Source organism: Tautonia rosea, assembly GCF_012958305.1.
Lineage (GTDB): Bacteria > Planctomycetota > Planctomycetia > Isosphaerales > Isosphaeraceae > Tautonia > Tautonia rosea.
Window position 1 is genome coordinate 230686 of record NZ_JABBYO010000001.1, and the last position, 230686, is coordinate 461371.

General features: G+C 63.2%; 192 protein-coding genes and 1 riboswitch (2 of these 193 running past the window's edge). Of the genes, 109 read left to right on the top strand and 83 right to left on the bottom strand.

Going from position 1 to position 230686, the window contains the following annotated elements; genetic code table 11:
- The 5 genes in view from HG800_RS00905 to mnhG are tightly spaced (at most 2 nt apart) and all read left to right on the top strand, a layout consistent with a single transcriptional unit that may run on beyond the window.
- Nucleotides 1-7, top strand: the 3' portion of a protein-coding gene (locus tag HG800_RS00905) for a sodium:proton antiporter (RefSeq protein WP_169972738.1). It extends 329 nt beyond the left edge of the window; only the last 7 of its 336 coding nucleotides appear in the window; its start codon lies beyond the left edge, outside the window; the stop codon is at nucleotides 5-7.
- A gap of 2 nt (nucleotides 8-9) precedes the next feature.
- Nucleotides 10-1521, top strand: a complete 1512-nt coding sequence (locus HG800_RS00910; protein WP_169972739.1) for a complex I subunit 5 family protein — start codon at nucleotides 10-12, stop codon at nucleotides 1519-1521.
- Nucleotides 1518-2063 carry a Na+/H+ antiporter subunit E gene (locus HG800_RS00915; protein ID WP_169972740.1) on the top strand — a complete coding sequence of 182 codons (546 nt, stop codon included), beginning with the start codon at nucleotides 1518-1520 and terminating at the stop codon, nucleotides 2061-2063. The genes HG800_RS00910 and HG800_RS00915 overlap by 4 nt, the downstream gene beginning before the upstream one ends.
- Entirely contained in the window at nucleotides 2063-2329 is a 267-nt protein-coding gene (locus tag HG800_RS00920) for a monovalent cation/H+ antiporter complex subunit F (protein ID WP_206352072.1), read from the top strand. The genes HG800_RS00915 and HG800_RS00920 overlap by 1 nt, the downstream gene beginning before the upstream one ends.
- Nucleotides 2322-2702, top strand: coding sequence for a monovalent cation/H(+) antiporter subunit G (mnhG, locus tag HG800_RS00925; RefSeq protein WP_169972741.1), 381 nt, complete (start codon nucleotides 2322-2324; stop codon nucleotides 2700-2702). Before HG800_RS00920 ends, mnhG begins: the two co-directional genes overlap by 8 nt.
- Here mnhG and HG800_RS27865 read toward each other — a convergent pair.
- Nucleotides 2695-2820 carry a hypothetical protein gene (locus tag HG800_RS27865; RefSeq protein WP_261345869.1) on the bottom strand — a complete coding sequence of 42 codons (126 nt, stop codon included), beginning with the start codon at nucleotides 2818-2820 and terminating at the stop codon, nucleotides 2695-2697. The genes mnhG and HG800_RS27865 overlap by 8 nt on opposite strands.
- A gap of 24 nt (nucleotides 2821-2844) precedes the next feature.
- Here HG800_RS27865 and HG800_RS00930 point away from each other — a divergent pair, with 24 nt between their 5' ends.
- Nucleotides 2845-3744, top strand: coding sequence for a hydroxypyruvate isomerase family protein (locus tag HG800_RS00930; RefSeq protein WP_169972742.1), 900 nt, complete (start codon nucleotides 2845-2847; stop codon nucleotides 3742-3744).
- Nucleotides 3745-3785: 41 nt separating this feature from the next.
- Entirely contained in the window at nucleotides 3786-4877 is a 1092-nt protein-coding gene (locus HG800_RS00935) for an NHL domain-containing protein (protein ID WP_169972743.1), read from the top strand.
- A gap of 20 nt (nucleotides 4878-4897) precedes the next feature.
- Here the strand turns inward: HG800_RS00935 and HG800_RS00940 are convergent, their stop codons facing one another.
- Nucleotides 4898-5605: a DUF6928 family protein gene (locus tag HG800_RS00940; protein ID WP_169972744.1), complete on the bottom strand. Its 708-nt coding sequence runs from the start codon at nucleotides 5603-5605 to the stop codon at nucleotides 4898-4900.
- A 43-nt stretch (nucleotides 5606-5648) separates the two neighbouring features.
- Nucleotides 5649-6509, bottom strand: coding sequence for a tetratricopeptide repeat protein (locus tag HG800_RS00945; RefSeq protein WP_169972745.1), 861 nt, complete (start codon nucleotides 6507-6509; stop codon nucleotides 5649-5651).
- 220 nt (nucleotides 6510-6729) lie between these two features.
- Nucleotides 6730-6961, top strand: a riboswitch (cobalamin riboswitch).
- Between the two features lie 218 nt (nucleotides 6962-7179).
- Between HG800_RS00945 and HG800_RS00950 the strand changes: the two genes are divergently transcribed.
- Complete coding sequence (locus tag HG800_RS00950; RefSeq protein WP_169972746.1) at nucleotides 7180-8001, top strand: DUF1559 domain-containing protein; 822 nt, start codon at nucleotides 7180-7182, stop codon at nucleotides 7999-8001.
- A 77-nt stretch (nucleotides 8002-8078) separates the two neighbouring features.
- Complete coding sequence (locus HG800_RS00955; protein ID WP_169972747.1) at nucleotides 8079-8915, top strand: DUF4465 domain-containing protein; 837 nt, start codon at nucleotides 8079-8081, stop codon at nucleotides 8913-8915.
- Between the two features lie 63 nt (nucleotides 8916-8978).
- Here the strand turns inward: HG800_RS00955 and trpS are convergent, their stop codons facing one another.
- Nucleotides 8979-9950, bottom strand: a complete 972-nt coding sequence (trpS, locus tag HG800_RS00960) for a tryptophan--tRNA ligase (protein ID WP_169972750.1) — start codon at nucleotides 9948-9950, stop codon at nucleotides 8979-8981.
- Between the two features lie 279 nt (nucleotides 9951-10229).
- Here trpS and HG800_RS00965 point away from each other — a divergent pair, with 279 nt between their 5' ends.
- A complete protein-coding gene (locus HG800_RS00965; protein WP_182830342.1) occupies nucleotides 10230-10661 on the top strand; it encodes a hypothetical protein in 432 nt (143 codons plus the stop codon).
- On the opposite strand, the gene HG800_RS00970 is transcribed toward HG800_RS00965, so the two are convergent.
- On the bottom strand, nucleotides 10616-14230 hold the full coding sequence (locus HG800_RS00970; protein ID WP_169972752.1) for a ComEC/Rec2 family competence protein: 3615 nt from the start codon (nucleotides 14228-14230) through the stop codon (nucleotides 10616-10618). The two genes, HG800_RS00965 and HG800_RS00970, sit on opposite strands and share 46 nt — an antisense overlap.
- Nucleotides 14231-14475: 245 nt before the next feature.
- On the bottom strand, nucleotides 14476-15270 hold the full coding sequence (locus HG800_RS00975) for a hypothetical protein (RefSeq protein WP_169972754.1): 795 nt from the start codon (nucleotides 15268-15270) through the stop codon (nucleotides 14476-14478).
- A 218-nt stretch (nucleotides 15271-15488) separates the two neighbouring features.
- Between HG800_RS00975 and HG800_RS00980 the strand changes: the two genes are divergently transcribed.
- The 15 genes from HG800_RS00980 to HG800_RS01050 all read left to right on the top strand — a co-directional run bounded on the left by HG800_RS00980 (nucleotide 15489) and on the right by HG800_RS01050 (nucleotide 31534).
- Entirely contained in the window at nucleotides 15489-15731 is a 243-nt protein-coding gene (locus HG800_RS00980) for a ferredoxin (RefSeq protein ID WP_169973426.1), read from the top strand.
- Nucleotides 15728-16483: a phytanoyl-CoA dioxygenase family protein gene (locus tag HG800_RS00985; RefSeq protein WP_206352073.1), complete on the top strand. Its 756-nt coding sequence runs from the start codon at nucleotides 15728-15730 to the stop codon at nucleotides 16481-16483. Before HG800_RS00980 ends, HG800_RS00985 begins: the two co-directional genes overlap by 4 nt.
- Nucleotides 16484-16512: 29 nt before the next feature.
- On the top strand, nucleotides 16513-16902 hold the full coding sequence (locus HG800_RS00990) for a hypothetical protein (protein WP_169972756.1): 390 nt from the start codon (nucleotides 16513-16515) through the stop codon (nucleotides 16900-16902).
- Nucleotides 16903-17078: 176 nt separating this feature from the next.
- Entirely contained in the window at nucleotides 17079-17516 is a 438-nt protein-coding gene (locus HG800_RS00995) for a hypothetical protein (protein ID WP_169972757.1), read from the top strand.
- A 49-nt stretch (nucleotides 17517-17565) separates the two neighbouring features.
- Nucleotides 17566-18420: a diaminopimelate epimerase gene (gene dapF / locus HG800_RS01000; protein ID WP_169972758.1), complete on the top strand. Its 855-nt coding sequence runs from the start codon at nucleotides 17566-17568 to the stop codon at nucleotides 18418-18420.
- Nucleotides 18420-19142, top strand: coding sequence for a DUF429 domain-containing protein (locus HG800_RS01005; RefSeq protein ID WP_169972759.1), 723 nt, complete (start codon nucleotides 18420-18422; stop codon nucleotides 19140-19142). The genes dapF and HG800_RS01005 overlap by 1 nt, the downstream gene beginning before the upstream one ends.
- 31 nt (nucleotides 19143-19173) lie before the next feature.
- Nucleotides 19174-19935, top strand: a complete 762-nt coding sequence (gene bioD / locus HG800_RS01010) for a dethiobiotin synthase (protein ID WP_169972760.1) — start codon at nucleotides 19174-19176, stop codon at nucleotides 19933-19935.
- Between the two features lie 291 nt (nucleotides 19936-20226).
- Nucleotides 20227-21234, top strand: a complete 1008-nt coding sequence (locus HG800_RS01015; RefSeq protein ID WP_169972761.1) for a hypothetical protein — start codon at nucleotides 20227-20229, stop codon at nucleotides 21232-21234.
- A 290-nt stretch (nucleotides 21235-21524) separates the two neighbouring features.
- Nucleotides 21525-23015 (top strand): glycogen synthase GlgA, encoded by a 1491-nt coding sequence (gene glgA / locus HG800_RS01020; protein WP_169972762.1) that lies wholly within the window; start codon nucleotides 21525-21527, stop codon nucleotides 23013-23015.
- A gap of 176 nt (nucleotides 23016-23191) precedes the next feature.
- Nucleotides 23192-23941 (top strand): hypothetical protein, encoded by a 750-nt coding sequence (locus tag HG800_RS01025; protein WP_169972764.1) that lies wholly within the window; start codon nucleotides 23192-23194, stop codon nucleotides 23939-23941.
- Between the two features lie 196 nt (nucleotides 23942-24137).
- Entirely contained in the window at nucleotides 24138-26384 is a 2247-nt protein-coding gene (locus HG800_RS01030; RefSeq protein WP_169972765.1) for an alpha-amylase/4-alpha-glucanotransferase domain-containing protein, read from the top strand.
- Nucleotides 26385-26440: 56 nt separating this feature from the next.
- Nucleotides 26441-26671 carry a hypothetical protein gene (locus HG800_RS01035; RefSeq protein WP_169972767.1) on the top strand — a complete coding sequence of 77 codons (231 nt, stop codon included), beginning with the start codon at nucleotides 26441-26443 and terminating at the stop codon, nucleotides 26669-26671.
- Nucleotides 26672-26866: 195 nt separating this feature from the next.
- The gene (locus HG800_RS01040) at nucleotides 26867-27796 is read left to right on the top strand and encodes a DUF58 domain-containing protein (RefSeq protein WP_169973430.1); all 930 of its coding nucleotides are present in this window, start codon (nucleotides 26867-26869) and stop codon (nucleotides 27794-27796) included.
- The gene (locus HG800_RS01045; RefSeq protein ID WP_169972769.1) at nucleotides 27793-28350 is read left to right on the top strand and encodes a hypothetical protein; all 558 of its coding nucleotides are present in this window, start codon (nucleotides 27793-27795) and stop codon (nucleotides 28348-28350) included. The genes HG800_RS01040 and HG800_RS01045 overlap by 4 nt, the downstream gene beginning before the upstream one ends.
- A gap of 370 nt (nucleotides 28351-28720) precedes the next feature.
- The gene (locus tag HG800_RS01050) at nucleotides 28721-31534 is read left to right on the top strand and encodes a serine/threonine protein kinase (protein WP_169972771.1); all 2814 of its coding nucleotides are present in this window, start codon (nucleotides 28721-28723) and stop codon (nucleotides 31532-31534) included.
- 21 nt (nucleotides 31535-31555) lie between these two features.
- Here the strand turns inward: HG800_RS01050 and HG800_RS01055 are convergent, their stop codons facing one another.
- A complete protein-coding gene (locus tag HG800_RS01055; RefSeq protein WP_169972773.1) occupies nucleotides 31556-32659 on the bottom strand; it encodes an acyl-CoA dehydrogenase family protein in 1104 nt (367 codons plus the stop codon).
- Nucleotides 32660-32834: 175 nt separating this feature from the next.
- Here HG800_RS01055 and HG800_RS01060 point away from each other — a divergent pair, with 175 nt between their 5' ends.
- Nucleotides 32835-33473 carry an NUDIX domain-containing protein gene (locus HG800_RS01060; protein WP_169972775.1) on the top strand — a complete coding sequence of 213 codons (639 nt, stop codon included), beginning with the start codon at nucleotides 32835-32837 and terminating at the stop codon, nucleotides 33471-33473.
- 24 nt (nucleotides 33474-33497) lie between these two features.
- Here the strand turns inward: HG800_RS01060 and HG800_RS01065 are convergent, their stop codons facing one another.
- Nucleotides 33498-34382: a hypothetical protein gene (locus tag HG800_RS01065; protein ID WP_169972777.1), complete on the bottom strand. Its 885-nt coding sequence runs from the start codon at nucleotides 34380-34382 to the stop codon at nucleotides 33498-33500.
- 294 nt (nucleotides 34383-34676) lie between these two features.
- Between HG800_RS01065 and HG800_RS01070 the strand changes: the two genes are divergently transcribed.
- Nucleotides 34677-35276, top strand: coding sequence for a hypothetical protein (locus HG800_RS01070; protein WP_169972780.1), 600 nt, complete (start codon nucleotides 34677-34679; stop codon nucleotides 35274-35276).
- Nucleotides 35277-35315: 39 nt separating this feature from the next.
- Here HG800_RS01070 and HG800_RS01075 read toward each other — a convergent pair whose 3' ends face one another.
- The 4 genes from HG800_RS01075 to HG800_RS01090 all read right to left on the bottom strand — a co-directional run bounded on the left by HG800_RS01075 (nucleotide 35316) and on the right by HG800_RS01090 (nucleotide 43952).
- Nucleotides 35316-38948: a c-type cytochrome domain-containing protein gene (locus tag HG800_RS01075; protein ID WP_169972782.1), complete on the bottom strand. Its 3633-nt coding sequence runs from the start codon at nucleotides 38946-38948 to the stop codon at nucleotides 35316-35318.
- A 73-nt stretch (nucleotides 38949-39021) separates the two neighbouring features.
- A complete protein-coding gene (locus HG800_RS01080) occupies nucleotides 39022-41499 on the bottom strand; it encodes a DUF1553 domain-containing protein (RefSeq protein ID WP_235963177.1) in 2478 nt (825 codons plus the stop codon).
- A gap of 202 nt (nucleotides 41500-41701) precedes the next feature.
- Nucleotides 41702-42487 carry a class I SAM-dependent methyltransferase gene (locus HG800_RS01085; RefSeq protein WP_169972784.1) on the bottom strand — a complete coding sequence of 262 codons (786 nt, stop codon included), beginning with the start codon at nucleotides 42485-42487 and terminating at the stop codon, nucleotides 41702-41704.
- A gap of 88 nt (nucleotides 42488-42575) precedes the next feature.
- Nucleotides 42576-43952, bottom strand: a complete 1377-nt coding sequence (locus HG800_RS01090; protein WP_169972787.1) for a DUF1501 domain-containing protein — start codon at nucleotides 43950-43952, stop codon at nucleotides 42576-42578.
- Between the two features lie 333 nt (nucleotides 43953-44285).
- Between HG800_RS01090 and HG800_RS01095 the strand changes: the two genes are divergently transcribed.
- The 5 genes from HG800_RS01095 (at nucleotide 44286) to HG800_RS01115 (ending at nucleotide 48368) form a co-directional block, all read left to right on the top strand.
- Nucleotides 44286-45179: a phosphoribosylaminoimidazolesuccinocarboxamide synthase gene (locus HG800_RS01095; protein ID WP_169972789.1), complete on the top strand. Its 894-nt coding sequence runs from the start codon at nucleotides 44286-44288 to the stop codon at nucleotides 45177-45179.
- Nucleotides 45180-45226: 47 nt separating this feature from the next.
- Nucleotides 45227-45583, top strand: a complete 357-nt coding sequence (locus HG800_RS01100; RefSeq protein ID WP_169972791.1) for a hypothetical protein — start codon at nucleotides 45227-45229, stop codon at nucleotides 45581-45583.
- A gap of 66 nt (nucleotides 45584-45649) precedes the next feature.
- Nucleotides 45650-46813: a chorismate synthase gene (gene aroC / locus HG800_RS01105; RefSeq protein ID WP_169972793.1), complete on the top strand. Its 1164-nt coding sequence runs from the start codon at nucleotides 45650-45652 to the stop codon at nucleotides 46811-46813.
- Nucleotides 46814-47325: 512 nt separating this feature from the next.
- Entirely contained in the window at nucleotides 47326-47748 is a 423-nt protein-coding gene (locus HG800_RS01110) for a hypothetical protein (protein WP_169972795.1), read from the top strand.
- Between the two features lie 86 nt (nucleotides 47749-47834).
- Nucleotides 47835-48368: a hypothetical protein gene (locus tag HG800_RS01115; RefSeq protein WP_169972797.1), complete on the top strand. Its 534-nt coding sequence runs from the start codon at nucleotides 47835-47837 to the stop codon at nucleotides 48366-48368.
- 136 nt (nucleotides 48369-48504) lie between these two features.
- On the opposite strand, the gene HG800_RS01120 is transcribed toward HG800_RS01115, so the two are convergent.
- The gene (locus HG800_RS01120) at nucleotides 48505-49092 is read right to left on the bottom strand and encodes a DUF2239 family protein (RefSeq protein ID WP_169972799.1); all 588 of its coding nucleotides are present in this window, start codon (nucleotides 49090-49092) and stop codon (nucleotides 48505-48507) included.
- Between the two features lie 1414 nt (nucleotides 49093-50506).
- On the opposite strand from HG800_RS01120, the gene HG800_RS01125 reads away from it, so the two are divergent.
- The 3 genes from HG800_RS01125 to HG800_RS01135 all read left to right on the top strand — a co-directional run bounded on the left by HG800_RS01125 (nucleotide 50507) and on the right by HG800_RS01135 (nucleotide 55159).
- Nucleotides 50507-53032 (top strand): PSD1 and planctomycete cytochrome C domain-containing protein, encoded by a 2526-nt coding sequence (locus HG800_RS01125; RefSeq protein ID WP_169972801.1) that lies wholly within the window; start codon nucleotides 50507-50509, stop codon nucleotides 53030-53032.
- Between the two features lie 86 nt (nucleotides 53033-53118).
- Nucleotides 53119-54582 (top strand): DUF1501 domain-containing protein, encoded by a 1464-nt coding sequence (locus tag HG800_RS01130; protein WP_169972803.1) that lies wholly within the window; start codon nucleotides 53119-53121, stop codon nucleotides 54580-54582.
- Between the two features lie 91 nt (nucleotides 54583-54673).
- Nucleotides 54674-55159: a GNAT family N-acetyltransferase gene (locus HG800_RS01135; RefSeq protein WP_169972805.1), complete on the top strand. Its 486-nt coding sequence runs from the start codon at nucleotides 54674-54676 to the stop codon at nucleotides 55157-55159.
- A gap of 100 nt (nucleotides 55160-55259) precedes the next feature.
- Here the strand turns inward: HG800_RS01135 and HG800_RS01140 are convergent, their stop codons facing one another.
- Entirely contained in the window at nucleotides 55260-56843 is a 1584-nt protein-coding gene (locus HG800_RS01140) for a hypothetical protein (protein ID WP_169972807.1), read from the bottom strand.
- Between the two features lie 451 nt (nucleotides 56844-57294).
- Between HG800_RS01140 and HG800_RS01145 the strand changes: the two genes are divergently transcribed.
- The 5 genes from HG800_RS01145 to HG800_RS01165 all read left to right on the top strand — a co-directional run bounded on the left by HG800_RS01145 (nucleotide 57295) and on the right by HG800_RS01165 (nucleotide 66252).
- On the top strand, nucleotides 57295-59208 hold the full coding sequence (locus HG800_RS01145; RefSeq protein ID WP_235963178.1) for a M20/M25/M40 family metallo-hydrolase: 1914 nt from the start codon (nucleotides 57295-57297) through the stop codon (nucleotides 59206-59208).
- Nucleotides 59209-59485: 277 nt separating this feature from the next.
- Nucleotides 59486-60574 carry a hypothetical protein gene (locus HG800_RS01150; protein ID WP_169972809.1) on the top strand — a complete coding sequence of 363 codons (1089 nt, stop codon included), beginning with the start codon at nucleotides 59486-59488 and terminating at the stop codon, nucleotides 60572-60574.
- Nucleotides 60571-61686 carry an ABC transporter ATP-binding protein gene (locus HG800_RS01155; protein WP_169972811.1) on the top strand — a complete coding sequence of 372 codons (1116 nt, stop codon included), beginning with the start codon at nucleotides 60571-60573 and terminating at the stop codon, nucleotides 61684-61686. The genes HG800_RS01150 and HG800_RS01155 overlap by 4 nt, the downstream gene beginning before the upstream one ends.
- A gap of 16 nt (nucleotides 61687-61702) precedes the next feature.
- Nucleotides 61703-63364, top strand: a complete 1662-nt coding sequence (locus tag HG800_RS01160) for a hypothetical protein (RefSeq protein ID WP_169972813.1) — start codon at nucleotides 61703-61705, stop codon at nucleotides 63362-63364.
- Nucleotides 63365-63531: 167 nt separating this feature from the next.
- Nucleotides 63532-66252 carry a serine/threonine protein kinase gene (locus HG800_RS01165; RefSeq protein WP_169972815.1) on the top strand — a complete coding sequence of 907 codons (2721 nt, stop codon included), beginning with the start codon at nucleotides 63532-63534 and terminating at the stop codon, nucleotides 66250-66252.
- Between the two features lie 30 nt (nucleotides 66253-66282).
- Here HG800_RS01165 and HG800_RS27870 read toward each other — a convergent pair whose 3' ends face one another.
- Nucleotides 66283-66408: a hypothetical protein gene (locus HG800_RS27870; protein WP_261345870.1), complete on the bottom strand. Its 126-nt coding sequence runs from the start codon at nucleotides 66406-66408 to the stop codon at nucleotides 66283-66285.
- A 750-nt stretch (nucleotides 66409-67158) separates the two neighbouring features.
- Here HG800_RS27870 and carA point away from each other — a divergent pair.
- The 13 genes from carA (at nucleotide 67159) to HG800_RS01230 (ending at nucleotide 82050) form a co-directional block, all read left to right on the top strand.
- Nucleotides 67159-68310, top strand: coding sequence for a glutamine-hydrolyzing carbamoyl-phosphate synthase small subunit (gene carA / locus HG800_RS01170; protein ID WP_169972817.1), 1152 nt, complete (start codon nucleotides 67159-67161; stop codon nucleotides 68308-68310).
- A gap of 125 nt (nucleotides 68311-68435) precedes the next feature.
- A complete protein-coding gene (locus HG800_RS01175; RefSeq protein ID WP_169972820.1) occupies nucleotides 68436-69743 on the top strand; it encodes an adenylosuccinate synthase in 1308 nt (435 codons plus the stop codon).
- 80 nt (nucleotides 69744-69823) lie between these two features.
- Entirely contained in the window at nucleotides 69824-70588 is a 765-nt protein-coding gene (locus HG800_RS01180; protein WP_169973436.1) for an isoprenyl transferase, read from the top strand.
- 90 nt (nucleotides 70589-70678) lie between these two features.
- A complete protein-coding gene (locus HG800_RS01185) occupies nucleotides 70679-71578 on the top strand; it encodes a phosphatidate cytidylyltransferase (protein ID WP_169972822.1) in 900 nt (299 codons plus the stop codon).
- A gap of 145 nt (nucleotides 71579-71723) precedes the next feature.
- Nucleotides 71724-72767 (top strand): PhoH family protein, encoded by a 1044-nt coding sequence (locus tag HG800_RS01190; RefSeq protein ID WP_169972824.1) that lies wholly within the window; start codon nucleotides 71724-71726, stop codon nucleotides 72765-72767.
- 46 nt (nucleotides 72768-72813) lie between these two features.
- Complete coding sequence (locus tag HG800_RS01195) at nucleotides 72814-75051, top strand: HD family phosphohydrolase (RefSeq protein WP_169972827.1); 2238 nt, start codon at nucleotides 72814-72816, stop codon at nucleotides 75049-75051.
- Between the two features lie 7 nt (nucleotides 75052-75058).
- On the top strand, nucleotides 75059-75583 hold the full coding sequence (ybeY, locus tag HG800_RS01200) for an rRNA maturation RNase YbeY (protein ID WP_169972829.1): 525 nt from the start codon (nucleotides 75059-75061) through the stop codon (nucleotides 75581-75583).
- Nucleotides 75580-76878, top strand: coding sequence for a hemolysin family protein (locus HG800_RS01205; protein ID WP_235963180.1), 1299 nt, complete (start codon nucleotides 75580-75582; stop codon nucleotides 76876-76878). The genes ybeY and HG800_RS01205 overlap by 4 nt, the downstream gene beginning before the upstream one ends.
- A gap of 30 nt (nucleotides 76879-76908) precedes the next feature.
- On the top strand, nucleotides 76909-77649 hold the full coding sequence (gene recO / locus HG800_RS01210; RefSeq protein ID WP_169972831.1) for a DNA repair protein RecO: 741 nt from the start codon (nucleotides 76909-76911) through the stop codon (nucleotides 77647-77649).
- Nucleotides 77650-77781: 132 nt separating this feature from the next.
- Nucleotides 77782-79122, top strand: a complete 1341-nt coding sequence (locus tag HG800_RS01215) for a tetratricopeptide repeat protein (RefSeq protein WP_169972833.1) — start codon at nucleotides 77782-77784, stop codon at nucleotides 79120-79122.
- Nucleotides 79123-79206: 84 nt separating this feature from the next.
- Nucleotides 79207-79746, top strand: coding sequence for an LPS assembly lipoprotein LptE (lptE, locus tag HG800_RS01220; protein ID WP_169972835.1), 540 nt, complete (start codon nucleotides 79207-79209; stop codon nucleotides 79744-79746).
- Nucleotides 79747-79834: 88 nt separating this feature from the next.
- The gene (gene folP, locus HG800_RS01225; RefSeq protein ID WP_315851946.1) at nucleotides 79835-80725 is read left to right on the top strand and encodes a dihydropteroate synthase; all 891 of its coding nucleotides are present in this window, start codon (nucleotides 79835-79837) and stop codon (nucleotides 80723-80725) included.
- Nucleotides 80726-80772: 47 nt separating this feature from the next.
- Nucleotides 80773-82050 (top strand): glutamate-5-semialdehyde dehydrogenase, encoded by a 1278-nt coding sequence (locus tag HG800_RS01230; RefSeq protein WP_169972837.1) that lies wholly within the window; start codon nucleotides 80773-80775, stop codon nucleotides 82048-82050.
- A 7-nt stretch (nucleotides 82051-82057) separates the two neighbouring features.
- Here the strand turns inward: HG800_RS01230 and HG800_RS01235 are convergent, their stop codons facing one another.
- Nucleotides 82058-82960 carry an SDR family oxidoreductase gene (locus HG800_RS01235; RefSeq protein WP_169972839.1) on the bottom strand — a complete coding sequence of 301 codons (903 nt, stop codon included), beginning with the start codon at nucleotides 82958-82960 and terminating at the stop codon, nucleotides 82058-82060.
- A gap of 142 nt (nucleotides 82961-83102) precedes the next feature.
- Between HG800_RS01235 and HG800_RS01240 the strand changes: the two genes are divergently transcribed.
- Nucleotides 83103-83999: a ParB N-terminal domain-containing protein gene (locus tag HG800_RS01240; protein ID WP_169972841.1), complete on the top strand. Its 897-nt coding sequence runs from the start codon at nucleotides 83103-83105 to the stop codon at nucleotides 83997-83999.
- A 158-nt stretch (nucleotides 84000-84157) separates the two neighbouring features.
- Nucleotides 84158-85798, top strand: a complete 1641-nt coding sequence (locus tag HG800_RS01245) for a hypothetical protein (protein WP_169972843.1) — start codon at nucleotides 84158-84160, stop codon at nucleotides 85796-85798.
- A 16-nt stretch (nucleotides 85799-85814) separates the two neighbouring features.
- Here the strand turns inward: HG800_RS01245 and HG800_RS01250 are convergent, their stop codons facing one another.
- The gene (locus HG800_RS01250) at nucleotides 85815-86705 is read right to left on the bottom strand and encodes an RAD55 family ATPase (protein WP_169972845.1); all 891 of its coding nucleotides are present in this window, start codon (nucleotides 86703-86705) and stop codon (nucleotides 85815-85817) included.
- A gap of 275 nt (nucleotides 86706-86980) precedes the next feature.
- Here HG800_RS01250 and HG800_RS28115 point away from each other — a divergent pair, with 275 nt between their 5' ends.
- The 6 genes from HG800_RS28115 (at nucleotide 86981) to HG800_RS01280 (ending at nucleotide 94610) form a co-directional block, all read left to right on the top strand.
- Nucleotides 86981-88819, top strand: a complete 1839-nt coding sequence (locus HG800_RS28115; protein ID WP_169972847.1) for a type II and III secretion system protein family protein — start codon at nucleotides 86981-86983, stop codon at nucleotides 88817-88819.
- Between the two features lie 40 nt (nucleotides 88820-88859).
- Nucleotides 88860-89654 carry a hypothetical protein gene (locus HG800_RS01260; protein ID WP_169972849.1) on the top strand — a complete coding sequence of 265 codons (795 nt, stop codon included), beginning with the start codon at nucleotides 88860-88862 and terminating at the stop codon, nucleotides 89652-89654.
- A gap of 14 nt (nucleotides 89655-89668) precedes the next feature.
- On the top strand, nucleotides 89669-90703 hold the full coding sequence (locus HG800_RS01265) for a tetratricopeptide repeat protein (RefSeq protein WP_169972851.1): 1035 nt from the start codon (nucleotides 89669-89671) through the stop codon (nucleotides 90701-90703).
- 136 nt (nucleotides 90704-90839) lie between these two features.
- Nucleotides 90840-92150: a Gfo/Idh/MocA family protein gene (locus HG800_RS01270; protein ID WP_169972853.1), complete on the top strand. Its 1311-nt coding sequence runs from the start codon at nucleotides 90840-90842 to the stop codon at nucleotides 92148-92150.
- Between the two features lie 102 nt (nucleotides 92151-92252).
- Nucleotides 92253-92669, top strand: coding sequence for a hypothetical protein (locus HG800_RS01275; protein WP_169972855.1), 417 nt, complete (start codon nucleotides 92253-92255; stop codon nucleotides 92667-92669).
- Nucleotides 92670-92810: 141 nt separating this feature from the next.
- Complete coding sequence (locus tag HG800_RS01280) at nucleotides 92811-94610, top strand: ATP-binding cassette domain-containing protein (RefSeq protein WP_169972857.1); 1800 nt, start codon at nucleotides 92811-92813, stop codon at nucleotides 94608-94610.
- A 3-nt stretch (nucleotides 94611-94613) separates the two neighbouring features.
- On the opposite strand, the gene HG800_RS01285 is transcribed toward HG800_RS01280, so the two are convergent.
- The 4 genes from HG800_RS01285 to HG800_RS01300 all read right to left on the bottom strand — a co-directional run bounded on the left by HG800_RS01285 (nucleotide 94614) and on the right by HG800_RS01300 (nucleotide 101242).
- On the bottom strand, nucleotides 94614-96779 hold the full coding sequence (locus HG800_RS01285; protein ID WP_169972859.1) for a TolC family protein: 2166 nt from the start codon (nucleotides 96777-96779) through the stop codon (nucleotides 94614-94616).
- 41 nt (nucleotides 96780-96820) lie between these two features.
- A complete protein-coding gene (locus HG800_RS01290) occupies nucleotides 96821-98569 on the bottom strand; it encodes an HlyD family secretion protein (RefSeq protein WP_169972861.1) in 1749 nt (582 codons plus the stop codon).
- Nucleotides 98554-100827, bottom strand: coding sequence for a peptidase domain-containing ABC transporter (locus HG800_RS01295; RefSeq protein ID WP_206352075.1), 2274 nt, complete (start codon nucleotides 100825-100827; stop codon nucleotides 98554-98556). Before HG800_RS01295 ends, HG800_RS01290 begins: the two co-directional genes overlap by 16 nt.
- An 85-nt stretch (nucleotides 100828-100912) precedes the next feature.
- Entirely contained in the window at nucleotides 100913-101242 is a 330-nt protein-coding gene (locus tag HG800_RS01300; protein ID WP_169972863.1) for an HPF/RaiA family ribosome-associated protein, read from the bottom strand.
- Between the two features lie 198 nt (nucleotides 101243-101440).
- On the opposite strand from HG800_RS01300, the gene nhaR reads away from it, so the two are divergent.
- Entirely contained in the window at nucleotides 101441-102370 is a 930-nt protein-coding gene (gene nhaR / locus HG800_RS01305) for a transcriptional activator NhaR (RefSeq protein ID WP_169972865.1), read from the top strand.
- Nucleotides 102371-102449: 79 nt separating this feature from the next.
- Here nhaR and HG800_RS01310 read toward each other — a convergent pair whose 3' ends face one another.
- Nucleotides 102450-104048, bottom strand: a complete 1599-nt coding sequence (locus tag HG800_RS01310; protein ID WP_169972867.1) for a thioredoxin domain-containing protein — start codon at nucleotides 104046-104048, stop codon at nucleotides 102450-102452.
- A gap of 1094 nt (nucleotides 104049-105142) precedes the next feature.
- Between HG800_RS01310 and HG800_RS01315 the strand changes: the two genes are divergently transcribed.
- Nucleotides 105143-106003 carry a hypothetical protein gene (locus HG800_RS01315; RefSeq protein WP_169972869.1) on the top strand — a complete coding sequence of 287 codons (861 nt, stop codon included), beginning with the start codon at nucleotides 105143-105145 and terminating at the stop codon, nucleotides 106001-106003.
- A gap of 340 nt (nucleotides 106004-106343) precedes the next feature.
- On the opposite strand, the gene mgtA is transcribed toward HG800_RS01315, so the two are convergent.
- Both mgtA and HG800_RS01325 read right to left on the bottom strand, forming a co-directional pair.
- Entirely contained in the window at nucleotides 106344-108902 is a 2559-nt protein-coding gene (mgtA, locus tag HG800_RS01320) for a magnesium-translocating P-type ATPase (RefSeq protein ID WP_206352076.1), read from the bottom strand.
- 174 nt (nucleotides 108903-109076) lie between these two features.
- The gene (locus tag HG800_RS01325) at nucleotides 109077-110069 is read right to left on the bottom strand and encodes an alpha/beta hydrolase family esterase (RefSeq protein ID WP_169972871.1); all 993 of its coding nucleotides are present in this window, start codon (nucleotides 110067-110069) and stop codon (nucleotides 109077-109079) included.
- 439 nt (nucleotides 110070-110508) lie between these two features.
- On the opposite strand from HG800_RS01325, the gene HG800_RS01330 reads away from it, so the two are divergent.
- The gene (locus HG800_RS01330; RefSeq protein WP_169972874.1) at nucleotides 110509-111282 is read left to right on the top strand and encodes a Rad52/Rad22 family DNA repair protein; all 774 of its coding nucleotides are present in this window, start codon (nucleotides 110509-110511) and stop codon (nucleotides 111280-111282) included.
- A gap of 158 nt (nucleotides 111283-111440) precedes the next feature.
- Here the strand turns inward: HG800_RS01330 and HG800_RS01335 are convergent, their stop codons facing one another.
- The gene (locus HG800_RS01335; protein WP_152054100.1) at nucleotides 111441-111935 is read right to left on the bottom strand and encodes an acetolactate synthase; all 495 of its coding nucleotides are present in this window, start codon (nucleotides 111933-111935) and stop codon (nucleotides 111441-111443) included.
- A gap of 461 nt (nucleotides 111936-112396) precedes the next feature.
- Here HG800_RS01335 and HG800_RS01340 point away from each other — a divergent pair, with 461 nt between their 5' ends.
- The 4 genes from HG800_RS01340 to HG800_RS01355 all read left to right on the top strand — a co-directional run bounded on the left by HG800_RS01340 (nucleotide 112397) and on the right by HG800_RS01355 (nucleotide 117209).
- Nucleotides 112397-113722, top strand: a complete 1326-nt coding sequence (locus HG800_RS01340; protein ID WP_169972876.1) for a hypothetical protein — start codon at nucleotides 112397-112399, stop codon at nucleotides 113720-113722.
- Nucleotides 113723-113997: 275 nt separating this feature from the next.
- A complete protein-coding gene (locus HG800_RS01345; protein ID WP_169972878.1) occupies nucleotides 113998-114267 on the top strand; it encodes an acylphosphatase in 270 nt (89 codons plus the stop codon).
- Nucleotides 114268-114390: 123 nt separating this feature from the next.
- Complete coding sequence (locus HG800_RS01350) at nucleotides 114391-115212, top strand: ABC transporter permease subunit (RefSeq protein ID WP_169972880.1); 822 nt, start codon at nucleotides 114391-114393, stop codon at nucleotides 115210-115212.
- A gap of 104 nt (nucleotides 115213-115316) precedes the next feature.
- Nucleotides 115317-117209, top strand: a complete 1893-nt coding sequence (locus tag HG800_RS01355; RefSeq protein WP_169972882.1) for an ABC transporter ATP-binding protein — start codon at nucleotides 115317-115319, stop codon at nucleotides 117207-117209.
- 112 nt (nucleotides 117210-117321) lie between these two features.
- Here the strand turns inward: HG800_RS01355 and HG800_RS01360 are convergent, their stop codons facing one another.
- Together HG800_RS01360 and HG800_RS01365 are read right to left on the bottom strand one after the other, a co-directional pair.
- Nucleotides 117322-118050 (bottom strand): SDR family oxidoreductase, encoded by a 729-nt coding sequence (locus tag HG800_RS01360; RefSeq protein ID WP_315851947.1) that lies wholly within the window; start codon nucleotides 118048-118050, stop codon nucleotides 117322-117324.
- A 255-nt stretch (nucleotides 118051-118305) separates the two neighbouring features.
- Nucleotides 118306-120171 (bottom strand): S8 family peptidase, encoded by a 1866-nt coding sequence (locus HG800_RS01365; protein ID WP_169972886.1) that lies wholly within the window; start codon nucleotides 120169-120171, stop codon nucleotides 118306-118308.
- Nucleotides 120172-121230: 1059 nt separating this feature from the next.
- Between HG800_RS01365 and kdsB the strand changes: the two genes are divergently transcribed.
- Both kdsB and HG800_RS01375 read left to right on the top strand, forming a co-directional pair.
- Nucleotides 121231-122040 (top strand): 3-deoxy-manno-octulosonate cytidylyltransferase, encoded by an 810-nt coding sequence (gene kdsB, locus HG800_RS01370; RefSeq protein WP_169972888.1) that lies wholly within the window; start codon nucleotides 121231-121233, stop codon nucleotides 122038-122040.
- Nucleotides 122041-122070: 30 nt separating this feature from the next.
- On the top strand, nucleotides 122071-122844 hold the full coding sequence (locus HG800_RS01375) for an alpha/beta hydrolase (protein ID WP_169972889.1): 774 nt from the start codon (nucleotides 122071-122073) through the stop codon (nucleotides 122842-122844).
- Nucleotides 122845-122859: 15 nt separating this feature from the next.
- On the opposite strand, the gene HG800_RS01380 is transcribed toward HG800_RS01375, so the two are convergent.
- The gene (locus tag HG800_RS01380; RefSeq protein ID WP_169972892.1) at nucleotides 122860-123810 is read right to left on the bottom strand and encodes a DUF6065 family protein; all 951 of its coding nucleotides are present in this window, start codon (nucleotides 123808-123810) and stop codon (nucleotides 122860-122862) included.
- 478 nt (nucleotides 123811-124288) lie between these two features.
- Between HG800_RS01380 and HG800_RS01385 the strand changes: the two genes are divergently transcribed.
- The 5 genes from HG800_RS01385 to HG800_RS01405 all read left to right on the top strand — a co-directional run bounded on the left by HG800_RS01385 (nucleotide 124289) and on the right by HG800_RS01405 (nucleotide 126865).
- The gene (locus HG800_RS01385) at nucleotides 124289-124669 is read left to right on the top strand and encodes a group I truncated hemoglobin (protein WP_169972894.1); all 381 of its coding nucleotides are present in this window, start codon (nucleotides 124289-124291) and stop codon (nucleotides 124667-124669) included.
- A 100-nt stretch (nucleotides 124670-124769) separates the two neighbouring features.
- Nucleotides 124770-125084 (top strand): hypothetical protein, encoded by a 315-nt coding sequence (locus tag HG800_RS01390; protein WP_169972896.1) that lies wholly within the window; start codon nucleotides 124770-124772, stop codon nucleotides 125082-125084.
- A gap of 106 nt (nucleotides 125085-125190) precedes the next feature.
- Nucleotides 125191-125433, top strand: a complete 243-nt coding sequence (locus tag HG800_RS01395; RefSeq protein WP_169972898.1) for a hypothetical protein — start codon at nucleotides 125191-125193, stop codon at nucleotides 125431-125433.
- 307 nt (nucleotides 125434-125740) lie between these two features.
- A complete protein-coding gene (locus HG800_RS01400) occupies nucleotides 125741-126280 on the top strand; it encodes a hypothetical protein (protein WP_169972900.1) in 540 nt (179 codons plus the stop codon).
- A 57-nt stretch (nucleotides 126281-126337) separates the two neighbouring features.
- Nucleotides 126338-126865, top strand: coding sequence for a hypothetical protein (locus HG800_RS01405; RefSeq protein WP_169972902.1), 528 nt, complete (start codon nucleotides 126338-126340; stop codon nucleotides 126863-126865).
- 230 nt (nucleotides 126866-127095) lie between these two features.
- Here HG800_RS01405 and HG800_RS01410 read toward each other — a convergent pair whose 3' ends face one another.
- Complete coding sequence (locus HG800_RS01410; RefSeq protein WP_169972904.1) at nucleotides 127096-128085, bottom strand: peptidoglycan recognition protein family protein; 990 nt, start codon at nucleotides 128083-128085, stop codon at nucleotides 127096-127098.
- Nucleotides 128086-128532: 447 nt separating this feature from the next.
- Between HG800_RS01410 and leuS the strand changes: the two genes are divergently transcribed.
- A complete protein-coding gene (gene leuS, locus HG800_RS01415) occupies nucleotides 128533-131415 on the top strand; it encodes a leucine--tRNA ligase (protein ID WP_169972906.1) in 2883 nt (960 codons plus the stop codon).
- 90 nt (nucleotides 131416-131505) lie between these two features.
- Here leuS and HG800_RS01420 read toward each other — a convergent pair whose 3' ends face one another.
- From HG800_RS01420 to HG800_RS01430, 3 genes are all read right to left on the bottom strand, one after another.
- Nucleotides 131506-132336 carry a PrsW family glutamic-type intramembrane protease gene (locus HG800_RS01420; RefSeq protein ID WP_169972908.1) on the bottom strand — a complete coding sequence of 277 codons (831 nt, stop codon included), beginning with the start codon at nucleotides 132334-132336 and terminating at the stop codon, nucleotides 131506-131508.
- Between the two features lie 101 nt (nucleotides 132337-132437).
- Nucleotides 132438-133415, bottom strand: a complete 978-nt coding sequence (locus HG800_RS01425) for an NAD-dependent epimerase/dehydratase family protein (RefSeq protein ID WP_169972910.1) — start codon at nucleotides 133413-133415, stop codon at nucleotides 132438-132440.
- Nucleotides 133416-133565: 150 nt separating this feature from the next.
- The gene (locus HG800_RS01430; RefSeq protein WP_169972912.1) at nucleotides 133566-134168 is read right to left on the bottom strand and encodes an HNH endonuclease; all 603 of its coding nucleotides are present in this window, start codon (nucleotides 134166-134168) and stop codon (nucleotides 133566-133568) included.
- Between the two features lie 565 nt (nucleotides 134169-134733).
- Between HG800_RS01430 and HG800_RS01435 the strand changes: the two genes are divergently transcribed.
- The gene (locus HG800_RS01435) at nucleotides 134734-135987 is read left to right on the top strand and encodes a competence/damage-inducible protein A (RefSeq protein WP_169972914.1); all 1254 of its coding nucleotides are present in this window, start codon (nucleotides 134734-134736) and stop codon (nucleotides 135985-135987) included.
- 86 nt (nucleotides 135988-136073) lie between these two features.
- Here the strand turns inward: HG800_RS01435 and HG800_RS01440 are convergent, their stop codons facing one another.
- The 4 genes from HG800_RS01440 to HG800_RS01455 form a co-directional block, all read right to left on the bottom strand.
- The gene (locus HG800_RS01440; RefSeq protein WP_169972915.1) at nucleotides 136074-136733 is read right to left on the bottom strand and encodes a hypothetical protein; all 660 of its coding nucleotides are present in this window, start codon (nucleotides 136731-136733) and stop codon (nucleotides 136074-136076) included.
- A gap of 633 nt (nucleotides 136734-137366) precedes the next feature.
- A complete protein-coding gene (locus HG800_RS01445) occupies nucleotides 137367-137645 on the bottom strand; it encodes a hypothetical protein (protein ID WP_169972917.1) in 279 nt (92 codons plus the stop codon).
- Nucleotides 137646-137656: 11 nt separating this feature from the next.
- Nucleotides 137657-138052, bottom strand: coding sequence for a hypothetical protein (locus tag HG800_RS01450; RefSeq protein ID WP_169972919.1), 396 nt, complete (start codon nucleotides 138050-138052; stop codon nucleotides 137657-137659).
- Complete coding sequence (locus tag HG800_RS01455; RefSeq protein WP_169972921.1) at nucleotides 138024-138254, bottom strand: hypothetical protein; 231 nt, start codon at nucleotides 138252-138254, stop codon at nucleotides 138024-138026. Before HG800_RS01455 ends, HG800_RS01450 begins: the two co-directional genes overlap by 29 nt.
- 230 nt (nucleotides 138255-138484) lie before the next feature.
- Here HG800_RS01455 and HG800_RS01460 point away from each other — a divergent pair, with 230 nt between their 5' ends.
- Entirely contained in the window at nucleotides 138485-139528 is a 1044-nt protein-coding gene (locus HG800_RS01460; protein WP_169973449.1) for an IS110 family transposase, read from the top strand.
- 12 nt (nucleotides 139529-139540) lie between these two features.
- Nucleotides 139541-139831: a hypothetical protein gene (locus tag HG800_RS01465; RefSeq protein ID WP_169972923.1), complete on the top strand. Its 291-nt coding sequence runs from the start codon at nucleotides 139541-139543 to the stop codon at nucleotides 139829-139831.
- 338 nt (nucleotides 139832-140169) lie between these two features.
- Here HG800_RS01465 and HG800_RS01470 read toward each other — a convergent pair whose 3' ends face one another.
- The gene (locus HG800_RS01470) at nucleotides 140170-140673 is read right to left on the bottom strand and encodes a hypothetical protein (protein WP_169972925.1); all 504 of its coding nucleotides are present in this window, start codon (nucleotides 140671-140673) and stop codon (nucleotides 140170-140172) included.
- 430 nt (nucleotides 140674-141103) lie between these two features.
- Here HG800_RS01470 and HG800_RS01475 point away from each other — a divergent pair, with 430 nt between their 5' ends.
- On the top strand, nucleotides 141104-142258 hold the full coding sequence (locus HG800_RS01475) for a hypothetical protein (protein ID WP_169972927.1): 1155 nt from the start codon (nucleotides 141104-141106) through the stop codon (nucleotides 142256-142258).
- A gap of 27 nt (nucleotides 142259-142285) precedes the next feature.
- Here the strand turns inward: HG800_RS01475 and HG800_RS01480 are convergent, their stop codons facing one another.
- Together HG800_RS01480 and HG800_RS01485 are read right to left on the bottom strand one after the other, a co-directional pair.
- Complete coding sequence (locus HG800_RS01480; protein WP_169972929.1) at nucleotides 142286-143125, bottom strand: hypothetical protein; 840 nt, start codon at nucleotides 143123-143125, stop codon at nucleotides 142286-142288.
- A gap of 20 nt (nucleotides 143126-143145) precedes the next feature.
- Nucleotides 143146-144525, bottom strand: a complete 1380-nt coding sequence (locus HG800_RS01485; RefSeq protein ID WP_169972931.1) for a sulfatase family protein — start codon at nucleotides 144523-144525, stop codon at nucleotides 143146-143148.
- Between the two features lie 309 nt (nucleotides 144526-144834).
- Here HG800_RS01485 and HG800_RS01490 point away from each other — a divergent pair, with 309 nt between their 5' ends.
- On the top strand, nucleotides 144835-145494 hold the full coding sequence (locus HG800_RS01490) for an MBL fold metallo-hydrolase (protein WP_169972933.1): 660 nt from the start codon (nucleotides 144835-144837) through the stop codon (nucleotides 145492-145494).
- A gap of 169 nt (nucleotides 145495-145663) precedes the next feature.
- Here HG800_RS01490 and HG800_RS01495 read toward each other — a convergent pair whose 3' ends face one another.
- The 13 genes from HG800_RS01495 to HG800_RS01555 form a co-directional block, all read right to left on the bottom strand.
- Nucleotides 145664-146815, bottom strand: coding sequence for an iron-containing alcohol dehydrogenase (locus HG800_RS01495; protein WP_169972935.1), 1152 nt, complete (start codon nucleotides 146813-146815; stop codon nucleotides 145664-145666).
- Nucleotides 146816-146820: 5 nt separating this feature from the next.
- Complete coding sequence (locus HG800_RS01500) at nucleotides 146821-147117, bottom strand: putative quinol monooxygenase (RefSeq protein ID WP_169972937.1); 297 nt, start codon at nucleotides 147115-147117, stop codon at nucleotides 146821-146823.
- A 92-nt stretch (nucleotides 147118-147209) separates the two neighbouring features.
- Nucleotides 147210-147704: a Fur family transcriptional regulator gene (locus tag HG800_RS01505; RefSeq protein WP_169972939.1), complete on the bottom strand. Its 495-nt coding sequence runs from the start codon at nucleotides 147702-147704 to the stop codon at nucleotides 147210-147212.
- A 244-nt stretch (nucleotides 147705-147948) separates the two neighbouring features.
- A complete protein-coding gene (locus HG800_RS01510) occupies nucleotides 147949-148233 on the bottom strand; it encodes a flagellar biosynthesis anti-sigma factor FlgM (RefSeq protein ID WP_169972941.1) in 285 nt (94 codons plus the stop codon).
- A 223-nt stretch (nucleotides 148234-148456) separates the two neighbouring features.
- A complete protein-coding gene (locus tag HG800_RS01515) occupies nucleotides 148457-149743 on the bottom strand; it encodes an MlaD family protein (RefSeq protein WP_169972943.1) in 1287 nt (428 codons plus the stop codon).
- A 45-nt stretch (nucleotides 149744-149788) separates the two neighbouring features.
- A complete protein-coding gene (locus HG800_RS01520; RefSeq protein WP_169972945.1) occupies nucleotides 149789-150676 on the bottom strand; it encodes an ABC transporter permease in 888 nt (295 codons plus the stop codon).
- A gap of 47 nt (nucleotides 150677-150723) precedes the next feature.
- Nucleotides 150724-151116 (bottom strand): hypothetical protein, encoded by a 393-nt coding sequence (locus tag HG800_RS01525; protein WP_169972947.1) that lies wholly within the window; start codon nucleotides 151114-151116, stop codon nucleotides 150724-150726.
- Nucleotides 151117-151303: 187 nt separating this feature from the next.
- Nucleotides 151304-151999, bottom strand: a complete 696-nt coding sequence (gene nfi, locus HG800_RS01530; protein WP_169972949.1) for a deoxyribonuclease V — start codon at nucleotides 151997-151999, stop codon at nucleotides 151304-151306.
- 9 nt (nucleotides 152000-152008) lie between these two features.
- Nucleotides 152009-153067 carry a low-specificity L-threonine aldolase gene (gene ltaE / locus HG800_RS01535; RefSeq protein ID WP_169972952.1) on the bottom strand — a complete coding sequence of 353 codons (1059 nt, stop codon included), beginning with the start codon at nucleotides 153065-153067 and terminating at the stop codon, nucleotides 152009-152011.
- Nucleotides 153064-156195 (bottom strand): PVC-type heme-binding CxxCH protein, encoded by a 3132-nt coding sequence (locus HG800_RS01540; RefSeq protein WP_169972954.1) that lies wholly within the window; start codon nucleotides 156193-156195, stop codon nucleotides 153064-153066. The genes ltaE and HG800_RS01540 overlap by 4 nt, the downstream gene beginning before the upstream one ends.
- A gap of 200 nt (nucleotides 156196-156395) precedes the next feature.
- A complete protein-coding gene (locus HG800_RS01545; protein ID WP_169972956.1) occupies nucleotides 156396-158075 on the bottom strand; it encodes a Gfo/Idh/MocA family protein in 1680 nt (559 codons plus the stop codon).
- 100 nt (nucleotides 158076-158175) lie between these two features.
- On the bottom strand, nucleotides 158176-159129 hold the full coding sequence (locus tag HG800_RS01550) for a DoxX family protein (RefSeq protein ID WP_169972958.1): 954 nt from the start codon (nucleotides 159127-159129) through the stop codon (nucleotides 158176-158178).
- Nucleotides 159130-159235: 106 nt separating this feature from the next.
- Entirely contained in the window at nucleotides 159236-160339 is a 1104-nt protein-coding gene (locus HG800_RS01555) for an FAD:protein FMN transferase (RefSeq protein WP_169972960.1), read from the bottom strand.
- Nucleotides 160340-160655: 316 nt separating this feature from the next.
- Here HG800_RS01555 and HG800_RS01560 point away from each other — a divergent pair, with 316 nt between their 5' ends.
- From HG800_RS01560 to HG800_RS01575, 4 genes are all read left to right on the top strand, one after another.
- The gene (locus HG800_RS01560) at nucleotides 160656-162203 is read left to right on the top strand and encodes a sodium:solute symporter (protein ID WP_206352079.1); all 1548 of its coding nucleotides are present in this window, start codon (nucleotides 160656-160658) and stop codon (nucleotides 162201-162203) included.
- A 61-nt stretch (nucleotides 162204-162264) separates the two neighbouring features.
- Nucleotides 162265-164598 (top strand): exo-beta-N-acetylmuramidase NamZ domain-containing protein, encoded by a 2334-nt coding sequence (locus HG800_RS01565; protein WP_169972962.1) that lies wholly within the window; start codon nucleotides 162265-162267, stop codon nucleotides 164596-164598.
- A gap of 118 nt (nucleotides 164599-164716) precedes the next feature.
- Nucleotides 164717-166441, top strand: a complete 1725-nt coding sequence (locus tag HG800_RS01570; protein ID WP_169972964.1) for a M3 family oligoendopeptidase — start codon at nucleotides 164717-164719, stop codon at nucleotides 166439-166441.
- A gap of 115 nt (nucleotides 166442-166556) precedes the next feature.
- Nucleotides 166557-167576, top strand: coding sequence for an HAF repeat-containing protein (locus HG800_RS01575; RefSeq protein WP_169972966.1), 1020 nt, complete (start codon nucleotides 166557-166559; stop codon nucleotides 167574-167576).
- A 100-nt stretch (nucleotides 167577-167676) separates the two neighbouring features.
- On the opposite strand, the gene HG800_RS01580 is transcribed toward HG800_RS01575, so the two are convergent.
- Nucleotides 167677-169311, bottom strand: a complete 1635-nt coding sequence (locus tag HG800_RS01580; RefSeq protein WP_169972968.1) for an alkaline phosphatase family protein — start codon at nucleotides 169309-169311, stop codon at nucleotides 167677-167679.
- Between the two features lie 25 nt (nucleotides 169312-169336).
- Nucleotides 169337-170053 carry a methyltransferase domain-containing protein gene (locus tag HG800_RS01585; RefSeq protein ID WP_169972970.1) on the bottom strand — a complete coding sequence of 239 codons (717 nt, stop codon included), beginning with the start codon at nucleotides 170051-170053 and terminating at the stop codon, nucleotides 169337-169339.
- A 253-nt stretch (nucleotides 170054-170306) separates the two neighbouring features.
- Between HG800_RS01585 and HG800_RS01590 the strand changes: the two genes are divergently transcribed.
- Both HG800_RS01590 and HG800_RS01595 read left to right on the top strand, forming a co-directional pair.
- Nucleotides 170307-170870, top strand: a complete 564-nt coding sequence (locus HG800_RS01590; protein WP_169972972.1) for an RNA polymerase sigma factor — start codon at nucleotides 170307-170309, stop codon at nucleotides 170868-170870.
- Nucleotides 170871-170923: 53 nt separating this feature from the next.
- Nucleotides 170924-173065 carry a YfbK domain-containing protein gene (locus HG800_RS01595; protein WP_169972974.1) on the top strand — a complete coding sequence of 714 codons (2142 nt, stop codon included), beginning with the start codon at nucleotides 170924-170926 and terminating at the stop codon, nucleotides 173063-173065.
- A 40-nt stretch (nucleotides 173066-173105) separates the two neighbouring features.
- Here the strand turns inward: HG800_RS01595 and HG800_RS01600 are convergent, their stop codons facing one another.
- The 3 genes from HG800_RS01600 to HG800_RS01610 all read right to left on the bottom strand — a co-directional run bounded on the left by HG800_RS01600 (nucleotide 173106) and on the right by HG800_RS01610 (nucleotide 178341).
- The gene (locus tag HG800_RS01600; protein ID WP_169972976.1) at nucleotides 173106-174698 is read right to left on the bottom strand and encodes an NAD(P)/FAD-dependent oxidoreductase; all 1593 of its coding nucleotides are present in this window, start codon (nucleotides 174696-174698) and stop codon (nucleotides 173106-173108) included.
- Between the two features lie 132 nt (nucleotides 174699-174830).
- Nucleotides 174831-176534 (bottom strand): SpoIIE family protein phosphatase, encoded by a 1704-nt coding sequence (locus tag HG800_RS01605; RefSeq protein ID WP_169972978.1) that lies wholly within the window; start codon nucleotides 176532-176534, stop codon nucleotides 174831-174833.
- Nucleotides 176535-176655: 121 nt separating this feature from the next.
- A complete protein-coding gene (locus HG800_RS01610) occupies nucleotides 176656-178341 on the bottom strand; it encodes a protein kinase domain-containing protein (RefSeq protein ID WP_169972980.1) in 1686 nt (561 codons plus the stop codon).
- A gap of 380 nt (nucleotides 178342-178721) precedes the next feature.
- Between HG800_RS01610 and HG800_RS01615 the strand changes: the two genes are divergently transcribed.
- Nucleotides 178722-179474 (top strand): hypothetical protein, encoded by a 753-nt coding sequence (locus tag HG800_RS01615; RefSeq protein ID WP_169972982.1) that lies wholly within the window; start codon nucleotides 178722-178724, stop codon nucleotides 179472-179474.
- Between the two features lie 60 nt (nucleotides 179475-179534).
- On the opposite strand, the gene HG800_RS01620 is transcribed toward HG800_RS01615, so the two are convergent.
- From HG800_RS01620 to HG800_RS01630, 3 genes are all read right to left on the bottom strand, one after another.
- Nucleotides 179535-180785 (bottom strand): tetratricopeptide repeat protein, encoded by a 1251-nt coding sequence (locus tag HG800_RS01620; protein WP_169972984.1) that lies wholly within the window; start codon nucleotides 180783-180785, stop codon nucleotides 179535-179537.
- A 397-nt stretch (nucleotides 180786-181182) separates the two neighbouring features.
- A complete protein-coding gene (locus HG800_RS01625; RefSeq protein ID WP_169972986.1) occupies nucleotides 181183-182787 on the bottom strand; it encodes a prenyltransferase/squalene oxidase repeat-containing protein in 1605 nt (534 codons plus the stop codon).
- Nucleotides 182788-182931: 144 nt separating this feature from the next.
- Entirely contained in the window at nucleotides 182932-185604 is a 2673-nt protein-coding gene (locus HG800_RS01630; protein ID WP_169972988.1) for a M16 family metallopeptidase, read from the bottom strand.
- A 389-nt stretch (nucleotides 185605-185993) separates the two neighbouring features.
- On the opposite strand from HG800_RS01630, the gene HG800_RS01635 reads away from it, so the two are divergent.
- A complete protein-coding gene (locus tag HG800_RS01635) occupies nucleotides 185994-187157 on the top strand; it encodes a PP2C family protein-serine/threonine phosphatase (protein ID WP_169972990.1) in 1164 nt (387 codons plus the stop codon).
- 93 nt (nucleotides 187158-187250) lie between these two features.
- Nucleotides 187251-188465, top strand: a complete 1215-nt coding sequence (locus tag HG800_RS01640; RefSeq protein WP_169972991.1) for a trans-sulfuration enzyme family protein — start codon at nucleotides 187251-187253, stop codon at nucleotides 188463-188465.
- Nucleotides 188466-188573: 108 nt separating this feature from the next.
- On the opposite strand, the gene HG800_RS01645 is transcribed toward HG800_RS01640, so the two are convergent.
- The gene (locus HG800_RS01645) at nucleotides 188574-189011 is read right to left on the bottom strand and encodes a CBS domain-containing protein (RefSeq protein WP_169972993.1); all 438 of its coding nucleotides are present in this window, start codon (nucleotides 189009-189011) and stop codon (nucleotides 188574-188576) included.
- 341 nt (nucleotides 189012-189352) lie between these two features.
- Between HG800_RS01645 and HG800_RS01650 the strand changes: the two genes are divergently transcribed.
- Both HG800_RS01650 and HG800_RS01655 read left to right on the top strand, forming a co-directional pair.
- Nucleotides 189353-190888 (top strand): phytoene desaturase family protein, encoded by a 1536-nt coding sequence (locus HG800_RS01650; RefSeq protein ID WP_169972995.1) that lies wholly within the window; start codon nucleotides 189353-189355, stop codon nucleotides 190886-190888.
- A gap of 21 nt (nucleotides 190889-190909) precedes the next feature.
- Entirely contained in the window at nucleotides 190910-192127 is a 1218-nt protein-coding gene (locus HG800_RS01655; RefSeq protein WP_169972997.1) for a glycosyltransferase, read from the top strand.
- Between the two features lie 21 nt (nucleotides 192128-192148).
- Here the strand turns inward: HG800_RS01655 and fhcD are convergent, their stop codons facing one another.
- Genes fhcD through HG800_RS01670 form a run of 3 tightly spaced genes read right to left on the bottom strand, consistent with a single transcriptional unit; the run spans nucleotide 192149 to nucleotide 194589 of the window.
- On the bottom strand, nucleotides 192149-193093 hold the full coding sequence (gene fhcD, locus HG800_RS01660) for a formylmethanofuran--tetrahydromethanopterin N-formyltransferase (protein WP_169973464.1): 945 nt from the start codon (nucleotides 193091-193093) through the stop codon (nucleotides 192149-192151).
- A complete protein-coding gene (locus HG800_RS01665) occupies nucleotides 193083-194423 on the bottom strand; it encodes a formylmethanofuran dehydrogenase subunit B (protein WP_169972999.1) in 1341 nt (446 codons plus the stop codon). Before HG800_RS01665 ends, fhcD begins: the two co-directional genes overlap by 11 nt.
- Nucleotides 194404-194589: a hypothetical protein gene (locus HG800_RS01670; RefSeq protein WP_169973001.1), complete on the bottom strand. Its 186-nt coding sequence runs from the start codon at nucleotides 194587-194589 to the stop codon at nucleotides 194404-194406. Before HG800_RS01670 ends, HG800_RS01665 begins: the two co-directional genes overlap by 20 nt.
- A gap of 154 nt (nucleotides 194590-194743) precedes the next feature.
- Here HG800_RS01670 and HG800_RS01675 point away from each other — a divergent pair, with 154 nt between their 5' ends.
- From HG800_RS01675 to HG800_RS26885, 5 genes are all read left to right on the top strand, one after another.
- Nucleotides 194744-195316 (top strand): glutathione peroxidase, encoded by a 573-nt coding sequence (locus tag HG800_RS01675; RefSeq protein ID WP_169973003.1) that lies wholly within the window; start codon nucleotides 194744-194746, stop codon nucleotides 195314-195316.
- Between the two features lies 1 nt (nucleotide 195317).
- On the top strand, nucleotides 195318-195962 hold the full coding sequence (locus HG800_RS01680; RefSeq protein WP_169973005.1) for a DNA-3-methyladenine glycosylase family protein: 645 nt from the start codon (nucleotides 195318-195320) through the stop codon (nucleotides 195960-195962).
- 61 nt (nucleotides 195963-196023) lie between these two features.
- The gene (locus tag HG800_RS01685) at nucleotides 196024-196521 is read left to right on the top strand and encodes a hypothetical protein (protein ID WP_169973007.1); all 498 of its coding nucleotides are present in this window, start codon (nucleotides 196024-196026) and stop codon (nucleotides 196519-196521) included.
- 9 nt (nucleotides 196522-196530) lie between these two features.
- Nucleotides 196531-198093 carry an N-acyl-D-amino-acid deacylase family protein gene (locus tag HG800_RS01690; RefSeq protein WP_169973009.1) on the top strand — a complete coding sequence of 521 codons (1563 nt, stop codon included), beginning with the start codon at nucleotides 196531-196533 and terminating at the stop codon, nucleotides 198091-198093.
- Nucleotides 198094-198520: 427 nt separating this feature from the next.
- A complete protein-coding gene (locus HG800_RS26885) occupies nucleotides 198521-199165 on the top strand; it encodes a DUF433 domain-containing protein (protein WP_206352081.1) in 645 nt (214 codons plus the stop codon).
- 116 nt (nucleotides 199166-199281) lie between these two features.
- Here the strand turns inward: HG800_RS26885 and HG800_RS01700 are convergent, their stop codons facing one another.
- Both HG800_RS01700 and HG800_RS01705 read right to left on the bottom strand, forming a co-directional pair.
- Complete coding sequence (locus HG800_RS01700; RefSeq protein ID WP_169973011.1) at nucleotides 199282-200379, bottom strand: Mrp/NBP35 family ATP-binding protein; 1098 nt, start codon at nucleotides 200377-200379, stop codon at nucleotides 199282-199284.
- Between the two features lie 112 nt (nucleotides 200380-200491).
- A complete protein-coding gene (locus HG800_RS01705) occupies nucleotides 200492-200947 on the bottom strand; it encodes a hypothetical protein (RefSeq protein ID WP_169973013.1) in 456 nt (151 codons plus the stop codon).
- Between the two features lie 216 nt (nucleotides 200948-201163).
- On the opposite strand from HG800_RS01705, the gene HG800_RS01710 reads away from it, so the two are divergent.
- From HG800_RS01710 to yidD, 5 genes are read left to right on the top strand one after another with little or no spacing between them, the layout of a single operon-like run.
- Complete coding sequence (locus tag HG800_RS01710; protein ID WP_169973015.1) at nucleotides 201164-202156, top strand: DnaJ C-terminal domain-containing protein; 993 nt, start codon at nucleotides 201164-201166, stop codon at nucleotides 202154-202156.
- Between the two features lie 48 nt (nucleotides 202157-202204).
- Nucleotides 202205-202528: a chaperone modulator CbpM gene (locus HG800_RS01715; RefSeq protein WP_169973017.1), complete on the top strand. Its 324-nt coding sequence runs from the start codon at nucleotides 202205-202207 to the stop codon at nucleotides 202526-202528.
- 6 nt (nucleotides 202529-202534) lie between these two features.
- Nucleotides 202535-202822, top strand: coding sequence for a hypothetical protein (locus HG800_RS01720; RefSeq protein ID WP_169973019.1), 288 nt, complete (start codon nucleotides 202535-202537; stop codon nucleotides 202820-202822).
- Entirely contained in the window at nucleotides 202819-203226 is a 408-nt protein-coding gene (gene rnpA / locus HG800_RS01725) for a ribonuclease P protein component (protein WP_169973021.1), read from the top strand. The genes HG800_RS01720 and rnpA overlap by 4 nt, the downstream gene beginning before the upstream one ends.
- On the top strand, nucleotides 203223-203465 hold the full coding sequence (gene yidD, locus HG800_RS01730) for a membrane protein insertion efficiency factor YidD (RefSeq protein WP_169973023.1): 243 nt from the start codon (nucleotides 203223-203225) through the stop codon (nucleotides 203463-203465). Before rnpA ends, yidD begins: the two co-directional genes overlap by 4 nt.
- Here yidD and HG800_RS01735 read toward each other — a convergent pair.
- Nucleotides 203450-204319, bottom strand: a complete 870-nt coding sequence (locus tag HG800_RS01735; RefSeq protein WP_169973025.1) for a lysophospholipid acyltransferase family protein — start codon at nucleotides 204317-204319, stop codon at nucleotides 203450-203452. The two genes, yidD and HG800_RS01735, sit on opposite strands and share 16 nt — an antisense overlap.
- A gap of 140 nt (nucleotides 204320-204459) precedes the next feature.
- Here HG800_RS01735 and HG800_RS01740 point away from each other — a divergent pair, with 140 nt between their 5' ends.
- A complete protein-coding gene (locus HG800_RS01740) occupies nucleotides 204460-204843 on the top strand; it encodes an STAS domain-containing protein (protein ID WP_169973027.1) in 384 nt (127 codons plus the stop codon).
- A gap of 63 nt (nucleotides 204844-204906) precedes the next feature.
- Nucleotides 204907-205230 carry a thioredoxin family protein gene (locus tag HG800_RS01745; protein WP_169973029.1) on the top strand — a complete coding sequence of 108 codons (324 nt, stop codon included), beginning with the start codon at nucleotides 204907-204909 and terminating at the stop codon, nucleotides 205228-205230.
- Between the two features lie 16 nt (nucleotides 205231-205246).
- Here the strand turns inward: HG800_RS01745 and HG800_RS01750 are convergent, their stop codons facing one another.
- Nucleotides 205247-205645, bottom strand: coding sequence for a GatB/YqeY domain-containing protein (locus HG800_RS01750; protein ID WP_169973031.1), 399 nt, complete (start codon nucleotides 205643-205645; stop codon nucleotides 205247-205249).
- A gap of 199 nt (nucleotides 205646-205844) precedes the next feature.
- Between HG800_RS01750 and HG800_RS01755 the strand changes: the two genes are divergently transcribed.
- Together HG800_RS01755 and HG800_RS01760 are read left to right on the top strand one after the other, a co-directional pair.
- Nucleotides 205845-206327, top strand: coding sequence for a ribosome-recycling factor (locus HG800_RS01755; RefSeq protein ID WP_235963182.1), 483 nt, complete (start codon nucleotides 205845-205847; stop codon nucleotides 206325-206327).
- Nucleotides 206328-206437: 110 nt separating this feature from the next.
- Nucleotides 206438-208297: a M61 family metallopeptidase gene (locus HG800_RS01760; protein WP_169973035.1), complete on the top strand. Its 1860-nt coding sequence runs from the start codon at nucleotides 206438-206440 to the stop codon at nucleotides 208295-208297.
- A gap of 72 nt (nucleotides 208298-208369) precedes the next feature.
- On the opposite strand, the gene HG800_RS01765 is transcribed toward HG800_RS01760, so the two are convergent.
- The gene (locus HG800_RS01765; RefSeq protein WP_169973037.1) at nucleotides 208370-210475 is read right to left on the bottom strand and encodes a sodium-translocating pyrophosphatase; all 2106 of its coding nucleotides are present in this window, start codon (nucleotides 210473-210475) and stop codon (nucleotides 208370-208372) included.
- A 482-nt stretch (nucleotides 210476-210957) separates the two neighbouring features.
- Complete coding sequence (locus HG800_RS01770; RefSeq protein ID WP_169973039.1) at nucleotides 210958-211680, bottom strand: 3-keto-disaccharide hydrolase; 723 nt, start codon at nucleotides 211678-211680, stop codon at nucleotides 210958-210960.
- Nucleotides 211681-212049: 369 nt separating this feature from the next.
- Here HG800_RS01770 and HG800_RS01775 point away from each other — a divergent pair, with 369 nt between their 5' ends.
- Nucleotides 212050-212520, top strand: a complete 471-nt coding sequence (locus tag HG800_RS01775) for a quercetin 2,3-dioxygenase (protein ID WP_169973041.1) — start codon at nucleotides 212050-212052, stop codon at nucleotides 212518-212520.
- Nucleotides 212521-212583: 63 nt separating this feature from the next.
- On the opposite strand, the gene HG800_RS01780 is transcribed toward HG800_RS01775, so the two are convergent.
- The 4 genes from HG800_RS01780 to HG800_RS01795 all read right to left on the bottom strand — a co-directional run bounded on the left by HG800_RS01780 (nucleotide 212584) and on the right by HG800_RS01795 (nucleotide 217344).
- Nucleotides 212584-214119, bottom strand: a complete 1536-nt coding sequence (locus HG800_RS01780; protein WP_169973043.1) for a permease — start codon at nucleotides 214117-214119, stop codon at nucleotides 212584-212586.
- A gap of 59 nt (nucleotides 214120-214178) precedes the next feature.
- Nucleotides 214179-214799, bottom strand: a complete 621-nt coding sequence (locus tag HG800_RS01785; RefSeq protein WP_169973045.1) for a hypothetical protein — start codon at nucleotides 214797-214799, stop codon at nucleotides 214179-214181.
- A gap of 38 nt (nucleotides 214800-214837) precedes the next feature.
- Nucleotides 214838-215809: an AAA family ATPase gene (locus HG800_RS01790; RefSeq protein WP_169973047.1), complete on the bottom strand. Its 972-nt coding sequence runs from the start codon at nucleotides 215807-215809 to the stop codon at nucleotides 214838-214840.
- Between the two features lie 674 nt (nucleotides 215810-216483).
- Nucleotides 216484-217344, bottom strand: coding sequence for a class I SAM-dependent DNA methyltransferase (locus HG800_RS01795; RefSeq protein ID WP_206352083.1), 861 nt, complete (start codon nucleotides 217342-217344; stop codon nucleotides 216484-216486).
- 502 nt (nucleotides 217345-217846) lie between these two features.
- On the opposite strand from HG800_RS01795, the gene HG800_RS01800 reads away from it, so the two are divergent.
- Together HG800_RS01800 and HG800_RS01805 are read left to right on the top strand one after the other, a co-directional pair.
- Nucleotides 217847-218899 (top strand): hypothetical protein, encoded by a 1053-nt coding sequence (locus tag HG800_RS01800; RefSeq protein ID WP_169973049.1) that lies wholly within the window; start codon nucleotides 217847-217849, stop codon nucleotides 218897-218899.
- 181 nt (nucleotides 218900-219080) lie between these two features.
- A complete protein-coding gene (locus tag HG800_RS01805) occupies nucleotides 219081-220388 on the top strand; it encodes a 6-phosphofructokinase (protein ID WP_169973051.1) in 1308 nt (435 codons plus the stop codon).
- A gap of 115 nt (nucleotides 220389-220503) precedes the next feature.
- Here the strand turns inward: HG800_RS01805 and HG800_RS01810 are convergent, their stop codons facing one another.
- From HG800_RS01810 to tenA, 9 genes are all read right to left on the bottom strand, one after another.
- On the bottom strand, nucleotides 220504-221241 hold the full coding sequence (locus tag HG800_RS01810) for a tetratricopeptide repeat protein (RefSeq protein WP_169973053.1): 738 nt from the start codon (nucleotides 221239-221241) through the stop codon (nucleotides 220504-220506).
- A 375-nt stretch (nucleotides 221242-221616) separates the two neighbouring features.
- Entirely contained in the window at nucleotides 221617-222081 is a 465-nt protein-coding gene (locus tag HG800_RS01815) for a hypothetical protein (protein WP_169973055.1), read from the bottom strand.
- Between the two features lie 230 nt (nucleotides 222082-222311).
- Nucleotides 222312-223586: a glutamyl-tRNA reductase gene (gene hemA, locus HG800_RS01820; protein WP_206352100.1), complete on the bottom strand. Its 1275-nt coding sequence runs from the start codon at nucleotides 223584-223586 to the stop codon at nucleotides 222312-222314.
- 5 nt (nucleotides 223587-223591) lie between these two features.
- Nucleotides 223592-224473, bottom strand: a complete 882-nt coding sequence (locus HG800_RS01825) for a cytochrome C assembly family protein (RefSeq protein WP_206352084.1) — start codon at nucleotides 224471-224473, stop codon at nucleotides 223592-223594.
- Nucleotides 224474-224831: 358 nt separating this feature from the next.
- On the bottom strand, nucleotides 224832-225980 hold the full coding sequence (locus tag HG800_RS01830) for a hypothetical protein (RefSeq protein WP_169973059.1): 1149 nt from the start codon (nucleotides 225978-225980) through the stop codon (nucleotides 224832-224834).
- Between the two features lie 546 nt (nucleotides 225981-226526).
- Complete coding sequence (locus tag HG800_RS01835; RefSeq protein ID WP_169973061.1) at nucleotides 226527-227663, bottom strand: hypothetical protein; 1137 nt, start codon at nucleotides 227661-227663, stop codon at nucleotides 226527-226529.
- Between the two features lie 344 nt (nucleotides 227664-228007).
- The gene (locus HG800_RS01840) at nucleotides 228008-229111 is read right to left on the bottom strand and encodes a cytochrome-c peroxidase (RefSeq protein WP_169973063.1); all 1104 of its coding nucleotides are present in this window, start codon (nucleotides 229109-229111) and stop codon (nucleotides 228008-228010) included.
- A 168-nt stretch (nucleotides 229112-229279) separates the two neighbouring features.
- Nucleotides 229280-229819, bottom strand: a complete 540-nt coding sequence (locus tag HG800_RS01845; protein ID WP_169973065.1) for a hypothetical protein — start codon at nucleotides 229817-229819, stop codon at nucleotides 229280-229282.
- Between the two features lie 295 nt (nucleotides 229820-230114).
- Nucleotides 230115-230686, bottom strand: the 3' portion of a protein-coding gene (tenA, locus tag HG800_RS01850; protein ID WP_169973067.1) for a thiaminase II. The gene runs 106 nt beyond the window's last position; the window shows 572 of its 678 coding nt (coding positions 107-678); the start codon falls outside the window, past its right edge; its stop codon occupies nucleotides 230115-230117.

Below are 230686 nucleotides of genomic sequence, written 5' to 3' on the forward strand. Positions count from 1 at the left end.
CGAGTGACGATGCTGGTAAGTCTTCCGGTTCTGATCCCGCTGGCCACGGCCATTGTCTTGCTCGGTCTGGGCCAGTGGCCTCGCCTGCGCTTCCGGGTGGCGTTGGGGAGTCAGGTCGTCTTGCTGGGAGTCGTGGGGATACTGGCCTACCACGCAGCCTGGCGAGGCGAGATTCTGACACTTTCGATGGGAGGTTGGGCTCCTCGGGTCGGCATTGTTTGGGTGGCCGACGGCTTGAGCTCGATCATGACCGTGCTGGGAGCGGTGGTCGGGCTGGCGGTGCTCGTATATCTACCAAAGGGGATGAAGCCACCCCGAGAGCTTCCCTTCTCTCTCGTCTTGCATCAGGTGATGGTCGCCTCGGTCGAGGGTTGCTTCCTGACAGGCGATTTGTTTAACCTCTTCGTATTTTTTGAGGTTATGCTGACAACTTCGTACGTTCAGTTAACGATGGGTGCCCGATCCAGGCAACTTGTCAAGACGTTTCCGTACGTGGTGATCAATTTTATTGGTGGTTTGCTGTTTCTTGCCGGTGTCGGCATCATCTATGGCACCAGCGGGACGGTCAACCTTGCCTTGCTGTCGAGGCTGGTTGCCGAGGGGTCGTTGCCGCCTCAATTCTGGGGAGGGATGGGGCTGGTCCTGACGGTCTTTGCGTTGAAGACTGGCCTGGTACCGCTGTATTTCTGGTTGCCGGAGTCGTATCCGGAATCGCCGATCCCGTACAGTGCCATGCTGGCCGGATTGCTCACCAAGGTGGGTGTTTACACGCTGTTCCGGGTTGTCCCCCTGGTGTTTACCGAGGCGGACGAGGAGTTTTTCAAGCTTCTGGCGGGAATCTCGGCGGCGACGATGTTCCTGGGGGTGCTGGGGGCGCTGGGACGGGATCGGATCCGGCAGATTCTTGCATTTCACATCATTAGCCAGGTTGGATACATGACCTTCGGTCTTTCACTGTTCAGCCCGGCTGGGCTGGCGGCGGGTCTGTTCTATGTGGTGCACCACATCGTGGTCAAATCGGGCTTGTTTCTGGCGGGTGGGATGGTCGAGCGAATCGGCGGTTCGGATCGACTCAAGGACGTCCGGGGGGTGGCCATGTCACACCCTTGGGCGGCGGTCGGGTTCTTCGTTCCAGCCATGGCACTCGCTGGTCTGCCTCCATTCAGTGGCTTTTGGGGCAAGCTGTTTCTGGCGATCGCCGGATTCCGCCAGGGGTACTGGATCACGACCACGATCGCGATTGTCGTCAGCCTGTTGACACTGGCCTCGATGCTGAAGATCTGGCAGGCGAGCTACTGGGGAAAGCCCGAGGGGCAGCAGCGGCCGGAGCTTGGGAACGACCCTGGGATGCTCGCAGGGGTGCTTGGCCTGGCATCGCTTTCCGTAATCATCGGATTGTGCGTGATCCCCGTGATGCTCTGCTGCGAGCAGGCCGCAGCGCAGCTTCTGGCTGTGACGCCTTACGTTGATGCGGTGCTTGGTCCGCCGTCAGGCGAAGGACTCGGGGAGTTGAGCCCATGAAACGCGTGCTTGGCGTCCTGTTTCTGGCGGGACTCTGGATGCTCTTGTTCGGAAAGTTCGACATCCTGACCTTTGGGGTGGGCCTGATCGTCGGCACCGGGGCCACCGCGTTCAGTCGCTCCGTGTTCGGGGGTGATCAGAACGAACTCAATGCCCAGGATCACTCGAAGGCATCGGTGGGAATCGTCCCTCGGGTCGCGTCCTTGTTCAGACTCGTTTGGGATTACACGTATGAGATGATCGTTTGCAATCTCATCATGGCCCGTGATGTGCTCAGACCCGCACCGAAACTGACCCCAGCAATCTTCGCGCTGGAGGTTCCCGGCCTGGGACCCGCGGGAACGACCCTGCTGGCGAACCTGATCACCCTGACTCCCGGATCACTCGTCATCGACTTCGATCCCGATCACGAGACACTCTACATCCACACGATTTATGCTGAGAACGTGGACACGATGAAGCGAGACTATCGACGCTTTGCTCGGCAGGTTGTTCGGATGATGGGCCGAGAACCGTCCCAGGCCCTTCGTGAGGCAGCGTGATGAAAGAGTTCGTCATCATGGCGGCGATCGTCGCGTTGGCGGTAGGCGTCGTGCTCAGCGGCGTGAGGATGATCATCGGCCCGACGATTTACGACCGCGTGCTGGCCTTTGATACGGCGGGCCTGGATGTGATCGGGGCGATTCTGCTGGTCGAGATCCTCTTTGATACCGGGGTGTTCATGGATGTGGTCCTGGTGATCGCGCTCCTGGGATTTCTCGGAACCATCACGCTGACCGCGTATCTTGAGGGCCGGCTCGGTGACTGACCTCCTGATCATGATTGCGACGGTTGTGGGGACGTTCCTGATGGTCGTCGCCTCGCTCGGCGTCTTACGTTTGCCCGATTTCTTCCAGCGCGTTCACCCCCCTGCAAAGTCGTCGACGCTGGGCCTGCTTTTTTTGCTGATTGCGCTTGTGATCGAGTTGCCCGATGTTGAAACGATCACCAAGGCCGTGCTTGCCTTTGTGTTCCTTGCGTTAACGGCCCCGGCGGCCATTCATCTACTGACCCGATCGGCCTATCGTCAGGGAATTCCCTGTGCACAGGACCCCACACCGGACGATTACCGGGAGTTTGTCGATCGACAGGACAAGACGATCGACCCCGCTCGGTTGCCGTCAGACGCGAAGATCAATTGAGCGGAGAGCCGGAAACCCAGGGCTCGGGTCCGTCGCGGTGGCATCGGCTGTGGGTGAGGCTATACTGGGGCGAACCGGCCACGGGGCGCTGCGGGGTCGCGGCCAGGCCGAGTGTCATCAAGGCCCATCGAGGGAGATCACCATGCGTCGCCAGGACGACCGCAATCGCTCGCCGATGACCCGGAGAACCTTGCTGCAATCGACGGCTGCCGTCGCAGCGACGGTTGGGGTCGTGGGAGGAAACGGAGCCGTCAGGGCCGATGATCCCCCCCGCGGAACGGCTGTGACCAAAGGGCGATTGAAGCAATCCGCTTGCCGATGGTGCTACGGCCGACTCCCGATCGACGAGTTGGCGATTGCGGCGAAGGCAATGGGCCTGGTCGGGCTCGACCTGATGCGGCCCGACGAGTTCGACGCCCTCAAGCGCCACGGCCTCGTTTGCACGATGACCTCAACGCACGGCTTGACCGTGGGCCTGAATGATCCAATAAACCACGAGGATTGCCTCAGGGCGATTCACGACGCCATCGAGGCGACGGCTAGGGAAGGGTGGCGCAACGTCATCACCTTCTCCGGCAACCGCAACGGCATGGACGACCAAACCGGCCTGGATCACTGCGCAAAAGCCCTTCGTGAGATCGTTCCTGTGGCCGAGCAAGCCGGTGTCATCATCAACATGGAGCTGCTCAACAGCAAGGTCAATCATCCTGACTACATGTGTGACCGAACTGATTGGGGTGTTGAGCTGGTCAAGCGTGTTGGCTCCGACCATTTCAAGCTGTTGTACGATATTTATCACATGCAGATCATGGAGGGTGACATCATCCGGACGATCGAGGCGAACCACCGCTTTTTCGGCCACTACCACACGGCGGGCAATCCGGGACGCAACGAGCTGGATGACACCCAGGAGCTAAACTACCCTCCCATTTGCCGGGCGATCGTGGACACCGGCTTCGACGGTTACCTTGCCCAGGAATTCATTCCGAAGCGCGACCCTTTGACGAGCCTGGCCGAGGCCGTGGCTCTGTGTGACGTTTAAATGTTGCCGTAACCTTCATCGATTCATCCGGAGTATCCGCAATGAGCTTCAGAGCGCTCGGAGTCCTGGCCGTTTGCGTTGCCGTTGGGTTCGGGCCTGAGGTCGTCGCTAGCGACGAGCCGGCCGGATCGGAGTCGGAGGTCGAGCTGATCCTTGGCCGCCTCTTGCCGGAAGAAGGCGGCCCGGCCGATGCGGAGCCCGGCCCCTTGAAGGAGCCTTTCGGTGTGGATTTCCTGTCCGACGGCACCATGATCATCGTGGAGCTGGGAGGCGGTCGGGTCCATGCCCTGGCAACCGATGGCGCGTTCCAGACCCTCTCCGGAGACGGCTCGACCGGTTACGCCGGTGACGGCGGTCCAGCCCGCTCGGCGACCTTCAACGGTATTCATAATGTCGCGGTGGGTCCGGATGATGCGATCTACGTCTCCGATAGCTGGAACCACTGCGTGCGCCGGATCGATCCCGACGACGGGACCATTTCCACGATTGTCGGAACGGGAGCATCGGGGGATTCGGGAGATGGCGGCCCGGCCTCGGAGGCGACGTTCAATTACATCATGTGCGTCACACTTTCTCCGGATCATGAACAGCTCTATCTTGCCGATATAAACAACCGGCGGATCCGGGTCGTGGATCTTGACTCGGGCATCGTCTCGAACGCGGCCGGAGACGGTCGCAAGGGGGTGCCGACCGACGGGGAGCCGGCGGTCTCATCGCCACTGGTCGATCCTCGGGCGGTTGCGGTCGATTCCAAGGGACGTGTTTACATTCTTGAGCGTGGCGGCCATGCCCTCCGCGTGGTCGATCCCGACGGCACGATCCGGACCGTGGCCGGCACGGGGGAGGCGGGTTTCCGAGACGGACCGGCTCTCGAAGCGCAGCTCAACGGCCCAAAGCATCTCGCTGTGGCTCCCGACGATTCGGTCTATATCGCCGATGATGTCAATGGCGCGATCCGTTGCTATGATCCCGAGACGAAGACGATTTCGACGGTTCTGGGTCGGGGCTTCGGCCACCCGTCGCTCACCTTGCTGCACCCGCACGGCGTCTGTGTCGAGGGTGACTCGCTTTACGTGGTCGATACGGGGCATGACCGGATCTTCCGGATGCCTCGGGTCAAGGGCACCCGTTGAGGAAGGTCATCCTGATCAGGTCAGGGCTTCGAGAACGGCCACCACCAGCGCCGTGGTCGCTTTTGATCGAAGCCTTCCATCGCGAGTGTGAAGGGGTCGATTTCGCCACTCCAGTAGGTCTTGTTCTGGCCGAAGATGCCCCATTGGATCAGGTTGCAGCCAAAGAACCGACCCATCAGCGTAAAGACAAGTTCCTCTCCGTACGAAGACGGGTCATATTCTTCGGTCACTCCGTTGAACTCCGCGAAGAAGACCCGTTCACCGTCTCGGATCACAGATCGTTCAAAGTGAGGACGCTCCTCGGGCAAGAGATCCCCGAGATCGACCACCACGCCATCGTCGGCCGATCCTCCGTAGGCACGAAGGAATCGGCGGTGGTCGAAGAACTCGTAACTCCAGAAGTTCACCACGCTGTGCAGGCCGAACCGGGCGATCTCGGCCTCCGGAAACCGATCGAGCACCCGACGCATCAGGGGGTCATCACCGAGCGAAAAGCAGTCATCCGCAAGGGTTCGAGCGCCGATGACTGCGGCACCGTCGTAGGCTCCGATCACGAGGTGATCCGGATAGATGCCTTCGTCAAAGGATGTCATCCCCTGACTTTGAACCGGGCCGAGTCCGAGGTCGTCGATGAGCCGTCGAGCCGCCTCGGGGTCATGCGCCGGCAACGAGCCGAGGTAGCCCGGTTCCCGATCGTTGATGAGGATGCAGGACGCCTTCCAGCCCACGGAAGCCTCCGGTGCGGTTCGGTTTGCGGTATCGGCCGGTTCCTCAACGGTGTAATCGCTCAGCGAGTTCCCGGACAAGGACCGAGTGCGGGTCAAGTTCGAGGGCTCGCTCCGCGGCAAGGCGGGCATCTCTGAGCTTGTCGGCCTGCTCGAAGGCGAGGGCGAGCAGGTAGGCGACGTCGGCCCGATCGGGCAGCTGTTCCGAGGCAAAGCGGAGATCGGCGATGGCCTCATCGGTCAGGCCAAGCGCCAGGCGAGCCCGCCCCCGCTGAATGCGGGCCTCGGGGTCTTCGGAGGAAAGCTCGACCAGATGATCGAGCCGAGCGAGGGCCGATTCGGGCTGGTTCCGATCGAGCTGGATCGAGGCCACCCGGCTGAGCGCCCTCGAGGCGTCAGGCTCGTGCCTCAAGGCGCGGAAGTAGGCGGCGAGCGCCTCGTCAGAGCGTCCGAGTTCTTCCAGGGCCTGCCCCCGGCCGATGTGAGCCGTCGCCTGTCCCGGGTCGATCTCAATGGCTTCGTCGAAGCGAGCGATCGCGTCGGTCGCCTTGCCCCTCGCCAGTTCGATCTGCCCCAGCCCGATCAGGGAATCGATGTCGTCGCCATCGCGATCCAGGGCCCGTTGAAAGGCCTCGGAGGCCTGGTCGAGGCGACCCAATTCGGCAAAGATCCGTCCCATGCGGGCGGGAGCATCAGGCGAGCGGGTGTCAAGCTCGGCCAGTTCGGCAAGCAGATCAAGCGATCGAGGATAGTCGCGGGCCTCGGTCGCCTGTCGGGCCTGTCGGCTCAGCTCGCGACGGAGCTCCCAGGTTTCGGAATCCGGTCCCGTGCCTCCCCTCGGACCCATCGCGGCGCAGCCGGAGACGGCGATCACGAGCCACCCCATGCTCACGACCGAGCGCCGCATGCTGTCTCCTGTCCAGCGGGTTCCCGATCCATCGTCCCCCGACCACGTTCGGAGGATGGATTCTCAGGGATCATCGTTATAAATCGGCTGACTGCCCGACCAATCTTGAGGAATCTCGGGATTCTGTCAAAAAAACCAATGGAAACGGTTTCGCAGGTGCCCACACACCATTTTTGGTCAACGGGTTGACGCGCGCATAAGCTCCCGGCTACCATTCCATCTCCGTTAACAGGCACAAGGTGACCAACCCCGCTTCCTGCGGGCAAGGTGAACAGGGAACCCGGTGAGAATCCGGGACGGCCCCGCCGCTGTGACCGGGCGTTCCAAGAGGCTCCAACCCCTCCTTCAGCCATTGTCGAAGCTTTTCCGGCGTTGCGGCGCCGAGGCTCGATGAGAAGGCTCGGAACCTCAAGCCCGGGAGTCAGAAGACCTACCTTGCGTCGAATCCGGCTCAGGCTCTGCGAGGGACGAGCCCACCGGACGGAATGCGTCGAGAGACTGTTTCGACCCCCGTTCCGAGGACCCACCGGGTTCGGATCGCCTGCCTGCGATCTCTGTGAAGTCGGTTGCCGCACAGATTTCCGTCGCCATCCTGGCATGGCTCTGGAAATCAGGCAAGGCCGACTCTCAGGGGGGCGACGGCGGATCGTTCTGACCCGGATCACCACCCATGACCCAACGATACCTTCGCCGGGGTGCCCGCATGCGCCCGGTAAGGGGCGGTGGCTTTACGCTCATTGAGTTGCTGGTGGTCATTGCGATCATCGGCGTCCTCATTGCGCTGCTCTTGCCGGCCGTCCAATCCGCACGAGAGGCCGCGCGCCGCTCCCAGTGCCTGAACAACCTTCGCCAGATGGGGATCGCCTTTCACGGCTATCACGATGCCCATCGGACGTTTCCTCCGGGCGGTTGGCTTCGCGGGTCGACCTCGACCCTGCGCTGGATTGCCTGGTCGGCCTTGCTCTTGCCCCATGCCGAGCAAGAATCGCTTTATGAAAGCCTGAACATTGACCTTCCCTACAATGATCCGACCAATACCACCGGCGGGGCAACGGTGCTCTCGGTCTATTTATGTCCCAGTTCGCTGAGGCCTGAGCCTCGGGTTGAGGGTCGGGGAGGATGCGACTACGGCGGGATTTACGGCGAACGGATCACCAGTCCGAACAACCCGCCGAAGGGAACCATGCTCTACGACAGGACCGTTCCGATCGCAATGATCCGGGATGGCACCTCAACCACCTTGCTCATCTCCGAAGACTCGGTCTTCAGCGACGGCCAGTGGATCTACGCCCGCAACGTCATGGACCAGGCCTTCGCCATCAACAAGGCCCCCGCCTTCGAGAACGACATTCGCAGCGAACACCCCGGTGGCGCGAATGCCCTGTTTGCCGACGGATCGGCGCGATTTCTCAAGGAAACGATGGCGTTGCGGCCATTGGCCGCCATTTGTACCCGGGCCGGCGGCGAAATCATCTCGGCCGACGAACTGTAATCGCTTGCAATTCCCACCATTCCGAGACGATCAGGTCCCCTGTTCGGAATGATTGATCAAGAAATGAGAGTAACACGATGATTCGACGGTATTCACTGGCTTTTGCTCTGATTCTCTGCGTCGCTCCCTTCCCGGTTCGGGCCGAGAGCGTGGTGGTCGACTTCAGCGACCTCACCCTGGGGAGCGAATCCTTCTACAATGGCTCAGACCAGGCCGGCGGCTTTACGAGCAACGGTGTCTTCTTCCGAAACTCGTACAACCCGACCTGGGGAAGCTGGTCCGGCTGGTCCTACTCGAACAGAACCGACAACACCACCGCAGGCTTCGGCAACCAGTTCAGTAGCTTTGCCGGGGGAGATGCATCCGGAGACGGAATTTACGCCCTGGCATTCGGGCAGACACCCTCAACGGTTCGGTTCGACCTGCCCGACTCGGATCCGATGCGCACTCCTGTAAGCATGTCCGCGAGCTTCACCAACACCACCTATGCGGCGCTCTCCATGCAAAATGGTGACGCCTTCAGCAAGAAATTCGGGGGAGCGACGGGCAATGATCCTGACTTCTTCTTGCTGACGATCGTTGGCTTCTCGGGCCTCGGTGCGTCGGGCACGATCCTTGGCGAGGTCGATTTCTATCTGGCCGACTTCCGGTTCGACGACAACAGCCTGGATTACATTCTCCAGGATTGGACCACCGTGGACCTGTCATCCCTGATCGGAGCCCGGAGCATCGGGTTCCGTCTCACGTCCTCAGACGTGGGAACTTTTGGGATGAACACGCCTGCCTATTTCGCAATGGATGATTTTTCGATCCGGTTCTCGGTCATTCCCGAGCCGTCCAGCCTGGCAATGGTCGGAGTAGGTCTGATGGGTGTGATCACGTGGGTTCGACGTCGTCGTCCTCGGACTGTGTGATGGAGATTGGGGCGGGCGGCCTTGCAAACCCTAATGGCCGCCTGCCCCGAATCAGGTGGTTCGTCAGGCCACGCCACAGGCGGCTCGGGCCCGGTCGAGGACCTGCCGGGCCGCCTTGCGAGCGCGCTCGGCCCCGGCCGCTTTTACCGCTGGCACGCGATCGGGATGAGCCAGAAGCTCCTCCCGACGCTCGCGCGCCTCGGCGAAGCGATCGATGATGAGTTCGGCCAGACGGACCTTGACCGTGCCGTAACCGAGTCCACCTTCGAGGTACTGGCGTTTGATGCCTTCCCATTCCTCTGTCGAAGCGAACAGCCGGAAGAGGAGGAACAAGGGAAACTCCTCCAGCTTGCTCGGATCGCCCGGTTCTTCGGGAGGTCGGCTGTCAGTAATCAGCCGTTTGCATTTCTTGGTGATGAGTTTTGGATCATCAAACAGGTCGATCGTGTTGCCATAGCTCTTGGACATTTTCCGACCGTCGGTGCCGGGCACAACGGCCACGTCCTTGAGGATGTACGGCTCGGGCAGCTTGAACGTCTCACCGTAGGTGTGGTTGAAGCGTTCGGCGATGTCTCGGGTGATTTCGAGGTGCTGTTTCTGGTCCTGGCCGACGGGGACGAGGTCGGCGTCATAAAGCAAGATGTCCGCCGCCTGGAGCACCGGGTAGGCGAACAGGCCGTGCTCGGCGGGAATCCCTTGCTGGACCTTGTCCTTGTAGCTGACGCATTTTTCCAGCCATCCCATTGGCGTGACGCTCGTCAGGAGCCAGGCCAGCTCAGTCGTCTCGGGCACGTCCGACTGGACAAAGAGCGTGACGGCGTCGGGGTCGATGCCGAGACTCAGCAGGGTGACGATCACGTCGTCGGTGTATTCGCGCAGTTTCGCCGCGTCCCGCGTGCTGGTCAGGGCGTGGTAGTTGGCGACGAAGTAGAAGACCTCGTTGCCCCGTTGCAGTTCGTGGAACTGGCGAATGGCCCCGAAGTAATTCCCCAGGTGCAACGGGCCGGACGGCTGGATTCCCGACAGGACTCGCATCGGTACTTGGCTCTCTTCGATCGATCGATCGATCATCCGCGATTCGACCTTCGACGGCCGGGGCGCACTCCGACCGGGTCGGCCGCACTGGCCGACGCAACCTCTCCTACTCTAGCAGCCTTGCCGGCGATCGGCCAACCGAAGGGGATCGAAGCCCATGCGGGAGGTCGCCGTTCCGGCTCGACTTCGCTAGGATAACGTGAATTGATCGCGCTCGGGCCGCATCGATCCGGACGCAGGGGGCGTCTCGGGGCCGGGGCCGGTGAGGAGCCCCTGGCCATGACAGGTCGCTTTGACGAACACGGGATTCGATTCGACTACCCGACCGACTGGAATGTCGAGGTTGATTCCGACGGCGAGAAGACGACCGTCTCGGTTCATGCTCCCGATGGGGTTGCCTTCGCTCTGGTAGCGCTCGACGAGTCGTGTCCCGAGCCCTCGGAGGTGGCCGGGCAGGCGCTCGACGCGATGGAACAGGAATATCCAGATCTGGATGCGTTTCCTGTGATTGAGTCGATCGACGGCCACCAGGCGGTCGGGCATGAGGTCGAGTTCATGAGCCTCGACGCGACCAACTCGTGCTCGATCCGCTGCTACCGTACCCCTCGACGCACGGTCCTGGTCTTCGGCCAGTGGTCCGACCTCGAAGGCGAGGGCCCGGCCGATCAGATCCGGTCGCTCCGTTCCTCCCTGGAGGAAACTGACTGCTGATCAGTTTGAAAAGGATCGGGTCGCTCAGTCGCTCGGTCCAGGAAGCCGAGCAGTTGGTCGATCAACGGTGGCCCTCCCCGGTCGAATACCTCTCCGTGCTCGGCCTCGGCAATCCGGATGACCTCGGGGCGGTGGGCGTTGGGGAAGGCGTTGACCAGGCGCTCGATGGTCGGGACCGGGGTGACGGAGTCGGCTTCTCCAAGAAGGATCAGGACCGGTCGCTGAAAGTGAGGAACCAGGTCGATTGGCCGGGGACGATCGAGCCGGTCGCCGACAATCCGGGCCGCTTGCCACAGGACGAAACCGCAGAGCCGCGCGGCCCCGGGAAATCGAAGCCGCCTCAATCGCGCGGCGAGGGCCTCGCGGAGATCGGCATAGGGCGCTTCCATTACGACTGCCGCGATCCGATCATCCTCGGTTGCGGTACGCAAGGCGACGGCAGCCCCCATTGAGCGGCCCCAGGCCACGATCGGGGCTTCGGGAGCATCGCTGCGCATCAGGTCGATCCAGCCCTTCAGGTCCTCGGCCTCTCGGGCGCCGAATGAGGCGCGATCCCCTTCACTCTGACCGAAGGTCCGCAGGTCAAGAACCAAGACGGTCCAGCCGCCTCGGACGAGCGCCTCGGCTCGGGTTTGCATGCTCGGTGAGGCTTCGGCCAGCCCATGCACGATCAGGGCGATGTGGCAAGGGCCCAAGGGACCTTCCGGTTCTCGCCGCCACCCTCGGAGCCTGACACCATCCCGAGCGACGATCGAGACCGATCGCCACGGTTCCGGAAACGAGGCCTCCTGGACGCTTCCTCGACCGGGAAGCACGAGCGACCACGCCCCCCAGTGAATCACCGCCGTCGCCCCACAAAGCCAGAGTCCCAGCATCAATCCGCCGATGCCGATCACTCCTCGCACAACCAGGGACGACCAGCCAGGGGTGATCGAGGCCGAGACGATTTTCCCCCTGTCCCAGGGCGATCCGAGATCAGGGAATGCTGATCCGTCAGTCGATCTCCATCCCGTGAGCTTCGGGCCCTGGGAGTTCGATCCTGCGTCCCAGGAAATATGAATGGCTCCTTCTTGCCAGGTCCGATGTACCGAAATTCCCCGATCCGATAGCCCTTCCAGCGCATCGGACGCTCCAGGACGGGGGGCTCGCTGGCTGGTGACGACCCTGGCGGGCTCAGCCCAATCGTAGAGCCAGGGGGGATTGGCGGATCGACCGCCGTGGTGCGGGGCAAGCATCACTGTGACCGGCCGCCGAGGCATTGCCAGGAGTTCGGCCAGCCCCGCGCCGTCGAGATCGCCGGTGAGCAGGACATGATCCGATCCGATGGTCAGATCCAGCACGAGGCTCCGGTCGTTATCGTTCGCGTCGGGCAGCCAGTCGCGAGCCGGATGAAGCACCTCGGCTACCAACCCAGGAACCAGTTCGAACCGATCGCCGCTCGCGACGGTGTGAATAGCAATCGATCGGGCTCGGGCGAGTTCAAGAACGCTCCTGGCTCCGGGATTGTTCTGTTCGCCGAAGCCTTCCGGAATGAGCAAGGCTCCGATCGCAAACCGATCAATCAGGTCGGAAACACCGTTGTAGTGGTCGGCGTCGGCGTGAGAAATCACCAGTCGGTCGATCCGTCGAACGCCGCGTGCCCAGAGCGCCGGGGCAGCAATCCGACGGCCGACGCTTGGGTCTCCCGACCGGCCACAATCGTAAAGAGACGCTGATCCATCGGGTCCCCGGATCAGCGTGGTCAGGCCATGCCCCACCGCCAGGAATTCCACCTCGTACGACGACGGCCGCTGCGGAGTGATCGTCGCCCCTGCCCCGAAGAGCCCGACCAGCACGACCCCTCCCCATGTGGCTCGTCGAATCGGCCTCGGCCATCGCGCGGCCGAACCCCGCCAGGCGACCGCAAGCATCGCATACCCGGCGACGACCCAGACGGTGGGAGGAGTCGGCACGAAGGCGTGACCGAGCGAAAGGGACTCAGCCCGATCGACGATCGTCAGCGAAACCCCCAACAGCCGATCACAGAGCCAGGCTGCGGGCATGGCAAGCGGCTGCCAGACGGCCGAGGCCATCAGGGCCAGTCCTCCCAGAATGACGGCGGCGCTGACCATCGGAATCATGGGTAAGTTCAAGAGAATCCCGATGGGTGCAACCACGTTGAATTGCCAGGCGATCAACGGCATTGTCACCAGCCAGACAGCCGCCGAGGCCATCAGGGCCAGCACCGGAGCCAGAGCGATGCGCCGGCCAATCCGTTTCCAGGCCGGTTCGAGCTTCCGCTCCAGCACATCGAGCGGATTTTCGTTCGGGTCGAGATTGATCATCCTGCGTTCGATCTCTCGCATCAACGGCGGCACGCCGAGGATCAAGGCCGCGATGGCCAGAAACGAGAGTTGCCACCCAATCCGGAACAGCGAGGTGGGGTTCACGATCATCGTGAACAGGATCGCCAGCGTGATGGTGTTCGCCGGTTTGCTACTGCGGTCGACGATCGCGGCCACGCAGACGGCCCCTACCATCGCCGCCGCCCGACTGACCGAAGGGGTCCAGCCGACGAGCGTGGCATACCCCATTGTTGCCGTCAGCACAATGGTCGCCGCGTCTTTATGATTGAATCCGAGCAGGACCGCGAGCAACCCGACAACCCCGGCCACGGCCGACAGGTGCAGCCCCGAGATCGCCAGCAGATGGGCCGTCCCGGTCCGGGAGAACGCAGCGGAGGTCTCCCCGTCGATCCCCCCTCGTCTCCCGAGCAACAGCGCCGCCGCCACCGCCGCCGTCCGATCGCTCAGGAGTTCCGACAGGCGAGCTTCGCTCGTCGATCGGACCCAACCAAGCCATCGAAGCCTTAGCGAGGACGTTCCGTCTGGGTCGAGCCTCGCGCCGTCCGGACCCTCGACCGAGAGCCCGAGGCGAATGCCCCGAGCGCGAGGCGCGAGCCTCGGGTCCGTTTCGCCGGGATTGAGCGGACCGGGCAGCAAGGCCAGCGATCCGGCTGCTTCGATCGCGTCTCCCATGCCGAAGCGATCATCCTTCCCCCCCACCGTCACCAGGGCCCGTCCCGAGGCGTCGTGCCAGTCCTGACCATCGCTGGAGGAGGTGATCTGCAACTCGAACCGGGTGTAACCGTCGTCTCCCGGTCGTTCTTCAGCAATCGGGCTGACCCGGTGCTCGGGGACCGTCAACACGATCCCCCGGACCCAGCTTGGCCTTGGTTCTTCGGTGACAACCCTGGCCAGATCGTCCGCCGCCAGGTCCGACCACCGCCAGTGATGCCAGGCCCCTCCCAACGCTGCGAACCCCACCACCAACGCCGGGTAACAGACCCCTCGCCGACGCAATCCGACCATCGCCACGACCGAAGCTAGCAAGGCGACCGCAGCCCACGTTGCAGTTCCGCACCACTCCCCGAACCGGTCCAGGATGATCCCCGACGCCATTGCCACGGCCACCGGTGCCAGCGGTGGTACCCTGCCCGGCGTTCCTCGCCAGCCGGGCTCGAACGGTTTGGACGGATCCCTTCGGCTTCGAGCTGGGGCACCGAGGTCCGTAAGGGTGTGCAGCGCCATCGGAGCCGGTCTAACGAGGGGTGAGGAAGAGCATCCGACCGAGAAGCATCTGGCTTCCTCTCACCGTCATCGGGGAGGACTGCATGGTATTCCGGAGGTTTTCGACCCGGGATCGTACCAAACACGCCCGCATCCGGCCGTTGACCACCCTCTCCCACGAATGGAGAGAGGGTGATACGGTTCGGCAAGCGGCTGAGATCGTCACCAGGAGTTGATCGGTCGTCTCCGGGATTGCAGAACGCTCATCAGGGGCGCTCGCCGAACTCGAAGCCGCGAAGGATTTCGATCACTTTCTCTGCCGTTTCCAGCGCATCATCAACCCCGAATTCGGACTCGACCTTCACAATGGTGTTTTCGCCGACGTCACCGGCAATGCGCAGGGTTTGGCCGAGATTGAACTCTGCCTCAATCAGACGGGCTCGGGCCTCGGCGACGGCCGCCTGAGTCTCGGCGATGGCGAGCCGCCCGACCAGTTCTTCGGCCTCGGTCAATGGCCGGCCCTCGTCTCGTTCCGCCGAGGCAAGTTTTCGCCGGGCGGCTTCGGCACGAAGCTCGGTAACTTCCAGAGCCGCTCGCGAGGCCTCGACCTTGGCTTCGGCGACGGCAACGACCCCTGGAGTGTCTCGCCGTTCGCTCCTCTCGCGTTCCCGATCCCGATCCCGATCCCGTTCCCGCTCCAGACGTTCCATGCGTTCGCGTTCCATGCGTTCGCGTCGTTCCTGCTCGGCGACGTCACTACGGCGGTCTCGTTCTTCCTCAGCTCGGGAGCGTTCAAGCTGTTCCTCGACACGGCGCCGGGCATCGCGTTCTTGCTCAAGCATCCGGCGGAGTTCGTTCAACTCTTCTCTCAGGCGATCGATCGGGGGGCCTCCACGATCTGCCGGGCGGTCTCCGCCTCGACCGGGACGGGCCTGTTGCTCAGGTTGTTCTCGATCACGCTCGGGGGTCGGTTCGTCCTGTGCAGTCGTTGCGAGGGGGCCGAACACGAGGGCCAGCAGGCCGGTGCCGCAGAGGGCGGCGAGGGTGGATTGAAGTCTCATCGCGGTCATCTCCCAGGCAGCGGTTGCGTCAATGAAGGTCAATCTCCCGACGTGGGGAGCGACCCGCATTGCATCGCCTTGCGCGATTCTATCCGGACGCTCGGACGAAGTCATGAACGATCCTCGCGGGCGATCGAGGATGACGTCGACCCTTGCTCCTTCTAGAATCAATGGTCAGTCTGTTCCAACCTGTACCTTTTATGATGCAACACCGTTTCATGGCCGAGCCGAATCACAAAGTCCCAGAAAACGTCGCAGGGCGCTACTACGTCGATGACACCTGCATCGACTGCGAACTCTGCCGCGAAACCGCCCCCGAGAACTTCGTGCGCTGGGACTCAGGCCGCTACTCGTTCGTCACCCTCCAGCCCCGCAACGACGAGGAGGAAGCCGCCTGCCGCGCCGCGATGGAGGAATGCCCCGTCGAGGCGATCGGCTGCGACGGCGAGGAGGTCGCATGATCGCTCGCGAGACGCTCGCCGATCGGATCGAACGCGAAGGGTATGCGGTCGTCGCCAACGTCCTCGACGCCGATCAGGTCGATGCCCTGATCGAGGCTGTCGATCGCGTCCAGGCCGCCGCCAACCAGAACGCCGATGCCGCCTCCCTCCGTCGCGGCCAGAGTGCCTACGGTCTGCGCGATCTTCTCGGGCGCGTCCCTGAGGTCCGTCGCCTCGCCGGTTCCCCGCCGATCCGAAAGTTGATCGAGCCGATCCTCGGGCCCAACGCCTTCGCCGTCCGGGGGCTCTGGTTCGACAAGACGAGCGAGGCGAACTGGAACCTCCCCTGGCACCGCGACCTGACCATCGCCGCCCGCAGGCGCGTCGATGCCCCCGGCTTCTCCTCCTGGACCGTCAAGGCGGGCATCCCCCACGCCCTCGCCCCCGTCGAGGTTCTGGAGACGATGCTGACCGTCCGGTTGCACCTCGATCCCGCGGGACCCGACAACGGCCCCCTGCGCGTCTTGCCCGGGTCGCATCGGCTGGGCGGCTCCGAGCCGACCGCGGTCGGCTCCTGGACCGACCGCATCCATCCGATCGACTGCGTCGTCGATCGCGGGGGAGCCGTCCTGATGCGGCCGTTGCTCATGCACGCCTCGAATTCGGCCGCCTCGCCCGACCATCGGCGTGTGATCCATCTCGAATTCGCCTCGGCGCCGCTGCCGGGGGGCGTCGAATGGTATGATGTGGCTCGGGCGGAAGCGTCGTCCTGATTGGTCTTCTCGGTGGGGGGATGAATTCGATGAACCCTTACGAGGCACCTCGGGAAGATCATTATCCGACCGCACCGCACGACCGGCCCCGATCAAAGTACGATACGAGTTCTTCCTGGGCACTCCTGCTCGTTGCGCTGAACCTCTGCTGGGTCCTCATGTTTTACGTCGTGATCCGATACGAGTCAAAGGAGTGGATTCCCGAAGAGATCGAACCAAAACCCCTGCCAAGGAGGGTCGTTGACGCGCTTGGTATTCTCCATTTCGTCCTCTCCGGATTGGCGTTCCTGGCCACCTTTCCGTTGACATGGAGTTTATGGAAACGTCTCCTTGCCTGGTTCCTGATCCTCCTCCTCCTGGCATGGTCGGGCTTGTGGTGGCTTGCGGCAGGAATGGGAACAATGGGTCATTCTCTGTAACCTGACACGTTTCTCTCCGTGCGAATCGCACGATCGACCGATCCCGTCCGAGGACCTCATGCCCCTCCGCTTCACCAGGATGCACGGACTCGGCAACGATTACGTCGTGTTATGATGGCAGGCCGCCCGACGAGGTCTCGTCATAGGACCGTCGGCTCGTCCTCGTGGAAGGCCCTATGGACACGTCGAATCCTTACGATCCGCCGCTCAGCCACCTTGCTCCCCCCGCCCCGGGGCACTCCAGTCGGGCGAGGCCCGATCGACGCCTCCCCTGGACCCTCTGGTTCCTGACGTTAACGGTGTGCTCGATCCTGCTGATATCGGTCGGAGTATGGTTCAGGCGAGACCGTTCGATCGGACTGAGGAACTGCCCCTGGCCGGACGGCCCGATCCCCTGGGACGATCCGTCGATCCCGTGGCCGATCCGGGCCGTTTACGTCCTCATGGCCACTCACCTGATCATCACCGCGGCGGCTTTCGTCGCGACGTTCTGGATGACGAGCCGCCTGAAGCGAATGCTCCTCGCCTGGCTGGTGCTGGTCGTCATGCTCGGCTGGACGGTCCTCTGTACCGTCGGCGCCTATCTGGCGACAACCGGGAGATATCTGGGATAGCTACCACGGCAAGAGACCCGTTTCGCCGATCAACCCCCTCGAGGACCCCATGCCCCTCCGCTTCACTAAGATGCACGGACTCGGAAACGATTACGTGTACGTCTCCCTGTTCGACCAGAAGCTCCCCGGCGCAATCGCCCCGCTGGCTAAGGCGATGAGCGACCGGCACTTCGGCATCGGCTCCGACGGCCTGATCCTCATCCTCCCCTCGGAACGCGCCGATGCGCAAATGCGCATGTTCAATGCCGACGGCTCCGAAGGGGAGATGTGTGGCAACGGCATCCGATGCGTGGCGAAGTACGTGTATGATCACGGCATTGCTCGCAAGGATCAGATCACGATCGAGACGGGCCGCGGCGTCTTGACGCTCGACCTGGAGATCGAAGCGGGCAAGGCCCAGCACGTTCGGGTGGACATGGGCACGCCGATTCTGCAAGGTTCCGACATCCCGACCACCCTGCCCGGCGACCCGCCGGTTGACGTGCCGGTCGAGATCGGCGATGAGCACCTCAAACTTGTCCTTCCCCAAACGGCCGTCTCGATGGGCAACCCGCATGCGGTCGCGTTCGTCGATGATGTGATCGGGTTTCCCCTGGTGCAAATCGGTCCGCTCTGGGAGAAGGACCCGCACTATCCGAGGAAGGTCAACGTCCACGTCGCCCAGGTCCTCAAAGCCGATGAGGTTCGCATGCGGACCTGGGAACGCGGCTCGGGGATCACCCTGGCCTGCGGCACCGGGGCGTGCGCCGTTTGCGTGGCCGGAGTCCTGACGGGTCGGACCGATCGGAAGATCCTCGCCCACCTGCCCGGCGGCGACCTGGAGCTGGAGTGGCCGAGCAACGACGCCTCCGTCTTCATGACCGGCCCGGCGACCGAGGTCTTCTCGGGCGAGTGGCCCGATTGATGTCGGCTCGTCGTCGTGATTCCCTGGGGCAGGTTGCCGGGGCCGATGGCTGTCCGGGGGGCTGGATCTGCATCGTGCTCGATCGGATAACATCCACCGTAACTCCCCTGCTCTGCCGGTCGAGTGAAGAATTGCTCACGATCCACCCTGAGCCGTCCGTGCTGGCGATCGACATGCCGATCGGCCTGCCCGATTCGGGCGATCGGGACTGCGACCGGATCGCCCGGATGCTCCTTGGCCCTCGGCGATCGAGTGTCTTCCCCGCGCCGATCCGCCCGAGCCTCGCGGCCGTCACGCAGCAGGGGGCCGACGCGATCAGCCGGGCGATCGTCGGCCGAGGGGTCGGGGCGCAGGCGTGGGGGCTGTATCGTCGGGTGCTCTCGCTCGATCGCCTCATCGGGCCGGACGAGCAGACGCGATGCGTCGAGGTCCATCCCGAGCTGTCGTTTCTCGCCCTCAACGGCGATCAGCCGCTGCCCCACTCGAAGCATTCGCCCGAGGGTGTCGCGGCGCGGCGAGCGTTGATTGACAACGCGTTCGGTCCCGAGGCGTACCCGAGCGTTCGCAAGGCCATCGCTCCCAGAGAAGCCACCGACGACGACCTCCTCGACGCGATGGCTGCCTGCTGGACGGCATATCGAATTGCCGAAGGAACCGCACATCGGATTCCCGCGAATCCTCCGACCGACGCCCGCGGCCTTCGCATGGAGATGTGGTTTTAAATCAACACACCGTTGAGAGGATTCGTGAGCGATGACCGGACTTCGCGGGCTCCTGGTGACGGGGACCGACACGGGCGTGGGCAAGACCCGCGTTTCGTCGGCAATCGTGGCGACCCTGGTGGCGCAGGGGGAACGCGTCGGGGCACTCAAGCCGGTGGCGAGCGGGGCCGATCGGGTCGAGGGACATTTGCGCTGGGACGATACGGAACGCCTGATCGCCGCCCTCGGCCGGGACGTGCCGCGCGACCGGGTCACGCCGATCACCTTCGAGGCACCGCTCGCTCCTCCCGTCGCGGCCCGCCTGGCGGGCGAGCCGCTCGGCTTCGACCACGTGCTGGAGGCCACGCGCAAGGCCATCGCCTGGTGGGCTGGTCCCGGACAGGCGGAACTGCTGATTGTCGAAGGTGTCGGCGGCCTGCTCTGCCCGATTGCCGAGGGGGCGACCCTGGCCGATCTGGCCGTAGCCCTCGATTATCCCCTCCTGATCGTGGCTCGCCGAGGTCTGGGGACGATCAACCATACGATTTTAACCGTCGAGGCAGCGCGATCACGAGGCCTCCGGGTGGCCGGTGTGGTGCTCAACGGATCAGAGCCGACGGCCGATCCTCTGGTCGAGGAGACCAACCCAATCGAGCTGTCGAAATGGCTGGGCGAGGTCCCCTTGCTGGCGGAACTCCCGCACGGATCGGACCTGACGGCTTTGCTCGGCGGGCGTCCCGACCTAAACTGGAAGGGACGAGCCGCCGCGCCTCGGATTGTCTCTGAAGACGCGCGTCGGTCGATTCCTCGATGACCCCGAGGACCCCCAGGATCGTGCTGATTCGGATACGGAATTTGTGCATTAAGCGATTCCGGGGCAAGGGTCAGAGGTGGATCACCCCCCCTGTCTACCTCCGTTCGAATGCCCCGCAATGATGCCCGGACTCGAAACGCCGATGTGCCGTCGAGGCCCGGAAAGGATTGTCCGCTGATGATTCCGCCAATCGTCTGCCCGCACTGTGGAGTGCGTCTCGATTCCCAGCCTTCCCCATCGGGATCGAAGGAGGACGCGAATCGTCCCAGGGCGATTGAACCGCCCTCGTCGATGGAAGACAGAAGCGATGAGGCCGAGACCCCGCCCCATCACGGGGGGAACCTGGCCGACATGCTCGAACGGCCGGATCCGATCGCCGCAGCCGCGCTGGTGTCGTCGGACGATGAGCTTCACCTGAAGGTCGCCCACGGGGTGAACTTCTCGCCCTCGCTCGGGATCGATCTCGGATCGTCGGCGAGCCCGCTTCGATCCGCTCCGTCCGTGCCTCCTCTCCGTCCGTCGTCCGAAACCGATCGGTTGGAATCGCGTTCGCACCACGACGACTCGGAGGGGCCTCCCCCCACTCGATCCGCCTGGCCGATGGCCCTCCTCGCCAGTTATGCCAGTGCCATGACGCTCGCCTTTGGGTGGCTTTGGTGGACAACTCGGCGGAACGTCCCGACCGAGCGGCCGGTTCCGAACTGGGCTGCCGGCCTGGATGCGGAAAACAAATCAGGACGTGATGACGGGCGCCGAGCCGACGCGTCGACCGTCGTCGAACCGCCAGAGCCGATTGCTGAAGATCGAATCGTGTCGTTGGGCGAACGCGTCCGAGTCGACAACCTCGACATCCTTCCACTTCGGGTTTCGGTTGGTCCTGTGGAGTTGAAACGAACGCGAGTCGATGGTCGGACGGAGCGTCGGGATGGGGGTTCCGGAGCCTTCCGTCTTTATCTTCGCTTGCGGAACACGTCGGACAATGTCATCTTTGCCCCCCTGGATGAAGCGTTTGTCCGAGAGCCGGATCGTCGCCTTCCCGAGACCTTTATTCAGGATGCCTCCGGGACGAGGACTTATGCGTATCGGCTTCCGGTTTCCAGCGAGTGGGAGATTGCCGGACAGACCTTCCACGCCCTTCGCCCCGGCGAAGAGATCGAGACACTCGTGCTGAGCGACACGGAATCCGGGAATCAGCTCGACGGTCCCTTGATTTGGAGGCTTCGTCTGCGAACTGCTCCGGAGACGACCACCGTGGTGGGTGTCACCTTCGACGAGTCCGACATCGAACAGGTCGACTAGCTTTCTCTCGGTGACGATCCGAGCGACGGGGGTTTGCTGGGGAGTTGATGCGCTCACGAAAGCGTCGAACTCACTCCGGTTGCGAGACACCTGGAACCAACACTCGTTCGGATTGCTTGTTCTTCCCCCCGTTCGGCACGATTCGAATCGGAATCGAACCTCGACCCTCGGCGATCGTAATTCGCAAAACGAGTGCCGCAACGATCCGATGAGGGCACCCTCTCGCACGGGTTCCCCATCTGCATTGGCACGAGACTTCAAACGGCTTTGATTCGAACAGGCACCCTCTGATGAAGGTTCTTCTTCTTTCCGCCGAGGTCGAGCCGTTTGCCAAGACAGGTGGCCTGGCCGATGTTGCTGCCTCGCTTCCTCAGGCCCTTCGTGATCTGGGCCATGAGGTCGCCATCATGATGCCAGGTTACCGCCGTGCGTTGTACGCCGGTCGGCCCGTCCGAGAAACCGGAGTTCGAGTCCGCGTTCCCATCGCCCACCGATCACTCGAAGGGCGCATTCTCGTCTCCTCCTTGCCCGGTTGCGACGTGCCGGTCTATCTGGTCGACTACGCACCTTACTTCGATCGCTCCGGAATTTACGGCGCGGAGGGAGTGGACTATCCCGACAACTGCGAGCGTTTCGTCTTCTTTCAGCGGGCCGCGCTGGAAGGGATCCGCATGCTCGATTTTCAGCCCGAGATTCTTCATTGCAATGACTGGCAAACCGGGCTCGTTCCGGTCTATCTCGACGAAGTCTATCGTCCCCTGCCCGGCTCGGTGTTTCGGCAGGTCGGTACCGTGGTGACGATTCATAACCTGGCCTATCAGGGATCGTTCTGGCATCTGGACATGCCCCTGACAGGCTTCGACTGGTCGTTGTTCACGCCCGATCGGCTCGAAGCGTACGGAAGATTGAACTTCCTGAAGGCCGGGCTGGTGTACGCCGACCAAATCAGCACGGTGAGCCCCACCTACGCCCGAGAAATCCAGGCTCTCGAAGGCGGTCGGGGACTCGATGGCTTACTCCGCGCCCGAAAGGCCGACTTGCACGGAATCGTCAACGGAATCGATGTCACGATCTGGAATCCGGCGATCGATCCCCACCTGACGGCGCGTTACACCGTGAAAACCTGGCCCGCGGGCAAGGCAGCCAACAAGACCCATCTGCAACGGCTGGCCGGCCTTCCGGATCGGCCCGACGTTCCCCTCATGGCGGCCATCTCTCGGCTCGATCCTCAGAAGGGCTGGGATCTGGTCGTCGATGCCGCGGCGGAGTTGCTTCGGCGCGACCTTCAGATTGTGATCCTCGGCACAGGGGAACCAGGTTACGAACGAACGCTTCAGCAACTCGCCAAAGAACATCCCGAGAACCTCTGCGTGTTCCTCGAATTCTCCCAGCCTCTCGCTCATCAACTCGAAGCGGCCGCCGACCTGTTGCTCATGCCCAGCCTCTACGAACCGTGTGGGTTGAATCAATTGTACAGTCTGGCGTATGGCACCGTTCCCGTTGTTCGGAGCACGGGAGGGCTGGCCGATACGGTCGTTAACGCAACTCCCGAAACCCTCCAGAACCACTCAGCCACAGGGGTGAGCTTTACGGAACCGACCGCAAAAGCCTTGATCCGAGCCGTCGATCGCGCCCTGGAACTTTATGCGGACTCCGATACCTGGCCTCGCCTTGTTGCGACCGGGATGAATACCGACTGGACCTGGCACCGAAGCGCCGAGCAATACGTCCGCCTCTATGAACGCGTTCGCCACCAACGACTCGCCGAACACCCGGCGTGAGCGATTGGGGTGATTCCGGAAGGAAACGTTCTCATCGAGCGAACTGTCACGGCGGCAAGAGACGGTCCGTAGTTTGCTCAACTCCCTTGACTTTTCTCTTCTCATCGTATTCTGATACGTCCTCCAAGGGTGTGTGAAGTGTTCTGATCGACTTGCACCTCCCGAGATGTCCTCAAATGGCTGGTCCCATCGTTTTTCCAAAAACTGTGCTGTTCTTCCTCGGAATCACGCTCTTCTGGGTGACTCCACAGACGAACGCCGAAAGTCTCCGGAGCCGGTTGACTCGCAAGGACGAGATGAATGCCGTGCGCTTTCAGGGCCGGGACTGGACGATTCACGACCTGATCGACCGTCGGACGGAAGCTCCAGGTCGCTTTGATCGTTATCACCAGCGGCTCGGCTCGGCCCTCAGGCTTGGTCTTGATGGGCTCGAAGCGCGTCGGGCCTTGAATCCCGAGCGTTTTGACTTCTTCCATCCTTTCCTTGGGTATTTGTTGTCGGATATCGACTCCAATTCGGGCCTCGGAACGGTTGGAGACCCTCCGGATTCGACCTCGGGAATTGGGCAGGACGGGAGCCCGGAATTCCCGCCGAGCGAGTCCCTTTCGCCACAAACGCCCGGAGAGACACAACCGCCGATTCTCCCCCCGAACCCGACAGATCCCTCGGTGCCGCCCCCGCTCGATCAGCTCCCTTCGCTTCCGGGAGCGTCGGAAGGACCACAGCTTCCCGGATCTCCTGAGGGCCCCGGGTTAACTCCTCCGACCGTTGACCCGATCGGAGGCACTGGCGATCCTTCCAACGGAGGCGACATCCGGGCCATTCCCGAACCGGCCACCGTCATTCAACTTGGCGTCGGATTGGCCGCGATCCTGGGTCTTTTAGCCTGGAGATATCGGGGGCGAACGCTCCAACCGGCCCTCTAATCCTTCCCACCGTTCAACTTCATCGAATGAATCGGGCCGGTCTCCATTGGAGAATCGGCCCATTCTGTTGATAATGGCACCGTCGGTCGATTGACCAACCGTTCCGACCCGTCGGTTCCTCCGGATCGGAGTGGCCTGCCCTTGCCCCGGCCCGTCATGATGACGGGCATTCCCCCGCTCTGGGACCCGTCGCACCATGTCGCGCGTCCGCCTGATTCTCGCGCTGCACGACCACCAGCCGGTCGGAAACTTCGAGAACGTCTTCGAGGCCGCCTACCGGGACAGCTACTTGCCGTTCCTGGAGCTGATGGAGCAGTATCCCGAACTGCCCTTCAGCCTCCACAGTTCCGGCCCCTTGATGGAATGGCTGGTGGCCCACCGCCCCGAGTACATCGAACGCCTGCGGGCGATGGTCGCCGCCGGTCGGGTCGAGATCCTTGGCGGCGGCTTCTACGAGCCGATCCTCACCATGATCCCTCACCGCGATCGCGTCGGGCAGATCCGGTCGTACTCTGATTACCTCGAACGCCTCTTCGGCCAGCCGATCCGAGGGGCCTGGATCGCCGAGCGTGTCTGGGAACAGCACCTCGTCTCGGCCCTGGTCGAGGCGGGCATCGAGTTCACCGTGCTCGACGACTTCCACTTCCAGCGCGCCGGCGCCGCTTCCGACGACCTCTTCGGCTACTACCTGACCGAGGACGAAGGCCATCTTCTGAAGGTCTTCCCCAATAGCGAGTCGATGCGCTACCTCGTCCCCTGGCAAGAGCCCCATGCCTCGTATGAGTACCTCCGCGGTCTGAGCCAGTCCCGGCCCGATGCCGTGGTCGTCTGCGCCGACGACGGCGAGAAGTTCGGCGGCTGGCCCGACACTCACGAGCACATCTTCACCAAAGGGTGGCTCCGTCGCTTCTGCGACATGATCCGAGGCAACCGCGACTGGCTCGAACCAACCACCTTCGCCGCCGTCGTCGATTCGACCGTCCCGCTCGGCAAGGTCTACCTGCCCGACTGCTCCTACCGCGAGATGACCGAGTGGGTTCTCCCCCCCACCCAGCTTTCGGCCTTCGAGGCCGCGGTGAAAGGGTCCGAGGGAGTGACCGCCGTCGATCACGTTCGCCCCTTCGTCCGCGCAGGGGGGTTCTGGCGGAACTTCAAGAACAAGTACATCGAAACCGACGAGATGTACGCCCGGATGCTTGAGCTTTCCCATCGGCTCAACACCCTCGAAGAGTCCGGCGACGCCGATGCCGAGGCGCTCGACCTCGCTCGTCAAGAACTCTATCGCGGTCAGTGCAACTGCCCCTACTGGCACGGGGCCTTCGGCGGCCTGTACCTGCCCCACCTCCGCAACGCCATCTTCAAACATCTGATCGCCTGCCACGATGCCCTCGACCGGGCCGAAGGGAAGGTCGGTCCCCGCGTGGCGCTCGACGTGGCCGACTACAATCTCGACGCCCGCCAGGAAGCCCGGCTCGAAAACGATCGCCTGATCGCCTACGTTCGCCCGGCCAGCGGCGGCCATGTCTATGAACTGGACGTGCGCAAGGCCGGGGTCAATGTGTTGGCCACGCTCGACCGCCGCCCCGAGTCGTATCACGCCGCCATCGCCTCGGCCGCCGTGGCCGAGCCTTCGGGCGAGACGTTCGAAGGCCCGTCGAACCTGCACGATCGGGTGATCCTCAAGCAAGAAGGCATGGACAAGCTGCTCGTCTACGACCGGGCCCCTCGCAAGGCCCTGGTCGATCACTTCTTCCCGATCGACGCCTCGCTCGACGACCTGACCTCGTGCCTCGACATCGAGCGCGGCGACTTCGCCACCGGCACCTATCTGTCGAAGGCCCACCGCGAGGAAGGCCGCATTGCCCTGATGATGGAACGGCAAGGTCTGGCCGACGGCCACCTGATCCGCATCCACAAGACGATCGCCATGGAAGCCGGACGCCCCGGTCTGGAAGTCGTCTACATTCTCGAAGACCTCCCCGTCGGCCAGCCGGTCCACTTCGCCATCGAACTGAACCTGGCCGCGATGGCCGGGCACGCCGAGGATCGGTTCGTGTCCGATCTCCACGGCAACCGGCTCGGCCTGCTCGATGCGAAGCTCGACATTCCGCACGCCGAAGGAGTCAACCTGACCGACGAATGGCTCGACCTTGGCGTCGCGATGCGCTGGTCGGTCCCGTCGAGTCTCTGGTGCTTCCCGGTCGAAACCGCCAGCCAAAGCGAGGGCGGCTTCGAGGGGATTTACCAGAGCACCGCGGTCATCCCCCACTGGCGGATCACCGCCGACGAGACCCGCCGCTGGACCGTCCGCCTCTCCTGGTCGCTCGACCTCGCCCGACCTGAACCGGCTGATGCGCCTCCCGAGGCCGATCGGCCCGCCTCGGCCCCTCGGCCCTCCCCCAGCCCTTCCTCACGCGTTGCAGGAGCCCCAGTGGTCCGCTGACGTTCCCGATCCGGAGTCATGATCATAAAGTGGATGGTAAACCTGAGAGCGATCCGGTGAAGCCTCCATCCGTTCCGATCGAGAATCGAGCCGGATTGACCGATCCCGAATTCGGCCCCCTGGCCGCAGAACTGGCCGGTCATGCGACGATGACCCGGGCACTTCCCTGGTTTTCGACCCAGACTCCTCCGATCGCTCCAGACGGCATGGTGACCCAGGACGAGTTCAGCTTCGACATTCTCGTTCCCTTCAGAGAGGGCCTCTACCTCGCTTACGACTCGAACTGACTGGGAATCGTGGCGGCGGTCGCCGTCTGGGATCACCGGCCTTCGCCGGAGGAACTCCTGAACGCTCGCCTCGCCCGTGGCTGGCGACCGACAGCGACTCCGACGGTTCAAGGGTGTGTGGTCCTCGGGTACGCGAGCGGTCTGGTCGAACCGGGAGCGCAGGGGTCTCAGACCTGATCGAAATTGTCTTCTGTGATGCGATTCTTCCTCCGCAAACGTCCCGAACCGCCGGTCCCCGACCTCGACCCGGGCGCGATTATCCGTCGCGCCCGCCGCTTACGGTTCCGGGTCCGGCCGACTGCCGTGGCACAACTGGCCGGAGCGTATCATAGCGCCCGGCCCGGTTCCGGGCTGACCTTTGCCGAGCTTCGGGCGTACGAACCCGGTGATGACGTGCGCCATCTCGACTGGAATGTCACGGCGCGCCAGGGGCGTCCGTTCGTCCGTCGCTACGTCGAGGAACGATCGCTGAGCCTCTGGCTGATCCTCGACATCTCCCAGAGCCTCCGATTCGGCGCCGATGGCCGCTCGAAGTCGGATCGCGCGGCCCAGGCCGCGGCCTTGCTGGCGGCCTCGGCCATCCAAAACGGTGACCGGGCCGCCTTGACCCTCATGAGCGACCGGATCGAGTCGGAATTGCTTCCGGGAGGAGGGCCCAGGCATCTCTCGCGATTACTTCGGATGCTCGTCACCGCTCCTTCGACCTCCCGGCGGTCATCCCTGGCCGCGGCGGTCACCCGTCCCCAGCGATTCGCCCGGCGAGGGCTGGTCGTGGTCCTCAGCGATTTTCTCAGTCCCGAACCGATCGCCCCCTGGCGAGCCCTGGCCAGCCGAGGAGAAGTGGTCGCCCTCCGCCTGGTCGACCCTCTCGAAGAAGCTCTCCCCAACGCCGGAATCCTTGCCCTGGAAGATGCCGAGACCGGCCGACGACGGCTCGTCGACTCCGGGTCGGCCCGGCTTCGAGCCTCCTATGCCCGCATGGCCGAGGCCCGGAAACGCTCCTTTCGATCCTGGTGTGATGCCACCGGAGTTGAAGGGGTCGACCTCTCCACCAGGGACGATCCGATTGGTCCTTTGCTCGGGATCTTCCGCGGACGATCGCGGCGACGGACGGGTCTCCGATGATCCCGCAAGTCACCCAAACTCTGCCCGACGGAGCCAATCCGTTGCGCGGCGAGCCGGTCTTGCCTCCCCGACCGAACCTCGGTCCCGAACCCTGGCCAAACGAGGCCGGAGGGATTGGATGGGGCCTCCTTTTCTCGGTACTGGTCCTGCTGCTTGCCCTCGGGCTCTTGGTGTGGACTCGAATGCAAGGAATGGGCCGACGGCGGGCCGACCGCCAGGTCCTGCAACGTGGTCAGAATCTCCATCTTCCGTCGCCAACCCCCGACGATCCCCGAATCCACCACGCCGAGATGCTCCGAGACGCCCTGATCGCCGCATTCGGACCGAGCTGGAGGGCGAAGACAACCGAGGAGATCGCGGCCGAGCCGGAACTCCTCAATCGCCTTGGTCCGGAGCGATCGGCGCAGGTCGTCACACTCCTCTCCGAGGCGGATCGCGCCAAGTTTGCCGGCTCAGCGACCGACCGGCCACTCACCTCCGAAGACGACACTACCAGGCTGGCCGAGCTGATCTCGCTTCTGAATTCCCCTTCGACCGGGGCTGGGCGAGGTTGACATCGGGAAACCGATTCAGGCCGTGCTTCGGCCTCCTCTGAAGCCGGTCCCCCGAGTGGTGGCAAGACTCCTTGAGCATCCTTTTTCCGATCAGGAACCGGAGACTTCGAGACGATGACCGCAAGCGAGCTAAGATTCTTGCGAACGATCGGTCCCTTTGGGTTTTTTGGTGGCTGGCTTTGCCCTGCGAGACCAAGGAGAAGCCACCCCCTGTCTCGGTGGCAACCGCCGGGTTGCGACCGGCCGGGATCGGGGGCTAAACTAGTGAACTGGGGCATCTCGCGTGTCCGACCAAGCAATGACATCCACCTCGCCTGCGCCCACTCCTTGCATTGCGATATCGTGCGGGCGCCCGGAATCAACCCGAGCCATGTCGATTGACCCGCGAACGTCTCGATTCTGGAAAGAGACGTTGCGCTATGGACTGCTCGATGAAGCGATACTTCAGTCGTGCTGGGACTCCCTTGCTCCTGAGAAGCGTGAGGACCCCGACGCGATTGACCGTCGGCTCGCGCGTCAGGCCATCGCGGCGCAGCATCTGACACTCTGGCAGGGCCAGCAAATCGTCGCCGGCCGGGCCGCCGCCCTGAAAATGGGGAAGTACATCGTTCTCGATGTCATCGGCAAGGGCGGAATGGGACTGGTCTTCCTGGCACGCGATACCAGGCTTCGCCGCCTGGTGGCCATCAAGATTCTGTCTCGCGAGCGGATGTCGAGCCCCCGCGCGGTGGCCCGCTTCGAGCGAGAGGCCAAGGTCGGTGCCCAGCTTCAGCACGACAACCTTGTCCGCATCTACGACGAAGGGGAGCACCGCGATCTCCGCTACCTGGTGATGGAATACATCGAGGGGCGCAACGTCTCTCAGATTCTCGCCGAGATCGGCCGCTTTTCTCCCGCCCTGGCTGCCTCGATCGCCCGCCAGGTCGCCCTTGGGCTGGAACACGCTCGGCTCAAGGGCCTGATCCATCGCGATGTCAATCCTCAGAACATCCTGGTCACTGAGGACGGTACGGCCAAGCTCACCGACCTCGGCCTGGCAATCGACCTGGGAGATCCTGACGATGTCGTCACCCGGGACGGCGCGACCGTGGGCACGTTCGACTACATCAGTCCTGAACAAGCCCGGCATCCCCGGTCGGTTGACACCCGGAGCGACCTCTATTCGCTCGGCTGCACGCTCTACCATATGATCTCAGGTTCTGTTCCGTTTCGCGAAGCGAGCTTGCCGCAAAAGCTTTACGCCCACCAATTGCACGAACCCGACCCCCTCTCGGAAGTCGTTCCCGAGGTCCCTCCGGGCCTTGAGGCGATCGTCCGTCGGCTCATGGCCAAGTCGCCAGATGACCGCTTCCCCACCCCTCTGGCGGTAGCCGAAGCACTGGCTCCCTACGCCGAGGGAGCGTCCTCGGTGGCCGAACAGCTTGCCGAGGTCCGAGCATCCTCCGAACACCTGCAGGGTGCTCGGAATGGGCCGGGCGCGATCCCCTTTCCCGAAGCGTCCGATCCGAACGGCTATCGCTTTGGACCCGAAGCCCAGGTCGAAGCCGATCAGGAGGAGACCCCGCCAACTCGGACCGCTTCAGCCATGAAGCCCGAGATTCGAGGGCCTGGAGAAAGCGGGATCGAGCCGATCCGAGCGCATCACGAGCCCGATCCCGAACCGGACGATGCGCCCTACGCCCCTCCGACCACCGAGCCCGAGCCCCTTGCGGCCGATTCTCCGCTGTCGAGCGGCCTTGGACTGCCGATCGACCTGGGGCCTGAGCCCTCGCTGACTGAGATGGCGTCGTCTCGGAGCCGATCGCGTTCTTCCCTTACTCGATCGACCAGCGATCCCGGTTCGTCCGATAAGGTCAAGCCCGCTCCCAGCGAACCGCAGACCTCCTCGCGCACCGATCAGCGTCGGAAAATCGCCTTGATTGTTCTGGGAGCGATCGGCGCAGTGGTCACGCTCCTGGTGATCGTCCTGATGCTGAGCTCCTCGAATTCCGGCACCAACGACGGGAATTCGAAAGGACTGGTTGAGACAACTCCCCCCGAAGACACGACCCCCGCCGTGCCGAAATCGACCGTGCCGGCGTTCACGGTCGGGAGTTCCGATGGCCAGAGCTTGATCCCCTGCGCCTCGTTTCTCGATGCTCTGATGATGGCACCCAATAACGGTGGAATCCTCTATCTGAGCGAAGCCGCCGAGCCCTTCACCATTGCCTCGGGCGATTCTGCTTCGCTTATTCCTCGATCAGGAATCGTGATTCGCCCTTACCCTGGTACGCGAGCTTCTGTCCAGGTTGTGCTGGATGGCCGAGAGTCCTGGCTGCGCCAGCAGGTGGGTGGGCTTACGCTTGAAGACCTGACCGTGGTCGTCCGCTACGGAGGCTCGGCTTCGGCAGACACCCCGCGCCCTCCCTTGATCGAGTCGAACGGCGAACTGACACTCCGTCGCTGCACCTTCCTCGTGCAGTCAGGCTCCACTCTGGGTTCCAGCGTCGTGCAGTCGTTCGGTTCCTCGGTTCGGGTCGACGGTTGCCTCTTCCGAGGGTTCGACCGTCCCCTCGATCTGGTTGTTTTCGGCGGAGTGCGCCACGAGATCTCGAATAGCATTTTCGTCTGGACCCAGGGCACACCCGGTCGTCCCTCAGGCTGGCCGATCCGGGTTGCCAGCCGGTTTGCGAATCAGCCTCGTCCCGGCCGGGTGACGATCGATCGCTGTTCGGTCTTTCTTGCCTCAGGATTCATCGAGACCACCACCTTGCTCCCCGAACAGCCGTTGGAAATTCATGTTCGAGAATCCGGGATCCGCGCTGACCACCTGCTCTGCTGGACGCCAACGACCAAGGGAGACGCCTTCCCATCCGGCCTGAAATGGACCGGCGAAGGGAACCGTTACGATCTCCAGGGTGCCTCCTGGCTGGTTTCGTCTCCCGATGGGCTCACCACTCCTGACAAGGCTCCGACGAATCTCGACTCCTGGACCGAAGCCCTTGGGCCGGAGGGAGCGGATGACTCCGTGCAGATGCTCGTGGAACTTCGAGACCCCTCTGCACTCAAATCGACGTCCGTCGACCCGTCTCGATTTGCTGCCCAGGCCGGAGGGGAACCGATCGGTGCCGATCCGGCACAGGTCGGCCCTCCCGGACTTCTCCCCGCCTCGCCCGGACTTGAGGGCCAGACAAACGGACCGTGACGCCGCCCCGTCCCTCACGTCTCACGCGGGACAGATGCCCGCGAAATCCCGAAGCGCCGCCTGGGCGACAGGACCAGGACAGGACCAGACCAGGAAGAACATCGCTTGTCGGACCCAGCGCTGAGCCGGCTCAGAGCGGAGCATGCCCGACCCTCGTCGAGCCGTCAGATAGGCGTGTGTCGCTCGCAGCACAAAGCGGTTTGCCTCGGTCCGGAGTTCGGCGGGTGAGGGAGCGTCGGCCCGACCTTCGGCTGCGGCGAGCAGAGACTCGGCGAGCGACCGCCAGGACGCCTCCAGGGCCTCCACCGGCTCCTCAAGATCGTCTCGTGAGGGAGACAGCCCCCTCAAGGCTCGAAGGGCCGCCAGGGCTTGACCAATGGCCAGCGCCGACGTTTCCAGGCTTCCGGTTCCCCCCCCTTCGCTGGCGACGGCCATCACATCGGGATCAGGTCCAAAGAGAACCTCGGACGGCTCCACCCGAACGGCCTCGCAAACCACTTCCGTCGTGCAGGAGGCCTGCAGCGCCGCCAGCGGCATCGGATCCCCGACCGAGAGCCCGTCTCGATCGCTTGGCAAGGCGATGAGCACTTGCCGATCATCGTCAAGCACGGCTCCCACGACGAACAGATCAGCCTTCGAGGCGGCCGTGACCCAGGGCATGGCGCCATCAAGCCGATAGCCGCCTCCCGGAACGGCCTCGGCAACCAGCGCGCGGCGACCTCGGCGACGCGAGGTCGTCAGTTGCGAGGTGCCGATGGTCGGGAACGCCTGGCCCATGGCGATGGCACGGAGCCAATCGGCCGCCCCCTCATGCCCTCGATCGGCTGCCGTCACCAGCCGGCGCGTTGCGGCATTGAACTGCGAGAAGATGAACGCGGCGGTCAGGCTTCCTTCGGCCAGCCCAGCCTCGCGACGCACCATCGTCACGCGGTCCAGCCCATCTCCCCCAAACGCCCGCGGGACCGGCCACCGCGGCACCCCACTCTCCTTCAAAGCCGACCATAACGGTTCCGGCCAGTCATCGGAGGCGTCCGTCGGGCCGTCGAGCGCGGCCAGTTTGCCCACAAGGTCGGTCACGGCCGGGTCATCCAGACGGGCCAGCGGATCGTCGGTAAGGTCGGGCATGGCTCGGCTTGGGTTGAAGTTGGCAACTGTCAATCGTAAAGGAGGCGCTTCAAATGCCTCTCAGACCGTGAAGACTGGCAGTAGACGATCCTCTCAGTCTTTTTATGATGGTCAAGTGGAAGCTTCTCGACCAGTCACTGTGGAGTCGGAGACTTCCTGGCAGGATGCAACGCTCATGACGCAATCGTACTGTTATGACTTTCCCCGGCCCGCCGTCACGGTTGATACGGTGGTCTTTGGAGTTGATCGCTCGGCGCTCCGTGTCCTCATGATCCGTCGGGGGCGGGCACCCTTTGAAGGGCAATGGGCACTCCCCGGGGGATTTCTGGATCTCGACGAGGCGACCGAACCTGCCGCCCGTCGCGAACTGTTCGAGGAAACCGGAATCGAGGTTCGGCCCTCGCTTCCGTTCCAGCCCCTGGGATTCTACTCGGCTCCCGGACGCGACCCGAGAGGCCGGACGATCAGCCTGGCGTATGCCACCGTGCTCCCCCCTCCCCTCCCCGAACCCTCAGGCGGAGACGATGCCGCAGAGGCCTCGTGGATCATCGCGGACTCTCCGGATCGTCCCCTCGCGTTCGACCATGCCTTGATTCTAGCGGATGCGCTCGACTGGCTCCGCAAAGGAGTCGAGGCCGGGCCGCTCGGGCTCGCCTTGCTGCCCGACCCCTTCGATCGTGATGACGCTCGATCCATGTTCCATGCCGTCGGCTTGCCCCTTCGCCATTCCGCCCGATGGCTGGGACGCTGCGTCAAGGAAGACTGGATCGAGCCGGTCGAGGGTGATGCCCAGCGCTATCGTCCCAGGCGTTAGCCCGGCCATGACCCCTCCCCGCGCTCAAACCCGATCGTCCCCCATCGGTGTTCCCTCGGATTCCGAAGGCTCCGACGCCTGGCGGATCCGCTCCAGGGCCGATCGAATCGACCGGTGCGTATTCGCATCGTCCGATCGGTCGGTCCGCACGTCCCACGCGGCCCGAAGCGAAAGGGCATCGTCCAGGACAGCGCGATATGATCGCACTCGCGACGAAGATCGCCATTGAGCGATCCGAACGCTCAGGCGCTCGCTAAGCCCCTCGATCGACCACGGTTGTCGTCGCCCCACAAGCACCCGGGCCGCACGATCGAGGAACGATTGCGGCAAGTCACCGAGCGCCCGCGGTGGCTCAATCGTCAGGCCATCAAAGAGAACGCTGGTGGGTTGATTGAGGACGATTTGAACTGGGGACAATCGCTGACGACTCCCTGCCCCGCGAGGTGAAGCCAACTCCTGCCCGATCCGAAAATCGGGCAGGCCCGGCAAGGCTTCGGTGAGAAGAACAAGCAACTGGTTCGCCACCTTCGGAACACCAGGTCGCCGGTTCCTGAGTCGAACGATCCGGTCGATCCACTGGCCCCGATCGTCGTTCGGCCGCCGGGAACCGGCTCGGCTGGAACGTTCGTGAATGCCGAGCAAGAACAGGTCTCGATCCTCGTACGTCCCGCGAAGCACCCAGACGATGGTCCGCTCAAGGTCCGCAATCTGGGACCAACGGGGAGCCAACCACGGCTGGAAGGTCGGATCGTCCGCAGCCTCTTCTTCGAGTCCAAGCTCGCGGGCAACCTCCGAGATCCTCCAAACCGCTTTCCGCCTCGCAGCGGATCGGGCCAGGATCAGCACCGTAACCACTGACACCAAGGTGAGGATCGCAAGCCAAAGATCCAGCCGATCTGTTGTTACCACACACACGCTCCCGGGTCTTGGGGTGTTCCCCAATTGCTCACCGACGATGGTTCTCGATCGATCGATCCATCTGAACCTCGGTCTCGCCGGCTCGAACCCCATGATCCTGCTCGGACCGGCCTCCCGAGCAAGTTTGACAGGCAAGACCCCGATTTGACAGACTGATCATCCCGTGGGCGAGCCCTTTGCATTCCACAACCAATTTTCAATCCCTCAAATATGCCGATGCCGTTATTCCTGATTGCTGAGCGGGCTGAATTGGGCTGGAGCCCTCGCATCGGCGACCCCTCATTCATGGGTTGGTTGACCGTCGTGGCCTATTTTGCCGCGGCCATCGCCTGTGGAGGCGCCGCCAGAGCCGAGCGACGGCTCGACGCTGGCGGTCGCACGGTTCACCCTGTGTTCTGGAAAATCGACCATCTTCGAATCGCTCCAAAATCGGGAGCGAAGTCGCCAGGACGACGGGCCCTCTTCTGGTGGCTCCTCATGGTCGCCATGCTTGTCCTGGGAATTAATAAACAGCTCGATCTGCAAAGTCTGTTGACCGCCGTCGGTCGTCGGCTTGCGCTCGAACAAGGGTGGTACAAGGAGCGGCAGGCCGTCCAGCGCACGTTTATCGCCGGTGTGGCAATCGTCGGAGCGGGAGCAATCGCCTTACTCGCCGTCCTTTTCCGATCGGTCCTCCTGCGAAGACCGCTGGCGGCCATCGGATTGGTGTTTTTGTATGGGTTTGTGTTGATTCGTGCCGCATCCTTTCACCATGTCGATGCCTTCCTCAAGGACGAATTCCTGGGGATGCGCATGAATTGGCTGCTGGAGTTGGGAGGAATCACCTGTGTGCTCGCCTCCGCCCTTCGCGTGATTGCAGAAGCACGCAACTGGATCAAACGGTGAAGTGCTGCCGTTCCCTCCGGTTCCGCCTTCGACACCCCTTCACGGTAGATCGTCGCCGGATGATCCCTCGCTTGGTGCTCCCGCAATCACCAGAGTGATCGGCGGGGTGCTGTGCTCGGTCCCGGCCGCCTCAACCCGGCCGACCCCGAAGAAGGGGCGTTCGGTCGGCGAGACCCAGGGCTCGGCATAAAGAAAAACCGTTCGCTCCGTCTGTGATTCCGTAATCAAAACGCCATTCAACCCGATATTCAGCACGCGGACTCCGTGCGGCAGGTTCCGCACATCGATCGGCACCCGACCCGAGAAGCTCGCCGAACGATCGACCCTGAAGGTCAACTCGACCCGATCGCCGGGCCGGATGATCACTCGGTCGCGATCGGTCGAGACACGGAGGTCGGGTTCAGGTGTCACAGTGATCCAGGAGGATCGATTCCCTCCCGGCCGGATGTCGTGACGGATGAGCTCACCACTCGATCCGTCCCGAGCGGCCTCGGCCACGACCTGCCAGGGAGCTGACGAGAAGGTCGGAGCATCATGATCGGCCATCAGCAGCAAATCCGCCGTCATGTGCCCGGCTTCGACCCTGGCCGAGGTCGCTCGAATTCCCTTCGGAAGTCCTTCCACCCGCAGGTCGATCGGAGCGTTGAACCCATCAATGCGTTGGACATTCACCGGGATGACCGTGGCTCCTCCTCGGGGAATATCCGGGTGTTCGGTTCTCAAGGTCACGGCAAAGTCGGGGTGTGGCTCCCGGGCGACCAGATGATACCCGAACCCAGGGCCGCCGAGCCCCCGGGCATCACTCACCCGAATCTGGTACGTCCCATCCCGGGGCGGATCGAATCGGATTGCGGCATCCTTGCCCAGCCCGGGAGCATCATCGTTGCGATGAACGAGCGTGATCGGCGCGGCTCCGCCGGCTGGGAAGGTCGTACCGGGAGGATGAATCTCAACCTTGTCGATCGGTTGATCTTGCGGATGTTGCTCCGGGGTCGTGCCGAGGTAACTCAGCCGCCGCCCCCCGGCCGACCAGAACACCGCGTCGTCATCCGGATTTCTGGGCAAGGCAAACAGGCGGGTCAGCTCCCGACCAATCAGCACATAATCATCCTGTGCCAGTTCATCCCAGCGTGTCAGTCGGATTCGATCCTGCGTCGCGTCATGGTCCCGAAAGGCGACCGCGGTTCGAGCAACGGGGCGAAGCACCGCCAGGGGAACCGGTTTCCCCTCGGCATCGAGAATTTCAAGAATCGGATCAATCTCCGTCCCGAGTCGATGCCCGAAAACCTCGATCATCAACGGTTGACCAAATCGGGCGTTGATCGTCACATGATCAATATCCCCCTCGTGGTCGATCCGACCGGAGAGGCCGCCTGGCACCTCCAGTTCTCTCCCGCAACACGGCTCATCATTCGGCTCCTGCTCCACCCGCTGAGTCCCCTCGGCGACGACCACCTTCAGGTTGCCTTCGGCCTCTCTCCCGAAACGATCGGTGGCCGGCACCACCCGCAGCGTTCCCGGCGAGTCCGCCGAGGATGCGGAGACGCTTACGACCGACTCCCCCAGGTTTGCGCCGGAGACGGACAGTTCCGCAGACCCTCCCAAAGGGACTCCCAGCGGAAACACATCCTCAACTCTCGGAATTTCTCCGATTTCGATTCGATAAAAGTGATTCCCCGATCCGCCGAACTGCCGATCCGCGATCCGGAGCATCAGCAACTCGTCGGTGTCCGCTCGATATGAGAGAACGGATCGCCCCTGACCGACCATTTGGCCCGATTCGTTCCGCAACTCCAGAGCTGGGTCAAGTGCGGAGCCGAGCATTCCTCCACGATCAGTACAGACGACCGTCTGCCCCCGAGCTACGGAAAACCGCACATGGTCCACGTCTCCTGGAGTCTCAATTGTGCCCGCCAGGGTAGTGGGCCAGGAGAGCGTCTTGGCCTCGTCGATCGTCCGGTTCGGCTCCTCCTCGGCCGCTTCGGGAGCCGCATAGACTGCGAACGCCTGCGCCGCCGGAACTCCGAGCGGTGTCTGTACCCGAATGAGATGAGGACCGATTGGCGCATCTGCCTCAATGGAGACACTGATCCGAAGCCGATTCGGGTCGGGCGCCTCGCTGGGAACGATGGTCGCGACCAGCCTCGGATCATCAAACACGACCGCATTGGCCTGTCCCACACCCGTGCCGGCCAGATCCACCGTCACGGTCCGACCTCGCTCGGCCCCTTTCGGGCTGGGAGGGCCAAGCGAAGGGCGACGGACCAATTGCGGCGTTTCCTTCTTCGGCTCCGACTCCCCCGTCGAGGGTGCGGCCTTGGTTGCGGGGGGATCGAGCAGGCTGACCTCAATCCGGTCTTCTCCGGTGGATTCAGGAGTCCCGGGCAGAAGGACGAGTGCTCCATCATACCGCCCAAGCGCAAGCTGTGTGCCCGACGGGTCCAACGCTGCCGCCAGGGGCCAGTCCGGCTGTCGAGGCCAGGCATCGAGCGGAGCCAGTTCTGCCAGCGACCACCGCTTGACGGTCCCATCGTCGCCGGTCGAGATAAGCGAAGACCCATCAGGGGTGACCAGTAGATCGAGCACCGCTCCATCATGAGCGATGGCGGAGCGGTCGAGCGTCCCGGAGTCTCCCGCAAGCGTCCATCGACGGATCGTCCGATCGGCTCCAGCGGCGATCAAGGTCGCTCCCTCGTCGGCGAAGGTCACGGCATAGAGTTCTTCGGTCGCATCTCCGAGAGATTCGAGCCGTCGGCCACTCTCCGTCTCCCAGAGCTTGACGGTCCGGTCGCCCGAAGCCGATGCCAGCTTCGTTCCGTCCGGCGAGAAGGCCAGGGCGTAGACCGCATCGGTGTGCTCCCTGAGCGATCGGATTTCGTCTCCGGATTCCAGATTCCAGAGCGTGACGATGCGATCATAACTTGCCGTGGCCAGGACGGCTCCGTCCGGCGAGAGCGCGGCCGAGAGAATGGCATCGGCATGCCCCTTCCACGAGCCAAGCCGCTCCCCTGTCTCCACCCGCCAAACTGCCACGGTGCCGAAGAGTCCCGGCCGGCCTCCTACGGCGACCAATCGTTGCCCGTCGGGCGAGAAGATCAGGGCGTTGATTCCCCCTTCATGCCCTTCCAGCAACGCAGTCGGATCGCTGCAATCCGCGTCGAACAGGAAGATGTCGCTCCCTCGCGCGGCGGCCAGTCGACTGCCGTCTGGTGCATAGGAGACGGCCGAGACCGGATCGGCCACCTCTGCCGTGACCTCCACCTTCGGCAAGTGAGCCAGGGGATCGACGAGGGACGTCAGAGGGACGTCCTCCGACGGGCCATCGAAGACTGCCCCCTCAGCCACCCAGCGCGCAATAAGCTCAATCTCATCATCCGTCAGCGGTTCTTGCTTCAAGGGCATTCGGATGGCCGCATCCGGCTTCAGGACGGAGACGAGGTGACTTGCCTCGGGCTCTCCCGGCAGCAGGATCAGGTCCCCCTCGATGTCTCCTCCTTCCCGAAGCAAGGCGAACGAACTCATGTTCAGCCCGCCTTGCGCATCATCATCTTGATGGCAAGCCAGGCATCGGGAGACCAGGATCGGAGCAACCTGTTCGCGAAACCGGACCGGCTCCGCATCGCTCGCCAGAGCGATCCACGGCAAGGCGGCAAGGCAACACAACGCAGTCATTCGCGGAGGTCTCCTGCGATCTTCGAGGCGATCGGGCAACCAGGATCGGACATCAGGCCGGATTCGGGAGAAATCAGTGGTTGAACAAAAACTCATTCCCGGTGAGCGTTGCCCAGTAGAGATCTTCGATCACCTGTCGTCTCAGCGAGGCTCGCTCGTCGTCCGTCTCGCCCTCGGCCACGGCCTCCTCCAGCGCGGGGAGAATCCGGGATGCTTCCGCCTCGGTCGGTGGTCGAGAGAGTGCCGCTTTGAACATCTGATCCAGAATCGCCGCAAACGAAGCATCACTGGCCGAGGCTCGCGCGACGGCAGAATGGTCGTTACGCAATTTCTCGTTCAAGGTGTCGCCGTTGGCCAAATGGAGCGCCTGGGCAAGTGAGGGCTCCGATGATCGCTCGCAAGAGCATGTGTCGTTTCGTTCGGGGCGTCCAAACGCATCGAGGAAGGTATTCGCCACCTGAACGTCGGGCAATTGCACGCTTCGCCAGCCGGTCGGATACCCTGGAAACGCGGTTGGAACGTCGGTGACGGCGGCCATCACGTCAATCAGGACCTCGGCCGGCAGGCGACGGGGGACGTATCGACTGAGAAACTTCGTGTCCCCCTCGTTTCCCGGTACGGGCGCCGCAGATCGCTGATAGGCGGCCGAGGTCATAATGGTTCGGATCAAATGGCGGACGTCGTACCCGTGCTCCCGGAAATCCTCGACGAGCCAGTCCATCAAGGCTCGGTCGCTCGGCGGGTTGGTCGCGCGGAGGTCGTCCTCCGGATCGACCAGTCCGCGACCGAAGAAGTTCGCCCAGACCCGGTTGACGATCGCCGCGGCGAAGTACGGGTTCTCGGGCGATTCGAGCCAGTCGGCCAGTGCCTCGCGGCGGTCGCCAGCCGATTCGAGTGGCATGGCCGCCGCATCGAGCGGCTGCGGAGCCATCGGTTCGCCCCGGCGAGGATGACGAATGTCCCCCTCCGACGCCGGAATGATATCCACATCGCCTTGGGCCGCTCCGAGGTCCCCGTCCTTCAGCTTGACCCGACCGAACAGGTTCGCAAAGCCATAGTACTGGTCCTGGGTCCACTTTTCCAAAGGGTGGTTGTGGCAACGCGCGCAGGTCATCGCCAACCCCAGGAACGCCATGCTCGCGTTTTCGGTTAGTTCAATCGGATCACGATGGATCACGAAGTAATTCCCTGCGCCGTTGTCGAGCGTGCTTCCCTTTGCCGTCAGAATGTCCCGAGCAAACTCATCCCACGGTCGATTCTCGGCCACGCTCTCCCGAATGAATCGGTAGAAGCTCCACATCGCCGGCTTCGGCAGGTTCCGCGAAGACACGAGCAAAAGATCCGACCACTTGTACGACCAGTAATCAATAAATTCCTCGCTGTTCAAAAGCTGATCGATCACTGTTGCCCGTTTCCCCGGATCGTCATCCGTGAGAAACGCCTCTACCTCGGCCACCTTCGGCAACGTTCCGGTTGCATCCAGGAAGGCCCTGCGCAAGAAGGTCGCGTCATCGCTCAGTGGCGAGGGGGGAATGTTCAACGATCGCAGTTTTTCAAGATTGATTCGATCAATCTCATTGAATCGCGGTGACGAGGCAAACAGGTCCGGGGCGATGGCCCGATCGTAAGGGACCGTCACGGTTGCCAGATCGACGCGGCTGTCGAACCAGACGGTGATCGCTCCTTCGCCGTGGCCGACAACCGTCAAGCGTCCGGAGTCATCCACGGTGGCCACAGTTTCGTCGGTCGTCCCGAACTTCGCCCACCGGGTCACGTCGGCCGAGCGGCCGTCGCGGTAAACGGCTCGAACCAGAACCTGCTGCGACTGGCCAGGGGTGAGCGTCACGGCCGAGGGCATGACCTCGACCCGGTCGATCTTCGCGTCGTCGTCGCTCGGCGCGGGCATTCCGGCACCGATCCACTCGGCAATGACTCGGTATTCGAGCGAATCCAGAGCAAATCGCGGGCCTCCGCCATGCTCGACCACTCCCGTCGCCTTCAGCAGCATCAGGCTTTCTTCAGGTGCAGTTTTGTTGATCCGACGAGCGAGGGCCTGGCGGGTCAGGGCATCGTAATCGACTTCCGGGCCATAACCCCGCAAGGTCAGCCGCAGGCCGTTCTTCCCGGCCGCGGCTCCGTGGCACGAGCCTTGGTTACAGCCGGCCTTGGTGAGAATGGGCAAGACGTGATTCCGAAAACTCCAGGGTTCGTCCTGAGTTGCGTCGCGAACCTGAACTGGGGCCGAAAGGGTCCGATTTCCCACGGTCGCGGTCAGGGTCGTCACGCCATCAGAGACGGGAACGACGGTTCCATCGGCCGAGACCGTGGCGATATTCGGGTTGCTGATGGCGAACAACACCTCCCTGCTCGGTTCTCCGATGGCAACTCCCACTGTGTTCAGTCGTTCAACGATCACGCGTTGCGACGCCTTTGGGCCGTCGAGCGTAACCGCGGAGGGCAAGAGCATCAGCGCGTCGTCGGCCCCGGCAGTCGTCACACCACAGACCAGGAGCGAAACCAGGGCCATCCCGAATCGTCGTGGGCTGCTCATACAAGAGATCTCGTCAAGGAGGGCGGGACGGAGAAGACAGTCTGGCTGCGGAGACAAGCAAGGCTGTGGGGCATGATCGCCCTGGCGTTGCGGCATGGCGCTCGCCTGTGGGTCTGCTGCGTTGTCGATCGTTCAAACGTGATCAACCAGGAACGATCTCACACGCCTCTACGACCTAACGGCAGAACATCCTTGCGTTTGCTTATCGACCGCTTTTGACCCCTCGGGCAGTAGCGCGCCAGCATTCAATTCGGATGCGCCCGTCCGGCTGCTCCTCCGGGCGGAACCCGTGGGCCATCGGGCCTGAGAGCACGACATGCCGGACGAATGCTTTCTCGCGTTGCGGAGAGCCCCGGTCGTACCACTCATCGAAGTCGAGCACAAACGTTTCTTCGATCATGTGGACCGAGTCCATGCCCGAGACGGTTAGCAGGTCCGCCAGCTCTCCGGGGGTGGCGTTGGACGTATGCGTATGATCTCGAAGCCGCTCGATCCCTTGATGCCACGACCGGGCCTGGGGGTCCGGATCGGTCGTCTGATCGCTCAGGACCAGTACACCGCCAGACCGGAGCAATGCTGCCTGTCGGGCGATGAACAGCATCGGATCGTGCACGTGATGCAGCACATAGCGTGACAGGCAAGCGTCAAACGGGGCGAACTCGGCCGGTTGATGGTCCTGGAGCGACCCGACCAGGAACTCCACCCGATCCCCGAAGCGTTCGCAGCGGGTTCGGGCTCGGGCAATCATCTCGGGTGAGAGATCAATCCCGACGACACGGTGCCCCGCTTCGAGCAACGCCTCGGCCACCAGACCGGGGCCGCAGCCGACGTCGAGCACGAGGCTTTCCGGCTTCAGCTCTGCCACCTCTAGCAGCCGGGCCAACGCAGTCGGGTCCGTCTGCACAGGAGCCTGTTCAAACTGAGCCGCCTGGGCATCGAACGCGGAGGCAACGGCCCGGTCATGGGAAGAGGTTACAGGACGACTCATCGGCGGTTGGTGCTCGCTCGGTCTGAATCGACAGGCCTTCGGAATCTCGGTCTCCCCAGGCCCGCCGATCGGGATTAACCCAGGTCGATCAGAACAAGGGATGAATCGGCTCCACCCCGTGATCGACGACTCGAAGCGGACGACCCTGCGGGCCGGGCAGCTCCGTTTCGAGATCGATCCCCAGCCCGTGGAAGACGGTCGCCGCGATCTCGGCCGTCGACACGGGCTGATCCTTCGGTGCGTGACCAATCTCGTCCGACGCTCCCACCACGTTGCCCCCTCGAATCGGGCCGCCCGCAAACAGAACGGTCCAGCATGCCGGGTGGTGATCGCGGCCTCCGGCGGGGTTGATCTTCGGGGTTCGCCCGAACTCGCCAAACGCGAGGATCATGGTGTTCTCAAGCATGCCTCGCTCATACAGGTCGGTGAGCAGGGCGGTGTAGGCGTTGTCGAAGTTCGGCCCGATCTCGTTCTGATAGGCCTCGATCGGGCTAAACGGAGACGAGCCGTGGATATCCCACGTAATCTCGTTGAAGACCGTCTCGAACATGTTGACGGTCACAAACCGAACACCCCGCTCGACCAACCGACGGGCCATCAGGCAGCTCTGGCCGAACCGAGTTCGGCCGTAGCGGTCCCGAATGTCGTCCGGCTCGGCGTCGAGGGCGAACGCCTCTCGGGCCTCGGCACTCGACATCAGGCCGTAGGCACGCTGGAAGTTCTCATCGAGCAGTCGGGCATCTTCCGACGCTTCGAAGTCCCGAACGGCGCCGTCGATCGCGGCTCGGAAGGATTGGCGACGCGACTCCCGAGCCCCGGTCACGTACTCCGGCGGCAAGAGGTCGGGCACCTTGAAGTCCGGGGCGTTCGGATCGGCTCCGAGCACGAACGGGTCGTAGCTCTTGCCCAGAAATCCGGCATCCTGCCCGTGGGGCATGTTCCCGCCGGTGTTGCCGATCGGCCGGGGCAGCAAGACGTGCGGGGGCACATCTCCTCGGGGGCCTTTGAGATACGACAGCACCGATCCCATGTGCGGGTACTTGATCGCTCCGTTGCCGAACAGTCGGCCGGTCTGCATCATCTGGTGGCCGGTGTCGTGCACGGCGGTCGCCGTGTGATAGGCCGACCGAACAAGGGCCACCTTGTCCATGTTCCTGGCCAGCTTCGGGAAAATCTCGCTAACCTGGATGCCCGGAACGTTCGTGTCGATCGGCCGGAAGGGGCCTCGAATCTCGCTCGGCGCGTCGGGTTTCATGTCCCAGGTGTCAAGCTGGCTCGGGCCGCCAACCAGAAAGAGCATGATGCAATTCATGTCCTGATCACGCGGAACGGCCCCTCGGGCCTCCAACGCGTGCAGGCCGGGCAACGAAAGCCCCAGGGTCGCAAGAGATCCAGCATGCAGGAAATCCCGACGGGTCAGTCCGTCGCAGAAATGGGCCGGTTTGCGAGCATCGAGCCGATACATGGCAGAGACCTCAACTCCGGTTCAGGACGTTGTCGGGGGGAGGAGAACGCACTCCGTCGAGTGGTGGGACGGTTCTCCAGCCTTTCCAGGCTATCGTACCAGTGAAGGCGGGTCAAACCTGGTGAACCTCCCGCGATCGTCCCGCCCTGCTCCATTCGGGCCTCGGAGCAACTCGACCGGATTCTCCCGATCCGCACGGTCAACTCCACTTGCGGTCCCGACCCTGACGCCGCGATCCCTCGGGTTGGGTTGTCCGGAAGCCTTTCGATGCGATAAGGTGAATCGTCACGATCTGGTTCACGCGCAATCGAGACGGATGGGGAGAGTGTTCTCGTGTCGGCATTGCTCGAAACGAATCTCGCAGGGCTTCCGAAGCGATCGGGCAAGGTCCGCGACGTGTACGACCTGGGCGATCGTTTGCTGATCGTCGCCACCGACCGCATTAGCGCCTACGACTGGGTCTTACCGAACGGAATTCCCGACAAGGGCCGTATCCTGACCCGACTTTCCGCCTTCTGGTTCCATCACCTCGACACCCCGAATCACCTCATCTCGACCGATCTCGACGCCGCCGGACTCGACCTCTCGGCCGACGATCGCACGCAGCTCGACGGCCGCGTCATGCTCGTTCGCAAGGCCGAAGTCATCCCCTTCGAGTGTGTTGTGCGTGGCTATCTTTTTGGCAGCGCCTGGCGCGAATATCGAACGAAAGGAACCGTCTGCGGCGAGCGTCTGCCCACCAGCCTCGTCGAGGCCGCCAAGCTTGATCCCCCCCTGTTCACCCCCGCCACCAAGGCCGACGAGGGGCACGACGAGAACGTCAGCTTCGAGGAACTCTCGGCCGACCTTGGTCCCGAACTGGCCGATACTCTGCGTGAGCTCAGCGTCCAGATTTACCGAAAGGCCGCCGAGCACGCCGCCACCGCGAACCTCATCCTCGCCGACACCAAGTTCGAGTTCGGCCGCGAGACCACCAGCGGCGAACTCATCCTCATCGACGAGGTCCTCACGCCCGACAGCTCGCGCTACTGGCCGCTCGATGCGTACAAACCCGGCGTCGTCCCCCCCTCATTCGACAAGCAATTCGTCCGTGACTGGCTCGATTCGACCGACTGGGACAAGCAAAGCGAACCCCCCGCCTTGCCCGATGAGATTGTCGAACAGACCCGAGCGAAGTACATTGAGGCGTTCGAACGATTAACCGGGCAGTCGTTCCCCTTGCGTTGAATGATCCGCTGGCGGTGGACGTGAATCACCAACGGGCTGAGCTTCGGATGAGTCTCACGCTCCCCTTTTGGGTTGGTGCGCTGATCCTGATCCTCCCCGCGACCATCATGGTCCTCGCCGTGGTGGGTGCGTTGCCGACCTGGAGCGGATATATCCTGTTCCTGATCCTGTTCAGTCTCCCCGTTCCGGCCGCGGCCTGGACCATCGGCAACGGGTTTCACGCTCTGAGAGTGTCGCATCAACCTGCGGTCCTGGATCAAAGGTCCAACCGGGCGATCGGAACCATTCGCTCCTGGTGGACCTCGATCAGTGCCCTGGTGTCGATCCTGCTGGGCCTCCTGGTCATTACGGCATCGCTCACCATGCTTGGCTGGTTCCTGCTCAAACTCCTGGTCTTCGGCTGATTGAGCGTCCCCGACGAATCACGACACGACTCGACCCCGACAGACCCAAGAAGGTCCGCCACCTCCATGCTTCGCTACCTGACGGCCGGTGAATCGCACGGCCCGGCCCTGACGGCCATCGTCGAAGGCTTCCCCTCGGGCATCACCCTTGACGCTGAGTTCATCAACATCGACCTCAAGCGCCGCCAGGGGGGCTACGGCCGAGGCAAGCGGCAGACCCTCGAAACCGACCGCGTCATCGTCGATTCCGGCACCTACCACGGCGTCACCACCGGCGGGCCGATTACTCTCCGCCTGATCAACAACGACGCGAAGCTCGAACGCCTCAAGGAGCCCACCGCCCCCCGAGGCGGCCACATCGACCTGGCCGGTTCCATCGCCTACCAGACCGGCATCCGTCAGGTTCTCGAACGGGCCAGTGCCCGCGAAACCGCCATGCGCGTCGCCGTCGGCGGCCTGGCCAAGCTCCTGCTCCGCGACCTCGGGATCGACGTCTTCGGCTACGTCCGCGAACTCGGCGGCATTGACGCCCCCCCCGTTTCCCTCGACCCCGCCCTCCGCGACGCCAGCCCCGTCTACTCCTGCAACCCCGAGATCGACCCCGGCATCGTCGCCGCCATCGACGCCGCCCGCGAGGCCGGCGACACCCTCGGCGGCGTCGTCGAGGCCGTCGTCACCGGCTGCCCGATCGGCCTCGGCTCCCACGCCCAGTGGGACCGCAAGCTCGACGCCCGCCTCGCCCTGGCCGTCATGAGCATCCAGGCCATCAAGGCCGTCGAGATCGGCCTCGGCGTCGAGGCCGCCCGCCGACCCGGCTCGAAGGTCATGGACCCGATCCGCTTCGAGCCCGAGCACGACCCCTCCGACCGCCGCTTCGGCTTCCGCCGCCCCACCAACAACGCCGGCGGCATCGAAGGCGGCACCACCAACGGCGAGCCGATCGTCGTCCGCGCCGCCAAGAAGCCCATCAGCACCCTCGCCGCCCGCGGCCCCTCGGTCAACATGGCCACCAAGGGGGAATCCCCCGCCAGCTACGAACGCTCCGACGTCTGCGCCGTCCCCGCCGCCAGCGTCATCCTCGAATCCGTCGTCGCCTTCGAGATCGCCTCCGCCGTCGCCGAGCGCTTCGTCGGCTCCAGCCTTGACGCCATCCGCGCCGCCATGAACGCCCTGCACGACCTCTCCCGCCGCCACCTCGATGAATACTGGTCGGCCGGGACCCGCTCGTAGGGTGCTGTCGAGTCCTCGAAGACGCACCATGCCGGCTTCACGTCAGGCCCGTTCTTGCGGGCTCGACACACCTAACGAGTCCTCGATTGTCGCCTCTATTGAATGGATCACGAAGAGGTCGTGAGGACCACACCTCTCCGAGCAGCATGGCGAGGTGAATGAGACTTCTCGGGCGCCCCGGACCTCGTGCCTCGCCGCGTGACCCGTAGGATCGCGATCGTCGTCCGGATCATCCGTGAAAAGAACTGTGTATACCCAAATGAAACCTGCGACATAATTCCCCTTGACAATGGGAAGGGAGTCGGCAAAGGTGACGATCCGAGGGTGGCGCTTCCGTGGTCATCGCCAGCGGTGAATCATCCTCGATCCGCAAGAGGGTTACTCGTTCTTGAGGAGACATCAATGTTGAAACTCATCGGTGTGGCCTTTCTCCTCGCGGTAGTCTTCGTCTCGTTGTGGGGGGGGTAATTGAGCAGACTCTTGAGTCTGCAGTCTCCGATCCGACGTACTGCATGCCCGCCGCGTCGATCGATGACATTGGCTTTTGGGTGAATTTAGATCTTGCTCGTGTGAGAATTGATTTCAAGTGTCCGAATCACACCCCCATCGCGGGGGGAGCCTGTACGTTTTGCGTTGTCACTGTGTTGGAGGTCTGGGACGAGGATTCGCAGACCTGGGTCGTACCCGATGACGCGCCCGACGACCCCGATGATCCCGAGGAAGGCCCAGTAGCCTGGAGAACCGCGAGCGTCCCATGCGAAGCCATGCCCGGTATCGATAACGATAATGTTTATTTCGATACTGAGATGCCCCCCAATCCCGGAGGGCGTTTATTCAAATACACGGCGACGATTTATGAAGGAAATTGCCCGGATCAGGGGCCATTGCCTCCATTTTGGATCGATCAGAAAAACAAGACGAGCCGTGTCTTTTGACCGCACATTCCTCGATCGGGATCATGCCTGCTGAGATCATCGGGATCTTGGTGAGCGTTCTGTACACCGTCTCCGGAGATCAATCGATGAAGATCAAACTCGCAATCAGCGTCCTCTTCGTCCTGGCGCTCGGCGGAGGGTTGCTGGCTTCGAGGAACGGTTCCGCCACGTCGCCGAAGGATTTAGGCACTTACAAGCCTATGGAGCCGATGGAGGATGATCCGAATGCTGGCGGAATGCAAGTCGCGATCGGCAACGGCGTTGTGGTCGAATCCGTCAGGCGGGCGTTCCCGTCCGATCGCAACGGGAATCTTGAGGTTGCCGTCCAGTATCAGATCAAGTTGCCTGTGGGCTATGACCCGGGCGGGGAAATCTGTCGGCTCCGCGTCCAGTCGGTCGTGAGGCCGGGTTGCTGTGGTGGAGACTGGAAGCTCCTCGCCGACATCCCGCTCGAACCATTTGTAGTGGGCTCCGGGGAGCATCTAAATGACGTCGTGGTTGTGAAGGTTCCGCCCCCCCGCGCCGAACGTGGAAGCGTCCGCGCGGTCCTGGAAACGCTCCAGGCTGACGGTGAGTGGAAAAGCGAGGCGGGAAAGACAATCTATGTCTATCCCCTCTGACGTCGATTCCGGATGGCCCCGGTCGGTGAACCACCGGGGCCATCTCAGAATCCCGGACGGAGGTTTTGCGACACCCAAAACAAACCGGCTGACTCGGCCAGCATTTACGGGTTCTCGCCGGAGTTTCCCGATGAATTCACCCTGAGGCCGCTCCCTCGCGGTCGATCCTAAACGGCTCGTCGACCAGCCGCCGCAGGTGGTCGCGGATGTCCGCCGGCCAGTCGTCGATGAGCTGGTCGAAGCACTCCCGATCCCTGGCAAAGAGCGCCCGAGACGCCTCCTCGAACCCCGGCAGGTTCCCCGCCATCGACCACATGAACGCGCCTGCCGCCTCCAGGGCCCTCCGCTCCCGCTCGGCTTGTGGCTCCCGTTTCCGCGCCTCGTCCACCAGCCGACGCAGGGCGGCCGAGGCCCCGCTCGGCTGCCGTTCGAGCCATTCCCAGTGCCTCGGCAGCAGAGTGACCTCCCTCGCGACCACGCCGAGCTTCGGCCGCCCCGGCCCCTGTCGCTTCGCCCCGGAGGCGTCGGCCCGCTCCAGAACCTCCTCCGGTGTCCCCCGGAAGTCGAAATCGACCTGCTTGCCGGTCTGATCCTCGAAGATCAAGACCGGCTCCGGATCGCCCCCGTCCAGATACGCCTTCGTCTCAAGCAGCATCGTTTTCCGATCCGCCGTGGCAATCCGCCTGACTCCAGCAAACGCTGTGTACGTGCGTTCCTCGTCCATCGTCCCGATCCTCGCCGAAGAACATCCGGGTTTTTCTCGAAGCTGCCGAATAATATCCGGATCTTTTTCCTCGTCAATATTCCCCGGGCAATATTCCCTGGATCGTTCTGGTTGCTGGCCAGCCGGGGGCTCCCGTCAGCCCTTGGGAGCCCGCGCTCGTGCAATCGGTTCACCCCTTGCCTAACCCAGCCCTCGCCTGATCGGTGGCCACCTGGGGAATTTGTGACTACGGCCCCCCGATTTCTCGATGATCTTGTCGAGGAACCCTCCCGATTCGATGACCGACCGGACCTGCTCTGCCCCGTTGTGAGCCACCCAACGACCGGTCGCCATGCTCGCTGCCGTCCCCTGCCCTTGCTCGCTCCCTTCTCCGGGCTCGCTCCTGTTCCCGGCCCGCAGAACCTTGCGCGCATCGAATCCGATCTCAGGCACGCTTCCGAATGAAACACACTCAAGCCCGAGCGTCGTTTCTCCAACGATCTCTCGGCGCGAAACGAACCCGATCCCGGACACCGAATCGACGAAACGAATTGAGGCAATTGCCGTAAACCTCAATCCCATTGTGAGAAGCATCGATTCCCCCAGGCGCACCGTCAGCGCACCCGACGGCGCACCGTCCGCGCACCCAAAATCGCAACGCCTGCAACGACGTTCCGCCCGACCCAACCACACCGATCCCCATCGCCCGATTGCCGAAACGAACCGAACCATTGGCCTCAACCGTCAATCAGGAAACGAGATACGACTCGACCCCGCAGCGCACCGACGGCGCCTCGAGCCGCCCATCCGAACGCGCACCGACGCAGACCCTCATACCGCTTCCCGTCCCAATGGTTGGGCATCCTTTCCTCGATCTCCCGACAACTCCGGGTGCCCCGGGTTCCGCGCCAGCGGACCCCGGGCGGAGCCGCATGAGCCAGCCACCCCCTGGCCTCGGATCCGCTGGCGCGGAACTCGGGGCACCCAGAGACCAGCCATTGGGACGGGAAGCAGCACGCGGCGGCGGTCAGACTCACCAAACACGGCCAATTTCGGGCGTCGCCCGCCATGCCGGGACGACCCGCCCGCACGGCTTTCCGCCTTGGGGCGATCTGGGCACGATCTCCCAAAACGAATGGGTCTGATCGACGTAACTCCTTTTCGGAGAACAGCAATTGCTCAGAAACCTTTGCGCTCCGACCAGCGCACCTCCAGCATGACACGACCCTCAACACTCCCAGAGGCTCACCATCCGGTACATCCGGCCGTTTCCCCTGAACGACGAGCGGCCCTCGACGCGACTGGCGATGCACTTCGAAAAAAGTCGATGAAGAATCGATCGCATTCCAGAGACCGATCTGATACGCTCAACGGTTGTTTGATCGTCCCCCCAGAGGGCAACGAACCGCTCCCGACCCCTGCGAGGTGTTCGTCAATGACCAGGGCCCTCCTCTCTCCCTCCTGCCGATTCCCGTCGTTCCCCTTCCTGATCGTTCTGGGCATTGGCCTCCTCTCCCTTCCTACCCCGGCCCGAGCGGATGACGCCGCCGACCGCGAAGGGCTCCAGCTTTTCGAGTCCCGGGTCCGGCCGATCTTGATCGACCGTTGCCAGCGCTGCCACGGCGAGGAGAAGCAAAAAGGGGACCTGCGGGTCGACTCCCTGGCCCATTTGCTCGGGGGCGGCCGGACCGGCCCGGCAGTCGTTCCGGGCGATCTGGTCGAGAGCCTCCTGGTCGAGGCCGTCCGCTACGAAGGCTTCGAGATGCCCCCCGACGGCCAGCTTCCCACCGAGGAGGTCGAGGCCCTCGTCCGCTGGGTCGAGCTGGGCGCCCCCTGGCCCGGTGAAGACCAAACCGCCGCCATCCGGGAAACGCCCGAGACCTTCACCGACGCCGATCGCTCCTACTGGTCCCTCCAGCCGGTCGCCGAGGTCGAACCTCCGACTGTCTCCGACTCCGGCTGGAGCCGCAACCCGATCGACCGGTTCGTCTTCGATCGGCTCGACGACGCCGGCCTTTCTCCCGCTCCCGAGGCCGACCGCCGCACCCTGATCCGTCGCGCCACCTTCGACCTGCACGGCCTGCCGCCGACCCCCGAGGAGGTCGACGCCTTCCTCGCTGACGACGCCCCCGACGCCTTCGATCGCCTCGTCGATCGCCTGCTCGACTCCCCCCGCTACGGCGAGCGCTGGGGACGCCACTGGCTCGACCTCGTCCGCTTCGCCGAGTCCGACGGCTACCGGGCCGACGCCTTCCGCCCCTTCGCCTGGCGCTACCGCGACTACGTCATCGACGCCCTCAACCGCGACCTGCCCTACGATCAGTTCATCCGCGAGCAGATCGCCGGCGACGAACTCGACCCGGAAAGCCCCGTCGGCCGCGTCGCGACCGGTTACCTCCGCCTCTGGGTCTACGAGTCGAACCAGCGCGACGTGGAAGGCCAGTGGGACGGCATCCTTGATGACATCACCGACGTCACCGCCGACGCATTCCTCGGCCTCGGCATGGGGTGCGCCCGCTGCCACGACCACAAGTACGACCCGATCCTCCAGAAGGATTACTACCGGCTCCGCTCCTACTTCGCGGCCGTCATCCCCGAGGACAACCTGAGCGTCCTGCCCGACGCTCCTGCCACCGGCGAGGCCGAGCGTCGAGCCGCCTGGGAAGCCCTCACCGCCGCCACCCGAGCCGAGATTGCCGAGCTGGAAGCTCGCCACCGCGAGCGAGCCGCCCAGTCCGCCATCGAGAAGTTCCAGCCCCACATGCAGGCTCTACTCCGCGACGACACCGGCAACCTCTCCCCCCGAGAGCAGCAGCTCACCACCCTGGCCTTCCGCCAGGTCATCATGGAGTACGACAAGGTCCCTAGCCAGCTCAAGGATGAGAAAGCCCGCTGGGAGGAACTCGTCGCCGAACTGAAGTCGTTCGACGCGATCCGCCCCGCCCCGGCCGATGTGGACGCCATCGCCGACGTCGGCCCGGTCGCCCCTCCCACCACGATCCCCGGCGACCGCTCGGGCGAGGACATCGCCCCCGGCATCCTCTCGATCCTCGACCCCGAGCCGGCCGAGATCGCCCCGCCCCCCGGCTGGCCCGACTCGACCGGCCGACGCACCGCCCTGGCGCATTGGCTGACCGACCCAGGCAATCCGCTCGTCCCCCGGGTCATGGTCAACCGCCTCTGGCAGTACCACTTCGGCAAGGGGATCGTCGCCACCAGCAGCGACTTCGGCCGCCTGGGAGAGAAACCCAGCCATCCCGAGCTGCTCGACTGGCTCGCCACCACCTTCATCGACGAAGGGTGGAGCCTCAAGTCCTTGCACCGCATGATGATGACGTCGAGCACCTACCGTCAGTCGTCGTACCGCGACGACCTCGAATCGTGCCAGGCCGTGGACTCCGAAAACACCTTGCTCTGGCGGATCCCCCCGCGTCGCCTGGAGGCCGAACCGATCCGAGACGCCATGCTTGCCGTCAGCGGCGAGCTGGACCTTGACCTTGGCGGCCCCAGCGTCCCGGCCGACGAGCCCCGCCGGTCCGTATACACCAAGTTCATCCGCAACGTGAAGGACCCCGTTCTTGGTGCCTTCGACATCGCCGACGGCTACCTCAGCACCGCCCAGCGGAACGTGACCACCGCCCCCACCCAGTCGCTCATGATGATCAACGGCGGCTGGACCTTGAAGCGGGCCGAGGCCTTCGCCAATCGCCTCCTTGACAACCCCGACCTGACCGACGCCGATCGCGTGCAACGGGCCTTCCGCCTCGCCTTTGCCCGGTCGCCCGACTCGGACGAACTTGCCGCCGCGCTGGCCTTCCTTCGAGGGCCTTCGACCGACGTCGACCTGATCGCCGCCGACCTCTCGTGCGACGACGGGACCGAGGCCCCGGCCGACCGCGCCGCCTGGGTCGACTTCTGCCACGTACTTCTCAACGCCAACGAGTTCCTCTACGTCGATTGACATCCCCGATTCCTGGCGGATCGGCCCCCAGTCGGTCCCGATCGGAATCCCCCCGACTCCTCCCCGCCGAGCCGAGAGGACGACTCATGCCCCGCCACTCTGAATCGCAGCCGAATCCGATCCCGCACCGGATCAACGCCTTGTCCCGCCGCGAGATGCTCCTCCGCGGCGGGGCCGGATTCGGGGCGTTGGGCCTGTCCTATCTGCTCGGCGGTCCCTCGGCCTCAGCCTTTGTCGACAGCCCGACCCTCCTGCCCGATGCCTCCGCCTGGAAGCGGCCCGACGGCGCCAAGAGTGTCATCTTCCTCTTCATGGAAGGCGGCCCGAGCCAGATCGACACCTTTGACCCCAAGCCCGAGGTCAACCGCTTCGCCGGCCAGTCCCTGCCGTCGAGCATCAAGCGGGTCATCCTCCCCATGGGAGAGATGGAATCTCCTCTGCTCGCCTCACACCGCACGTGGTCGCGTCGAGGCGAGTGCGGCATGTGGGTCTCCGACTGGCTGCCCCACATCGGCGAGTGTGCCGATGATCTGGTCGTCGTCCGCTCCTGCATCTCCGACGGCCTGAATCACGTCAACGGCGTCTGCCAGATGAACACCGGCTCGATCCGAGGGGGCCGCCCCTCACTCGGCAGTTGGGTGACCTACGGACTCGGAACCGAGAACGAGAACCTCCCCGCGTACGTCGTTCTCCAGGACCACGAACGAGCCACCGTTGCGGGCGGGCCTCGCAACTGGGGGGCCGGCTTCATGCCCGCCGTCTACCAGGGGACCAAGCTCGCGTCCGGTAACGAGCCGATCCCCGACCTCCTTCCCCCCGACGGCATCGACGACGCTCGCCAGCGCCGCAAGCTCGCCTTGCTCGACCAGTTTAACCGCCACCACGCCCTCGAACGTCCAGACCAGTCGGAACTCGACGCCCGGATCGCCTCCTACGAGCTTGCCTTCCGGATGCAGGCCGAGGCTCCCGAGGCGGTCGACATCGACTCCGAGTCCGAGGAAACGAAGCGTCTTTACGGCCTCGACCGCGAGGAAACCGCCACCTTCGGCCGGAACTGCCTGCTCGCCCGCCGCCTGGTCGAGCGGGGTGTCCGCTTCATCCAGCTCTACCACGGGGCCGGCAGCAAGTGGGACGCCCACACGGGCATCGAGAAGAACCACACCGAGAATTGCCGGTCGATGGATTACCCCGTCGCCGGCCTGATCAAGGACCTTAAGCGCCGCGGGTTGCTCGACGAAACCCTCATCGTCTGGGGAGGCGAATTCGGCCGCACCCCCATGTCCGAGAAGGGGGACGGCCGCGACCACAACCCCTACGGCTTCACCATGTTCATGGCTGGGGCCGGTCTTCAGGGTGGGCGCGTCATCGGACAGACGGATGACTTCGGCCTGCACGCGATCGAGGACCGCATCCACGTCCACGACCTGCACGCCACGATCCTCCACCTGATGGGCCTCGACCCCGACCGCCTCGTCTTCCTCCACAAGGGCCGCCCTGAACGGGCCACCCTCAACGAGGGGGTCGTGGCCGATCGCGTTGTATTTGGTTGATGGGTTCGATCACGACCTCCTGCCACTGGACCGACACCTCCTGGCCGGGCGACCGGGTCCCGATCCGCCGATCCCGCGACCGCGGCCTGCCATGACTGACGTCGTGGTAAGGCTGCTCAATCGATCTGATGCTCCCCTCTTCGAGAAGGTCGCGGACGACGTCTTTGATGCAGAAATCCAGGCCGATCTCGTCCGGGAATTCCTCAATGATCCCCGTAGTCTGATGTCCGTGGCACTGCACTCGGGCGTCATCGTGGGCATGGCATCGGCCGTGATCTACGTCCACCCGGACAAGCCGCGTCAACTGTTCATCAACGAAGTTGGCGTGGCCCCGCCCTACCAGCGCCGAGGGGTGGGCAGACGGCTCGTCTCCGCGCTCCTCGATCGGGCTCGCGAGCTGGGCTGCTCGGAGGCCTGGGTGGCTACCGAGGTCGAGAATCACCCTCCTCGATCGCTCTACGAGGCACTCGGGGGCGTCGAAGATTCCCCTCCTGCGGTGCTCTACCTCTTTGATCTGACTCAAGAGGATCGATCTGAGGAAGGTCCTTGTGAGGGAACAGGACCTGACGGCTCCTGAGCATTTGCTGATCGCGTCAGGCCAAAGTACACAGCACACAGACCTCGCCGATCGCAAAGATCGGCGAGGCCTGTTGTGAATGCAGCGGTAGGACATCTCGTCAGAAGGGGGAGTTGGCCTCAGCCTCCTGGCGGCGTCGCTCAAACTCCTCGGTGCCCGGCAAGGGAACGGTCGTTCCTTCGGGGTTGAGCAAACGTTCAATGGCTGCGCGATCTGACGCCTCGACCACTCCCGGAATCGTCATGCCGTACGAGTATCCGAGTGAGCTGAGCAACCGGTCGATCGGCAACGGGCGAAGTCCCAGGCGGCGGGCCTGCTCGATCGCGTCGGTCCGAGTGGTCGCGAAGGCAAGGTCGTCGAGATTCATCTCCTGGACCGACCTCATGTTCGAAGGCGTTCGGATCGGATCCCGTTCGTCAATGATGTAGTAGCTGATCCGAGCGTTCAGCTCACCCTGTTCTTGACCAACCGAAGGGGTTGGCAGGTCATAGTCCACCACACCGCCAGCGGCCTCGATCAATCGCTTCAGGTCCTCGCGATCATCGACGCCATCGCGATTCATGTCGATCTTGCCGATCAGGGCGAAACGTTGCGGGCCGTCGGGGCTCCAGGCCGCCGAGTAAAGCTGGTCGCCGGTTCGCAAAGGATTATTCTTATCGAACTGTTCCTCGATCGTTGCTACCGTGTCTCGATCGCCGACTTCGATCAGCTTGATCCGAGCCTTCGGCTTATCGCTTGGCAAGCCTGGGGCATCGGCATCGAATACTGACAGGATCATCTGAGGACGGGCACCCATGCTCCGCGTCAGGTTGGTTCGTACCCGACGGGTCGAGTAGTCAACGAAGGTCACATATCCGTCCGCATTGTCCAGAACGACTTCAGTCTTTTCCGTCTGATCACGCCAGAACTTCATCTGTTCCAGGATGTCAGAAATTCGATCTTCGTAATCGTCCTTCTGCGAGGCCAGATTGGTCGTCAAGCGGTCATTCTGGACCCGAAGTTCCGCCACCTGACGCTGGAGCTGACTCAACTGATCACGCTGATCTTCGAAGAGACCTTCGTATTTTTGATGTTCGTTCTGGAGATCCTGTTGCGCGGCCTGAGCTGCTTGCTGCTGGCGGTTCAACTCGGTCTGGTTCACGTTGTCGACGTTTTCCAGTTGCCGACGAAGCCTGACATTGTCCGTCGCCAAGGCAGTGGCCAGACGAGACTGATTGGCAGTCAACGCGGCGAGCGTTTCGAGCGAACCTTTTAGTGTCGGAGTCAGGGTTGATTCATCGGTAAAGGTTTGAATCAGCCCGGTCAGATTTTCCCGGTAGCGAGCGACCTCGGTGCCGGTCGCGCCGTCGCGTTGCGCCTGGGAGATCGCCTCGTTCGCTGCGGTCAGTTGCTCACTGAGCGAGGAGACCAAGGCTTGCTGGTCCGTGTCGATCGTGGTCAGGACGGTTGCGGTATCAGACTGAACCTGATAACCGGCCCGATCGAGGACCGAGATCAAATTGTTATTTGCCTGGCTGGCCTTGGTGTTGGCCTGCGTTGCCTCGTTCCGAGCCGTGTTCCCTTGCTCGATCGCCTTGCTGTACTCTGAGTACAGGAAGTACGACGTCACCGCCAGGATCACCGTCAGTGAGACGAAGATCGCAACGGCGATTTTCAGTCCCTGCGATTCGTTGGCAGATGCCATGGATCAATATCTCCCGCCGGCCGGGCCGGATCCTCGGGGGTGGCCGGTCCAGGCTGTCCGCTGGTGCTTGGGATAGTCGAATGGGGTCGAAAGGCGGCGATCGCGGGATCATCGGACCGGATCGCGAGAAGAGAGGAGTATCCGAAAGAGCAATCACTTCCAGATTTTAGGAGCCGTTCCGGCCTCGGTCAAACCAACCACGAGCGGCTTGAGACCACTTGCCGTCCTGACCGGCAGGGTCGACACAGGCCGATCCGAGCCGACCGTGATGACTCGATTCGTTGGACGAGGGAACCCGCAAAAACGTTCCCGACGATTTCTCTTGCCCAGCTTCCGGAGGCCCTGGGGTTGGCAGGTCCCTTGACGCTCGCAAGCCGATCGACCGACAATCCCTTATCCCCCGGATGACCTGGTGCATTCCCCGTTTTGCTTGCCCTGATGGAACCGGCCAATGTCCCCAATCCTTCTTGCTTCGGTTCGAGCGTGCTCGCGGCCCCTGGCGATCGTTGTGCCCTGGGTCCTGTTGGTTGGGATGGTCGAATCGGCCCGATCTCAGGAACTTTACCCCTCGTTGGCCCGCATCAAGGCTGATGTCGCCTTCCTTGCCGACGATGCCCAGGAGGGCCGCTCCCCCGGTTCGGCCGGAATCGAGCGATCGGCCCAGTATATCGCCCAGGTCTTCAAAGAGGTGGGCTTGACCCCCGCCCCCGGCCTCGACGACTACTATCAGCCGTTCACCATCACCGGATCGGCCCGGCTCGGGCGCTCCCAGTCGCTGGCCGCGACTGTCGACGAGGGGGAGACGATCGACGGCCGCCTCAGGCGAGATTTCATGCCCCTGAGTATCGGCGGCGCCGGCGCCTTCGAATCGCTCCCAATCGCCTTTGTTGGGTATGGCATCACCACGCCCGACGGAGCCGAATTCTCCTATGACGATTACGCCGGGATCGATGTCGAGGGTAAGGTCGTCATCCTCCTCCGACGCGCTCCGAAGTACGACGAACCCGGTAGCCCATTCGCTCCCGATGGTGCCCGCCCGGTCGACGTTGCCACCTTCCGCCACAAGGCCATCAATGCCTTCCGCCACGGGGCCAAGGCGGTCCTCATGGTCAACGACGAGGCAGGCTTGAAGGGCGAGGAGGACGAACTCCTTCTCTTTACCTCTGCCGGAACCGAGCGCTACACGACCATCCCCTTCGTCATGGCCCGACGTGCCTTTGTCGATCAACTGCTTAAGGCGGCTGGCGCTCCGCCCCTTTCGGAACTCGAAGCTCAGATTACGGCCGAAGCCACTCCCAAACCTGCCAGCCGATTGCTTGACAAGGTCGCCCTGACCGCCTCGATTGACGTGGAACAGCCGACCATCGTGGCCAAGAATGTCATCGGTGTGCTCGAAGGTGCCGGCCCGCTGGCCGACGAGACCGTGGTCATCGGCGCTCACTACGACCACCTCGGCAAAGGGGGGGCCGGATCACTCGCTCCCTTCTCCTCCGACATCCATAACGGGGCCGACGACAACGCCTCGGGAACGTCGATGATGCTGGAAATGGCTCGACGCCTGGCCGCCCGCCCCGATCCGCTCCCCCGTCGCGTGGTCTTCATGGCCTTCTCGGCGGAAGAGCGTGGGTTGCTCGGTTCACGGTTCTACGTCGAGGATCAGCCGCTGATTCCGCTCGACCAGACGGTCTTCATGTTCAACTTCGATATGGTTGGCCGGTTGAATGAAAACCGCCAGTTGACGGTCTTCGGCGTTGATTCAACCCCTGGCCTCCGGGAACTGGTCACGGCGATCGGCTCCTCGCACGGGCTCGACCTCCGTCCCAATGCCCAGGTGGCCGGCAACAGCGACCACGCACCATTCTATGAGCGAGGCATCCCGGTGGCCTTTCTGTTCACCGGAACCCACCGCGACTATCACCGCCCCAGCGACACGGCTGAGAAGGTCAATTACGAAGGGATGGCCCAGATCGCCGACTACGCCGAATTGCTGCTTCTTGATGTCACCCGGCGTCCCGAGCGGCCCGTGTTCTCAGTCAGCGAGGAAGCCGAACCCGAGCCGCGGCGGATGGCCGCGGGCAACGGGGCTTCGCTTGGCACGATCCCCGATTATGATGAGAGCGTCGAGGGGCTTCGCCTCAACGGGGTCCGGGAAGGCAGCGCCGCCGCGAAGGCCGGTTTAACCGGCGGCGACATCATCATCGGGTTCGCCGGCAAGCCCGTCGGCACCATCTATGACTTCATGGAAGGGCTGAACGAGGCGAAGCCCGGCGACCGAGTGGCCATCGAGGTTCGCCGAGGCGACGAAACCTTGACGCTCGAAGCCGTCCTTGATGCCTCTGCACCCCGAGAAGGGCACGACGATTGATCGAACTGGCCGAAAAACGGCTGGGGCCATCCTGACCCCAGTCGTTCCAGAGACCGCATGGTTCCAGTTCCAGGAATGGCTGGGATCGCCATGCCCCAGCCTCCCACTTGTGCTTTTCATCAGTAATGTGCGAGGTGCTGTACGGTCGGCTCGAACACCGATCAACGTGTTGATCCACTGATTCGCTCTCGTCTCGATTCTCCGGCGATCGCGTCCTTTGGGGAACCGATCCCAGAACCGCCCCCTCATGACTCGAACCGGAACATCAACCCCGATCATGATTCTGCTGCCGGCCGTCATCCTGAGCCTCTCGGGATGTTCGGACGATCGGTCCCAGGTGGTGATCGCGACCCCCTGGGACCGCACAACCTGCCGGCAGTTCACCGCCCTTCTTGCTCAAGCTTCCGGCGATCCAATTCCCGTGATCCGCTGGGTTCGTCTCGATCCGTGGGACGATCCTGCCCGCCTGATTGAGGCAGACCACACGGTCCATCTGCTCCTCGGCTGGCCGACCGCTACCCTTGCGGAACTCAACGATCGCGGACGTCTCGACCGGTCCGAAGCCGGGACATTCCGCTGCGTCGGAACCGAAGGTTCGGAACGGTTCCGATTCACTTCCCCGGATACTTCGGCCACGGCGATCCTCCCTGGCGATCCTCGGATTGACCCAGTTGCCCGTCGCCAGGTTGCCTCCCGACTGGCTCGGGGAGCGGGACGAACGGGTTACGCCTCCCTCATCGAGTCTGGCTTGTCGAGTGTCCACTCGGCCGAAGATCCTGCACCAGTTCGGGAGTCTGAAGGATTCAGCGTCGCGTCGATCGCCACCCCAGTGCATCCCGAAGCCCGCGCGTTTCGTGACCGACTCCGCAAGCAATGGAACCACGAGCCGCTTGCATTGGGCAGAGGCTCGCCCGTGACTCCTTCCGTTCGGACGCTCTCTGCCGAGCTGATCGGGGCCACTCTCGTCGATGCGGAGACGGAACTGCATCGAGCCCGGGAGATCCTCAGGCAATGGCCCGATGCCGACGATGGGCGTTCCCTGCTCGTCGAGCCGCCGCTCTGGCCTCCCGACTCGATCCGAAGGCTGGCGAACGACCCGACGCGACGCTCCATGATCGAAACGCTGGCCGCCGCCCTGGTGGACGACCCCGAGTCGAGGGCCTGGCTGCTCGACTCCTGGCAGGCGCCCCCTCGCCCCGTCGATGGCGCCCTGCTGGACGCTCTGGCGACGGCCAATGAGGGCCGATTGCTCCGATCAACTCGCGTCTTGCCCTGGCTTCGAGCCGAGTGGACGGCCTGGGCTCGTCAGCGATACGCTCAGATCGCCCGGGAACTGGACGTTGGGGCCGAGGAGACTGCCCGATGAGCCGCCTCCTCTGCGAAGGGCTCTCGAAACGGTATGACCGGATCGCCGTGGTCGACGAGGTGAGTCTGGAGGTCAAGTCCGGGCAATGGCTTGCGGTCCTCGGTCCCCCTGGCTCGGGCAAATCGAGCCTCGCCCGGGTGATCGTGGGGCTCGACCGTCCCGATCGTGGCGAGATCTTCGTCGATGATCGCCTGATTCAGACGACCCGACCCCACGAGCGCGGCTTCGGCTACCTCGGGCCGTCGGAGGCCCTCTGGCCTCATCTGACGATCGCCGAGAACGTCGGTTACGGGCTTCGGGCGCGAGGGATTGCTCGGAAAGATCGACTCCGGAAGGTCGAGGAGGCCCTCACGACGATTGGACTCGAAACCCTGGCCGATCGGCTTCCCTCGGCCCTGGATGACCTGCAACGCCGGAGGGCCGAGTTGGCCCGAGCGATTGTTGACGACCCCCGCATCCTCATTCTCGACGAGCCGACCGGGCCACTCGACCCCCGCAATCGCCCGGCCTTTCGCGATGAGCTGCGACGGCTTCGGACCAGTTGGGATCGAACCGTCGTGGTCCTGACCCAGCATCGAGACGACGCCCTGGCCTTCTCCGATCGCCTGGCGGTCATGGACCTGGGTCGGATCGTCCAGGTCGGCTCATCCGAGGAGGTTTACGGCACCCCGGCCGATGCGTTCGTGGCTCAGTTGCTCGGGCCGGTGAACCTGTTCCAGGGGCAGGTGGCCGGGGCGTCGATGTCGGGAGAGCTGTTCGTTCGGACCACGATCGGCCGCCTCGTCGGCCGCCTGGCGACCCGCGCCGAGCCTCCGGTCGGCACGCCGGTCACGGTGGCCATCCGTCCCGAGTCGATCCGCCTGGGTCCAAACCTGCCGGTCGATGCCAATCGGTTTCAGGTCACGGTCGAGCGGCAGGTGTTTCAAGGGGCATTGCGCTCAGTCGACCTGCGAGGCCCCGGCGACTGGCCGCTTATGGCCTCGGCGCTTCATCCGCAGGCCCCCGACCTCCGCGAAGGCCAGCCCTTGACCGTTGCCGTGGCCCCCGATCATGTCGTCGTCCTGCTCGGTCGTTATGCGACGGTCCCGAAGCCTGGCGAGCCGGTCTCGTGATGCCGAGGAGGGGCCGATGACCCGAATCGTGAGGCTCCTCGGAGCCCTGGTTGCTGTCGCCCTGATCGTCGTGCCGGGGCTGAGTCTCCTCCTGGCCTCGGTCCTCACCGTCGAGACCGCGGACGTCCCGAGCGTGACCGTCGTCCACTGGGGTTTGACCCTTTCTGATCCGTTCGTGCGCGACTGCCTCAGGAACAGCCTGGCGATCACCGGAAGTGTCGTCGCGCTGGCCACGATTTCGGGCATCATCCTGGCTCGCATTGCCTGGGGATGCCGAGGATGGCGAGGGGCGGCGGCCTTGCTCCTGATTCGTTTGGGGGCCGGATGCCACCCGTGTGTGATGGCGATCGCCTGGCTGATGATCTTCGACAGGCTCGACTCCTCCGGCCAGTTCGTTCCACAATGGCTTGACGGTTCCCGAGGCCGATGGCTCCTGCTTGGCCTCTCACAGTTCGGGTTTGCCTCAGCCTGGATTGCCTGGTGGACTGGCCGAGCGCTCGACCGAATCGGGTCGGAATGGCTGCGGGTGGCCGCGTGTTCCGGAGCCAGCCGCCGATGGCTCTGGCGGACCTCGATCTGGCCGTTGATTCGGCCGACCGTCGCTCGGGTCTCGGCTTCGGTCTTCGTGGTGCTCCTGATCGAGCCGGGGGGCCCCCTGGTGCTCGGTCTTCGTCGAACGCTGGGCGCTCAAATTGTCGGATCGCTCTGGATGACCTCGCGAGGTGATGCCCCTCGGGCCGCGACACTCGCGGCGCTGGCCGTTGGACTGTCGGTGCTGGTCCGAGTGGCCTTGAGGCGATGGGGAGGCACGGACCATCTGGCCTCGATCCCTTCTTCCCCCGCAGAGCCTGCTGCGTCGATGGTTTCGCAGGGTCGTTTCCGGTCGTTTCTTGCCCTCCTCGTGATCGTGATGTGGACCACGATCGCGCTGGGTCCGGCCGCGACCCTGGCAATCGAGTGGGTCCGCTCGGTGGAATTCGGTGATTGGTCAATGGCCTTGCATGATGCCTGGCATGGCCTGGCCCCGATTCTCGGCTGGTCGTGCGCGCTGGGAGGGGCCTCAACGCTGCTTGCAATGGCCCTCGCCTGGCCGCTCTCGGCCTTCCATCGCGGTGATGTTGCGCTGGTTAGCCTGAACGCGGTGCCTCCGCTGACAATTGGCGTCGGCTTGCTCGGGCTCTGGCAGATTTCCCGGTCCTTGACCGGTGAATCGCCGATCGTCGAGGTCCTCAGCCGAGTTGGTCAGCAGATCGACCCCTACCATGCACCGTGGCTCCTCGTGACCTGGGGAACGGCCCTGGTTCATCTGCCCTGGGCGGTTGCGGCTGCGCGATCGGCCCGATCCATCGATGCGCCGGCACTTCACGATGAAGCCCGAATGGCGGGACATCGCATGGCCGTTCGCCGGACTTTGGTGTTCTGGCCAATTGGGCTACGTCGCTGCGTGGTTCCTGCCCTGGGGCTGGCCCTGCTGGCGGCCTCGGGTCTGTCACCGGGCCTGGTATTGACGCCATTGGAACCGTTCCGGCCGATTGCTGCCTGGGTAGTTCGAGACGCAATGAGCGAGCCGATCGCAGGTCCGGAGGTGCTTCTGGCGTTGTTGGCCTCGATGCTTGGTGTGTTTCTCTTGCTGCGCCCGGATCGGGCTCCCGAATCGCTCGCCATCCTCCGGAACTAAGCCGCCGCTGATCGGACGATCCGATCGGTTCGGAGTTTGTTGATCGGCAGTTCCGGGTTCATCTCAACCTGCTCGTTGATCAGAATAACACCTTGCGTATGATGTGTCTTTGGTGGTCGCTTCACGTTTGGGTGCGACGGTTTCTTATGTAGATGTCGAGGTGTGCAATGAATGCCGATCGAGATCTCCATCTCTTGGTGCTGGCGATTCAAAAGCATGTCATCGACCCGTGCCGGCTCGCACAGGTGCTTGCCGACTGGACTCCCGAGGAACTGAAGGACGGGGTCATCTCCTTCCTTGTCAGACAAGGAACCCTTTCCCCCGATGACCTGCATCGCCTGGAATTGATGACCACCCAGAGCGATCCTCACGAATCGGCCGAGACGGCATCGATCCCCCTTGGCTCGCTCCCCGTCAACGCGGACGCAACGACCCGGGGAGAGCCGCTTTCGGGCAGTGAGACCGTTCCCTTCGATTCCGGGAGTGAGTCTTGCGAATCGAATCAGAACGGCGAACCGTTTGTCCCTCCTCAGCGTTTCGAGATTCTTGGACTGCACGAGACTGGCGGGCTGGGCCTCATCTGGCGGGCCAGAGACAGGGTCATCGGCCGAGAGGTCGCGCTCAAGACCTTGCGTCCTGATCGGGCGGGGACCGAGCACGCCCGATCCCGGTTCGTTCGAGAGGCTCAGGTCACGGGCCAGCTGGAACACCCGAGCATCGTGCCCCTCTATGACCTATCCAGCAGCGGGAACACCCCGTTTTATGTGATGCGGTTTATTTCCGGTCGGACCCTTTCTCAGGTGGCGACGGATTACCACCACCGCCGAAAGGAAGGCCAGGTGAAGCCGCTCGATCTGGTGAGCCTGCTCGATGCCTTTGTCGGCGTCTGTCGCGCGGTTGCCTTCGCGCATCGACACGAGGTCTTGCACCGTGATTTGAAGGGACAGAATGTCGTCGTCGGTGAGTTCGGCGAGGTCTTCCTCCTCGACTGGGGACTGGCCAAACAGGTTGGCGAGGTGGGCGATCTGAGTGGGACCGCGCCGAGCGAGGGCGGAGACAGTGGTGAGGATACCGCACCCGGCTCCGCCGTCGGCACCCCCGGTTACATGGCCCCCGAGGTCGCACGAGGAGCGGGTTCCACGAAGAAGTCCGACATCTACGGTCTCGGGGCGGTCCTTTACTCACTCTTGACCGGCAGGGCCCCCTACTCTGGTTCCTCGGTGAACCAGGTTTTGCGCAAGATCATCACCACCGATCCGTCCCCGATCCGGTCAATCCATCCCGAGGCCCCTGCCGCGCTCGAAGCCATTTGCAAGAAGGCCATGGCCCGAAATCCGGACGATCGTTACGACTCAGCCGAGGAGGTTTCCACCGAGGTCCGCCGCTGGCTCGCGGACGAGCCGGTGCATGCCTATCCCGAACCCTGGGGTGTTCGGTTTGCCCGTTGGGCCAGACGACGGAAAACCACGGTCATCGCGGTGGCCATTTTCCTGACCACCGCTGCGCTGGTGGCAGCCCTTGCGGCAATCTTGCTCTGGCAAGAAGAACAACGCACCGCGGCCGCGAAGGAACTCGCCGAGCAGAACGCCGAGCTTGCCCAGCGCGAGCAGCTTCGGGCCGAGCAAAACGCGCAGCGTGCGGAGGATGAACAACTCCTTGCCGAGCAAAACGCCGAACTTGCCCGGACCGTGAGTGCCGATGCCCTGGCCCTGGTCCAGGCGGTCGAGTGGGTTCTCGCCTCGACCGAGTCGTTACATCGGTTCCGCAAGGACTTGCTCGACTCCGGCAGCCGGACATTTCGCGATGAGCTCGCCCGCAATCCTGACGACACCACCACCGTCTCTCAGGCGGCCGATGTATTTCTCTACACCGCAAACGTTTTCCGCCTGGAAGGGAATGATTCCACTGCGGATGCGCTGTATCAGGAAGCGGCCGAGCTGCTGAATCAACTGATCGCCGCCGATCCCGCCGACCCCGCCCCGCGCTTGCGGCTCGTCAATACCCTCAAGGATTGGGCGGTCCTCCGCTCCCGCACGGGCCCTCAAGCCGAGGCCAATGCCCTGTACCAGCAGGCGATGGCCGCCCTGGAGCCGCTTCGAGGGCCGGAGGACGAGCTTCCGGAGGTCCGGCGCTCGCTCGCCCGCATCCTACTCAATCAATCCGTCAGCCTGGAACTCATCGGTGATCAACACGCTGCGCTGAATGCCGCCCGTCATGCCACCGACCTGTTCGCCGAGTTGGTCGATCTTCCCCTGACTGGCCGACACCCGTACGATCCCTTGATGCTTGCCCGAGCCCTGACGCTCTCCGCCGCTCGTGAACGGGATCTTGGTCAGATTGAACGCGCCAAGGACATTCACGTTCAGGCCGTCCGGGCTTACGACGCCGTCAACAAGTCCACCCCTTACGGGATGACTCAGGCCGATGTGGCCTGGACGGTCGCGGTTTGCCGACTGGAACGAGGAAAGACCTGGGCACTCGACCGCGATCCGAGAGCCTGGGGAGCGCTCGACGCGGCCGTGAGTGCCTATGAGCAGCTCGCCGCGGGGTTCTCCTGGGTGATTGGCTATCCGTCGGGACTGGCCGATGCGCTCATCATCCGGGCCGACGCCAAGGCTGCTGTTGGGTTTCCCGATGCTCGTGACGATTACGACCGGGCTCGAGCGGTTGCCGAGCGCCTGGTCGAGCAACAGCCCGACGTTCCACGGTATCGGAGTTTGCTCGGAAATAGCTTGATCGGCCTGGCAACCACAGTTCGTCACGATCCGGAACGACGAGATGAATTCCTGCGATTGGCTGAGGAACATCTTGCCAGGGCCGTCCTGGCCGATCCGGATGCCGTCGACGATCGGACAGCGTTGGAGAAGGTCCGAGCGGCCCGGAATTGAATCAGAGTTCAGCCTGAGCTGCACCGGGGATCATGGTTCGTCGTCGTCATAATAGTCGACATTGATGGTCGCCTCGGGTGGGTCCACGGTCACATTGCTCAGGGTGATCGTGATGATCCCGTCGGTCGGGTCAATTACGGCCGGGGGCGGGGGCACGATTGATTTCGGCCTCTGGGCTGGTGGCTCGGACTGGGGGCTCGGATGAGGTCCCGATTGGCGACCACTCGACCGGATGGCCACGACGAGGGTTCTTGAATCTTTCGGGAAGATTCTCCCGGAACCGACATGCCAGTTGCAATTGTTTCCGGTGGCTGCGGTGACCCTACTCGTTGTCTGGTCGTACCATCCGTCGGTCGGCCCCGTGATCGAAAAAAAGGACCACTTGCCATTTCTCGGATTCGCCGCTGCTCGAACACTCAGAGACATGGGGACGAGCTCCTTGGTGGGTGATTCGGGGGTCGCTCTGGAAATCGAACACTTCAGCGCGAGCTCTCGTGCAAGGTTCAGCAACAATCCCCGACCCTTGCTTTGTGGCCTCGACCGAGTCAGCAAGCTGGAACGAGTGAACCGTGAGGGTGTTGTCTCCCTGGTCAGGAACACACTGGAAACGCCCTCATTCGTTCAAGGGCAATCTCATTGGACAGATCAACACCGAAATCTCGCACACAGGATACCACTCTGGTGCAACCTTGTTTCGCTGTGATTCTGTGACCATGGGATCGAATCGGCTCATGGATCGCGTGAGACGGGCGTTGTCCTGCCTCTTCGGTTGACCCTCCCGACTCGATTTCTCCCGATGCCTGCAACTCCCCTGGCCTCCTGGCCCGTCAGACTGCTACGATGATCCGAGACGCGAGGCGATGTGCAATCTGCTCGGGAGAGTTCGACGGGAGTCACGCGACGGCAATGGGCATTGCGAAACTGGCCTTGGAAGATGGGACGGTGTACACCGGCCGGTCCTTTGGAGCATCGGGCGAGATCGACGGCGAGGTCGTCTTCAATACGAGCATGACCGGCTATCAGGAGATCCTCACCGATCCGTCCTATCACGGCCAGATCGTTGCGATGACCTATCCCTTGATTGGCAACTACGGAGTCAATGCCGAGGACGAGGAAAGCGCCCGCCCCTGGGTCCGCGGTTTCGTCGTTCGCGAGCTGAGCCGCCTGGCCAGCAACTATCGATCTCGGGAAGACCTGCCGAGCTACCTCGCCCGGCATGGCGTGCTCGGCGTGGAGGGGATCGACACCCGGGCCCTCGTGCGACGGACCCGGGAGGTCGGCGCCATGAAGGGCTTCCTTTCCTCGACCGACCTTATCGACGACTCGCTCGTGGAAAAGGCCCGGCGCAGTCCTGGCCTCGTCGGCCGCGATCTGACCCGCGATGTGATGCCCGAATCGATCGCCCGCTGGGAACTTGGTTTCGAAGGCCCCTCGGCCGAGATCCTCCGAGCAACCGAAGGCTTGCAGACGCATCAGGCGACGACTCCTCATGTCGTCGCGCTTGACTTCGGCATGAAGCGAAACATTCCCCGCTTCCTGGTCGAGAGCGGTTGCCAGGTGACGGTCGCCCCCGGTTCGGCTCCTCCTCAGGCGATCCTCGAACAGAAGCCCGACGGCATCTTCGTTTCTAACGGCCCCGGCGACCCGTCGGCATTGGGATCGGCCATCGACTCCCTGCGGGCCTTGATTCGATCGGCGGCCGATGACCGTGGCGTGCCGATCTTCGGCATCTGTCTCGGCCACCAGTTGCTCGGTCAGGCGCTGGGAGCCCGGACCTTCAAGATGAAGTTCGGCCATCGGGGGGCCAATCATCCGGTCCGCGACGAACGGACCGGCAAGATCGAGATTACGACCCAGAACCACGGCTTCGCCATCGACGCCGACTCGTTGCCGAAGGAGGTCGAGGCCTCGCACCTGAACCTCTACGACGGGACGCTGGAGGGGCTTCGCCATACCCGATTGCCCGTCTTTGCCGTCCAGTATCACCCCGAGTCGTCGGCCGGCCCCCACGACAGCGGGCACCTGTTTGGTGAGTTCCGTCGCTTGATGGACCGCTGATCCGATCGCCCCTCCTTCAGCCATCGTTCGGGCGAATTGCTTGACGGATCGGGTCCGCATTCGTATCGTATTCCCTTTGCTCCGTAACGCGTTACGCGAAAATGATCTTCATCAGGAGGATGGCCGTGCCATCGACGTGCGTCGTGGGGTTGCAGTGGGGTGACGAGGCCAAAGGGAAGATCGTCGATGCCCTCTGCGACCGGCATGACATGGTCGTCCGCTACCAGGGGGGAGCCAACGCCGGCCACACGGTCGTGACCGGAGGCAAGACCTACAAGCTCTCGCTCCTGCCCTCGGGCATCCTGCGAGAGGGGATCACCTCGGTCCTCGGCAACGGCCTGGTCATTCATCCGCCCACCTTGCTGGAGGAGATCGAGCGACTGGCCGGTCAGGGGATCGACGTGAGCGGCCGCCTTCTCGTCGGCGACCGTGCCCACGTGATCATGCCCTACCACCTCGTTGAGGAACGCCTCACCGAGGAATCGACCGAGGCCGCCGAACAGCTCGGCACGACCCGTCGCGGGATCGGCCCCTGCTACCGAGACAAGGTTGGGCGGGTCCACGGCATTCGGATCGCCGACCTCTATTATCCCGACTCGTTCCGAGAGCAGGTCCGCCGCGCCGTCGAGTTCAAGAACCGATCGCTCGCCGCGCTCTTGCCTGACTTCACCCCCCTCGATGCAAAGGCCATCACCGAGGAATACTTGACCCTGGCCGATCGGATGCGCCCCTATGTCGGCGATGCCACCGACCGGCTTCACCAGGCGATTGGTTCCGGCAGCCGCCTGCTGTTTGAAGGGGCCCAGGGGACATTGCTCGACATCGACCACGGTAGTTACCCTTATGTGACCAGCTCCAACAGCAGCGCCGCGGGCATCTGGTCCGGCTCGGGGGTTCCGGCTCGGCACGTTGACCGCTGGATCGGCGTGGTCAAGGCCTACACGACCCGGGTCGGCGAAGGCCCCTTCCCGACCGAGCTGCACGACGAAGTCGGCGAGCGCATCCGCCGCGTGGGCCGGGAGTTCGGCACCGTCACCGGCCGCCCGAGGCGTTGCGGATGGTTCGATGCCGTGGCGGGTCGCTATACGGCCCGTGTCTCCGGGTCGACCGAGCTGGCCGTCATGTTGCTCGACGTGTTGAGCGGGATCGACCGGCTTCGCGTCGCGGTCGCCTACGAGGACGAGTCGGGGGCCCGCGTCTCGGCCTTTCCCGCTCACCTCGACCGCCTGGCCGAGTGCCGCCCGGTCTTTCAAGAGCTTCCCGGCTGGTCCGAGGACATCTCCGGGGTGCGCTCCTGGGCCGATCTGCCCGAAAACGCCCGACGCTATGTGCAGTTCCTGGGAGAACAACTTGGCGTTCCGGTGCGTATCGTCTCGGTCGGCCCGGATCGCGACCAGACGATCTGGATCGATCCCTCAACCGACCGCTCATGACCGAGTTCCCCGGCCGTATCCGGGGATGGAGCACGCCTCGCGTGAGCACTCCGACCGCGACCTCAAAGGCGATCGCGACCATGACCGACCCCAAGGTCCTGCCTCCCGAGCAACGACCTCGGCACGTCGCCATCATCATGGACGGCAACGGCCGATGGGCTGAAGCTCAGGGGCTTCCCCGGATCTTCGGCCATCGCTCCGGCATCCGGAGCGTCCGATCGGTGGTCGAGGAAGGCTGCCGAATTGGCCTGGAGCAGATGACCCTCTACTGCTTCTCCAGTGAGAACTGGAAGCGGCCGAACCGGGAACTGCGTTTCCTGTTTCGCCTCCTCCGGCACTTCCTCATCGTCGAACGCTCCGAATTGATGGAGCAGAATGTCCGCCTGACGATGATCGGCCGCCGTGACGGCTTGCCCGGCGACGTCCTCGACGAGTTCGATCGCACCGCCTCTATGACCGCGACGAATCCCGGCATGACCCTCTGCCTGGCCGTGAACTACGGCGCGAGGGCCGAGATTGCCGAGGCCGCCCGACGGATCGCTCAGGATGCGATTGCCGGGCGGCTTGATCCCGATCGGATCGACGAGGCGACCTTCTCCGGCTACCTGACGACCGCCGGTATGCCCGACCCCGACCTCCTGATCCGCACCGCCGGCGAGCTTCGGCTGAGCAATTACCTGCTCTGGCAGATTTCCTATGCCGAACTGTATATCACCGAGGTTCTCTGGCCTGACTTTCGGGCCGAACATCTCCAGCAAGCTGTGCTGGACTACGCCCGCCGCCAGCGGAAATTCGGGGGCTTGCCCGGCCGGGCTCCTGCCCCGGAGCCCACTCCCATCGGCTGATTCTGGGTTGCTTGAGCGGCGTCCGTCGTCTCGGCCTGCCTGGCCATCGCGTGAGCAAGGATTCCGAGTGATGACGACTTCGGTGGTATCATGCTGCTGACCCGGTTGCTGATTGGCCTTCCGATGGCGGCAGGGTTTGTGGCCATCCTGCTGGTCGATACCCTCTATCTGGCCCCCTGGTTCCCCCTCTGGCTGGTGGCAATGCTGGTGGCGATGGGTCTGGCCGCTCGAGAAATCACCAGCCTGTTCGAGCAAACCAGCGCCCGGCCCGATGGGGTCGTCGTCTTCGGAGGCGTCTTGGTCGTCGTCCTCTCGAACTGGGGGCCGCATGTCTCCCGAGCGTTAATGGACCTCGACTCCCGCCCCGGAGCCGCCGTAGAAGCCTTGGCCTGGCCGCTCTGGGCGTTCGTGGCCGTGGTGATGACCACGTTCATCACACAAAGTGCCCGGTTCGAACATCCCGGCGGCTCGATGGCCATGATCTCCGGCACGGTCCTGGCCGTAGCCTATGTCGGCCTGCTCGGCAGTTTTCTGGTCCAGATCCGATGGCTCGAAAGCCCGTATCAAGGGCTCGTCCCCCTGGCGGCACTGGTGGCAACAGCCAAGGGGGCCGACATGGGAGCCTATTTTGCCGGTCGGGCCGCGGGGCGGCACAAGCTCTGGCCCCGCCTCAGTCCGAATAAGACCATTGAGGGGGCGATCGGCGGTCTGATTCTTGCAGTAATTTTTGCCCTCATCGTATTTGCGCTGACTCGACTCCTCTTCCAGACCTCGGTCCTGAGCTGGCCGGCAGTCATCGGCTTTGGTGTGCTGGTTGGTGGGGCGGCTCAACTCGGAGACCTGATGGAGTCGATGATCAAACGCGATTGTGAGCGGAAAGATTCCTCGGCCACTCTGCCTGGATTCGGGGGGGTGCTCGATGTCCTCGACTCGTTGCTCTTTGCCGGCCCGGTGGCCTACGGCTACTGGCTGATTTTCGGACCCGCCTGAAGGGAAGGTCCTCCTGGGTACCGGTGCTCAGGAAGGACCGTTGCCTTCCCTGGCCCCGTTGTCCAATAATATGGTGAGATTCGGCGAGCCGGCTTTCTTGTGTTCAGAGCGTCTGGCATCGTCGCGTGGCAAGGTAGGAACTTGAATGCAGGCAGTGACGATTCGCCTGGCCGATCACGACGAGGAGCTGGCAATCTTCGGCAGCCGAGACCAGTTTCTCCGACAGGTCCGCGATGCCCTGGGGGTCAAGGTTCTCGCCAGAAACGGAGAGATCCGGGTCGAGGGAGAATCAGATCGGGTGGATCGCGCCTCCCGGGTCTTCGAAGGTCTGCGACGCCGCTACCGTCGACAGCGGATGATCACCACCCAGGACGTTGCCGACGCCATCGACGCAGTGACTCCCATCGATGGCGGCTCCGGCGGATCGAACGTCGAGATTCGAGAAGGCAACCGCCTCGTCCGTCCCCGGACGGATGGTCAGACCCGATACCTGCGCGCCTTGCTGGAGAACTCGCTGGTTTTCTGCATCGGCCCGGCCGGAACCGGGAAAACCTATCTGGCTGTGGCTGCCGCCGTTGCGGCCCTGCGTCGGGGAGACATCAAGAAGATCGTCCTGGTGCGTCCGGCCGTCGAGGCCGGGGAACGGCTCGGCTTTCTTCCGGGCGATCTCGAAGCGAAGATCAACCCCTACCTTCGCCCGTTGCTTGACGCCCTTCGCGACTTGATGGACTACGACCAGCTTCGGCGTTACATGAGCAACGACCTGATCGAAATCGCCCCTCTGGCCTACATGAGAGGCCGGACCCTCAACGAGGCGATCATCATCATGGACGAGGGGCAGAACGCTACCGTCAATCAGATGAAGATGTTCCTAACCCGCATGGGGACCGACGCCCGGATCGTCGTCACCGGAGACACGACTCAGGTTGACCTCGAACCCGGCACCCCGGACGGCCTTTCCGACGCCGTTCGGCGGCTTGAAGGGATTGACGGGATCGGGGTGGTCCGCCTAGATCGCTCCGACATCGTGCGTCACCCTCTGGTCCAGGCGATCGTTAATGCCTACGAGCGTACCGGTTCTCCGATCGAGCCGGGGATGATGGCCGCGCCCTCCCCGCTCGAAACGACGAGTCCACCGCCGGACGACTCTCCACGATCCGAACCGGGCCTTGCCCCGGAGCATCTGTGAGCGACGGTTCTGATGCCAAGCCGGCCGACCGGCGGAGCTTCTCCCCATGACGCCTGGTAAACGCAAGCCGAAGGCCGCCCGCGCTCAACTGCGCGGGGCCGAACTGATTGATCTCCGGAAAAGCCGGCTCACCCGGCAACGCCAGCGCCTTGCCTGCCTGATCCCCGCCGTACTCGCGGCCCTGATCAGCGCGGCGATCGTCTGCGGCTCTGGACCGGCCTTCCCGTATCGGGTCGGCCAGCGAGCCACGCGCGATCTCCGCGTCAACGTTCCCGAGTTCCAGCGGCTGAATTTGGTCCAGACAAACCTCCTCCGGGAGCAGGCGGCCCGTCAGATCTCCCCGATCTTCTCGAACGATCCCGCCCCGATCCTCGAACTTCAGAAGCTGCTCGAAGACCTTGTCGAAACCGTGGCCAACGCCCGCCGCGAGACGATCGCATCCTTGCCTCCCGATGTGGTCGAATCCTGGGGGCTTGATGCGAACATCTTCGAAGACCTCCGCGAGGCGAGTGACACTCCCGCGCGTCGTGACGATCTCCGCCGCTCAATCGCCGAGGCCTTCGCGCCGATCATCCGTCACGGCGTCCTTGGTCGGGGCTTGCTTCCGCTCGATGAGGAGTCGGGCACGATGATCCAGGTCCTCCAGGACGATCGCCGCGTCTCGGTCAGTCGAGACCGCGTCTTCCCCGAACGGCTGGTTCGCCCAGACGGTCTTGTCGCCGAGGACTTCATCGCCTCCTTCAACTCTCCCGAACTGGGAAAGACCCTGTTTGGCCTGGTAGACGACCGTCTGGCTCAGACGACCACGCTCCACTTCGAGAAGGAAGCCACGGCCGAGGCGCGTCAGCGGGCTCGGAATCGTGTTCGAGACTACTACGACACCTATACCCGAGGTCAGTTGCTGGTCGAAAAGGACCGCACGATCACCGAGGATCAGCTCGAACTGCTGAGGCTCGATCACGAAGCCACCCTTTCCTCGATCAGCTCGGCCGATCGCCTGCAACGGGTCGGGGCCTTCGTGGTCCTGGTGGCGATTCTGTACGGCTTGACAGGCGCCCTGCTCCAGCGATTCGATCCGAAAACCGCAAGGGACCCGCTCCGGATCTCGGCCCTCTGTTTCGTCGCCGTGCTGGCTCTGGGGCTAAGCCGTTTGATTGCCATGCGCCCCTGGGGGGCCGAGCTGATCCCGGTCGCTCTGGCGGCCCTGATGCTTGCCGTGGCCTATACTCCCATGACGGCCCTGGTCTTTACCTTCGGAACGAGCCTCTTGATCAGCCTCGCGCTGGGCTCGGGACTTGGTTACTTCGTCATGCTCCTGGGAGGGACCGCCGCCGGAATCCTCTTGCTGGGGGAAGTTCGCACCAGGACCAAGCCGATCCAGGTCGGAGCCGTGGCGGCGATTGGCTATGCCTCGCTGTCGGCTGCCGTTGGACTCTGGCAGGAGCAACCTCTCGAATTGATCGCCGCCGATAGCGGAATCCGGGCGGGTTGGGGCCTGCTGACCGGGTTCCTGCTCGGCGGCAGTTTGCCGTACGTCGAACGGCTGTTTGGCATCGTCACCGGCATCAGCCTGCTGGAACTCGGAGATGTGAACCACCCGCTGTTGCAAGAGCTTGTTCGGCGCGCTCCCGGCACGCACAACCACTCGATCACCGTCGGCACCATCGCCGAGGCCGCGGCCGAGAAGATCGGGTGCGACGGCCTGCTTGTCCGGGTGGGGGCTTATTTCCACGACATCGGCAAGATGCTCAAGCCCAACTACTTCATCGAGAACCAGACCCCCGGCACCGTCAACCGCCATGCGAACCTCGCACCGGCCATGAGCACGTTGATCATCATCGGCCATGTCAAGGACGGCGTCGAACTGGGCCGCCAGCACAATCTGCCGGCCCGGATCATCGACCTGATCGAGCAGCACCACGGCACGACCCTGGTCGAATACTTCTACCACGAGGCCAACCGCCGTCGAGACGGCAACCCTGATGCCTCGATCGTCCTCGAAAGTGCGTTCCGTTATCCCGGCCCGAAGCCTCAAACCAAGGAAGCCGCCATCCTGATGATGGCCGATGCCTCGGAGAGTGCCAGCCGGGCTCTGTCGGACCCGACCCCCGCCCGGCTCGAGGGGCTGGTTGAGGAACTGATCGACAAGCGCTTGCGTGATGGCCAGTTCGACCAGTGCGAGCTGACGATCCGAGAGATCGCCACGATCCGAGACAGTATAACTAAATCCCTCATCGGCATTTACCACGGCCGCGTGAAGTACCCCCAGCAACGAACCGCCTGACACCCCGATGGCATTACTCCCCTCCGACGATCCTGGCCGGCCCCCTCTGGAGATCGACCTGAGCGATACTCAAAGGCACCTGCGCCTCGATCCTGACCGCGTTCGGTCCATCGCTCGACACACCCTGGAGCAGGAAGGGGTCCATCACGGCTCCGTGTCGATCGCCGTGGTCGATAATCAAGCCATTCATGAGATCAATCGTCGCCACCTCGATCACGACTGGCCAACCGACGTCATCAGCTTCCTACTCTCGGAGCCGGACGCCCCGGAGTTCTCGGGCGATCTGATCATTTCGGCCGAGATGGCCGTCTCGGTGGCAACCCAGTGCGGCCTTGACCCAAATGCAGAATTCGCGTTGTACTTGGTCCACGGACTTCTTCATCTCTGTGGTCACGACGACCTGACCGAGGTGGAGCGGACCCGAATGCGCGATCGAGAAGACGAGATCCTCGAGGTTCTGGGCATCGCCCGTCCCCCTCGCGATCTTGAGGGGGCACGGTACGAGGTTTCGGTACGGGAGGCAGGTTCTTGAGTGCCTTGGCCTTCGGGATCATTCTGGTCGCGGCTCTTGGGATGGCCGCCTGGCACGGCCTGGCGGTCTTGATCTCTCGAGCCCTGTTGACCTACTCGCGGAGTCAGTTGGAAGCCCAGTGCGAGGCCAGCGGTCATCCCGATCGGGCCGACGCGATCGAAGCCGAATGGGAACAGACCGAACGCTCCTGCGCAGTCCATGCGACTGCCTCGGGCCTTCTTCTCCTGGCCTTGCTCGGAATTGCCGAGGCCAATCACCCGGCAACCGTCAACCCCTGGACCTTGATTGTCGCCTGGATCGCGGCGGGTATGCTGCTCCGGATCGTCGCCGGGGTCTCCGGTCGCGTCTATGCCGAGGCGGTCCTCGACTGGTCCTGGCCGATCGTTCAGATCCTGAACTCGCTGGCCGTCCCGATTCTCTCCGCCGGCGTGGCTCTGGAATCGGCCGTGCAGCGCCGTCGCAAGGGCCCTCGACGCAATGCACGCCCCCGTCCCTTGAGCGTCGAGGTCGAGATCCGGTCGCTTCGCTCTGCCGCCGAGGCGGAGCACGAATTGACCGAAGCCACTCGCGATCGGATCGAGCACCTCGTGGCCCTGGAACGGCGCGACGTGGGAGAGATCATGACCCCCCGCTCGGCGATGGTTGCCCTGTCGGCCAGTACTCCGGCCGCCGAAGCGGCCCGCACGATCATCGCCTCGGGTCACAGCCGCATTCCGCTCTTTGGCGAGAATCGCGACGACATTGTCGGCATCCTTTACGCCAAGGACTTCTTTGGTGAACTGCTTGACGGCTCTAGCCTCGACGCCGTTCGGCTCAGACGCCTTGTGCGTCCTCCGCTCCGCGTGCCGGAAACCAAGCGAGCCTCAGACCTGATCGACGAGATGCGCCGCCAGCGCGTCCACCTGGCCATCGTGCTCGACGAGTACGGCGGCGTCGCCGGTCTGGTCACCCTCGAAGACCTGCTCGAGGAGATCGTCGGGGCGATCGACGACGAATATGATAATCCGACTCCGGAAGACCCGATCGTTTTGATTGCCGAGTCGCTGTACGAGGTCGATGCCGGGATGAGCCTCGACGACCTGAACGAGCGGCTCGACCTCGACCTGCCGACCGACGCCGACTATCAAACGATTGGCGGGTTCGCCTTCAATGCGCTCGGTCGATTACCCGAGCCGGGCGTTTCGTTCCTCGACCGTGGGGTTGAGTTTACAGTGATCGAGGTTGGTGATCACTCGATTCGAAGAGTTCGCATTGATCTGCGACCGAGGGAGAGCCTGGAGCACTCGGTCGGCTAAGCCGGGCCATCTCGCGACGGAACCCCACCCTTGGCCGCGATTCGCACGCCTGCCCTGGTGATCCGATCGGTCGATGTCTTTGAGACCAGTCGGGTCCTCACGCTCTTTACGAGAGAGCTGGGCAAGGTCTCAGCCCTCGCCAAGGGGGCCCGGCGGCTCAAGTCTCCATTTCAGTCCGGGCTTGACCTGCTCAGCGTCTGCGATATCGTGGTGCTCCACAAGGCGTCCGATGCCCTCGACCTGCTGACCGAGGCCGTGCTTGACGAGCACTTCGAACCACTTCGCCGCGATCTCGCGGCCCTCTACGCCGGCTGTTACCTGGCCGAGTTGCTCGACGCCCTGACCGACCGCCACGACCCGCACCCGAAGCTGTTCGACGCGGCCCGAGTGACCCTTCGTCACCTGGGCGATCCCGTCTCTCGCCCGAGCCGGACCCTCCGGTTCGAGCTGGCCTGTCTCCGGGAGTTGGGTTTGATGCCGGCACTCGATACCTGTGTTCACTGCGGCCGACCTCCGACGGCACCCGACCAGCGGGTCGCCTTCGGCCTGGCCACCGGCGGCGTCTTGTGCGCCGACTGCCGGCCCGGTCAGCCGCATGTCGCCACCCTCTCCGCCACCACCCTCGACACGATCCGGGCCCTCGCCTCTCCAGGCGATGCCTGGAAGGCGACCTGGGGGCATCCGGAGGTCCTCGTGCCGGTGCGGTCGACGGTTGGGGCGATCATCAGTCATCTCATGGGTCGAAGGCCGCGCCTCCTTTCCTTCGTCTGATCGGCTTCGGGTCGCCAGGAACGGAGCCCGGTACCGGTTGGTGTGATGATGGACGCGAAGCGGGTCGGCCGATGGGGTCGGGTCGACGCGGCCTCTTTCTGAGCCGACTCAGTCAGTCGGAGCGAGACACGGATGTCCCAGCCCCTGTCCCGATCCCGAACCTCCTCTCCCCCGGCCCTCGTCGTGGCCGGGCTGGCCCTGGTGGTTGCGCTCGCCACGAGCGGCTGCCGTGGCGGCTCGTCTCCCGGGCTCCGAGGCATGTTTCCGGCCGCCCAGCGCGGGTCTGATGTCGATGCCCCGGAAAGCCAGGCCTTGCTCGCCCGATGGATGGGCACTCCTCGAACCGATGATCAGGTCCGCCGCGTGGGAGGCTTGACCCTTCGACCCGACGGTTGGGCGTCCAAAGGCCGAGAGACCGAGGATCAGCGGGCTGCCGAGTTCGAGGCGGCCGAGCAGCTTTATCTCCAGGGTGATCTCGACGCCGCCGAGAAGGCGTTCGCCCGGATCGCCCGCAAGGAGCGGCCCTCGGGAATCAAGCAGTTCACCGACGCCCTCTCCGAGATCGGCGGGCTCGACGACTTCGACCGCCGTCGATCCCCTTGGGGCATGCGATCGCTTTACTACCTGGGTGAGATCCGCTTCAAGAAAGGGAACTACGTCGGGGCGCACGACACCTTTGAAGAACTGCTCAAGGACTATCCCGGCACCCCACACCTCGACGAAGCGGTCTCTCGAGAGTTCCAGATTGCCCAGACATGGCTCAATCAGATCCGGCCTGCCGAGGACCAGCCTCCCCTGCCCTGGCATGCCCGGTTCCGCGGTGGGTTACCTCTGATCGACACCGGCGGGCACGCCGTCGCGGTGCTCGAACACGTTCGTCAGAACGACCCGGCCGGCCCCCTGGCCGATGCCTCCGTGAAGCTGATCGCAGACCACTATTCCAGTGTCGGCGATCACGAGACGGCGGCCTTCTACTACGATCAGCTCATCAGCGATCATCCCAAGAGCCCCTTGCTTCATGATGCCTTGATGTCAAGCGTCGACTCGAAACTGAACGCCTACATCGGTCCCGAATATGACTTCACCGGCCTGGCCGAAGCGCGGAACACCGCGAAACGAGCCATGCAACTGTTTCCCGAACGCCTGACCAGTACCTCGGACGACCTCTACCACACGCTCGACCTGATCGCCGATCAGGAAGCCGAGCGCGACTACACGATGGGCGAATGGTACCGAAGTGCCGGCTACGTGATCTCGGCGGAGTACTACTTCGGCGGGATCGTGCAGAAGTGGCCCCGGAGCGAGTGGGCTGAGAAGGCCCGCGCCCAACTGGCCGAGCTAGCCACCATGCCTCGCAAGGAAACGGCTCCCTCGAAGATGATGGTCCAGCCCGGTGGAAACGATCCGTTTGCCCAGGGAATCAGCTCGGGCAATCCCGGTGGACTCGGCCCCGGCTCAACGATGGGCCCCTGATCACGAGGGGATCAGCCCGTACCCGAACCGTTCAAGGACGCGCCCCGAGGCGCCCGGCCCAGGGCCGGCACAGGAGGTCCCGTGATGGCGATGGCTCGAACCAATCCCCGATGCGGCCCCGGCCCCTGCGCGTTGCTCGCCGCGATCGCCGCCCTGGCCGTGATCGGCGGCGGGTGCGGCTATTCGCTCCGGGCTCCGTTCGACGAGTCGATCCGCACCGTCTACGTGCCGATCTTTCGATCCTTCTCGTTCCGGGATGATCTCAACATCCGCTTGCAGGAAGAGCTAATCAAGGAGATTGAGAATCGCACGACCTACCGCGTGGTCGATTCCCCAGAGAAGGCCGATACGATCCTCTCCGGAACCGTGCTTTATGCACAAAAGTTCAACGCCGTGGTCAGTCCGAACAACCTGCCGCGTCAGTTGTTTGCCGACCTGACCATCGAGGTGAGCTGGGAAGACCTCCGCAATCCGACTGATCCCGACAAGGAACCCCCCAAGGTCACGCTCACGCAGACCGTCCCCTTCTTCCCCGAGCCGGGCGAGACCGCCTTCCTTGCCTACCAAGAAGCCATTCGCCGCGCGGCGGTCGATATCGTTAATATGATGGAGGAGCCCTGGTGATCACTCGGGGAGCGTTCCGTCTGGTCGATCAATCGGCCGGAGGGCCTCACCGTCACCGGGAACTGGGTTCGGATCGGAAGCACTGCCGGTGACCTCTGCGCTATTCCTGCTGCTGATCGCGATCGTGGTACTCGGAACCCTGCCAGGGCTGGCCGACTGGACGCTGCCCGACCGGGTCGTTCGACGTCCGGCGATCATGGGCATCCTGAACCTGACCCCCGATAGTTTCTCCGACGGCGGCCTGATTCCCGACCTTCAGACAGCGGTGGCTCGGGCCGAGCAACTCGTCCAGTCCGGGGCCGACCTGCTCGACCTTGGCGGCGAGTCAAGCCGTCCCGGCGCCGATCCCGTCTCGATCGACGAGGAGATCCGCCGGGTCGTTCCCGTCGTCGACGCTCTTGCCGGGAGCATCGGGGTGCCCCTGTCCATCGACACGACCAAGCCCGAGGTCGCCCAGGCCGCGCTCCGGGCCGGAGCTGCGGTGATCAACGACATCCAGGGGTTGCTCGGTGACGACCAGATGCCCCGCCTGGTGGCCGAGTCCGGGGCCGGGGTCGTCTTGATGCACATGCAAGGCTCTCCGCGAACGATGCAGCAGAACCCGACGTATGCCGATGTCGTGACCGAGGTCTACGACGCCCTGGCGTCTCGGATCGACCGGGCCGAGTCATTCGGGATCGATCGATCGCGGATCGCCATTGATCCCGGCATTGGCTTCGGCAAGACCGCCGACCACAACTGGCAGTTGCTCCGCCATCTCGATCGGTTCGCCGGGCTGGGCTGCGCGATTCTGATCGGCACGTCTCGCAAGCGGTTTCTCGGAGCTCTGACCGGCCGAGACGTGTCGGAGCGGACGACCGCCTCGGTCGTCTCTTCCGTACTGGCGATCGAGGCCGGGGCCGACATTGTCCGGGTTCACGACGTGGAACCGATGGCTGATGCCGTAAAGGTCTGGTCAGCGATGCGTCCCTCGGTGTAAACGATCGAACCGCGCTCACTTACGCTTCAACGACGGAACGAAATCCGATGGCTTCACAGGTGATGTCCGAGTCCCTTCTCGACCAGTGCCGATCGCTCGCCAAGCGGGCCAAGGCCGCTTCCCGATCGCTCGCCTCGGCGTCGGGGACCGCAAAGAATGACTGGCTAACGCGATCGGCCGAGGCCCTCCGCGCCAACGTCGAAACGATTCTCAACGCCAACGCCCGAGACGTTGCGGCCGCTCCCGAGTTCGGCCTGACCTCAGCGGCGGTCGATCGCCTGACGCTCAACCCGGCACGGATCGATCAGATCGCCGTCGCTCTGGAAGAAGTCGCCGCCTTGCCCGACCCCGTGGGCGAGGTGATCGAAGGCTACCGGCGTCCGAACGGTCTTGAGGTGACGAAGCTCCGCGTGCCGCTTGGCGTCATCTTCATGATGTACGAGAGCCGGCCAAACGTGACCGCCGACGCCGCCGCACTCTGCGTCAAGAGTGGCAACGCGGTCATCCTTCGCGGCGGCAAGGAGGCTCGTCACACGAACCTGGCTCTGCACGCTGTTCTCGCCGATCAGCTCGACGCCTCGGGCCTCCCTCGAGAGGCGGTCCAGTATGTCGGCGTGACTGACCGCGAGGCCGTCGGCCTGTTGCTCGGCATGCCCGAGTTCATCGACCTGGCCATTCCTCGGGGGGGCGAGAGCCTCATCCGTCGGGTCGTGGCCGAGGCGAAGATGCCGGTCCTGAAGCATTACCAAGGCAATTGCCACGTCTATGTCGATGCGAAGGCCGATTCGGCGATGGCCGTCTCGATCATCCTCAACGCCAAGGCCCAGCGCCCCGGAGTCTGCAACGCGGCCGAAACCCTGCTCGTCCATCGTGACATCGCTCCGCAATTCCTCCCCGACGCTTCCGCGGCGCTGGCCAGGGCGGGTGTGGAGCTACGCGGCGACGAGTTCAGCCGATCAATCGTGCCGTCCATGACTCCCGCCTCGGCCGAGGACTGGGCTACCGAGTATCTCGACCTGATTCTTGCCGTCGCTGTCGTGGATGACCTCGATGCCGCCATGACTCACATTGCCCGGTACGGCTCGGGGCATACCGAGACGATCGTCACCGACGACCTTTGCGCGGCCCGCCGATTCGTGACCGAGGTCGATAGTTCCGCCGTGCTCGTCAACGCCAGCACTCGGTTTAACGACGGCGGACAACTTGGCCTCGGGGCCGAGATCGGCATTAGCACCGATAAGTTCCACGCCCGAGGACCGTGCGGACTTCGAGAGCTGACCACGACCAAGTGGGTTGTCTTCGGTAACGGCCACGTTCGCGGTTGAGGCTCGATCAAGGTTCGGCGCGGCAACGATCGAGCCCACCTTCGAGCGTCGGCCGCTTGAATCCTCGTAGCGCAGTCTCGATCTTGCTCGAATCGAGCGAAAGGTCACGCGGCCGAGGCTCGGAGGCGGGCACGTCGTCTTGCCGGTTCTGGCCGATCAGGTCCACGGGCAAGCCCTCATGCAGGGCAAGCCGACCGATCATCTCGAACCGGGTCAGCCGCTCGATCCCCCCCAGGTGGAAGACCCCCGAATGCTCGCGCTCCTCGGCCATTCGAACAAGCGCCTCGGCCGCAGTGGCGTAGTCGAGGGGGGTGCGAAACTCATCAACGAAGAAGTCTTGCCGATGACCAGCTCGCAAGCCGTCGAAGACCCGATCCAAGGTCGTCGGTTTCCCGATTCGGGAGGGGCCGTAGAGCAGACTGAGCCGAACCACCGCATTGTTCATGAGGCTGGGGTAGGGAAGAAAGAGCTGTCGCTCCCCTTCCTTTTTCGAGACGCCGTAGGTCGATCTCGGCTCGACTTCGTCGTCTTCTTCTCGCCAGCCTCGAACACCGTCGAAGACCATGTCGGTCGACGCGAAGACGACCCGGCAGCCGACCACGTCGGCCCGAGCGGCGATGAAGCCAGTGGCCGTTGCGTTCACAGCGAAGGCGGTTTCCGGGTCTCGGAAGGCCTGGTCGACGGAACTGATTGCGGCCAGATGGAGGATCGCATCCGGCTGGTCGCGTTCGATCGCCTGACTGATCGCGTCGAGATCCAGCAAATCGACCGGCTCGATCGGAAATCCTGCCCGATGGCCGGGCGAGGACCGGCTCCAGCCGATGACCTCGTGAGCCGACGGCCCGAGTCGGTCGAGGACATAGGCGCCAAGTTGCCCGCTCGCGCCGGTGACGACAATCCGAAGTCGCATGAGAGACGTTCCCGACGAGTTCCCAGTTGCGGTTCACAGCCCCGGCATCTTGCGATAGAGTCTGCGCCGTGTCGACCCCGCTCCGGATCGCTCGGCGGGGTCGTCGGAATCGAACAGCCCGAGCGGCCAGGGAGGGCCGCCCATGGATGTCCGCGAATTGCCGGTCGATGAGATCGTGCTCGACCCCGCCCTGAACCTGCGCGATCAGCTTGATCCGGAAACAATCGAGCGCTACGCCGAGTCGAGCGAAGACCTGCCGCCGGTCACCGTCTTCGACGTGGACGGCCAGTGGCTGCTGGCCGATGGCTTCCATCGTCATGCGGCCTTTGTCTCGCAGAATCGGCCGAAGATCCCGGCACAGGTTCATGCCGGATCATACAACGAGGCCCTCATCTTCGCCGCCGGAGCGAACCTGACGCATGGCCTACCGCTGCGTCGCCAGGAGCGTCGCCGGGCCGTTGAAATTCGCTTGCGGCTCGATCCCGAACGCTCCGACCGCCAACTCGCCCGAGAACTCGGTGTCAGTCGGGACCTCGTGGCCCGGGTCCGTAACGACCTCGTCGGTGCCGGTCAGATCGGACCCGGCGAAGGCCGGGTCGGCGCCGACGGCAAGTTCTACCCCAATCCCGGCCTGCCCCGCGACCCGAACGAACGCCTCCCCGGTCGCGACGACATGCCCGAGGAACCTCGAACCCGCCGCAACGACGATGACGGGTTTGATTCCCCTCCCCGCCGCGGTCGATCGGAGGAGGGCGCCGAGTCTGGGGCCACGCCCACCAACAAAGAGGTTCCCCCGTTTCCCGGAGGCACGCTCGGCGAGCTTCGCGATTTGGCGCGCTCCGGACCCGTTCCCGTGGCCACGCCGACGATCGACGAGATGCTGGAACTCATGACCCGGCAGGTCATGGAGGTCGTTTGCTGGGTCGAGGGAGAAGACTTTGCCCCCGCCTTCGCGTCAGCCGGTTCTCAGGCCCGCCAGCGGTTCCGGGTCGCCGTGCAGGCGCTCGTCGATGCCTCCGCACAGCTTGAGGATGGGTAAGATCTGGTGATCGGGGAACGGGACAACGTTCAAGAATCGGGAGCCAGGAATCCGAAGGTACATCCCAGTGTGGACCCTTGGATTCGAGCCGCACGTGATCGAAACTCCTGGAACCTCGGTCCGGTCTGGATCGTTTTGCTGCCCGGAGGGGTCATCCCGTGAGTAGCTCACTCCCCGCCGACACCACGCGGCCCTCGGCCGATCCCCGAGTGATCCGCCAGTGGGCCCTCGGGTTTCTCGTGCTCGGGATTGCGTTGAGGCTGATCCGATGGCTCCTGCGTTATCCCCTCTGGCATGACGAGGCGTTCGTCGCGGTCAATTTCATTAGCCGGGGCTATCGCGACCTGGCCGGCCCGCTCGACTATCTCCAGGTCTGCCCGATCCTCTTTCTCTGGGCCGAGCTGACGGTCGTCAAGCTCCTCGGCTACAACGAGTGGACACTCCGCCTGTTCCCGACCCTCTGCGCGATCGGGGGCCTGGTGCTGTTCGATCGGCTGGCGAAGCGCAGTCTTCCCGGCTGGGGGTATCCGATCGCCGTCGGCTTCATGGCCGTTGCCTACTCACCGATCCGACACGGCAACGAGGTGAAGTCGTACGCCACCGACCTGCTCGCGGCAACGGCCGTACTCCTGCTCGCGGTCCTTTGGCTGAAAGAGCCGCACCGATCGCGGCGGCTCTGGCAACTCGCGGTCGTGGCCCCGATTGCGCTGGCCGGATCGCTCACGGCCGTCTTTGTCGTCGGAGGGGTTGGCCTGGCCCTGCTTCCGAGTGTCTGGAAGACCCGATCCCGACGGGTCTGGACCGCGTTTGTCGGCGTGGGCGTGTCGTCGGCATTGACCTTCCTGGCCCTGTTCCACTTCCATCTCGCGACAGCTCAGAGTGAATGGCTTCGGACGGAATACCTCATTCCGTACTGGTCGAACGCCTTCCCCCCCTTGTCGGAGGGGGTGCTGGCGACCTTGATCTGGCTCGTCCGGATTCATGCCGGAAACCTGCTGGCCTACCCGATCGGAGGAGACGACGGCGGCAGTGTCCTCACCTTGATCGCCGTGGCCGTCGGACTCCTGGCCCTGCTTCGAGGCAAGCGATACGCCCTGGCCGCCTTGCTCGCCCTCCCGTTTGCCCTGAACCTGCTGGCCGCGGCCCTGGGTCGGTATCCCTACGGAGGCGAGGCTCGGATCGCCCAGCACCTGGCGCCGGCGGTCTGTCTGCTTGCCGGGCTTGGTGTCAGTCGGTTGATTGGTCTGTGCCGGTCGGATCGACGGGCGGTTCGGTTGCGGCTCTTGACCGTCGGTGTGATCTTGCTGATCGGGGCCGGGAACCTGATCCAGGCGGTTTCCTCTCCCTATCATATGATCAGTGCCGCCCGCGACCGTGAGTTCGCTCGTTGGTTCTGGCCCGAGCAATCCCGATCGGCCGAACTCGCCTGCCTGAAGGCCGACCTTGGCCTCGAGTTCGAGCCGAAGCAGTGGATCACAGGCATTTCCGCCAGCTATCTCTGCAACCAGGCCATTTACGCTCCCGATCGGGCAGCTGATCCTTCCGACGATCGGCCCCTGCGTTATGTCCTGTTCCAGGTCGACAGCTACTCCTCTCCGCTCGACTCGCCCGGCTTCCGTGATTGGTTCGACGGCGAGGCTCGCCGCCATCGTTTCGAGCGGATCGACTCCTTCGTTGTCAACGCCGATCGCGGCGAGAAGGAGTGGAAGGTCGGCCGCTACTGGGTCGTCGAGTTTTTGCCCGAGGCGATCGCGGAGAAGGTGATCGCCCAGGACCCTCGGACGATCCCCCAACGCTGATTGGGAATCGCAGGACTCAGACCGGGTCGAACTCCAGCCCGCGATCGGTGATCCGATACGGCACGATCGCGTCGGAGCAGACGCTTCCTCGGTGCTTCGCCACGTAGAGCGAGCGGCCCATCCGCCCTTCGTGACGGGTGCGGCCCATAAGGATGATCGTATTGGCGTTGGAGAAGACGTCTCCCTCGCCGATCGGCTGGGTCATCAGGTCGTCGAGCAGGACGTGAGGGGTGGTGTAAAGGTAGAGACAGCCGATTGAAGCGTGGTCGTAGCGGTGGGCCATGACCTTCGGCTCGTTGGCCCGATAGTGTTCGCGGAAGAGCTCACGAGCAGCCCAGTCGTCCTCCTTGCGAAGGACCTGGTGATAGAGGTACTCGAAGAACTCGAACTGGATCGACTCACTCATGCGGTCGCTCGGTTCGATCCCGTCGATGACCACCCGGCGCACCCCTCGGACAAACTGGGCGTAAAAGAACTCGACCGACTTGCGCAGGACGCGGGCCAGGTCGGTCTTCCAGGCGTGCCAGTCGTCGTATTCCAGGTCGCGGCGAGTGACGCGGCGTCCGGCTTTCGAGAACGGGTGGAAGTAGTCGCCGAGCGACCGGTCGAAGTCCCACACCGAGGCGAGATCGAGGTTCGTGTCGCTTCGATAGGGAGTGATCGACCAGTCGAACTGCGATTGCGCGTAGGCGGCGTGGTTCTGAGCGTCTCCTCGGCTGGTCAGGTCGCAGAGGACGCCGCGGTGTCCCTCGGCCAGGCGTCCCTGATCGGCCCATCGGAGGCCGAGCTGGGTCTTGCCGACTCCCGTGGCCCCGGCAATGACCGTGAGGGTACCCGGGAGCAATCCGCCGCCGAGCAACTCGTCGAGTGTGTTGATTCCGAACCCAAGCCGCTGCTGACCGGTCATGAAACGTCCCTTGGCCCCGAACAGAAGGGGCTTTCTTCGCATCGAAACGCGCTGGCCGGCTGTCGTGACACACGTACGTTGACGCCGGTCTCGCATTGTTGCGGCGTTGGGGCCAGTCGGGCAAGGGCTGTGGATCGGCTTAAGTTGGGATCGGTTCCAGTCGATGAAATCACCATCGTGGCCATAAAGTCCACATAACCTGTACGAGTCTTACGGCCGAACCGGATCAACGGCGATTTCAAGGTCGATCCGGGTTACTCATCGGAGGATACCGGGTGTTCCAGGTGAGATACACTCATGTCCGGAGTCGGCCGGTTCTCGGGGCCGTACGATTCTATGTCGTCGTTCAGGTCGCGGGAATGTGCCTGGGAGGTTCCGGGCTTACTGCCCAGGAAACCGATATTCCTCCGCCGGTGGTCTCGCCCCCGGTCGTGGCCCCGCCGGTCATTCCTTCTCCCGATGTTCCGGCGGGCGGAATGATTCGGATTCAGACCGACACGCCTCCCGTCCCTCCTCCCGGAGACGCCGGCTTGCCTCCGGTTCTGGAAGGCGAGCAAGAGGACGAGGACGAATCCTTTCCCGTTCCCGATCCGGGAAAACTGATTGAGGCCGTCGATCTTCCCCCTTCCGAGGTGCAGTTGATCGTCGGCCGGTCTCGGCTGTTCCGGCTCACGCGTCCCCTCTCGGCCGATACGCTGATCACCTACGATAACGACGGGGTCATCGAGGTCCAGCCGCTCACGGACCCTGAGGCCCGCGACCTGCGGTTCCTCAACGTCATCGGGGTTGGGTTCGGCCGGGCGACGGTCCGTCTCATCGATCAGGAACGGAACCTTGTCCAGACGCTCGAAGCTGTGGTTTCGATCGATGAAGCCGCACTCGAAGAACGCATCAACACCATCCTGGAAGGTTCGGACATCACCGTTCGCCAGGTGGCTCAGAACGTCATTCTCGAAGGCCAGGTCGCCAATTCGAAGGTCATGGCCGACGTGCTGGAGCTGGTCCGGTCTGAGTTGAGACTGTCGGGCCAGGCGGCGGTTGGAAGCGTGGCCAGCGACCTCGGCTTCAGCGCCGAGGAACCGGCGCTTGGAACACCCGTGCCCCCCGCCGCTGCCAGTCCTTCGGGAGTGCAGCCGGGCCTGGTTGTGGTCAACCGCGTCAAGGTTCGCGGACCCCGGCAGGTGATGCTCAAGGTCAAGATCGCCGAGATCAATCGCACCGGATTGCGACAGCTTGGCGTCAACTTCCAACGCCTGACCGACGGGACCAATATTAACTCGATTGTCGGCGGCGTGGCCGGAGTCACCGAGTTCCAGCCCTTGCTCGGGATCGAGCAGCTCCTCTTTGCCGACCCGCTCGACACCCAGCTCTTCGGCATCTTCAACGACGGCGATTTCCGGCTCTATCTGAACGCATTGCGTCAGAACGACCTGGTCCGCATTCTTGCCCAGCCGACCCTGATGACCCTCGACGGGCAGCCCGCTCGGTTCCTCGCCGGTGGCAGCTTCCCCTTCCCGGTCCCTCAGATCGGCATCGGCGGTGTGGCCACGATCACGATCGAGTTCCGAGACTTCGGCGCCTTGCTTGAATTCCTGCCGACGATCCTCGAAGACGATTCGATCCGCCTCGACGTGCAGCCGATCTTCTCCGAGCTGAACCAGAACACGGGAATCGCCGTGGCCGGGACTGCGGTCCCCGGGCTGACCGAGCGAAGTGCTCGCACGGTCGTCCAGTTACGGGAGGGGCAGACCCTGGCCATTGCTGGCCTCTTCTCGACCCGGACCAACGGCTCGACGCAGCGGATTCCCTTGTTGGGAGATATTCCCGTCGTCGGTCCTTTGTTTAGCCGCAACGTCATCCAGACGAACGAGACGGAGCTGATCGTATTGGTGACTCCCGAGCTGGTCGAGCCGGTCGAGGCTCAGGCCGCTCCCGGTCCAGGAGAGCTGTATCAGGAGCCCAACGACCTGGAATTCTTCTTCCTCGGTCGGCTTGAGGGCAAGACGCGCCACCCACACCGATCGACGATCAATTATCTCGATCCGTTCCAGGTCATGAAGCATTTCCAGAGTGAAGATCAGTGGGTGGTCGGGCCGCACGGATTCGCGGACTGATCCTCGGTCCAGGACCCTTCCATCGGCGAGGACAAGACCAATGCGAGATGATCGACGAACCCGCGGCGCGGCCCTGCTTGGAGCGGCCCTTGCAGCCATCGCCTCGACGGGGCAGACTCGGGCTCAGGATCTCCTTCCCCCACTGCCCCCTACCGTGACTGGACCGATCGAAGGTGCGCCGATTCCTCCTCCGAACCCCATGCTCATCGGGAAGGCCTCCGAATCCCTGGTGATTCCACCGCCGATCCTGCCAGGAGCGGTCACCCCGACTCACGTTCACAATCACGGTCCAGTACTCTCGCCTCACAACGGGGCGGTCCACATTCATCAACCTGGCCCGATCGGCCGGGCGGTCCACCACATCGGTTACACGATTAAGGATCGCATGGTCGGCGAGCACGAACGATTCAACGAGCCGCCGCTCGGCTGGTCGGTCAATCGGAATTTCGGAGCTCAGCAGGCCCGAGCTTCCATTCATCGCTTTACCCTCTACCGCACCGACTTCCTCGCCGGTAGCGAGCAGTTGAACCCCGGAGGTCTCCGACGCCTTGGCCGGATGGTCTCGCTGCTGCATTGCTACGACGGTCCGATGCTGGTGGAGATCGACCCGAACCGACCCGGTCTGGCCGAGGCTCGCCGCCTCGCCGTCCTGGAGCTGGCAGCAAGCAACGGCACCGTCCTCGAACCAGATCGCCTGATCGTTGGCGGCTCTCCGTTCCTGGGTGGTCGGGGTGATCTCTCTGAGATTTACAACGGGGTGGTCATCGATCGCTCGCTCCGAGCCCCTGAGACCTATACGCTTCCTCCGATCCCGAATGCGGATTTCACAAACTGACCCGAGGCCTTCTCATGAACCTCCGCACCGCGCTGCCGATCCCGAGCGTCCGAATGGATCGGATCGGTCAAACGACGAGTCAGGAGTGCCTCGGACCGGATCGCCGCCCGGAACTCCGAGGCGGTCGGTTCCTGCTGGGCATGCTTCTGTTCTCGCTCGCCGTGTCCTCGGGCTGCCGCAGCACCCTGCAGAAGCGCAAGGGTGACGAGCCCTCGTTTCCCGGCGTTTCGACCGACGAGGTGGCGGGATCGGCCCTGATGAATAGCATGTCGACCTCTGCGAACGCGAGCTCGCCGACCAATCCCGAACCGATGCCCGAGTTGACCTCGCAACGCACGGCCAATGTCCATCTCGACCTCGGCCGTGTCTTCGAGTCTCGCGGGCAGTTCGCCGCGGCTGAAGGCGAATATCGCCGGGCCATCGACGCGATCGACCGCAAGGTCGATCGCGCAACGCAGGCGCTGGCCCACCGACGGCTGGCCGCCGCCCTCGATCGACAAGGGAAATTCGCCGATGCGGCTCCTTACTACGCCGAGGCGACCCGCATCGCTCCCAAGGACTACCGAACCTGGAACGATGCTGGTTACAGTGCCTATCTTCAGGGCCGATGGGATGAGGCGATCGAATCGTTGAGAAAAGCCGAGGCGCTGGAACCGAACGATCCTCGCGTCCTGACAAATCTCGGCCTGGCCCTCGCCGCGTCGGGACAGGAGGACGAGGCCATGACCATCCTCTCCCGAGCCGGCGGCCCCAGCGCGGCCGAGGCGAACCTGGCATACATCCTTGCGGCGAACGGTCGAACCGACGAGGCCCGAACCCGCTATCGGCGGGTCCTTGAGGTCAATCCCGCCAACTCGCTGGCCCAGAAAGCCCTTGGTCAGCTCAAAATCGAGGAAGCGAAATCCGCCGAGGCCATTGCCTCGATCCCTCCTCCGATGGTCGATCCGGCTGTCCGCCCTGCCTCGTTCGAAGCGATTGGCTCGACCGCTCTCCCCACCAAGGCTGCTGAGGATTGGTCCACGGACAAGCCCTTGCGAACGGCTCGATGATCTTCGATCGCGCGGGCGGGACGTTGCTTTCGTCGGCCCGCTCGCGCTGCTATGGTGGATGCTTCTTCTGAGTTCCCGAGTCGTGCCGAATCAAGGGTTCGACTCCCTTCTCCCGACCCGAATTGAGAACCACCCCATGACTTACGCCAACTGGTCGCGTCGAGGGTTCTTGAGGGCTTCGACTTCCGCCCTTGTGGCTGCGGGCTTGCCCCTCTGGTACGCCCGGGAAGTCGTGGCCGCTCGCGAAGAGGCGAGCAGCAAGCCGAAACGAACGATCGGCCCCAACGACACGATCGTCATGGCCGCCATCGGTTGCGGAGGCCAGGGCCGAGGGATCATGCGATCGGCCGCTCGTCGTGAGGGGGTCAAGTTCGTCGCCGTCTGTGATGTCGATACCAGCCATGCTCAGCAGGCGGTCGAAGACCTCGGCGGAGGCGACATCACGGTCTACAAGGACTTCCGCGAACTCTTCGCCAACGAAGAACTCGATGCCGTCACCATCGGCACTCCCGACCACTGGCACACCCTCCCCGCCCTGGCGGCCATTCAGGCCGGGGTTGATGTCTACTGCGAGAAGCCGCTGACACTCTTCCTCGACGAAGGGAAGGTGCTGGTCAAGGCCGCCCGCGAACACGACACCGTCTTCCAGGTTGGCAGCCAGCAGCGCTCCGATGCCCGCTACCGCCTGGCGTGCGAACTCGTCCGCAACGGCCGGCTCGGCAAGATCAAGGAGGTCGAGGCCCGCATCGGCCGGAACCCAGTCGGCGGCCCCTTCAAGGAAGCCCGCGTTCCCGATGAACTGGATTGGGATTTCTGGCTCGGCCAGACTCCCGAGGTCTCCTATGTCCCCGAACGCTGCCACTACGAGTACCGCTGGTGGCAGGCCTACTCCGGCGGCAAGATGACCGACTGGGGAGCCCACCACAACGACATCGCCCAGTGGGCGCTCGGCTACGACGGTTCCGGACCGGTCAAGGTCGATGCCGATGGCTCTCCCTGGCCCGTCTTGCCAAATTCGTATGACATGCCCGAACGGTTCGTCTGCACCGCCACCTACGACAACGGCACCGTCCTGAAGACCATGAGCGACGGCGAGAACGGCAACCTCTTCACCGGAGAGAACGGCTGGATCTTCGTCAATCGCGGCAAGATCGAAGCCAGCGACCAGGCCCTGATCGACGAGCCGCTCGGCGACGACGCCGTCCGCCTCTACGTCTCGAACGACCACATGGGCAACTTCCTCGATTGCGTCCGCAGCCGGGAAACCCCCATTTGCGACGTCGAGATCGGGCACCGCTCCGTCTCCGTCTGCCACCTCGACAACATCGCCCTGAACCTTCGTCGCGAGCTGACCTGGGACCCCGAGCAGGAACGCTTTGTGGACGACGACGAGGCCAACGGCCTGCTTCGCCGTGAGATGCGCTCTCCCTGGACTCTCGACTTCTAAGCGAAGAGAAGACTCGACCCATGCCGAGGTGTTCCGGGTCCGATACTGTCGCGGACCTGAGACCCTCGGCCGAGCCTCCGTTCGATCGAGACAGGTTCTGTCATGGATCAATCGCCCCCCTCGGATCGCGAGCCGTTCGAGTTCAAACCCGATCACGGGCATCTCATCGCGGACCTCGGTTCGAAAATGCACTTCGTCGGGATCTTGACGATCCTCCTTGGCGGAATCGCCTTGCTCTCGGGCATCCTCAATCGCCCGCCCGGGACCTTCTGGACCGCAGGGACGCTTGTGGCTGCCTTGACGGCGCTGATTCTGGTGGCAGTCGGCTTCTGGTCCATGCGAAGTGGCCGAGAGTTCCTCCTCGTCGCCCAGACCGAAGGGGCCGACATCCCTCATTTGATCCGAGCCCTGGAAAACCTTCGCCGACTTGTCAGCCTTCAGTACAACCTCGCCTGGTTCGGCTTGATCCTCCTGGTCCTGCTCATCGTCTTCGGCTTCTTCATCGACCCCGCGCACTAAACCCCGACTCCGAAGGGTCAGGTGGGTTGGAACGGTCGGCCGATCGATCGTCCGCCAGGCTCACCTCGAAGCAAGCCCCCCGGATCTGATACGGTGGAGTCTTCCTCGATTCCTCCTTGACTGTCCGGGTCCGAGTCCCTCATGCCCTTGCTTCAACTCCGCAACGTGGTCCTCTCCTTCGGTGGTCCTCGGCTGCTCGACGGCATCGATCTCTCCATCGAGCGGGGCGACCGCGTCTGCGTCCTCGGACGCAATGGCGAGGGGAAAAGCACCCTCTTGCGCCTGATTGCCAACGATCTGGAGGCCGAATCGGGTGAGATCATTCGGACATCGGGCCTTCGCGTTGCCCGACTCCCTCAGGAGGTTCCCCAGGGACGTACCGGAACGGTCGCCGAACTGGTGGCCGAGGGGCTCCCGGACGATGACCACGCCCTTGGCCCCCACGACCACCGAGTCCTAGCAATCCTTTCTCGGATCGGCCTCGATCCGGACGCTCCCTTCGATTCCCTCTCGTCCGGCATGAAGCGTCGGACCTTGCTCGCGTCGGCCCTCGTGGCCGACCCCGAGATCCTCCTGCTCGATGAGCCGACGAACCACCTCGACATCGAGTCGATCCGATGGCTGGAAGACTTCCTCCTCCGATGGGGTGGCACGCTTCTCTTCGTCACCCACGACCGCGCCTTGCTCGAAACCCTGGCCACCCGCATCGTTGAACTTGACCGCGGCCACATCTACGTCTTCGATTGTGATTACTCCACCTACCTGGTCCGACGCGAGGAACAACTCGCCGCCGAGGAAAAGCAGGCCGCCCTGTTCGACAAGAAGCTCGCCCAGGAAGAAACCTGGATTCGCAAGGGAATCGAGGCCCGCCGCACCCGCAACGAGGGTCGCGTCCGAGCCCTCAAGGCCATGCGAGAGGCACACCGCGCCCGCCGCAATCGCCAGGGGGTTGCCCGCATCCAGGCACAGGAGGCCGACCGCTCCGGAGCGCTTGTCATCGAGGCAAAAAACGTCTCGTTCTCCTTCGACAATCGCCCCGTCATTCAGGACCTGACCACCACGATCATGCGAGGCGACAAGGTCGGCATCATTGGCCCGAACGGCGCAGGGAAATCAACCTTGCTCCGCCTCCTGCTCGGTCAGCTCACCCCGCAATCGGGATCAATTCGCCTCGGAACGAATCTCGAAGTGTCCTACTTCGACCAGCTCAAGGCGACGCTCGACGAGGAGAAGACCGTCCAGGAAAACGTCAGCGAATATGAAACCATCACCGTCGACGGCCGCCAGCGTCATGTGCTCGGATATTTACAAGATTTTCTCTTTGCGCCCGACCGGGCCCGAACGCTTGTCAAGGTTCTCTCCGGAGGAGAACGGAGCCGCCTGCTCCTGGCCAAGCTCTTTACCCGGCCGTCGAATGTCCTGGTACTCGACGAGCCGACCAACGACCTCGATCTCGAAACCCTGGAATTACTGGAAAGCTTGCTTGTCTCGTACGCCGGCACGCTGCTTCTGGTGAGCCACGACCGGGCCTTCCTCAACAACGTCGTTTCCAGCACCCTGGCCATCGAAGCCGGGGGTCTTGTGCGCGAATATGACGGCGGTTACGACGATTTCGTCCGACAGCGGAAGGATGAATCGCCGGCCGAGGAACCTCGATCCTCTGATTCAAGCTCCTCAAAGTCCTCCGCACCTCGCTCGGTTCGTCCTCGCAAGCTCAGTTCGAAAGAGCAGCGCGAACTGGACTCCTTGCCGGGTCAGATTGAGGACCTCGAAGCGCGACTGAGCACGATCCACGAGGCGATGGCCTCTCCCGAATTCTACCGACAGGATGGCGAGCAGATCGCTGCAGCCAAGGCTCAGCTTGAGGATCTCGAACAGGACCTCGCCGCGTGCTTCGAGCGCTGGGAAGCACTCGAAGCACGACGAGCCGAGGTCTCTTGAGGCTTACGGAATCGGGTCTGGGTCGCGGAGCGCATTGGGGATCTGAGGAGGCTGACCCGGCGCCCCGGGGATGGGATCTGCCGGCAGATTGGGAGCGTCCGGCAAGTTGCTTCCGGCCGGCGGATTCAGAACACCCGGGGCATTGGGATCAACAGGATCGCCGTCGTTAGGAACGTTCATCTGATCATCGCGCAAGATGTCCGGAGGCGGGGGAATCGGGTCCGTCCCAAGTGCCGCGTCAGGGATCGACGGCGGAGCCGGAGCCGAGTCGACCTCCGGCAGGATTGTCGGCGGAGCGACCATCGCCACCTCGGGAGTCACGGCGTCGAGGCCGACGGCCGCTCGATAATCGGCCAGGGCCGAGAAGTACCGCCCTTCGGCAAGCACCCGGTTGACCTGGGCATCGAGCACCTGCTGCTGCAAAATCACAAAAAAGAGCAAGGGCGAGGCGGCCATGATCTCCAGACGAGTCCGCTCAGCCTCGGCCAGTTGTCTCGTGACGATCTCGACGTTCCGCAGGTACTGGAGCGATTCGTAGGCCGCTCGCAGGTTCGCCGCTTCTCGAAGCACGTCGTTCTGAATGGTGTCTCGCGCGAACTGCGTCCGGGCCGAGATTTGCCGCATCTCCGCCTCGGCCGATCGGATTCGACCCCGAGCCATCCGACGTTGCAAGGGAACCTCGAAGAACATGGAGGCTTCAAGGATAAACGGCCGGAAGTCTCCCTTGAGCGCCACCTGTTGATCACCGACATTCTGTTCGGTGAAAACATAGAAGTTAAGCGAGGGAAGCATCAGGTTCCGTGCCAGATCGCGGTCGATCCGAGCTTTGTCGTACTGGAGCATCAGATCGAAGACTTCGGGCCGCAGATTCAGGGCCACGGCAACATCTTGCTCGACCTGCGAGGCATCGGGCGGCTGCGCGTCGGGGAAGGCCAGCGGAATGTTTTCCGCGGCGGGAATCGACGGCAGTCCCCGCTCGTCTCGAAGATAGAAGGAAAGGACAATTGACGCCTGCTCGAAGTTGCGTCTTGCATCAACGAGTTGCTGTTGTCGGCGAATCAGCACGTTCTGGAACGCGATTACGTCGATCTGAGACACCCTGCCGATCTCGGGCCTGGCCTGTTCCATCAACGTGGCCATTTGTGTTTGCGAGATCTTCAACAGGTTTTGATTGATCGCGTACACTTGACCGGCCGAGACCCAGGTCCAGTAGGCTTTCGCCGCGTCTCGAAGCAAGCTGATTCGTTCTCGTAAGATCGTAGGCTCGACGCGTCGACGCTCGATCTCACTCTGAAAGAGCCGGGCACGTCGCGGATCGAGGCGAAGGTTTTGCAAGAGCGGTTGCTCGAACCCCGACACGAAGGCACCGCCGCCGAGCGTGTTCAAGTAGTTGTAATACGTCGGATAATCACCATACGCCAGGCGGTAGCCGGTGAACGCCTTACCGCCCGTATTCATGATCGGCTGGGTCAGGAAGAGGCTGTGAACCGCCCGGTCGTAAAAGCCGAGGGGATAGTTCCGGGAATCGGCGTTGATGGCCAGGTCGAACGCCCCCATCGACGACTGCACGGCCCCGTCCGCTCGATTGCGTCCTTCCAGGACCGCGAGGAACGGTGGATAGAGCCGCTCCGACGAGACGCGGACCTCCTGGAGCATCAGGGGAGGCCCTGGTGGTTGATTATCAATCCGAGGGGCTCCGCGAGGGATCTCTCCCGTGCCGACCTGCAACTGTTCAACCTCGGGCAGGTCGAAGGGCTCGTCGCTCGGCACGTCGGCCGGAGCTTCATCGCTCCGGCCGAATAGGCCGGGAAGCAAGAGCAGGTTCTGATCCTGCGATCCCAGCGCCGGGGGAGCCGGGGCCTGCATCCCTGGAAAGAGGCCCGGCAAGAAGGCTCCTCCGGGAGCGACCCCGGGCATGAACGGGACGAAGGTTCCTTGCTGACCAGGGCGGAACAGCGTTTCACCCATGGCCTGCGGAGGACCGCTCATCGGGTTCGAGAGCATCGTCGGCGGCAAGGGCTGGCCGAAGGGAGAAATCCCCATCGCCTGTGGGGGGCCAGGCGTCAGGTCGGGTTGAAGGGAAAAGGGAAGTTGAGTTCCCGGAGAACCCTCCGGCCCTTGAAACCCGGGATAGTCTTGCGCGATCGCGGCCGGGACGATCGTAATCATTCCGGCCGCGATTCTGACGAAGAGCCTCCGCATCCTGCGGGTCATTTCGGCCTCTTCACCTTGGGTTTGTCGTCCTTACTCCCCCCGCCGTCCTTGGCGGAAGGCTCCTGATCGGCCACAACCGGAGCAAACCCGTTGAGCCGGCGCCAGATCTCGAACCCTAGCGGGACCTCTCGCAAGAGCACCCAACCGTTGGCCCGAGCCCCCTGACGAAGATATTCACGAGACGGCCAGGGGCTTTCCACCCGTGCCAGGCCATCCCGCTCATCTTGAATCGGCTCGTCAGGGAGGAATTCGCCACTTATCCCGGTAATCGTCAGAAGTCCTTCCGTGGGATCGTCCGGATTCATCTCGATTGCGGAGACGGTTCCGGTCGTTCCGCTCTCAAGACCGGTCACGGTACTGCCGATGGAAAAGCCCTGCTCATTCAGGTCATAGACTTGAATTTGCGGGCCAGACAGATCCGGCACGGCCAGAATCCGGAACCGGCCCATCTTGGTCTCACTCGCATCGACGAGGGCCACCTTTGCCGGGAACGTACCGATCGCGACCGACGGCCATCCCATGAACTGCAAGGCCGGCCAGCCTTCGAATTGCAGCCGAACCGGATCGCCCGCGTGGACGAGCGGAACATCCCGACCCGGCAGGTAGATCTCGGCGGCCAGCCGAGGGGTATCGGGAATGATGATCGCCAGCGGGTCGCCGTCCTTGACCTGAGCTCCCGCCCCGACGTTCGTCAGAATACGCAGGACGGTCCCCGGTTGCGAGGTGAGGACCTTCGTCCCCTGTTCCTGCTGCCGGATCTTGACCAGCATCTCCTGGACTTTGTTCTCGTAATTCTGGACGTCAACCTGGGCGTTCTGAACGTCGCTCTTGGCCTTCTCGACCTCGGCTTGCGCCTTGGCTTCGACGGCCTTGGCCTTGGCCTCGTACCCTTCCAGATCGCGGGTGGCCTGCTGCAGCAGGGCATTCATCTGGTTGAGCTTCTGGCCAGTCGTCCGGAAGGTCTGCTCGGCGACGATCACCGCCTGCCCCGCCTCCAGGCCACGCTCATAAAGGGCCCGGACCTGCTCGTACTTCCACTTGTAGCCCTTCAGGTCGGTCTCGGTCTCGGCGACCTTCTGTTCGGCCTCCTTGATCTTCTCCTTGGCGCTCGCGATCGCGGCCTCGGCATCGAAAACGGACTGTTCCTTCTCGGTTACCTTCTGTTCGAGGGCCGCCTCGTACGCCTTGACCTTCTGATTCGCGAACTCAAGCTGCTGGACGGCCAGCTCTTTCTGCTGTTCCAGGGTTTCAATGTACTGCGGGTCGATGTTCTCGACCCGGGCGATGATCTGCCCCTCCTCGACCCGATCCCCTTCATTGACGTAGAACTCGACGACCCGTCCGTAAATCGGCGAGAAGACCTGGTACTCCCGGTCAAGCGGGTGAAACGCCGTCACCTGGCCGTCGCCGTAGACCGACTGCCGCCAGGGCACCCAGATCATCACAAACGGCAGGATCACGCAGACGAGAATGACCCCAAACCCCACCCGACGCGCCGTCCTCGGCGTGCCGACCTGATGCAAGGCCGGCATGCGCGAACCGGCGTCGAAGGGCCTGGCCGGGAGCCCCGGTCGAGGACGTATCGCCGGTAAACCGCACGCCGGACGGCGCATCGGGGGCCGACGGGTCGGAACCTCAGCCGGGAGCATGGTCGCTTCGGTCGGAAGTAACCCTCTGCCTGGTGATCGGGTGGCCGTCGCTCGGGTCGCGCCGGCCTTCTCCTCGGGCCTTAGTTCAGACGACATAGCTGCGTCTCCTTCAACCAGTCTTCGAGGTCCCGACGCTGACCGCCGGCCATCTCAAGGGTGTGTTCTACGTGTCCGTCCGCGAGAATAACCGCCCGATCGCAGTTCGAAACCACTTCCTGTCCGTGCGAGACAATGAGAAGCGTCCACGGAGCATTGCGGTCGAAGAGCGTTTCCACCACCTTACGGCGGGCATCCAGATCGATGCCATCCAGTCCCTCGTCGATCATCAGGAGCCTGGGGTCGCCGGCAATGGCTCGGGCGAGCATCACCCGGCGTGCCTGGCCCAGCGACAAAGGTGCTCCGTTGCTCGACAGAATCGTGTGCAATCCGTCAGGAAGGTCCATCACTTCTTCGAGCAGCCGAACCGCGTCGAGCGCCCGTCGGACGTCAGTAAGCGAAAGCCAGAGCCGTCCGACCCGGACGTTCTCGAGGACCGTATCCTCGATGATTTCCAGCCCCTTGACCATCGCCACCTCGGCCCTCAGCGATTCGAGCCGAAGATCTCGGGTGTTCGTCCCGTCCAGCTCGATTGCACCGTGCGTCGGTGCCCGGAGGCCGTAGATCAGATCGAGCAAGGTGCTCTTGCCCGATCCGCTCGGCCCGATGATCGCCAGCCGCTCGCCCGGCTTGACCTCCAGGTCCAGATTGTGGAGGACTGCGTGGTGGTCCTGATACGCATAGGAGAGATGGCGCAAGACCAGATGGGCCCCCTCTTCCGGGACCTCTCGCTGCGATTCGCCATCATGACGCTCCAGAGGCAGGTCAACCAGAACCCCCAGCTTGTCCATCGCCGCCATCATGTCGTACCAGGCTTCCAGGTGCTTGCCTAGCTTGCTGAACGAGAGCAAGACGGTGGCGATGATCAGCTCCGCCGCCACAAGTTGCCCCAGGGTCAATTGCTGCTGGATGACAAGATAACCACCTAGGCCGAGCAAGGCCGAGCTGGCGATCGCCTGAAGAGCGAGCGCGAATATGACCTGACGCATGACGATCGCGAAGTGTCGACGGCGAGCCGAAAGGTAGCGTCGGGTAGCCGCATCCGCCCGGTCCATGGCGAAGTCTGCGCCACCATCCACCTTGAATGCCAAGGGAGCACGGGCAATCTCCTCCAGGCCCCCTTCCACATCGTATTTGGCCACCGATTCCTGAATGCTCGTCCGAATCGCCCCCCGGCCGAGCAGGAACACCATTCCCGTCATCGAGATCAGCAGGATCAGGTCGAACCCAAGCAGGAACGGATGATAGAAGGCAAGGACGATCAGACCGATCCCCGCCCCCAGAACGACCGAGATGCCGTCGAGCATCAGCAGGGCCGCCACCTTCTGCACCGTCAGCACGTCGAAGAACCGATTGACCAGCTCCGGGCCGTGATTGCGATCGTAAGCATCGATTCGGACCCGAGGCAGTCGATAGGCCAGATCGGCTGTCACCCGGGCAAAGATCCGGCGCTGCATGATCTCGACCATGTAGGTCTGCAAGGCCCGGAGCATCGCCGCCAGTCCGAGGCAGGCCAGCAAGATCAGGGTCAGAGCGATGAGTTGCTGCAGGAGAAGATTCAGTGCCACGGTCGTAACGACCGCCTCGACAGCCAGTGGGGTCGCGAGCGAGAGGATGCCGACTCCCACGGCATAAGCGACGATCACCCATAAATCCCGCTTCGATTCAATCCGCAACAGGCCGATCAAGCGTCGAAGCGGTGAGATGTCGTGCCCATGCCCATGCCCGCCCCCATGCCCATGCCCGCCTCCGTGGCCGTGTCCGCCTCCGTGCCCGTGCTCATACATCTCATCGGCATCGGGATCACGCATAGGGTGGCACGGGGCAAGCGGCATTGCGATCACCCACGAGATGACGGTGTTCGGGTCGCTGAGCCCGAGGCGATGAGCGAGTTCCTTCTCGGAAATCGTCTCGCCCGTCCCGCCACGCTCGAGCGCGGCCAACCGCCCTTTCTTTCCCTTGTGCCCGACGAGAATCACCCAACTCCCTAGCTCACCATTTTGGCCCGGAGCGAAGGTCACAACAGGCATGTCGGGACGAGCCGTGGAAATGGCATCCCGAATCGTCCACTGGGAGGGGGTGACTCGAAGTCCAAAATGCTTGCCCATCATCGAGAGGCGAGACATCCATGCCTGATCCGATGGGCCCGGAAATTCCCGCTCAGACTGGTAAAACAGCTGCCGGCCCAGGACCGGGTCATACTCCAGACCGGCCGCCTTGGTACAGGCGTCGAGAACATCGTCGGTGGCCCAGCTCATCCTCGCCTCCCGATCCGGTGTGCGTTCGAGACGGCCGACCTGGGGTCGACGGCCTTCGTCCTCAGTTGCGATCGACGATGATCGGTCATGTCTTGGTGACTCCGAGTCCTTCACGGACCTCCTGCTGACGCTCGACTTCCCGGACCAAGGCACGCCCGGCTCGTTCGATCGCCCGAGACACCGCCTCGAAGGGCTCGTCTCCGCTATCCTCCACCTTGACCAGCCCGTCAGGCAACGACAGCGTCACCCCGCATCGAATCCCCGGCACCGCCGAATCCGCTGCGTCGGAAAGCCGTACGGTCACCCGATCGACCTTCGGTCCAAAGCGACCCATCGCCGAACCCACTCGTCGTTCCACGTGCGAACGCAACGCCGGGTCGATCGCAATGCCAATGCCTTGCACCATCACTCTCATGGCGCCTCTCATGACGCTCGTGGTCTTGAAGTCTGTGACAACGCGAATTGTCCCACATCGTATTATTGTGGAACTCCGTGATTCGAACGACAAGAGAAACTTTCGTGCACGACTCATCGAAATTTTCGATGAATCATCAATCGGTTTACTCGAAGAGTCCCCTTTGATTCATCGCCTTGATCGTTTAATCTCAGTTCGATGGAAACACTCAACTACCACCACTTGTTCTACTTCTGGATGGTCGCTCGCGAGGGAAGCATCGCCGCCGCCTGCGAGCAGCTTGACGTCTCTCAACCGACGGTCAGCGCCCAGATCCGAGCGCTTGAGCGTTCGCTTGAACTTCGCCTCTTCGTCCGGGAAGGTCGGGGCCTGGCCCTCACCGACGCCGGTCGCGTGGCGTATCGCTATGCCGACGAAATCTTCTCGCTCGGTCGAGAGCTGCGCGACACCATCTCCGGCCGACCGGCCGGCCACCCCTTGCGGCTCGCCGTCGGCGTGATCGACGCCATGACGAAACTTGTCGTCGCGCGGCTGCTCGAACCGGCGCTTCGCCTGACAGAGCCGGTGCGGATCATCTGTTCCGAAGGCTCGGTCGAGGAGCTGCTCGGCGACCTGGCTCGCCACCGCCTCGACGTCGTCCTCTCCGACGTTCCCCTGGCAGCAGGCGCCGCGGTTCGAGCCTACAATCACCAGCTTGGTGAGAGTGAGGTGGCCATCTTCGGCCCCCCCGCCCTGGTGGAAACGTTGACCGGGGAATTCCCCCGATCGATCGACGGCGCTCCCATGCTCTTACCGGCCGAGCACACGGCCGTGCGCCGATCCCTCGATCACTGGTTCGAGTCGGAGAATCTCCGCCCTCGCATCGTCGGTGAGTTCGAGGACAGTGCCCTGATGAAGGTCTTCGGCCATTCCGGCTTCGGGCTCTTTCCCGCACCGGCGATCATTACGAACGAGGTCTGCAATCAGTACGGTGTTCGGCTCGTCGGTCAGATTGAAGCGGTTCGCGAGCAGTTCTACGCAATCTCCATCGACCGCCGTCTGAAACATCCGGCTGTCGTGGCGATCTCCGAGGCCGCTCGCCGGCAGTTCTTTTCCACGCCTTCGGCCGATCAAGCCCGTGCGGAATGAACCGCAACGGACGTTGATCGGCCAATCAGAGTGAACGCTCGCCATCGAGACGGAATCGGACAAGCCGAGGCGACTGAGGTCATCCCCCTCGACTGCCGATCGTCGACCAGCCGTTCCGAGAGGAAGCTCGACGCGTTTCGGTCCCCGATCCTGACGGATTCGACCCTTCCAGGCCGTTCGAAACGGGTCGGTTAGCTTGTCGAGCCGTCCCGACACTTCCCGAGGCCACCTGCTCGCGAGACGAGCCTCCCGGATGAACCGGAGTCCACGCGGATCGGCCCGGACGCTCGGCACGCCCCGTCGCGAGTTCGGGAGTCACCCCGGTGCGCGGTCGGGCCTCCTGAGCTGGCTCCAGTGAGTTTTCCGGCAACTCAATCCCAAGAAATTCGGGACGCGGCACAACGATCGGGTCAACATTCAACATCCGATCGTTGCGTCCCGGATTCCGGCTGGCGATCGTTTCGTCGTCCGGCCCGTTTTGGAGACGGTACGTGTACTCCTGTTGCGGATCCCGCCGCGTGCCCGACGAATTCGAATTCGCGTTGTCGGCCAGGTAGAGCTGCGGTCCGCGAGGTGCACGGTATTCGTACAGATGAGACATGTTGTTGCGGTCGAGAATCGCATAAATCGAATTCGGCGACGCGTACAACCCTCGGCCGACCGAAGGATCGAAGGCGAAGTTGCAAACTCCGGCCACATAACCATCCTCAGTGAACAGCCCGCCGCCCGATCGCCCTTGCTTCGGCGAATGCTGGCACTCGATCGCCTCGTAATTCCGTTTTCCCGGCACCTGATACCGAGAAGTCGGCGCGAAGATGACCGTGTTCCAGGCCGTTGCGTCCTCACCGTGAGAGCAACCGACCGTGTACATGCTCATCCGAGCCTTCGCCTGCCAGTGTTGCGGCACGACGCGGGCCGACGGCACGACCGAACCCGGACGAATCCGAACCAGGGCCACATCGCGATCGAAATCGTAGTCGATTACTTCTCCCGGCATCGGTTTGCCCAGCGGTCGAACGGTCTGACCTCCCGGACCACCGAGCTTTCCGTCGAACAACTCGACAAGCACCGGCAGATTGAACTGCTCGGGCCTCGGCTGACGACCCTTGACCGTAAAAATGTGAGCACAGGTGAGGATAATCGACTCCTCCGGCGTGCTCTCGATAATCGTTCCCGAGCCAAACCCAAGCGATCCACGGTCCTTGACCGTGATTCGGACCACCGTCGCCCACGGATCAGGGTTCGATTGTGGAACACCCGCCGACGCATTCGACACATTCCGAACGGGCGGATTGGTTTGATCTCGAACCGGAGTCGGACGCGCGGCATCACGATAAAGGTGGGCAAGTTCTCGGGTTTCGACCAGGCCTTCGCGTCGCGACAGTTCGCGACCCTCGGCATCTACGATCACAAACGTCGGAACGCCTTCAATCCCGTACCGCTCGACCAGTTCGGGGTGCTCATCGACGTCAATCGATTGAACGGGATAACGATTCTGAACCAGCGATTCGACCCGAGGGCGCATCTGCTTGCAGGGCGGGCACCACTCGGCGTGGAAATCGAGAATCACCGGACCTCGAGCACCCTGAACCGCTCCGCCGGCCGCGGCGGGGGACGAAGGGCCGGGGCCGGGAACGATCGCAAGCACCAAGGTCAGCAGCAAGGGGGCGGTGGTCATGCCGCGAGGACTCCTTCTTCCCGGGCAGCAATCCACCTCCATCGAATCGGGAGCGATGCAAGTCCGCCTACAAAGACTGACAGGATCGAACCGAGTCGAACGGGCAGATCGGCCGCGATTGTTCCCTCGCCGTCGGGCAAGTGACCCGACGCGGGGGGCACCGACCTGAGGGGCCGGCGCCGGGAAACCACCGAGTACGAGGACGTGAGACGAGAGGCGATCGCATCCACAACCCGAATCCACGCGTCGATCCGCGTCCGGGCCACTCGGGCTCGGAGGATCGACCGGGGATCGGGTTCGACCACGGCTAGGGCCGCGGTGCGATGCGCCGAGGAAAGAGGGGAATGTTCGAGAGGGGGTGCGGCATGCCGGATGGAAGATCCGGCCCTTCCTTGGACGAGCCCCAGGTCACTGACCCCGCAGCCCAACCTCATGTCGGGCTTCGGCGCCGCCGGTTCAGAACCTCTGCGCGCTCGATCACTCCGTGAATGCCCTGCGAAGGACAGCCGAGCGAAGTGTCGAGAAACTCGCGAGGGCTCATTCACGGCTGGCGGGCCTCTTTCTACTCGGAGCGGGCACGAAGGACCAGATCAGTTATCGGCCCAGGCGTCGGCTTTCTGGATGATTTCTCGAAAAAGATTCCCTGCCTCATCGCCGGTTATGCGGTTCTTGCCGTCGTTGCCGAACGTGTCGGAACCAAATTGCCTCGACGGTCGTCTGAACGGTGTGGCCGGTTTGCCGCCGCGCGGTTGGTCGGGTAGAGTTGGCTCAGTCCGGCTGGTCGGACGGCGATCGCGGCACTTTCGGCCCGACTCGCGTTCAGGATTGTTCCGTGCCTCTTGCGTTGTGGTTGATCGCGGAAGCTGTCTCCTCTGAGCGACTTGCGAGACGTTGACCTCGGCGCTAGAATGCATGGCATGATTTGTTGCACCGTGTCGATCCGGCTCCGGATCGCTCGCCGCTCCGGTCGAGTTCACCTCCACCCACTCCACGGTCTAGCCCCCTTCCTACGCCCCGCCGCGATGCTCTTCGAGGCGCGACGTCCGAGGCCCGGGCGGCCGACCGTCTGACTCCGATCGCAACGGGATGGGACCATGACGTTCGTCGGGAAAATCCTCGTTATCGTGATCCTGGCCTTCGCCCTGTTCTTCCTCGCGTTGTCGACGGTGGTCTTCACCGCCTCGACGAACTGGCGGGAAGCTCACGAGGCAGTGACCAAGAAGCGAACTGAACTTCAGCAACAACTCACCACCGCCCAGAATGACCTGGCGGCCCAGAAAACCTCGCTTGAGAAGGAAATCGCTGACCGAGAGGCTCGGGTCACCTCGCTGCAAGCGCAAAACACGTCGCTGAGCAATCAGATCGATGGCTTGCAGACCGACATCACCAGCCTCCGCACTCAGGTTGAGGAGGCTCAGCGGACCACTCAGACTCAGGTGCAACTCGCTCAGGCCACCACGGCCGAAGCCCAGCAGCTTCGCGAGCAGTTCCAGGCCGCACAGAAGGTGGCCAACGACTACGCGGCCCGCCAAACCGAGCTCGACGAGCAGATCTTCCTGCTCGAACGTCAACTCGGCACGGCCGCGCAGAACAATGAAGACCTGCGTAATGCGCTAGCCGATTACCAGAACTACCTGGAATCGCGCGGTCTTCCCTCCGATCCCGAGCAGGTCCGCCTGGCCGCTCAGGGCACGCTGGTCTCCCCCGATATCGAGGGCCGGGTGCTTCGCGTGGCCAACGACTATCTTGAGATTTCGATCGGATCGGACGACGGGGTGAAGACGGGGCAGGAATACTTTGTGTTCCGGACCGGCGACTCTCCCCAGTACATCGGAAAGATTCGGATCACGCTGACCGAGGCCGACAAGGCCGTCGGCCGCCTGGTCTTCTCCAACTTGGGCCGCAAGGTGACGGAGGGTGACAGTGTCGCAGGCAAGATCCAGCCGCGGAGCTAAGGCGGGAGGTCGGTCTCGGAGCGCTTCCCGCTCTCAGGCCGTCGCCACTCCCCGAGGCGGACGAGGGGTTTACGTCCAGCAGGCTCGGAGCGACATCTTCGTTGTTCTGCTCGGCGTGGCCCTTGGTTCCTTGATCATCGGGTGCCTTTTCCTGGCCTTGAAACTCAACCAATTCGAATTCAGCGTCAGCGGTCCTGGCGGATTCTAAGCTCCACCACTGTTCCGTTTGACGTCGCTGGATAGCTCAACAAGGCCAGTTCCCTCCGACAGTCGAGGGAACTGGCCTTGTTGCTTTGGTCCACCCAGACGCCCCACCCTCCCTCCAGAACAATCCAGGAGTCTAGGCGATGTGATGACTACGGAAATACCTCCTCTTCACTGCCTCCGTCGCCAGGATGTATCCCAGAACAATCGCGGCGACCGAGCCCATCAGGGATGCCGGCAAGGGGACGAAACCAAACACCGTATTCAGTCCGCTGACGTACGGAACACAGACCGTCGCGAGACCGACCAACACCGTCGACCAAAGCATCACGCGGCAAGGGCGGGATTGAACCAGGGGCCTGTGGGTCCGCAGCACGAGGAGGACCGCGAGTTCGCTCAGCAACGAGATCAGAAACCACGACGTCTGGAAGGTCGCTTCACCCACGTGGAATATGCTCAGCAGGACGGCGAACGTCAGCAAGTCAAAGGCTGAGCTGATCAGACCAAAGATGATCATAAATCGCTGAATCTCGCGCACGCTCCAACGTTGCGGACGCTCCAACAGTTCCCGGTCGACGTTGTCGCTCGCGATTGTGATGGACGGCACATCAGAGAGAAAATTGTTGAGCAGGATCTGCTTCGCGGCGAGCGGAAGGAACGGCAACAGCGGCGACGCGAACGCCATGCTCACCATGTTGCCGAAGTTGGCGCTGGTCGTGATCGAGATGTACTTCATCGTGTTGGCGAACGTTCGCCGACCGTCCTCGACACCCTCTCGAAGCACATCCAGGTCCCGGTTGAGCAAGATGATGTCGGCACTCTCGCGAGCCACATCGACGGCCCCCTCCACCGAGATCCCGACGTCGGCGGCGTGCAGCGATGGGGCATCGTTGATGCCGTCGCCGAGGTAGCCCACGGAATGACCTGCTCGCTGAAGGGCGCGAACGATCCGTTCCTTCTGCTGCGGGTCGATCTCGGCGAACAGATCCGTGCGCGGCGCGAGATGCCAGAGTGCCTCGTCTCTGAGCCGTTCGAGATCCGCTCCAGTGAGCATCGAAGCCGGATTGAGGCCGATCTCTCCGGCCAGATGCGCTGTCACATAACGATTGTCGCCGCTGATGATCTTCACGCCGATGCCGAGCCGGGCGAGCGCCTGCAGTGTCTTCTGAACGTCTTCTTTCGGAGGATCGGAGAAGATCAGGAACCCGCGGAACGTCATGTCCCGCTCGTCCTCTCGGTCGTGGTGTTCCTTCGCTGTCACCTGGCGAGTGGCGAGTGCGAGGACCCGATCGCCCTCGGCCCCCTTGGCACGGTAGACCGCCTCCAGCGCTTCGCGACGCTCGGCATCAAGCGGAACGTCGATTCCGTCGAGGTCCATCGCCGCACAGACGTCAAGCACGTTCGCGAACGCCCCCTTGGTGATCAGGCAGTGTCGCTCCGGATCGTCTCCCGCTTCCACGACGATCGTGAGTCTGCGACGAAGGAAATCGTAGGGAATCTCGTCGATCTTTCGGATTCCCTCGGTGGACAGCCCAGCCTCCGCTCCGGCTGCAACGAGGGCCGCGTCGATCGGGTTTTCGATTCCGGTTTCAAAGGCCGAATTCAGGAAGGCGAGCCGACGAACCTCGACCGAAGGGCGGCTTGCGCAATCCAAGACCTCTCGAAGCACGATCGTTCCTTCGGTCAGCGTCCCCGTCTTGTCGGTACACAGGATGTCCATGCTGCCGAAGTTCTCAATCGACTCCAGACGGCGAACGATGACCCCTCGTTTGCTCATGGCCCGAGCTCCGGCGGAGAGCGTCACGCCAAGAATCGCTGGAAGCAACTCCGGAGAAAGCCCAACCGCAAGCGCCACTGCGAACAGGAGCGACTCGATGACCGGGCGGCCGAGCATCAAATTGGTCGTCAGCACGAAGAGCACGATGACAATCATCACGCGCAGGAGGAGGTAGCCGAAGTGGCGTATCCCCCGCTCGAAATCGGTCTCGGGCTGATGGGCCCGGAGCCGTTCTGCGACGGTTCCGAACTCGGTCCTGCGCCCGGTCCTGACGGCGAGCACCTTCGCCGTCCCACTGCGAACCGAGGTTCCCAGGAACACCGAGTTGCTCCGTGCTGCGATCGTCGCGTCCTCTCGAACGATCCCCGGTCGCTTCTCCACCGGGAACGATTCGCCCGTCATGCTCGCTTCACTGACCAGGAAGTCCTCGGCCTCGATGACGATTCCGTCCGCCGGAATCAGATTCCCGGCAGACAACTCGATCAGATCGCCCGGGACGATCGTACTGACGGGCAAGTTGCGAGCGACGCCATCCCTCACCACTCGGGCCGTCAACGCCAGCCTCCGCTCCAACGCTTGCACCGCCGCCGAGGCCCGATATTCCTGGAAAAAGCTGAGAAGCGCACTCCCCAGCACGATCGTCAAGATGATCGCTGCGTCCGTCCATTCCCGAAGCGTCAAGGAGAGCCCTGCCGCGAATGCCAGAATGAGGACGAGCGGACTCTCAAACTGGCGAAGCAAGAGCCGGAGCGGACTCAGGCGACTCGCTTCTTCGATCGTATTGACGCCCACTTCGGCGAGCCGAGCCGCAGCCCGATCCGAGGGTAGCCCCCCCGGCCCCGACCCCAGGGTCTCGGCGAGTACGGAAGCCTCCTGACTCCAGTACGGAGCGTCACCGCCCATCCGGCTCGTGTGCATGTCCCTGTGATGTCCAGCTCACGAATCAGCGAGGTCCCTCGAACTGAGGTGAACCGTACCACCTTCGTACAAAAAAAGGCAGGTGCCTGGCACCTGCCTTTCGCGAATCGATTCCCAAGCGCCCGACCCATTTCAAGCACGATCTCTCAGACCTTCGGGCGTCTCGACCTCATCTCACTGCGTAATCCGTTTCGGAGGGCAGCGTTCGAAGAACGACAGAATGGCCTCACTTCCGTCGAAGTCCTGGCTGGTCTTCCCTACCATTTCCACGTGATAATTCGACGGCTTCCCCGGCCAGTTGTGGCCGGCACCTTCGATTCGATAAATCTCGACGAGAACACCATCGTGACCCGACGGGTAGGAATAGACCCGGGTTGTGGTGCCATCATCTTCCGGGCGATCCGGCAAGGTCTCGACCGAAGGCTCGCCGGAAATGCCGTTGGCCTGAAGATAGGCCGCGATCGTCTCGTCGGCCGGGGCAACCCGGCCTCGGTCCTGCGGAAGCAAGCCCGCAATCGGACCTCCGGTGACGGGCATCAAGGGATCGTCCTCGCCAATGATCGCCATCAACGACACCGGATGCGTCGGAGCAAAGCGCTCGGCCACCACGTCCGTCATCGCTCCCGAAACCGGCGCAACCCCCGCCATCACGTCCGAGGCGTCGGCCGCCAGGCGATGGCAGAACATTGCCCCGCTGGAAATGCCGGTCGCGAACACGCGAGACACATCAATCAATCCGTCGGCACCCAGTTCCTCGACGATCGATCGAACCATCGCCACGTCGTCAAAGCGACGATCCATTTCCGGATTCAGGCCATCGCGAGCGGTGAACGAGGCGAAACCCCGGCTCCGAACAATCGGAGCGCCGGAGTCATAGTTCCAGTTCTTCCCCTCGCCTTTCGGATAAATCACCACGAAACCGCGATCCTCGGCCAGTGGGTCCAGTTTCGCGTAGTTTTGAATGGTGTCCGGAGTTCCCCCTTCGCCGTGAAAAACGAACAGAGCCGGAGCGGGACGCGACCACTCCGAGGGAACGTACAACCGGAACGCACGCTCCTCTTCACCGACTGCCACCACCCGATCTACCGCCGAACCGGGCTCGAACCCCTTCGGCGCGTCTGACCCCAACGGTGCCAGCATCACGGAAGCAACCAACGTCCAGATCAAGGTTCGATTCCTCTTATGCGGGTCAATCTCGGTTGTGTCTTCGGGCGATGCCCCATGATCACCCCTCTTGCTTTAGCATCGCTCGAAACTTGAGCCTTTGTTGTCGGCGAATCGCAACCGATTTCCGATCCTCTCGTTACATTCACACTTTTCGCGCCAATCCGATCCTTCAGAGTCCGTTTCCGTTTCGCAATACTGAACCTATTGACACCATATCCCGAAATTGGTATCGTTTGTACACCTGGACGCGATGCGAGGCGGTTTCGCCCGATCGGTCCGGCAGCCGGATGAAGGTCTGGGGCGTTCGCTTGCTCTGGAGTCCGGCGATGCACCCGGTGGTTCTTCTCAGCGAGGGCGGCGTTCGGTCTGTTGTTCTTGGGGGTCCGACGTGATGATCCCAAAGGCCCGATCGTCCGATCCTCCGGGGGGCGAGACATCCATGACTCAGTATCCTGACCTGTTCGCGGCCCTCGCCGCGCCTTTTGCGTCGCACGAAGTGAAGGTTCGCCCCCAGGCGGGCCGTCAGCTCCATTACATCACCGCTCGAACGGCCATGAACCGCCTCGACAGTGTGCTGGGGCCAGAAAACTGGTGGGATTCCTATCAACCCTCCGAGCATTCGGTGCTGTGCACCCTGACGATCCGGCTTCCGGATGGCTCGACCCTCTCCAAGTCCGACGCCGGCGGCTACGCCGGGATGTCTGACCAGGGAGACGACGATAAGAGCGGCTACAGCGACGCCTTCAAGCGAGCCGCCGTGAAGTTCGGCGTCGCCCGCTACCTCTACCGCGACGGCGTCCCCGAGTTCGTTCGAGAGCGGGTGGCTGCCTCGGCCCCTGCCGTTGCCGTGGCGTCGGCCGATGCCTCCTCTCCTGCTGTTTCAGAAACTCAGGAATCGGCGCCCGCTCCTCGATCGGATCGCGGCGAGCGTGAGCGATCGACGCGATCCGAGACCAATGGTTCCAGCGGCATCGTCGGCACTCCTCCTCGGAGCGGCCGAGCCCTGTTCGCCTGGGTCAAGGATCAGGAGCAACGACACGAGGTCGGCCTGCTCCCTTATCTGAACAAATGGGGCAAGCTCCAGGATTATCCCGGCCGCATGGTCGACTGGGATTCCGAGCAGGTGGCCAACGCCTATCAGGAGGCCATCCGAAAAATTCAGGCGAGCGTGCCCGACCGTAATGAGGCCCTTGAGGAGGCGCTGGCGAATTGATGGTTCGGATGAGTTCGAGTCGATGGCGAGTGCGACGCCAGCCGACCACGCCATCGACTCGCCGAACCGTCAGAGCCCCTCAAAGGCCGTCCTCGCCCCCTCGGCTGCTTCATGGCGGCCGTGGGGGCGTTTTTGGGTCCGCAACAGACCTTGTCCGGTCAGGTGCGGAGATCAGCTTCACAGATGACCTCGAACCCGGTATCTCGCAGGATCTGCCCGGCCAGCTCCACGTTGTCGATATGCATTGCCACCGCGGCTCGACCGTGGGGGTGGACGATCAAGGGGTAGGCGTAGTGGATATTCACCTCCCCTTGAAGCAAGGCGGTGCAGATATCCCCCAGCGTCCTTGAGCCGGCGGTCAGCTCTGCCACAAGCAACTCGTTCTCGGCAAACGGCAGCTCGGATTTCTGCAGAATCTCTCGCCCTTGCTCGCTATGACTGAGCATGATCCGAACGATGCAGCAATCGGCCGAGTCCGCGATCGAAAGCCCGGCGATTCGGACCTTCGTGCCGGTGAACGATCGGACCAGTTCTAGCAATTGACCGACCCGATTCTCCAGGAAAACGGAGAATTGCGTAATCGTCGGCCACGAGTAGCCTTCCAGGGTCTCAAACCCCAGACCGCTCTCGCCTCCTCCTTCGCCCAGACTCATGGCGTCTCCCTGCTCATCCCTGGAGCCGATGCGACGCAGCCGATCCCTTGAGAGAGAAGATCCCGGAGCGGCTCGGGCTCGATTCCGAATCGATGTGACTCACCCTAACCAGTGGTTACTCCAAATGTTAATGACCGATCCGTTCTCGGTCAATCATCCTCCCTCTCCCCCACCTTCGGAAACCTCGGACTCCCCCTTCCTGGGCATCTTGGGGATTTGGGGAAAGACAGGCCCCTCTCGCTGCCGATGGGAAGATGACACAAGCAGATTGAATCTCCCGGGAGCGTCAGGCGTCCCTGGAGGTTACGGGGCTCTGCGCCGGTTGGCCCGGCGCCGCCAGTGGTGATCGGAGCCTCCGTTTTTTTCACGTCACCGCACCGCACGCCCCGGGGCGATCCGGACTCGACCGGCTCGCACTCCTGAAGGTCGGGCGGCCCGCTCCCCTCCGAGAGGTGGTATTCATGTACTGGCGACTGCGTGACCTGGTCCGGGCCGGGGCGGCCGCGGGCCTGCTCTTCGCGATGGCCGGCCCGATGCTCCGGGCCCAGGAGCCGACCGAGCCCCTGCCTGGCGCCTCGATGCTGGGCGAGACCATCGACATCCTTCGCGCTCAGCGTACCGGGGCCCTCGAGGTCGAGGCCCGAGGCGCTGGAAATGATCGCGTCGAACTTCGCCTCCGCAATACTTCCAGCCGACGGCTTCATGTCGTGTTGCCGCCTGGCCTGGTCGCTTCGGCCGCCTCGGGCCAGTTCCAGAGCATGGGCCTTGGCACCCCGAGCAATCAGCCAGAAGCCTTCGGCCGCTTCGACTCCCTGGCCCCGGCCAATCTTCCTGGCTTCCGGTCGATCGCCGTCTCCAGCTCCTCTGTCGGCGAGGCGGTCACGGTTCCTCCCGGCCAGGATGTCTCAGTCGCCTTGCCGGCGGTCTGCCTCAATTACGGCCTACCCGATCCGAAGCCTTCGAACCGCTTCGAGCTGATGGACGTGGCCGAGTATTCCCCGAACCCTCGCGTGCAAAAGGCCCTGCGATCCCTGGCGACCCTCGGCACGGGCCGTCGAGTGGCCCAGGTCGTCATGTGGCACGCCTGCAACGGCCTCTCCGTTCCCCAGGTTGCCCGCCTCGCCCCGAAGGTGGCCAACAAGTGGGAACTCGCCCTAGCTGACCGCTTCATCGAAGCCCTCGACGCCTCCACCTCCGGCGATCTCGTCGATCCAGCTTACCTGACTGCCAATCGCGTCTTCGTCCGCGTTCAGGGTGAAGGCGACCTGGCCGACGACGCTGCCCGGCTCTCCGAATCCCTCAATGGTTCGACCCTCTTCGGTCTTCCTGTTCAGACCGTTCGGGGCTCCGAGAACCCCGTCGCTTCCGGCCCTGCCCTCTCGTTGATCGTCACTCTCGTCGCCTCGTCCGACAGCCAGACGACCGGCCGGGTGGCTGTTCATGGCCTCGGCCGTGATCAGGATTGGGTCCACGGCGGATCGGCCAAGCTTGCCCTCGACGTCCCCTCGACCTCGCTCGACGGTGCGATCCTTGTCTCCGCCGTCGATCGGGCCGTCTCCAGCCAGTTCATCAAGGTCCGCCGCGTCGGCTCGACCGACGGAGCTACCCGCATCCGGGTCGAGAACGGCTTGCCCCTGACCGTCGCCTCCTTGATCCTCGACGCTTCCCCCGAGGGCGGCGCCTTCGTCCCCTTCGAGGCCGTCGGCATCAGCCCGCTCCGCTCCCTCGAACTGACCGTCCCCGCCGCCGGGGCCCGCATCGAGTCGCTCGAATTCAACGGCCTTTGATCGACGCCGTTGAACCTTCGGAACATCGCGTCAGCGGGATGCCAGGGGAAACCCCCTTTTTGATTCCCGCTGACCGATTGCTCGCGAAAGGGCCGTACCCTCCGTGCCGGATCGCCTTCGACGCGAGTCCGGCCCGGGGGTGTACGGCCCTTCTCCCCATTTCGGCTCGGCCGATTGATCCCGAACCGCACGCTCTGTTAAGCTAGGAAATCTGGTGTTCGACCCGAGATCGTCATCCTCGGCTTGGGAAACGTCCTGGAAACGCCTTTCGTCTCATGATCCGTCGTCGCGTCTTCTACGAGGGTCGGGTGCAAGGGGTCGGCTTCCGGGCCACAACCTGCCAACTTGCCGCCAACCATTCCGTCGGCGGCACGGTGCGCAACCTCGATGACGGGCGGGTCGAGCTGGTGGTCGAGGGGACAGAACCCGAAGTCGAGGCACTGCTTACGGCGATTCGATCCGCGCTGGGCCGCTTCATCCGGGACGAGTGGATCGAAATCCTTCCTCCGGGCGAACCTTTCTCCGAGTTTCGCGTAGCATACTGAAACGGACCCGATTCGTACCCGATCAGGGTGCGCGATGGTCGTCCGAGTTTGCGAGCGATTCGCAATCATCCGTCTTGTCGCACCCATTCTCTTCACTCAACGACGCGAGCTGAGCCCCCTCCCATGAAGACGTTGACCATCGCGCGGGCGACCGCCACCCAGGCGATCCGCCAGCCGGCCTTCATCGTGTTGCTGGCCTTCGCCTCGATGATCCTCGTCACCTCGGTGTTCCTGCCGTACTTCACGTTCGGCGAGGACATCAAGATGTACAAGGACACCGGCCTGACCGCGATCACCTTCTTCGCCCTACTCCTGGCCTTGCTGACCTCCAGCTCGGCCGTGGCCGAGGAAATCGAGGGAAAGACGGCCGTCACCCTGCTCTCGAAGCCGGTCAACCGCCGGCAGTTCATCCTCGGCAAGTACCTGGGCATTCAGCTCGCCGTGCTCGCCCTGTTCCTGATTCTCGGTGCGTTGTTCGCCGGAGGGGTCTGGTACAAATACGTTTACGACCTTCGCGAAGGGGCCGGCGGCACGGTCGACTCGGCCTTGCGGGCCAAGCAGGTCTTGCAGGTCTTGCCCGGCCTGGTGCTCGGCTTCTTCGAGGTGACGATCATCACCGCCATTAGCGTGGCGATCTCGACCCGATTGCCGATGCTCGTCAACTTGGTCGTCTGCATCTCGATCTTCTTCCTCGGCCGCATGACCGAGGTGCTGGTCCGCCAGGCCGACGCCATTCAGGCCAACGAATTGGTCAAGTTCATGTCGCGACTGTTCCAGTGGGCCCTTCCCTTCCTGGAATTCTTCAACGCCGGTCCGGCCATCTCGACCGGTGTGATCATCCCCTGGGTTGGCTACGTCCTTCCGGCCTTGATCTACTGCGTGTTGTATAGTGGAGCGGCGCTACTGTTTGCGTTCCTGCTGTTCGAGACCCGCGACGTGGCGTGACGCCCGCTCCGCTCCCGGCCAGGGCTGCCCGGTTCGCGGGCTCCCTGGATCGGTGACGATCCCGGGGCACAGTCGCCGCGCCCCGGGCGAGGGGTCAGAATGCCATGAACTGGGGTGATTATCACCGCCTTCGAGAGGTCGCTCGGATCGACGGGTCCCGTCGTGGGATCATTCACGCGGCCGGAATCGTCCAGGCGTTGCTGCTTCTGGCCTTGCTGTTCGTCATCGGGGTGGCCCTCGCGGTCATTGTGGTTGATCCCTCATCCTCGGTCGCACAGTTCCGGGGAGCCGAGGGAATCACACTCGCCCGCATCCCCCTCACCCCCCCTACCGAGGCAATCCCCTCATCGTCGGAGCCATCCGCGACGGTCCTTCAGGCCCGGAAGATCGCGGCCCAGGGCATGCTCTCGGTCATCCTCGCCGTCGGCCTGGTGATTTTGGTCGGGATGACGATGCTCGACTCACTCCGGCGATGGGCGATCGCCCGGCTCTCGGCCCGGTTCGCTGCCGGCATTCGCCGCCAGATCCACCGGCAAATGTACCGATTCGGCCAATCTTCCCTCCCGACCGAGGGCATGGGGCCGACCCTTGAGTTGTTCTCCCAGCACGTCGATGACCTTCGCGATGGCTTCCGCGCGGGGCTCGACCAGCGTTGGCGATTACCCGTCACCTTGGCCGGCCTAACCCTGCTGGGACTGGCCCTTGGCGGATGGCTGACCCTCTTCCTCATCATCCTGGTTACCCTGCTGGCCTTCCTCGTCTCATCCTTGATTCGACGGAATGCGGAGACTGCGGAAACGGCCGATCGCAATGCGTCGATGAAGATGAGCCTCTTGCAGGAAGACCTCGGCCAGATCCGGACCGTTCGCGTCTTCAGCATCGAATCGGTCGATAACCGTCGATTCGATGCCCATCTGGAGGACTACCGAGAGGCCGATGCCACCCGACTCCGGTTCGATCGCGACTTCGGTCCGGGAACGACCCTCCTGCTCGGCATTTCCGGCACCCTCGCTCTGGGCATGATCGGCTTTCTCTTGATCGCCGGGCGGCTGGAACTCCCCGCTGCGATCCTCTTGCCGGTGACGCTCGCGTTGATGGTTCGTTGCTTCACTCAGATCAATCTGATGAACCAGGATCGTCGACGCGCTGCCCGAGCTGCCTCGTCGGTCGTCTCGTTCCTCGATCGCCGCCCCGAAATCCTCCAGGTCCCCAACGCCAAATTCCTCTCTCCCGTTCGTGAGAGGATCGTTCTGGAGAACGTGACCGTCGAAGGCCCAACCGGCCGCCGATTGCTCGAAGGGGTCTCGCTTGAACTTGCCGCCGGCTCCAAGACTGCCGTCATGGGCCGCGACGAGGACAGCAAGCAGGCCCTCGTGTGCCTACTCCCTCGACTGCTCGACCCCCGGACAGGACGGGTCCGCATGGACGGGCTCGACCTCCGCGAGGTCACGCTCGAATCCCTCCGGGCTCAGGTCGCCACCGTCTTCCAGTCCGACCTGATCTTCAGCGATACCGTCGCCTTTAACATCGGCCTGGGAGATCCCAGTTACGACCTCCCTCGCCTGATCGACGCCGCCAAGCAAACCCACGCTCACCACATCATCCAGGATCTTCCCGAGGGCTACGACACCTTCGTCGGCCCGATGGGCCACTACCTCCGGATCGACGAGCAATACCGGATTGCCCTGGCCCGCGCCTGGCTCTTCGATCCCTCGATCCTCATCATCGAGGAACCCACCTTCCCGATCGAAGACTCAATCAAACCTCTGATCGACGACGCCATCGCCCGGCTTTGCCAGGGACGCACAGTCGTCTTCCTTGCCCATCGCCTCTCGACCATCCGAGCCTGTGACCGCGTCGTCGTCTTGCACAACGGTCGGATCGAGGGCCTCGGCACCGCCAAGGAACTTCAAGCCACAAGCAAGCTCTACCGCCACCTTCAGTACGTCGAGTTCAACCAGTTCGCCGCGGGTGGTATCGAGGCTGGGCAGATGTGAGCAGCCGCTCCGTCTTCCTTTGGGAATTGGCTGCGTGCCTTGACCGACGAAACGATGGTCATGGCACGCTGAGTTCGTCATCAGGCAACCGATCCGACAGTCCACGTATGTTTCAGGCAAACGGGTCGACCGTCGGCTTGATGATCAGTTCCGGTACGTGGGCTCTCGGGTGCAGCTCCGCAAGGAATCGGACCGCTCGCGCCACGTCGTCCGGCTGAAGAATCTGAGCGCGGCGTTCAGCACCCACCGGCACCGGACGGCGATCGAGAATCGGCGTCTCCACCTCTCCGGGGTGAATCGCCGTCGATCGAATTCCGTGCTTCCCCTCTTCCTGAGCAATGCACCAGGCCAGGGCGTTCTGTCCGAACTTCGAGGCCGAGTACGCCGTGCCGCCCAGCACACTCGCGCGAATTCCGGAGATCGAACAGATCTGAATAATCAATCCGCGTCGATGACGTCGCATCGACGGCAACACGAAGTGAACCAGGTTGTAGGCCCCGGTCAGATTTGTCGCGATCAGGCGATCCCAGTCTTCCGGGTCGAGCACCTCCAGCGATCGCTTCGGGATATTGATTCCGGCATTACAGACCAAGATGTCGATTCCTCCAAAGTCGTCCAGCACTCGCTCCACCATCCCGGCCACCGACGACCGATCCGCCACATCACACGGCTCGACCCGGCAGGCCGCCCCTGACTCGCCAAGACCGGCCTGCACGGCCTCCAGCTTGCCTCGATCTCGGCCGACGAGCGCGACCCGAAGCCCCGCCCTTGCCAGGTCCTCGGCAATCGCCTGACCCATACCGCTTCCGGCTCCCGTAACTAATGCGGTGCGATGTTCCACGGCGTAATCCTCCTGGTGATGCGTGTGTCTCGTGGTTCTGGCCAAACAGGGGCCGCGCGATCGACTCCGGGCAAAATCGTCCCTCGGAGCGCCGGTGTCCCTGCCTCGCCGATCCGATCCAGGGTCGACCCAAGCGTGATGCCCTTGCCGTCGGTCTTGAGCAAACCAACAATAAAGAGGCCCTCCCCGACCGATCGGGTCGGGGGGGCCCCGTGTGGTCATCGCCTCGGATTCTAACCGGCGTGGATGGCCGACTCAAACCGACGTCGTCCGACTTGCCAACGGACGGCTCACAGGTTCCGGAACAGGCCGGATCGCCTCGATCCGATGCGCCCGGACGGTCGCCCGGGTCGAGGCCCGTTGCGACCGCAGAATCTGTGCCCGGCTCCAGACCGGCGGCATGTCCGGTCGAGCCACATTCCAGGCCCTCACACCCAGCCCGGCAGACCCCGACGCAAACAGGGCCGCAAGCCGCTGCCCGGCCTCGCTCGTCACCACCCGATCAACGGCCGGGCGATGCGAGTCCGTTCCTCCCGACGGCCGATCGGCGTCGTCAACACCTTCTCCCCGAAGATGCTCGATCGCCTCATCCGTCACGACCGGATTCACGATCGGGGGAATCGCGGGAACCTCGGGACCGATCGTGATCGCATCAGACGGTCCGGAAGGAGCGGCGGGCGAGGATGCCGGTGGGATGCCCGGTGACGACGGCGGGGGTGTCTGCGGCGCCGGGGTCGAGACGACCGGGACTTCGGAGGGCGGGACGGGCGTGCTTGGCCCGGAGATCGGCGACCCCTCGTTGCCCGAGGGTGATCCTGAGCCGTTGCTCGGCGATCCGTTGCTGGGCGGTGGCGTCGACGGGGAACCGTTGGTCGGGGTCTCGGAGCCTCCTGACGAGGCCGGCGGCTCCGCCACCGGCGTGGAAGGGCGGTTGGTCGTGCTCCCCGGCGCCTGAACCACCGGCGTCGAGGGCCTCATGGGCGCTGGCGGCGGCGGTGGCGGATCGGTCTGAACCGGCGCTCCCTGGTTTGGCTTGGAGCCGCGAGGTGACGGAACCATCGCCGCTGCGGCAGGAATGTTCAGCCGACCGATCGTGAACCCGGTCGCCGGGTCCCGCATGGATGTCGCTGAGTCCCGAAGCCAACCTTCGATCTGATCGACGGTCGGCAAGGTTCCGAATCGTGTCAGGTGAAGCTCTTGCAACAGAAGCACGGAGCCGGTGACAAGCGGAGCCGCGAAGCTCGTTCCATCAAGAGGTGCAAAGCTGCTCTCCCACGGTCCCATCACGTCTCGTCCAGGAGCGGCCAGGTCGGTCGCGAATTTCCCGCCCGCCTCCCGGCCAAGCCGCTGCGCGTCGGGGGCAAGTCGACTGGTGCCATCCGTTCCCGTGACACTGATCGTGTTGTCGACGATCGCCGTGAAGCCCATCCCCTGCTGGCCCGAGAAGCTGTTGCCCGCCGCCGTCACGACCGGAATCCGCAACGCCTCGAGCTGGTCGATCAGGCTCATGATCCGCTTGACGACCGGGCTGGCGAACAAGGTCGGAGCCGACAGGTAGTTCTTCCCGTCAGAGATCGACAGATTCACCACCGTGATGTTGTGTTCCTGGTGATGATCAATGACCCATTGAAGCGAATCGGCGATGCCGTCGAAGCTCCCTCGGCCGTTGTCGCCGAAGACACGAAGGGCCGCAATGTCCGCTTCTGGGGCCACACCGGGGGCTGACGGATCGCGCGACGCGATGATCCCGGCCACGGCGGTCCCGTGCGAGCCGTTCGACTCTCTCGGGTCGGCGTCACCCTCCCCGAAGTCATGGCCGGCCACGACCACCTTGCCCGATCCAAACCCGCCACCGAAGGCCGGGTGATCGTAGTTGACCCCTGTATCGATCACCGCCGCAGTAAGACCTGCACCGGAAACCCCATAAAGGGCTCGGGTTGCCGAGGCCCCAATGATCGCGTCGTGCGACGTCACCTTGGCCGAGGATGTGTCCGGAGCCGCAGTGGTTTTCGCAGGAACGGGTTCGAGTCCGTGGATCGGATTCGCCACACTGAGCAAGCATCGAGCCTCGACAGACTCAACACCAGGGCGAAGGTTCCGGCGGGAGCGGTTGCCAGTCATGAATCGAAACTCTCGGACGGCCGCGACGGACCGACCAGGCAGATCGAGACGGAATCACCTTGCACTCATCCTGCACGCGGGGCGAAGCGTGAAAGAATGCGAAGGTTCACGCACGTTGCATGCGTTTCCGTTCATTCCGGACTGATCGGCGAGACTCGAAGTAGCAAGCCGTGTGGATCATCCCCTCCAAATGGAGTGGAGAGTCTTGAACACGGCGGTCGGCGGCGATGCCTCGCGTCCTGCGGCTTTGACCGGATCGACCGATCCGATCATCGGGAGGCAGGCCCGTCCTGAGCCGCTGCCCCGTCTCTCATTCGTCGATACGACCGAAGAAAGACGTGTCGTCATGATCGTAAACCAGGTTCGATGTCTCTGGCTTTGATCCTGACGATCCCTCGCTGCTCCTACCGATCGGCCGTCATCGTCGTCGGCCTTCATTCGCAGATAAAAATCAGGACGACGCCCCTCGTCCTGACCGATCCGACCGCCTCATCCCTTACGCCCCTCACGCCAATTGCCGCTCCTCAACCCGCTTCGCCCCCGACAACCGCCACCGCCGTTGAGCCGTCCGATCGCCCCAAACTCAGGCCTTCCGTCTCCAGGCTTAGGTATCGTCTTGCACCCGATTGAAAGATTGGCTTACCCACGATTGTAAACAGGTCTGTTGATGTTGAATTCCGAACAATCCTCAGAGCTTTCCCCTTCGGCTCCTCCCTCGTGCCGGTTCTTCGGATGCTCCGAATTGCGTCCGTCCGAGTGTTCGATTCGTCCTGCGATTGGCTCAAGGTTCCTCCCTCAACGGGCAATCGCGTCGCGTGTTTGCCCGCGCAAATCCTCGGGTTCTATTCCGACTTACGGAAACTTGGGAAGATCCTCGACCTCATTTGACCCGACTTCAATCACGTCATTCCTCTCTTGCCTTCGGGCGGTTCCCACACGCAAGCCGACCTTGACGCGTGACGCCCCTCCGCGATACGCTCCCCGGCCATCGGGGAGGATCCCCAGTCCGCTCGATCGGTTCGGTTCTGTCCGACCGCCACGGAAAGGCGAGGTGACACGATGGCTCGCGAGTGTTCCCGATCGGATCGCCTGACGACGATCACCGGCTCAGGGTCCGTGGTGGCCATCGTGCCCGCTCGGTTTGCATCCAGTCGCTTGCCCGGGAAGCCCCTGCTGGCCGAGACCGGCCGCCCCTTGATCCAGCATGTCGTCGAGGCCGCCTCCCGATCCCGACGCATCGATCGCGTGATCGTTGCCACCGACGACGTCCGCATTCTCGACACCGTTCAACGCTTCGGCGGCGAGGCCGTCCTCACCCGAGACGACCACCCCAGCGGCACCGATCGCGTGGCCGAGGTCGCCGCCCAGCTCCCGCACGCCCGGATCATCGTGAACCTGCAGGGGGATGAGCCCGAGATCGAGCCCGAGGCCCTCGACTGTGTTGTCGATCTTCTCGACCAGGCCCCCCAGATTCCAATGGCCACCCTCTGTACGCCCATCCGGGACCGCGAGACCTACCTCGACCCCGCCTGCGTCAAGGTGGTCCGCTCTGCCGACGGTCGCGCCCTTTATTTCTCTCGACGCCCGATCCCTTGCCACCGAGATGGCGAGCCCGACCCGAGTGTCACTCCCCTGGCCTACCTCCACCTCGGCCTCTACGCCTACCGTCGCGAGTTCTTGCTGAAGCTCTCGCAGCTTCCCCCGTCCTCGCTCGAACAGGCCGAACGCTTGGAACAGCTCCGGGTACTCGAACTCGGCGAATCAATTGCCGTCGGCGTCGTTCCCGCCGCCACCGCCGGAATCGACACCCCCGAAGACTACCGGCGCTTCCTCGATCGCTGGCGATCCCGAGAAGGACGCGCCGCCTGATTCGATCCCTGTGGTACCATCGGGATCATCATGACTCCCGAAACCTCCCTTCGTCCTGATCCCCCCGGTGCATGTCTCGTCCTTCACGGGCTCGGGGGTGGTCGTCACGAATTCGAGCCCTTGCTTCAGGCCCTCTCCTCGGTCGGGATGCCGTTCGAGGCCCCCGTCTACCCTGGCCACGAAGGGCCCGGCCCGCACATGCCTCGATCCACCTGGCCTGAGTGGTACGATGTGGTCCGGGCACGCTTCGACCGGCTCCAACAACGTCACGGCTCGGTCGCAGTGATTGGCTTCTCGACCGGAGGCACGCTCGCCCTCCACCTGGCCGCCGAGTCCCCGGTCAATCGCCTCGCCTTGATGGCGCCATTCTTGGCAATCCGCCATCGCTGGTTCTACGGCGTCCGGCCCGAGGTCTACCTCGACACCGTTGGGCGATTGTTCCGACGGCTCCCGCGTCGCCCGTCGGCCGTCTCCGATCCCATTCGCCGCAAGGAGATCGAGCGGCTCATCGCCTTTCGAACCTTCAACCTCGACGCCGCCCGAAGCGCCGTCGCTCTGATTCGCCTCGTCCGCAACGAAGCCCCTCAGATCACCACGCCGACGCTCATCATCCAATCGCGCCGCGATGCGATCGTCGATCCGATCGGCGCGCAGTGGCTCGACCATCACCTTGGCACGTCCGAGGCCGATCGCAAACTCGTCTGGCTTGATCGTTCCGACCACCTTCTGGCCGTCGACGTCGAGCGCGAGACCGTGATCCGACAGACCCTTGAGTTCCTCGGGCTCCAACTGCCGGCCCTCTGATCCGATTTGACCGGCTTATCCCCGATCCTCGGTTGAGGACGGATCAGTGGGGGGCTTCGGGGAACTCTGCGGTGTGTTTCCGCGACTCATCGGACATCCCTGCGGAATCGGTGCCGATGCAGGCTTCGAGTGCGGCGCACCAGGAACCGATCCGCGGGTACTCCCCTCGTGCCGGATGAACTCTCGGGTGCCCAACGCGGTTTGATGGTCCTTGGCCCGATCTCCGGCCGGGAACTGACCACGGTAGTAATCTTTCTGCCAATCGCGGCGGTTCGCCTCGCTGCCTGGCACTCCGCGATCGACCAGAAATTCCCCCCGCTTCGCGTGCCAGTCGAAATAGCTTGAGGCCAGCTCGGGTTCGTCGGCCAGATCCCGGACCTCGGGTTCGAACCGCTCAATCAGGCCCCTTGGATACGGCATCAACTGGCAGATCGGCTCCCCTTCGTAAAAGGTCACCGTCTCATAAGGACGTGTCAGCTTCCAGTTCATAGTAAACGGCGCCGGCGTCCAATCCGTCTCCACCAACCCTTCGAGCGCCTGGATCCCGTCCTTCACAAGGTTCGCCGGCCCCTTGACCCAGAGGTTGTATCCGGCGCTCGTCCGGAATAGGTACGGCAACTGGAACGTGATGATCCCCTCGCCGAAGTGGCTCTCGACGACCGACTCGGGGCCAAACGCAGTCGAGAAACCGTGCTGTCCATGCGGGACGAGAATTTGAATGTCGGTCGCTGCCGGGCCTCCGTTCCACATCAAGCTAAAGGTGATCGGGTTGCGCACCAGCCATCCCGCCTGATTCGCCATCACGAGCGGCAGGCACCGATAAGCGAACCGCCCGGCCGAATCGTCCATCCATCGCCGTCGAGGAGGTGCCGGAAACAACGCCAGCTCAACCGGCCCATACCGTTCAAACGCGACAATCTTCAAGCGATCCTCGCGTTCGCCCTGCGCTGAGTGGTCACCGTCCATGGTGCGTGCTCCTCCGGCATGAGGTTGTCCGTCACAACGGCCAGGCTCCGAGATCATGCCTTGGACCTGCTCCGGCGCGAAGGCCGATTGCTCGGCCTTTCGCGTGCCAGACCACCATCCGATCCCTCGATCCCTCAACGCGCGGGCCTGGGGATTGATCGAAGCCTCGGCTATTGATGGGTCAGTCACGAAGTGAGGGGCTCGGCCTCAAGGGGATCGCGAGCGGTCCCCACTCTCCCATTCCCCGCAAGGTTGATTCCGATCTTGGACCAATCGGGATGGAATCTGCGTCTGACCCTGGCGATCTGCTCCGGCTCTGCAATCGGCTCCCCCTGCCCTGCCCTCGCAATCCCTTTCTGATAGGTTTGCGGAATTGGCCGCGGTGCGCTACACTCAATGATCATGGGCCGGTGCTGACTCGATCGACATCAATCCCTCCCCCGGCCTTTGCAAGCGTCCTTGACCGGAGACGGCCCCGATGGGCGATGAGCCAACCCTGTATGAGCGGATCGGCGGTGAGGAAACCCTGAGCCGAGTGATCGATGACTTCTACGGTCGAGTCACCCGAGACCCGGACCTCAGTCCGTTTTTCCGCAACGCCTCGCTGGAGAAACTCCGGCGCATGCAGCACGAATTCATCGGTGCCGCGCTCGATGGGCCTCAGCAATACACCGGCCTCTCCCTCGCTCACGTTCACTCCGGACGGGGAATCACCGTCCACCACTTCAACCGATTCACCCAGCACCTGCTCGAAACCCTCCGTGACCTGGGGGTGAACGAGAAGGAGATTGAGCAAGTCATCTCTCGCATCAATATGCACGTGCACGATATTGTGGGTGGCATTTCCTCCAGCGACTGACTTCCCCTCACCGCTCGGCACGCAAGTTGCCCCATGCGTTTTTCCAAAGAACTGACGGGTGCGGTTCCCCCGTCGCGTTTCTCTGGAAAAGGACGGGCCCATGCGCATCAAGCGGGTGACCAATAACCTCGGACAGAAAATCGCCTCCCTCGCCGTTGGCATGCTGGGGGTTGGTGTCGTACTTGCCATCTGGGGAGGGGTCTGGCTGGTCTATCTGTACCGCAACCCTCCCGAAAGCGAGGCGATGCTCTTCGTCGCCGCCGGGATCTTTCTCTCCGGCCTCGACCTCGGTCTGATCGGATTCTCTGCCGGATTCATCGGCCGAGCCGCCCGGGAATCCTCCTCAGACGAGGTCAGGCCTTCCGATCGCATCGCCGTCGCGACTCCCAACCACGACAACGAACCCGTGCGTTGACACGTTCGATCAGACCAACTCCCCCACCGCTCTTGGCGTTCTCCGCTGCGTGTCGTGATCGAAGGTCTGTTTCATCACAACGTGTTCTTCAAGGAAAGGGTGCCTTATGCGCACTGATGCTACCGATTCCGAAGTCTCCTGGGCCGGCACCGCCTTGTTCGGCGTAACCCTCGGCTCACTTCTGACCCTCTGGAGCGGGCTTTGGCTCATCTATCTGAATCGACATCCCCCCGATCAGAGTGTCTGGACCTATCTCGCCACAGGAGTCCTGCTCACCGGGCTCGCGTTTCTGATCGGCGGACTGGGCTTGAGGTTGGTTCGACGGCAGACCGAAGAGCAGACCGCATAACACTCGGCCGATTCTCCTGCTCGTCTTGCCTGAATGGACCGCCTCGCCCGACTGATTCGCCCAACTCGCTCCTCCAGGCGTTCCCCTCCCGGGCATTTATTCCAGGTTCCACTCGGGCAAGACCGCTGGGCCCGAGGTGCTCGCACACTCCGGGGCGCTCGTCGAATGCCCGGGAGCACGCTCCAGTCAGCCCTTCACTCACGAAGACTCCTTTCCCAATTCCAGGAACACGCGGCACCACGAGGTCGATACAATACAGCCCGGTCTTCGAAGTCACCCCTTCGTCCTCATTGCAAGAAGTCGCATCATGAAATCATGGGTTGACGGCTTTCTCCGGATTGTCCTGGACCGATCGATCGAGGAGTTGATCGGTGCGATCCTCCTCAGCGTGTTCCTTTCCGCGGCCGCTGCTTGGCTGGGGCTTTGGCTCTGCCGATCCCGGAAGGATGCAACGGCCCGGCTGACCGGCGTCATCCTGGTCGTGTCCCTGCTCTCCATGGGCGTGGGAGCAACCTTCATTGAGACCTCCCTCCCCGCGCAACCGACCTCGCACAATCCCAGCACCTTCTCGATGATGTCGGGTCCTCCCGCCTTTTATCAGATGGTCCTGGTCCTCGACGCCAACGGCAACGGTCAGGTCGATGTCGAGGAACTTCGCAAGGCGTCGGTCGCACTCGGCACCGCCGATCTCGCCTTCCCCAACGGGACCGACGACGCGGTCGACTCTGCGCTCACCTCCTTTGCCGCGGGCGCTGCCGGTCCCAATGCTCCGGAGAATCTCGTTGATCCAGACGATTCAGACACTTCCGATTCCGATGCCGATCAGGACCCTTCCGACGCCCCATAAGCGCCGACCGTCCTGGCCCGATCCGAGCTTCCTCCTTCTTCAACCGGAGATCCTTTGATGCGTCCTGTGCGCCGTTCGACACTCCATCGAGCTTTGATCCTGGGAGGCGTGACCGGCATGCGAGCTGCCCTCGGTCCGGCCCTGATTTCCGCCTCGCGCCGCTCCGGCAACCAAGAGTTGCTCGCCCTCGCCGCTCTCGGTGAAATGGTGGTCGATAAGCTGCCCTTGGTTCCCAGCCGAAGCCGCTTGCCCCTCCTGATTCCAAGAGCCATCGCCGGCTACTGGGTCGGCCGACAGGTGGCCGAGCAAGACCGAACCCAGAATCCCAACCTCCCCCTTCTGGGAGCGACCGCCGCCGTTGGGGCCGCACTGCTCGCTCCAACCGTACGAAGCGCCCTCGGCGCTGCCTTCCGCCTGCCCGATCCGATCCTTGGAGTCCTCGAAGACGCCCTGGCCCTCTCCCTCGGAAGCCAGGCCGCTCGGCTTGCCCCGGACGACCTGAGGCGACTTGTGGCCGATGCCGTGGTCAGCCTCCAGAACAAAATGGCCGATTCCTCGACCCTTCAGGGCCCTGCAGCCCACTGATCGTCACGCGAGGAATTCCGTCCTTGCGGTCGCTTGGGCCGTCGTCCTTGACGGCCAGACTGCGACGCTCCTCTCGAAATCGATCGTTCCGCGTGCTCAGCGCAGCTTAGCGACGACGGATCATTGCCGATTCCGATCGTCAGCAGAGTCATTCCTCACATCAGAATCCGATCGACGACTTACACACTCGACACATCACATCAACCGAGGCAAATCTTTTTGAATTCCCACTAGCGAGCCGCCGCAAGGCTCGGACGTCCGAAAATCGCTTCATCCGGGAAGTGCGCACCGGGGCAAACGGTCGGAGTTGCCGAAAACCCGCCGTGGCTTCCCACGCGGTCGCCAGGAATCGCGTAACGTTCTTGCAGATACGCAACGAGGGTCCGGGCAGCCTCAATCTGCTTCGGGGTCGGCCTGGTCGCGTCGAGATCGCCGACCAGGCAAATCCCGATGCCGTACTCGTTGACGCTCGGGTGTTTGGCATCTCGGCAATGCGCGCCCGGCTTCTGGTCCGACCATCGCCGGGTGACTTCAATCATCCCGTCCTGGCTTTCGGTTCCATTGCCGATGATAAAGTGATAACTGCAACCGTCGAGCCCAGCCCGCTCCCGGTGCTCTCGGTCGATCTGGGCATAGCCCCCGGCCTCCGAGGCGCTATGATGCACCACGATGTACCGCCAGGGCCGATCCGCTCGGGGCGGTTGCACCAAATCAAGCGGATCATCGGCCATCGCCTGGACCTTCGACCGCAGATCGGACCGCGCACTGATCCGCGTTGCGGTCCGGCCCGATTCGTTCCGGGTCTGCGGTGGCAGAACGCGGGGCGGTTCGCCCACGTCCGAGGGAATCGTGGAGCCCTTGCTTGGTTGCGGCAAGGGCTCATCTTCCTCCAGCGGGCTGAGGTTCAACTCCGGTTCATTCGCCGGTCCCGGACTGGCCGGAGGAGAGACATACGGTCCGTACGTGTCCTCATACGCCGGTGGGACCGACGACGGAGGAGCCGCGTCGAACTCGTACTCATACGGCGTCGGATCGGTCGGGATCACCGTGCTCGACGAGGGAGTCGGACTCATCAACACCGGTTCAGAGTTGATGAACGTTGGTCGATAGCTTGATCGACGATGCTTGCAGCCGGCCATCGTGACCATCCCGATCGCCAGGCCGAACACCATCAGACGAGTCAACCGACTCATCCGGAGCGTCTGCCATCGCGCGTCCATGAGATTTCCTCCACAGAAATGGTTCAATTTTTACCGCGTTGCGAAGTGCAATTGGTGCTGAAGCAAGGGCGGTGCCGAGCGAAGCCGATCGGCCATCTGCCGGCGGGAAGCGCTCCTCGAATTCGTCTCAAGTCTACACGCCGATGGGACGACGGGCGGATCGACCCTCCGAGATTTCTCGAAAAAACCTCAAGTGCCCCACCCCGGCGGCCGACGCCCCCGTGTAACTCTTGCAAGTCCTTCCATACCCCTCCCTGCAGAATCGACACATCCCTTCCAGCCCCCTCGATCTCGCCTCCCCTTGCTGGTCACCGAGACCTCCGGGCGGTATGCTATCGGATTCGATTGAGACCTCCCGCCCGAACGATCGGCCCGACCCGCGCATCCCTCAGAACGCGACCCCGGCCGACTTTTTTTCCGATCAGATCGCTCAGGAGACCGCGGTCGATGCCGGCCTACCACCCCCAGCGCATCGAGACGAAGTGGCAAGCCTACTGGGACGCTCACGAAACGTTCCGCGTCGCCGACCTCGTCCCCGATCAGCCCAAGCTCTACATCCTCGACATGTTCCCCTACCCCTCCGGGGCTGGCCTGCATGTCGGCCACCCCGAAGGGTACACCGCCACCGACATCCTCTGCCGCTTCAAGCGCATGCGCGGCTTCAACGTCCTGCACCCGATGGGCTGGGACGCCTTCGGCCTCCCCGCCGAGCAGTACGCCATCCAGACCGGCACCCACCCCCGCATCACGACCCAAAAAAATATCGACACCTTCCGACGGCAGATCAAGGCCCTCGGCTTCTCCTACGACTGGTCCCGAGAGGTCGATACCACCGACCCCGACTACTACAAGTGGACCCAGTGGATCTTCCTCCAGCTCTACGACACCTGGTACGACCCCGACTTCTCCTGGACCGACCCCGAAGGCCGCTCCCGCGTCGGCAAGGGCCGCCCCATCGCCGACTTGCCCATCCCCGCCGATTGCCCCGACCCCGACGCCTTCCGCGACGGCAAGCGCCTCGCCTACCGTGCCGAGGTCCCCGTCAACTGGTGCCCCGCGCTCGGCACCGTCCTCGCCAATGAAGAGGTGATCGACGGCAAGTCCGAGCGTGGCGGCCACCCCGTCGTCCGGATGCCCCTGAAGCAGTGGATGCTCCGCATCACGGCCTACGGCGACCGCCTCATCGAGGATCTCGACATCGTCGACTGGCCCCGCGCCATCAAAGACATGCAGCGCAACTGGGTCGGCCGCTCCGAGGGGGCCGAGGTCGACTTCAAGATCAAGCGCGGCGGCGACTTCGACAACTGGCGGCAGGCCCGCTCCTCCTCCGGCTGGCCCGAATCCGCCCCCGACGACGTGATCCGCGTCTACACGACCCGCCCCGACACCCTCTTCGGCGCGACCTACATGGTCCTCGCCCCCGAGCACCCGCTCGTCGACCGCCTCACCACCCCCGAGCAAAAGGACGCCGTCGCCCTCTACCGCCAACAGGCCGCCGGCAAGAGCGACCTCGACCGCACTGACCTCGCCAAGACCAAGACCGGCGTCTTCACAGGCGGCTTTGCCGTCAACCCCGCCAACGGCGAGCCCGTGCCCGTCTGGATCGCCGACTACGTCTTGATGGGTTACGGCACCGGCGCCATCATGGCCGTCCCCGCCCACGACGAACGTGACTTCGAGTTTGCAAAAACCTTCAACCTCCCCATCCGCCCCGTCGTCTCCCCCTCCGACGCCTGGCTCTCCTCCCACGCTCCCGAAGGAATCGACGACCCTCGCGCCCACTACAACCGAAACCCAGGCACCTTCCCCGAAGCCTTCTGCGACGAAGGCCTCGCCTTCAACTCTCGAAACCCCGAGGTCGCCCTCGACGGCAAGGGGACCGACGCCGCCAAGGCCGTGATGATCCGCTGGCTCGATTCCTCCGGCCTCGGCCGCAAGACCGTGAACTTCAAGCTCCGCGACTGGCTCTTCAGCCGTCAACGCTACTGGGGCGAGCCCTTCCCCATCCTCTTCGACGCCGACGAGCACCACCACGCCGTCCCCGAGACCGAACTGCCCGTTCGTCTTCCTGAGATCGACGACTTCAAGCCGTCCTCCTCCGGTCGTCCAGAGCCCCCCCTCGCCAAGGCGACCGACTGGGTGAGATACTCCGATACCTACCTCCGCGAAACGAACACCATGCCCCAGTGGGCCGGCTCCTGCTGGTACTACCTTCGCTACATCGACCCGAAGAACGCCGATCGCCCCTGGGACCCCGAGAAAGAACGTTACTGGATGCCCGTCGATCTCTACGTCGGCGGCGCCGAGCACGCCGTGCTCCACCTGCTCTACTCCCGCTTCTGGCACAAGGTCCTCTTCGACCGCGGCCTCGTCTCCACCGCCGAGCCGTTTCAGCGCCTCGTCAATCAGGGGATGATCCTCGGCGAAACCGAATACACCGCCTACCGCGACGAATCCGGTGCCTGGGTCTCATCGAACGAGATCACCGAGGACGTCGGCAACGGCATCCACCTCCGCTCCGGCGGCCAGGCGACTGCGATCAAGCTCTCCGACGACCAGGTCACGAAGAAGGGTGATGCCTTCGTCCTCGTCGACGACGCCTCCATCCGCGTCGATGCCCGCGCCCACAAGATGTCCAAGAGCCGCGGCAACGTCATCAACCCCGACGAGGTCATCGCCGACTACGGAGCCGACAGTCTTCGACTTTACGAAATGTTTATGGGTCCGCTTGAAGCCACCAAGCCCTGGAGCATGAAGGGGGTCGAGGGCGTTTACCGCTTCCTCGGCCGCGCCTGGCGGATGATCGTCGACGACAAGGCCGACGACATCCAGCTCGCCCCCCAGGTCCAGGACGTCCCACTCGACGCCGAGGCCGCCAAGGTCGTCGCCCGCACCGTTGCCGGCGTGACAGATGACCTGGAGGCCATGCGGTTCAACACCGCCATCAGCAAGCTCATGGAGTTCGTCAACGTCTTCACCAGTCGTGACGTCCGCCCGAAAGGCGCGATGGAGACCTTCACTCTCCTGCTCGCCCCGATGGCCCCCCATCTCGGCGAGGAACTCTGGCACATTCTCGGCCACTCGCAAACGCTCTCCTACGAGCCCTGGCCCACCTTCGACCCCGCCCTGCTCGTCGACAATGAGGTCGAGATCCCCGTCCAGATCAACGGCAAGATCAAGGCCCGCCTCGTCGTCCCAGCCCAGGCCGACAAGGATCTTCTCGAATCCCTCGCCCGATCCGACGCCCGGATCGCCCCCTTGCTTGAAGGCAAGACGATCCGCAAGGCCATCGTCGTCCCCGGCAAGCTCGTCAACTTCGTCGTTGGCTAGCCGTCCTGCTCATCGGGCCCGAGACTTCCCCTCGGGCCGATCGATCATCGTTTCCTTAGCCTCACGTCCCAGAACCGGAACGACCGCGGATCACTTTTCTGCGTCGCTAGGGGTGATGACTCCCTGACTGGCGTGCTGAGCAACCGTTGCCTCGCTCCTGCAACCCACAGACCTCCGCTGGGCTCGAAGAATCCGAACCGCCCAGACCATCATCGTGATCCAGAGAAGGAAGCCCGCGCCGAGGATCCCCAGCGGAGCCCCGAGCGCCCTGAGTTCCGAAGCACTCGGTTCGTCGGAAATCTCAGGGAACTCCTGGTGCTCGAGCAATACGACCCCGACATCATAGAGGGCATGAATGACGAACGGCACGATCAGCGCAAAGATCAAGGGTCGTACTCGGATTCGATCCGTCCCGATGGCTCGACCGACAAAAAACCCCATGATCAGGCCCATCGCGCCGTGAGTCAGTGTCGCGACGCTCCGCGAAACCAATACCTCCCCCGGCCCCTCGCTCAGCAGCGCAAACATGGCATTTTCGATGGCTGCGAACCCGAGTCCGATCAACGCGCAGCACAGCGCCGCCTCGGAACCGACCCAATCTCTGAACGCGACCGCGGCGAGCAAGATGATCGCCAGCCGCGCAGTCTGTTCCGACAGCGCCGCCGTGAGAATTACCTCGACGATGCCCGACTGAACCGATCCCGGCTTCCCGGCCAGTGCCGCTTCGACGGGCAACAACAGGCGGTTGAACATCCCTGTCAGGACGAAGGAAGCCAGACCACCCCCCACGAACAACCCCAGGACCAACCAACGCGGGACATTTCTGCGGATCAACCAGGAGATTCCAATGGCCACAACCGCCGCAATCATCACCGCGGTCGTGAACGAGAACCCATTGATCTGAAGACCGTGTCCGCCCATCGTACCCAACCTCACCCGAACAGGCTTCGGCCGAACAACACGCAGACAAGACCTGATCTCTCTGGTTTATCGCGTTTCTGTGACCCTCACGTGGTCGGCAATCACTCGATCGGCCCTGTCGGCTGCTCCGCCTCGGCCAGCACATCGGCGAGAATGGTCCCGAGGTTTCGGGTCGGTGTATAGCCGATCAACCGCTGGATCTTCTCCAGGCTCGGCACCCGCCGCACCATATCCTCAAAGCCAGACGTGTACGCCTCATCATAAGGGATTGTCCGGATCTCGCTCCGTCGGCCGGTCAAATCCCGAATACGCTCGGCCAACCCGAGAATCGACACTTCCTCATCATTGCCAACGTTAAACACCTGCCCCCGAGCCTCGGGGTGATGGATCAACTGCACGAGCGCCTCGACCACGTCCTTCACGTGGGCAAAGCATCGCGTCTGCTGGCCGCTTCCGTAAACGGTCAGCGGTTCTCCCGCAATCCCCTGCGTGATGAACCGAGGTATCACCATCCCGTACCGGCCCGTCTGCCTCGGTCCGACCGTGTTGAACAGGCGAGCCACCACCACCGGCAACCGCGCCTCGTGCCAGTGGGCGAGCGCCAAAAACTCGTCGAGCATCTTCGCCCCGGCATACGCCCAGCGGCGGGTCGTACTCGGGCCAAGCACCACGTCATCTTCCTCGCGGAACGGGATCCGCTCACTCTTCCCGTACACTTCACTGGTCGAAGTCAGCAGCATCGGCCGCCGATACCGCGCGCAGCACCGCAACAGCACATCAGTCCCATTCACAATCGTTTCGATCGTCTTCACCGGCTCGTCCACCACCAGCCGCACGCCGACGGCGCTTGCCAGGTGAAACACCGCCTGACTCTCGGTGATGCAACGCTCCACCACGTCCGGCTCGGTGACGCTCGCCACCCGCAGCTCAAAGCCCGGACGCCCTTCCAGATGCGCGACGTTGGAAAAACGCCCAGTGCTCAGGTCGTCCAGGGCCAGCACCGAGTGACCATCATCGAGCAATCGCTCGCAAAGGTGGCTGCCGATAAACCCGGCGCCACCGGTGACCAGATAGTTCATGGATGGACCGGGTTCCTGGGGACACGCACCAGCGGGGCGGTCGGCCGTCGTCGGCAACGCGTCGCCCTACTGTCTGGTCCCGGATGAATAATGGCGACGAGCCTGCGTCTCGGGGCATTCCCCGGACGCCAGGCTCGATCAATGGCTCGGTCATACCCCCTCGTCGAGGGCCACGTTCCAGTACGCCTCGCTGACGAAGCGTGACCAGCTTTCAATCCGCATGGTCGAATAGGCATACAATGGCCTCCACTCCGGCCGAAACGGCTTCTTGCGGAGCTTCATCTGTGCCTGCTCGGGCGTGCGATTGGCCTTGCGAGAATTGCAGGCCACGCAGGCCAACACACAATTCTCCCACGACGAAACACCCCCCTGCGCCCTCGGCAACACGTGGTCGATCGTCAGTTCCGACGACCCCGGCCGTGTGCCGCAGTACTGGCAGGTCGAGTGATCGCGCTTGAAAATGTTGCGTCGGCTGAAGGTCACGGTCGACTCGCGATACCGGTCGTAGTGCGACAGCGTCACAACCTCCGGCACGCGCATGCGGAACGTCACGGCCTGGATGAACGGCTCGTCGTCCCGAGGTTTCAACCGGGCCCAGTCGGCCCAGTCGTAGAGTCGGAAATCGTCGGGGTCGACGACGCGGGCCGACTCGTTCCACAGCATCACCAACGCCCGAGACACCGAGGCCACATTCACCGGTTGCCAGTTCCGGTTCAGGACCAGGGTCGGGCGATCAAGGACAGCGGCGCTCATCTTGGGTGGGCCTCCCCCGACTCGGCGGGACCGGGTTCGCGGGACGAATCTCGGTCGAACCCCAAGCGGAGGGGCTCGACGCTCCCGAGGCTGGGCGGACGCAGGACAGTCGACCCCTTTGGGTCGCCGTACTATTATGACACGACGTCCAACCCTGTTCGCAACCTCGTTACCCTGCGACACCCCCAACCACACCCTCGGTTCACCCGTTTTCTCACAAAAACCTTGAGAAATCCGCGGCCTTCGTGCTTCCCTATCCCTTGCGAAATTCTCGTGAAGAACCCCCAAGCCCCGTTCCAAACCCCCCGCACTGCTCCCAAAATCGTAATTGCGTGCGACGATTCTCCCATCCTCCGAACAGCCGAGTCCGCTCGCCCCTCCCGAATGGCCCCTCGACGCTCAGCCCTGGGCGAACCTCTGCCGGATCGATTCCGCCCCCACCGGCCTTCCCTTTCCGGCGCTCGCGCCCTCCTCGCGGCCAGGACCGATTCCGAACCCTCGGTCACCGATTCCCGCAGCCCCTCAACCCTTTGAACCCTTCGTCCCCCCTCCCGAGCCCAACCTCATGCATGCCGAACTCCTGATGATCGGAAGCGAGCTGATTAGCGGCGCCAAGCTCGACACCAACGGCCAGTGGCTTTGCAACCGCCTTGCCTCGCTCGGCATTCCCGTCCGCTTCTCGACCCTCTTGGGAGACGACCTTGACGACAACGTCGCCGCCTTCGCCCTGGCCATCTCCCGATCCGATCTGGTCGTCACCAGCGGCGGCCTTGGCCCGACCCAGGACGACCTGACCCGCGACGCCCTCGCCCGAGCCGCCGGCGTCGGCCTCGTTCAGAATGACGAGGCCCTCGGCATGATCGAGGCCCTCTTCGCCCGCCGCAACCGCGAGATGCCCGACCGCAACCGCATCCAGGCCCTCATCCCCGAAGGCTCCTCGATCCTCCCGAACCCGATCGGCACCGCCCCCGGCATCTGGATGAAGACCGGCATCGCCCACGTCGCTTGCCTTCCCGGTGTCCCCCGAGAGCTGAAGGCGATGTTCGACGAGGAACTCGCCCCCCGCCTCCGCGCCGTCGGCCTGGCCGGTCGGATGATCGTCAACCGAGTGATCAACCTGTTCGGCCTCGGCGAATCCGAGGTCGAGGCCCAGGCCCCCGACCTCACCGCTCGCGGCCGCATCCCTGAGGTCGGCATCACCGCCTCCGACGCCACCATCAGCTTCCGCATCCGCGCCGAGGGGGCCGACGAGGCCGAGGCCCTCGCCCTCATGCAGCCCACCGTCGACGCCATCTACGAGCGCTTCGGCGACCTGATCGTCGGCGAAGGCACCGACGACGTGGCCGAGGCCCTCGTTTCACTCCTCCAATCCCACGGCAAGACCCTCGCCGTCGCCGAGTCCTGCACCGGCGGCCTCATCGCCCACCGCTTGACCCGTATTCCCGGCGTCAGCCCCGTCTTTCCCGGCGGCATCGTCTCCTACGCCAACGAGGCCAAGACCTCCCTGCTCGACGTCCCCGCAGATCTGATCGACTCCGTCGGCGCCGTCAGCGCCGAGGTCGCCGAGGCGATGGCCGTCGGCGTCCGCCGTCGCTTCGGCGCCGACCTCGGCCTCTCTGTCACCGGCGTCGCCGGCCCCACCGGCGGCTCCCCCGACAAACCCGTCGGCCTCGTCTACCTCGGCCTCTCCCTCGACAACCACATCCTCCACCGCCGCCTCTCCCTCGGCTCCGAACAGCCCCGCCCCGTCATCCAGAGCCGCTCCGCCAAGCACGCCCTCAACTTCGCCCGCCTCGGCCTCCTCGGTCAGCAATCGTAGGCTCCCCCGCTGTTCGACTCGTTGTCCGGGGCGCCGGAGTTGCTTCGACCCCGGCGATTCCGAGGAGTCGATCACATCGGGAACCCTCAACGTCGCAGCATCACCGCAGGGGCGAGGACATCCTCGGTGATTTCCCCCCCAATCAGCCTTCGGACGTAGCCGCGGATCAGCATCCGCTCCGAGTTCTCGCTGATCAGGGCACCGTTCGGGACAGTTAGCTCCGATGCGAAGCCAAACGACGACGACATCACGCGAGAGATCCAATCCCGTCCCGGTTGATCGTCGAGAATGCTGAAGGAGTGCTCATCAACGAGGAGAAACTGAAGGTACGAATTCCTGGGCCGGAAATGGCTCAGGCCCTCGATCGCGATCCTGGAGTTGCCTCCGAAGGACTGAATGGGGGCAACGACCGGGAGCGTGACGAAGCAGCCCGACGTCCTCGAAGATGCCCGGTACGGCCTCCATTGCCCTGCCGTCCACTCGCGAGGGTTGACGTCGATGGGGACCTCGCGAACAACTCGGATCGGCTGGCTCCCATAGCGATCAAACCGGCATCGGAACCGGACAATCAGCGATCGAGGGCTTGCCCCGGCTTCCGGCAATCGCAAGCGAGTCGAATAAAAGGCCAGGAAGTCGTTGGCCAGAATTCGGCTCCGGTCGATCAGGGGATCGGCTGTGTCGAGCGGGCGGTTGGGTTCTTCGGGATCGACGAGCTCGAACGCCAGATGCGCCGGTGGCAGGTACATCCGACGAGTCTCGTCCCACAGCCCACAGGTTACCGAAACCGAAACGAAGGTCCCTCCCAGATACGACGGCGCGGGAGCAGGCGTCGGAGTTGAATCAGGAACCGGATTGAGGAACGGTGAGTGGATCGCGACAACAACATTGCTGCTCATAAATCAACTTGGCTGGGGTCTTTAGGTCATCCATCTCCATCCTCGCGGGATGAGCAACCTCGCAAGCCGAGGATCACATCTCTTACCATCGCCGAGACCCCGCGTCCAACGAAAAAACGCGAGTCGTCGGCATCCGCTCGACTCCCGGCGGATACTTCGGAGGGTTGAACTGGCCTCATCAGTGTACCTCCCGGCAGATGTCTCCAAGCGTCGCGGACCAACCGGCCTTGTCCGACCGTGTTCACCGGGCTTCCCGAGCCGCAAGGCCCGGTGACGTCAGCCTGAGATAACGAGGGCCATCCCGTCATCACCGCACTCTGAATACTTGGTGAGGCCTCCTGGGCCACCCGCCCAGGCTTCCCCGCGCCGCCTGCGTCCCGGCCCGATCCGTTTCGACGAGCCATCCCCCGCTCCCGTCCAGGACCCCACCCCTACCATGGCCCGTCCACGCTGCGCTCGTGACAACAGTAGCCATGAGAGCGCTTAGGCGTCTTGCCACTGCGATGGCTCGACCCCGAAGCACTCCGCTGCGACCTGCTCCGCCTCGGACAGCGTCCCATGCCAAGTGTCGCCGTAGACGTCGCCATCTCGCGATTGATAACAGAGAAGGTAGCCGTGGCCGTCGAATTGGACCTCGATGTCGATGAGCACGTCGCGGATCGGAGTCGGCAGCGGGATTGCTGCCCCAGCGGGGAGCCACCCGGTATGTTGCTCGCCACCGATGCGGACGAGTAAGCCGACGACCCGCTTGACGGTGGACATCGAACCCCGCCTTAAGAATCCATTTCAGCCGTGAGGCCGCCTCGGGGGTCACCTTGAGGTGGCAAAACGAACTCCCCAGGCACCGCGCCGAGGAGCCCCACGACCAGGGCCTCCATCATCGGCATCGACCTCGTCACCTTCAAGAGCCCCACCTGCGTCTCCGACTCCCAAGGTCGCCCCGAGCCGACGCCTCCCATCATTCCGCCGGGTGCCACTGGCTCTGCCAGTGCCGGGCCGAACCGGAGCACTGGCAGAGCCAGTGGCACCAAGACATCAGCAGCTTTCATCCGCCAGTGCCACCCCACCGTCAGGACACAGGCCGAGGAGACCAGCAAACGAACGCCCCGCCTTGGCACCACGGACCGGTTATTGTTCCGATTATCGCTCAAGCCAATTGCGGGCAGCATCGTAGATGTTCTCGAGCGCCCTCGCTTGTTTCGAAGTTGGTGCATCAACCCCATTCGACTGCATCGCATCAACGGTCTCTAGGATGTCCTCGGCAGTCTCGTATACGTCTTCAGCCCACTGCCCAGCGCTTTGCGGCAATCTCCCGGCGGCGCAGAGTTCGATGATTTGGTCGAGTTCTTCACGCGGGTCTTCTTCGCTCACCGAAGTCTCCTTCATCGAAACATCGGGCTCGCTCGACCGAGGGCCGCCTAACGACAAAGCTCAGCGGACCGGCCCGCCGAGGGTGACCTTGATGATACCAGAAGCCGTCCGCGGCGGGCCGGGTCCGCTGCAGCGCGAGGAGACTCATCATGGCCTCCGCGACGCCTGCGACCGATTCGGGCCGCAGAATGGAGTGCGACCGGATCGGGCACACCTCCCGGAGCACCATGATGAGACCGTATCAGGCCGGGCATCAAGCTTACTGCGGCGTCGACCTGCACGCCAGATCGATGTTCCTCTGCATCCTCGACCCGAAGGGGCAGACGCTCCTGCACAAGGACATCCCCGCCAATCCGGAGGCCTTCCTTCAGGCCGTCGCGCCGCACCGCGACGGACTGGTCGTCGCCTGCGAGTGCACCTTCTGCTGGTACTGGCTGGCCGATACCTGCCGTGAGCACGGCATCCCCTTCGTCCTCGGCCACGCGCTGGAGATGCGCGCCATCCACGGGACCAAGACCAAGAGCGACCGCATCGACTCCGAGAAGATCGCCCACCTGCTCCGCGCCGGCCTGCTGCCGCAGGCGTATGCCTACCCCGCCGAGATGAGGGCCACCCGAGACCTGCTCCGACGCCGCTCCTACCTTGTCCGGCGGCGGTCGGAGGCCTTGACGCACGTGCAACTGATCAACTGGCAGTACCAGCACGACACGCCGACGGGCAAGCTCCGGTATGCGAGCAACCGCGCCGGCCTGCTCGACCGCGTCGACGACGAGTGCGTCCGACGCACCCTCCAGGTCGACCTGGAGCTGGCCGCGCACCTCGACGGCCAGATCGCCGAGCTGGAGGCCTTCCTCGCCGCCCAGGCCAAGGGCCACGACCTGCCGAACTACTATCGGCTGCGGTCGATCCCCGGGGTGGGAAAGGTGCTGGCGCTGACATTGCTCTATGAGATCGGCGACATCCGCCGCTTCGACGCGCCCGGCCGGTTCCTCTCGTATGCCCGGCTGGTGCGGCCGGCGAAGGAGTCGGCCGGCAAGGTGGTGGGCCGCTCGAACGCGAAGCTGGGCAACGCGCACCTGAAGTGGGCCTTCCGCGAGGCCGCCGCGCTGATGACCCGGCACGAGCCGGGCGTAAAGGCGTGGGCCGCGAAGAAGGCGAAGGCGACGGGCAAGGGCAAGGCGCAGGCGATCCTGGCGGCGCGGCTCGGCCGGGCGGTGTACGCGATGCTCCGCCGCGGCGTCCCCTTCGATGCGGAGGCCTTCATGCGATCATAACGAACCATCCCGATGTCCCGCCGGGGCCGGGGCGTGCCGAGCCGCACGCTTAACTCAGGCCGGCACCGCAACGGGGGCCGAGCGACCCGTGCCGGTCGGCCAAACCCTGGGGGCGTCTCCTTCCGGGCGACGCACCCCGAGACCGCCGCCCGCTTCGCCACCCGCCCCGACCTCGCCGCGAAGATTGGCCGGCCCGCCCCGGCCCCGGCGGGACATCGACCCGACCCGACCCGAATCACCCCCCGATCGGCCGCACGCCGATCGGCCCGAGCCCATCGGCCCCGCCGCCGAGCCGCCACCTAACGGGACACGTCTTGACGTGAGCCAATCGCGATGAGAAGCCGGCCGGCGGGCCGCGGAGGAGTGTCTGGGGCGCGGGCCCCCGCCGGGACGACGATCCCCCCGAGGCCCCGCCACGCGGGAAGCGACGCCGATCGCCCCCCGCGTGCCGACCCCCGAGAGCGGTTTGCGAGCCGATGCCCCTTCCCGCATCGCGACTCACCCACCCGACCGTCCCCGCGCCGACTGCGACCCGAGCCGATCCGTCGCGCCGCGCTTCACCCCGAACCCCGGTCAGGAACCCCCACCCCTGCCACGGCCCGTCGACGGTGCGCTCTTGACATCAGAGGCCATGAGAGCGGTTAGGCGGCGCCTCCCGGCACGACCGACACGAAGACGCTCTCGTCGGGATGGACGACACGAAGCCCGCCGCCCGGCTCCTCATAGACCTCCCCGGCCCAAAGAACGAGCGAGCCGGCGGCAAGGCGGAGCGTGACCTCGATAAGATCGCCCGACGCGCCCAATACCGAATCTACGCCCTCGACCAAGCCCAGCGGTAGCTCGGCGAGTTCGCGCATGCGAAAGATGCTACCCTCCCCCGCGGGCCAGTCCGGGATGGCCCGGACCCCGTTGATGCAAAGCCCCCAGGTGTCGTCATTCTGGTAGGTCCCGACGCGGAGGACAGCATCCCCGAATTCGGCGTAGAGGGTGTGCAGTTGTAGGAACGGGATCACCGGGTCCTCGAACTGCGGCAGGCCGGACGGCCCCCGCTCCCGGATCGCCATCTCGACGCCGACCCAGCGTGCGACGGCCTTGCCGGCGAGCTTGCGGAAAGCCGCGACCTGGTCGGCAACCCAGCGGTTCACGAGTGATCTCCGCCGCCTAACCTTGTTTCGTCGCACGATTCGTCGCAATTGCGACAAACCGACGTCCGAATCATTGTAATTGAACACGACTGAACGCTCGTCTATTCCTGAGCGTCACACGATTATGTGGCGGCAATCGCGGGAGATTGCAAGCAGATTCCCAGGCTTCGACCACGAGACAATAGGGCATCGGCGGACTCGGCTCGACGACCAGTCGGTCTCCGGTCCCGTCCTCGCGGCCGGGTCCGAGTCGATGCCCTCGATACCGAACATCCTCGGCGATCATGAATTCGGGGTTCACTCTGCGATTTCGTATGACCAAAACCTCGCCTCGGCACGATGGTAATGTCAAGGAGATCATGCGCGGTCACCGCGTCACGGTCCCGACGCATGCACCAGTGACGTTCACCCAAGCCGGAGTTCCCCGATCATGCCCAGCCTCCGCCAGATCGAAGCCAACCGCCGCAACGCCCAGAAAGCAACCGGCCCGAAGACCGATTCGGGAAAAGCCCGAGTTGCCCGCAACGCCTTGAAACACGGCCTCGCCGGTCACGGCGTTGTCTTGACCGACGAGATGACCGCGGCCATGGAGGAGCGGAAGCGGTACTGGAGCGCTCAGTATCGCCCCGACGGACCCGCGCAGCTCTGGCGGTTCGAGCGGATCGTGATTGAATCCGTTCGGGCCGATGTCTGTGTCCATCGCTCGATCGCTCTCCGCGACGAACTGGCCCAGCGGGCCTCCGAAAGCTGGGACGACGACCGAGCCCTCGATGCCGAAGTCCTCGGCCAGTCCCTCGCCGATCACCCCGAATTCATCCAGCCGACCCTCCTCCAATCCCGCCACGGCGTCCTCTGGCTGCTCGACCGCTGGGACGACCTGGCCGACCGCCTCGACCGCACCTCCGGCGACCTGAGCGATGCCGACCTGTCCCACCTGCTCGACTTGCTCGGCGTCCCAGCCTCCGACCGCGAGAACGCCCGCGCTCGATTGATCCCAACCACGTCCGACCCGCTCCAGCCGCTCGCCTCGATCCTGGTCGACGCCCGAGCCGATCTGCACCATCGGCTTGAATCGTACCTGATCGCTCGCGACGAGCGTGCTCGGATCGACGCTCAGGCCGGTCTGGGAGACGACTCGGTGGCCGTCCGCCTCCTCGACCGTTACGAAAATCAGGTCCTCCGCCGCCTTCGCCAGGCCGAGGCCGATCTTCGTCGCCTCCAGGGGCCTCCCCCCGCCGACCGTTCCCCATCCTCTCCCGCTCCGCCAATCAATCCCCACTCCCCGGCCGACTTCCCCTGCCCTCCCGAATCCCCGTCCTCCTCCCGCGTACCTCAGACCGAGGCACCATCCATTGCTCCGTCCCCCGGCCCCTCGTCGCAGCTTCGACCGATCACGCTCCCAACGCGGACCGGCGATGTGCCACCGGAACGGCTCCGGCCGTCACGATCGGCCTCGACCGCTCCCGCCGGCGTTCCGACGCCGCTGCATCTTCTCCCCGACGGCTCGATGCCCGCCAACCGCCGCGAGCGACGCGCCTTGAAGGCCTGGAAACGTCGCCAATCCGGCCGATCAACCCCGAGGTAACATCAACGCACCAAACAAAGCCAATCCTCACTCCGCGTTCCGATCCGTCGGCACCCTGACCAACCCCTGTTCCACGCGCTCCCAGCCCTTCCAGACGGCCGAAGCTCCCGGATGACGCTCCCGAACCCATCGGGTTGCCTCATCGAGCCGGTCGATCCGCTCCTCGTCCGTCTCTGCGTCCAGTGCCCCGACAAGCAACTCGGCCAGCCTGATCTCGGCGGAATCCTCCTCCGCAGCGTCGCGCAACCTGTTTGCTTCATTGCGGTTGTAGCGAGATGACTCCGCCAGCGTGTACAGTGCCCAGAGCCGGATGATCAGGTCGTCATGTTCGCTCAGCTCCCGCAGGGGAACCGGCTCGATCGCCTCCCCCGCCCCTGCCCCATAGGCCAGGGGGCGGAGCATCAAGAGCCGGAACCAAGCGGGCCAGCCGTCCCCCTCGCTCCGAGCCACGGCCATCGCATAGGCGCTCGGGTCGCCGGTCGCGGCCTCGGCGCTCAACGACTCGGCGATCAGGTAGCGGGCCAGGTCGGGCAGGTCGCGTCGGATGGCGATGTCGTACCGTTGCCGCTCGGTCGTCTCCGGGTTTCTCGCCAGGCGATCGGCCGCGTTGACCCGCTCCTCCTGCCCCCGGTTCGGATCGTGCAGGACGTACACATCCCTCCAGACGTCCCGGAGCGACCAGACCCCCCAGGCAAACCAGAGGATCATGCCCGACAGAATCACCAGACCTCCCAGCGCCAGGTACCAGAAGGCTCCGTACTTCTCCAGATTCGACCGCTGTTCCCACGGTTCGAGCGTCACGATCGGCAGGCTCGGCAAGCTCGGCTTGCCTGGCTCAGGAGTCTTCGACGATGAGGGTTCCGACATGGACGGCAATCTCCCGTGGCTCAATTCGCATCCGAATCGGCCGATCTCAACCAATCCTCGTGCCGCGCTTCCAGCTTCCGGGCAATCTCGGGCTGATCCTCGATCCGGTTCACCCGTTCGCCCGGGTCCTCCTCCAGGTTCACCAGGAACCTCGGGCCGAGGTCGGGGATCGGATTGGCCCCGTTCGTTGTATCTCTCGGGTTGCCGATCAGCTTCCAACGGCCTTGCCTCACGGCCCACTGCGCCCCGCTCCCTCGGCCGACCTTCCAGTGAACGACCTCGTGCGGGCTTGGGGCGTCGGGGTCTCGGAGGACCGGTGCCAGGCTCATCCCGTCGAGGTCGAGCCGGTTGTCCTCAATCCCGCAAAGGTCCATCAGGGTCGGCAGCCAGTCGCAGCCGAGAGCGACCTGATCGCGGGTCTCCCCCTCGGGCAGATGCCCCGGCCATCGGACGATCGCCGGCACTCGGATCCCTCCTTCGAACAGGCTGAACTTTGCTCCCCGGTACGGCCCCGCGCTGCCGCCGCCGAAGAAGGCCCGCTCCTCCGTCGAGTGCCCGTGGTCCGACTGGAAGACGACGATCGTCTCCTCGGTCAGACCGAGCCGATCGATTGCCTCCATCAGCCTCCCGACCCGGGCGTCGAGGGTCGAGACGAAGGCGGCATACTGCCGTCTCGGCTCGGGCAGGTCTGCGTAGTGATCCAGCCACTCCGGCTCCCCCTGGTACGGGTAGTGGGGCATGTTCAGAGCGAAGTACAGGAAGAACGGCCGGTCACGGTGCTCCTCGATGAACGTCTCGGCCCGCTCGACCATCAGGTCCGGGAAGAACCGGCCGGGCCGGTGAACCTCCTCGCCGTCGTCCCACAGGTCGTGCCGGTTCGGCCCGGCCCAGTAGAAGAAGTGGGAGTAGTTATCAATACACCCTCCCATGTGCCCGAAGCTGGAGTCGAACCCCTGGCCCCTCGGCATCGTCTCGGGGGAGTATCCCAGATGCCATTTCCCCACATGCCCCGTCGCGTAGCCGGCCTCTCGGAAGACCTCGGCGATCGTCACCTGCTCCGTCGGCATCCCCGGCACCCCCCGGGTCGAGCTGACGTTGCCCGGCACCCCGGCTCGGATCGGATACCGTCCCGTCAGCAGCCCCGCCCTCGACGGCGAACAGACCGGAGCCGCCGCGTAGAACTGGGTGAACCGCACCCCTCGGCTTGCCAGGGCGTCGATCGCCGGGGTCGTCAGATCGTCGGCTCCGTAGCAACCCGCGTCGATCGTCCCTTGATCATCCGTGAAGATCAGCACCACGTTCGGCTGTCGATCGTCTTCACCCTCAGGACTCTGCGCCGGCCCCTCGGCCTGAACCACCCCTGTCGCCGCCAGCAGGCAACTCAGAAACATGATGCGCATGGGACGCCCTCCCTCCCCTCCGTCCAGCCCTCGTCACGACCGTTGTACCCGATCATCGCCGACCCTCCCAGCCCCGGCCGATCGGCTCCAGAGGCACGCTCCCGATGGCCCCCAGTGCCGCAGAGCCACAGCGGGCGATCCGATCGCTCTCTCCTCTCCTCTCCGTCTCTGCGCGCGATCCCCCTCCCGTCCCCACCCAGCCTCCACCCTCGTGACCCGTACCGATCCTCCGTGTACGCTACGCCCATCGCCTCCGCCCGATTCCTCCCGGGCAACCCTCCGACCCCGACTCGAACGAGATCCCGAACGATGCGCATCCTCTGGTACGGACACGCCGCCTTCCTGATCGAGACCGAGGGGACTCGGATCATCCTCGACCCCTACACCTCGGCCGACGCCGGCTCCTACGCCCCCATCGCCGATCCGGCCGACCTCGTCGTCGCCAGCCACGAGAATGCGAAGTACCACAGCGGCCTTTCGGAGATCGTTCCCCCCTTCCAGTACCTGCTGGGCACGGAGTTCCCCTCCGAAGGAGTCGAGGCCCTCGGCATTCGGTTCGAGGCCATCCCGGTCTTCGAGACCCCCGAGAAGCTCCCCGGCGACGAGGTCACGATCCTCCAATTCCGGGCCGAAGGCCTGCATGTCGCCTTCCTCGGCGACCTCGGCCATGCCCTGAGCCCCGAAGAACTGACCCGCCTCGGCCGGCCCGAGATCCTCCTGTTCCCCGCCGGCGGCCCTCCCACGATCGACTTCCCGCTCATCCCCGATCTGATCGCGGCCCTCGACCCGAAGCTTATCCTCCCGATGCACTACCTCACCCCGAAGATCAACCTCGCGCTCCAGCCCGTCGAGCGATTCCTTGAGTGCTTGCCCGACTGGCCTGTCGATCGGGTCGAAGCCTCGTCGATCACGGTCGATCCCTCGAACCTGGGCTCCCGTCGGATCGTCGTGCTCGACTCGGCGCGATAGCCTGTCCGGTTCGTCCTTGAGATCGCAACCGAACCCTGGGAGGACCCCGAGCGCTCGCCCTTTTGCGAACCAGTGCTTTCGGAGTCCTTGCCCGATGCTCCTCAAACCTCGAGTCACATCCCTCGATTCAACCCTCTCCGTCTCTGCCCCTCGGCGGATCAGTGCCCATTCAGAGTGCCTCCTCAAGAATCGCGCACAGTTCCGCGTCGGTCAGGGCTACAGGGTTCCCCTTCATGCTACTCGCCCGCTGAGCGATCGGGATGATCCAGTCGCAATCGTCGCTCGACAACCCCGCTTCTCCCAGCCCTGGAATCTGGAAGTCCTCGCAACGGGCTCGGACCCAGGCAACCCCGTCGAGGGCTTCGGCCTCAGGATCGCCGGTCAACGTGCGAGCCACCTCGGCGAACCGATCGAGGATCGCCGGGTCTCCCCGCTGAGTGATCGCGCACAGGTTGGTTTCCATGACGATCGGCAGCAGCCGCGCACAGATCGCTCCGTGAGGATGTCCAGTGGCTCCTCCCAGCACTCCCGCGAAGCCGTGAACCGCCCCGAGGCGTGCATTGGCCAGGGCGATCCCACCACAGAGAGCCGCCAGGGCCATGTCCTCTCGGGCGGAAAGGTCCGAGCCATCCTCAAAGGCACGGGCCAGCGATCGCGCCGCTCGGGCCAGCCCCTCGCGGCAGATGCCGTCGGTGATGGGGTTGGCCGCGTTGCTGACGAACGGCTCGATCAGTTGTGTCAACGCATCCATGCCGGTGAAGGCGGTGATCTTCGGGGGCATCGAGACAGTCAGTTCCGGGTCGATCACGGCCAGTCGGGCCAGCAGGTACGGACTCCGCAAACTCGCCTTCACTCGATGCTCAGGCACGTCGAGCACGGCGTTCCGGGTGACCTCGGTCCCGGTCCCGGCTGTGGTCGGAACGGCGAGAAAAGGGACGCCAGGCTGCTGCAACGGTTGCCCCTTCCCGACCAACTCCAGGTAGTCGAGCACCTCTCCCGGATTGCCAAGCAAGGCAGCCACCGCCTTCCCGGCGTCGAGCACGCTGCCGCCACCTTGGGCGATCACCAGATCACACCGCTCGTCGCGTGCAAGCTGGGTCGCTTCATCCACCTGATGTGTGGTTGGCTCTCCGCTGACCGCGACGACCACCGACGCGATGCCGACCTCCGCCAGGCCTGCCGTCAGCCCGTCACGTCCCCGCTCAGCGCCTCCCAGCACGACAAGGGCCCGCTGGCCAAGGTCGCTCGCCAGGCTGGGGAGCATCGCGGCCTTTCCCAGCCCGAACAGGATGCGTCCGGCCGTGGCAAACTCAAAGATCATGGGCGTTACGCCTCGGCATCAACTGCGTCGAACTTCACGCTGAACCGCGGCACCGCCATCATGTCGGCTACCGTCTCGGCCCACGTCTGGTAGTGCGCCGTCTGCTTGTGTTCCGCCGGAGCCTCGGCGGTCCGGTAAATCTCAACGAGTACAAATCGGGTCGGATCATCCTGCTGCTGGAGCACGTCGAACCGCGCGACACCCGGCTCTCGCCGACTGTTCCTTGCGTTCTCCACCGAGGCCGCCTTGAACGCCTCGACCTGATCCGGCTTCACCTGGATGTGCACATGGACAATCAGCATGAACGTCCCTCAGATCGAACGAAGGCGTCATCAAAGGAGGTCAAAAATCCATGGCCGATCCGGGCTTGGCTCGATGAAGGCCTGCTTTCGTCTTAAATCTGATCGAGCTTCCGCCTGCGACTGCGAGCCTTCAGGCAATCGGGGCACTGACCTGTGATCACAAACTTATGATTCTCGGCCCGAAAACCAAACTGCTGGGCAATCACATCCCGAATGCGCCGGATCTCGTCGTTGCGAAACTCAACGATCGCCCCACATTCGGAGCAGTGCATGTGATCGTGCGATGGGTAACCGTAATTATGCTCGTACGCCGTCCGATTCGTGAGCCGAAGCTCGCGAAGCAAGCCGGCTTCGACCATCAATCGAAGGGAACGATACACCGTCGATCGACTGACCCGACGCCCCGCCTCGCGCAGATCGGCGACCAACTCGTCCGCATCGAAGTGCTTGTGCGAATTAAAGATATGGTTGACCAGAACCCGCCTTGGCTCGGTCAATTTCTCACCCCGAATCTCCAGAAACTCACGAAATTTCTCTTCGGGACTCTCTTTGACCTGAAGCGGTTCGAGGTCGGCAGGTGGCGTCACAATGCTCGTTCCTGTGAGGCGATTCTCGGGACGTGGCAAACGGCCGTCGACCTGATGGCTTCGGCGAAGAATCGAGAACAATTCTCGATTATAGCGCCTCCCATCGATCGCGGCCAGGGGAACCCGCCTCGGGGGGTTCGATCCTCTAGGACCTCGATGCGGACACGGCCGCAAAACGACCCGGGCCGGTGGCTTCGGCCCGGGGTCACACACGAGCAATCACAACCGAGCGAGCCATCCTGGATTAGAATCCGGAAAGCTCGGAGAGCAGGTTATCAAGGGCTCGATCCAGTTTCTCGGGGGTTTCGTAGGTCCCCTCGGCAATCTGCTGACGGATGGCCTCGACCTTCTCGTGGCGGATTTCCGGCAGACTGTGAATCCCGTCGAGCACCAGGCCGAGCTGAGAAATCTCGACCTGATCCTTCGGTGCGGCGGCCGGGGCGTTGGCCGCGGATTCGACGCTGAAGGAGGCCAGTCGGGGATAGATCGGTTGCGGGCCCTGGGGGCCGCCGGCGCCGTGGATTTCCATGGTTTGCGTCTCCTTTTGCACCTGGGAGAGACCCTGCCAGCCGATTCCGGCTCGGTCTCACTGTTCTGGCCCGCCGATCTCGACCCCTTATCCCCCTCGTGAGGATAAAGCCGCGGTCGAGGGCTTGAGGACCATCACAATCATTTCGTCTGTCTCTAAGATCGGCCGGAAGCTGGAACGAATTTAACCGAAAATGCGAAAATCACGGGATCGATTCAGACGTTTACTCCCGATTCATCAGACCACCCCCTCGGTTTCGGTCTGGTTGCGGCTGGGCCTGGATCCCTTGGGCCAGTCCTCGCATCATCGGTTCGAGCTGCGCGTTGATGGCGGAAGCTCGTTGAAGCATCTGGTCGACCGCCTGTTGTTGCTGCGGGGTTTGCATCTGTGTCCGCAATGCCTGGAGGTGCTTGACCGCGTCGTTGAACTCGCTGGCCGCCTTCAGGACAACGTTGGCCGTGTCGAAGTTTGCCAGAGCAATCTCGGCGTCGCGGCCCGGCTTGTAGAGTGGGCTGATCAACAGCGGATTGGCCCGGATCTTTTCGACCGTCATTCGGCCCGAGTCGGTAATGTCCCGCACGTTGCCGATCGTCCGCTCAATGTTCGCCCTGTTGTTGACCAAAATGCCCGAGATGTTCCCCAGCGAGATGTCGGCCTGGTACAGGACCCGATCGGCCCGCATCCGGGTCTCGTCGAGGTTCTCGGCCAGCTCGCCGAGCTTCGGTCCATACTGCTGGAGCATCACGTTCGATTTGCTCGACAGGTGGCGGACGTTCTCGACCGTCTCGGCGATCCCTTCCCGATTCTCCACCACAGCCCCTTCCAGCTCGTCGACCAGAGTTGCAGCCTGCACGAGCAGGGCCTCGACCCGATCGGTCATGGCGTCGAGCTTGCCCGAGGCGCCGGCCACGGCCGGACCGGCAATCTCGGTGGCCTGCTGGACATCATCCGCTGCTTGCTGGAAGGCGGCGAGGGTCTTCTGAAGCCTCGGCGAAATCTCGTCAATCGTCCGCCGGACCTGGCCGATCGTGTGACTCAGATGGCCGCGCTCGACCGGGCCCAGCCCGACCTGTTCCAGCAGAGGATCGAACAGAGAACTCTCGATCCCCTCAATCGGCTGCCCTGGAACCCAGGCCACGCCCGACTCTCCCACCGAGGCGATATTGACGCTGGACGAGCCCGTCAGGCCCGAGACGATCACAATCACCGCATCCTGCTTCAGGCGGCTCGCGAGGTCCTGGGCAATCGACAGGCGGACCCGAGCCCGCAAGGCCCCCTCGTGGTCCACGATATCCACGTCCGACACCCGACCTGCCTCCAGGCCGGCGATCCGGACCGGATGGCCGGGACGGATTCCCTGGCCGTCTCGGAAGTAGACGTCGATCGAGGTGCGATCGGTCACCAGGTAGCCCGGCCCTCCTCCGGCCAGGACGACCAGGCCAAGCAGGCCCGCCACCGCCGCCACCAGGACCAGGCCGACGCGGGCGTCTCGGATCGTCGAGCGGCTCATGGGGATATCCGTCTCCAGGGCTGGGTCGCGCAGGTCCGGTCCGGGTCAGGTCGGCAGGACCGTCGGGCCGAACGCCGGCCCAGCGAGGTACGCAAACAGGAACCACGAAAGGTTGAATCCCAGGATCAATGTCATCGCCACGCAGCAGGCCCGCAGGCCCGCCACATGAGGCGGCAAGGCATCTCGATGGGTCCCCTCGAAGCAGGCCACCGAGGCCGCGATCGAGCCGAAGACAATCCCCTTGACCACCAGGCCGACCACGTCTCGCATCCAGAGCATCTCGGCAAACGTGTCGAACAGTGTTTCGAGGGGAATCCCCAGGACCACGTGGGCGATCCGGTAACCGACCAGCGTTCCCACCGCCGTCCCCCAGGCGGCCAGCACCGGACCCATCAGGGCCGCGGCGATCAACCGAGGCAGGGTCGCCCTGGCGTCACTCGGTCCCGATCGGTCGTCGGCCTGGAGGCCCAGCGCCACGTCCCGATCGGCAATCCACTCGGGATCGGCGTCAATCGCTGGCCGGGGCTGGGTCCGCAGCTCAACCGTCGCCCGGCTCGCCAGCAACCCGGCAAGAATGAACCCCGAGAGCAAGGGGCCGCCATTGCGGATCAGGCCGACGCCGACCACCGGTCCCACCCCAGCCTCGAAGGTCGCGCCAAAATATGCTTGCATGGACAAAAACGAACCCATGCCGATGTGGACAAGCCCGACGATGGGCAATCCGGCAAGAACCAGCCAGTCCAGCTGGGCCATCGTCGCGGCCCGGAGCGACAGGGTGCCGGTCGGCCTGGGCTCGGCCATCGCCGCGAACGCCCGAATCGGCCAGAGGACCAGACCCCCGACATAAGCCAGCAGCAGGACGATCGGCCGGAGCGGCGCAAGCACGCTCGGCAAAGGCTCGGGCTCGATCGTTGCGGTGATGCGGTCGGACATGGACCGGCCCTCCCTGGCCGGGGGTCGTTCATCGGGCGGCAATTCGATCAGCGTCGAGGGGCATTTCCGACCGCAGGCACGCGCCGACGATCCGCTGGAGCAGCCATCTGCGACGCCCACCACGCCCGCCACCGGGCCACAGCGGCCGATCGCTCCTCCGGAGTCCCGTACGGCACGAAGCCGAAGTCCTGGCCAGTCCGCTGCCGGAGCGCCTCGTGGCTCGACAGGCGGACGACCGGGTCCACGTCCTCCAGATGTTCAATCAAGGCCGGAATCGCCTGGGCATCACTCACCGAATCATCGAGCCCGGCCGCCCTGGCCCGGACGAACGGAGCCGGATCGTTCAACTCCGCGAAATGGCGCACCCCAGTCCGACACCCCGAACACAGGGTCAGTGACGTCATGGTGACCAGCACAAGCCGGAGCTGCCTGCGATCCATCCCTGCCGCCTTTGATTCCTCGGGTCCTTCCGAAGATGCGATCTGCTCCGCGCGACCCGAGAGGGGATCGCCCGGCGCGAACGGAGCGGAGCTTACACAAAGCCTCCAAATCGGGCAATGCCGGTCGGGCATTGGGACAGACCCATCGTTCGGTGGGAACGCTCAGGGCAACGCCCGAACTGGCGCCTTAGGGGGGGGCTGGCCGCTCCCCAGCCTGCCGCCGCAGTTCGTTCACATACGCGTGGGCGAACCGGATCGGCGTCGAGAGGCGGTATGTCCCGGTCGTCTCCAGGACGATCCGGATCGCACTGTCGAGGTCGCAGCGATGCCCCGGAGAGACGTAAACCGGGTTCGTACGCCGCTTCGTTCGGAGGGCAACTCCGATCGTCTCCCCCAGATGGATCAACGGCGAGCGATCCCCACGCTCCGGCCCCAGCTCCTCGAAGGTGCCGCACAAGCGAGACTTGGCACACCCGACCGTTGGCAGATCAAGCCAGAGGCCGACGTGCGAGGCGATTCCCAGACGCCTGGGGTGGGCGATCCCCTGACCGTCGCAGATCAGGACGTCGGGGCGATGCCTCAGGCGATCGAACGCATCCAGCACGGCCGGGGCTTCCCTGAACGAGAGCAAACCCGGAACATAGGGATAGCTTGCGGTCGCGATCAGGCCGCTTCGTTCCACGATTGCGTCCGTCTCCGCATCGATCACGACCACGGCTGCGAACAGGCGGTCGTCGCCCCGATTGTACGAGACGTCGGCCGCCGCGATCAGGCGACAGGGGCCGAGCGGCGAGGTGGTGTCGAGCCGATCGGCCAGCTCGCGCTGAATGATGCGAGCCTCGTCGGGCGCAAGATCCCAGCGGTGAAGCGGATTTCGGGGCATGAGCGGGTCTCAGGCGGTTCGGGCCATCCCCTCGGTCACCCGAGAGATGGCCTCGGCAGCCTGCTCGGCCTGCGATCGGGAACAGTCCAGGTGAGTCACCGCCCGGAGGATCTGGGGGCCCAGGGCGCTGACGAGGACCCCCAACTCCCGAAGCCGATCGGCCACCTCGCGCGCGGTGCCGACCTCGGGGTCGACCGAAATCCAGACGAGATTCGTTTCGACCGGACCCGATTCAAGCGACAATCCAGGTGCGTGCTCAACCGCTTGTGCGATCATCTGGGCATGAGCATGGTCTTCGGCGATACGATCCACATGATGCTCCAGGGCGTACAGGGCTCCAGCCGCGATGATGCCGGCCTGCCGCATGCCGCCGCCGAGGGCCTTGCGGAGCCGGTGGGCGCGTCGCATCAGATCGGCCGATCCGGCGATGGCCGAGCCGACGGGAGCCCCCAGCCCCTTGCTGAAGCAGATCGAGACGGTATCGAACGCGGCGGCCCAGTCGCGGGCCGGGACGCCCGAGGCGACCACGGCGTTCATCAATCGGGCACCGTCGAGGTGCATGGCCAGGCCATGCTCGCGGGCCCAGCCCGAAATCTCGCGGACCGACTCGATCGGCTGGACCCGGCCGCCGGCACGGTTGTGGGTGTTCTCCAGGCAGATGAGGCGGGTTCGGACGTAGTGCTCGTTGTCGGGCTGGATCTTATCGCGGAGGTGGTCGAGGCCGATCAGGCCGCCGTGCGGGTTGATCGTGCGGGCCTGGACCCCCCAGTGGCGGGCGATGCCGCCGGCCTCCCAGACATAGACATGAGCGCGAGCGTCACAGATCAGCTCATCTCCTGGGCCTGCATGCAAGCCGATGCCGATCTGATTGGCCATCGTGCCCGAGGGGACGAACAGGGCGGCTTCCTTGCCGAGCAGGTCCGCCACCCGGGATTCGAGGGCGAGGACGGTCGGGTCTTCGCCGTAAACGTCATCACCCACCTCGGCCTCTGCCATCGCCCGGCGCATGGCGGAGGTTGGCTGAGTCACGGTATCGGATCGGAGATCGATCAATGATCGGGTGCTCATTCCTGAGATCCTTCGGACGAGGCGGGGGCCGCTCGGGGGGTGATGAGGGTCCGGGGGGTGCCGTCGATGGGGCGGGCCTCGGGGTCTTCGGGGGCGCGGTCGAGGCAGAGGAAAGCGATGAGGTCGGCCATCTCGCTCGGGGTGATCTGCTCCTCCAGGTTCTCGGGCATGAGGGAGACAGGGCTGACCTGGACCTCCTCGACCTGATCGCGGGGAATGACCGCCCGCTCGCCCCCCTGGAGTTTCAGGACGATCCGGCGGTCGTTGTCTTCTTCCACCAGGCCCGCCAGGATGCGGCCGTCGGCCGTGGCCACGATCGTGCCTTGATAGGAGGCGCCGATGACGAGGCTGGGGTCGAGCACGTTCGAGAGCAGTTGTTCATAAGAGCCTCGGCCGTTGCCGGTGAGGTCCGGGCCGACCTGTTCCCCCTTGCCGTACATCTGGTGGCACTGGGCACAGACGCGATCGAACACAAGCCGTCCGGCGATCGGATCGCCATTGGCCTCGCTCAGGTCGTCGCGGATGCGGGCGAGGACCTGTTCCCGGGCCGGGTCGCGCCCTTCGCGGACGGTGCCCCAGGTCTGGCGGACGAGGTCGGCCAGTTCCTGATCGGGGCTTTCCAGCAGGGCACGGACCTGATTGACGTTGAGGACCTGCGTCGGCAGCTCGCCGCGCCCGATCGCTTCGAGCAAGGACCGGGTCCAGGCGGGACGCTGGGTGAGCAGGGCGACGGCACGGGGCTTCAGCTCGGGCTCGAAGGTGGAGTAGGAGCTTAGGATCAGATCAGCAATCCGAGGTTCGTTGATCTGGCCGATCGCGGCGAGTACCTCCCCTCGGAAGGCGACAGAGCCGGCCTCGGGACGGGAGAAGACCGCTGCGATGGCGGGCAATACCTCGGTGTCATCGGACGCGACGAGGACATCGAGCGCCGCCCGACGCTCGGCATCCTCGGCCTCGGGGTCGGCGAACCGTTGGCGGACAAGGGCCAGGGCGTCGGCGTCTCCCCAGAGGGCGGAGAGCCGGGCGAAGGTGGAACGAATCGGGTCGTCCTGATTTGCCAGTGCGTTGCGGAAGTCCCGTTGAAGGCCGTCGCGGAGCGACGCGAGCCGGTCGGGATCGAACCGCCCTTGTCGGACCTGATCAGCGAGGGTGGCGAGGCTCGCCCGACGCGAGTCGTCATCAACCGATTCGTGCTTGATGATGAACCGGGCCAGGTCGGCCAGCTGCTCGCCGGGGACGGCATCGACGGCGATGATGCGGTCGAGCATCCTCGCCAGCATCTCGGCCAGCGGGAGCGACCAGCGTCGGTCGGCACCCTGGAGCAAAGCGGCCAGGCGGGCGACGGCCTCGGGGTCGTTGAGCATCGGGTGCAGGTTCTGCCAGACGACGCGGGGGAGCAAGGGGTCGTCGGATTCGGTCGACCCGAGCACAGCGAGCAGGGTGGCCATGCCGTCGAGCCCCTCGACCTTCCGGGAGGCGATGGCGAGCTGGAGGCGGACGTCGGGCGAGGGGTCGTCGGCGAGGGCAACGAGCGTTTCGAGGACGTCGGGCTCGACCCGGCCGAGGGTCCCGGCGTAGCGGACGCCCCAGGCGCGGAAGGTCGGGTCGTCGTAGGCGAGCAGGTCACGGAGGTGATCGGAGGTCAGGGTGACGGCGGATTGGGCGATGTCGGGGACGTGATCCAGCCCGTCGAGGCCGTGACCGTTCCAACTGACGAGGACCCAGAGGGCGTGCAGGCGACCTTTGCGTCCCAGATCGTCGGAGAAGACTGCGGAGCGGAGTTTCTTGTAGAGAGGAACCTCGTGGCCGACACCTCCGAATTTGAGGCGCTCGGTCAGGAGGCGCTGGGCGATGTCGCGGTCGTAGACGTTCGGGCTGTCGAGGAGCCGAATGAGGGAGTCGTTCGATTCGGAAGCCAGGTCGAAGTTTGCCCGGCGCGGGGTGTTGGCGTAGCGGACGCGGTAGAGACGCCCCTTGAGGCGGTCGATGCCGGCGGGGTCGCGGTTGGCGTCCTGGTAGCAGTGGTAGCGATCGTACCAGTCGAGGATGTAGAGGGAGCCGTCGGGGCCGACCTTCTGGACGACGGGCATGAACCAGGCGTCGTTGGCCGAGAGGAAGTCGGCTTCGCCGTGGCCCTGGTACGTGGAGCCGTTGCGGGTGAGGGAATCGACATTGATGCAATTGCCGTGGATGTTCCCCATGTACAGCTTGCCGCGGTACTCGGGGGGGTAGGCGTCGCTGTCGAAGTAGGTGATGCCGCAATAAGCACGCTTCTGGTGGAAGTGATCGACGATGGACTCGATCTTCCAGGTGAACGGCGGATAAGGCCCCCCCTGCCGATGGTAGTAGCCCGACTCGACCAGGTGCCAGAGGTGGTCGATCACGCAGGCCGAGGCGAACAGCGAGCCCTCGGGGTCGATGGCGATGCCCCAGGGATTGCTCGTGCCTTCGCAAAAGAGTTCGAATTTGCGAGTGGTCGGGTGGATGCGGAAGATGGCACAGGTGAATTCGAATGTCTTGCCGTGTTGCTCGACCTTGCTCGGGTTGAAGACGCCGTTCCAGCCGTAGAGCCAGCCGTCGGGGCCCCAGGTGAGGCTGTTGGGTAGCTCGTGGGTGTCGTAGCGGCCGAAGCCGGTGACGACGACCTCGGGGGGGCCGTCGGCGACGCCGTCGCGGTCGGCGTCGGGATAGAAGAGGATGTCGGGGGCATTGGCCACCCAGACCCCGCCGTGGCCGACGGCAATGCCCGAGGGGATGTTCAACCCCTCGGCGAAGATTCGGACGGAGTCGGCCGAACCGTCGCCATTCGTATCCTCAAGGATCTTCACGCGATCGCGGCCGGGGCCGGGCTCGCGGCGGGGGTATTCGAGGCTCTCGGTGACCCAGATGCGCCCTCTTTCGTCGAAGGTCATGGCGACGGGGTTGACGAGGTCCGGTTCGCTCGCGACGAGTTCGACGGTAAAGCCGTCGGGGACGGTCATCGCGGCGATCGCCTCGGCGGGGGTGCGGGCGGGGTTGGGGGGGCGGTCCTGACCGTGGGGGATGGGCTGGTCCTGGATGGCGCCGCTGGGAGGGGTGAGGGAGAGGGCGGCTCCGAGAAGGGTGGTCAGCACCATGCTCAATCGCATCGACACGTTCTCCTGGCGGGACCCTTGGCGAGGCCCCTGGTGTCTTGCAACGGGGGGGAGAGGATGTTCCGAGGGTACCGTCCGGATCGGAGACAAGGCAACGGTGTTGAGCGGAGTATGGGACGCAAAACGACCCGGCCGGGAGGGGGAAGCCTCCCGACCGGGCCGGAGTCAAGCGAACTGCAGGGGCCTCGATGCGATCAGGCGCGGCCGCGGGCGAGGCGGCCGGAGAAGTCAGCCTCGGGGACGGCCGGGGATTCGGGATCGAACCACTCGGGCTTGAACTCGATCCGGGCGTTGTGCCGCATGGCCAGGTTGCTGGTCAGGGCGATGACGGCGTCGGCAAGGGCGACGGGACCGGGGCAGCGGGGCTGGTGGTCGGGGTCGCCGTTGTAGTTGTCCGGGTCGCCGTTGCGGATGCAGTAGGCGAAATGCTCCAGCTCCTCGCGGTAGCCGCGGGAGGGGAGGTCGCCGGGGCCGGCAGCCATGGCGCCGAGCGACTGGGCCTGCGAGGGGCCGGCGAGGCTCGGGCTGGTGGCCAGGGCGTTGCCCGATTCAACCGAGATGGTGGTGGACCGGCCAGCCCAGTTGTCCTGGGGACGGTTGCGGTCGTATTCCTTGTAGAGGTAGATGTCGTATTCCTTGGAAACCATCAGGGTGCCGTAGGTCCCCATGACGGTTTCGCCGTAGTCCTCGAAGGCGTTGGTGGTGATCGAGGAGTAGGAGACGACGACGCGCTCGTCGGTGTCGGGGACGCCGCGGCTGTCGAGGTTGGCGCCGATCTTCGGGAACTCGAAGTTGACGAAGACGTGATCGTCGACCTCGCGGCCGTCCTGGTAGTAGTAGGTGCCGCCGAAGCCGGAGACGGCGAGCGGGTGCTGCTTGCCGAGGAAGATGGAGCAGGCGTCGAGCTGGTGGCTGCCCAGCTCGGCCATCAGGCCGGCGCCGGTCTTGTCATAGAGCCGCCAGCGGACGAGCTCGTCGTGATTGTTGCACTTGTAGACCTTGCCGTCGGACGCCTTGTAGGCAATAGCGTCGAGGTCGACCTTGTCGTCCCCTTCCTCGTAGCGGGGCTTCCAGGAGTCGTAGTAGAGGGGGTTGCCGTCGTCGTCGCGGAGGATGACGGGGTCGCCCTTGTCGTCGTACTTGATGGTGCCGTCGTCGTTCTTGGCGAACTGGAGCTGGCCGTTGTTGCGGTGCCAGGAGGCCCGAATGTGACGGATCTCGCCGAGCATGCCGGCGCGAATCAGGGCGTTGGCGTTGTCGTAGATGGCCGAGTAGTGCCGCTGGTGGCCGATGGCCAGCAAGCGGTTGTTTTCTCGGGCGGCCTTGATCATGGCCTTGCATTCGCTGATGTCATGGGCCATCAGCTTTTCGCAGAAAACGTGCTTGCCGGCCTTCAGCGCGTCGATGGCGACCGGGGCGTGCAGCCAGAGCGGCAGGGCGATGACGACGACCTCGACCTCGGGGTCGTCGAGGACCTCCTTGATCGTGCCGTAGTTCTTCAGGGCCGCGATGTCGGACTTGGTGTACTGGCCCAGGTCCTGACGGGCGAAGTAGTCGAGGGCGCGCTTCTGGTTGTAGGGTCGGGCGTCGCAGAAGCCGATGTAGTTGATGTAATCGCGGTTCGACTGGCGGATCATGGCATCGCAACCTTCGTTGCCGGTGCCGATGACCGCGGCCTTGACGGCCGGCTTGTCGCCCAGAGGCTTGTAGCCGAAGTAAAGGGCGCCGAGGGCGGGCCCGGCGGCGGCGGCGGCCACGAGGAAGTCGCGACGGGTCGGGTAGCCCGCTCGGGGGCCGGTCTCCAGCCCGCCGATCGCGGCGTAGGCGTTGGCCCGACCGATGGCGCGCTGCTCGTCGGTGAGATGGTTGGTCATGCTTGGCAGCTCCTGTCGGTTCGAAGCGGTCCGGAAACGTTCCAGGACCGGTCAACGTCGGGGCGATCGGGCCGGGGCGACGGCCCGAGGAAGGAGGAGATTACGCGGTGGCTCGGGGCTCGCCGGCCTCGGCAGCAGAGGCGATGTTCCGTCGATCGATCCAGCCGAACAACAGACGGTCAACGCCGAACCAGAGGCCACTGGGGGTCGCCGCCAAAGCGAGCAGGGCGAGCATCTCGATCAGGGTCTTATTTACGATCAAATACGTTCCCTCGGCCCGGGGGTTCGGAGGCAAGCCCGGGAAAGGGGGCATACTGATGTAAAAGAGGAACAACAGGCCGGCGGCCCCCAAGGCCGCAACGGGGGTGAACAGACCGGCCATCAGCAGAAGCCCGCAGATGGTCAGACCGTACATGGTGATCAGGTCGATCTGGTCGAGCGATGACGGAGCAGGGCCGAGTTCCCCGGCAGTTTCCAGTTGATCCGGCTCGGCAAGTGCGATCCAGGAGGCTCTCAGGTCGGCCGTCCACTGGTCGATCGGGGCAGTGAGGTCCTTGCGAAGGGTTTCGACTTCGTACAGAAGGTCTTGCAGCCGATCACGTTCGAAGGCCATCTCGGGGGGTTGACGGCGCCCTTCGCGGACCTGGGCGACCTTGTCCTTGTAATCGGCGATCTGATCGGCGTTCTCGTCGTCGGCGAACCAGGAATCGGCGCGGGCCTTGGTCTGGTCGAGCTGTTCGCGGGCCTGGGCCAGTTGATCGGGGGTGAACTGGAAGTGGGCCGAGGCTCGTCGCAGTTCCTCATCCCACCACTGGTTCAGCAGTTCGGGATTGAGCTGATCGAGACTATCGACGTCGGGAACGAGATTGCGGAAGTTCTCGGCAAGCGGGCCGGTGGCGTTTCTCAGGTACGATTCCGAGGAGAAGGGTTGAGCGGTGTCCTGGCTCTGAATCTTGTCGCGGCCCTCGTAATAGACATGCCAGCCGATCGCGATGCGGAGCAGCACCAGGAACAAGGCGCCGAAGAAGCCGGGATAATACCAACGCGGGGCCATCGTGGGCGACCCTCCTACAGAGGAAAACGAGACGCGGCTCCAGGGCGAGGAGCGAGTCTCCCAGGCCCTGGAACGGACCAGGGGCCTGGGATGCAATCCCGACAGTTTACGGCGGGGCGGTCGCGCCTTCGAGGGACTCGGGGGAGAAATCGTGTTCGGTGAGGTTGAACGTCACCGTCCGGGACCGGCCTTCCTCTCCCCGGAGGACGAACAGGGCGGCAACGTCGGTGCGGTCACGGAGGATTGAGGCCGATCCGTCGGGGCCAAGGATCGAGAAGGCCGTGGAGAGGGCATCGGCCTCGGCGGCCGTGGGAGCGAGGACCGTGACGCTGGCCGGGGCATCGGCGTCGAGCGGCTCTCCGATTCGGGGGTCGAGAATGTGGCTGTAGAATCGCCCGTTGGCCTCAAACCACTGAATCGAGCCGCCGGATGTCGAGAGGCCGCGATTCCTGAGGTGCAGCGTGCCGACCGATCGGGAGAGGTCGAACGGATCAACCACCTTAATCTGCCAGCGTCCGCCGAGGCGATCGGGGGGCGACCCGAGGGCAAAGAGGCTGGACTGGCCCCCGTGAATAAGGGCGGAGGTCGGGAACCAGTAATCGCGGATGAGCTGAGTGACCCGATCGAGGGCGTAGCCTTTGCCGATCGCGCCGAAGTTCAGGACAACTCCAGGGCGCGTGAACTGGATCGTTGATTGTTCGGGGTCAAGCTGAAGCAGGTGACACCCCGAACGATCTCGGGCATCGGCCAGTTCATCAGGGCTGGGAACCCGTCTGGGCCCCCGGATGAATCCCCAGGCGAGGCTTAACGCCCCGGAGGCAAGCTCGTAGGCCCCGCCGGTCTGACGACCGATCTGGAGGGCTTGCTCGATCAGGGAAAAGAGTTCGGGAGAGACGCGGACTGGCTGCTCATGGGCCGAGGCGTTCAGGCGGCTGACCTCGGAATCGTCTCGATAGATCGTGAGCAGGAATTCGACGGAGTCGATCACGTCGAGTGCTGACTGGGCAAGGGCAGCAGCACCCGGGGTTCGAACCGGCAACCGGACCTCGAAATAGGAGCCCATGCCCGGACGACGGGCCAGCACGAGATCGCCTCCGTTGAGCCGTTCGAGCACCGGGGAAGGGACCGGAGCGTTCGGTTCAGACGCTCTGGCGGGAGAGCGGAACCGGAACAGATCACGGCGGCTAACGCTCGGTGGAGGAGGGAGCACTCCGGACCTCGTTTCGCGTGGGTCGGCGACCGGCAACGGTAGGGCGGGAGGGGCCATTCATCCTGGAAGCCATCGGGCAAAGACCGAAGGACCAGATGACGCTTCGAGACCATTCGGCTCGTAATGGCACCCTTCATTATAGCCTCATGACCGAGTCGGGAGGAAGATCTCCCCTGCCGGAAGTGGTCTCAGAACATCTCGACGCTCCCCAGAGTCGGAACCTCGGGCGGGAGTGGCCAATTGCGATCGAGCCGGGTAGGCTGATTCGCTTGCCTGACCCGCATATCGACTTCGCCGAAGGCCCGGTTTCCTGCCCATGAGCCCGATCGACCTTGGAATCATCGTCGTTTACATCGTTGGCGTAACGCTTTTCGGCTCGATCCTGGGGTCGCGAAGCAAGGGACTGAAAGGGTATTTCCTGGGAGGGGGACAGGTCCCCGCGTGGGCCGTGATGCTCTCGATCGTCGCCACGGAGACAAGCACCGCCACCTTTCTGAGCGTGCCGAGCCTGAGCTTTCGAGAGGGAGGCGATTTCACCTATCTGCAACTGGCCCTCGGCTACATCGTGGGCCGAGTGCTGGTCTCGATCGTTCTGCTCCCGAGCTACTTTCGGGGGCAAATGTACACAGCCTATCAGGTGCTTAACGATCGGTTTGGAGGGGCGACCAAGACAGCGGCCTCAGTGCTCTTTCTGCTTTCAAGAACCCTGGGAGACGGCCTGAGACTCTTTCTGGCGGCCCTCGTCCTACGCAATCTCCTGCTCCTGAGCGGTCTGGTGGGAGACGGGGCGGCATCGATCATGCCGATCGAATGGGCAATGCCCATCGCGATTGTTCTCATGGGTGTTTCTACGATTGTTTACACGTTCCTTGGTGGAATGACGGCGGTCGTCTGGACCGACGTAACGCAGTTTATCATCTACATGATTGGAGCCGTGGCGGCCTTGTTCTTGATGGTCGGCCGACTTGATGGGGGTTGGGCTGATCTCTGGGAAACGGGCAATGCGCTCGAAAAGTTCCGGATGTTCAATTTCACATTTGATCTGACGCAACCGTTCACCTTCTGGGCGGGAATGATCGGCGGAGTTGTCTTGAACACGTCGACGCACGGCGCAGATCAGATGATGGTTCAGCGATACCTGTCGGCCCGGTCGCAAACGCAGGCGGCGGTGGCCTTGATCTGTAGCGGCTTCGTGGTCATTGCGCAGTTCGCGCTTTTCTTATTGATTGGCGTTGCGCTTTCCATCTTTTATTCGGAATATCCGCCCGATCGGCCGTTGCAGGTGGATGATGAGTTCGCCTCGTTCATCGTCAATTACTTGCCGACGGGCCTAGTGGGCCTGGTTGTGGCGGCGATCTTCTCGGCGGCGATGAGCACCCTGTCGAGTTCCCTGAATGCGTCGGCCTCCTCGACCGTCAACGACCTGATCCGGCCGATGGCGCCGACGATGAGCGAAGAGCGACTGCTCGGGATCTCGAAGGTCATGACGGTCGTCTGGGGGCTGGCTCAAATGGGGATTGCCGGCGTCGCGGCGGCGAAGTTCCAGGAGAGCCCGGTGGTCGAGGATGCCCTGGCGATTGCCTCGTTCGTGACCGGGATCATTCTGGGCGTGTTTTTGCTTGGCATCCTTACGACGACGGTCAACCAGCGATCGGCCCTGATCGGACTCGTCGCGGGGTTGATGGCGGTCTCTTATGCCCGGTTCGGGCCGACGAAATTGCCCGAGTCGCTTTATCCGTTCGAGGGGGCACTGGCCTGGCCCTATTTCGCCCTGGTGGGATCAGGGACGACCTTCCTGGTTGGTGTGCTGGCCTCTCGGCTGAGCCGAGGAGGCGCAGCGAACTTGCCAGCCTCCGAATCCTGATCGCAGAACACTCGCCGTTCTCGGTTCTCTCAAGCTCAAGCCTCTCTCTTGCCTTGGAGTGATGATGTTCTCCCATTGCGTGTTGTTTCTGGCCGGTTTGTCGATCGGCCTTTCTGACCTGACGAGACTCCCCGAGGCCACTCCCGAATCGCTCGGGTTCGATCCGGCAGCCCTGGCCGAGGTGCGGTCGGCCGTTTCCGAGGCCGTGGAGGAGGGAGCGATTCCGGGGGCAGTGGTGGTCGTCGGCCGTCGAGGTCAGATCGCCCTAGTGGAGGTCGTCGGCCTTCGCGCGGTTGAGCCGGACGCTCAGGAGATGACCCGCGACACGGTCTTCGACATGGCCTCGTTGACCAAGCCGGTTGCAACCGCGACGGCCGTGATGAAGCTCTGGGAGCGCGGTGCGATTGATCTCGACGACCCGATCACCACCTATCTGCCCGAGTTGGCAAACCACGGCAAGGAGGCGATCACCGTCGAGATGCTGTTGCGGCATCGGGCCGGCTTGATTCCCGATAACCCGATCGGCGATTACCAGGACGGTGTCGAAGAAGCCTGGCGCCGGATCAACGAGATCGACCTGGTCGGTACTCCCGGCGAGCAGTTTCGCTACACCGATGTGGGGTTCCTGATCCTCGGCCGACTGGTCGAACGGGTCTCGGGAATGTCACTGGATGAATTTGTGCGCGAACACATCTTCAATCCGATTGGGATGAGGGATTCGATGTTCCTGCCCCTGGAGCATGGGATCGACCGCGATCGGATTGCACCGACCGAACGAGAAGGAGAGGAATGGGTTCGAGGGGTGGTGCATGACCCCCGATCGCGAGCCGTCGGAGGAGTTGCGGGCCATGCCGGGCTGTTCAGCACGGCGGACGATCTTACCGTTTATGCTCAAACGTTGCTGAATGGCGGCGAAGGACCGAACGGCACTCGCATTCTGGCCCCGCCGACAGTTCGGGCCATGATTGACGCCGGAGACACCCCGGATGGGGAGCGCCGAGGTTTGGGATGGGATCTGAACACCGGCTACAGCTCACCCAAGGGGGAGCGGTTTGGGCCGAAGAGTTTTGGTCACACCGGATTCACAGGGACAAGCATCTGGATTGATCCGGAGACCGAAACATTTGTGATCCTCTTGACCAGTCGACTGCATCCGGGGGGCGACAAGCCCTCGCCGACCGCCCTCCGCCGGCGATTGGCGACGATTGTGGCCTCGGCGATTGTCGAAGGGCCGGTCCCCCCTGCCCTTCCGATCGAGGTGGGTGAGGTACGGTGCGGGATCGATGTCCTGGAGGCGGAAGGCTTCGCGCCCTTGAAGGGGAAGCGGATTGGCTTGATCACGAACCACACGGGACGAACGCGGGACGGCCGGACGACGATCGACGTGCTGTTCGAGGCCGAAGGAATCGAACTGGTCACGCTGTTCAGCCCCGAGCATGGGATTCGCGGCCTGCTCGATACGAATATCGACGACAGCAAGGATGAACAGACAGGATTGCCGATTTATAGCCTCTATGGCGAGCGACGCAAGCCGTCTCCCGAGCAACTGGAGGGACTCGATGCCCTGGTGTTCGATATCGCGGATATAGGAACACGATTTTACACATACATCAGTACGATGGGGCTCGCGATGGAAGCCGCGGCCGAGGCGGGGATTCCGATCTTCGTGCTCGACCGGCCCAACCCGATCGGTGGGCAAGCGGTGCAAGGGCCGGTTCGGGATGAGGATCTGGGATCGTTTATCGCCTTTCACCGCGTGCCGGTCAGGCATGGGATGACGATCGGCGAACTGGCCCTCATGTTCAATCAGGAACGAGAGATTGGGGCGGACCTGACCGTGGTTCAGTGCCAGGGGTGGCGTCGGTCGTTCTGGTTCGACCAGACCGGGTTGCTCTGGGTGAACCCGTCACCCAACATGAGGAGTTTGAGCGAGGCGTTGCTTTATCCAGGGGTTGGGTTGCTCGAAGCAACGAACCTTGCCACCGGACGAGGGACAGACACACCGTTCGAACGGGTTGGGGCACCCTGGATCGATCCCCAGCGCTGGGCTGCGGAACTGAACGCTGAAGGGTTTGAGGGTGCTCGATTCGTGCCGATTCGTTTCTCGCCCACGGAGCGGCAATACGAGGGGGAGGATTGTGGCGGGGTTTACATCATCATCGACGACTGGGACACCTTCGATCCGATCGAGGTCGGGATTGGCCTGGCCGTGACCCTGCGTCGGCTCTACCCCGAGGACTGGAAGCCCGAGGCTTTGAACCGCTTGATGACGAACCGGGCGGCTTATGATGCGATTGTTGAGGGAGCGAGTGTCCGGGCCGTTGAGCGGACCTGGGCTCGCGAACTCCTCGAATTCCTGGAGGATCGTGCGTTGTATCTGATCTACGAAGATTGAGGTTGAGACCGTTGGGATTGCCCTCGCCCTCCCTGATCGGTCAGCATGGCGGGGAGGGCGATCGCTGCACGATCGTGCCTGAATCGCTGTCCGCACCCGTCCCCCAGGTCGAGAACTGATGAGCACTGCAAGCTATACTCCCGAAACCTTTCCGCATCGATGGCTCCCGGCCGATGTCTCATTCAAGACCTGGGAGCAGATCGAGCCGTATTATCAACAACTCCTGGATCGACCAATTGGATCTTCGGACGAGCTGGAGGAGTGGCTCAAGGATGTGGGGGAGCTGAATTCCGCGGTGTCTCAGGAAGGCTCTCAGCGCTACATTGCCATGACCTGTCAGACGGACGATCCGGATCGCGAGGCCGCACACCTGGCGTTCGTCCGGGACATCGAACCGAAGCTGAAGCCTTACCTGAATCAGTTACGGAACCGTTACCTCGACTCTCCCCACCGCTCGGGCCTCCCGACGGAGCGGTATCATGTGTTCGATCGTGCGCAGGAGAATCGACGGCGCCTGTATCGAGAGGCGAACATCCCTCGGGAAACCGAGCTGGCCGAGCTGGGGCAGACGTATCAGAAGACCATCGGATCGATGACTGTCACCTTCCGGGGTGAGGAGAAGACGCTGGCTCAGATGGCCCCGTACCTGGAAGAAACCGACCGGGCACTTCGTCAGGAAGTCTGGGAGATGGTGTCTCGGCGTCGGCTTGAGGATCGAGAAACGCTTGATTCGCTTTTTGATCGCATGATCACACTCCGGGAGGAGATTGCGCGGGAAGCCGAATTCCCGGATTACGTTTCGTATGCGTATGCGAATCGAGAACGATTTGATTACGGTCCGGAACAAGCCGAGGCGTTTCAGAAGGCGATTGAGTCGGAGGTGGTTCCCCTGGCTCGTGCCCTTCAGGAGAAACGACGGACGACGATGGCGCTGGAGTCGCTTCGGCCCTGGGATCTCGCGGTGGACCCAAGGGGACGGGCACCCTTGAGGCCGTTCCAGGATGCCGACCGCTTGGCCGAGGGGGCGGCTCAGATCTTCAGCAAGGTGGATGAAGAACTGGGAGCGCAGTTTTCCTTCATGCACCGGCAATCGTTGCTTGATCTGGCCAATCGTAAAGGGAAGGCCCCCGGCGGCTACCAGGCGAACCTGGAGGATGACCGGCTTCCGTTTATCTTCATGAATGCCGTGGGGGTGGATGGCGACTTGCGGACAGTCTTGCACGAAGGGGGGCATGCCTTTCACACCCTCGCCGCACGGTGCGAACCACTGGCCGAGTACCGCGACGCGCCGATCGAGTTCTGTGAGGTGGCGTCGATGAGTATGGAATTGCTCGGAGCCCCCGAGTTGACCGTCTTCTATTCGGAGGACGACGCGAAACGTTCGTATCGTGAGTTGCTGGAAGGCATTGTCCTGATCCTTCCCTGGATTGCGACGGTCGATGCGTTTCAGCACTGGATTTATCGCCATCCCGGCCACTCGCAAGGCGACCGGCGGGTCGCCTGGAACCATCTGATGGATCGGTTCGGCGGCCAGATCGACTGGTCGGGCTACGAGGAGATCCGATCGAACTCATGGCATCGGCAGTTGCACATTTTCCTGTATCCGTTTTATTACATTGAGTACGGGATCGCGCAACTGGGAGCCCTTCAGGTCTGGCAGAGGTCGCGAACCGATCGCAAGGCGGCGGTCGCTGCTTATCGGTCGGCGCTGGCACTGGGGGGTTCCCGCCCGTTGCCCGAGTTATTCGAGGCCTCGGGAGCTACGTTTGATTTTTCTGCGGCCACGATTGCTCCGCTGATCAACGACATCAATGAGGAACTGGAGCGGCTCGGAGACGCGTGATCGTTCGATCTCGACCCCGGAGTTTCGGTCTCAAGACCGACAAAGGTCATGAGACCCTTGGCAAACAAGCCCGACCTGACACATGGATCGACGTCCAATACGAAAGGGAATGTGTATGCGATTTTCCTGCTTGGTCGCGGTCCTGGCACTGGGCGCGACGTGGTGTGTTCGGGCCGACGAGCCATCCCCGCCGATCACCGTGGTGAGCCCGAAGCCGCAGGGGATCATCGCGACGGGCATCAACAATCAAGGGTCGGTGATCGGCTTCGAATGGATTGAGGAGGAGGAACGCCCTGGCGTGATTGCTCAGGTACCGTTCTATGCCAAGGCAGGAGAGATCACGTACCTCCCGCTGCTGGAAGGGTACACGGCGACCTTCCCGGCCGATGTGAGCGACGGCGGCCTGGTGGTGGGCCGCGTGAGCAAGCCAATGACCCCGGGAGTTCGGACACCCTTGCTCAACCAGGCTTTTGTCTGGGATGAGGACGGTGGGATCCGGGGCCTGGGTGCTCTGGAGGGGGATTTCACATCCTTTGCCACCGGGGTTTCAAGGGACGGGAGACGAATTAGCGGTTACTCGGTCGGTGATGCTCGGGTGCGGGCCTGCATCTGGAACCTTGAGGGGGAGCAGTGGGTTGGAACGGCTTTGCCCCATCAGGACCGTTTGGCATCGAATGTGGTCGCGATCAGTGACGACGGAAAATCGGTCGCGGCCACCGATGGGGTGTTCGGGTGCCTCTGGACCGAGGATGACGCTGGGTCGTGGACGCGAGAAGTGATTTCGGAACCAGGAGCCCTGATCCCAAGGGCGGTGAACAATTCCGGCATGGTTGTCGGCTTGACCTTTGCCGGAGACGGCTTACAGCATGCCGTGATCTGGACGCGAGAAGGGGGTTATCTGCGGCTCGGCGAGCCGGAGGGCTATCGTCGATCGGAAGCCAGCGATGTGAATAACCAGGGTGTCGTCGTGGGAATGATGGATGGCCCGGCAGGTTCGGAGATCGGACCCGACCCGTTCCTGTATGAAAAGGGGATGCTACGACGGATTGAGGAGGGAGGGCCGATGTTCTCCTCGGCCACCACGATCAACGATCAGGGGCAGGTGGCTGGAATTCTCGAAAGCGAGGATTTTTGAGATGGCTCTGACATCGTTTCGGGGCCAGCGCGCGACCAAGGGCCAGAGTCGGTCGACCCTGGCCCCTTGATCCGGAACCGGCCACCCGTCGATCTCGGGGTTAGCCGAGATAGCCGAGGTCGATGAGTCGTTGCTCAACGATGGCCTCGTCTTCGGGGTTGAAGTCGAAGGAGGAGGCGTGGGGCGGCTTGACGGCCTCGGAGGCGGTGTCGGTTCGGACGCTTCGGGCGTCGAGGCCGGCGAAGGGGACGCCGCGGATGTGTTCGGGAATCGGCTCGCCGAGCATCGCCAGGACCGAGGGGGCGACGTCGCGAAGGTTGGCGTCAATGGCCCGGTCGGTCGGGATCCCTGGAGCGGAGAGGGAGACGATTCCCTCGGGACGGTGTGTGCCGGGGAGTGACGGGTCGGCGGCGACCCAGGAGCGATCGTTCGTGAGCTTGGTTCGGACCCAGTAATTTTCGTCGGGCAAGGCGAGGAGGTCGGGATAGCCGAACTCGCTCGGGTCGAGCTGATAGTCGGCCCCAAGGTCGATCACCTTCGGGAACAGTGGAGCGCCGGTGTCCGGGTGCCTTGCCTCGGCGAGGACGGCTCGAGTCTGCTGGCGAACCTCATCAATCTGGCGAGGAGTCGAGGGCAAGGGGCCACCCGACCGCCCATCTCGGGGGATGTAGACCATCGCCCCGCAGTCCTGATGAGGGGCAAAGGCCACGGTCCGCGACCAGTCGAAGGGATAGCTCGCGGCGATTGAGGCATGGAATGAGGCGCCTCGGGCGTTCGGATTCCGGCGTTTGTCACCCCAGAGGCGAAGGCGGTCGATCGCCTGAGTCATTCGGCGTCGAACGTTCCCGGTCAATCCAGGAAGTTTGATCAAGCCATGATCCACCAGAATTCGGTTGACGTGGATGCGTCCGAGGCAGGGGCCGAAGCCGTGATCGCTGACACAGAGAATGGCCGCGCCTCGGCGGTCGGCCAGTTCGCAGAGCAGACCGATGGCTCGGTCGAGGCCGCGGAGGACCTCGGCGGCGGCATTGTTCCAGTCGGGTCGGTCGATCCCTGTCTCATCCACGTTTAAGAATCGCCAGGCGCGATGCTGAAACGGGTCGAGGTTCTGGAACTGGACCATCAAGGCCGACCAGTCGGGCACCATCCGATCGGCGAGAATGGCTCCTTCGGCCCGACCGAGGAAGCCCTCAGAGGTGTCTCGGGCGTTTGCCCTGAATTCATCGAGCGATTCAGGAACACGTTTCCACTGATATTTGAGGCCGTAGCGCGGCACTTCCTGGCGGAGCGCCGTGACAAAGTCGGCCGGAGCGCCGGAAAGGGCGGCCTCGAGATGGGGGGCATCCATGCCGGAGACGACAACGCCGCGGACGTTCGGCGCCGGGTAGGTGCCGGGGAGGTTCAGGCTGATCACGCTTCGACCGGCGCGATCGAGCAGTTGCCAGAGCGTCGGAACGCGAAATCGGCCGGAATGGTTGACCCGCATCATGTTTGATGCGGGGTCAAAGTAGCGGTGGTCGAAGATGCCGTGGTCGGCCGGATCGCAACCGGTTTGCATCGTCGTCCAGGCGGCGGCGGTCATGGGGGGTTCGGACGATCGAAGCGTGCCGTGGGCGGAGCGCGCGAGCAGGGCGTCGAGGTTCGGCATTATGCCTCGGCGTCGCATCGGGTCGATCACGGACCAGGTGGCGCCGTCGAGCCCGAGGATCAGGACCCGTTCGGATTGGGGAGTCATGGGCGGTCGTCTCCTCTGGCTCGCATCAGGCGGCGCGTGCAACGGCGTCGGCCAGGGCGGCCGTTCCTTCAATCGAGAAGTTGACCGCGAACTCGTCTCGGAGGAACTGCCGTTCGGCCTTCGAGCGATAGAGCATGGAGAGGCGACGGCGGGCCTTTTCGAGCGGGGGAATGGCCGATTGCTGCTCGATGAGCCAGGATTGGTAGCGGGAGACGAGGTGCTCGGCCCGTTCGACGGCGTCGGCCGGTGCGGGGTGCTTGATGCCGAGCGACATGACCGTGTGCGGGGTTTTCTTCGGCCCTTGCTGGCCGACGACCCGGAGCGCATAGCATTCGAGCATGCGGCCCAGGCAGGACGGAGTCATCCGCCAATAATCATCGGGGTAGCCGTGAATGCGGAAGTGGAACGGGGAGGTGAGGATGAACAGCCCGCCGGGCTTGAGCACGCGGTAGACCTCGTCGAACGCCCGACGCACCTCGAAGACGTGTTCGAAGGTTTCGAGGCAGATGATGGTGCCGGCCGATTCATCGTTCAGCGTCATTGCACTGACGTCTTCGACCCGATCGACACCAGGGCCGGATCGCATGTCGCAACCGAGGTAGTTCTTGCCCGGAAACAAGGAGCGAAGGTCGGCAAAGCCTTCCTGACCTTCGACCTGATACGCGCCGAACTCGACGATCGGCCCTGGGCAGTCGAACGTCTCGGAGACGAGCTGGCAGAACGCCTTGTTGTGGTCTCGCATGAGGGGCGATCCTCCCTGGGCCCTTCGTGAACACCGGAACCGGCGTGCCCCGCGTCCTGCGGGGATCTCAGGGCGGGATCATAGGAGACTCGCCCGGATCGGTCAATCGGAATGAAGGCCTGAGTGGAGCGAGGCGTTCGTGGGACGATTTCGTCCTTTCGGAGATGGACTTCTTCGCCCTAAGATGGACGAGCCTGCTGCGTTATTCTTGAGGGAGGACGAGGGGTCCGGCCCCCGAAGCTCGGGAGATGTGATGACGCGCGGTGACGCATCGGCGACGACCGACCGAAACGCCTGGGTCCGGGCTGCTGTCGAGCGGTTCGAGGGGCCGCTGGCGCGCTACGCGTACCGGATCGTGGGAGAAATGGAGTCAGCGCGGGACATCGTGCAGGAGACGTTCCTGAAGCTTTGTGGTCAGGACCGCGAACGGGTGGAGCCGCATCTGGCCGAGTGGCTGTTCACGGTCTGTAGGAATCGGGCGCTCGATGTCCTCCGGAAGGAGAAGCGGGTGAATCGATCTTCCGAGCCTGAATTCTCATTGAGCATCGTTCCGGCATCGGATCCCGATCCGAGCGACGGTCAGGAGCAACGCGACGAGCTGGAGCGCGTGCTCCGCATGATGGCCTTGCTCCCTGAATCGCAGCAAGAGGTCATTCGCCTGCGGTTCCAGGAGGGCTTTTCCTATCAGGAGATCAGCCGGATTACCGGGCTGAGCGTCAGTAACGTGGGATATCTTCTGCATGTCGGCCTGAAATCGCTCCGAGGACGCCTGGGGGCGTCGCAGGGGGAGGCCGCATCCTCAAGCCAGCATGCCTGATTCGAGTTCGATTCCTCTCCGAGACCGCGGCCTGAATCGCCGGGAATGTGCCGATGACCTTCGATCCCGATGACCCAAAACTGACCGCCTTCGCGCTGGGGGAGCTGGACGAAGCCGACCGGCTTGCCGTCGAGTCGTTGCTGGCACGCAGCCCGGAGTCAGCGCGGTTTGTGGCCGAGGTCCGGGAGATGGCTGCATTGCTCTCCGGAACGTTACGGAAGGAGCCAATGCCGGGGTTGTCGATCGTTCAGCGGCTCGACCTGGATGAGCGGCTTCGGGCGGTTCCGTCGTCGCCGAGGAGGCGATTCCCGGTGCGTCGGGCGGTGTTTGCGGTCGCGGCCTCAGTCTTGCTGACTCTGAGCGGCTTCGGGATCGGTGTTCTGGTGGCGGATCGGGTTGCGTTGACCGAGCAGCGGAGTGTTGCCTTCACTCAGTCACCACCTCCGGGGGCCATCGGGTCGGCAATCGAGCCGCATTTTGACGCGTCTGCCCCCACGTTTCGGTCGGCGGGTGATGATCGCTCTGCGCCATCCGCGCCGGAGATCGACGCGGTTCCGAAAACGGAAATGATGATGGCTGAGGCCGACACTCTTGCCGAGGACGAACCGGGGAACCCCGAGGCGGAAATGCTCTCGATGGGGGCGGTCACTTCGGAATCCTCGGAACTGGTGCCGTCTCGATCCGTCCCCAGTCATTTGAATCGGAGTGAGCCGCAATTTCCGGGGGGGATGATGGAACCATCGGCCTCCGATCCGGGAGAGGGGGTGGCAGGGCAGGCCAAGTTGAATCCCGAGGCGGCACCCGACGGGTTCGGCGGGGTTCGAGGAGGAGGATTCGGGGGAAGGGGATCGCTCGGGCGATCGTCCCAGATACCCCAGGCCGTTCCTACGGTTCGCCAGCCCGAGCCGAATCCGATCCCCCCCCCTGCACCGTTGGCGGAAGTCGAGCGCGGCCGATCTGAGGTGGATCAGGAGCGAGGCAACCCGCTTGCGACCATCGTCGGGACTCGCGGGGTCGATCGGCAAGACGGGTTGAGCCCGTCGCAAGCGGTGATGGTGCAATCGGGCAATGTGGTCGAGGTGATCAACCTGCCCGAGGGAACCCCGGCACAACGGTTCACGCTCAATGAGCCGATTCGGGAGGTCATCCTGGATCCGGACGGGTCTCGGTTGCTGGCCTCGACGGTTGATCGGTCGGTCGCGGTGTTCGACCTGCAAAGTGGCCAGTTGACCAATTCGTTCCAGGTCAATCGAGGGCCGCTGCCGATGGCCCGGTTTGGTCGGGGGGGCGAGCTGATCTTCTCGAATCTCGGAATCGCGGGGGATCGAGGGGACGATTCAGCCGGTTTCCCCTGGTTCCAGGCCGATCTGGAGCCGGTGGCAGCGGTACCGGTCGATCCTGGGCGGGTGTCGTTGGAGGAGCTTGGTCGGCGGATCGAGGCCGAGGGGATCCCTGTCGGGCCGGAAACCTTAACAGGAAGCCTGGTGAATTCCCCGGCATATCCTTACGACCGGCCAGAGGAAGGCGATTCCATTGCGGTGGATGTCCAGATCGTGCCGACACCTTGGGACTCCGGGAATCGCCTGGTTCGGCTTGCGTTGATCGCTCGTGAGGCCAGCCCGAATGACGGGGAGGCGCTGCGTCCGGTGGGAGTCGAGGAGGTGTCGGCCGAGGTCGAGTTCAACCGAGCTCGGGTCGCCAAGTACCGGCCGATCGGGTTTGAAGGGCGGCCGCTCACCCTGGCTCGCATCGGCGAGGAGCCTCGGGTTTTGAGGGGGGGAGAATCCTCGACGGTGCTCTTCGAGGTTGAGCCGGTCGGGGCCGCTGGCGATCTGAAAGGTGTCGCTCAGAATCGAGTCGGTCGCTACCAGGGGCCAGTCCCAGCTGTTGGAGAAGACGAGTTGCTGACCGTTTCGGTGGCCTATCGGGAGACGGGTGCGGAGGAGCGTCGCTCAGTCACCTTGCACGTGGTTGATGGAATGATTCCGATGGACGCCGCCACGGACGATGTTCGGCTGGCATCTGCTCTGGGTTGGCTTGGGCTCGTGGTTCAAGGGGGGATCGAGGGGGATCAAGCGACCCTCAATCGCATCAAGATGCTGGTCGACTCGACGGACGAAGGATTTTTGCCCGACCTTCGAGGCGAACTTCGGGATATCCTCAATCAGCTTGAGCTGCGGATCGAGGGGGAATAGCCGGCAATCCCTGATCCATGACGCACGCAAACCGAGCTGGTCAGAACTGGGGTATGGCGAAGCGGCCGACCAGGGCTCGGGCGGTGCGGAGTCCATCGACGGCGGCGCTGACAATCCCTCCGGCGTAACCGGCCCCCTCACCGCAGGGAAAAAGGCCGGCGACGGTGGGGCTTTCCCGGGAGGTTGAGTCTCGGGGAATGCGAACAGGAGAGCTGCCTCGGGCCTCGGGGCCGGTCAGGGTGGCTCCTTTGAGAAAAAGGCCGCGGAAGCTGCGATCGAACTGCGGCAAGCCTCGCTCCAGGGCAGCCATGACGACCGGAGGGAGGAACAGGCCGAGGTCGGTCGAGACGGTCCCTCGGGGGTAACTGCTAGGGAGGCTTCCCGAGCTGGCGCGACCGGCGAAGAAGTCGCGGACCGACTGGATCGGTGCGGAGTAGGATCGGCCACCAATCAGGTAGGATGCGCGCTCGGCCCGCTGCTGAAAATGGATGCCGGCGAGCGGGTGAGTGGAACCGACGTCCTGCGGGCCGATGGTCATGACGATCCCGCTATTGGCGAACGGGGAGTCGTGCCGACTCTCGCTCATGCCGTTCGTGCAGAAGTAGCCGGGTTCGGCGACGGAGCCCATCACATAGCCACCGGCACACATGCAGAAGGTAAAGAGGTCGCGATCACCGGCTCGGGTGGCAAGCTCGTAGTCGGCGGCGCCGAGGGCGGGATGGCCAGCGGAAGGGCCGTATCGGGCGCGGTCGATCGACTCCTGAGGCTGTTCGATCCGGACGCCGAACTGGAACGGTTTGAAGGCGATCGGCACTCCGCGCCGGAGGAGCATCTGGTAGGTATCTCGGGCGCTGTGGCCGGTGGCGAGTACGACCACATCGGTCGAAATGTGGCCGGAACTAGTCATCAGCCCCTGAAGGCGGCCGTCGAGCAGGTCGAGATCCTCGACACGACAGGCGAAGCGAACCTCGCCGCCGGCTTCCTCGATCTTGCGGCGGAGGGTTCGGACGATCAAGGGAAGGCGGTTCGAGCCGAGGTGCGGCCGGTGTTCGTAAATGACCGAGGGCTTGCCGTGGCAGTCGGCCACGACTTCAAGGACGCGGCGGACGTCGGGCCCGCTGCCACGAGAGGTGAGCTTGCCGTCGCTGAAGGTCCCGGCGCCTCCCTCACCGAACAGGTAGTTGCTTTCGGGATCGACCGCCCCGCCGTGGTCGAAGGAGCGGACGTCGGCTACGCGTTCCTTGACCGCGCGGCCCCGTTCGAGGACAAGCGGTCGGTAACCGCTGATCGCCAGGAAATAAGCGGCGAAGAGACCGGCCGGCCCCGATCCGACGATGACAGGCCGGTGGCGGATCGGCTCTGATCCGGGGTCGGGCCAGTCGAATCGCTCAGGGGTATAGGGAGCGAGGCCCGACCCGGAAAGAGACGCCTCTGCATTGGGGTCGGCAAGTTCGACCTCGGCAGAGTAGACGAAGCGGATATCGTCTCGTCGCCGAGCGTCGAGGCTCTTGCGGAGGATCCGCCATCGAGTGATGTCGGACGGACCCACGCCCAGCCGGGAGGCGAGATGGTCGACCAGGGCCGACTCGTCTTCACCGAGAGGGGTTGAGATGTTGGCAACGCGAAGGGACATGAGATCGTTGGAAATCGGAGATATTCAAATAGGAAAAGACCACGATCGACGCGTTTCGTGGACGATCCGTTCATGAGTGTGATTCGCTCCACGAAGGGCGCGGCGAGGAGGAAGGAGCCTTCGAGGATCGGGTTAGACGCGGCCGAAGCAGATCATGGTCATGTCGTCGGCCTGGGGTTCGCCGGTGGAGAATTCCCGAATTTCCTGAAGGATGGCCCGGCCCACGGCTTCCGGGCTTCCGGAAAGCTCGGCGAGTCGGTTGTTCAGTCGGGGTTTGTCGACGGAGTGGTAGATTTCATCCCGAGGGCTGCGAGCGTCGGTGATGCCGTCGGAGTAAATGACGACGACGTCACCGCGTTCGAGCTGGACATCGACCTGCTGGTACGGGAAATCAGGAAGAATCCCGAGCGGGAGTCCGGAAATGTCCACGCCGTGTTCCTCAACCCGACCATTGGCGCGACGAATCAGGACCGGCAGATGCCCAGCGGAGCTGAGAGTCAGTTTACCGCTATCGAGGTCGAGGACCGAGAGGCTCAAGGTGATGAACTTTTCTTCGAGTCCAGCCTCGCAGAGCTGATCGTTGAGGATTGTGACGGCCGGGGCCGGGGCATTCTCGGTCAGGATGCAGTATCGCGTATTGCCGGAAAACTTGGCCATCATGAGGGCCGCGGGAATTCCTTTGCCGGAGACGTCTGCCAAGGCGATTCCCAGACGGTTGCCGGGCAACGGGACGAAGTCGTAGTAATCACCCCCGACATTGTTGGCGGCGTGGTAGTAAGCGAAGAACTGGTAGCCGGAAACCTCGGGGACGGAATCGGGCAGGAAGCTAATCTGGACTTGCTCGGCCAGGCGAAGGTCGCGATTGACGCGCTCCTGTTTCAGCATGTCTTCGTACATGCGGGCGTTCTGGATGGAGATGGCGGACTGGCAGGCGACGGCCGCAAGGAGGTCGAGGTCTTCCTGCTGAAACTGGCGGGCCGAGGTGGTATCGAGCTGAATGATGCCGATTGCCTGGCCGTCGGGGGTGAGCAACGGGGCGCACATGACCGACCGGATTTTCAGGTCGGCGATGGAGGCGGCGACCGGGAGGTTGGCGTCGTTCCCGGCATCCTGGCTGAGTACGGCCTGCTTGCGGTCGAGGACGTGATTGACGATCGACCGACTGATGTTCATCGGTGCTTCGTCGTCCTTTGAGGCCCCATCGTGAAGTCGTTGCAGGCCGGTTCGGGCCGGGCGAAGCTGGCGATGCTTGAAGGCCTTGCGTAGTAATCGATCCGTTTGGGGGTCTTTCAGAATGAGAAAGGCACGCTCGGCCGAGGGGAAGATCTCAAAGAGGGTGTCGAGAACCTTGGGCGCGACCGCGTCGATCTGGACCGTGCTGGAGAGGTTTCGTGTGATGTCGAGCACGGCTTCGAGCTTGCGCTCGGCAGAGACGCGGGTCCCTCCGCTGGAGGTGGAGGAGGCGTCGAGGGTGTGGATGGTCGATTCGCCTCCGTGATCGGTGACGATGACCTCAGAGGCATCGGATTCCGGTACGGTCATCCGGGTGAGATAGACGAACTCGACGTCGCAAATATTGATTCGATCGCCGGGATTCAAGGGGAGGCGTTGCCAGGGGGGAACGACCTGATTGTTCAGCTTCGTCGTATTCCGAGAGCCGAGGTCTTCCAGGTAGTAGTGGCCCGAGTCGACGCCGATCTGCGCGTGACGGCGGCTGACGCCCTGCGGGTCGAGCACCAGATTGCAATCCGGGGCGCGGCCGATCAGGAACGCCTCCTCCTTGAGGTCGATGCACTGACCGCGCTGCTCGCCGTTCTCTCTGCGGAGGAATGGCATCGCGGGAATACTCCGAAGACCTTGACCGTGTCGTGAAGGTGAATAGAAGTCGGTGTTCAGTAGTGTCGATTCACGTGTGCTGAGTCGATTGTGATCCGTACGATCGTGGTTGGGTTGGGGTTCAGGGCCGGGTTGGGGGGCGTCGTCGCCCGGGTTCGAACCGTTCAGCGGGATCGAACGTCACAATCCGAAGCGCCTGCAAGAGATCTTCCCGGACATTGGCCCACTGGGCCGTCAAGGGGCCGGCGCTGGGACTACTCCGAGCCCATTCAGCCACTTCCAGGGCCAATTCTGCCAGGGCCGGCTCAAGGTACGAAGGGGCCGGGGCTCGGGCCGTCAGGTGTTCGAGGGCAACGTCAGGGCGATCTTCGAGGGCGTTCGACGCGGCTCGGCAGATGTCGGCAAGGCGACGCCGGTGGGTGCCGGCATTGGGCTCGGCCTCGAGCGAGTCGGCCAGTGCGTTCAATCCGAGATGATCGAGGCGGTCGAACAGGGAGCGAGCCAGGTGCGTGTATGAGGACGAGACCCAGGGCTCGGCACCGGGAAAATGACCAGGGACCGCCAGCAGGGCGGCGGATCGTTCGGAAGGGCGGGCAAGGAGCTGGGCGTAGCGGAGCTGATTTTGAGCCGTCGCCTGCTTTGGGATCGATTCCCAGGCGGGAGCCATCCAGAGGGCCGCCGGTCCGGTCGGATTTCCGGAGGAGAGCAGATCCGCAGGGCGGGCCGACCAGCCTAACGCCGCGCCGAGGATCAGACCAAGGCCCCCAAGGATCGACAGGGTTCCGCCCCCGAGACGAATCTGCCCCATCGCTCGGACGGCCCGGCGGGTGAGGGAGGGTCCAGGGCTTGGCGAGGGAACCGTGGGAGAAGCCGTGGGCTCCTCGGTCGAGATGGTGGGAATCGTCTGGGTGGCGGTGACGATTCCCCGGAGACGGAGAAGTTCCCGATCGAGTTCGGAAGCTGACTCGTAGCGATCTTCGGGCTTCTTGGCCATGAGCTTCATGACCAGCTTGACCAGCTCTGGGGGCAGGTCAGGCCGGTGAACGGCCAGGTCGACTGGTTGTTCCTGAAGGTGTTTCAAGGCCACTGCCACGGCCGTCTCTGCGCGGAACGGGGGAACCCCGGCAAGCATGTGGTAGAAGGTGACCCCCATCGAGTAGAGGTCGCTGCGATGGTCGAGGCTAAGCCCCCGGACCTGCTCGGGGCTCATGTACATGGGAGTGCCGAGGGTGACACCCTCCTGAGTCAGGTGGAGCGCCTCGGCCCCTTGTTCTCGGCAGAGGCCGAAGTCGGCCACCTTGACCTGCCCTTTGCGGGTCAGCATCAGGTTCTCGGGCTTGATATCGCGGTGGATGAGTCCCAGCTCGCTGGCCGCGGTCATGGCCTGGCACGTTTGCCGCATGATGGAGAAAGCCAGGGGAAGCTCGACGGTCCCTTTTTTCCGGAGGTAATCCCGAAGGTTCGTTCCCTGGACGTACTCCATGGCGATGAAGCGCAGGTCGCCGTCTCGCCCGAGGGTATAGACCTGGACAATGTTCGGGTGGTTCAACCGGGCCACCGCGGTGGCCTCGATCTCAAATCGGCTCAGGTAGGTGGGATTGGAAACCAGGGAGGGCCGGAGCACCTTCAACGCGACCGGCCGATTGAGCCCTTGCTGCCGGGCGAGATAGACCTCTCCCATCCCTCCCCGGCCGATCAATCGTTCGACCAAAAACTCGCCACCGAGCAACTTGCCCGTCAGATCAGGTGAGGAGTCTCCCGATGAAGCCGAGTGGTCCCATCCAGTGGTCGTCTCAGAATCACTCATTGGTCCACTCGGACTCCGAGAGGTTCGACCGACGCCCCAGAGGGTTGTTCGAAGTGCTGGAGACGCTTTGACTAGTGTAGTGATCGCCTGGCGACCCTGCAAACAGGAAAACCGATGCACCGAGCCTCAACCCCCCTTCAAACAGACGGTGCCAGGAGGATTGGCTAAGAATCGAGAGGTTTGGGGAAACTCTGTGGAATTTGAAACCGCAAGGACGACGCGATTGACCCGGATGAGCGGATCGGAGCAGTTCGGAAGAGGACTCTCGCCGAGGGGCGAAGACGCAAGGTAGAATGATTCAAGAGTGTGTGTTCCCGGACAGGTCCAGGCAACTGTGCTTCGAAACGGCCCGGGGTTCTCGACTCGGGGAGGTTTACGAGATGACTCGCAACAGGCTCCGAGGGGTGATTCTGGGGATCGGCGTCACCGGTTTGCTGACGCTGGGGGCGTCGGGAACTCGTGCTCAAGGCCCGTTCACGACGCCGGCACAGATGGCGGCGTTCAATGTCCCTCGATTCCAGCCCGGCGGAGGGGAATGGGCCCGGGTGGTGACGGCCACACCGAAATGGATTGTGCTCGAAAATGCGGCGGGACAGCAGTTTCCGGTCTCGTTCGGCGCGATTGAGGTCTTTGTGATCCGCTGGCCGGCGGATCCGAGGATGGCCGGTCCCGGAACCCTGGCTGAGGTGACGGGCGTTGATCTGATGAACGGCAGCGTTGTGGCTGGCCACGTAGACCTGTTCGAAGGGTCGTCCCGCGCCCTGGTCACGCCAACCTCGCTGGTGATGGTCGGATACAATCGGGTGGTGAATCCGAATAATCCGTTTCAGATGAATGTGTTCGGCCGCTATTCGATGATTCCCGGAGAGGAATGGATGCCGCAGCGGCGTCATCTGGTGGGAGCGTTGATCGCCGGCAATCCAATTGTGATTGCCCCACCGAGGGGACCATCGGCCATGGTCGTCCCCGGCTCGGGGGGCATGTCGGTGACTCAGGTCACGATTGGATCACCCTCGTTTGTCAGGCCTGGTGATCTTGTCTGGTACTTGCCTGTCAACGCGACACCGCAGACCCTCGCGGTGGGCCGTCTGGTGATTCACAAGACGATCCCGCTTGCGCAGTTTGTGCCGTGAGAGCCATCCGACGGCTCGGAATCGCTGCGTGCAACGCATGGTCAAAGGAGGTGGTTCACCTCACTCCTCCGCTCGCGGGTCCGTGAGGTCAAGCCCCTCCAGGTCGGCCTGGACCCGGATGTGGTGATCGGTGAACCGGGTATGCCGCATCGAGCTTTCGCGGGGCGGCATGTGACAGGTGACGCAACTCTGGGTGGTCTCGATCGGACAGAAGAGAGTGCTGGCGAGGTCTTGAGGCTGCCGGGACGCGCGTGCGAAATCGTTCGAGCGGGAGTCGGAGTGACAGGAAAGACAGACGGTGTCGTAGTGTGTGGGGTTCGTCTCGACGTTTCGGTGTGGATTGTGGCAACTGACGCAATCAAACTTCGCCGAGGTCGGCGACTGGGTATAGCACGCGCTTCTGACGAACGTCGTTGCCTGAAACCGCACAAGGAACGGATTACTCGACTCGTCCTGAGGGCCTGATTCTGAAGCGCGATGGCAGTCTGCGCACAGGTTGACTACCTGATTAGCCGAACCTAGCCGGGGACGGACGATCGCAGGTTCGCTGAATCCGCCCTCCACGGCGGCCAGATGGTTCCCACCGGGACCATGACAGCGCTCACATCGGACTCCACCCTCAAGGACTGTGAATTGGGGGGGCGATGAGTTCGTTTGCAGGTGGGTTGTGTGGCAGTTCAGGCAACTCTGCTGCTCGTGCTCGGGGAGTGGTCGTCCGAGGAACTCGGACGGGAAACCAGGCCGGGGAAGGTGACCGGTCGTGAGGTCCCATCCCACGTCGCCGGCATAGTGGGAGAGTCGCAGTTCGACCACATTGCCAAATCGGTCGATCCCGACCGGCGTGAACCCGTGGTGTCCCGATCCCATCAGGTGCGAAAGAACCAACTCGAAACGCTCGTCCGCAACCGAGGTCTCGACGATGATCTGGTCCCCGTCCCTGCGAAAGGAATGAATGACCTCAGGATCTTCGGGGTCGGCGAGGGGTTCATCCGGAATGGGGAGTTGATCCAGGTCTGCGACACCGGTGAAGGTGCTGGCGTGGTGACTGGTCTGCTGGTCTCGACCGATCTCTCCATGACACGAAACGCAGCGATCCGAGCCGACATAGACGGCGGGTTCAACCCGCATCGGATCGTCGTCGAAACCGAGAGTTCGAGCCTCGCTCAACGCGGATTCCGCGGTTTGCAGATCACCGCGTTGCAGCGCAGCCCTGCTGAGCAGCCAGTGAGCTTCGGCGTCGGGACGAACTCTTGCCGCAAGGGTCTCCCAGGCAAGCTCACCCTGACCCTGTTCCAGGAGCGACCGGGCCATTGCGTCTCGATCGTGATCAGGAACTCCGTCTCCAGCAGGATCGATCCCTCGACCAATCCACCAGACTCCCACTCCCAACATCACTGAAAACGAGGCAATGACGACACGCAACGAACCGGACGACGGAACTGTCATGAAGAACAGGGCCTTTAATGAATCAATGAAATCATTTTCGTTCCTGGGGAAGAGTCAGTGTAGTCCGATTGTCTACCCGGCCTGGACGAAAACGCATGCAGCCAAGAGTCAATCAGCGACGTCGAGGCGCACTGTTGCCAAGATTTTTTAGAAAAATTCTAAACAACGATTTCGAAGACGGGCTGGCGCTGTGCCGAGGAAGTGGGGGGAGGAATTGAGACGAATGACGCCCCGAGGGTTGCAAGAGCGTCGACTGGGCGGGTCAGTCAGCCGCGTCAGAGGGGGGTGGGGGACTCATCGGTCGGAGGTCGCGTTCCTGGTACAGCGGGAGATAGCGATAATAGACTTCGAGGGTCAGGATGGACATGCAGGTCATGTAGTGGCGGCCAGCGTTGCGTCCCCAGCGGTCGGGCTGGGGGCTTTGCGGGTCCCAGCTTCCCCGGTCGCACCCTTCACCCTTGACCTGGTTGGCGATGAGGCCCTCGCGGATCCGAGCATTCCATTGCTCCCAGGGTTTGCCGCCGAGGTTGTGGAGCATTTGCGTGGCGTAATACCAGTAGTAGATGTTTCGATCGCCCGAGGTCATCAAATCCTTGAAGACCTGGGCCGCTCCGGTGCGCAAGGCCGGGGTGGTACGTCTCCAGCCGAGGTACTGGCGGCAAAGGAGGGCCTCGGCAGTCATGACTGGGCTCGGTTTGCGTCCGGGCATGTAGCCGTAGGTTGCACCCTGCGGATCCGACGCCGCACTGTCGAGGTAGCGTTGGCACGCGGCAACCACATGATCAGGGATGCTAATCCCTGCCAGTGAGGCGCTTCGTAGCGCCAGCATTTGCCAGCCGAAGACGGAGGTATCGCCCGCGTCTCCCGGCTGATAACGCCAGCCGCCGTCTTGCTGGTTCTGAGCCATGATGATGAACCGCACCGCCTGCCGAGCGGGTTGCAGAAGCTCGACATCTCGGGAAACGCCGTAGGCTTCGCAAAGGGCCATCGTGGCAATCGCATGGCTGTACATGCGGGAGTTGCCTTCGCCGCCGAGGAACAGTTCTCCACTGGGCTGTTGGGCTCCTTTGAGCCAGGTCAAGCCGCGGGCGATACTAGTCTGGTAGCGGCCGGGTTCGACGTGCGAATGACCTGCGCCGAGAATGGGGAGCAGCGCCAGTCCGGTCGCGCCCGTGTCCGAGTTCATCGAATCGTTTCCCGGGCATGGACCTTCGGTGCAATGGGGCAGGCAGTTCAGAGACCAGTTCCCCGCAGGCCCTTGATGCCGGAGCAGCCATTGGAGGCCTCGCTCGACGGCTTCTTCCGATTCGGCGGTTCCCCCTTCTCGACGAAGCAACGCAGCTTTCATCGCGGCGCTTCGGCCCGAGAAGGGGGCAATTTGCGCCTGGCTTCCGAGTTGCGTGGCCATCGGAGCCTGGCCGAGGATCAAGCGATCGGGGCGCTCGACGACCATTTCAAGAGGGCTCGCTTGCAGTTCGGGTCCGAACCGGGCCGCAAGTTCGGGAACATTCACGATCTCAGGGTCGAGGGCGGTTGGATCGATCGGCAGCGAGGGGGTCGGGTCGTCGAGTCGGGTGAAGGGATCCCCGGATTGGTCGAGTTCGTCGAGGGAGGTCAGGTCGTCGGTGAGCTGATCGGCCATGCGGGCCTGGAAACCGGGATCGCCGTTGTCCTGCTCGGCCAAGGGGTTGAGGAAGGCGAGAATCGCGATCAGGATGATCAGAATCAGGTGCGTCAGCAGACTCGCCGACCAGGGGGTGAGATTCCTGGTCCAGAAGGGCGGGTTCTGATCAAGTCGGAGGATGGCCCGTCGCAAGGCGATTCGGGTTCGGCGGAGAGGTCGAAACCGCTTGGGAAGGGTCGGCATCGCTCGCTCCGGTGGAGAAAATGATCGAGGAACCCCTGATTGTGGTCAAATCATTGTAACGCACGAGACCAGAACCCCTCGGAACAGAGGGTTCTCGATCACGATTCCGAAGACCCTCAGAGAAGGACGACGTCTGAGGCGTTTTCATTCGGACACGTCGATCCGCTCGACCGGTCCCCAGCCGAGGGCTTCGAGCGGGCCGAGGACGTCGTCTGCGTCGGCCACCACGACCGCGACCAATCCTTCCGGACGAAGGCGACGGGAGGCGGCCCGAGCCATTGAGTCGAGGCTCACGGCATCCAGGCGTTCCGCGAACCGGGCGTGGTGGTCTGCTGGCAAGCCGTGCAGGAACAGACTGGCAAAGCGGGAAACCAGGTCCGAAGGGGTTTCGAAGTGCCGGGCGTGGCCTTCAAGAAGACTTCGCTTTGCGTCGTCGAGTTCGCGATCCGAGGGGGGCCGATCGCCGAGCAAACGTTCGATCTCCCGGACGATTTCCTCGACCGCCTCCGCAGCTCGGTCACTCTGCACGGCCGCTGAGACGGTGAATGGACCGGCTCCGCGCCGGGCATCGAAGGCGCTGCGAACCCCGTAGGTCATCCCCCGACGTTCCCGGAGCGACTCGTTGAGCCGAGAGGAAAACTGACCGCCAAGAATCTGGTTCAAGACAATGGCATCGAGGTAATCGTCTGCTCGTCGATGCAAGCCGATCTGACCGACCCGGACGTTTGCCTGAGGAGCGTCGGGACGGTCGACCAGAAGAATTCTGCGGCGAGACGCTGAGGGCGGAGCGCTGGGAGGAATCGGCTCGGGAGCGGTTCCGGACCAGTCGCCGAGACGATCATCAAGTTGCCGGGCGATTGCCTCCGGGTCGATGTCTCCTGCGACGATCCAGGCTGATCCGACGGGGAGGTAGCGATCCGAGTGAAACTGTCGCAGGTGCTCCCGGTCGAGCTGCTCGACCGATCCGATGGTGCCATCTGCCGGGACTTGATAGGGATGATCCTCGCCATAAAGGGTCCGGAGGAGTGCGAGGGCTGCGAGTGTCTCCGCTCGGTCTCGCCGGGCTTGAAGCGCGGCGAGGGTTTGATGCTGGATGCGGTTCCACTCGGCCTCGGGGAAGGTCGGATGACGAAGGATGTCAATGGCCAGGTCGAGGCTCTTCTCGAGGTTCGCCGTCAGGCATCGCAGGCCGATGTAAGAACCATCCCAACCGGCTGAGGCCCAGAGGCTGGTGGCGATCGATTCGGCCTCGATCGCCAGATCAGAAGCCGATCGGGTCGTGGTTCCCTCGTCGAGCATCGCTGCGGTCAGGCTGGCCAGCCCGGCCCGATCGGGAGCGACGACCCCAGCTCCTCCGGGAACGGCGAGGCTGGCGGTAATGACCGGAAGATCGCGCCGCGCGATCGCCCAAAGCTCAGCACCGCATCTGAGACGCAATCGCTCGGGAACCGGTGCCCGGAAGGCCACGGGAGACGCGGCGGGCGGCGGTTGTGCTCGGTCGATCGGCTCGGGCGTCGATGACCGGTTTCGACCGAGGACGACCAGCTCAACCCGAGGGGTCGTCGTGCCATCTTCTCCAGCGATCACGCGACGCATGACCTCGGTGATCTGATCGGGAGTGACCCGAGCGAAACGATCGAAATCGGACGTAATCCTACCCGGGTCCCCGAGATAGACGTTGTACGCGTTGAGTCGATCGGCCACACCACCGAAGCCGCCGAGCGACTCCAAGGCGTAAATCAAGGCGCCGAGCCTGCCGGTCTGGGCGCGTTGCAACTCCTCAGGAGTGACGTGCCGGGCAATGCTGGCCAGTTCGGTGTCGATCAGGTCTCGGGCGGCTTCCCAGGACTGTCCCGGTCGGAGCGTGACCATGATGCCGAAGGTTCCGGCCAGCTCTCGGCCGGACTGGTAGGCCGAAACGTTCTGGGCGATTTGGGTATCGAGGACGAGCTTGCGGTAGAGTCGGCTCGATCGGCCCCGGGCCAGCACGTCGGCGGCGAGTCCCAGAGGGGCGTCGTCAGGGTGGAACTGGGGGACGGTGTGCCAGGTCAGGTAAAGACGGTTCAACTCGACCCGATCTCGCAGGAGGATCGGATCGCTCGGCAGGGCGATGGTCTCTGGAAGTGACGGAAGCATCGCGGGGACGCCGCCCGGAATCGAGTCGAAGTATCGTTCCGCGACCGAGAAGGCCTGATCCTCGTCAAGCTCGCCGACGAGGCAAAGACTGGCGTTGCTGGGAACATAGAACCGTCGGAAGAACGATTCCACCTGGACCAGGGAGGCCGCGGCCACGTCTTCCATGGCACCGATGGTCGGCCAATGATAGGGGTGATCGGGCGAATAGAGGGCTTCAGGCAAGACCCGAGGAACACTGCCATACGGGCGATTTGCGTAGTTTTGTCGGTATTCGTTCTGGACAACCCCTTTCTGGATGCTCAGCTTTTCTTCGCTCAGCGCCGGGAGGAGATGGCCCATCCGATCCGATTCCATCGCCAGGGCCAGTTCCAGGTGGGCCGTCGGCAGATCAATGATGTAATTGGTGCGGTCGGGAGAGGTCGAGCCGTTGACGTAGGCCCCTTTCGGCTGGAGCGGTTTAAAGAAATCGCCAGGGAAATGCTGCGACCCCTCGAACATGAGATGTTCGAACAGATGGGCGAAACCGCGCTGGCCGTGCCGTTCGTTCTTCGAGCCAACGTGATACCAGAGGTTCACGGCCACGAGGGGCAGGCGAGGGTCTCGGCGAACGATGACATCGAGTCCGTTCGAGAGAGTGCGCTTCTGAAATGCGATGTCGGGAGGCCGGGAGAAGGGAATCATGCCGGATTGGGTCTCGGGTGCGGGACCGGGTCAGCAAGGCGTTTGAGGACGGGGGAAACTTCCCGGGTCCCAAGACGGTCACATTTCCACCTTAGTCGAAGTACTCTTTCGTGCCTACCACGAGACGCGTTACCCTGAGGGAGAGAAGCAATCCTCTCGTGATCGGATGGAAATCCGTCCGGTTCAGGTTGTCTGGGGTCTATTGAGCGGTCGGATCGGTCGGTAAGATCGTTTCAATGGTCGCGGGCGATCATGATCGCGTGACCTGTACCTCGAGGCTGGATGGTCGTCGCGTCAGGGTTGATTGTGTCCGAGGAGTACGCCCCCCTTCGATCGAGACGCTGCCGCCGACCAGCAGAGTGCGATCGACGAATCAGCGGGAGCCGGTCGTGAACTGGCAAGAGATTATTATCGATGCCGCGGCGACCGACACAGGAATGCGTCGGTCGAATAACCAGGACAGCCATGCGATCGTCCGCGCCAAGACGATCGAGACCTGGAAGAAACGCGGTCATGTGTTCATGGTTGCCGATGGCATGGGAGCGCACGCTGCGGGAGAGCTGGCCAGCAAGCTTGCCTGCGACAACATTCCTCATAACTTCGCGAAGCTGAAGATTGACAGCCCCGCCGAGGGTTTGACCCGAGCCTATCGCGAGGTCGCCAAGATCATTCATACCAAGGCCACGGCCAACAAGGATTTTGAGGGGATGGGCACCACGGCCTCAGCCCTCGTCCTTCTGCCGGCTGGGGCGCTGATCGCTCACGTGGGAGATTCCCGGGTCTACCGCGTTCGCAATGGAACGATCGAGCAATTGACGTTCGACCACAGCCTCGTCTGGGAGTTGTTTCATCGCGGGCACCTGTCTCGCGAGGAAGCGATGCGTTCGGTGCCGAAGAACGTCATTACTCGGAGCCTCGGACCCGATCCCAATATTGAGGTCGATATCGAGGGGCCGTATCCGGTGGAATCGGGCGACGTGTTCCTGCTCTGCTCCGATGGTCTGTCTGGTCCGGTTGAAGACCCGGAAATCGGGGCATTTGCGTCGGTCTTCCACCCGGAAGAGGCGTGCAAGTATCTGCTCCATCTCGCGAACCTGCGAGGAGGGCAGGACAACATCACCGTCATGGTGGTCCGAACCGGTCCCTGGGAGGATCCCGATGATCCCTCGCGATCCGTCACGACCAATGGGGTGGCCGCCGAGAAAGCTGGAAAAGGGAAGGGTTTCTCATTGACCGGTCTCGTGAATGCCTTTCAACGGAAGCCCGCGTTGGAGCCGGTCGAGGAATCCATTTACGTCTCGGCTCCCTGTCCACTCGACGCGACTCTGTTTGATCGCCTGGGAGAAGATCTTCGCCGCGTGCACTCCACCGCGGTCGAGCAGGCCTGGCCGGTCGATTGGGCTGAGCTGACACGAAGCCGTCGAGAGGCCGAGGCATGCCGAGCTGCCGGGAATCATCGCCTGGCGTTGAAGCATCTGGGAGAAGCGATCGTACGGCTTGGTGTCGCCGGACGGCTCCACCGCAAGGAGTATGGTCCGATCGGCGCGAAATGACCTGATGTGTCATCTGTTGTACCCTCGACCCCGCCTCGTTTATTCCTCGTCTTGTCACCCCCTGGGTTCCCACTTCTGGTTTGAGCTTGCCGAATGGACCCGATCGAGCCTTTCAGCGCCCCCCGTGTTTCCCCCGCCCAGGCTGCTCCGGAAACGATTTGTGCCCGACCGACTCTGCTCGCCGAATCCACGTCGGTTCCCCTGGTTCCCGCTCCCCAGTTGAGCGTGGTGTATCGGTTTGAAGGGCTCGACCATGTCGATGCCGTCTACCAGAGGCAGGCGGATGGGTTCGTTTATGCGAGGGATGGACACCCCAACGCCAGTGCGCTCGCCGCTCGGATTGCTGCGCTCGAAGGGGCTGAGGCTGCTGCCGTCTGTGCGTCGGGCATGGCGGCCACGGCCGCTGTGTTGCTCTCGGAACTGGGATCGGGAGACCATATCGCGTTCGCCGAACAGCTTTATGGAAAGACTATTTCACTCATTGATCGGGAGCTGAGACGTTTCGGGATCGAGGCGACCGGTTTTGATGCGACTCGGCCCGACTCTCTCGTTGCGGTGCTCCGCGACCGGACCCGACTTGTGATGGTCGAGACCCTCTCGAACCCCCTGCTCCGTTTGCCGGATCTTCCTGGTTTGGCCACGATCGCGAAGAATGCTGGAGCAAAGCTGGTGGTGGATCATACGTTTGCCCCCCTGCTCTGCCGACCGCTGGACTTGGGAGCCTCGTATGTGGTTCACTCCGGAACGAAGCTGATCGGAGGCCACAGCGACCTCACGTTGGGGCTTGTCGCCGGCTCGCAAGAGGAGATGGATCGACTTCGTGGAATCGGCTCGACCTTCGGCCTTTCCGGCAACCCGTTCGAGAGCTGGCTCGCCTGCCGAGGGCTTGCGACCTTGCCCCTTCGATCGTCGCGGAGTTGCGCGACGGCACTCGATCTGGCCAGTCGGCTCTCCCGATCCTCGGCGATCCGGGCGGTCCATTACCCAGGCTTACCGAATCATCCCGATCACGACCGTGCCCGCACCGTGCTTCAGGGTGGATTTGGCGCGATTGTCACGATCGACCTTGGGAATCGGCATCGCGCTGATGCCTTTATCCGAAATCTCCGCCAGATTCCGTTTGCCCCCAGCCTGGGAGATGTGGCCACAACCCTGAGCCACCCGGCGACCACCAGCCATCGAGGTCAAGATCCCGCCTTGCTCGATCGGCATGGAATCACCCCCGGCCTGATCCGCTTGTCGATCGGCCTCGAAGATCCGAACGACCTCGCCGCCGATCTGGAACAGGCACTTGCCGCCGTATCGTGAGTCGGACGACGAACAACACCCTTCCCCCGGATCAAGGAGTCGTTGAGCCCGGGGACGGGGATCGGTCGACCGTGGAACGCCCGGCATGTCAGCGGGTTCGAGGAACCGTTAGGCGGAGCCGTAGACGTAATTCAAGAGGTTCTTCCGCTCCTCCTCGGCCGATTCGTGCAGGAACCGGATCAGGTCGCCGACCGAGACGAGACCGATCAGACTGCCGTCATCTTCGAGGACGGGAAGCTGACCGATACGGTGTTCGCTCATGCGTCCCATCGCATCGTGGACGGATTCGGAGACGGAGCATGAGACGACCTGAGGGGTCATCACGGATTGGATCGGCGCGTGGCAGAACTCCTTGCCTTGATCGTGCAGTCCTCGGAGGACGTCCCGCTCAGTGAAGATGCCGACCATCGCACCGGTGTCATCCACGACGGGAAGTGACCCGATATTTTCACGGACCAGGACGCCGACCGCTTCGGAAACAGTTGCATCTCTGCCGATGGTGATGATCGACCGAGACGTTCCTGAAAGGACGCTTCGAATCTGCATAGTCAACCCTCCTTCGCGGATGGTCCGGGAGATTGAGGGGAATCCCGATCAGAATTCGGGAAACCGGACCAGAAGATTGGAACAACGCGCAGGGAGACGGGAACAGCATGAATATTTTGAAGCTTACTCTAGGGGCATGCAACACAATTCAGAAGCGAATTCGAGGTTCTTTCCAGGCCACCACACCGTGATCGCATTGAGCTGAGCGTGCTTGCGGTGCTTCGATTCTGGATCGCCGTGGCCGTCGCGCCTACACTAAATCTGATGAAGCCAACGGATGTTGTTGCGGCCGGCAGTCGGCCAATCGGCGTTCCCGTCCCGACCTTGATTGAGAACGCGGCATGGCAGGATCGCATGTGGTCGTGATTGGAGGAGGAGTCGGTGGACTCTCCTCTGCCCTGGAACTGGCGAGACGGGGATTGCCAGTGACCTTGCTGGAGCGTCACGCCAACCTTGGCGGCAAGGCCAGTGAGCGCCGCGAGGCTGGGTTTCGCTGGGACGAGGGACCCAGCATTGTCGTCATGCCCTGGGTTTATCGCGAATTGTTTTCGCAGTCGGGGCTCGACCCGGATCACTACCTCCCCATGACGCGGTTGGACCCGGCCTTCCGGGTCGTCTTCTCGGACGGCAGGCAGCTGGACCTGCCCGCAGATGAACCTGGCTTGCGTGATGCCTTTGCCTCGATTGATCCAGTGGATGCCAGGGCGCTCGGGCCGTTCCTCGAGCGGCTCGACCGCTTCGCCGCGAAGATTGGTCATGCCTACTGCGACCGATTGCTCGAAAGTTGGCCGCAAGTGCTCACCTCGCCCCTGATGAGTTCGGCGAGGGTGATCTCCCCATTCCAGCAGTATGCGGCCGAGGTCGATCGAACTTTCCGATCCGGTCCGATCCGAGAACTCCTTTATGGCTTCCCGACGTATTCGGGATTCAACCCGATCACGGCTCCGGCCTCGCTCCTGGTGATCCCCTGGACGATCATTCGGGAAGGAGTCTGGTATCCGACTTCAGGAGGGATCGCCGCCATTCCTCAGGCAATTGCCGCTGCCTGCCGGGACCTGGGAGTCGAGATTCACACTGGTGTCGAAGCCGAAGCCATCGAGCTGGATGCCTCGGGCAAGGTGCAAGGGGTTGCGACATCGCATGGCCAGGTGCCGTGCAATGTTGTCGTGTCGAATAGCGATTATGTGCACACGCACCGGCTCTTGCGTGGGGGCCGCGGCTTTACGCCTGAGGTCGAGACGATTCGTCAGGGAAAGGTGGAACCCTCGGGATCGTTCTTTACCGTTCAGCTGGGATGCAACCGAACCTGGGACCTCTCGGCCCATCATCTTCTGGTCTTGACGGAGGGATCGAGCCGGGTCTATGACGAGGTGTATGAGCGTGGCGAGTTTCCGAGCGATCCTCCGTTGTATGTGAATGTGACCAGCGCGACTGATCCGGTCGACGCTCCTGAAGGTGGGAGCAACCCCTTTATCGTGATCGGTGCCCCGGCAATGCCGGACGAGAACGCGGGCGATCCGGATTTCGAAGCACAGTATGCCGACCGATTGATCGAGCGTTTGGAACGGGCTGGGATGTCTGGTCTGGCCGATGCGACCGTCTCGCGATTGGTGACAGGTCCTGCCGAGTTTTCTCGAAAATTTCATGCGTTTCGAGGAGCGATCTACGGATTGAGTAGTAAGCACAACATCCTTGGAGGTGGCTTCCGCCCTTTGAATTACCGGCCCGATGTGCCCGGTTTGTATTTCGTTGGTGGGGGAGTTCAGCCAGGCGCGGGCCTCCCGATGGCGGTGCAGAGCGGGAAAATTGCCGCGGGCCGGATTGCTAAGGACCTTGGTATCCGGTCCCAAGCCCGTCCGGCAACCACGCGACCTTGAATTGAAACAGGAGATCGCGTGATGATCGTTGGATTCATCGTGGCCCTGGTCGTTGCTCTCGGCTGGGTGGCCCTGGGGTTCATCTGCGTCCATCGCTCCCGATCGTCACGATGGCTTCGCCCAACCGATCGGCGTTGGGGAGCAGAAGCCCCCACCGTGGCCGCGGTTGTTCCGGCCCGCAACGAGGCAGAACACATTGCCCAGACACTCGAATGTCTGATGGCGCAGGAATATCCCCATCTCTCAATTCATATCGTCGATGACCAGTCGGTGGACGGGACGGCCGATCTGGTTCGAAAGGCGGTTGCCGGCGCCGGGATTGATCGTCATCCGGTTCGGCTCTTGCCTGGCGTGGATCGACCGGAAGGGTGGGTGGGGAAGACCTGGGCCTTGCATCAAGGAGTCGACGCGACGGATTCGGAATGGGTCTGGATGGTCGATGCAGATCTTTGGCTTCACCCGAACGCACTCGCCACCGCGCTTGATCAGGCCGAGCGATCAGGCGCTGATTTCATTTCCTTCCTTGGCCGACCTCGCTGTGAAACATTCTGGCAGGGCTCGATTGCGCTGGCCTTGATTCAGATTCTCTCCATGCTCTATCCCCTGCGGCGCGTGAATGATCCCGTTCGAACCGAGGCCCTGGCGCATGGGGCGTTCGTGTTACTTCGCCGATCCATGTATGATCGCGTCGGTGGGATCGAGAGCGTTCGAGGAGAAATTGTCGAGGACATCCAGTTCGCCTCTCGGGTCAAGCTCAAGGGAGGACGACTTCAGGTCGACGCCGCCCCAGAGCTCTCTCAAACGCACATGTACGGGACCTTTCAGGATATCTGGCGAGGTTTACGCAAGAATGCGTATGCAGGGATGGATTACCAATTCCACAAGTACGCGACGGGGGCGTTGCTCGGATTATTGATGGCCTGGACCCCCTGGCTGGCGATCCTGGTGGGCTTGTTGAGAGGAATGGGTTGGCAGGAGATGGGCTTGAATTCCTTCGCCTGGCTCGGGGTTGGACTGGCAGGCTTGATCGGTCAGGCGGCAGCGGCAATGCCCGTTGTGGTCTTCCTGAACCTTCCGAGAGCGTTCGCCCTCGCGCTTCCAGCCGGAATCACAGCGTATGTCGCGATCACCACTGCGAGCGTTTGGCATTACGTCCGAGGTCGGGTTCTCTGGAAAGATCGTGAATTTTGCGCCAAAACCATCAAGGAACACTCCGTGCGAAACTCAAGCGGGCTGTGATGGTCTGCGCAGGGTTGACTTTCAGGGCCTGGGGGAGCGATCTGAGGGAGATATGTTGGAAACATCCGCATTTCGCTTCAACAGTTCGTGCAAATGAAGATGGAAGGGGCCGAGTTTTCCTCCATAATTTCCTGCCGTGATTGCGACGATTTCCGGCAATGCCCCAGCACGCAGTCCGGCCAGGGTCGCCTCCTCAACATCGTGAAGTGTTAATCCATCAATCACAATTTCATACACGCAACGAACCTCGATCGGTAATTCCGTCGGGACGAGACCTCGAAGCATCGGGGCATATGCCGTGTTGGTACTGGCGAGCAACGCCTTGTACTTGCTTCCGACCTTTGATCCGGAGCGGGCGATCCCTCCCGGAAAGGGGAGGATGACCCCCGGAATCTTCCTCATCGCCTCGACCGCGATCTCAGTGGCGTTGAGGGTTGATCGTGGTTCAGTGCCGAGAAGGATGAGATTGCCACCGGCCACTCCTTTCACGGAGCCGAACTGGTCTTCGCAGGTGAACTCGCCATCCATGACAGGCACACGCCAGAAGCGTCGGTCGCCAAGCTTCTTGCTGATTTGCCAGCCATCGCCAAAGTAGCGGAGTTTCCCCCCGATGGTCAGGCTTTTGCCATCGGGCCCGATGGGCAAGCCGTTGTAACAGGCGGTGGTCGGGCAGGTCATGACGCACTGGCCGACCCGCTTGACCAGCGCCTTTTCCAGTTGCTCTCTGCTGAAGGCGAACGCCAGGATCGCCACACCGGGCCGACCGTCTGGAGTTTCGTCAGGGGATATCATTCGCTCGATGCCCGCTTCGGCGTCGCAGGAAATGACACTGGAGGCATAGCCGGTCATTTCCCGAGCAGCGATCTCGGCCCATTGTGCCGTTTCGGCGGTGACGATCAGGCGAGCGCCGGCCATCGGAAACGCTTCGGCGAACGTATCGACGATTGGGACGCCGTTAACCTGCATCATGCGCTCCGGCCGAGAGCGGGCGAGATGGGCATGATCCCTGGGCACGACTCTCACAGTGCTCAAGGAGCCTTGCCAGAACCTCGTTCATCGAAGGGAGACGGGGGGCGATCACAGGACGAAGGGGCAAGGTCACCTCGTCGGATCGGCAGAAGATGCCGCCGTCGTCGATCCCCGGGATTGCCGTGGCGAGAGCCACCACTCCGGGAGCGGATCGATCGGTCGCATTGGGTCCAACAAGAATCGTGGGAAGCCCTTCGGGGCGGTTTGAGGCGGATTCCTTCTGGAACTCACCTACCACGAGCAAGGCATCGGCTTCTCCCGATCGCAGACGGAGCTCGGGATCGGCGTCAAATGGTCGATACCGTGCGATGCCGTCAGCGAGGTCGACCGACACCGGAGCGCCCAGCCTTCCGGTAAGGATCGCTTCAGCCCCGGCGGGGTTGCCGGGGCCGGCAAGGGGAACGGCCACGCATCGAGTGATCGTGTTCAGGTCGTCGATCAATCGCATCAAGGCCTCGATTGCCGAGGCTCCCTCGCGGGTCAGTTCGGCACCGAAGATGATCGCTCCGTAGCGGGCAGTTCTCAGCAGATTCGCCCACGATTGCCAGCGCTGGACCGGCGATCCGGTGTGTTGTTCAAGACGGACTAGATCGGCCGCAACCCCCCGGACGGCGGCCCGCAAGGCCTGAATTGCCTCGGAGTGGCGGCCCATTGTCACGGCAATCGCTTCGTCGGCCCAAGTCCGGCATTCCGAGGTTCCGGCATCGACCACCAGGACCGTCCGACCGGCCCGACCTTCGGGGACGAAGCGGCCGGGGGGATCGATCAACCGTTCTCGGAGCCGGGGATGAGTTTCGGCAGGGTCCACTCCCCAGAGGAGGATCACATTCGCCCGATGCATCACCTCTCCGAACGAGGCGAGTGTGGCCCCGGCTCGTTGAATGGCGAGAATGCGAGGGGTCGCCTCCTGGGTCTGATTGGGACTGATGGTCGCGCCGATCCGATCAGCAAGCCGGGCGGAGAGTGATTGGGATTCAAGGGTCGCCGAAGTCAGGCCGGTGAGCACCGGGGCGCTTGCGTTCGCAAGGAGCGAGGCCGCCCGATCGATGGCTTCGGCAACGGATACGACGTTTCCATCGACCGATGCCGGAGGCAGGTCTGCAACCTGATAATCGGCCAGGAACCAGGATCGCCCGCGATGACAGGCTCGATTGGCCTCGATGATCCGATCGTCCGAGACAGTCAGGGTGATGTCATCGCACAGGAGGCCGCACGCCGTGCAGACCGCGTCGTGGAGAACCCGGACTTCAGCGGAAGGCGTGGGCATGGCGGATCGGTTCGGAGCGGACCTGATGATCAAGATTCGGGAGAATGGCTCCCGGAGTCCGGGAGGTCGGATGATCGGAAGTCATCGTATCATGGCCCTGGATCGGTGGCCACGGTCGAGCCAAAACGGGATCGACAAAGCTGGCAACGCGCGAGAACAGGCGCATCTCTCTTGATTCCTTGGCCCGGGCGATCCATCATAAATCCCAATCGCTCTCGTGGAGCGTCGAAACGTTCGATCAGGTTGTGTGATCGGGGTTTCGACGGCTCGCCACCCTCGCACAACACCTCAGCGTTGAGATTTCGCCGGAGATTGATTCGATGATGCGACCTCTACTCGCGATTCTCTCGATCGCCCTGCTCCTTGCAGGTCCCGCCCGGTCCGACCAGGAGGCCCAGCGCCGCGTGCTCGACTTTACCGTCAACGACATTGAAGGCAACGAGGTCGACCTCAAACAATATGAGGGAGACGTGCTCCTGATCGTCAACACCGCCAGTTACTGCGGTTACACCCCGCAGTATGACGGCCTGGAAGACCTTTACCGTACCTACGGAGAGAAAGGCTTCAAGGTGCTCGCCTTCCCGGCCAATGAGTTTGGCCAGCAAGAGCCGGGTACCAATGCCGAGATCCGAGCCTTCTGCAAGTCGAATTATGAGGTGAGCTTCCCCTTGTTTTCCAAGGTCGTGGTCAAGGGATCGGGGATTCACCCGTTGTTCGCCTTCCTCACCGATTCCGAGGCCCACCCCGAGAATGGTGGCGCGATTCGATGGAACTTCACCAAGTTCCTCGTCGATCGTGACGGGAAACTCATCGCCCGGTTTGAGCCGGGAGACGATCCGAAATCGGAAAAGGTCGTCAATGCCATCGAAAAGGCCCTCGCCGAGTCCCGATGAGTTGCCTCCCAAACCAAGCGTGAACCCCGACCGCGTCGACCCCTGGGCCGACGCGGTGGCACACCTCCGGAAATGCGACTCCCGCTGGTGCCCCGTCATTGATCGAATCGGTCCGTGCCGGCTCCGACCGAAACCGGATCGCTTTGGGATTCTGGTTCGTGCGATCGTGGGTCAGCAGATTTCCTCAAAGGCGGCCACATCGATCAACCGTCGGTTGCTTCAAGGCCAAGGGGCTCATCGCCACCGGGCGGAGACGCTGCTGGCCCTCGGTGTGGAGGGCATTCGGAGCGCAGGTCTCTCGGGAGTCAAAGCCTCGTACGTGCTTCACCTCAGTGAAGCGGTTGCAACGAAACGATTGGTCCTCTCCCGGATTGGCCGTCTCGACGATTCGGAGATCATGGCTCAGTTGACCGCGATCCGGGGGATCGGCCCCTGGACCGCTGAGATGTTCCTGATCTTCGCCTTGAATCGTCCTGATGTCCTTTCGGTCGGCGATCTCGGAGTTCGAGTCGGTATTCGGGATCATTATGGGCTGGAGGACTTACCCTCTCCCCGGCGTTGTGTCGAGCTGGCCGAGCCCTGGCGCCCGTTTCGATCGGTGGCCATGTGGTATCTCTGGCGAACGATCGATACGCCCTCTCCCTGATGTATTCAAGACCCCTTGGCCGCCTCGCTCGGCTTCGTCGTCGTTGCTGGATCCTTCGTTGATGCCCAACCTCCCGCGATGTGTGTTGGCGATCCTCATCATGACTCTGGGCGTCATCCCGACGGTTCATGCCGACGAACCGTTTCGCCCCGAGGCCGATCGTCACGGAATTTTCGATTTACCGGCTGATCGGGCGATTTTGCTCGGTGATCGCCTCCGAGTGACGGGGAAGCCGGCCCATGTGGTTGACTGGGTTTCCAAGACCGAGCAGGTCCGCTGGGATTTCGAACTGAACACCCCCGGACAATTCGTCGTCGTCGTCGAATATGCCGCCCCTGCGGGTCGAGGAGGGGCGGTGGTCCAGGTGGTTTCAAACGATCAGATCCGAGAGGCCCCGGTTCATGCCACCGGAGGCCCCACCCGCTTCTTTCCTCAACCGATGAAGGGGGCGATCCAATTTCCGAGCGGCCAGAACCGACTGGAGGTCCGTGCCGTCGAGGTTCCCGGAGGACTGGTGATGAACCTGCGCCGGGTCCGACTTGTCCCCGCCAACAAGTGAGCCATTTTCATGCGGTTTGATCTGATCATCCGGGGTGGTATGGTCGTCGATGGGACCGGTGCGCCCCCGTTCCGCGCCGATGTGGGACTGCTGGACACCTCGATCGCAGAGGTGGGCCGACTCGACCATGCGGAAGCGGCACAGATCATCGATGCCACCGGCCTCTACGTCGTGCCGGGATTCATCGATGCTCACGTTCATGGCGATCTGATGCTTCTGGCCGATCCTGTCCACAGGGCTGCTCTGAAGCAAGGGGTGACGACGTACATCATCGGCCAGGATGGTGTCGCTTTTGCTCCCGCCTCGCCCACCACCCTCGACTACATGCGGCGCTACACGGCGGGCTTCAACGGCAACCCCGACTGGATCACCTACGACTGGAATACAGTTGCCGAATACCTCGCCCGGTTCAACAAGACGACGGCCCTGAATGTGGCTTATTTGATTCCCAACGGCAATGTCCGGATGGAGGTCATGGGCCTCGACACCCGAGCCGCCACCGACGATGAACTGAAGGCCATGCGCCGGCTCGTTCGAGAGGGGATGGAAGCGGGCGCCGTCGGGGTTTCCAGCGGGCTCGACTACATTCCCAGCCGATACGCCGATGTCCGCGAGATCGTGGCCCTCTGCGAGGAGATTGCCCCGCTTGACGGCGTCTACGTGTCGCATATCCGGGGTTACGGTCCCCGAGCCCCGGAAGGCGTGGCCGAGATTGCCGAGGTTGGCCGCCAATCGGGCGCGGCCGTGCATATTTCCCATTACAACGGCCCGGCCGAATTGTTGCTCGGGCTCGTCGACCAGACCCGAGCCGAGGGGATCGACCTGACCTTCGACAGCTACCCGTATCTGGTCGGCAGCACGATTCTCGGTATGATCGCCCTGCCTCCCTGGGTTCAGGAAGGGGGCATCGAGGCGACGGTCGAGCGTCTCACCGACCCGAAAATTCGCAGCCGACTGCATTCCGAGTGGTTCAACGGTGGCCTGACCTATGGGCTCGACACCATCACCATCACCATGACCGCCAACCCGGACGACCAGTGGACCGAAGGCATGAACCTGGTCGAGGCTGCCCGGCAGGCCGGGGTCTCTCCCGGAGACATGGTCTGCGACCTGCTTGTTCGGTCGGGGATGGCGGTTGGAATCTTTGGGGCTCGGGCCGGTGATCGAACCGAAGAGGACATCCGAGCCATCCTTCGCCACCCCGCTCACATGGCCGGTTCGGATGGAATTTTCCGAGGCAGCCATCCTCACCCGAGAGGATGGGGGGCCTTTGCCCGATACCTCGGCTACCATACGCGTGAAAAGAAGGATTACGACTGGGGAACCGCGATCGTTCACCTTGCCAGTCACGCGGCTCGCCGCTATCGCCTGACCGATCGCGGCCTGGTCCGCCCTGGCTTTGCCGCCGACCTGGCGATCTTCGACCCGGCGACCATCCGTGATCATTCGACCTACGAGGCTGGCCGTACCGAGGCGGAAGGCGTTCGTCACGTCCTGGTCAACGGGACCCTCGCCCTCTTCGACGGCGAGCCGACGGGTGCAACCCCCGGCCGGGCCCTCCGTCGCGGTTGACACGCCCTCCGGTCGTCGCCACCCCTCCTCATGAGACTCCGATCAGGCCCCGGTCGATGTCGCCCGGGGCCTTTTTTTCGTACTCGCGGGAAACCGATTCTGCCTAGTTGCGCACGATGGTCTGCAACCGGACAAATTTTTTACCCTCGACACAGTCAAGGGTTACAACAGAAATTGTCCTATTATGGCGATTGGCCGCAGACTTTTTGTGACTGGAGCTTCCCAAAAAAACGATGTTGTTTTCGTAAGCCACACAAACGGTGATCGACGGTGATCACCGGACGCAACTGGTCGATGATCGACCCCAGCGATGGAGCCCTCAGCCATGTCTCCGCTCTCAAATGAAACGCTCGCGGTTCGATTCCCGTTTCTGGTCACGAATTCAAATCACGCGACGGTCTTGGATCTCCCATCAAAGAGGATCAACATGGATACCACGGTGTTCTCCGCAATGAACAGTGTCTCGGCTCCGCTTGGTGTACTGGGTGGCAACGACCGGGATTTTTCGAAGGTGCTCGAAGCGCTTCGGGCCGAGCTGGCACCGAACGGTTTGGTGGAAGCGTTGATGGTGGATCGGGTCCTCCTCGCCGTGAGCCGATTGCGAGCTCTGGTTGCCGGGGGAAATGGCCTGGAGGGGATGGCCGAGGAACTGTCTCAGGCGGAACAGTCAATCGACCGGGCGCTCGATGCGCTGATCACGGCCAAATCGGCCCGGGTTGAGGGCTGGGGTCATCCAGCTCCATCCTCAAGCCGGATCGGAGACACGTCCTCGATGTCCCCGCTTCCGAGCAACAACGATCAGCTGGTGAGCTTCGAAGAGGACCGACCGATTGCCGTCTCGACCGATACCGACGAACTTCCCTGGCGAGACCGCCTGATCTTCGATGAGCAGGTTTCGGAGGAGTCTCCCGTGGTTCGAGGCACCTGGATCACGGCTGGGCAGGTGGTCTCGATGATCGTCGACGGCTGGAGTTGGGACGACATCCTCAAGAATTATCCTGAGCTGACCGAAGCCGATCTCCGAGCGTGCCTTGCCTTCACGGTCGAGCAGGACGGGCCCATCGCGTTCTGAAACCCTGGGGGTAGTCTCTTGACTCACGCATCGACCACATGGAGGGCCGGGGGGGATCAATTCCCTTCCGGCGCTCGATGCGTCGTTGCATGAAGCAAGAACGACGGTCACCAACCCTAGCTGAGAATTTCCAGGGTTGGCATCTTCGGTGCTTTGAGGTTGCGGATGCTGATCTGCTGGGCAAGGGCCTCGACGACACTGAGCAGGTAAGGACGCGATGGTGAACCCTCGGCAAGGGTCTCGTGGAGGAGGCCGACGTCCCCTTTTTCGCGGATGTCCAAGACGAGCGGAACTTCACCGAGGAAGGGCACATCCAGTTCCTCAGCCCGACGACGGGCGCCGCCGTGACCAAACGGGTACATGCGTTCCCCGCCGTTGGGAGGGTCGAGGAAGCTCATATTTTCGACCATGCCGAGCAAGGGCACCTTGAGCTGACGGAACATGGCGACAGCGCGGGTCGCGTCGAGCAGGGCAACCTCTTGAGGTGTGCACACGACCACAGCGCCGGTCAGCGGGAGGCTTTGTGAGAGGGTCAAGGGGACATCGCCGGTGCCGGGAGGCAGGTCGATGACGAGGTAATCCAGTTCGCCCCAGTCCACCTGATGGAGAAACTGGTTGACGATGCCGTGGAGCATCGGGCCTCGCATGATGACGGCCTGCTCGGGCTTGACCAGAAACCCGATCGACATGAGCTTCAGGCCGTTGGCCTCGATCGGCTGAATCCGTTCTCCCTTGGCCATCGGTCGGCCCGACGCGCCCACAAGGTGAGGGACCGAAGGGCCGTAGACGTCGGCGTCCATCAGGCCGACCTTCGATCCGTAGTGTTGCAGGCCATACGCGAGCGAGGCGGCGAGGGTGGACTTCCCGACCCCCCCCTTGCCCGATCCGACGGCGATGACGTTCCGCACGCCGGGGATGTCCCCTTTCTCGATCACCCCCTTGCCCCGAACGTCGGCGGTCATGTTGACGCGGAGTTCGCGAGCGTTGCCGAGATTGCGGCCAATCGCTTCGCGGACGTCGGCCTCGATCTTCCCTTTCAAGGGACAGGCCGGGGTGGTGAGGTTGACCGTAAGCTCAAGGAACTGGTCGGTGATCCGGATATCCTTGATCATCCCGAGGTCGACCAGGTCGCGCTTGAGGTCCGGATCCTGAACTCCTTTCAGGGCGAGCAAGACGTCCTGTTCGGTGAGTCCGGTAGGGTGAGAAGCGGACATCGGGCGAATCCTCTCGGAGCAAAAAGGGACCAGAAGGCGCGGGTACGTGAAGACGAACGACACCAAGGTGTGGGGGAGAAGCAGCTGGTGGAGTCCCCGAGCGCGTCTTGATTCAAACCTCAAGCAGGGCCATCGGATCACTCGGGTCGGGGTCAGGTTTGGGGAGAGCCGCCCGGCCCGCCAGCGCAGTGCGGTGTCGGGCCAGGATCAGCCAGCGATCAATCAACTTGGCAACGTCTGGGGGAGGCGCAAAGCCCGACCAGACCTGCGTGGCTCCCAGCGTCCGGGCAAGGTCGTGGAGGCCCGGATGCTGATGGCGATCGAGTCCCAGCACCAGCGCTGAAGGTGCGAGTACGGAGAGCTGGACCAGCCGCTCCAGGCCTTCCCGAGGTTGAGTGCCGAGGTCGAGGAGGACGATCGGGCAGGGCCAGCCCTCGACCGCACTGAGCAGATCGTTCGTCCCTCGAGTCTCTCGCCAGATCACCGGGCGATCCTGGAGCCGAGGGCGGAGCTGAGCGCCCCAGACGCTTCGGCGTTCAGAGAGTACCACCAACTGGCGAGCGATCATGCGAGCCACGAGTCCCGTGAATCTCATCCTCGAAAAGGGGTCGAATTCGGTAAAACATTCTAGACGAACGTCAATCGAGGGGCGAGACTCGGGTGCCTTCGGAAGCGTGACCTCGCTTGAAACGCGGAGTCGAGTCCCTTTATGATGGGGATGGTCTCCACGAGCGAGATCATTCTCCTATATCCCCCGATCTGGCCGGAAAGGGTCGCCATCGCGATGCCCGAACGCGACTTTTATGAGGTGCTGGGCCTGGACCGGGGAGCCTCTGCCGAGGATCTCAAGCGAGCGTACCGCTCCCTGGCCCGCAAGCATCACCCGGACCTCAATCCTGACGATAAACCGGCCGCCGAGAAGCGCTTCAAAGAGCTTCAAGAGGCCTACGACGTCCTGAGCGATCCGGAGAAACGGAAGCTCTACGACCTCTACGGCAAGGCCGCGTTTGAAGGGGCTGCCGCGGCCGGACCCCGAACGGGTGGGGCCGAGTGGTCCGCTCGACAGGGACCGGGCTTTGAAAATATCGACTTCTCCCAGTTCTTCGGCTCCGCTCCGGGTGGCCGGACTTCGCCGGGGGGGGCGGAGGATTATGACGTCGGTGGTGGGATCTTCGAGGAAATTCTCGGTCGGGTCCGCGGCGGTCGCCGTGCGGGCCGAGGGGGACAACGTGGGGGCAGGGACGTTGAATCCTCCTTGCGGATCCCGTTCCTTACGGCCGTAACCGGTGGCGAACAGCCGATCGTGATTGCCCGGCCCGACGGGACGACAGAAACCTTGAGCGTGAAAATTCCACCTGGCATCGAAGACGGCGCCAAGATCCGGCTTCGCGGCAAAGGGAATCCTGGAATCGGGGGTGGACCGCCGGGTTCGCTGGTCATTACGGTCCAGGTCGATCCTCACCGCTCGTTCCGTCGAGAAGGGAAGGATCTGTTGGTGGACTTGCCCATCTCGGTCAGCGAGGCGATCCTCGGCGCTCGGGTCGATTGCCTGACCCTTTCGGGGGTCAAAACCATGACCATTCCCCCCGGAAGCTCCAGCGGCCAGAAACTCCGGCTGAAGGGTCAAGGGGTTCCTGGTCGGGGGGATCAGCCATCCGGAGATCTGTTCGCGGTGCTCAAGGTTGTCGTGCCCAAGTCCATCGACGAGGAAAGCCGACGCCTGATCGAGCAGTTCGCCGCTCGGAATCCGTCGGACCCGCGCCAGGGACTGTGGTGATCGGGCCCCTCGATCAGCTTCAGGCTGTACTCGCCGGAATCACCGCCGATGAACCCGACGATTCTCCCTCGTGATCACGTTGCCCACCACCTGGCGATCTCGACCAAGCACCTGATGGCCTACGAGCGCAGAGGACTGGTCCGGGTCAGTCGCTCCGGAGAGGTCGAAGGCTACGCTCCGGCAGAAGTCCGACGCCTTTGGACCGTGGTCAGCCTGCACCGAGACGCGGGGATCAACCTTGCCGGCATTGAGGCAATCCTTCAGATGCAGGCTCGTCTGGAACAGGTGTGCCGCCAGCTTCACCACCTCGCCGAACAGCTCGACGAGGCGATCGGAGATGAGCAAGTCGACGAGAGCACGGACCAGGACTGACGCCGGATGCCCGATCCCCTCGCGAACCGACCGGCAGCTCGACCCCTCCGAAAGGTGATCGCTGAGAATCCAGACGCCCGGCGTCGAATCGGTCAGGCTTACGCCGAGTTTCTCGCGGTCGTGCTGCTGGCGATTGTCTCACTGACGGCGTTGGTCCTCTGGCATCTGGTCCGGAGGGGCCGAGTCATCCGCCAACGGCTTGGGCCACCTCGGACGATCTCCTGGCCGAATCCTGAACCACCCGGCACCATCGACCGCGATCGCGACGGCGATCGGACCGAGACCCCCTCATGACTGCGGCCACGTTTCGCCCTCACGAACGCATCTCCAGCCCGGCCGATTTCCGCCGAGCCTTTGATCGCCGTCGATCGGCTTCGGACGAGGTCCTCATCGTCTATGGTGCTGAGAATGGCCTCGATTACCCGAGGCTCGGCATCTCCGTCGCCCGGAAACGGGTCCGCAAGGCGACCGATCGCAACCGGGTCAAGCGATTGATCCGGGAAGCCTTCCGATTGAACAAGGAGGTACTCCCTCCTGGAATCGATCTGGTGATTGTTCCCCGAGGTCCTGCACTGACGTTCGATCAGGCAAACCGATCCTTGCCTCACCTGGCCTCGGCGGTCGCCGGTCGGCTCGCGAGGGACCACGCCCGATCCCGACCCAGTGATCGCCGCCCCTCCCCCGAGACGTCGCCATGAGCCTGAAACCCTGGCAATGGCCCGGTCGAATCGCCGTGGAGGGACTTTGCTTGCTGATCCGGGTTTATCAATTGCTGCTTTCGCCCTTGATCGGTAATGCCTGTCGATTCGAGCCGAGTTGCAGCCGATACATGGTCGGAGCCTTGCGCAAATACGGATTTTTCCGAGGGCTCTGGAAAGGGACGGGACGGCTGCTCCGGTGTCATCCCTGGCATCCCGGGGGCTATGATCCCCCTTGAGGCGTCCGGGCGGTCGAGTAGTCGGCCGGAGGGCCGCCGAACCGAGCTCGAAACCGGGCATAACGGTCGTTGATCGACCCCTGGCCCGAGAGAATCGGCTCGAACCGATGCGAGTCCTGGGTGAGGACATCAGCCGTCAGGGCGTCCAGTTCATCAGTCAGGCGCGCCTGCCAGCGATCGATCACGCTCGATCGCTCGGAACGATCGACCCAGCTGGGGGTGCCGAACCGGGCGAAGGCCTCGGGCCGTTCGTCCTGCCAGTATTCGAATCGTAAGGCGACCGGCACGATTCGCAAGCGCCCCGCGCGACGAAGCAAGAGCCGTAAACCCCCTTGAAACTCTAGCGGGCGAACGTCGTTGCAGGCGATCGTCCCTTGAGGAAAGAGCCAGACTCCCGCCCTCGGACGTCGGAGCAATTCGGCCGTGTAATCGAGCGACTCCCGAACGGAGGCCGGATCGTTCCGATCGACCGAGTACGCACCAATCCGTTTAAAGAAGCCATACTTGAGCATGTTCGAGTGCTCAGTCATCCCGTAGCCATCGACCGGGACCGTGACATTGATCCAGTGGGCCATGAAAAAGTCCCACCAGCTCGAATGATTGCCCAGAAACAACACACCTGACGGGTCCTCGTCGATCGCCTCGCGCAATGGGCCGAGCCCCTGGGCATGGATGCCGTGAAAGTGGTGGCGGAGTTTCCAACGAATCAGGGCGTGAACAGCATGTGTGGGCCATCCGGTCTTGTCGGCCGTGATCATCTTCGGGCCGGGAGCCGTTTCGGGCTTCACGTCTCGCGAGTTCCCCACATCATCCATCCGATCGCGCTCCCAGTCGCATCGAGACTCCCATCGCATTGAGAAACCGTCCTGAGTGACTCGCGAGACCCTCCTCGGCTCACCCGCATCGCAGGCATCTGGTTTCGGCATTGATTGTGCGTTTGGGACTCTTGGAGTTCAATGGGTCGAGCATGTTGCAACTCCAGGGAGGAACGCCCATGCCGATCGACTACCGGATCGACCACGGTGTGACCATCGTCGGAAACCTGGCAGGAGTGATCCACGATGCAAGTCTCCACGATGCCTCCCGAGATCTCGATGCCCTGCTCGACGCCGGGCACCGACGGTTTATCTTCGAGCTGAGCGGGGTCGGGCCGCTCGGCCCGTCCGCGCTGGGATTGCTCATGACCCTCACCCGTCAGATCCGCAAACGATCGGGCGAGGTCGTCTTCGCTCGGGTCGGCCGATCGACAATGGAGGTCCTCGAAACCATGGGGATGGATGCCCATTGGGACCTCTATCGAACCGTTTCCGAAGCGATCGCCGCCCTTGAACCTCCTGAACCGGAGCGAGACGCAGACGCAGACGATCTCCCTTCCTGAACGATCCGGATCGGTTCCTCGATCGGACTTTCCTCGAATCGTGAGGCCTGGAGAGTTCCCCGCATGAACGCACCCATCGACCGTGAACCGACCCGAGCCGAGGTGGACCAGATGGTGGGGCTGGTGCTCCTCGAATTCGGCGCCTCGTGGTGCGGCCATTGCCAGGCGGTTGCACCGAGGCGGGATGCTCTGCTCGACGAGCACCCCGAAATCCAACACATTCCCATCGAGGACGGCCCTGGCCGCCCGCTCGGCCGGTCGTTCCGGGTCAAGCTCTGGCCGACGTTTGTCTTTCTCCGCGATGGCGAGGTGGTCCGCCAGGTGTCCCGGCCCGATCCGGACGAACTCCGAGAGGGGTTCGAAACCCTCGTGAACACCGCCAGGTAACTTGATGCGTCTACGATCACCCGCGCAGCTCGGCGATGACGGCTTTCACATCGTCAGCCTCGACAGGTTTTCCGGCGAGGGATTTCATGGCGATCCCCATCGCCTGACCGTCCTTCGGGGCTGCCTTGATCTGATCAGTTACCGGAGCGAGTTCCTGGGCGATCTGGGAACGGTCGAGGGTTGCAGGCACCCACTCCTCAAGCAACGTAACTTCTTCAGAGCTGAAGCTCGTCTGGCCGATCCGGGCTTCCTTGAGCATGGCTCGCATTTTCTTGATCGCCTGATCGTCGGCCACTTCCTCACCGCTTCCGGTGGTAAGCTGGGCAATCCAGTAGCGGAGAAAGTTGGTACGGACAGCGTCGCGAGCCTTCATCGAGTCTTTCAACTGCGTTCGCATCTGGGTGACGATGGACATGACGTCGTTCCTCTTCGTTCGATCGAGTCCAAGCTGCGTGCTTGATTCCAGGACGATTCTGAGGCGATCCGGGTTCGCCTTCCCCGCTGCTGGAGGGCGAGAAGCCGGGTACCATTGAGCCGAAGCATCGGATGTCTTCCGAGCAGTGTAACGTTTCGCCCAACCCTTTCGAATGCTCATGAACGACTGGAAGCCGAGAATGACCCGGACTGTCCGCCATTTGGCCGAGCAACTGGTGAGCATCCGGTCCGGCACGGTCGACTCGGGAATGGTGGGAAGTGTTCGCGTTTCGGTCGGGGGGAACACGTTGTCGATTGACCGGCTGGCGTCGGTGTCGGGTCGGGGAGATCAATTGCTCATTCGCCCGTTCGATCCTTCTGTCGTCCCCGCGGTAGTCAGGGCGCTGACCGAGGCCAGGATTTCGGCCTACGCGATGGACAAAACGACCATCCGCGTGACCGTCCCACCGATCAGCGGTGAGCAGAAGCGTGAGGTCAGCCGGCACGTACGGAACCTCGGAGATCAGGCCAAGATTGCCGTCCGGATGATCCGGCAGGACGCCCGCAAACAGATCGCCGCCCGAGGCCGCGGTTCCGAACGTGCCGTGCAGGAGGCTACCGACGCTGCCGTCGTCGAGATCGACCGCCTGGTCGCTGCGAAGGTCGCCGAGATTGGCGGCTAACGCGGATTGCTCCAGAACACCGGCCCGGCCATCATGGGTCGGGAACCTCTCCCGCTCCCAGCCACAACGAACTCGGACCACGCTTAATTGCCTCGGAGGAACCCGAGCCCGTGAGAACCCTTCAGGTTGCCTGTCTTGCGATCTTGATTATGCCAACACCCACGATTGCCGACGATTCACCGACCCCCGTCCGCTACACCCTGCGTTTCCCCGAGGCCCGGACGCACTATGTGGAGGTCGAGGCCGAGGTCCCAACCGACGGCCGCCCGAACCTTGAGCTGTTCATGGCCAGCTGGACTCCCGGGTCGTACCTGATCCGAGAGTTCTCACGGCACGTCGAGGCCGTCTCGGCTCGATCTCCCGAGGGAAAACCGCTTGCCGTTCAAAAGGTACGAAAGAACCGCTGGAGCATGGAGACGGACGGACGCGATCGGGTGATCGTGTCTTACCGCGTGTATGGTCGAGAGATGGGGGTTCAGACGAACTGGATCGACGCCTCCTTCGCGTTGATCAACGGCGCCCCGACCTTTCTGACCCCGGCTGATTCCCCTCCAAGACCGCACGAAGTGACCCTCGAATTGCATCCCGCTTGGTCCCGGTCGATCACCGGATTGCCCGACGCTCCCGGAGGTGCCACTCATCACTACGTGGCTGAGAACTACGACATCCTGGTCGATTCGCCGATCTACGCCGGCAATCCTGACGTCTACGAGTTCGAGGTCGATGGCATTCCTCACCTGCTTGTGAACGAGGGTGAGGCGGGAATCTGGGACGGCCCCCGATCCGCGCGTGATGTGGAAACAATCGTCCGCACCCAGCGAGAATTCTGGGGTTCCTTGCCTTACGATCGCTACGTCTTCTTCAACCTTCTGACCGGTTCAGGTGGTGGACTGGAACACCGGAATTCGACGGTGTTAATGAGCAGTCGATGGGCCACTCGGAGCCGCTCGGCGTATTTGAACTGGCTCTATCTTGTGAGTCATGAATACTTCCACACATGGAACGTGAAACGCCTTCGGCCGGTCGAGCTGGGACCGTTTGATTACGAGAATGAGGTCCACTCCCGGAACCTCTGGGTAGCCGAGGGAATCACAAGCTATTATGATCGCCTGTTTGTGAAGCGGGCCGGGCTTTGCTCGGTCAAAGAGCTTTTGGCCGGTGATCCGCCCCGCCCCGGATCGGGAGACGACCGCCCGAAGAACGACATCCAGCGCCTGCACGAGAACCCCGGCCGGCTCGTCCACCCGCTCGAAGAATCCTCCTTCGATGCTTGGATCAAGCTCTATCGTCGCGACGAGAACTCAGCAAACACCTCCATTAGCTACTACACAAAGGGGGCCGTTGTCGCCTTCCTGCTCGACGCCGAGATCCGTCGCGCGACCAACGACGCCAAAAGCCTCGACGACGTGATGCGCTTGGCCTTCGAACGTTATGCGGGGGATGTCGGTTTCTCGTCCGAGCAATTCCTTGCGGTCGTGACCGAGGTCGCCGGGTTCGATCTCGATCCCTGGTTCGCTCGGGCCTTGCGATCGACCGAGGAACTCGACTACGAACCAGCGCTGGACTGGTTCGGACTCCGCTTCGTACCGATCGAGGAGCCCAAGGCACCCGAGGAAGGCTCAACCTCCGACCCCGAAAAGGGCTGGATTGGACTGGAGACCAAAACCGAAGGAGGCCGCCTCGTCGTCTCCGTCGTCAAGCGGGAGACGCCCGGATTCGAGGCCGGGTTCAACGTCGGCGATGAAATCCTCGCGATCGGCGATCTGCGCGTTCCGCCCGATGGGTTCGCGCGACGAGTCGGTCAATACCCTCCGGGCGAAACCGTCTCGGTCCTCATTGCCCGTCGGGAACAATTGATGCGGCTGGAGGTGACGCTGGCCACATCGCCGCCTGACCGATTCCGGATCGAGACGGACCCCGAAGCGACCGACGAGCAGATCGCCCGCCGATCGCGGTGGCTTGGCGAGTGATCACCTCGGCTGGATTGGCGTTGACGGATGGCCTGGTGCATCCGTCAACGTCTTGAGGAGTGTCAGAGAGGTTCAATCGAGGGCGTCGAGTTCTTCGGGCGCTGGAATCGACAGCGATCCCTCGGCCGAATCCGCCATCGGGACAGAGGATTCGACCGACACAGGAGTCGGTTCGACCAGGATGTCACCGATCAGGCTGCCGAAGTCGACAAAGACAGGCACGAAGACCAGGGCCACGATGCTCATGAGCTTGATCAGGATGTTCAGGCTCGGCCCGGCCGTGTCCTTGAACGGGTCGCCGACCGTGTCGCCGACGACCGAAGCCTTGTGAGCGTTGCTCCCTTTGCCGCCGTGCTTCCCAGTTTCGATGAACTTCTTGGCGTTGTCCCAGGCCCCGCCGGAGTTTGACATCATCAGGGCGAGCATCACCCCGCTGGCGAGGGTCCCGGCGAGCATCCCGCCGAGCGCCTCGACCCCGAGGATCAGGCCCATCGCCACGGGGGCGAAGACGGCGAGCAAGCCAGGAAGGATCATTTCCCGGAGTGCACCTTGTGTGGCGATATCGACGCAACGGGCATGGTCGGCAACGCCGGTCCCTTCCATCAGGCCGGGGATCTCGTGGAACTGGCGGCGCACTTCCTCGACCATCGCGAAGGCGGCTCGGCCGACCGCCGTCATCGCCATGCTGCTGAACAGGAAGGGAAGCATGGCTCCGATCAGGACACCGATGACCACCCTCGGTTCCGAAAGGTTGATGCCGGTCAGCCCTGACTGGGTCGTGAAGGCGCTAAACAGGGCCAACGCGGTCAAGGCGGCCGAGCCGATCGCAAACCCCTTGCCGATGGCTGCCGTGGTATTGCCGGCCGAGTCGAGGGCGTCGGTCGTGTGGCGGACCTTTTCGTCGAGCGCGGCCATCTGAGCGATGCCCCCCGCGTTGTCGGCCACCGGGCCGTAGGCATCGACGGCCAGCGAGATGCCGAGCGTCGAGAGCATCCCGACGGCTGCGATCGAGATGCCGTAGAGCCCCCCCATCCAGTAGGCAACGCCGATGGCCACCGACAGGACAAGGATGGGCCAGGCCGTGCTTCGCATGCCGACGGCGAGCCCTTCGATGATGTTCGTGGCCGTGCCAGTCAGCGAGGCGTTGCTAATCGCCTTGGTTGGGCCGAACTGGTAGCTCGTGTAGTATTCGGTCAACAGGCCGATGATCACACCCGCCGCCAGGCCGGCGAGGCTCGACCAGAACAGGGCGAGGTTGCCCAGTTCGTACTTAGCCAGCAGGAAGGTGCCAATCGCGACGATGACCGAGGCAATGATGGTGCCTCGGTGCAAGGCTGCGTTGACGTGCTCTTCGTCTCTCGTCTTGACGAAGAAGGTGCCGATGATGCTTGCCACGATCCCGACTGCGGCGATTGCCAGCGGGAACAGAACCCCCTCGGCACCATAGGCGATCGCGCCGAGGATCATGGCCGAGATAATGCTGCCGACATAGCTCTCGAAGAGGTCGGCCCCCATGCCGGCCACGTCGCCGACGTTGTCGCCGACATTATCGGCGATCACCGCCGGGTTGCGCGGGTCGTCCTCGGGAATTCCGGCCTCGACCTTGCCGACGAGGTCGGCCCCCACGTCGGCTGCCTTCGTGAAGATGCCGCCGCCGACCCTGGCGAACAGAGCCACCGCCGAGGCACCAAAGCTGAAGCCGAGTAGCCAATCCAAGCGCTCAACATTCGCACCGACACCGAAGCCAAGGTACAACCCGAGAATGCCCAGCAATCCCAGGCCGACGACGCTCAATCCCATCACGCTGCCACTCTGGAAGGCCACGTGGAGCGCTTCGTTGAGGCTGGTCTTGGCGGCCTCCGTGGTTCGCACGGCGGCTCGGGTGGCGATCTGCATGCCGATGTTACCCGCCACGCCGCTGATCACTGCACCCGCGACGAAGGACAGGGCTGTCCCCCAGGAAATGAAGACTCCGAGCAGGATCGCGATGACCAGGACGAACAGGACCAGAATCTTGTATTCCCGATGAAGGAATGCTTTGGCGCCGTCGCGGATATAGCCCGAAATCTCCTGCATCTGGTCGTTGCCGGGGCTGTGCTGCAACACGGCCAACGCAGTCAGAACGGTGAAGACCAGCGCCAGCACTGCGACGCCGATCAACAACGAAAAGGTCAACATCGACCGATCCTCTCTCTTTCTCTCGGTTCATTCAAAAGGGGGGGAACCGCAATGATGGATCAAGACGCAAGCACGCCACGAGTCAGATTCGATCACGTGTCATCCAGGAATCGAGCTCCAAACCTGACGCTGAACACCATCACGAAACGCTAATTTATCACGAAGGGGAATTCCTCGGTAGACTGCGGCCGATTTTCCTTGACAGCTCGTTGTCGAATCAAAACATCCGACCACGATTCCTCACGGTTGAGTCGGCACTTCCGGGGAATCTCCATCAGGGGGGCTTCGGATCGTCTGAATCGAAACGAAACGACCTTCCGGTGGCCGAACCAATTCGAACGGAGCATCGGGCTCCATTCGAATCGCGATCACCGGAAGGGTTGCTCGGGAGGTAGGACTTGTCTCTTTGGGTCGTCTTATCTGGCCAGAGCAAGCCCATTGAGCCGGTCAGTCGACCTTGGATCAGGTGCGAGTGACCCGGATCACGGCAACTCTCGGATGCGGAGCCCCTGGAACTCGATGGGAGATCCTTCCGATTCGAGGCAAAGGTAGCCGGTCGCTGGTTGGCATTCTTTGCCTCCTGAGACTTCCTGGCCATTGACCCAGAGTCGGACCTCTCCGTTGATGGCCCGGATGTAGTAGTGGTTCCACTCCCCGGTGGTGAGGGTTCGCTCCTCGCGAGGGAACCCGCGCGAGCCGTCGGGAGAAGTCGGCGGGTACGGCGTCATCGTCGAGGTGCCAACCGGGAAGACGTCGCCGTGAGTCGTGAACCAGTCCCCTTTTCGGCCGGTGCGCTGCTCATATTGGGTGGCGAAGGCAGGATCGAGCACTTGGACCTCGATTCCTCCTCGGGGCAAGGTTCCCCGGGCGATCCCCTCCAGGGCCTGGGCAGGGGCCCAGACGAAGACCCCCGAGTTCCCCGCCGGCTTCATATGTCGCCATTGGACGACCAGCTCGAAGTTCGTCAGTGGTTCCTTCGAGCGAGTCACGCCCACCGGCTGCCCGGTGCAGCGGATGATGTCCCCTTCAAACGACCAGGTGTCGTCATCGGTGTTGACGTTGACGAAGTCGTCTTCGCCCAGTGCTCGCCAGCCCGGCCCGGTGCCGTCGATGATGGCCTGGGAGACCCCCTCGGAGTGCTCATCGCTGAGGGTCGCCGAGGCGAGAGCCAGCAGGCCGGCCAGACCGATCGTCAGTGGAATCATGGTGTCAGGTCCTTGGTTGAGCCTTCGGATCGACGACTCCCCGGGGCCAGTTCGACCGATCGAGTCCTTTGCCTGATTCGGAGTCGGCACGTTCGGCCGAGGCCGGCTCGGTGTCGTTCGTCGACCGAGTGTCTCCGAGGCCCGCCCGCGCCGCAACCTCCCGGTGCCCCTGTCCTCGAAGCGAGTGGGACCAATCAAGGACGACCCTTGACGAGTCTGACCCCACTGTTTCATGATTCCCATTGATCCACGATGCGAATTTGATGATCGTGAAGCGGATCAGATCGCAACCGGGCGCGAGGTCAGAGCCGCGATCACCGTCTGGGCGGAACGGACCTTCGCCCTTCCTCCTTTCCAGGGATCGATTCCATGCGAACCGGTGTGACCGAGTCGGGAGAAGGCCAGTCCGTCTGGCTCGTGGGCGATCGGTACACCATCAAGGCTTCGGGAGACGATACGGGCGGCGCGTTTTCGCTTATTGAAGCCTGGGTCCCTCCCCAATCCGGCCCCCCTCCTCACATTCATCATCGCGAGGATGAGGCCTTTTATCTGATCGAAGGGCAGCTCGAATTTCACGCGGACGGCCAGACCTATCGGCCGGCTCCCGGCGCCTGGGTTCGTTTGGCCAGGGGAAGTCTTCACTGGTTTCGCAACGTCGGGGAGACGCCTGCTCGGATGCTGATCATGACCACGCCGGCCGGCCTCGAACAGTTCTTTTTAGAGATCGGCCGGCCCGCGCAAGACGATGACAAGCCGACCCCTCCCTCGGACGAATACATCCACCGCCTCCAGGAAGCCGCGCCACGTTACGGCCTCGAAATCCGCCCTCCCGCCCATTGACCTGGCAGGGTTTCAGGCCCGAGTGATCGGGAAACCCCTCGAACCAGGCGGTTCGTGATCGCATCAATCCCGATAGGCGTCCCTCATCCGTTGATGGGCAGCGGTCACGGCGGCAAAATAGTAGCGAATCTCGTCTCGGTCCCCTTCCTCCAACGCGTGCTTGAGCCGTTCAACCTTGTCGATGAGCACCTGCGCCTTGATGCGACGATAGGGGCTGAGGGAACCCTCTCGAAGGTAGACGCTGACCTGAAGTCGCCGTGTCCAGTCCTGGTAAAGCGGGATGAAGTACTCGGCGTGGTCGGCGTCTCCGCTGAGCGCGGCGGTGAGGACCTCAGCCTTGATGATTCCCAGATCGTCGAAGATCTGGTCGGCCGGTGGATAGTAGGAGTAGCAAGCGAGCACGCTAAAGGCGATCAGGCCGATCAAGGCGACTCCTCCCAGAACCGGGGCGGGAACGATCAGGTCGTATTTCGATCGCGGCCGATCGGCCGACGGATCGGCCGGGCGTTCCAGCCACGTCTCGATTCGCCATCTTCGGTCGAGCCTCCCCAGCGCGAGCCCAGCCAGGCCCAGGCCGACGAACACCCCGAGGGCTTTCACCTCATGTGGCATCACCTCTTCCGAGAGCTTTCGAGAGACCATCTGGAGGTCGGCGCTCCCGGGGTGATAGGGGCAGCAATAAATGTCAAACGCGTGGGTGTGGCCGGCCGGCTCGATCCCTTTCGGAGTCAAAGGGTCGTCCATCGCGTAGGCCAGACCGACGACCATCGCTAGCAGGCCGACGAACCAGATGCCCGCCCGCTTCAAGCCATACGAGCGAAGGATCCAGGCCAGCAGCCCCAGGTTCGCCCCTGCGCCGAGGGTCAGCAAGACGAAGGCCGCCGACACCGAGTTCCCGTGCTGGAACATTGATCCGAGCTGGCCCATCGCGATCATCGGGGTTGCGTAGGCAGGGATCGCGACGGCTGTCATCTCCAGCGCGGCGTAAGGGTTGTCCTGCTCCATTCGGCTCATCAGGCTTCCCGCTGGAAGCAGGACGTTGAGCAGGACCACCCCGAGCAGCCCGATCAGGATATACCCCGTTGTCGGGCCGGCGGCCTCGCGGGCCATCGAGACGAACATGGCAGCCATCCGCTTCAACCCGTAGGAAACCGCCGGAGGCGAGTCATCGGTCTCGGCGACCCCCGGAAAGAGCCGGTCAAAGGCCAGTCCCACCACCGTCACCACCAGCAGCGAGGCCATGGCGAAGGAGAGGATGACGACCGGCTCTGACAGCGAGAGGCCGTAGAGCACCGAAAGCGGGTTGAACAGCGGCGCTGTCAGGGCGAATGCCAGGATCGTTCCTCCCGAGATTCCGTCCCGACGCATCTGCCGGACGATCGGGATAGCTCCGAGCGAACAGACTGGTAGCAGCATGCCGATGGCCCAGGCTCGCGGAAGCGCCCATCGCGTTCCTTCGCCGAAGAGCCGCCGCGTCCCCTCCCTTCCCGTCAAGCGGTGGAAGATCGCCGCGATGACCAGGCCCACCAGGATCGTTGGCGAGGCCTCGGTCAGTGCCTCGATCAATCGCTGAATCCCGCCCCAGAAGATCGCATCCATTGTCTCAAACTCTCCGGTACCCCGCCTTCAACAGAGTCGATTGAAGCGTTTATTCCCGGTCAGGACGCCGCGGGGAGGGGCTCGGTCGCGGCCTCGGACTCGTCTCCCGTCAAGGCGTCACTCGTCGGTTCACCGGGGGACTCCTCGCCCGAGACCTCCTCCCCTCCGCCGACCTTGAGCGGAGGGAACCAGTTCGGTTCCGCCCCATCCCGCTCGCGACGAAGCTCAACCAGAACGGCCTCGGCCTCGTCGAGGCGATCGACACCCACGGACCGCCCCGCCTGGAGATCGTTCAGGAGCGACTCGTAAATCGTGAGCAATCGGGACGACAGAGCATTGACCCGGTTCCAGGGCTCCTCTGGCATGTCGCTATCGCCGGCAACTTCGGGCAGCCATTTCGCCAGGTCGCGCAGGACGGGGACTCGCTCGGATCGGACCTCCTTGTCGCGACCGGCAGCGAGGTCGACCCTTGCCGCTTCCTGTCCGACCACCAGGCGATCGACGGCATCGGGGAAGTCGCTTGGCCAGTGCGGGGGGTCGATGTGGGCGGCATGACCTTCGTGATCATGCTCGTGATCGTGGTCATGGTCGTGATCATTGTAGCGATCCCCGCATCCCGGAACGCCGAGGAGCAGGGCAAGGGCGACCAGCGGGGCAAAGCGTAGGAAGGCGAAGGGCATGGAGGGTTCTCCGGGCTCGGGGCCAATCGTCGGGGCGATCATGCCCGCCGTGCTTGAGGAGACACGGGAACGACAACCGATTCGAGAATCTCCGAAACGACCCGGGAGGCAGCCTCTGGCTCAATGCCAAGCCGAACATCGAGCACCGGCCGGGCGACCGCCTGCACGTCATCGGGCGTTGCGAAGTCTCGCCCATCGAGCATGGCGTGAGCCTGAGCCAGTCTTTGCCAGGTCAGGAGCCCCCGCGGACTCAGTCCGAGCGTCACCTGCCGGTGGCCTCGGGTCGCTGCGGCCAGATCCACCAGGTATTCGGCCACCATCGGGCCGACGGCGATCGACGCGACGCGCTCCTGCAGCGCCCTCAAGGTGCCTTGGGCAAGCGGTTCAATCCGTTCGGCGCCCCGATCGTCGGCCGAGCCGATCGACGCGGCGAGCATTTGCAACTCGTCAGCCCGACCGGGGTAGCCGATCCGCAGTTTCATGGCGAAGCGGTCGAGCTGAGCTTCGGGCAAAGGATAAGTGCCGTGCTGTTCCACCGGGTTCTGAGTGGCGATCACAAAAAAAGTGTTCGACAACTCGTGCCGGACCGTGTCGATCGTTACCTGACGCTCGGCCATCGCTTCGAGCAGAGCGCTCTGCGTGCGAGGAGTGGCCCGGTTGATTTCGTCGGCCAGCAGAACGTCGGAGAAAACCGGACCAGGAAGAAAATCGAACTCTCGCGTTTTCTGATCAAACACCCGAAATCCGGTAATGTCTCCCGGTAAGAGGTCCGGAGTGCACTGGACCCGGGCAAACTTTCCTCCGAGCACCCGGGCGAGTGCCTTCGCCAGAGTTGTCTTGCCCAGTCCGGGAAGGTCCTCAATGAGCAGGTGTCCCCGCGCGAGCAGGCAGGCGAGCACGTGCTCAACCACAGCGGCCTTGCCCTTCAACGCCATGTTCAAGGCCGACCGGATATGCTCGACTGCCTCGAGATCCGCCTCGATCGCGGAGGTCGGGATCGAGTCGTTCATGATTGAGGACTCCTGGGAACGTCGGAAGGGAGCACCAGAGCGGTCGGGCAAGGCTGCCAATCGCTTCGATCATCAAGCCGAGTAACTGACCTGTTCGCCGTTCCCGGTACTCTGCCCCCCAATCGGAGCGAACACCATGACGCTGGCACGATCGCTTCGGAACGCAACCCGTCGCCGGCTCGACTGGGAACCGGACGATCCACGAGCTCTGCACCGAACGACTTGAGCAGATTGGGGAGCGAACAAGGAGGCGAATTTGGAACTTATGAGCCGAGACTTTTGGAAACCCAAAACGATCGGCAGATCCTCGTTTTATCGATTCGGGCGGCTCGTCGTCAATCAAGAATCGAGAATCGCCAGTCATTTTCGGAGCGATGTGGGTGCGATTGTGCGAATGACCGGGAGATTGCTCGGGTGGGGAGGGAAATCGACGTCGATCTCCGAGCCTCGGTTCCGATTGTGTGATCAATGAGACGGGCATGCTTGCGAGAATGAGACCGGGTTGCCGCCTCAGTGCAGCAGTGATCGCACAGGCCCACTGATCCTTCGGTTCGCCAACGATTCAGACCGAGTAGCGTCCGCTTTCGCAAACAGAGGGAGCAAGGTCCACTTGGTCACCGAAACCCCGGCTTCGGGGTTTCGGTCGACTCCGAAGGGAGCTGAGGGGCGATCAGTCAGCGATTGCCCTTCATGAAATCAAGAGGGATGTCGGCATTCTTTCGTCCCGCGACCGCGAAATAGTAGAGGGGTTCGCCTGTGATGGAGAGTCGATGGCGATAGCGTTCCAGATGGTAGAGATCGAGATACTTCGAAAAAATCAGTTGCCTGATCATCTGAGAAAAACCGCTCATATCATTCGCGTCGAGAAATGACTCCTTGATGTTAAATGCGACCCACGCTTCGTTCTGCAGCAAATTGACCGCAGAGATAAACGCTCGAGGAGGAATATCACCAAACCCAAGGGCGGCGACGGTCGTCAAGCAGTCAAGTTCCCACGATCGGATCTCTTCGGAATCATCCTCGGAAAGATCCGTCAAGTCGGCGACGTAATATTCGTCGTAGACTCCTGGCCGATCTCGGTCGGTCGCTTCCGCGGCATCGGGGATGATGTCTATCCCGACAACCCGCGAGACGCCCATTGTTTTGAGGGTTTCTCCCACGATGCCGTTGCCGGCACCAAGATCGAGTACCCGAAGTTCGGAAAGGTTATCCTTTGACTGATCGACGGTCGACCGTAGGATCTCACACACTTTTTTGTGAGAGATGCATTTAAGTCGTTCGTAGAACAGTTGTTCATAGAGGCCGGGAATCTTATAGATTTCGTCGTAATCGTGGAAGCGAATCTTTCGTTTTGATTCGCCTGTAATCAAGTAAAAGAACGCTTCATTTTGAGCGAGGTCTTGCTTCTCGCGAGGAAACTGAATGCGATGTCGTTTCGTCATGTGATGTGATCGAAAAGAAATAGATGTCTTGATTGAAAGAAGTGGCGGCTCGGCGTTGAGCACAATCGTGTCCTTGACGCGACGTGAACCCATGTCGCGTCCAACGATGTTCTATGGTTCCATGATAACGGGTTGCACGCAGAAAATCGAGCCATGATTTGTGAAAATCATATAAAATGATGATGATAAATTATTTATATAATCGGTTCGGGTATGTTTCGTCCGTGCCGAAGACCGTGCAGAGTCGGTCGATGAACATCACCCCCAGAGTTGCCCCAGCAGAGAAGTTCGTCGAGCGAATCCATCCCGTTCCGTATTCGGTAACCCGAGTGTGCCCATTCCGACCACAGTCAGGGGTTCAGGGAACACCATCGCCGAGCCAATTTAGGATGATCATCCTTAAACGCATGTTTACCCTTGTGGTCTGGAACGGTTGGCAGCGTTGCTTGGCGCGCAGCCCTGAGACGAGAAGTCCTCCAGCTTTTCCAGACTGTCCAGATTTCAAATTCCTCGCGGGCTCGCCTTGTCGAGAGGGGCAATCCGTGGTACGTCCCCATTCGGAGGAGGGATTGGTGATTGCGAAGGAGTGAACACGGTGTCGATGAGTGAGGTCGAGCAAGGGTCCCTCGAAGGAGCGGATCGACTGGTGGTGACTCCCGAGGCAGCCTTGGCTGGGCAACCGCTTCGCCTAGCGGTCATTGGGACACCTCGATCCGGGAATACCTGGGTGCGAGGGCTCTTTGCGTCGCTCTACGGGTTGGAGGAGCTGGCCGTCGATCGTCCGGAACAGCTTGACTGGGATCGGCTGCCTTTGCGTTGCATTCTCCAGATCCACCAGTATCCCGACCCGAGCTTCGATGCCTTGATCGAGCGTCATGGCTTTCGGGTGCTCACCCCGGCCCGGCATCCCCTCGATGTCATGATCTCGGCACTGAACTACGCACAACATACGCCGAACGCTCCCGAATGGACCGACGCGTCAGGCACCATTCAAACCCTTCGGGACGCCTCACCGTTGAGTCAGGCGTTTCGGCAGTATGCCGGGATCGCACACCCGGGTTCTGTGCTCTCGTTCAGCCCTGCCTGGTGGGATCGGCCGGGTGTCCTTCGACTTCGATATGAGGAGCTGGTGGCCAATCCGGTCCAGCGGCTCGAAGCCCTGGCCATCCGAATTGATCAGAGGATCGTCCGACCGCCTCAAGAGGTCATTGGATACTTCACAATTGACGCCCGACGCTCCAATCTCAAAGTCTGGCAGTACCACTTCGGCCTCGGCCGCCCTGGCATCTGGCGCGAACTGATCCCCGCCGAACTGGCCCGTTCGATTGCCGATCACCAACGCAAGACCTTCGAGGTGCTCGGATACCTCTGTGATCCCGACCCCTTGCTGGATGAGCTTCAGGCCGAGCGAAACTGGTACCGCCTCCAAACCCAGCTGCTCACTCGTCACCTGGCGGACGAGCGCCAACGGCTTCGCGACGCCCGTGCTCAGCTTCTTGCGGGAGAAGCCTCCGTCAAGGGTGCCATTGAGGGCTCAGCCTCCCCTCGACGCTCGATTCGACGGGATTCGCTTCGATCGGCAAGGGCCTGGTCCTGGAGCCGTCGGATTGGCTCGGAGGTGCGGCAATGGTGGACGGCGCACCGTTGATCCCCCCTGCGCTTTGGAATGGTTGAGAGGAACGGATTCAGCCCTCCGGTCCTCGCCGGTCTTGGCTCCGACGGTTTCTCCCTGATTCGAGTGGGCGTTTCCGCAGTTCCAGAGCACCCTGGAATTTCGGTATGATCCCCCTGGATGCTGGATCATTCTCCGAATTGCCTTTGGAGCTCCCATGACTGCGCAGAACCAGGAGTCCGGCGATCAGTCTCCGATTCGTCGTGTCGCCATTCTCTTTGCCGGAGGACCCGCCCCGGCAGCCAACGCCGTGATTTCGACCGCAGCTGCCTCGTTCTTGAGGCGAGGAATTTCGGTCGTTGGTATCCTCAATGGGTACTCGCATCTGGTCGAGTACGCCCCCGATCGCCCGCTGGTTGAGGGCCGAGACTATATCACCATCGACGCTCAACGACTTCGGCGTACTCGGAACAGCCGGGGCATCATGATCGGAACGGCCCGGACCAATCCCGGCAAGCACGTCAACCATCCCGATGACCTGGCCAATGCAGAGAAGAACGCCCCGCTCCGGACGGTTCACGCCGCGCTGTCCTCGCTTGAGGTCGATGCCCTGGTTTCGATCGGTGGTGACGATACCCTGAAGTCGGCCAACAAGTTCCGACTCGTCCAGAAGCATCTGTCCAAGGGTTCCCGGCACATCCGGGTTGTCCACGTTCCCAAGACGATCGACAACGACTACCTCGGAATCGACTTTACCTTCGGCTACTTCACCGCGGTGGAAACCCTCGCCGGGGAGATCCGGAACCTCCTGGCCGATGCCGAGGCGACCCGGGCCTACTACCTTGCGGAAACGATGGGCCGATCGGCGGGCTGGCTGGCTTACGGAGCAGCCATGGCCGGCGAGGCGAGCCTGGTGTTGAGCGTCGAGGATGTTTCAGGTCGGTTCGAATCTCAGGAAACGACGACCGATCCGAACACCGGCGAGACCAAGACCCGAAAGATCATGAACTTGCCCGAGGTCGTTCGCCATATCGTTTCTGCGATGCGGACCCGAGAGCGTGAGGGCAAGGAATTTGGGGTGATCGTCCTCGCCGAAGGGCTCGCCGAGTTTCTCCCGTCCGAGTACCTCAAGGGGATTCCCCGCGACGACCACGGGCACATTTCCATTGCACAGGTGGATCTTGGACGAACCTTCTCCCGCCTCGTCTCCGAACAGTACAAGAAGGAGACTGGCAAGTCGCGGAAGGTGACCGGTTTGCAACTGGGTTACGAATCCCGATGCGCCGCGCCCCACGCCTTCGATGTCATGCTCGGCAGCCAGCTTGGTGTCGGGGCGTATCGAGCCCTGGTGGAAGAACAACGCGACGGAGTCATGATCTCCGTTGCCGGTCAACTCGATCTGAATTACGTCAACTTCGATCAGCTCGTCGATCCGAAGACGTTGATTACCGTGGTCCGTTTCATCAAGCAGAATTCCGATTTCCACCGTCTGGCCCGGTTTCTCGAAACCCAGGTCAGCGAGTGAGCATTCCAGGAGGGTCCCGCCCGCCCCATCGGCGGGACCCTTCGATTCGAGGAGGACCACCATCTTTGAGGCCCTCTTGGACCGGGGCCGACCCTCTGGGGAGACCGAGTCTCTGTCAGAAGGTTCCCGGCAGTCCATCGCGAAGTGCCTGGGCGGCTCGAAGGCTGTCGGCTTCTCGACGCCAGGCCGAGGCCAGCTTGGACAAACCGACCGAGGCACAAAGATTCGCCAGATCGTCCAGGGACTTCGGATCGTCGAGTGCTTGGAGCGAGGTCGCGAGCCGTCGGCCGAGCCGATCGGGTTCGAGACGTTCCCTGAGCTGATCCACGATCTGAGCCTGACGGCGGGCCTCTTCCGAAGCGCCTTGCATCTCCAGGGCCCGAGAAAGCCGAGCGCGGAGGTGCCAGTCGTGCGGGGTCGAAGACAGCAGGAGTGTCAGGGCTTCCGCGGCGCGATCGGGGCGACCTTCGACATCAAGATCGAGGCGGGCTTGAAGTCGCAAGCGTCTCGGATCGTCCTTGAGGACCTCGGGCCAGGATCGCAGGAGGGATCGAGCCTGATCCATTTGACCCGAATCCAGTGAGGCGTCAATCATGGCTTCTCGAACACCCGGGTGATCCGGGAACTGAGCCAGGAGCGTCGTCAGTTCTTGCAAGGCGGTGTCGGCCCCTTCCGGGTTCCGGCCGATCCGAGGTTGATCGACGGGCGAGGGGCTGACCGCCAAGGAGCGTCGGAGCAAGGCGACCCTGGCGTCAAGATCGTTGGGCTCCGCCTCGATTCGTCGCTGCAAGGAGGTGGTCGCCTGGTCTTCGGGAACGGTTGCCAGGAGGGCAAGCGTGAGGGCCTTGAGCATCTCGGAACGCCGACCGGGTGGCGCGGAGCGATACGCCGCCCATCCGGTCTTCAAGGCTTCGAAAGGCCGATCCTCGACTCTGAGCTGATCGAGGCGCCTCAGCCAGGCCGCATGATCGTTGACACGTGCTTGCCTCTCTCCCGCGAGTGCCGAGGGTGTTGGTGCCCCGATTCCTTCTGCCTGCGTTCGGTTTCTCCAGACGATCCCACCGACAACGATTGCCACTACAATCGTCAACCCGACGGCGACGACGACCGGGGGCCGAACCCAGACCCTCGTCGCCGGCACAGGTCGTGTCGACCTGGACAATCGCCGGGATCGAGCGTGGGAAGGGCGACGGCGGGACATGCGATCCGAGGCAACAAGGAGCGGGGCTTAATCAAAGTCCTCGAGGTCGACGGGATCGGACGTCTCAAGGAAACAACATTCGATAAATCGCGGCAGGAATCGGTTCACGAAAGCCAGGACGGCGAGCTGTGTCGTCGGATTATCCTTGCCCCAGATGCTCACCTTTGGCTCGGTCAAGTCGGGGTCCATCTGAACGAAGTACTGATTATTGACATCCATTGAGAAGGGAAGTTCCTCCAGCCAGCGATGAGCGAGCAGGTTGACCCCATGACCGCCGAGCGAAATCGTGGGCATCTCCTGAAAGACTTCATCGTGCAGCCATCGCAGGTCGGAAACGACCCGGACCTGCAAGCCTCCCGCATCGTCAAGGGTTTCCAGATACCGTTCGATTTCGTTGCGCAGGTAGTACGCGAGAGGACGATCAACCTCTTCGGCTCGCAAATGGCTTCCGGTGACAATCAGAAGAAGGCGCTTCACGGAGGAATTGGCCATGAGAGGCCCCCGAATCGGAGCGTGACGGACCCGCCCGCAGGCAAAAAGCCCGCCTACCAATACGATCGGTTGCCCGGTCGGGCGTCCATGGACGGGAAGCGGGGACACATCCCCTTTGGAGTTCATGCTACGAGTGATCGAGCCGTCCGACAAGTCACCCCTCGCAATCCCCACTCTTGCCAGAGGGAGACGACCGGAGAAGACTCCGACGATCCTCGCCCCAGTAAGACTCAGGTTCCGTCTCGGAGACCAAACAGATGTCGCACCGCGTCGATCAACGATCGGCCCGAGCCATCGGGAACAGTCGTGGCCGATCGGAGTGCGGTTCTCGGGTGATGCAGCAATTGATTCTGGAAACGATGGAGAGTCTGAGCAATTGCCTTACGATCACTGTCTTCGAGGTGGGGCCGAGAGGCAAACAATCGTTCGAGTTCCCGGAGTCGAACTGCGTCTGAGTAGTCGCCCAGTTGTCGAAGAATCGATCCGGCATGGTGCCGGTGACGAATCGCCTCGACGCAGGCCGTCGTCTCTTCGCGGACGATCATGGAGGCCGTCTCCACCGCGCGAAGGCGACCTTCGCGGTTGGCGTCGGCCTCGGCCTGGAGGTCGTCAACACTGTAGAGGTTGGCCATCTCCAGTCTGTTGATCCGGGGGTCAAAGTCGCGAGGGACCGCAATGTCGAGGATCAACGAGAGGCGATACCGCCGTGCCTTCAGCACCCGCGCATAGAGCTCGTAGGAAACGATTGGCTCCGCAGAGGCCGTGGTGCTCACCACGACGTCCGCCTCGACCAGGGCTCGATACAGGTCGTCGAACGATAATGGCTCGCCCCCCCAAAGGGCCGCCGTATCTCGGGCCCGGTCGAAGCTGCGGTTGGTCACGAGAAGCCGACCCGGCTTCAACGGTTCGAGATGACGCAGGGTCAGCTCTGCCATCTTCCCGGCGCCGATCACCAGGACCGTCTTGTCTTGAAAATGGTCGAAGACGCGACGAGCCACATCGACGGCCACACTGGCGATCGAGAGTCGGCCTCGGTCCATGCCGGTCGCCTCGCGGACGCGCTTGCCGACACGGGCGGCCTGCTGGAAGACCTCGTGCAAGATCGGCCCGACTGTGCCGATCTCCTTCGCGGCCTCGTAGGCTTCCTTGACTTGCCCTTGAATTTGTCCCTCACCAACAACCAGGCTCTCGATGCTGCTCGTGACCCGGAAGGCGTGCTCGATCGCCTCCTCGTCGTGGTAGTCGACCAGATGGGTCGCGAACTGGTCGACCGCAATCCCGTGAAACTGAGCCAGGAACTGGGTCAGGTCGCCAACCTGCGGCATCAGTTCCGGATCCCCCGCGACGTACAACTCCACCCGGTTGCAGGTCGAGAGGACCACGAATTCGATTTCGGGAAACTGGGCCTTCATCGCCCTCAGTCCATCGGCTCGCTTCGCGCCGTCGAATGCGAGGGCCTCTCGTACCTCCTGGGGAGCCGAATGATGATCCACGCCCAGAGCCATCAGCTTCACGGCGACACCTCCAGGCTCTGGCCGACCCGTGCTTCTCGGGCAACCCCGTGCGCCGTCGGCAGCAGCAGATCGACGCCAAGCAGCGTGAAGAGCATGAAGGCGAAGGCCAGGACCGTCAGTAACATCACCCGCTTGCCTCGCCACTCGGGTCGATAGCGAACGTGAAGCAAGGCGGCGAAGACGACCCAAAGCCCCAGGGCGCTAATGACCTTCGGATCGGACCAGTCGAGCACCGCCCGACCCTCGCGCCTCGACCCGGCATTCAACGCGATTCCGATCGCCAGGCCGGCGGTGAGCATCGGAAACGCCAGGGTGATGGCCGCCCGATTCCATCGCTCCGATTGCTCGAGGCTGGGCAAGGCAATCCCGAAGCGCTGAGGACGCTTCCGTTTCAAGCGGTCAGCCTGAGCGAGGTACATCAATCCCGCAAGAAAGGCAACGCAGGTGCTTACTGCTCCAAACAGCAGCAAGAGCCCGTGAATCGTTCCCCAGACGGTTTCCCAGCCTCCAAGTCGGGTCCAGTCGGCCCGAGCGTCGGCAGGCATCGCCACGGCCGACCCGAGCAAGGCCAGCACCAAGGGGAGCACAAACACCCCAATCGCCGAGGGCTTCGGAGCCCTGAACGTGAGATAAAGCCCGATCCCCGACAAAATCCAGGCCAGCACCAGCAACGAGTGAAAGACCGTGGCAATGGGCACCTGGCCGGCCCGCCAGGCAAGGTTGCCAAGGAAGACCGTATGCACCACCCATCCCAGGGCCGTGAGCCCGACAGCCAATTGCCAGCGTACCGGAACCCGCAGCATCAGGCGGGCCAGATCCGCAGCCAGGGCCAGACCGTAGGTCCCGGCGAAACAAAGGACACTGAGGCGGTCGATCATGGCGGGCTGAAACAGGAGGGAGGGCGGAGGAAACGCCGGAGCGAGACACACTCTTCGGGGATTTGACCCCTCGGCAGTTCGCCTCATCTCGATTAAGCGACGTTTCCCAAATTATAATGATTCCGAACCGCCGAGCCCAGCGTTGACCTCCCCGCTCAAGTTCCGAGAACGCCGATTGGGAGGTTTCCTCCAGCCGTTCCAGATCGTTCCTCTCCTCCATCCGCGCTTGGGATCGCTGCTGCAAGCCTCGAAAGGAACCGGTTCTCGTCGAACTCCCCGCCGTCTTCAAGGCCGGGCGAGGAATGTGTCACCGCTCCGGAATTCCAAATCGCACCGGGGTTGTCGCGGAGAAGCGCAATCAACGCGATTCATCCGCCGTGTGGGTGGGTTCGAGCACCACATCGTCGATCCAGACCGCCGAGGGGCCGTCTCCTTCACAGTCGATCAAGAAACGGAGCTGCATGGTGGTGGCCAGCGGATCTGAGTGGAAGCGATGCTCGACCAGGATCCATTCCCCCAACTCGGGAAGTTCCTCCATACGCTTGGCCTGAGTCAAAACCTGATACGAATTTGGGACATCTTTGTACTGCTTCAATTCCATTCGGACTTTCCCCGTCGAATCGCTCGACCGGAAATAGCGGAAGCTAAGCCGCATGGGAGCATCGCGAGGAACTTTCAGATCTCGAAACTGAAAGGACCGATAGCCCGACAGGGCAGCGTCGAGATACAGGCTGTCTGGCGGAGAAAAATAGACGCGGGGATCACGGCGATCGTCAGGAATCGGGCTGAGCCGATCCATCTCACGATCGGGAGCGATGGGTTGATCGAGCTCAAGACGGTCTCGGAAGGCGACCGGTCCAATGCGGAGATTCAGCTCGCGAGTCCCGAGCAGTGGCTCTGACAGCCCGTAGAGATGGTGGCAGTGCTCCAGGCGAAGCCGGACCCCAAGCACCGCTCCCGGCTCCAGAACAATCCTGTCAGAAGGCGTTTCGAGGGGTGCTCCCGTTGCAGGGTCCTCAGGCGTTCCCTGCGTCTCAGGCCAAAGTTGCAGGGTGGCCCGTTCGAGGCATTCGAGCGTCGGATCCTGATGATCAATCAAGCATGCGCTCGATTGAAGTGTCTCGGCAGCGCTGAATGCATGATTGGCACGACGGGGCAAGCCATGACCGTCGGCCCGGGAATTGGAGGCCCAGCCCTCGACGGTACAAGAGATGGATTCGGGTTCGACCTGGAGGGTAGCTGAATAGGTGTTGCGCAAGCGGTATTCGATCCTCCAGGTAAGCCAGCGCCGACGATGATCCCCCTGCTCGCCTTGCTCGGGACGAACCAGCGAGATTGATCGGTCGACCAGGCTCAAACGCGGAGGATCGGAACCCTCGGGAGTTCGATCGGACCGAGAGAACCCCGGCTGCGGAACGAACAGGAGCAGCAGGAATGAGCCTACGACCCGACACGCGAGGCTGTTTCGAACTTTCCAGAAACTCCGGCTCGGTCGATTGATCGCCATGGACCTTCCTCCGCATCCGTGGAGGTAACCTCTCCCTCCGATTCCGTGGAGGAAGAGCGCTTCGGTGACGCTGTCACTTCGGTTGAATCAGTGCTCGAGAGGGATCACACCGATCTTTAACCGGTGTGATACGCAGAAATCCGAATTCACGCAATCCGAGAACTGATGGGGACGAAGGGATCGTCTCGATCAGCTTCGCCAGGCAAGGAACGCTGTCACCTATGGCCAGGGAGGTCCGATCAGACCGTCAGCAATTCCCGAGGTTATCCAAGCGTAACGCCCTTCGGTCGCCGCCGACCGAAATCCGTTCTGACTCGTTCAGGAAGTGATCAGTCGGGAAGCAGGAAGAGGGGGGAGCGATCGACGAGTAAGGTCCCAAGGAAAGAGGGCCGATGTGATTCCGACGGTCCTCGGGACTCACTCGTAGACTGATCAAACCATGAACGGCAACAATGGTCTTCTACCGAGTGGATCAAGCGTTGATTGACAGACCTTCAACGGCTGAGGCAGAGGGAAGCAAGACACAAAGGAATGTTGAACCATAATTTATGAATTCACATCCTCGGTCTGCTCTTTCTCCTGGTCAAGGGCTTTCCGCAGTGCTCGAAACTCGATTCCATTGATCCACTCGCGATAAGGGCGAACCACGTCGAGAAGCGCGTCGTCGGGCGGACCGTAGCCTTCCATTACGCGAGAAAGAGTTTCCCGGAATCGATCGGCTTTTACCTGAGGGTCGTCATAACGAACGAGGAGCAGGGCTTTGAGATGGTCGAGCGCTTGCTCGGACAGTCGCCGCGTTTCGATCTCCACGGCGTCCTCCTCACCGCTGAGGGTGGAGGCATCACCGTTATGCGATCGTTGACGGCGGGCTTCTTCTGTCGCCTGGCGGAGCGATTCCTGCGCCTCGACGATGTAAAGATCCCAGTCGGCAGAAAACTGACGATTGAAGGCTTCAATATATCCGGGTTCGTACTGTTTCGAAAGGGTCACAAGGCGACGGAAGATGCTTTCCAGCATGTCCCGTTCATCCTCGGCGGGCCCGGCATACTGGAAGCGCCGAAGACGTCCGATCCAGATGCGCATCTGGGCGTACTGTTCCCGGCGATCGAGCTGGCCGAACATCGCGGTCGCTTCGTCAACTTCACGGGCAAAGGCGCGAACCTGATATTCGGGAAAATGCTCCTCGGCGATCATCGCCAGACGATCACCTTCTTCCATCTGCTCATCAGCATGAACCTGCAGCCGCTCAAGCTCTCGTCGGACATGATGATAGCGGTCCAGCGCGGCTCGGACCTCGATCCGGGCGTGGTCCAGCGCGTCTTGAATATCCTCAAGCTCGGCCTGGGCCTCGCTCCGTCTCCGCTCGACCTCCACGCGAGAGACCTCGATCAGTCGCTCAGCTTCGTGGAACTCAGCCTCACCCATGAGTGACCGATTTTGAGCGGTCCTCCGGATCAACTCTCTCAGAAGTTGCTCGTCGCCTTCAGCCAGTTGTAATTCGCGTTGACGGGCGGGGCGAATCTGATTGGCCCGTGATTCAACGGTGCGGATGGTCTCTTCGGTCCGCCGTAACTCTTCGGCGGCGAGTTCCAACTCCTCCGTTAATTCCTGTGCTCGGGTCTTGGCTTCCACTCGCCTCAAGAGATCGGCGAGCTGTCCGAGAGGCGAAGAACCAGTACTCATCGACCACCAACTCCTTTCCCGTTCAATACGCTCAACGGAGACTAGGTTCTAGCGAAAACCGGACCGTCAGACTAGAGAAAGTCGTGCCTCAAGTCAGACCGGATCTCATCGAGCAGAACGTCGCTGAAAATTCCACTTCACCGAAATACCTAAGCGATTCCTAATTCTAGTGCAATTGGAGTAACGAAAGTCAATTCTCAGAAAAAATTTAACGCAAATTAGACATGAAGTCCGGAGAGCAACCTTCGACAACCACGTCCCCCCAACGTTGAACGCGAGGAAGCCGGTCCCTGGGAGAAAAAGGGGACCGGCCCCGGTGTTCTTCAGCAACAACGGCTCCCGAATTATTCCGGGAATTCCGCAGGAGCTTCCAGATGTTGCCAGCCTTCTCCGCTCAGGGCTCTAAGGAAGGCGACAAGATCAGCTTTCTCCTGGGTGGTCAGGGCTAACGGTTTCATGCGTTGATCGATGTAAGGATTGGGAATCCCACCCTTGTTATAATGCTCGACGACCTCTTCGAGGGTCGCCAGGCTTCCGTCGTGCATGTACGGTGCCGTGTGTTCGATCTCTCGCAACGTGGGCGTTTTGAAGGCGCCCGTGTCGCGATCGTTCCCGGTCACCTCGGCTCGGCCCATGTCGGCGAAGGTGGCGGTTTGCGGATCGTAGCCAATCCCGATGTTCACGAACGATTCGTCGCTGAAGTTGACCCCGAGGTGGCAGGCGTCACAGGCGGCCTTGTTGAAGAAGACGTCCATTCCGCGAAGCTGGGCTTCGGTCAGAGCGTCCTCGTCACCGGCCTTGTAGCGATCGTAGGGCGAGTTGCCTGAGAGCACGGTTCGTTCAAAGGTGGCAATGGCCTTGGCCACGTGGTCGATGCTGATTTCATCGCTGCCGAACACCTCGACGAATCGCTTTTGGTAACCCTCGATTCCGCTCAACCGCTGGACAACAGCCTCGTGAGCTTTATCCACATCGGTTTCCCTGGTCATTTCGAGCGGGTTGGCAATTGGACCAATGGCCTGTTCTTCCAGAGACGCAGCGCGGCCGTCCCAGAACTGAAGGGTTGTGAAGGCTCGGTTGATGACCGTCGGTGCGCTTCGGCCACCTTTCTGCTCGCCGATCCCTGTCGAAAACGGAGCTGCATCCGTGAATGCCTGGCGAGGATCGTGACAGCTCGCGCAGGACACGGTGGAATCCGAGGAGAGGCGGGTATCAAAATAGAGCAAGCGGCCGAGTTCGGCTTTTGCCGGGCTGTACGGGTTATCCTCGGGCCAGAAGATGGGGAAGAGGCCCAGAGGCACCTCGGGCTCTTCCTGAGGGGGCCAGGCGGGTTTCGCTACGTTCGCAGTGGCGGGAGGCTCGGCAATTGGTCCGGTTCGGGCGATCCCGATTCCGGCGCTCGCCGCCAAACCGAGTGTTGCCAGTATGGTGATGATCGTGCGTCTCATCGGCTCTCGTTCCCCTTTGGGATGCTCGGGCAATCGACGTGGAAGGTCGATGATCGGGACCCGGGGGCGGGTCGGGGTCCGGTCGCGTACCAGTGGCGGGCGGGAAGGTGGGGTTAGATTTCGCGACGACCCGCGGGGCGGGCCGTCGCGTTGTTGCCGATCGGCAACTCATCCTTCGGTCAGATACCCCTGAACATAGAGGGCTTTCTGACCGGCAACCTCTGAGAACGTTCCGTGCACGGTCACAATATATGCCATATTCTCAATGGCTGCCTTGCGGAAGTTGGTCAGGCCGTCTCGGCGCGGGTTGTGTTCTTCATCCATCAGAATGAACAGTGAGCCGTCTTCAGTCAGAAGGCCGATCGGCTGGCCTTGCTCAGCGCACTTCTGGCCGCAGTCGCGGTGCTTGTCGCCTCGCTTGCCGACCTGAAGGTAACAAGACAGGTCCACGATCTCGCCGACGACAGTGATCGGCTTGCCATCGAGCACCTTGCCCTCGATCGAAGAGGTGTAGGTGGTCACGCTCCAGGGGCGAGAATCGGGAACTTTCTTGCCCAGCTCGGCGGCCGGGCTGTCCCAGGTTCCCTTGGTCGGCTCGGACCAATCCGGGAAAAGAATTCCAGGCCCTTGCTGAGCGGCGAAGGCCAACGAGACGACGGCCAGCAATGCGCCGGCCCCGTAAAGGCCGATTTTCCGGGAACGGTTCATAGGTGACGTTCTCCTCGGGAGAGTGACAGTCCGAACAGATCGATTGATGCCGGGGGCACCATCGTGTGAGTCTTGATTGAGCCCAAACCTTCGCAGCAGCATGTTCAACTGCTCCAAGATCGAGGCTGAGCCACGACTCGGGCCCGTATGGCTGTTTAACACACCAGGTCGACCCCGACAAGGGGCCATAGCCGACCATCACCTCCAACAGGTGCTCGTGCGTCGATGGTTCTGCAGGGGCGTTCACCCTGACAACCCAGTTACGACCGACCGTTCGGTGCTATCGCAGCGAGATTTAAACCGGCCACCGTTGAAGTCGATAGGCGGCGTCCCAGAACATCCATTCATATCGTGTGCCAACAACAAATCGTTCGGACATGCGAAGGCGTTGGGCGTCGGTCAGGGTCGGGGCGATCTTGTCGGTCAAACTGAGCACCTGGCGAACGACTTCATCAAATTGCTCTCCTCCGTACGTTTCTATCCAGCGCTGATAGAGGGGCTCGGGAGACCCTTTCGGCAGCAGATGCTGACCGACTCGCTGATAAATCCAGTAACAAGGCAAGACGGCAGCCAGCCCTTCATGAAACGGTTGGCTTGTGGTCGACGCCATCAGGAAGTCGCAGTAGGCACGAGCGTTCGGACTCGCTTCGGTCTTCTCGATCTGTTCCGGATGCAAACCGAGTTCGGCAAGAAACCCGTCATGAAGCGATTGCTCAACGGCGATGGCGTCGCTCGCATGATGGTTGAACATGCGGGTGGTTTTGGCGTCCGGTGCCACGGAGGCAAGAACCGAAAGGGCCCTGGCAAAGGTTCGGAGATAAATTGCGTCCTGGACGACATAGAACGCAAACCGATCACGCGGCAACC

Excerpts from the sequence above, each read along its gene's own strand:
- yidD (WP_169973023.1), top strand. The coding sequence starts at position 203,223 with ATGAGCCTGAAACCCTGGCAATGGCCCGGTCGAATCGCCGTGGAGGGA.
- HG800_RS01700 (WP_169973011.1), bottom strand. The coding sequence starts at position 200,379 with ATGTCCGCTTCTCACCCTACCGGACTCACCGAACAGGACGTCTTGCTC.
- HG800_RS01120 (WP_169972799.1), bottom strand. The coding sequence starts at position 49,092 with ATGGACGAGGAACGCACGTACACAGCGTTTGCTGGAGTCAGGCGGATT.
- HG800_RS01125 (WP_169972801.1), top strand. The coding sequence starts at position 50,507 with ATGACCAGGGCCCTCCTCTCTCCCTCCTGCCGATTCCCGTCGTTCCCC.
- HG800_RS01030 (WP_169972765.1), top strand. The coding sequence starts at position 24,138 with ATGTCGCGCGTCCGCCTGATTCTCGCGCTGCACGACCACCAGCCGGTC.
- HG800_RS01165 (WP_169972815.1), top strand. The coding sequence starts at position 63,532 with ATGAATGCCGATCGAGATCTCCATCTCTTGGTGCTGGCGATTCAAAAG.
- HG800_RS01310 (WP_169972867.1), bottom strand. The coding sequence starts at position 104,048 with ATGACCACCGCCCCCTTGCTGCTGACCTTGGTGCTTGCGATCGTTCCC.
- HG800_RS00980 (WP_169973426.1), top strand. The coding sequence starts at position 15,489 with ATGGCCGAGCCGAATCACAAAGTCCCAGAAAACGTCGCAGGGCGCTAC.
- HG800_RS01585 (WP_169972970.1), bottom strand. The coding sequence starts at position 170,053 with ATGCGAGACCACAACAAGGCGTTCTGCCAGCTCGTCTCCGAGACGTTC.
- HG800_RS01685 (WP_169973007.1), top strand. The coding sequence starts at position 196,024 with ATGCCCAACCTCCCGCGATGTGTGTTGGCGATCCTCATCATGACTCTG.
- HG800_RS01025 (WP_169972764.1), top strand. The coding sequence starts at position 23,192 with ATGGCTGGTCCCATCGTTTTTCCAAAAACTGTGCTGTTCTTCCTCGGA.
- HG800_RS01315 (WP_169972869.1), top strand. The coding sequence starts at position 105,143 with ATGACGTTCGTCGGGAAAATCCTCGTTATCGTGATCCTGGCCTTCGCC.
- ltaE (WP_169972952.1), bottom strand. The coding sequence starts at position 153,067 with ATGAGCACCCGATCATTGATCGATCTCCGATCCGATACCGTGACTCAG.
- HG800_RS01520 (WP_169972945.1), bottom strand. The coding sequence starts at position 150,676 with ATGTCCGACCGCATCACCGCAACGATCGAGCCCGAGCCTTTGCCGAGC.
- HG800_RS00935 (WP_169972743.1), top strand. The coding sequence starts at position 3,786 with ATGAGCTTCAGAGCGCTCGGAGTCCTGGCCGTTTGCGTTGCCGTTGGG.
- HG800_RS01490 (WP_169972933.1), top strand. The coding sequence starts at position 144,835 with ATGCGCATCCTCTGGTACGGACACGCCGCCTTCCTGATCGAGACCGAG.
- nfi (WP_169972949.1), bottom strand. The coding sequence starts at position 151,999 with ATGCCCCGAAATCCGCTTCACCGCTGGGATCTTGCGCCCGACGAGGCT.
- aroC (WP_169972793.1), top strand. The coding sequence starts at position 45,650 with ATGCTTCGCTACCTGACGGCCGGTGAATCGCACGGCCCGGCCCTGACG.
- HG800_RS01650 (WP_169972995.1), top strand. The coding sequence starts at position 189,353 with ATGGCAGGATCGCATGTGGTCGTGATTGGAGGAGGAGTCGGTGGACTC.
- HG800_RS00950 (WP_169972746.1), top strand. The coding sequence starts at position 7,180 with ATGACCCAACGATACCTTCGCCGGGGTGCCCGCATGCGCCCGGTAAGG.
- HG800_RS01845 (WP_169973065.1), bottom strand. The coding sequence starts at position 229,819 with ATGAACCGTTCCCGGAAAATCGGCCTTTACGGGGCCGGCGCATTGCTG.
- HG800_RS01740 (WP_169973027.1), top strand. The coding sequence starts at position 204,460 with ATGCCGATCGACTACCGGATCGACCACGGTGTGACCATCGTCGGAAAC.
- HG800_RS01250 (WP_169972845.1), bottom strand. The coding sequence starts at position 86,705 with ATGACCGGTCAGCAGCGGCTTGGGTTCGGAATCAACACACTCGACGAG.
- HG800_RS01100 (WP_169972791.1), top strand. The coding sequence starts at position 45,227 with ATGAGTCTCACGCTCCCCTTTTGGGTTGGTGCGCTGATCCTGATCCTC.
- HG800_RS01410 (WP_169972904.1), bottom strand. The coding sequence starts at position 128,085 with ATGGACGCGCGATGGCAGACGCTCCGGATGAGTCGGTTGACTCGTCTG.
- HG800_RS01195 (WP_169972827.1), top strand. The coding sequence starts at position 72,814 with ATGACGCCTGGTAAACGCAAGCCGAAGGCCGCCCGCGCTCAACTGCGC.
- HG800_RS01675 (WP_169973003.1), top strand. The coding sequence starts at position 194,744 with ATGATGCGACCTCTACTCGCGATTCTCTCGATCGCCCTGCTCCTTGCA.
- HG800_RS27865 (WP_261345869.1), bottom strand. The coding sequence starts at position 2,820 with ATGACACTCGGCCTGGCCGCGACCCCGCAGCGCCCCGTGGCCGGTTCG.
- HG800_RS01130 (WP_169972803.1), top strand. The coding sequence starts at position 53,119 with ATGCCCCGCCACTCTGAATCGCAGCCGAATCCGATCCCGCACCGGATC.
- HG800_RS01835 (WP_169973061.1), bottom strand. The coding sequence starts at position 227,663 with ATGAGTACTGGTTCTTCGCCTCTCGGACAGCTCGCCGATCTCTTGAGG.
- HG800_RS01625 (WP_169972986.1), bottom strand. The coding sequence starts at position 182,787 with ATGCCGACCCTTCCCAAGCGGTTTCGACCTCTCCGCCGAACCCGAATC.
- HG800_RS01235 (WP_169972839.1), bottom strand. The coding sequence starts at position 82,960 with ATGCGACTTCGGATTGTCGTCACCGGCGCGAGCGGGCAACTTGGCGCC.
- HG800_RS01770 (WP_169973039.1), bottom strand. The coding sequence starts at position 211,680 with ATGATTCCACTGACGATCGGTCTGGCCGGCCTGCTGGCTCTCGCCTCG.
- HG800_RS00910 (WP_169972739.1), top strand. The coding sequence starts at position 10 with ATGCTGGTAAGTCTTCCGGTTCTGATCCCGCTGGCCACGGCCATTGTC.
- HG800_RS01460 (WP_169973449.1), top strand. The coding sequence starts at position 138,485 with ATGAGACCGTATCAGGCCGGGCATCAAGCTTACTGCGGCGTCGACCTG.
- carA (WP_169972817.1), top strand. The coding sequence starts at position 67,159 with ATGGGCATTGCGAAACTGGCCTTGGAAGATGGGACGGTGTACACCGGC.
- HG800_RS01040 (WP_169973430.1), top strand. The coding sequence starts at position 26,867 with ATGCGATTCTTCCTCCGCAAACGTCCCGAACCGCCGGTCCCCGACCTC.
- HG800_RS01765 (WP_169973037.1), bottom strand. The coding sequence starts at position 210,475 with ATGTTGACCTTTTCGTTGTTGATCGGCGTCGCAGTGCTGGCGCTGGTC.
- HG800_RS01665 (WP_169972999.1), bottom strand. The coding sequence starts at position 194,423 with ATGCCCACGCCTTCCGCTGAAGTCCGGGTTCTCCACGACGCGGTCTGC.
- HG800_RS01780 (WP_169973043.1), bottom strand. The coding sequence starts at position 214,119 with ATGGATGCGATCTTCTGGGGCGGGATTCAGCGATTGATCGAGGCACTG.
- HG800_RS01185 (WP_169972822.1), top strand. The coding sequence starts at position 70,679 with ATGCTGCTGACCCGGTTGCTGATTGGCCTTCCGATGGCGGCAGGGTTT.
- HG800_RS01420 (WP_169972908.1), bottom strand. The coding sequence starts at position 132,336 with ATGGGCGGACACGGTCTTCAGATCAATGGGTTCTCGTTCACGACCGCG.
- HG800_RS01575 (WP_169972966.1), top strand. The coding sequence starts at position 166,557 with ATGCGATTTTCCTGCTTGGTCGCGGTCCTGGCACTGGGCGCGACGTGG.
- HG800_RS01115 (WP_169972797.1), top strand. The coding sequence starts at position 47,835 with ATGAAGATCAAACTCGCAATCAGCGTCCTCTTCGTCCTGGCGCTCGGC.
- HG800_RS01445 (WP_169972917.1), bottom strand. The coding sequence starts at position 137,645 with ATGTCCACCGTCAAGCGGGTCGTCGGCTTACTCGTCCGCATCGGTGGC.
- HG800_RS01840 (WP_169973063.1), bottom strand. The coding sequence starts at position 229,111 with ATGAGACGCACGATCATCACCATACTGGCAACACTCGGTTTGGCGGCG.
- HG800_RS01145 (WP_235963178.1), top strand. The coding sequence starts at position 57,295 with ATGTCCCCAATCCTTCTTGCTTCGGTTCGAGCGTGCTCGCGGCCCCTG.
- mgtA (WP_206352076.1), bottom strand. The coding sequence starts at position 108,902 with ATGCACACGAGCCGGATGGGCGGTGACGCTCCGTACTGGAGTCAGGAG.
- HG800_RS00985 (WP_206352073.1), top strand. The coding sequence starts at position 15,728 with ATGATCGCTCGCGAGACGCTCGCCGATCGGATCGAACGCGAAGGGTAT.
- HG800_RS01590 (WP_169972972.1), top strand. The coding sequence starts at position 170,307 with ATGACGCGCGGTGACGCATCGGCGACGACCGACCGAAACGCCTGGGTC.
- HG800_RS01045 (WP_169972769.1), top strand. The coding sequence starts at position 27,793 with ATGATCCCGCAAGTCACCCAAACTCTGCCCGACGGAGCCAATCCGTTG.
- HG800_RS01405 (WP_169972902.1), top strand. The coding sequence starts at position 126,338 with ATGCGTCCTGTGCGCCGTTCGACACTCCATCGAGCTTTGATCCTGGGA.
- HG800_RS01815 (WP_169973055.1), bottom strand. The coding sequence starts at position 222,081 with ATGGCCAATTCCTCCGTGAAGCGCCTTCTTCTGATTGTCACCGGAAGC.
- HG800_RS01330 (WP_169972874.1), top strand. The coding sequence starts at position 110,509 with ATGACTCAGTATCCTGACCTGTTCGCGGCCCTCGCCGCGCCTTTTGCG.
- HG800_RS01350 (WP_169972880.1), top strand. The coding sequence starts at position 114,391 with ATGAAGACGTTGACCATCGCGCGGGCGACCGCCACCCAGGCGATCCGC.
- ybeY (WP_169972829.1), top strand. The coding sequence starts at position 75,059 with ATGGCATTACTCCCCTCCGACGATCCTGGCCGGCCCCCTCTGGAGATC.
- HG800_RS01430 (WP_169972912.1), bottom strand. The coding sequence starts at position 134,168 with ATGAGCGCCGCTGTCCTTGATCGCCCGACCCTGGTCCTGAACCGGAAC.
- HG800_RS00995 (WP_169972757.1), top strand. The coding sequence starts at position 17,079 with ATGGACACGTCGAATCCTTACGATCCGCCGCTCAGCCACCTTGCTCCC.
- HG800_RS01005 (WP_169972759.1), top strand. The coding sequence starts at position 18,420 with ATGTCGGCTCGTCGTCGTGATTCCCTGGGGCAGGTTGCCGGGGCCGAT.
- HG800_RS01110 (WP_169972795.1), top strand. The coding sequence starts at position 47,326 with ATGCCCGCCGCGTCGATCGATGACATTGGCTTTTGGGTGAATTTAGAT.
- HG800_RS01340 (WP_169972876.1), top strand. The coding sequence starts at position 112,397 with ATGTACTGGCGACTGCGTGACCTGGTCCGGGCCGGGGCGGCCGCGGGC.
- HG800_RS01825 (WP_206352084.1), bottom strand. The coding sequence starts at position 224,473 with ATGATCGACCGCCTCAGTGTCCTTTGTTTCGCCGGGACCTACGGTCTG.
- HG800_RS01055 (WP_169972773.1), bottom strand. The coding sequence starts at position 32,659 with ATGCCCGACCTTACCGACGATCCGCTGGCCCGTCTGGATGACCCGGCC.
- rnpA (WP_169973021.1), top strand. The coding sequence starts at position 202,819 with ATGACTGCGGCCACGTTTCGCCCTCACGAACGCATCTCCAGCCCGGCC.
- HG800_RS01570 (WP_169972964.1), top strand. The coding sequence starts at position 164,717 with ATGAGCACTGCAAGCTATACTCCCGAAACCTTTCCGCATCGATGGCTC.
- HG800_RS01670 (WP_169973001.1), bottom strand. The coding sequence starts at position 194,589 with ATGCGCCTGTTCTCGCGCGTTGCCAGCTTTGTCGATCCCGTTTTGGCT.
- HG800_RS01790 (WP_169973047.1), bottom strand. The coding sequence starts at position 215,809 with ATGAACGACTCGATCCCGACCTCCGCGATCGAGGCGGATCTCGAGGCA.
- HG800_RS01355 (WP_169972882.1), top strand. The coding sequence starts at position 115,317 with ATGAACTGGGGTGATTATCACCGCCTTCGAGAGGTCGCTCGGATCGAC.
- HG800_RS00970 (WP_169972752.1), bottom strand. The coding sequence starts at position 14,230 with ATGGCGCTGCACACCCTTACGGACCTCGGTGCCCCAGCTCGAAGCCGA.
- HG800_RS01515 (WP_169972943.1), bottom strand. The coding sequence starts at position 149,743 with ATGAGCCGCTCGACGATCCGAGACGCCCGCGTCGGCCTGGTCCTGGTG.
- kdsB (WP_169972888.1), top strand. The coding sequence starts at position 121,231 with ATGGCTCGCGAGTGTTCCCGATCGGATCGCCTGACGACGATCACCGGC.
- HG800_RS01655 (WP_169972997.1), top strand. The coding sequence starts at position 190,910 with ATGATCGTTGGATTCATCGTGGCCCTGGTCGTTGCTCTCGGCTGGGTG.
- HG800_RS01710 (WP_169973015.1), top strand. The coding sequence starts at position 201,164 with ATGCCCGAACGCGACTTTTATGAGGTGCTGGGCCTGGACCGGGGAGCC.
- HG800_RS00920 (WP_206352072.1), top strand. The coding sequence starts at position 2,063 with ATGAAAGAGTTCGTCATCATGGCGGCGATCGTCGCGTTGGCGGTAGGC.
- HG800_RS00955 (WP_169972747.1), top strand. The coding sequence starts at position 8,079 with ATGATTCGACGGTATTCACTGGCTTTTGCTCTGATTCTCTGCGTCGCT.
- HG800_RS01735 (WP_169973025.1), bottom strand. The coding sequence starts at position 204,319 with ATGCGATGGGAGTCTCGATGCGACTGGGAGCGCGATCGGATGGATGAT.
- HG800_RS01615 (WP_169972982.1), top strand. The coding sequence starts at position 178,722 with ATGACTCGCAACAGGCTCCGAGGGGTGATTCTGGGGATCGGCGTCACC.
- HG800_RS01805 (WP_169973051.1), top strand. The coding sequence starts at position 219,081 with ATGACTGCGCAGAACCAGGAGTCCGGCGATCAGTCTCCGATTCGTCGT.
- glgA (WP_169972762.1), top strand. The coding sequence starts at position 21,525 with ATGAAGGTTCTTCTTCTTTCCGCCGAGGTCGAGCCGTTTGCCAAGACA.
- HG800_RS01385 (WP_169972894.1), top strand. The coding sequence starts at position 124,289 with ATGGGCGATGAGCCAACCCTGTATGAGCGGATCGGCGGTGAGGAAACC.
- HG800_RS01795 (WP_206352083.1), bottom strand. The coding sequence starts at position 217,344 with ATGGGTTCACGTCGCGTCAAGGACACGATTGTGCTCAACGCCGAGCCG.
- HG800_RS01605 (WP_169972978.1), bottom strand. The coding sequence starts at position 176,534 with ATGCCATTCCTCCGCAGAGAGAACGGCGAGCAGCGCGGTCAGTGCATC.
- HG800_RS01600 (WP_169972976.1), bottom strand. The coding sequence starts at position 174,698 with ATGTCCCTTCGCGTTGCCAACATCTCAACCCCTCTCGGTGAAGACGAG.
- HG800_RS01215 (WP_169972833.1), top strand. The coding sequence starts at position 77,782 with ATGTCCCAGCCCCTGTCCCGATCCCGAACCTCCTCTCCCCCGGCCCTC.
- HG800_RS00915 (WP_169972740.1), top strand. The coding sequence starts at position 1,518 with ATGAAACGCGTGCTTGGCGTCCTGTTTCTGGCGGGACTCTGGATGCTC.
- HG800_RS01180 (WP_169973436.1), top strand. The coding sequence starts at position 69,824 with ATGACCGACCCCAAGGTCCTGCCTCCCGAGCAACGACCTCGGCACGTC.
- bioD (WP_169972760.1), top strand. The coding sequence starts at position 19,174 with ATGACCGGACTTCGCGGGCTCCTGGTGACGGGGACCGACACGGGCGTG.
- HG800_RS01365 (WP_169972886.1), bottom strand. The coding sequence starts at position 120,171 with ATGACTGGCAACCGCTCCCGCCGGAACCTTCGCCCTGGTGTTGAGTCT.
- HG800_RS01300 (WP_169972863.1), bottom strand. The coding sequence starts at position 101,242 with ATGAGAGTGATGGTGCAAGGCATTGGCATTGCGATCGACCCGGCGTTG.
- lptE (WP_169972835.1), top strand. The coding sequence starts at position 79,207 with ATGGCGATGGCTCGAACCAATCCCCGATGCGGCCCCGGCCCCTGCGCG.
- HG800_RS00965 (WP_182830342.1), top strand. The coding sequence starts at position 10,230 with ATGACAGGTCGCTTTGACGAACACGGGATTCGATTCGACTACCCGACC.
- HG800_RS01690 (WP_169973009.1), top strand. The coding sequence starts at position 196,531 with ATGCGGTTTGATCTGATCATCCGGGGTGGTATGGTCGTCGATGGGACC.
- HG800_RS01240 (WP_169972841.1), top strand. The coding sequence starts at position 83,103 with ATGGATGTCCGCGAATTGCCGGTCGATGAGATCGTGCTCGACCCCGCC.
- HG800_RS01640 (WP_169972991.1), top strand. The coding sequence starts at position 187,251 with ATGGACCCGATCGAGCCTTTCAGCGCCCCCCGTGTTTCCCCCGCCCAG.
- HG800_RS01275 (WP_169972855.1), top strand. The coding sequence starts at position 92,253 with ATGGATCAATCGCCCCCCTCGGATCGCGAGCCGTTCGAGTTCAAACCC.
- HG800_RS01285 (WP_169972859.1), bottom strand. The coding sequence starts at position 96,779 with ATGATTACGATCGTCCCGGCCGCGATCGCGCAAGACTATCCCGGGTTT.
- HG800_RS01485 (WP_169972931.1), bottom strand. The coding sequence starts at position 144,525 with ATGCGCATCATGTTTCTGAGTTGCCTGCTGGCGGCGACAGGGGTGGTT.
- HG800_RS01560 (WP_206352079.1), top strand. The coding sequence starts at position 160,656 with ATGAGCCCGATCGACCTTGGAATCATCGTCGTTTACATCGTTGGCGTA.
- HG800_RS01140 (WP_169972807.1), bottom strand. The coding sequence starts at position 56,843 with ATGGCATCTGCCAACGAATCGCAGGGACTGAAAATCGCCGTTGCGATC.
- HG800_RS01785 (WP_169973045.1), bottom strand. The coding sequence starts at position 214,799 with ATGCCCTTCGCCTTCCTACGCTTTGCCCCGCTGGTCGCCCTTGCCCTG.
- HG800_RS01075 (WP_169972782.1), bottom strand. The coding sequence starts at position 38,948 with ATGACTGCGTTGTGTTGCCTTGCCGCCTTGCCGTGGATCGCTCTGGCG.
- HG800_RS00975 (WP_169972754.1), bottom strand. The coding sequence starts at position 15,270 with ATGAGACTTCAATCCACCCTCGCCGCCCTCTGCGGCACCGGCCTGCTG.
- HG800_RS01480 (WP_169972929.1), bottom strand. The coding sequence starts at position 143,125 with ATGTCGGAACCCTCATCGTCGAAGACTCCTGAGCCAGGCAAGCCGAGC.
- HG800_RS01610 (WP_169972980.1), bottom strand. The coding sequence starts at position 178,341 with ATGAGTGATTCTGAGACGACCACTGGATGGGACCACTCGGCTTCATCG.
- HG800_RS01595 (WP_169972974.1), top strand. The coding sequence starts at position 170,924 with ATGACCTTCGATCCCGATGACCCAAAACTGACCGCCTTCGCGCTGGGG.
- HG800_RS01720 (WP_169973019.1), top strand. The coding sequence starts at position 202,535 with ATGCCCGATCCCCTCGCGAACCGACCGGCAGCTCGACCCCTCCGAAAG.
- HG800_RS01085 (WP_169972784.1), bottom strand. The coding sequence starts at position 42,487 with ATGAGTCGTCCTGTAACCTCTTCCCATGACCGGGCCGTTGCCTCCGCG.
- HG800_RS01265 (WP_169972851.1), top strand. The coding sequence starts at position 89,669 with ATGAACCTCCGCACCGCGCTGCCGATCCCGAGCGTCCGAATGGATCGG.
- HG800_RS01450 (WP_169972919.1), bottom strand. The coding sequence starts at position 138,052 with ATGCTGCCCGCAATTGGCTTGAGCGATAATCGGAACAATAACCGGTCC.
- dapF (WP_169972758.1), top strand. The coding sequence starts at position 17,566 with ATGCCCCTCCGCTTCACTAAGATGCACGGACTCGGAAACGATTACGTG.
- HG800_RS01280 (WP_169972857.1), top strand. The coding sequence starts at position 92,811 with ATGCCCTTGCTTCAACTCCGCAACGTGGTCCTCTCCTTCGGTGGTCCT.
- HG800_RS01810 (WP_169973053.1), bottom strand. The coding sequence starts at position 221,241 with ATGCTCAAGGCCCTCACGCTTGCCCTCCTGGCAACCGTTCCCGAAGAC.
- HG800_RS01630 (WP_169972988.1), bottom strand. The coding sequence starts at position 185,604 with ATGATTCCCTTCTCCCGGCCTCCCGACATCGCATTTCAGAAGCGCACT.
- hemA (WP_206352100.1), bottom strand. The coding sequence starts at position 223,586 with ATGGCTCTGGGCGTGGATCATCATTCGGCTCCCCAGGAGGTACGAGAG.
- HG800_RS01745 (WP_169973029.1), top strand. The coding sequence starts at position 204,907 with ATGAACGCACCCATCGACCGTGAACCGACCCGAGCCGAGGTGGACCAG.
- HG800_RS01050 (WP_169972771.1), top strand. The coding sequence starts at position 28,721 with ATGTCGATTGACCCGCGAACGTCTCGATTCTGGAAAGAGACGTTGCGC.
- HG800_RS01395 (WP_169972898.1), top strand. The coding sequence starts at position 125,191 with ATGCGCACTGATGCTACCGATTCCGAAGTCTCCTGGGCCGGCACCGCC.
- HG800_RS01150 (WP_169972809.1), top strand. The coding sequence starts at position 59,486 with ATGATTCTGCTGCCGGCCGTCATCCTGAGCCTCTCGGGATGTTCGGAC.
- HG800_RS01290 (WP_169972861.1), bottom strand. The coding sequence starts at position 98,569 with ATGTCGTCTGAACTAAGGCCCGAGGAGAAGGCCGGCGCGACCCGAGCG.
- HG800_RS01540 (WP_169972954.1), bottom strand. The coding sequence starts at position 156,195 with ATGCGATTGAGCATGGTGCTGACCACCCTTCTCGGAGCCGCCCTCTCC.
- nhaR (WP_169972865.1), top strand. The coding sequence starts at position 101,441 with ATGGAAACACTCAACTACCACCACTTGTTCTACTTCTGGATGGTCGCT.
- HG800_RS01400 (WP_169972900.1), top strand. The coding sequence starts at position 125,741 with ATGAAATCATGGGTTGACGGCTTTCTCCGGATTGTCCTGGACCGATCG.
- HG800_RS01550 (WP_169972958.1), bottom strand. The coding sequence starts at position 159,129 with ATGGCCCCGCGTTGGTATTATCCCGGCTTCTTCGGCGCCTTGTTCCTG.
- HG800_RS26885 (WP_206352081.1), top strand. The coding sequence starts at position 198,521 with ATGGATACCACGGTGTTCTCCGCAATGAACAGTGTCTCGGCTCCGCTT.
- HG800_RS01500 (WP_169972937.1), bottom strand. The coding sequence starts at position 147,117 with ATGCTGATTGTCCATGTGCACATCCAGGTGAAGCCGGATCAGGTCGAG.
- HG800_RS01705 (WP_169973013.1), bottom strand. The coding sequence starts at position 200,947 with ATGATCGCTCGCCAGTTGGTGGTACTCTCTGAACGCCGAAGCGTCTGG.
- HG800_RS01425 (WP_169972910.1), bottom strand. The coding sequence starts at position 133,415 with ATGAACTATCTGGTCACCGGTGGCGCCGGGTTTATCGGCAGCCACCTT.
- HG800_RS01060 (WP_169972775.1), top strand. The coding sequence starts at position 32,835 with ATGACGCAATCGTACTGTTATGACTTTCCCCGGCCCGCCGTCACGGTT.
- HG800_RS01295 (WP_206352075.1), bottom strand. The coding sequence starts at position 100,827 with ATGAGCTGGGCCACCGACGATGTTCTCGACGCCTGTACCAAGGCGGCC.
- HG800_RS01715 (WP_169973017.1), top strand. The coding sequence starts at position 202,205 with ATGAACCCGACGATTCTCCCTCGTGATCACGTTGCCCACCACCTGGCG.
- leuS (WP_169972906.1), top strand. The coding sequence starts at position 128,533 with ATGCCGGCCTACCACCCCCAGCGCATCGAGACGAAGTGGCAAGCCTAC.
- HG800_RS01335 (WP_152054100.1), bottom strand. The coding sequence starts at position 111,935 with ATGAGTCTGGGCGAAGGAGGAGGCGAGAGCGGTCTGGGGTTTGAGACC.
- HG800_RS01510 (WP_169972941.1), bottom strand. The coding sequence starts at position 148,233 with ATGGAAATCCACGGCGCCGGCGGCCCCCAGGGCCCGCAACCGATCTAT.
- HG800_RS01260 (WP_169972849.1), top strand. The coding sequence starts at position 88,860 with ATGCGAGATGATCGACGAACCCGCGGCGCGGCCCTGCTTGGAGCGGCC.
- fhcD (WP_169973464.1), bottom strand. The coding sequence starts at position 193,093 with ATGCAGGTTAACGGCGTCCCAATCGTCGATACGTTCGCCGAAGCGTTT.
- trpS (WP_169972750.1), bottom strand. The coding sequence starts at position 9,950 with ATGCGAGTCCTGTCGGGAATCCAGCCGTCCGGCCCGTTGCACCTGGGG.
- HG800_RS01465 (WP_169972923.1), top strand. The coding sequence starts at position 139,541 with ATGTCCCGCCGGGGCCGGGGCGTGCCGAGCCGCACGCTTAACTCAGGC.
- HG800_RS01750 (WP_169973031.1), bottom strand. The coding sequence starts at position 205,645 with ATGTCCATCGTCACCCAGATGCGAACGCAGTTGAAAGACTCGATGAAG.
- HG800_RS01155 (WP_169972811.1), top strand. The coding sequence starts at position 60,571 with ATGAGCCGCCTCCTCTGCGAAGGGCTCTCGAAACGGTATGACCGGATC.
- HG800_RS01435 (WP_169972914.1), top strand. The coding sequence starts at position 134,734 with ATGCATGCCGAACTCCTGATGATCGGAAGCGAGCTGATTAGCGGCGCC.
- HG800_RS01270 (WP_169972853.1), top strand. The coding sequence starts at position 90,840 with ATGACTTACGCCAACTGGTCGCGTCGAGGGTTCTTGAGGGCTTCGACT.
- HG800_RS01580 (WP_169972968.1), bottom strand. The coding sequence starts at position 169,311 with ATGACTCCCCAATCCGAACGGGTCCTGATCCTCGGGCTCGACGGCGCC.
- HG800_RS01345 (WP_169972878.1), top strand. The coding sequence starts at position 113,998 with ATGATCCGTCGTCGCGTCTTCTACGAGGGTCGGGTGCAAGGGGTCGGC.
- HG800_RS01380 (WP_169972892.1), bottom strand. The coding sequence starts at position 123,810 with ATGGACGGTGACCACTCAGCGCAGGGCGAACGCGAGGATCGCTTGAAG.
- HG800_RS01545 (WP_169972956.1), bottom strand. The coding sequence starts at position 158,075 with ATGACCAACCATCTCACCGACGAGCAGCGCGCCATCGGTCGGGCCAAC.
- HG800_RS01775 (WP_169973041.1), top strand. The coding sequence starts at position 212,050 with ATGCGAACCGGTGTGACCGAGTCGGGAGAAGGCCAGTCCGTCTGGCTC.
- HG800_RS01830 (WP_169973059.1), bottom strand. The coding sequence starts at position 225,980 with ATGGCGATCAATCGACCGAGCCGGAGTTTCTGGAAAGTTCGAAACAGC.
- HG800_RS01475 (WP_169972927.1), top strand. The coding sequence starts at position 141,104 with ATGCCCAGCCTCCGCCAGATCGAAGCCAACCGCCGCAACGCCCAGAAA.
- HG800_RS01390 (WP_169972896.1), top strand. The coding sequence starts at position 124,770 with ATGCGCATCAAGCGGGTGACCAATAACCTCGGACAGAAAATCGCCTCC.
- HG800_RS00930 (WP_169972742.1), top strand. The coding sequence starts at position 2,845 with ATGCGTCGCCAGGACGACCGCAATCGCTCGCCGATGACCCGGAGAACC.
- HG800_RS01645 (WP_169972993.1), bottom strand. The coding sequence starts at position 189,011 with ATGCAGATTCGAAGCGTCCTTTCAGGAACGTCTCGGTCGATCATCACC.
- HG800_RS01070 (WP_169972780.1), top strand. The coding sequence starts at position 34,677 with ATGGGTTGGTTGACCGTCGTGGCCTATTTTGCCGCGGCCATCGCCTGT.
- HG800_RS01620 (WP_169972984.1), bottom strand. The coding sequence starts at position 180,785 with ATGGCCCGGTCGCTCCTGGAACAGGGTCAGGGTGAGCTTGCCTGGGAG.
- HG800_RS01565 (WP_169972962.1), top strand. The coding sequence starts at position 162,265 with ATGATGTTCTCCCATTGCGTGTTGTTTCTGGCCGGTTTGTCGATCGGC.
- HG800_RS01375 (WP_169972889.1), top strand. The coding sequence starts at position 122,071 with ATGACTCCCGAAACCTCCCTTCGTCCTGATCCCCCCGGTGCATGTCTC.
- HG800_RS01495 (WP_169972935.1), bottom strand. The coding sequence starts at position 146,815 with ATGATCTTTGAGTTTGCCACGGCCGGACGCATCCTGTTCGGGCTGGGA.
- HG800_RS01160 (WP_169972813.1), top strand. The coding sequence starts at position 61,703 with ATGACCCGAATCGTGAGGCTCCTCGGAGCCCTGGTTGCTGTCGCCCTG.
- HG800_RS01090 (WP_169972787.1), bottom strand. The coding sequence starts at position 43,952 with ATGTATCGGCTCGATGCTCGCAAACCGGCCCATTTCTGCGACGGACTG.
- HG800_RS01525 (WP_169972947.1), bottom strand. The coding sequence starts at position 151,116 with ATGGATCGCAGGCAGCTCCGGCTTGTGCTGGTCACCATGACGTCACTG.
- HG800_RS01440 (WP_169972915.1), bottom strand. The coding sequence starts at position 136,733 with ATGTACCTGCCACCGGCGCATCTGGCGTTCGAGCTCGTCGATCCCGAA.
- HG800_RS01080 (WP_235963177.1), bottom strand. The coding sequence starts at position 41,499 with ATGAGCAGCCCACGACGATTCGGGATGGCCCTGGTTTCGCTCCTGGTC.
- HG800_RS01015 (WP_169972761.1), top strand. The coding sequence starts at position 20,227 with ATGGAAGACAGAAGCGATGAGGCCGAGACCCCGCCCCATCACGGGGGG.
- HG800_RS00945 (WP_169972745.1), bottom strand. The coding sequence starts at position 6,509 with ATGCGGCGCTCGGTCGTGAGCATGGGGTGGCTCGTGATCGCCGTCTCC.
- HG800_RS01135 (WP_169972805.1), top strand. The coding sequence starts at position 54,674 with ATGACTGACGTCGTGGTAAGGCTGCTCAATCGATCTGATGCTCCCCTC.
- HG800_RS01755 (WP_235963182.1), top strand. The coding sequence starts at position 205,845 with ATGACCCGGACTGTCCGCCATTTGGCCGAGCAACTGGTGAGCATCCGG.
- HG800_RS00990 (WP_169972756.1), top strand. The coding sequence starts at position 16,513 with ATGAACCCTTACGAGGCACCTCGGGAAGATCATTATCCGACCGCACCG.
- HG800_RS01230 (WP_169972837.1), top strand. The coding sequence starts at position 80,773 with ATGGCTTCACAGGTGATGTCCGAGTCCCTTCTCGACCAGTGCCGATCG.
- HG800_RS01190 (WP_169972824.1), top strand. The coding sequence starts at position 71,724 with ATGCAGGCAGTGACGATTCGCCTGGCCGATCACGACGAGGAGCTGGCA.